Origin of the sequence: Nocardia sp. NBC_01329 (assembly GCF_035956715.1) — a bacterium.
Lineage (GTDB): Bacteria > Actinomycetota > Actinomycetes > Mycobacteriales > Mycobacteriaceae > Nocardia.
This window is the reverse complement of sequence record NZ_CP108381.1, coordinates 1,667,231-1,895,090: the sequence shown is the minus strand read 5'-3', so window position 1 is coordinate 1,895,090 and position 227,860 is coordinate 1,667,231. Positions and strand designations below refer to the sequence as shown.

Annotated in this window: 222 protein-coding genes, 3 pseudogenes and 3 riboswitches (2 of these 228 cut by a window edge); of the genes and pseudogenes, 93 read left to right on the top strand and 132 right to left on the bottom strand. The window is 66.7% G+C overall.

Features of this window, described 5'->3' with window-relative positions; genetic code table 11:
* Positions 1–259, bottom strand: partial view of an HdeD family acid-resistance protein gene (locus tag OG405_RS08855; RefSeq protein WP_327151137.1) — the start only. 329 nt of this gene lie to the left of the window's left edge; 259 of the gene's 588 nt are visible here — the first part of the coding sequence; its start codon is at positions 257–259; its stop codon lies beyond the left edge, outside the window.
* Between the two features lie 373 nt (positions 260–632).
* Here OG405_RS08855 and OG405_RS08850 point away from each other — a divergent pair, with 373 nt between their 5' ends.
* Both OG405_RS08850 and poxB read left to right on the top strand, forming a co-directional pair.
* Positions 633–1,310, top strand: a complete 678-nt coding sequence (locus OG405_RS08850; protein WP_327151136.1) for a class I SAM-dependent methyltransferase — start codon at positions 633–635, stop codon at positions 1,308–1,310.
* Positions 1,311–1,515: 205 nt separating this feature from the next.
* A complete protein-coding gene (gene poxB / locus OG405_RS08845) occupies positions 1,516–3,252 on the top strand; it encodes a ubiquinone-dependent pyruvate dehydrogenase (RefSeq protein ID WP_327151135.1) in 1,737 nt (578 codons plus the stop codon).
* Between the two features lie 25 nt (positions 3,253–3,277).
* Here poxB and OG405_RS08840 read toward each other — a convergent pair whose 3' ends face one another.
* The 4 genes from OG405_RS08840 to OG405_RS08825 all read right to left on the bottom strand — a co-directional run bounded on the left by OG405_RS08840 (position 3,278) and on the right by OG405_RS08825 (position 8,390).
* Positions 3,278–4,951: a bifunctional 3'-5' exonuclease/DNA polymerase gene (locus OG405_RS08840; RefSeq protein ID WP_327151134.1), complete on the bottom strand. Its 1,674-nt coding sequence runs from the start codon at positions 4,949–4,951 to the stop codon at positions 3,278–3,280.
* Positions 4,952–5,125: 174 nt separating this feature from the next.
* The gene (locus tag OG405_RS08835; protein ID WP_327151133.1) at positions 5,126–5,839 is read right to left on the bottom strand and encodes a hypothetical protein; all 714 of its coding nucleotides are present in this window, start codon (positions 5,837–5,839) and stop codon (positions 5,126–5,128) included.
* A 688-nt stretch (positions 5,840–6,527) separates the two neighbouring features.
* Positions 6,528–7,205 carry a response regulator transcription factor gene (locus tag OG405_RS08830; RefSeq protein WP_327151132.1) on the bottom strand — a complete coding sequence of 226 codons (678 nt, stop codon included), beginning with the start codon at positions 7,203–7,205 and terminating at the stop codon, positions 6,528–6,530.
* Complete coding sequence (locus OG405_RS08825) at positions 7,206–8,390, bottom strand: sensor histidine kinase (RefSeq protein ID WP_327151131.1); 1,185 nt, start codon at positions 8,388–8,390, stop codon at positions 7,206–7,208.
* Positions 8,391–8,617: 227 nt separating this feature from the next.
* Here OG405_RS08825 and OG405_RS08820 point away from each other — a divergent pair, with 227 nt between their 5' ends.
* The 3 genes from OG405_RS08820 (at position 8,618) to OG405_RS08810 (ending at position 12,170) form a co-directional block, all read left to right on the top strand.
* A complete protein-coding gene (locus tag OG405_RS08820) occupies positions 8,618–10,123 on the top strand; it encodes an alpha/beta hydrolase (RefSeq protein ID WP_327151130.1) in 1,506 nt (501 codons plus the stop codon).
* Between the two features lie 168 nt (positions 10,124–10,291).
* Entirely contained in the window at positions 10,292–10,480 is a 189-nt protein-coding gene (locus OG405_RS08815) for a hypothetical protein (RefSeq protein WP_327151129.1), read from the top strand.
* 274 nt (positions 10,481–10,754) lie between these two features.
* On the top strand, positions 10,755–12,170 hold the full coding sequence (locus OG405_RS08810; protein ID WP_327151128.1) for a lipase family protein: 1,416 nt from the start codon (positions 10,755–10,757) through the stop codon (positions 12,168–12,170).
* 85 nt (positions 12,171–12,255) lie between these two features.
* Here the strand turns inward: OG405_RS08810 and OG405_RS08805 are convergent, their stop codons facing one another.
* Positions 12,256–13,608: a lipase family protein gene (locus tag OG405_RS08805; protein WP_327151127.1), complete on the bottom strand. Its 1,353-nt coding sequence runs from the start codon at positions 13,606–13,608 to the stop codon at positions 12,256–12,258.
* A gap of 423 nt (positions 13,609–14,031) precedes the next feature.
* On the opposite strand from OG405_RS08805, the gene OG405_RS08800 reads away from it, so the two are divergent.
* Complete coding sequence (locus OG405_RS08800; RefSeq protein ID WP_327151126.1) at positions 14,032–15,414, top strand: lipase family protein; 1,383 nt, start codon at positions 14,032–14,034, stop codon at positions 15,412–15,414.
* 98 nt (positions 15,415–15,512) lie between these two features.
* On the opposite strand, the gene OG405_RS08795 is transcribed toward OG405_RS08800, so the two are convergent.
* From OG405_RS08795 to OG405_RS08740, 12 genes are all read right to left on the bottom strand, one after another.
* Entirely contained in the window at positions 15,513–16,355 is an 843-nt protein-coding gene (locus OG405_RS08795) for a 3-hydroxyacyl-CoA dehydrogenase family protein (protein ID WP_327151125.1), read from the bottom strand.
* Positions 16,352–17,551 carry a thiolase family protein gene (locus OG405_RS08790; protein ID WP_327151124.1) on the bottom strand — a complete coding sequence of 400 codons (1,200 nt, stop codon included), beginning with the start codon at positions 17,549–17,551 and terminating at the stop codon, positions 16,352–16,354. The genes OG405_RS08795 and OG405_RS08790 overlap by 4 nt, the downstream gene beginning before the upstream one ends.
* Positions 17,548–18,738 (bottom strand): CaiB/BaiF CoA transferase family protein, encoded by a 1,191-nt coding sequence (locus OG405_RS08785; protein WP_327151123.1) that lies wholly within the window; start codon positions 18,736–18,738, stop codon positions 17,548–17,550. The genes OG405_RS08790 and OG405_RS08785 overlap by 4 nt, the downstream gene beginning before the upstream one ends.
* A complete protein-coding gene (locus OG405_RS08780) occupies positions 18,735–20,402 on the bottom strand; it encodes an AMP-binding protein (protein WP_327151122.1) in 1,668 nt (555 codons plus the stop codon). The genes OG405_RS08785 and OG405_RS08780 overlap by 4 nt, the downstream gene beginning before the upstream one ends.
* Entirely contained in the window at positions 20,399–21,466 is a 1,068-nt protein-coding gene (locus tag OG405_RS08775) for an acyl-CoA dehydrogenase family protein (protein WP_327151121.1), read from the bottom strand. The genes OG405_RS08780 and OG405_RS08775 overlap by 4 nt, the downstream gene beginning before the upstream one ends.
* A complete protein-coding gene (locus OG405_RS08770) occupies positions 21,463–22,239 on the bottom strand; it encodes an enoyl-CoA hydratase-related protein (RefSeq protein ID WP_327151120.1) in 777 nt (258 codons plus the stop codon). The genes OG405_RS08775 and OG405_RS08770 overlap by 4 nt, the downstream gene beginning before the upstream one ends.
* Before the next feature lies 1 nt (position 22,240).
* The gene (locus tag OG405_RS08765; RefSeq protein ID WP_327151119.1) at positions 22,241–23,128 is read right to left on the bottom strand and encodes a 3-hydroxyacyl-CoA dehydrogenase family protein; all 888 of its coding nucleotides are present in this window, start codon (positions 23,126–23,128) and stop codon (positions 22,241–22,243) included.
* Between the two features lie 9 nt (positions 23,129–23,137).
* Complete coding sequence (locus tag OG405_RS08760) at positions 23,138–24,016, bottom strand: 3-hydroxyacyl-CoA dehydrogenase family protein (protein WP_327151118.1); 879 nt, start codon at positions 24,014–24,016, stop codon at positions 23,138–23,140.
* 15 nt (positions 24,017–24,031) lie between these two features.
* Positions 24,032–24,784, bottom strand: a complete 753-nt coding sequence (locus tag OG405_RS08755; protein ID WP_327151117.1) for an SDR family NAD(P)-dependent oxidoreductase — start codon at positions 24,782–24,784, stop codon at positions 24,032–24,034.
* A 64-nt stretch (positions 24,785–24,848) separates the two neighbouring features.
* Entirely contained in the window at positions 24,849–26,072 is a 1,224-nt protein-coding gene (locus OG405_RS08750; protein WP_327151116.1) for an acyl-CoA dehydrogenase family protein, read from the bottom strand.
* Positions 26,069–26,860 carry an enoyl-CoA hydratase/isomerase family protein gene (locus OG405_RS08745; RefSeq protein WP_327151115.1) on the bottom strand — a complete coding sequence of 264 codons (792 nt, stop codon included), beginning with the start codon at positions 26,858–26,860 and terminating at the stop codon, positions 26,069–26,071. The genes OG405_RS08750 and OG405_RS08745 overlap by 4 nt, the downstream gene beginning before the upstream one ends.
* Positions 26,857–28,077 (bottom strand): CaiB/BaiF CoA transferase family protein, encoded by a 1,221-nt coding sequence (locus OG405_RS08740; RefSeq protein ID WP_327151114.1) that lies wholly within the window; start codon positions 28,075–28,077, stop codon positions 26,857–26,859. Before OG405_RS08740 ends, OG405_RS08745 begins: the two co-directional genes overlap by 4 nt.
* A gap of 427 nt (positions 28,078–28,504) precedes the next feature.
* Here OG405_RS08740 and OG405_RS08735 point away from each other — a divergent pair, with 427 nt between their 5' ends.
* The 4 genes from OG405_RS08735 to OG405_RS08720 all read left to right on the top strand — a co-directional run bounded on the left by OG405_RS08735 (position 28,505) and on the right by OG405_RS08720 (position 33,238).
* Positions 28,505–29,314 carry a FadR/GntR family transcriptional regulator gene (locus tag OG405_RS08735; RefSeq protein ID WP_327151113.1) on the top strand — a complete coding sequence of 270 codons (810 nt, stop codon included), beginning with the start codon at positions 28,505–28,507 and terminating at the stop codon, positions 29,312–29,314.
* A 55-nt stretch (positions 29,315–29,369) separates the two neighbouring features.
* A complete protein-coding gene (locus OG405_RS08730) occupies positions 29,370–30,254 on the top strand; it encodes a FadR/GntR family transcriptional regulator (protein ID WP_327151112.1) in 885 nt (294 codons plus the stop codon).
* Positions 30,255–30,589: 335 nt separating this feature from the next.
* Complete coding sequence (locus OG405_RS08725; protein WP_327151111.1) at positions 30,590–31,006, top strand: MerR family transcriptional regulator; 417 nt, start codon at positions 30,590–30,592, stop codon at positions 31,004–31,006.
* Between the two features lie 891 nt (positions 31,007–31,897).
* Positions 31,898–33,238, top strand: a complete 1,341-nt coding sequence (locus tag OG405_RS08720) for an ice-binding family protein (RefSeq protein WP_327151110.1) — start codon at positions 31,898–31,900, stop codon at positions 33,236–33,238.
* A gap of 361 nt (positions 33,239–33,599) precedes the next feature.
* Here OG405_RS08720 and OG405_RS08715 read toward each other — a convergent pair whose 3' ends face one another.
* Entirely contained in the window at positions 33,600–36,197 is a 2,598-nt protein-coding gene (locus OG405_RS08715; protein ID WP_327151109.1) for an ATP-binding protein, read from the bottom strand.
* Positions 36,198–36,611: 414 nt separating this feature from the next.
* On the opposite strand from OG405_RS08715, the gene OG405_RS08710 reads away from it, so the two are divergent.
* The 3 genes from OG405_RS08710 (at position 36,612) to OG405_RS08700 (ending at position 38,685) form a co-directional block, all read left to right on the top strand.
* Positions 36,612–37,289 (top strand): methyltransferase domain-containing protein, encoded by a 678-nt coding sequence (locus OG405_RS08710; protein ID WP_327151108.1) that lies wholly within the window; start codon positions 36,612–36,614, stop codon positions 37,287–37,289.
* 563 nt (positions 37,290–37,852) lie between these two features.
* Complete coding sequence (locus OG405_RS08705) at positions 37,853–38,143, top strand: hypothetical protein (RefSeq protein ID WP_327151107.1); 291 nt, start codon at positions 37,853–37,855, stop codon at positions 38,141–38,143.
* Positions 38,144–38,205: 62 nt separating this feature from the next.
* Entirely contained in the window at positions 38,206–38,685 is a 480-nt protein-coding gene (locus OG405_RS08700; protein ID WP_327151106.1) for a hypothetical protein, read from the top strand.
* Positions 38,686–38,830: 145 nt separating this feature from the next.
* Here the strand turns inward: OG405_RS08700 and OG405_RS08695 are convergent, their stop codons facing one another.
* Positions 38,831–39,475 carry a response regulator transcription factor gene (locus OG405_RS08695; protein ID WP_327151105.1) on the bottom strand — a complete coding sequence of 215 codons (645 nt, stop codon included), beginning with the start codon at positions 39,473–39,475 and terminating at the stop codon, positions 38,831–38,833.
* A gap of 270 nt (positions 39,476–39,745) precedes the next feature.
* Between OG405_RS08695 and OG405_RS08690 the strand changes: the two genes are divergently transcribed.
* Positions 39,746–39,901, top strand: a complete 156-nt coding sequence (locus OG405_RS08690; RefSeq protein WP_327151104.1) for a DUF6131 family protein — start codon at positions 39,746–39,748, stop codon at positions 39,899–39,901.
* A 32-nt stretch (positions 39,902–39,933) separates the two neighbouring features.
* Complete coding sequence (locus OG405_RS08685; RefSeq protein WP_327151103.1) at positions 39,934–40,134, top strand: CsbD family protein; 201 nt, start codon at positions 39,934–39,936, stop codon at positions 40,132–40,134.
* Positions 40,135–40,398: 264 nt separating this feature from the next.
* On the opposite strand, the gene OG405_RS08680 is transcribed toward OG405_RS08685, so the two are convergent.
* On the bottom strand, positions 40,399–41,751 hold the full coding sequence (locus tag OG405_RS08680; RefSeq protein WP_327151102.1) for a TIGR01777 family oxidoreductase: 1,353 nt from the start codon (positions 41,749–41,751) through the stop codon (positions 40,399–40,401).
* 251 nt (positions 41,752–42,002) lie between these two features.
* Between OG405_RS08680 and OG405_RS08675 the strand changes: the two genes are divergently transcribed.
* From OG405_RS08675 to OG405_RS08665, 3 genes are read left to right on the top strand one after another with little or no spacing between them, the layout of a single operon-like run.
* Complete coding sequence (locus OG405_RS08675; protein WP_327151101.1) at positions 42,003–42,341, top strand: ArsR/SmtB family transcription factor; 339 nt, start codon at positions 42,003–42,005, stop codon at positions 42,339–42,341.
* Position 42,342: 1 nt separating this feature from the next.
* Entirely contained in the window at positions 42,343–42,987 is a 645-nt protein-coding gene (locus OG405_RS08670) for a dihydrofolate reductase family protein (protein ID WP_327151100.1), read from the top strand.
* A 9-nt stretch (positions 42,988–42,996) separates the two neighbouring features.
* Complete coding sequence (locus OG405_RS08665; protein ID WP_327151099.1) at positions 42,997–43,458, top strand: SRPBCC domain-containing protein; 462 nt, start codon at positions 42,997–42,999, stop codon at positions 43,456–43,458.
* A 126-nt stretch (positions 43,459–43,584) separates the two neighbouring features.
* Here the strand turns inward: OG405_RS08665 and OG405_RS08660 are convergent, their stop codons facing one another.
* From OG405_RS08660 to OG405_RS08605, 12 genes are all read right to left on the bottom strand, one after another.
* Positions 43,585–44,544: a hypothetical protein gene (locus OG405_RS08660; protein ID WP_327151098.1), complete on the bottom strand. Its 960-nt coding sequence runs from the start codon at positions 44,542–44,544 to the stop codon at positions 43,585–43,587.
* 258 nt (positions 44,545–44,802) lie between these two features.
* Positions 44,803–45,882, bottom strand: coding sequence for a DUF5914 domain-containing protein (locus OG405_RS08655; RefSeq protein WP_327151097.1), 1,080 nt, complete (start codon positions 45,880–45,882; stop codon positions 44,803–44,805).
* On the bottom strand, positions 45,879–47,456 hold the full coding sequence (locus OG405_RS08650; RefSeq protein ID WP_327151096.1) for an FAD-dependent oxidoreductase: 1,578 nt from the start codon (positions 47,454–47,456) through the stop codon (positions 45,879–45,881). The genes OG405_RS08655 and OG405_RS08650 overlap by 4 nt, the downstream gene beginning before the upstream one ends.
* Entirely contained in the window at positions 47,456–48,214 is a 759-nt protein-coding gene (locus OG405_RS08645; protein WP_327151095.1) for a class I SAM-dependent methyltransferase, read from the bottom strand. The genes OG405_RS08650 and OG405_RS08645 overlap by 1 nt, the downstream gene beginning before the upstream one ends.
* Positions 48,211–48,549: a lycopene cyclase domain-containing protein gene (locus OG405_RS08640; protein WP_327151094.1), complete on the bottom strand. Its 339-nt coding sequence runs from the start codon at positions 48,547–48,549 to the stop codon at positions 48,211–48,213. Before OG405_RS08640 ends, OG405_RS08645 begins: the two co-directional genes overlap by 4 nt.
* Positions 48,549–48,902 carry a lycopene cyclase domain-containing protein gene (locus OG405_RS08635; protein ID WP_327152275.1) on the bottom strand — a complete coding sequence of 118 codons (354 nt, stop codon included), beginning with the start codon at positions 48,900–48,902 and terminating at the stop codon, positions 48,549–48,551. Before OG405_RS08635 ends, OG405_RS08640 begins: the two co-directional genes overlap by 1 nt.
* Before the next feature lie 2 nt (positions 48,903–48,904).
* The gene (locus tag OG405_RS08630) at positions 48,905–49,240 is read right to left on the bottom strand and encodes a hypothetical protein (protein ID WP_327151093.1); all 336 of its coding nucleotides are present in this window, start codon (positions 49,238–49,240) and stop codon (positions 48,905–48,907) included.
* Positions 49,237–50,196: a phytoene/squalene synthase family protein gene (locus tag OG405_RS08625; RefSeq protein ID WP_327151092.1), complete on the bottom strand. Its 960-nt coding sequence runs from the start codon at positions 50,194–50,196 to the stop codon at positions 49,237–49,239. The genes OG405_RS08630 and OG405_RS08625 overlap by 4 nt, the downstream gene beginning before the upstream one ends.
* Positions 50,193–51,722: a phytoene desaturase family protein gene (gene crtI, locus OG405_RS08620; RefSeq protein WP_327151091.1), complete on the bottom strand. Its 1,530-nt coding sequence runs from the start codon at positions 51,720–51,722 to the stop codon at positions 50,193–50,195. Before crtI ends, OG405_RS08625 begins: the two co-directional genes overlap by 4 nt.
* A 53-nt stretch (positions 51,723–51,775) precedes the next feature.
* A complete protein-coding gene (locus OG405_RS08615) occupies positions 51,776–52,903 on the bottom strand; it encodes a polyprenyl synthetase family protein (protein ID WP_442790739.1) in 1,128 nt (375 codons plus the stop codon).
* A gap of 58 nt (positions 52,904–52,961) precedes the next feature.
* The gene (locus OG405_RS08610; RefSeq protein ID WP_327151090.1) at positions 52,962–53,849 is read right to left on the bottom strand and encodes a MerR family transcriptional regulator; all 888 of its coding nucleotides are present in this window, start codon (positions 53,847–53,849) and stop codon (positions 52,962–52,964) included.
* Between the two features lie 128 nt (positions 53,850–53,977).
* Positions 53,978–54,475 carry a DUF6764 family protein gene (locus OG405_RS08605; RefSeq protein WP_442790680.1) on the bottom strand — a complete coding sequence of 166 codons (498 nt, stop codon included), beginning with the start codon at positions 54,473–54,475 and terminating at the stop codon, positions 53,978–53,980.
* A gap of 247 nt (positions 54,476–54,722) precedes the next feature.
* Here OG405_RS08605 and OG405_RS08600 point away from each other — a divergent pair, with 247 nt between their 5' ends.
* Positions 54,723–55,376: a fasciclin domain-containing protein gene (locus tag OG405_RS08600; RefSeq protein WP_327151089.1), complete on the top strand. Its 654-nt coding sequence runs from the start codon at positions 54,723–54,725 to the stop codon at positions 55,374–55,376.
* A 240-nt stretch (positions 55,377–55,616) separates the two neighbouring features.
* Here the strand turns inward: OG405_RS08600 and OG405_RS08595 are convergent, their stop codons facing one another.
* From OG405_RS08595 to OG405_RS08565, 7 genes are all read right to left on the bottom strand, one after another.
* Positions 55,617–57,485, bottom strand: coding sequence for a flavin-containing monooxygenase (locus tag OG405_RS08595; RefSeq protein WP_327151088.1), 1,869 nt, complete (start codon positions 57,483–57,485; stop codon positions 55,617–55,619).
* A complete protein-coding gene (locus tag OG405_RS08590) occupies positions 57,482–58,237 on the bottom strand; it encodes an SDR family NAD(P)-dependent oxidoreductase (protein ID WP_327151087.1) in 756 nt (251 codons plus the stop codon). Before OG405_RS08590 ends, OG405_RS08595 begins: the two co-directional genes overlap by 4 nt.
* The gene (locus tag OG405_RS08585) at positions 58,234–59,082 is read right to left on the bottom strand and encodes an enoyl-CoA hydratase/isomerase family protein (protein WP_327151086.1); all 849 of its coding nucleotides are present in this window, start codon (positions 59,080–59,082) and stop codon (positions 58,234–58,236) included. The genes OG405_RS08590 and OG405_RS08585 overlap by 4 nt, the downstream gene beginning before the upstream one ends.
* Entirely contained in the window at positions 59,075–59,878 is an 804-nt protein-coding gene (locus tag OG405_RS08580) for an ABC transporter ATP-binding protein (RefSeq protein ID WP_327151085.1), read from the bottom strand. The genes OG405_RS08585 and OG405_RS08580 overlap by 8 nt, the downstream gene beginning before the upstream one ends.
* Positions 59,875–60,732 carry an ABC transporter permease gene (locus OG405_RS08575; protein ID WP_327151084.1) on the bottom strand — a complete coding sequence of 286 codons (858 nt, stop codon included), beginning with the start codon at positions 60,730–60,732 and terminating at the stop codon, positions 59,875–59,877. The genes OG405_RS08580 and OG405_RS08575 overlap by 4 nt, the downstream gene beginning before the upstream one ends.
* Positions 60,729–61,763, bottom strand: a complete 1,035-nt coding sequence (locus OG405_RS08570) for an ABC transporter substrate-binding protein (RefSeq protein ID WP_327151083.1) — start codon at positions 61,761–61,763, stop codon at positions 60,729–60,731. The genes OG405_RS08575 and OG405_RS08570 overlap by 4 nt, the downstream gene beginning before the upstream one ends.
* 337 nt (positions 61,764–62,100) lie before the next feature.
* Positions 62,101–62,787: an isochorismatase family protein gene (locus OG405_RS08565; RefSeq protein ID WP_327151082.1), complete on the bottom strand. Its 687-nt coding sequence runs from the start codon at positions 62,785–62,787 to the stop codon at positions 62,101–62,103.
* 362 nt (positions 62,788–63,149) lie between these two features.
* Between OG405_RS08565 and OG405_RS08560 the strand changes: the two genes are divergently transcribed.
* Positions 63,150–63,953: an SDR family NAD(P)-dependent oxidoreductase gene (locus OG405_RS08560; protein ID WP_327152272.1), complete on the top strand. Its 804-nt coding sequence runs from the start codon at positions 63,150–63,152 to the stop codon at positions 63,951–63,953.
* 31 nt (positions 63,954–63,984) lie between these two features.
* Here OG405_RS08560 and OG405_RS08555 read toward each other — a convergent pair whose 3' ends face one another.
* Positions 63,985–65,277, bottom strand: coding sequence for an MmgE/PrpD family protein (locus OG405_RS08555; RefSeq protein ID WP_327151081.1), 1,293 nt, complete (start codon positions 65,275–65,277; stop codon positions 63,985–63,987).
* Complete coding sequence (locus tag OG405_RS08550; protein ID WP_327151080.1) at positions 65,274–66,173, bottom strand: NAD(P)-dependent oxidoreductase; 900 nt, start codon at positions 66,171–66,173, stop codon at positions 65,274–65,276. Before OG405_RS08550 ends, OG405_RS08555 begins: the two co-directional genes overlap by 4 nt.
* Before the next feature lie 578 nt (positions 66,174–66,751).
* Here OG405_RS08550 and OG405_RS08545 point away from each other — a divergent pair.
* The 3 genes from OG405_RS08545 to OG405_RS08535 all read left to right on the top strand — a co-directional run bounded on the left by OG405_RS08545 (position 66,752) and on the right by OG405_RS08535 (position 69,355).
* Entirely contained in the window at positions 66,752–68,098 is a 1,347-nt protein-coding gene (locus tag OG405_RS08545; protein ID WP_327151079.1) for an MFS transporter, read from the top strand.
* A 203-nt stretch (positions 68,099–68,301) separates the two neighbouring features.
* On the top strand, positions 68,302–68,703 hold the full coding sequence (locus OG405_RS08540; RefSeq protein ID WP_327151078.1) for a hypothetical protein: 402 nt from the start codon (positions 68,302–68,304) through the stop codon (positions 68,701–68,703).
* A gap of 199 nt (positions 68,704–68,902) precedes the next feature.
* Positions 68,903–69,355: a hypothetical protein gene (locus OG405_RS08535; RefSeq protein WP_327151077.1), complete on the top strand. Its 453-nt coding sequence runs from the start codon at positions 68,903–68,905 to the stop codon at positions 69,353–69,355.
* A 120-nt stretch (positions 69,356–69,475) separates the two neighbouring features.
* On the opposite strand, the gene OG405_RS08530 is transcribed toward OG405_RS08535, so the two are convergent.
* From OG405_RS08530 to OG405_RS08495, 8 genes are read right to left on the bottom strand one after another with little or no spacing between them, the layout of a single operon-like run.
* Positions 69,476–70,255, bottom strand: a complete 780-nt coding sequence (locus OG405_RS08530; protein WP_327151076.1) for an IclR family transcriptional regulator — start codon at positions 70,253–70,255, stop codon at positions 69,476–69,478.
* A 14-nt stretch (positions 70,256–70,269) separates the two neighbouring features.
* Positions 70,270–71,037 carry an enoyl-CoA hydratase-related protein gene (locus tag OG405_RS08525; protein WP_327151075.1) on the bottom strand — a complete coding sequence of 256 codons (768 nt, stop codon included), beginning with the start codon at positions 71,035–71,037 and terminating at the stop codon, positions 70,270–70,272.
* 32 nt (positions 71,038–71,069) lie between these two features.
* Positions 71,070–71,855, bottom strand: a complete 786-nt coding sequence (locus tag OG405_RS08520; protein WP_327151074.1) for an enoyl-CoA hydratase/isomerase family protein — start codon at positions 71,853–71,855, stop codon at positions 71,070–71,072.
* A complete protein-coding gene (locus OG405_RS08515; RefSeq protein ID WP_327151073.1) occupies positions 71,852–73,942 on the bottom strand; it encodes an acetate--CoA ligase family protein in 2,091 nt (696 codons plus the stop codon). Before OG405_RS08515 ends, OG405_RS08520 begins: the two co-directional genes overlap by 4 nt.
* Positions 73,939–74,832: an ABC transporter permease gene (locus OG405_RS08510; protein ID WP_327151072.1), complete on the bottom strand. Its 894-nt coding sequence runs from the start codon at positions 74,830–74,832 to the stop codon at positions 73,939–73,941. Before OG405_RS08510 ends, OG405_RS08515 begins: the two co-directional genes overlap by 4 nt.
* Positions 74,829–75,611 (bottom strand): ABC transporter ATP-binding protein, encoded by a 783-nt coding sequence (locus tag OG405_RS08505; RefSeq protein ID WP_327151071.1) that lies wholly within the window; start codon positions 75,609–75,611, stop codon positions 74,829–74,831. The genes OG405_RS08510 and OG405_RS08505 overlap by 4 nt, the downstream gene beginning before the upstream one ends.
* The gene (locus OG405_RS08500) at positions 75,611–76,654 is read right to left on the bottom strand and encodes an ABC transporter substrate-binding protein (protein ID WP_327151070.1); all 1,044 of its coding nucleotides are present in this window, start codon (positions 76,652–76,654) and stop codon (positions 75,611–75,613) included. The genes OG405_RS08505 and OG405_RS08500 overlap by 1 nt, the downstream gene beginning before the upstream one ends.
* A 27-nt stretch (positions 76,655–76,681) precedes the next feature.
* Positions 76,682–78,412 carry an acyclic terpene utilization AtuA family protein gene (locus OG405_RS08495; protein ID WP_327151069.1) on the bottom strand — a complete coding sequence of 577 codons (1,731 nt, stop codon included), beginning with the start codon at positions 78,410–78,412 and terminating at the stop codon, positions 76,682–76,684.
* Positions 78,413–78,699: 287 nt separating this feature from the next.
* On the opposite strand from OG405_RS08495, the gene OG405_RS08490 reads away from it, so the two are divergent.
* Positions 78,700–79,023, top strand: a complete 324-nt coding sequence (locus tag OG405_RS08490; RefSeq protein ID WP_327151068.1) for a hypothetical protein — start codon at positions 78,700–78,702, stop codon at positions 79,021–79,023.
* Positions 79,024–79,190: 167 nt separating this feature from the next.
* On the opposite strand, the gene OG405_RS08485 is transcribed toward OG405_RS08490, so the two are convergent.
* From OG405_RS08485 to OG405_RS08450, 8 genes are all read right to left on the bottom strand, one after another.
* Positions 79,191–79,319 carry a hypothetical protein gene (locus OG405_RS08485; RefSeq protein ID WP_327151067.1) on the bottom strand — a complete coding sequence of 43 codons (129 nt, stop codon included), beginning with the start codon at positions 79,317–79,319 and terminating at the stop codon, positions 79,191–79,193.
* Positions 79,320–79,393: 74 nt separating this feature from the next.
* Entirely contained in the window at positions 79,394–81,637 is a 2,244-nt protein-coding gene (locus tag OG405_RS08480; protein WP_327151066.1) for an ABC transporter ATP-binding protein/permease, read from the bottom strand.
* On the bottom strand, positions 81,631–82,605 hold the full coding sequence (locus OG405_RS08475; protein WP_327151065.1) for an ABC transporter permease: 975 nt from the start codon (positions 82,603–82,605) through the stop codon (positions 81,631–81,633). The genes OG405_RS08480 and OG405_RS08475 overlap by 7 nt, the downstream gene beginning before the upstream one ends.
* A gap of 8 nt (positions 82,606–82,613) precedes the next feature.
* On the bottom strand, positions 82,614–84,212 hold the full coding sequence (locus OG405_RS08470; RefSeq protein ID WP_327151064.1) for an ABC transporter substrate-binding protein: 1,599 nt from the start codon (positions 84,210–84,212) through the stop codon (positions 82,614–82,616).
* Positions 84,213–84,226: 14 nt separating this feature from the next.
* Positions 84,227–84,414: riboswitch (cobalamin riboswitch) on the bottom strand.
* A gap of 97 nt (positions 84,415–84,511) precedes the next feature.
* Positions 84,512–85,636, bottom strand: coding sequence for a bifunctional 2-methylcitrate synthase/citrate synthase (locus OG405_RS08465; protein WP_327151063.1), 1,125 nt, complete (start codon positions 85,634–85,636; stop codon positions 84,512–84,514).
* Entirely contained in the window at positions 85,636–86,550 is a 915-nt protein-coding gene (prpB, locus tag OG405_RS08460; protein ID WP_327151062.1) for a methylisocitrate lyase, read from the bottom strand. The genes OG405_RS08465 and prpB overlap by 1 nt, the downstream gene beginning before the upstream one ends.
* Entirely contained in the window at positions 86,550–88,058 is a 1,509-nt protein-coding gene (prpD, locus tag OG405_RS08455; protein WP_327151061.1) for a 2-methylcitrate dehydratase PrpD, read from the bottom strand. Before prpD ends, prpB begins: the two co-directional genes overlap by 1 nt.
* Before the next feature lie 263 nt (positions 88,059–88,321).
* Entirely contained in the window at positions 88,322–89,746 is a 1,425-nt protein-coding gene (locus OG405_RS08450) for a short-chain fatty acyl-CoA regulator family protein (RefSeq protein ID WP_327151060.1), read from the bottom strand.
* 187 nt (positions 89,747–89,933) lie between these two features.
* Positions 89,934–90,169, bottom strand: a riboswitch (cobalamin riboswitch).
* Between the two features lie 269 nt (positions 90,170–90,438).
* Positions 90,439–90,653, top strand: a riboswitch (cobalamin riboswitch).
* Between the two features lie 107 nt (positions 90,654–90,760).
* Here OG405_RS08450 and OG405_RS08445 point away from each other — a divergent pair.
* The 3 genes from OG405_RS08445 to OG405_RS08435 are packed head-to-tail and all read left to right on the top strand — an operon-like array spanning position 90,761 to position 93,594.
* Positions 90,761–91,813, top strand: coding sequence for a FecCD family ABC transporter permease (locus OG405_RS08445; protein WP_327151059.1), 1,053 nt, complete (start codon positions 90,761–90,763; stop codon positions 91,811–91,813).
* Positions 91,813–92,583, top strand: coding sequence for an ABC transporter ATP-binding protein (locus OG405_RS08440; protein ID WP_327151058.1), 771 nt, complete (start codon positions 91,813–91,815; stop codon positions 92,581–92,583). The genes OG405_RS08445 and OG405_RS08440 overlap by 1 nt, the downstream gene beginning before the upstream one ends.
* Entirely contained in the window at positions 92,584–93,594 is a 1,011-nt protein-coding gene (locus OG405_RS08435) for an ABC transporter substrate-binding protein (RefSeq protein WP_327151057.1), read from the top strand.
* A 106-nt stretch (positions 93,595–93,700) separates the two neighbouring features.
* On the opposite strand, the gene OG405_RS08430 is transcribed toward OG405_RS08435, so the two are convergent.
* Positions 93,701–94,576 (bottom strand): IclR family transcriptional regulator, encoded by an 876-nt coding sequence (locus OG405_RS08430; RefSeq protein WP_442790679.1) that lies wholly within the window; start codon positions 94,574–94,576, stop codon positions 93,701–93,703.
* Between the two features lie 160 nt (positions 94,577–94,736).
* On the opposite strand from OG405_RS08430, the gene OG405_RS08425 reads away from it, so the two are divergent.
* From OG405_RS08425 to OG405_RS08405, 5 genes are all read left to right on the top strand, one after another.
* Positions 94,737–95,492 (top strand): CoA transferase subunit A, encoded by a 756-nt coding sequence (locus OG405_RS08425; protein WP_327151056.1) that lies wholly within the window; start codon positions 94,737–94,739, stop codon positions 95,490–95,492.
* Complete coding sequence (locus tag OG405_RS08420) at positions 95,489–96,130, top strand: 3-oxoacid CoA-transferase subunit B (RefSeq protein ID WP_327151055.1); 642 nt, start codon at positions 95,489–95,491, stop codon at positions 96,128–96,130. The genes OG405_RS08425 and OG405_RS08420 overlap by 4 nt, the downstream gene beginning before the upstream one ends.
* 694 nt (positions 96,131–96,824) lie before the next feature.
* Positions 96,825–98,069, top strand: a complete 1,245-nt coding sequence (locus OG405_RS08415) for a cytochrome P450 (protein WP_327151054.1) — start codon at positions 96,825–96,827, stop codon at positions 98,067–98,069.
* A gap of 56 nt (positions 98,070–98,125) precedes the next feature.
* Positions 98,126–98,731, top strand: coding sequence for a TetR/AcrR family transcriptional regulator (locus tag OG405_RS08410; RefSeq protein ID WP_327151053.1), 606 nt, complete (start codon positions 98,126–98,128; stop codon positions 98,729–98,731).
* A gap of 76 nt (positions 98,732–98,807) precedes the next feature.
* Positions 98,808–99,704 carry an alpha/beta hydrolase gene (locus OG405_RS08405; RefSeq protein ID WP_327151052.1) on the top strand — a complete coding sequence of 299 codons (897 nt, stop codon included), beginning with the start codon at positions 98,808–98,810 and terminating at the stop codon, positions 99,702–99,704.
* 79 nt (positions 99,705–99,783) lie between these two features.
* Here OG405_RS08405 and OG405_RS08400 read toward each other — a convergent pair whose 3' ends face one another.
* From OG405_RS08400 to OG405_RS08390, 3 genes are all read right to left on the bottom strand, one after another.
* Positions 99,784–100,236, bottom strand: coding sequence for a DinB family protein (locus OG405_RS08400; RefSeq protein WP_442790738.1), 453 nt, complete (start codon positions 100,234–100,236; stop codon positions 99,784–99,786).
* A gap of 274 nt (positions 100,237–100,510) precedes the next feature.
* Complete coding sequence (locus OG405_RS08395) at positions 100,511–101,452, bottom strand: siderophore-interacting protein (protein ID WP_327151050.1); 942 nt, start codon at positions 101,450–101,452, stop codon at positions 100,511–100,513.
* Between the two features lie 105 nt (positions 101,453–101,557).
* The gene (locus OG405_RS08390) at positions 101,558–102,571 is read right to left on the bottom strand and encodes an ABC transporter substrate-binding protein (protein ID WP_327151049.1); all 1,014 of its coding nucleotides are present in this window, start codon (positions 102,569–102,571) and stop codon (positions 101,558–101,560) included.
* Positions 102,572–102,618: 47 nt separating this feature from the next.
* Between OG405_RS08390 and OG405_RS08385 the strand changes: the two genes are divergently transcribed.
* From OG405_RS08385 to OG405_RS08350, 8 genes are all read left to right on the top strand, one after another.
* Positions 102,619–103,626 (top strand): iron chelate uptake ABC transporter family permease subunit, encoded by a 1,008-nt coding sequence (locus OG405_RS08385; protein WP_327151048.1) that lies wholly within the window; start codon positions 102,619–102,621, stop codon positions 103,624–103,626.
* A 137-nt stretch (positions 103,627–103,763) separates the two neighbouring features.
* Positions 103,764–104,729: a FecCD family ABC transporter permease gene (locus tag OG405_RS08380; protein ID WP_327151047.1), complete on the top strand. Its 966-nt coding sequence runs from the start codon at positions 103,764–103,766 to the stop codon at positions 104,727–104,729.
* Positions 104,726–105,571 carry an ABC transporter ATP-binding protein gene (locus OG405_RS08375; protein WP_327151046.1) on the top strand — a complete coding sequence of 282 codons (846 nt, stop codon included), beginning with the start codon at positions 104,726–104,728 and terminating at the stop codon, positions 105,569–105,571. Before OG405_RS08380 ends, OG405_RS08375 begins: the two co-directional genes overlap by 4 nt.
* A gap of 159 nt (positions 105,572–105,730) precedes the next feature.
* A complete protein-coding gene (locus tag OG405_RS08370) occupies positions 105,731–105,937 on the top strand; it encodes a heavy-metal-associated domain-containing protein (protein ID WP_327151045.1) in 207 nt (68 codons plus the stop codon).
* A 380-nt stretch (positions 105,938–106,317) separates the two neighbouring features.
* Complete coding sequence (locus OG405_RS08365) at positions 106,318–106,734, top strand: hypothetical protein (RefSeq protein WP_327151044.1); 417 nt, start codon at positions 106,318–106,320, stop codon at positions 106,732–106,734.
* 101 nt (positions 106,735–106,835) lie between these two features.
* Positions 106,836–107,960, top strand: a complete 1,125-nt coding sequence (locus OG405_RS08360; protein WP_327151043.1) for a PLP-dependent cysteine synthase family protein — start codon at positions 106,836–106,838, stop codon at positions 107,958–107,960.
* Entirely contained in the window at positions 107,960–109,243 is a 1,284-nt protein-coding gene (locus OG405_RS08355; RefSeq protein WP_327151042.1) for an MFS transporter, read from the top strand. The genes OG405_RS08360 and OG405_RS08355 overlap by 1 nt, the downstream gene beginning before the upstream one ends.
* A 65-nt stretch (positions 109,244–109,308) precedes the next feature.
* Positions 109,309–109,824 (top strand): hypothetical protein, encoded by a 516-nt coding sequence (locus OG405_RS08350; RefSeq protein ID WP_327151041.1) that lies wholly within the window; start codon positions 109,309–109,311, stop codon positions 109,822–109,824.
* A gap of 78 nt (positions 109,825–109,902) precedes the next feature.
* On the opposite strand, the gene OG405_RS08345 is transcribed toward OG405_RS08350, so the two are convergent.
* The 7 genes from OG405_RS08345 to OG405_RS08315 form a co-directional block, all read right to left on the bottom strand.
* A complete protein-coding gene (locus tag OG405_RS08345; RefSeq protein ID WP_327151040.1) occupies positions 109,903–110,403 on the bottom strand; it encodes a hypothetical protein in 501 nt (166 codons plus the stop codon).
* Positions 110,404–110,700: 297 nt separating this feature from the next.
* The gene (locus tag OG405_RS08340; RefSeq protein WP_327151039.1) at positions 110,701–110,928 is read right to left on the bottom strand and encodes a hypothetical protein; all 228 of its coding nucleotides are present in this window, start codon (positions 110,926–110,928) and stop codon (positions 110,701–110,703) included.
* Between the two features lie 279 nt (positions 110,929–111,207).
* Positions 111,208–111,570, bottom strand: coding sequence for a nuclear transport factor 2 family protein (locus tag OG405_RS08335; RefSeq protein ID WP_327151038.1), 363 nt, complete (start codon positions 111,568–111,570; stop codon positions 111,208–111,210).
* A 74-nt stretch (positions 111,571–111,644) separates the two neighbouring features.
* Positions 111,645–112,121, bottom strand: a complete 477-nt coding sequence (locus tag OG405_RS08330; RefSeq protein WP_327151037.1) for a hypothetical protein — start codon at positions 112,119–112,121, stop codon at positions 111,645–111,647.
* A 176-nt stretch (positions 112,122–112,297) separates the two neighbouring features.
* Complete coding sequence (locus OG405_RS08325; protein ID WP_327151036.1) at positions 112,298–113,515, bottom strand: cytochrome P450; 1,218 nt, start codon at positions 113,513–113,515, stop codon at positions 112,298–112,300.
* A 21-nt stretch (positions 113,516–113,536) separates the two neighbouring features.
* Complete coding sequence (locus OG405_RS08320) at positions 113,537–114,664, bottom strand: radical SAM protein (RefSeq protein ID WP_327151035.1); 1,128 nt, start codon at positions 114,662–114,664, stop codon at positions 113,537–113,539.
* 388 nt (positions 114,665–115,052) lie between these two features.
* Positions 115,053–116,342, bottom strand: a complete 1,290-nt coding sequence (locus OG405_RS08315; RefSeq protein ID WP_327151034.1) for a cytochrome P450 — start codon at positions 116,340–116,342, stop codon at positions 115,053–115,055.
* Positions 116,343–117,200: 858 nt separating this feature from the next.
* Between OG405_RS08315 and OG405_RS08310 the strand changes: the two genes are divergently transcribed.
* From OG405_RS08310 to OG405_RS08280, 7 genes are all read left to right on the top strand, one after another.
* Positions 117,201–117,965: a tryptophan 2,3-dioxygenase gene (locus OG405_RS08310; RefSeq protein WP_327151033.1), complete on the top strand. Its 765-nt coding sequence runs from the start codon at positions 117,201–117,203 to the stop codon at positions 117,963–117,965.
* Positions 117,955–119,001 carry an amidohydrolase family protein gene (locus OG405_RS08305; RefSeq protein WP_327151032.1) on the top strand — a complete coding sequence of 349 codons (1,047 nt, stop codon included), beginning with the start codon at positions 117,955–117,957 and terminating at the stop codon, positions 118,999–119,001. The genes OG405_RS08310 and OG405_RS08305 overlap by 11 nt, the downstream gene beginning before the upstream one ends.
* Before the next feature lie 93 nt (positions 119,002–119,094).
* Positions 119,095–120,390 carry a cytochrome P450 gene (locus OG405_RS08300; protein WP_327151031.1) on the top strand — a complete coding sequence of 432 codons (1,296 nt, stop codon included), beginning with the start codon at positions 119,095–119,097 and terminating at the stop codon, positions 120,388–120,390.
* Between the two features lie 49 nt (positions 120,391–120,439).
* Positions 120,440–121,804 carry a GNAT family N-acetyltransferase gene (locus tag OG405_RS08295; RefSeq protein WP_327151030.1) on the top strand — a complete coding sequence of 455 codons (1,365 nt, stop codon included), beginning with the start codon at positions 120,440–120,442 and terminating at the stop codon, positions 121,802–121,804.
* 72 nt (positions 121,805–121,876) lie between these two features.
* Positions 121,877–123,223 (top strand): FAD-binding oxidoreductase, encoded by a 1,347-nt coding sequence (locus tag OG405_RS08290; RefSeq protein ID WP_327151029.1) that lies wholly within the window; start codon positions 121,877–121,879, stop codon positions 123,221–123,223.
* A gap of 122 nt (positions 123,224–123,345) precedes the next feature.
* A complete protein-coding gene (locus tag OG405_RS08285; protein ID WP_327151028.1) occupies positions 123,346–123,822 on the top strand; it encodes an RrF2 family transcriptional regulator in 477 nt (158 codons plus the stop codon).
* A gap of 84 nt (positions 123,823–123,906) precedes the next feature.
* Entirely contained in the window at positions 123,907–124,350 is a 444-nt protein-coding gene (locus OG405_RS08280; protein WP_442790737.1) for a carboxymuconolactone decarboxylase family protein, read from the top strand.
* 184 nt (positions 124,351–124,534) lie between these two features.
* On the opposite strand, the gene OG405_RS08275 is transcribed toward OG405_RS08280, so the two are convergent.
* Together OG405_RS08275 and OG405_RS08270 are read right to left on the bottom strand one after the other, a co-directional pair.
* A complete protein-coding gene (locus OG405_RS08275; RefSeq protein ID WP_327151026.1) occupies positions 124,535–125,644 on the bottom strand; it encodes an MFS transporter in 1,110 nt (369 codons plus the stop codon).
* 89 nt (positions 125,645–125,733) lie between these two features.
* A complete protein-coding gene (locus OG405_RS08270; protein WP_327151025.1) occupies positions 125,734–126,702 on the bottom strand; it encodes an NAD(P)/FAD-dependent oxidoreductase in 969 nt (322 codons plus the stop codon).
* Positions 126,703–126,826: 124 nt separating this feature from the next.
* Here OG405_RS08270 and OG405_RS08265 point away from each other — a divergent pair, with 124 nt between their 5' ends.
* The gene (locus OG405_RS08265) at positions 126,827–127,405 is read left to right on the top strand and encodes a helix-turn-helix domain-containing protein (RefSeq protein WP_327151024.1); all 579 of its coding nucleotides are present in this window, start codon (positions 126,827–126,829) and stop codon (positions 127,403–127,405) included.
* 87 nt (positions 127,406–127,492) lie between these two features.
* Here OG405_RS08265 and OG405_RS08260 read toward each other — a convergent pair whose 3' ends face one another.
* A complete protein-coding gene (locus tag OG405_RS08260; RefSeq protein ID WP_327151023.1) occupies positions 127,493–127,789 on the bottom strand; it encodes a hypothetical protein in 297 nt (98 codons plus the stop codon).
* Positions 127,790–128,270: 481 nt separating this feature from the next.
* Here OG405_RS08260 and OG405_RS08255 point away from each other — a divergent pair, with 481 nt between their 5' ends.
* From OG405_RS08255 to OG405_RS08215, 9 genes are all read left to right on the top strand, one after another.
* Entirely contained in the window at positions 128,271–128,837 is a 567-nt protein-coding gene (locus OG405_RS08255; protein WP_327151022.1) for an RNA polymerase sigma factor, read from the top strand.
* On the top strand, positions 128,828–129,436 hold the full coding sequence (locus OG405_RS08250; protein WP_327151021.1) for an Asp23/Gls24 family envelope stress response protein: 609 nt from the start codon (positions 128,828–128,830) through the stop codon (positions 129,434–129,436). Before OG405_RS08255 ends, OG405_RS08250 begins: the two co-directional genes overlap by 10 nt.
* Positions 129,433–129,804 (top strand): Asp23/Gls24 family envelope stress response protein, encoded by a 372-nt coding sequence (locus OG405_RS08245; protein WP_327151020.1) that lies wholly within the window; start codon positions 129,433–129,435, stop codon positions 129,802–129,804. Before OG405_RS08250 ends, OG405_RS08245 begins: the two co-directional genes overlap by 4 nt.
* A complete protein-coding gene (locus OG405_RS08240; protein WP_327151019.1) occupies positions 129,801–130,244 on the top strand; it encodes a hypothetical protein in 444 nt (147 codons plus the stop codon). The genes OG405_RS08245 and OG405_RS08240 overlap by 4 nt, the downstream gene beginning before the upstream one ends.
* Positions 130,225–130,680: an Asp23/Gls24 family envelope stress response protein gene (locus OG405_RS08235; protein WP_327151018.1), complete on the top strand. Its 456-nt coding sequence runs from the start codon at positions 130,225–130,227 to the stop codon at positions 130,678–130,680. The genes OG405_RS08240 and OG405_RS08235 overlap by 20 nt, the downstream gene beginning before the upstream one ends.
* Before the next feature lie 31 nt (positions 130,681–130,711).
* A complete protein-coding gene (locus tag OG405_RS08230) occupies positions 130,712–130,906 on the top strand; it encodes a hypothetical protein (RefSeq protein WP_327151017.1) in 195 nt (64 codons plus the stop codon).
* Positions 130,903–131,223 (top strand): Asp23/Gls24 family envelope stress response protein, encoded by a 321-nt coding sequence (locus tag OG405_RS08225; protein ID WP_327151016.1) that lies wholly within the window; start codon positions 130,903–130,905, stop codon positions 131,221–131,223. Before OG405_RS08230 ends, OG405_RS08225 begins: the two co-directional genes overlap by 4 nt.
* A 113-nt stretch (positions 131,224–131,336) precedes the next feature.
* Positions 131,337–131,888: a DUF6286 domain-containing protein gene (locus OG405_RS08220; RefSeq protein ID WP_327151015.1), complete on the top strand. Its 552-nt coding sequence runs from the start codon at positions 131,337–131,339 to the stop codon at positions 131,886–131,888.
* A complete protein-coding gene (locus tag OG405_RS08215; protein ID WP_327151014.1) occupies positions 131,888–132,463 on the top strand; it encodes an alkaline shock response membrane anchor protein AmaP in 576 nt (191 codons plus the stop codon). Before OG405_RS08220 ends, OG405_RS08215 begins: the two co-directional genes overlap by 1 nt.
* Before the next feature lie 142 nt (positions 132,464–132,605).
* Here OG405_RS08215 and OG405_RS08210 read toward each other — a convergent pair whose 3' ends face one another.
* Positions 132,606–133,376, bottom strand: a complete 771-nt coding sequence (locus OG405_RS08210; protein ID WP_327151013.1) for an SDR family oxidoreductase — start codon at positions 133,374–133,376, stop codon at positions 132,606–132,608.
* Positions 133,377–133,478: 102 nt separating this feature from the next.
* On the opposite strand from OG405_RS08210, the gene OG405_RS08205 reads away from it, so the two are divergent.
* Both OG405_RS08205 and OG405_RS08200 read left to right on the top strand, forming a co-directional pair.
* Positions 133,479–133,958 (top strand): RrF2 family transcriptional regulator, encoded by a 480-nt coding sequence (locus OG405_RS08205; RefSeq protein WP_327151012.1) that lies wholly within the window; start codon positions 133,479–133,481, stop codon positions 133,956–133,958.
* Positions 133,959–134,040: 82 nt separating this feature from the next.
* Positions 134,041–134,859, top strand: a complete 819-nt coding sequence (locus tag OG405_RS08200) for an APH(3'') family aminoglycoside O-phosphotransferase (protein WP_327151011.1) — start codon at positions 134,041–134,043, stop codon at positions 134,857–134,859.
* Positions 134,860–134,937: 78 nt separating this feature from the next.
* Here the strand turns inward: OG405_RS08200 and OG405_RS08195 are convergent, their stop codons facing one another.
* Complete coding sequence (locus tag OG405_RS08195; protein ID WP_327151010.1) at positions 134,938–135,954, bottom strand: serine hydrolase domain-containing protein; 1,017 nt, start codon at positions 135,952–135,954, stop codon at positions 134,938–134,940.
* Between the two features lie 196 nt (positions 135,955–136,150).
* Here OG405_RS08195 and OG405_RS08190 point away from each other — a divergent pair, with 196 nt between their 5' ends.
* From OG405_RS08190 to OG405_RS08180, 3 genes are all read left to right on the top strand, one after another.
* The gene (locus tag OG405_RS08190) at positions 136,151–136,684 is read left to right on the top strand and encodes a PadR family transcriptional regulator (protein WP_327151009.1); all 534 of its coding nucleotides are present in this window, start codon (positions 136,151–136,153) and stop codon (positions 136,682–136,684) included.
* 153 nt (positions 136,685–136,837) lie between these two features.
* Positions 136,838–137,662, top strand: coding sequence for an alpha/beta fold hydrolase (locus OG405_RS08185; protein WP_327151008.1), 825 nt, complete (start codon positions 136,838–136,840; stop codon positions 137,660–137,662).
* Entirely contained in the window at positions 137,659–138,099 is a 441-nt protein-coding gene (locus tag OG405_RS08180; protein ID WP_327151007.1) for a GbsR/MarR family transcriptional regulator, read from the top strand. Before OG405_RS08185 ends, OG405_RS08180 begins: the two co-directional genes overlap by 4 nt.
* Positions 138,100–138,228: 129 nt before the next feature.
* On the opposite strand, the gene OG405_RS08175 is transcribed toward OG405_RS08180, so the two are convergent.
* On the bottom strand, positions 138,229–139,353 hold the full coding sequence (locus tag OG405_RS08175; protein ID WP_327151006.1) for a DUF4185 domain-containing protein: 1,125 nt from the start codon (positions 139,351–139,353) through the stop codon (positions 138,229–138,231).
* A 392-nt stretch (positions 139,354–139,745) separates the two neighbouring features.
* Between OG405_RS08175 and OG405_RS08170 the strand changes: the two genes are divergently transcribed.
* Complete coding sequence (locus OG405_RS08170; RefSeq protein WP_327151005.1) at positions 139,746–140,681, top strand: aminoglycoside phosphotransferase family protein; 936 nt, start codon at positions 139,746–139,748, stop codon at positions 140,679–140,681.
* On the opposite strand, the gene OG405_RS08165 is transcribed toward OG405_RS08170, so the two are convergent.
* From OG405_RS08165 to OG405_RS08050, 24 genes are all read right to left on the bottom strand, one after another.
* Positions 140,682–141,809 (bottom strand): FAD-dependent monooxygenase, encoded by a 1,128-nt coding sequence (locus OG405_RS08165; RefSeq protein WP_327151004.1) that lies wholly within the window; start codon positions 141,807–141,809, stop codon positions 140,682–140,684.
* Complete coding sequence (locus tag OG405_RS08160) at positions 141,806–142,261, bottom strand: RidA family protein (RefSeq protein WP_327151003.1); 456 nt, start codon at positions 142,259–142,261, stop codon at positions 141,806–141,808. Before OG405_RS08160 ends, OG405_RS08165 begins: the two co-directional genes overlap by 4 nt.
* Positions 142,258–142,599, bottom strand: a complete 342-nt coding sequence (locus tag OG405_RS08155) for a hypothetical protein (RefSeq protein WP_327151002.1) — start codon at positions 142,597–142,599, stop codon at positions 142,258–142,260. Before OG405_RS08155 ends, OG405_RS08160 begins: the two co-directional genes overlap by 4 nt.
* Positions 142,596–143,681 (bottom strand): Rieske 2Fe-2S domain-containing protein, encoded by a 1,086-nt coding sequence (locus tag OG405_RS08150; protein WP_327151001.1) that lies wholly within the window; start codon positions 143,679–143,681, stop codon positions 142,596–142,598. Before OG405_RS08150 ends, OG405_RS08155 begins: the two co-directional genes overlap by 4 nt.
* Position 143,682: 1 nt before the next feature.
* On the bottom strand, positions 143,683–143,910 hold the full coding sequence (locus OG405_RS08145) for a recombinase-like helix-turn-helix domain-containing protein (RefSeq protein ID WP_327151000.1): 228 nt from the start codon (positions 143,908–143,910) through the stop codon (positions 143,683–143,685).
* Complete coding sequence (locus tag OG405_RS08140) at positions 143,903–144,493, bottom strand: alpha/beta fold hydrolase (RefSeq protein WP_327150999.1); 591 nt, start codon at positions 144,491–144,493, stop codon at positions 143,903–143,905. The genes OG405_RS08145 and OG405_RS08140 overlap by 8 nt, the downstream gene beginning before the upstream one ends.
* 4 nt (positions 144,494–144,497) lie before the next feature.
* On the bottom strand, positions 144,498–146,174 hold the full coding sequence (locus OG405_RS08135) for a thiamine pyrophosphate-binding protein (protein ID WP_327150998.1): 1,677 nt from the start codon (positions 146,172–146,174) through the stop codon (positions 144,498–144,500).
* A 50-nt stretch (positions 146,175–146,224) separates the two neighbouring features.
* The gene (locus tag OG405_RS08130) at positions 146,225–147,013 is read right to left on the bottom strand and encodes an SDR family oxidoreductase (protein ID WP_327150997.1); all 789 of its coding nucleotides are present in this window, start codon (positions 147,011–147,013) and stop codon (positions 146,225–146,227) included.
* Between the two features lie 50 nt (positions 147,014–147,063).
* Positions 147,064–147,804 carry an SDR family oxidoreductase gene (locus tag OG405_RS08125; protein ID WP_327150996.1) on the bottom strand — a complete coding sequence of 247 codons (741 nt, stop codon included), beginning with the start codon at positions 147,802–147,804 and terminating at the stop codon, positions 147,064–147,066.
* Positions 147,801–148,631, bottom strand: a complete 831-nt coding sequence (locus OG405_RS08120) for an alpha/beta fold hydrolase (RefSeq protein ID WP_327150995.1) — start codon at positions 148,629–148,631, stop codon at positions 147,801–147,803. The genes OG405_RS08125 and OG405_RS08120 overlap by 4 nt, the downstream gene beginning before the upstream one ends.
* Entirely contained in the window at positions 148,628–149,611 is a 984-nt protein-coding gene (locus OG405_RS08115; RefSeq protein ID WP_327150994.1) for a VOC family protein, read from the bottom strand. Before OG405_RS08115 ends, OG405_RS08120 begins: the two co-directional genes overlap by 4 nt.
* Positions 149,612–149,639: 28 nt before the next feature.
* Entirely contained in the window at positions 149,640–150,593 is a 954-nt protein-coding gene (locus OG405_RS08110) for a PDR/VanB family oxidoreductase (protein WP_327150993.1), read from the bottom strand.
* A 32-nt stretch (positions 150,594–150,625) separates the two neighbouring features.
* A complete protein-coding gene (locus tag OG405_RS08105) occupies positions 150,626–151,144 on the bottom strand; it encodes a cupin domain-containing protein (RefSeq protein WP_327150992.1) in 519 nt (172 codons plus the stop codon).
* Between the two features lie 43 nt (positions 151,145–151,187).
* A complete protein-coding gene (locus OG405_RS08100) occupies positions 151,188–151,529 on the bottom strand; it encodes a RidA family protein (RefSeq protein ID WP_327150991.1) in 342 nt (113 codons plus the stop codon).
* A gap of 12 nt (positions 151,530–151,541) precedes the next feature.
* Positions 151,542–153,017 (bottom strand): aldehyde dehydrogenase, encoded by a 1,476-nt coding sequence (locus OG405_RS08095; RefSeq protein ID WP_327150990.1) that lies wholly within the window; start codon positions 153,015–153,017, stop codon positions 151,542–151,544.
* A gap of 302 nt (positions 153,018–153,319) precedes the next feature.
* On the bottom strand, positions 153,320–154,216 hold the full coding sequence (locus tag OG405_RS08090) for an aspartate dehydrogenase domain-containing protein (RefSeq protein WP_327150989.1): 897 nt from the start codon (positions 154,214–154,216) through the stop codon (positions 153,320–153,322).
* Positions 154,213–156,630, bottom strand: coding sequence for a xanthine dehydrogenase family protein molybdopterin-binding subunit (locus OG405_RS08085; RefSeq protein WP_327150988.1), 2,418 nt, complete (start codon positions 156,628–156,630; stop codon positions 154,213–154,215). The genes OG405_RS08090 and OG405_RS08085 overlap by 4 nt, the downstream gene beginning before the upstream one ends.
* Entirely contained in the window at positions 156,627–157,175 is a 549-nt protein-coding gene (locus tag OG405_RS08080) for a (2Fe-2S)-binding protein (RefSeq protein WP_327150987.1), read from the bottom strand. The genes OG405_RS08085 and OG405_RS08080 overlap by 4 nt, the downstream gene beginning before the upstream one ends.
* Positions 157,168–158,043 carry an FAD binding domain-containing protein gene (locus OG405_RS08075; protein WP_327150986.1) on the bottom strand — a complete coding sequence of 292 codons (876 nt, stop codon included), beginning with the start codon at positions 158,041–158,043 and terminating at the stop codon, positions 157,168–157,170. The genes OG405_RS08080 and OG405_RS08075 overlap by 8 nt, the downstream gene beginning before the upstream one ends.
* On the bottom strand, positions 158,043–158,864 hold the full coding sequence (locus tag OG405_RS08070) for an ABC transporter ATP-binding protein (RefSeq protein WP_327150985.1): 822 nt from the start codon (positions 158,862–158,864) through the stop codon (positions 158,043–158,045). Before OG405_RS08070 ends, OG405_RS08075 begins: the two co-directional genes overlap by 1 nt.
* Positions 158,857–159,780: an ABC transporter permease gene (locus tag OG405_RS08065; protein WP_327150984.1), complete on the bottom strand. Its 924-nt coding sequence runs from the start codon at positions 159,778–159,780 to the stop codon at positions 158,857–158,859. The genes OG405_RS08070 and OG405_RS08065 overlap by 8 nt, the downstream gene beginning before the upstream one ends.
* A complete protein-coding gene (locus OG405_RS08060) occupies positions 159,756–160,547 on the bottom strand; it encodes an ABC transporter permease (RefSeq protein ID WP_327150983.1) in 792 nt (263 codons plus the stop codon). The genes OG405_RS08065 and OG405_RS08060 overlap by 25 nt, the downstream gene beginning before the upstream one ends.
* Before the next feature lies 1 nt (position 160,548).
* Positions 160,549–161,520, bottom strand: a complete 972-nt coding sequence (locus OG405_RS08055) for an ABC transporter substrate-binding protein (RefSeq protein WP_327150982.1) — start codon at positions 161,518–161,520, stop codon at positions 160,549–160,551.
* A 308-nt stretch (positions 161,521–161,828) separates the two neighbouring features.
* Positions 161,829–162,371 carry a MarR family winged helix-turn-helix transcriptional regulator gene (locus OG405_RS08050; RefSeq protein WP_327150981.1) on the bottom strand — a complete coding sequence of 181 codons (543 nt, stop codon included), beginning with the start codon at positions 162,369–162,371 and terminating at the stop codon, positions 161,829–161,831.
* Between the two features lie 228 nt (positions 162,372–162,599).
* Here OG405_RS08050 and OG405_RS08045 point away from each other — a divergent pair, with 228 nt between their 5' ends.
* Entirely contained in the window at positions 162,600–163,766 is a 1,167-nt protein-coding gene (locus OG405_RS08045; protein WP_327150980.1) for an XdhC family protein, read from the top strand.
* Positions 163,767–163,801: 35 nt separating this feature from the next.
* Positions 163,802–165,335: pseudogene (locus tag OG405_RS08040) on the top strand (ATP-dependent DNA ligase).
* A 29-nt stretch (positions 165,336–165,364) separates the two neighbouring features.
* Here OG405_RS08040 and OG405_RS08035 read toward each other — a convergent pair.
* The 4 genes from OG405_RS08035 to OG405_RS08020 are packed head-to-tail and all read right to left on the bottom strand — an operon-like array spanning position 165,365 to position 169,367.
* Positions 165,365–165,844, bottom strand: coding sequence for a DUF6228 family protein (locus tag OG405_RS08035; RefSeq protein ID WP_327150979.1), 480 nt, complete (start codon positions 165,842–165,844; stop codon positions 165,365–165,367).
* A gap of 55 nt (positions 165,845–165,899) precedes the next feature.
* Positions 165,900–167,186 carry a saccharopine dehydrogenase family protein gene (locus OG405_RS08030; RefSeq protein ID WP_327150978.1) on the bottom strand — a complete coding sequence of 429 codons (1,287 nt, stop codon included), beginning with the start codon at positions 167,184–167,186 and terminating at the stop codon, positions 165,900–165,902.
* 49 nt (positions 167,187–167,235) lie between these two features.
* Positions 167,236–168,573: an FtsX-like permease family protein gene (locus tag OG405_RS08025; protein ID WP_327150977.1), complete on the bottom strand. Its 1,338-nt coding sequence runs from the start codon at positions 168,571–168,573 to the stop codon at positions 167,236–167,238.
* On the bottom strand, positions 168,570–169,367 hold the full coding sequence (locus OG405_RS08020; protein WP_327150976.1) for an ABC transporter ATP-binding protein: 798 nt from the start codon (positions 169,365–169,367) through the stop codon (positions 168,570–168,572). Before OG405_RS08020 ends, OG405_RS08025 begins: the two co-directional genes overlap by 4 nt.
* Positions 169,368–169,525: 158 nt before the next feature.
* Here OG405_RS08020 and OG405_RS08015 point away from each other — a divergent pair, with 158 nt between their 5' ends.
* Positions 169,526–170,329: a TetR/AcrR family transcriptional regulator gene (locus tag OG405_RS08015; RefSeq protein WP_327150975.1), complete on the top strand. Its 804-nt coding sequence runs from the start codon at positions 169,526–169,528 to the stop codon at positions 170,327–170,329.
* Between the two features lie 13 nt (positions 170,330–170,342).
* Here OG405_RS08015 and OG405_RS08010 read toward each other — a convergent pair whose 3' ends face one another.
* On the bottom strand, positions 170,343–171,359 hold the full coding sequence (locus OG405_RS08010; protein WP_327152270.1) for an alpha/beta hydrolase: 1,017 nt from the start codon (positions 171,357–171,359) through the stop codon (positions 170,343–170,345).
* Between the two features lie 276 nt (positions 171,360–171,635).
* Here OG405_RS08010 and OG405_RS08005 point away from each other — a divergent pair, with 276 nt between their 5' ends.
* The 7 genes from OG405_RS08005 (at position 171,636) to OG405_RS07975 (ending at position 178,126) form a co-directional block, all read left to right on the top strand.
* Positions 171,636–171,977, top strand: coding sequence for a hypothetical protein (locus OG405_RS08005; RefSeq protein WP_327150974.1), 342 nt, complete (start codon positions 171,636–171,638; stop codon positions 171,975–171,977).
* Positions 171,978–172,086: 109 nt separating this feature from the next.
* The gene (locus OG405_RS08000) at positions 172,087–172,278 is read left to right on the top strand and encodes a hypothetical protein (RefSeq protein ID WP_327150973.1); all 192 of its coding nucleotides are present in this window, start codon (positions 172,087–172,089) and stop codon (positions 172,276–172,278) included.
* A gap of 144 nt (positions 172,279–172,422) precedes the next feature.
* Positions 172,423–174,024 carry an alkaline phosphatase D family protein gene (locus OG405_RS07995; protein ID WP_327150972.1) on the top strand — a complete coding sequence of 534 codons (1,602 nt, stop codon included), beginning with the start codon at positions 172,423–172,425 and terminating at the stop codon, positions 174,022–174,024.
* A 139-nt stretch (positions 174,025–174,163) separates the two neighbouring features.
* Positions 174,164–175,201, top strand: a complete 1,038-nt coding sequence (locus tag OG405_RS07990; RefSeq protein WP_327150971.1) for an ABC transporter substrate-binding protein — start codon at positions 174,164–174,166, stop codon at positions 175,199–175,201.
* Entirely contained in the window at positions 175,201–176,061 is an 861-nt protein-coding gene (locus OG405_RS07985) for an ABC transporter permease (RefSeq protein WP_327150970.1), read from the top strand. The genes OG405_RS07990 and OG405_RS07985 overlap by 1 nt, the downstream gene beginning before the upstream one ends.
* Positions 176,037–176,783: an ABC transporter ATP-binding protein gene (locus tag OG405_RS07980; RefSeq protein ID WP_327150969.1), complete on the top strand. Its 747-nt coding sequence runs from the start codon at positions 176,037–176,039 to the stop codon at positions 176,781–176,783. The genes OG405_RS07985 and OG405_RS07980 overlap by 25 nt, the downstream gene beginning before the upstream one ends.
* The gene (locus tag OG405_RS07975; protein WP_327150968.1) at positions 176,780–178,126 is read left to right on the top strand and encodes an LLM class flavin-dependent oxidoreductase; all 1,347 of its coding nucleotides are present in this window, start codon (positions 176,780–176,782) and stop codon (positions 178,124–178,126) included. The genes OG405_RS07980 and OG405_RS07975 overlap by 4 nt, the downstream gene beginning before the upstream one ends.
* A gap of 6 nt (positions 178,127–178,132) precedes the next feature.
* Here the strand turns inward: OG405_RS07975 and OG405_RS07970 are convergent, their stop codons facing one another.
* The gene (locus OG405_RS07970) at positions 178,133–178,561 is read right to left on the bottom strand and encodes a MarR family winged helix-turn-helix transcriptional regulator (protein WP_327150967.1); all 429 of its coding nucleotides are present in this window, start codon (positions 178,559–178,561) and stop codon (positions 178,133–178,135) included.
* 144 nt (positions 178,562–178,705) lie between these two features.
* Here OG405_RS07970 and OG405_RS07965 point away from each other — a divergent pair, with 144 nt between their 5' ends.
* A complete protein-coding gene (locus tag OG405_RS07965; protein ID WP_327150966.1) occupies positions 178,706–179,200 on the top strand; it encodes a GNAT family N-acetyltransferase in 495 nt (164 codons plus the stop codon).
* A 107-nt stretch (positions 179,201–179,307) separates the two neighbouring features.
* On the opposite strand, the gene OG405_RS07960 is transcribed toward OG405_RS07965, so the two are convergent.
* The 8 genes and pseudogenes from OG405_RS07960 to OG405_RS07925 all read right to left on the bottom strand — a co-directional run bounded on the left by OG405_RS07960 (position 179,308) and on the right by OG405_RS07925 (position 187,309).
* Positions 179,308–180,441 carry an LLM class flavin-dependent oxidoreductase gene (locus OG405_RS07960; protein WP_327150965.1) on the bottom strand — a complete coding sequence of 378 codons (1,134 nt, stop codon included), beginning with the start codon at positions 180,439–180,441 and terminating at the stop codon, positions 179,308–179,310.
* Positions 180,438–180,746 (bottom strand): annotated as a pseudogene (locus OG405_RS07955) (F420-dependent methylene-tetrahydromethanopterin reductase); the annotation flags it as partial. The pseudogene OG405_RS07955 and the gene OG405_RS07960, both read right to left, overlap by 4 nt.
* Positions 180,747–180,907: 161 nt before the next feature.
* The gene (locus OG405_RS07950) at positions 180,908–182,542 is read right to left on the bottom strand and encodes a dipeptide ABC transporter ATP-binding protein (protein WP_442790678.1); all 1,635 of its coding nucleotides are present in this window, start codon (positions 182,540–182,542) and stop codon (positions 180,908–180,910) included.
* Positions 182,539–182,724 (bottom strand): hypothetical protein, encoded by a 186-nt coding sequence (locus OG405_RS07945; RefSeq protein ID WP_327150964.1) that lies wholly within the window; start codon positions 182,722–182,724, stop codon positions 182,539–182,541. The genes OG405_RS07950 and OG405_RS07945 overlap by 4 nt, the downstream gene beginning before the upstream one ends.
* The gene (locus OG405_RS07940) at positions 182,721–183,500 is read right to left on the bottom strand and encodes an ABC transporter permease (protein ID WP_327152268.1); all 780 of its coding nucleotides are present in this window, start codon (positions 183,498–183,500) and stop codon (positions 182,721–182,723) included. Before OG405_RS07940 ends, OG405_RS07945 begins: the two co-directional genes overlap by 4 nt.
* A gap of 70 nt (positions 183,501–183,570) precedes the next feature.
* A complete protein-coding gene (locus OG405_RS07935; RefSeq protein WP_327150963.1) occupies positions 183,571–184,539 on the bottom strand; it encodes an ABC transporter permease in 969 nt (322 codons plus the stop codon).
* Positions 184,536–186,143, bottom strand: a complete 1,608-nt coding sequence (locus tag OG405_RS07930; RefSeq protein WP_327150962.1) for an ABC transporter substrate-binding protein — start codon at positions 186,141–186,143, stop codon at positions 184,536–184,538. Before OG405_RS07930 ends, OG405_RS07935 begins: the two co-directional genes overlap by 4 nt.
* Positions 186,144–186,376: 233 nt before the next feature.
* A complete protein-coding gene (locus tag OG405_RS07925; RefSeq protein ID WP_327150961.1) occupies positions 186,377–187,309 on the bottom strand; it encodes a helix-turn-helix domain-containing protein in 933 nt (310 codons plus the stop codon).
* A gap of 143 nt (positions 187,310–187,452) precedes the next feature.
* Between OG405_RS07925 and OG405_RS07920 the strand changes: the two genes are divergently transcribed.
* Positions 187,453–188,658, top strand: coding sequence for an acyl-CoA dehydrogenase family protein (locus tag OG405_RS07920; protein WP_327150960.1), 1,206 nt, complete (start codon positions 187,453–187,455; stop codon positions 188,656–188,658).
* Between the two features lie 291 nt (positions 188,659–188,949).
* Here OG405_RS07920 and OG405_RS07915 read toward each other — a convergent pair whose 3' ends face one another.
* Positions 188,950–189,486: a hypothetical protein gene (locus OG405_RS07915; RefSeq protein ID WP_327150959.1), complete on the bottom strand. Its 537-nt coding sequence runs from the start codon at positions 189,484–189,486 to the stop codon at positions 188,950–188,952.
* Between the two features lie 213 nt (positions 189,487–189,699).
* Between OG405_RS07915 and OG405_RS07910 the strand changes: the two genes are divergently transcribed.
* Entirely contained in the window at positions 189,700–190,116 is a 417-nt protein-coding gene (locus OG405_RS07910) for a DUF7144 family membrane protein (protein ID WP_327150958.1), read from the top strand.
* Between the two features lie 27 nt (positions 190,117–190,143).
* Here the strand turns inward: OG405_RS07910 and OG405_RS07905 are convergent, their stop codons facing one another.
* From OG405_RS07905 to OG405_RS07895, 3 genes are all read right to left on the bottom strand, one after another.
* Positions 190,144–191,181: a cupin domain-containing protein gene (locus OG405_RS07905; RefSeq protein ID WP_327150957.1), complete on the bottom strand. Its 1,038-nt coding sequence runs from the start codon at positions 191,179–191,181 to the stop codon at positions 190,144–190,146.
* A 192-nt stretch (positions 191,182–191,373) separates the two neighbouring features.
* Positions 191,374–192,108 (bottom strand): MerR family transcriptional regulator, encoded by a 735-nt coding sequence (locus OG405_RS07900; RefSeq protein ID WP_327150956.1) that lies wholly within the window; start codon positions 192,106–192,108, stop codon positions 191,374–191,376.
* 71 nt (positions 192,109–192,179) lie between these two features.
* Positions 192,180–193,082, bottom strand: coding sequence for an alpha/beta fold hydrolase (locus tag OG405_RS07895; protein WP_327150955.1), 903 nt, complete (start codon positions 193,080–193,082; stop codon positions 192,180–192,182).
* A 153-nt stretch (positions 193,083–193,235) separates the two neighbouring features.
* Here OG405_RS07895 and OG405_RS07890 point away from each other — a divergent pair, with 153 nt between their 5' ends.
* Together OG405_RS07890 and OG405_RS07885 are read left to right on the top strand one after the other, a co-directional pair.
* Complete coding sequence (locus tag OG405_RS07890) at positions 193,236–193,988, top strand: HEAT repeat domain-containing protein (protein WP_327150954.1); 753 nt, start codon at positions 193,236–193,238, stop codon at positions 193,986–193,988.
* Positions 193,989–194,152: 164 nt separating this feature from the next.
* Positions 194,153–194,848, top strand: a complete 696-nt coding sequence (locus tag OG405_RS07885) for an Lsr2 family DNA-binding protein (protein ID WP_327150953.1) — start codon at positions 194,153–194,155, stop codon at positions 194,846–194,848.
* A gap of 86 nt (positions 194,849–194,934) precedes the next feature.
* Here OG405_RS07885 and OG405_RS07880 read toward each other — a convergent pair whose 3' ends face one another.
* Complete coding sequence (locus OG405_RS07880) at positions 194,935–196,176, bottom strand: epoxide hydrolase family protein (protein WP_327150952.1); 1,242 nt, start codon at positions 196,174–196,176, stop codon at positions 194,935–194,937.
* A gap of 73 nt (positions 196,177–196,249) precedes the next feature.
* Between OG405_RS07880 and OG405_RS07875 the strand changes: the two genes are divergently transcribed.
* From OG405_RS07875 to OG405_RS07865, 3 genes are all read left to right on the top strand, one after another.
* Positions 196,250–196,687 carry a MarR family winged helix-turn-helix transcriptional regulator gene (locus OG405_RS07875; RefSeq protein ID WP_327150951.1) on the top strand — a complete coding sequence of 146 codons (438 nt, stop codon included), beginning with the start codon at positions 196,250–196,252 and terminating at the stop codon, positions 196,685–196,687.
* 255 nt (positions 196,688–196,942) lie between these two features.
* The gene (gene dinB / locus OG405_RS07870; RefSeq protein ID WP_327150950.1) at positions 196,943–198,223 is read left to right on the top strand and encodes a DNA polymerase IV; all 1,281 of its coding nucleotides are present in this window, start codon (positions 196,943–196,945) and stop codon (positions 198,221–198,223) included.
* Between the two features lie 120 nt (positions 198,224–198,343).
* Complete coding sequence (locus OG405_RS07865) at positions 198,344–200,458, top strand: neutral/alkaline ceramidase (RefSeq protein ID WP_327150949.1); 2,115 nt, start codon at positions 198,344–198,346, stop codon at positions 200,456–200,458.
* 14 nt (positions 200,459–200,472) lie between these two features.
* Here OG405_RS07865 and OG405_RS07860 read toward each other — a convergent pair whose 3' ends face one another.
* Positions 200,473–201,267, bottom strand: coding sequence for an SDR family NAD(P)-dependent oxidoreductase (locus OG405_RS07860; RefSeq protein ID WP_327152267.1), 795 nt, complete (start codon positions 201,265–201,267; stop codon positions 200,473–200,475).
* Between the two features lie 179 nt (positions 201,268–201,446).
* Between OG405_RS07860 and OG405_RS07855 the strand changes: the two genes are divergently transcribed.
* The 6 genes from OG405_RS07855 (at position 201,447) to OG405_RS07830 (ending at position 207,368) form a co-directional block, all read left to right on the top strand.
* On the top strand, positions 201,447–202,430 hold the full coding sequence (locus OG405_RS07855; RefSeq protein WP_327150948.1) for an alpha/beta hydrolase: 984 nt from the start codon (positions 201,447–201,449) through the stop codon (positions 202,428–202,430).
* A gap of 1 nt (position 202,431) precedes the next feature.
* Complete coding sequence (locus OG405_RS07850; protein WP_327150947.1) at positions 202,432–203,325, top strand: SDR family NAD(P)-dependent oxidoreductase; 894 nt, start codon at positions 202,432–202,434, stop codon at positions 203,323–203,325.
* A 1-nt stretch (position 203,326) separates the two neighbouring features.
* Complete coding sequence (locus tag OG405_RS07845; RefSeq protein WP_327150946.1) at positions 203,327–204,250, top strand: ferritin-like domain-containing protein; 924 nt, start codon at positions 203,327–203,329, stop codon at positions 204,248–204,250.
* An 11-nt stretch (positions 204,251–204,261) separates the two neighbouring features.
* Positions 204,262–205,770, top strand: coding sequence for a flavin-containing monooxygenase (locus OG405_RS07840; protein ID WP_327150945.1), 1,509 nt, complete (start codon positions 204,262–204,264; stop codon positions 205,768–205,770).
* A gap of 68 nt (positions 205,771–205,838) precedes the next feature.
* Positions 205,839–206,612 (top strand): MerR family transcriptional regulator, encoded by a 774-nt coding sequence (locus OG405_RS07835; protein WP_327150944.1) that lies wholly within the window; start codon positions 205,839–205,841, stop codon positions 206,610–206,612.
* A gap of 306 nt (positions 206,613–206,918) precedes the next feature.
* Positions 206,919–207,368 carry a hypothetical protein gene (locus OG405_RS07830; RefSeq protein ID WP_327150943.1) on the top strand — a complete coding sequence of 150 codons (450 nt, stop codon included), beginning with the start codon at positions 206,919–206,921 and terminating at the stop codon, positions 207,366–207,368.
* A gap of 69 nt (positions 207,369–207,437) precedes the next feature.
* Here OG405_RS07830 and OG405_RS07825 read toward each other — a convergent pair whose 3' ends face one another.
* The gene (locus tag OG405_RS07825) at positions 207,438–208,484 is read right to left on the bottom strand and encodes a YdcF family protein (RefSeq protein WP_327150942.1); all 1,047 of its coding nucleotides are present in this window, start codon (positions 208,482–208,484) and stop codon (positions 207,438–207,440) included.
* A gap of 276 nt (positions 208,485–208,760) precedes the next feature.
* Here OG405_RS07825 and OG405_RS07820 point away from each other — a divergent pair, with 276 nt between their 5' ends.
* Positions 208,761–210,185 carry a hypothetical protein gene (locus tag OG405_RS07820; protein WP_442790677.1) on the top strand — a complete coding sequence of 475 codons (1,425 nt, stop codon included), beginning with the start codon at positions 208,761–208,763 and terminating at the stop codon, positions 210,183–210,185.
* An 18-nt stretch (positions 210,186–210,203) separates the two neighbouring features.
* On the opposite strand, the pseudogene OG405_RS07815 reads toward OG405_RS07820, so the two are convergent.
* Together OG405_RS07815 and OG405_RS07810 are read right to left on the bottom strand one after the other, a co-directional pair.
* Positions 210,204–210,473 (bottom strand): annotated as a pseudogene (locus OG405_RS07815) (arginine deiminase family protein); the annotation flags it as partial.
* A gap of 36 nt (positions 210,474–210,509) precedes the next feature.
* Entirely contained in the window at positions 210,510–211,718 is a 1,209-nt protein-coding gene (locus OG405_RS07810) for an MFS transporter (RefSeq protein WP_442790676.1), read from the bottom strand.
* Positions 211,719–212,376: 658 nt separating this feature from the next.
* Here OG405_RS07810 and OG405_RS07805 point away from each other — a divergent pair.
* The gene (locus OG405_RS07805; RefSeq protein WP_327150941.1) at positions 212,377–213,207 is read left to right on the top strand and encodes an alpha/beta hydrolase; all 831 of its coding nucleotides are present in this window, start codon (positions 212,377–212,379) and stop codon (positions 213,205–213,207) included.
* A gap of 45 nt (positions 213,208–213,252) precedes the next feature.
* Here the strand turns inward: OG405_RS07805 and OG405_RS07800 are convergent, their stop codons facing one another.
* The gene (locus OG405_RS07800) at positions 213,253–214,305 is read right to left on the bottom strand and encodes a homogentisate 1,2-dioxygenase (protein ID WP_327150940.1); all 1,053 of its coding nucleotides are present in this window, start codon (positions 214,303–214,305) and stop codon (positions 213,253–213,255) included.
* Between the two features lie 126 nt (positions 214,306–214,431).
* Complete coding sequence (locus OG405_RS07795; protein ID WP_327150939.1) at positions 214,432–214,620, bottom strand: hypothetical protein; 189 nt, start codon at positions 214,618–214,620, stop codon at positions 214,432–214,434.
* A gap of 640 nt (positions 214,621–215,260) precedes the next feature.
* On the opposite strand from OG405_RS07795, the gene OG405_RS07790 reads away from it, so the two are divergent.
* The 4 genes from OG405_RS07790 (at position 215,261) to erm (ending at position 221,367) form a co-directional block, all read left to right on the top strand.
* A complete protein-coding gene (locus tag OG405_RS07790) occupies positions 215,261–216,388 on the top strand; it encodes a cytochrome P450 (protein ID WP_327150938.1) in 1,128 nt (375 codons plus the stop codon).
* Between the two features lie 518 nt (positions 216,389–216,906).
* A complete protein-coding gene (locus OG405_RS07785; protein ID WP_327150937.1) occupies positions 216,907–218,571 on the top strand; it encodes a hypothetical protein in 1,665 nt (554 codons plus the stop codon).
* Positions 218,572–218,692: 121 nt separating this feature from the next.
* Positions 218,693–220,198, top strand: coding sequence for an MFS transporter (locus tag OG405_RS07780; RefSeq protein ID WP_327150936.1), 1,506 nt, complete (start codon positions 218,693–218,695; stop codon positions 220,196–220,198).
* Between the two features lie 356 nt (positions 220,199–220,554).
* Entirely contained in the window at positions 220,555–221,367 is an 813-nt protein-coding gene (erm, locus tag OG405_RS07775; protein ID WP_327150935.1) for a 23S ribosomal RNA methyltransferase Erm, read from the top strand.
* 60 nt (positions 221,368–221,427) lie between these two features.
* Here erm and thpD read toward each other — a convergent pair whose 3' ends face one another.
* The 8 genes from thpD to OG405_RS07735 form a co-directional block, all read right to left on the bottom strand.
* Entirely contained in the window at positions 221,428–222,297 is an 870-nt protein-coding gene (gene thpD / locus OG405_RS07770; protein WP_442790675.1) for an ectoine hydroxylase, read from the bottom strand.
* A gap of 18 nt (positions 222,298–222,315) precedes the next feature.
* Positions 222,316–222,711 (bottom strand): ectoine synthase, encoded by a 396-nt coding sequence (locus OG405_RS07765; RefSeq protein ID WP_327150934.1) that lies wholly within the window; start codon positions 222,709–222,711, stop codon positions 222,316–222,318.
* A gap of 14 nt (positions 222,712–222,725) precedes the next feature.
* A complete protein-coding gene (ectB, locus tag OG405_RS07760) occupies positions 222,726–223,985 on the bottom strand; it encodes a diaminobutyrate--2-oxoglutarate transaminase (protein ID WP_327150933.1) in 1,260 nt (419 codons plus the stop codon).
* Positions 223,982–224,593: a diaminobutyrate acetyltransferase gene (gene ectA / locus OG405_RS07755; protein WP_327150932.1), complete on the bottom strand. Its 612-nt coding sequence runs from the start codon at positions 224,591–224,593 to the stop codon at positions 223,982–223,984. Before ectA ends, ectB begins: the two co-directional genes overlap by 4 nt.
* Before the next feature lie 109 nt (positions 224,594–224,702).
* Positions 224,703–225,764 carry a HAMP domain-containing sensor histidine kinase gene (locus OG405_RS07750; RefSeq protein WP_327150931.1) on the bottom strand — a complete coding sequence of 354 codons (1,062 nt, stop codon included), beginning with the start codon at positions 225,762–225,764 and terminating at the stop codon, positions 224,703–224,705.
* 3 nt (positions 225,765–225,767) lie between these two features.
* A complete protein-coding gene (locus OG405_RS07745; RefSeq protein WP_327150930.1) occupies positions 225,768–226,478 on the bottom strand; it encodes a response regulator transcription factor in 711 nt (236 codons plus the stop codon).
* A gap of 159 nt (positions 226,479–226,637) precedes the next feature.
* The gene (locus tag OG405_RS07740) at positions 226,638–226,943 is read right to left on the bottom strand and encodes a hypothetical protein (protein WP_327150929.1); all 306 of its coding nucleotides are present in this window, start codon (positions 226,941–226,943) and stop codon (positions 226,638–226,640) included.
* A 203-nt stretch (positions 226,944–227,146) separates the two neighbouring features.
* Positions 227,147–227,860, bottom strand: the 3' portion of a protein-coding gene (locus OG405_RS07735; RefSeq protein ID WP_327150928.1) for a PP2C family protein-serine/threonine phosphatase. Its footprint extends 396 nt past the window's final position; 714 of the gene's 1,110 nt are visible here — the last part of the coding sequence; its start codon lies beyond the right edge, outside the window — the gene reads right to left on this strand; its stop codon occupies positions 227,147–227,149.

Here is a 227,860-nt window from a genome sequence, read left to right as displayed (position 1 = left end):
ACAGCACCGCGCTGACGATCAGCATGACCCGCCAACCGCTCGACACATGCCCACCGAAAGCAGCGACCAACTGGAAGATTCCCGAAACCAGCAGGTAGATACCGAACAAGATGGCCAGCACCACAATTGTCGGCCCGGGCCAGATCAGCACCAGAACACCGACGACCACCGATACCGAGCCGATGACCAGCATGGCCTGCCACGCGCGGCGGGCCAGTTGATGCAACGGCCCCACGTACTGTGTTTCGCTGGATGTCATGCAAGGATGATATGACGCTACCGCATGATTGCCGACGATTAACCAGTATCGAAACATTGCGATCTCGAAGCCGGGTCGGCCGCGAGCACACCGGTCAGGTTCTCGGTCGGAAGCAACGATTCACGCGCCTTCGGGGCGGGTTCGAAATATCCTTCGATCCCGAGCGATTTCTGCCGATAAGCCGCGTAGTACCGGGTCCTGTGGAACAGCGTCAGGTCGCTGCCCAGAGGCACTGGCACCGGATCCCATTCATCGGCCACATCGGCGTGGTACGGGCCGGGCGATTTCAAGCGGTGATCGCGTGTGCCACCTCGGTGGCCTATCGCCGACCTGGCCGCTGCGGACAGACCTCCGTCGGCGTACGGTCGATTCTGTGAGCAGTGACGCCGTGCCGTCGGCAGCGGTGAAAGACTCGAGCCTGTGGGCGCGGGCCTTCGCGGCGTTGTACGATCCCCTGCTGTGGGTGGGTGAGAGGTCGGGTATGAGCGCCCGACGGCGAGATCTGCTCGGTCGTGCGCGGGGGCGGACTGTCGAACTCGGCAGCGGGACCGGTCTCAACCTGAGGTACTACCCCGACAGCCTCGACGAGCTGACCTTGACCGAACCGGAAGCAGCGATGCGCGCACGGTTGAGCCGGAAGCTGCGGCGCGGCCGTCGGCCGGCGCAGGTCGTCGACGCATCGGCGGAGCGACTACCGTTCGCGGACGAAACGGTGGATACGGTTGTCTCGACGCTGGTGTTGTGCACCGTCGACGACCCCGACGCGGCGCTGCGGGAGATCGAGCGCGTACTGCGCCCACGCGGCAGACTGCTGTTTCTCGAGCACGTACGTGCTCGGTCGCCGCGGCTCGCCTCCTGGCAGGACCGCCTCGCCGGTCCATGGCAGCGGTTCGCGGAGGGCTGCCATTGCAACCGGGCCACCCTCGAGCTGATCCGGGCGCGCGGTCTGGAGCTCGAGGACATACAGGAAACCTCGTGGCGGGGAATGCCCCCGATTGTCCGACCGCTGATCACCGGTGTGGCCACCAAAGCGATATCCGACCATAGCTGAACATCGATCACGAAATACACTGCTACGCTTAGTTTTTGATCGTAATTCTCGATCGGATCCGTACCCGGGCTGCCTATGATTCAGGCAGCCGGAGGCGATCCGGCCCACGTGTTACGCCTCACTTCGGTCCGAGGGCCGGAGAGGCCGATCCGCTGATTCGATCTGCCTCACCGGAGATCGCGCTCGGCGCGCGTAGGGTCGCGCCATGGCGACTGTTGCTCAACACATGATTTCTGCGTTGCAGGTCAGCGGGGTCAGCCGTGTTTACGGGTTGCCCGGTGACAGCCTCAACGGGTTCACCGACGCGATACGGCGATCGGACGGGATCACGTGGGAGCATGTGCGACACGAGGAAGCCGCCGCGTTCGCGGCGACCGCCGACGCAGCGCTGACGGGTCGGCTCGCTGTGTGCGCCGGGAGTTGCGGGCCCGGCAACCTTCATCTCGTCAATGGTCTCTACGACGCGCAGCGGACGAGGGTTCCGGTGCTGGCCGTCGCCGCGCACATCCCGATCGGCGAGATCGGATCCGGATACTTCCAGGAGACCCATCCCGAGGAACTCTTCCGCGAGTGCAGCGTGTACTGCGAGCTCATCAGCAGCCCGCAATCGGCCCCACGCATCGTGGAGATGGCGATGCGGGCGGCGGTCGAAGAAAACGGTGTCGCCGTCGTGGTGATCCCGGGCGAGGTGTTCCAGAGCCGCCTGTCCGACGAGCGGTGGAGCAGCCGGCCGGTGTTGCCGTCCCGTTCGGTGCTGCGGCCGGACGACGCCACGCTGCACCGCGCGGCGGATATCCTGAACGCCGGCTCGCGGGTGACCGTGCTCGGCGGGGCCGGGACCGGCGGCGCCCACGCCGAGGTCATGGCGTTGGCCGCTACTCTGCAATCTCCGATCGTGCACGCGTTTCGCGGTAAGGAATACTTGGAGTACGAAAACCCGTACGACGTGGGGATGACCGGTTTACTCGGATACGCGTCCGGATACAAGGCGATCAAAGAATCCGACGTGCTGCTCATGCTGGGCACGGACTTTCCGTATACGCAGTTCTATCCCGAAGACGCTGCGGTCATTCAGGTCGATATGCGCGGCAGCCACCTCGGCCGGCGCACGCCGATCGACGTCGGCATGGTCGGCAGCGTGAAGGATACGATCGACGCGCTACTTCCGCTGCTGAACCGGAAGGCCGACCGAACGCACCTGGACAGGTCGCTACGGCATTACCGGCGCACCCGGAAATCGCTGGACGCGCTGGCGATCAACGACCGGGATCGCACCCCCATCCGGCCGGAATACGTTGCCGGCGCGGTGAACCGACTGGCCACCGACGACGCGGTATTCACCTTCGACGTCGGGACGCCGACGATCTGGGCGGCGCGCTATCTGACCATGAACGGCCGGCGACGTCTGACCGGCTCGTTCACCCACGGCACAATGGCCTGCGCCCTGCCACATGCCATCGGCGCGCAGACGGCCTACCCGGGACGCCAGGTGATCGCCCTCGCTGGGGACGGCGGATTGACGATGCTGTTCGGCGAGCTGATCACACTGGTGCAGAACGACCTGCCGGTCAAGGTGATCGTGTTCAACAACTCGTCGCTGAACTTCGTGGAGCTGGAAATGAAGGCGGCCGGCGTGGTGAACTTCGGCACCGGCCTGGACAATCCCGACTTCGGTGCCGTCGCCCGAGCGATGGGGATCTGGGGACGCCGCGTAGAGCACCCCGGCGACCTGGAGCAGGCCATCGAGGAAGCGCTGGCGCACGACGGGCCCGCACTCGTCGATATCGTCGTGGCACGGCAGGAGCTGACGATTCCACCGGCCGTCTCGGCGGAGCAGGCCAAAGGCTTCACTCTCTACGCCATCCGCACCATCCTCGCGGGCCGCGCCGATGAACTGCTGGATCTGGTCACCACCAACGTCGCCCGACGCATCCTGGACTAGCCCGGCTCTTCTCGATCCACAGGACTCACCGCGCGTCTCCGTAGCACTCCACCACAGCCGTTGTGAACGGAAACCGCACCGGCGTCGGTCCGAAAGCCAGCCGGCCTGCGGTATCGGCCGCGGAGTCGATCATTTCGGCGACCATCGCCGCTTCCTTCGACGGGCAGTGCACGATCACCTCGTCGTGCTGGAAGAAGACCAGTTCAGCACGGAGCCCGGCATGAGACATCGCATGCCGCAGACCCGCCAGGACCAGCAGAGCCCAGTCGGCGGCACTGCCCTGCACCACGAAGTTCCGAGTGAAACGGCCACGGGCCCGCGCGGCGGAGGTGTTGCCGGACGCACCGAGGCTCTCCCCGGACAGGTCCTCCTGGTCCGGTGCCGCAACCGATACGGGCGGGCACGTCCGACCCAGCCACGTTCGTACCAGACGACCCTCCGCACCGGCTCGCGCCGCGTCGTCGACATAGGCCACCGCAGCCGGGTAGCGCCGGCGGAGACCGGCCAAATGGGTCAGGGCATCGCCGGAAGTCTGTCCGTAGATGGCGCCCAGCAGGGCGAGTTTGGCCTGCGCGCGGTCGCCACCGAAGCCACGGACCGCCAGATCCGCGTACATATCCTCACCCCGCCCGGCCACCTCCATCAACCCCGGATCGCGCGAGACAGCGGCAAGTATCCGCGGCTCCATCTGGTCGGCGTCGGCGACCACCAGGGACCAGCCTCGGTCGGCACGTATCGCCCGGCGGATCACTTTCGGGATCTGTAGGGCACCACCACCATTGGTGGTCCAGCGGCCCGAGACCGTTCCGCCGGGCAGGTATTCGGGACGAAAGCGGCCGCCGTGTACCCACTGCTCGAGCCAGGACCAGCCGTGGGCGGTATACAGGCGGTACAGCGATTTGTAGGCCAGCAGTGGCGCCACCGCGGGGTGATCGATCTGCTGGAGCTCCCATTTTCGCGTGGAGGAAAGAAAAATCCCGGCGCGGGCGAAAGCCTTGATGATGTCGTTGGGCAAGTCCGGCCGGACCCGCACCTCTCCCCCGAAAGCCCGCGACACCTCATCGGCCAGTTCCGCCATCCGGCGTGGCTGCGACCCACCCGGAAAGCGCTCACCCAGCATCGTGTCCAGCAACTCTCGGTGGACGTCCGCGCGCCACGGGATCCCGGCCAGCGACATCTCCGCGGCGACCAGCATGCCCGCCGATTCGGCGGCGAGCAGCAGCCGTATCCGCTCCGGATGCTCGGTGGACGCCGTCCGGGCGATCTGACCCGCGTAGACCTCCAACAGGGCGGTGAATTCGTCCGCACCGGGTGGCAGCGGTACCGGGCCCGACTCGAACAACGACGGCTGGAGCTCGGCGGCCCGCGCGGGGGCGTCCGGCGGCACAGGCAGATTGTGCAGGCGAGCCCAGGCGGCCGCCAGCGAACGAGGCTGACCCGACTGCCCCTCCTCGTGCCCGATCAGCAAAGCTTCCGCCGCCTGCACGTCGTAGCAGCGCTCGACCCGCACCCCTGCCGCCAGCAAGGGTCGGTAGATCTCGGCGGTGGACCGCCACACCCACCGCTCGACCTCGGGGCGAGAGCGTATGGCCTCGACGAGCGAGGGCTCGTGGACGACCACTCCGGCGGGCCGGCCGTCCGGCTCGAGTGGACACAGCCGCGCACCCCCGTCGCCCGATTCCGCCACCGCCCACCTCACATCCCCGAGTCTTTCACCAGTGTCCGACACCGAAGTGAGTGGATGCACTGAGCGTGCAGCGCCGGGCTCCCCCGATCGACAGTGATTCCGCCATCGAAGTCAGTTGAACTCCCCAGCCCGGCGGATACGGCCTTCATACCGAGCTATAGGTCCGGCTCCCCGCCCCACACCCGATCAACTTCCGCCATCCCCCGGCCCACCACCACGCCCACCCGCGGCCGACTGACCGAAGAAGAATCCCAGAATCAACAGGATCAAACTCACCACCAGCTCCGGGACCTCCGTTCCGGTGAACATCGCGACCACCATCACGACACTCAACCCGACCAGCAGGAAAGCGCCGATGAGCACGGCGATCGGCTCACGTTGGAACAGCGACCACCGCGTCTTCGAGCGACGCTCCCTCAAATCCTGCACCACATTCTGCAGCTCCATCCCCAAAGCGGCATCCCGCGCGTCCTCGGCCACCGCTGCCCGCACCACCACCTCCTGCGCTCGCTGGATCTGATCCGCGACCATCTGCCTGGCCACCGGATCGTGTATAGCGGAGTCGGCAACATGCCGGATCTGGGCGAGTTCACCCCGCGCCGTAGCATTCCGCAGTCCGGCCTGCAGCTCCCTGCGAATATCGGCTAGCCGACGCAACGTGTAGACCTCACCCACCACGTCGGTCACCCCATTGCTGTCGGTGATATCGAACGGCCGCCGGTTCTCCCGGGGAACAACCTCCATCATGTTCTCGACCCGGGACAACCACGCCGCGAAATCCTCCGGAGTCGCCTCGCCGAAGGCGCGCGGGATGCCCAGCTCCTTCTCGATACTGTTGCGAATGGTTTCACGGTTCTCCGGCGAGACATCTCGTTCTTCCCGCGGCTCTCTGCGGCCCAACCCATTTCCTCCCACACCGACCCACACTTGCCGTACCAGCGTACGGGCTCCACACCGCTGCGGAATCGGGAACCACCCTCGCACAACAAATCCCGGACAGTGAGGGGCTCGGTTCAGCGTCGGGTCCATACCGGCGGTGGTGACGAACCAGGACGCCCACACGCCCGGCGTCGAACTCCGAGCCGCCGGGGCTGCGAATTCAGCACATCCCGAGCCGGGAAGAGTCAGGGGCAGCAGTTGGGGCCGACGACCGACTCCGCGTGGGGCAACGCGTGATCGCCATGGTGCTGCTCACGGCCCGGCCGAGTCCACTCTCTTGATGAACGCCCGCCCGCCCTGGACGCACTGGCCGTGCCGCGGGGCACCGGTTGAACGCCCTGCGCCGGCGCACCGAAAACGGCACTCCCACCTTGCACGTCGCCGAAGTGCGGCCGGCCCAGATGCGGCCGAGGCCCACCGCCTGCTCGAGCGGGGGCGGCCTTCGTGGCCGGTTGGTTCTGGACTCCTTCTGACTGCAGCGGTTCGACCCGTGGCGCGGGTCGGTGGATGCTCTGACCGCCAGGCGAACCCAGTACGTCGGGCAACCGGCTCCAACCCTGCAACCGGTCGTCGTGGGCGTCAGTGGTGGCGCGCTCGCGGCGACCGCGCCGGCGTTTCACGAAAGATGTCGAGTGCCCGGCTGCTCGGGTCATTGTTCTGCGTCGCGGACCAACAGCGCGATCTGTACCCGATTAGCGACGCCCAGCTTGGTGAACAGATTGCCGGTGTGCGCCTTGACGGTGGCGACGGTGACCTGTAACCGCGCGGCTATCTCCGGGTTGCCCAGCCCGTCCGCGATGGCTCGCGCGGTGTCGAGTTCGCGTTCGGATAGGGCAGCCAGTCGTTTCCGCGCGGCGTCGCGGGAGGCGCTGCGGGCCTCGGTGGAACCCGGCCCGGTGGCCGCGGCGATCACCCGCGCCGTGACCGTGGGGGACAGCACGGGGTCGCCGGCCGCGACGGCGCGCACCGCGTCGGCGATCCGGGCGGGCGGGGTGTCCTTGAGAACGAAGCCGAGTGCACCGGCGCGTAGGGCACCGAGTACCAGCTCGTCGGAGTCGAAGGTGGTCAGCATGAGTACCGCCGGCGCGGACGGTACGGCGCGGAGGTACCGGGTGGTGTCGACGCCGTCGCGGCCGGGCATCCGCACATCCATCAGCACGACGTCCGGTCGCTGTTCGTCCACCACCTCGATCGCGGTGTCCCCGTCGGCGGCCTCCGCGACGACGGTCAGATCCGGCTCGCCGTCGATGACGAGTCGTAACGCCATCCGCACCAGCTGGTCGTCGTCGACGATGACAACGCGCACCGTCTCCTGTTCACTGTGCACTCATGCTCTTTTCTCGTGGTCGTGCTCCGGCCAGGGAAGTTGCGCGGTGAGAACGTAACCGTTGTCGGATGTGCGATGATGGTCGAGTGTTCCGCCGGCGAGGGTGATCCGTTCGGCGAGGCCGAGGAGCCCGAAGCCCGAGGCCGGTGGCCGGGCGACGGTGGTGGCGGCCGCCGAATTGCGGACGCTGACGTGTAGTTCGCCGCCGGGCGTCCCGTCTACGGTGATGTGGACCGCTGCGGCCGGAGCATGTTTCGCGGCGTTGGTCAGCCCTTCCTGAATTATCCGATAGCCGGTCCGTCCTACAGTCTCGGGTGGGGTGGCGGTCACCGTGGTGGCGAGCGTGACGTCCAGGCCCGACGACCGGGCGTCGGCCACCAGCTCCGAGATCCGGTCCAGGTCGGGTTGCGGTGGTTCGGGGCGGTCGGGGTCCGCGCGAAGGACGCCGAGGACGTCGCGGAGTTCTTCCAGCGCTTGGCGGGAACCGTCGGCGATCCCGCGGGTCAGCGTGCGCTTGTCCTCGGCCGAGAGGTCGTCACGGTGATCCAGGACGCCGGCTTGCATGGCGACCAGTGAGATCCGGTGCGCGAGCACATCGTGCATTTCGCGGGCGATCCGGTTGCGTTCCGTGGCCTGTGCCTGCGCCGCCCGGGCGGCCTGTTCGCGTTCCGCGCTGTCGGCGCGGTCCCGCAGCGATCGCACTTCGACGCGACGGGCGTCGATCGCCACACCGGTTGCCACCGCGATCCCCGCGGTCGTTACCGGCAGCGCGAGTTGCAGCCAGATCGGGGCGGGCAGCGTGCCGATCGGGTAGAGGTCTTCGGTGAACTGCGCCGCGGTCACATACGCCACGACGACCACGCCGATCTCGACCGGACGGCGGCGAGTGGACAGCGAACACAGTGCCAGCAGCGCGGCACCGGTGGCGAGCGCCGAGACGGCCGAGGCGATCACGACCGCCAGGGCGACGGTGAACGGGAACCGCCGCCGCCACAGCAGCACCGTCAGGCAGCCGAGTGCGATCAGCGGATCACCGGTGACGAACCAGGAACACGTATCGGCCGCGCAGCCCGCCGGCAGCGCCGTGGCGACGGAGAACCAGAAGGCCATGCCGAGTACCGCGGCCGCCGTCAGCCGCCAGGTCTGCTGCCATGCCCCGAGTCGTGCGGGGCCGTCGGTGTCCACCCGGCCATTATCGCGACACCGACCGGCCGGAAGCAGCAGCCCGGCGGCTGAGGTGTGCTCGACCCGGGGCGAATCGGCGCCTCGACTTTCGTCGAACACGATTGCCGCCGCCAGAGCGATGTGCGGGCGGGGCGGACTCGACAGACTCGTTCATGTACCAGCCGGACACGAGCCCCAGCGGACGGTTTGCTCGTGGTAGGCGCCATTTCGTCGGGGAGTAGCAGCGTATGAATCGACAACGGACCCGGAGCCTGAGCCTGCTGGCCGTGCTCGGTCTCACCGGAGCGCTGGTCGGGGCGCCCATCGTGGCCGCGGAGCCGGCCGAAGGCCCCGCAGCGCAGGTGCAGTGGGGCGCATGTCCGGAGGGGGTCGAAGATCCCGCGGCCGGGCCGGCCCAGTTGCAATGCGCCACCGTGCCGGCGCCCTTGAATTACAGCGAGCCCGAGGGCGCGCAGATCGAGATCATGATCTCCCGGCTGGCGAGTAGGAACCCGGACAAGCGTCGCGGAGTGTTGTTGCTCAACCCCGGTGGTCCGGGTGGTGCGGGGTTGGACCAGCCCAAGTTCCTGGCTGCTCAGGGGCTGCCCGCCGATGTGCTGGACAGCTATGACGTGATCGGTATGGATACGCGCGGGGTAGGGCATTCGGCACCGGTGAGCTGCGGGTTCACCGATGATCAGGCGTACTTCGGCAATATCCCGCCGTATGCGGTGACCGATGCGGCGGTCACCGAGCGGGCCACGGTCGCCCAAGGGGTCGCCGAGCAGTGCGCGGCCAACGACCACGAGGGCCGGTTGCGGTACGTGTCGACGGCGAATATGGCCCGTGACCTCGACCGGATCCGGGCGGCGCTGGGTGAGGACAAGGCCAGCTTCCTCGGTTACTCCTACGGTACCGCGCTCGGCGCCGCCTACGCCTCGATGTTCCCGCAGCAGGCCGACCGCATCGTGCTCGACAGCAATATCGGCGACACCCACCTCGACCATGATGGGATGCGCCGGTACGGCCTCGGAATGGAAGAGACGTTTCCCGACTTCGCTGAATGGGCCGCCGCCCGCCACGACACCTACGGTCTGGGCCGCACACCGGAAGAGGTGCGGCGGACGTACTTCACCCTCGCCGAGCGACTCGACGCGAACCCGGTGGACGGGATGGACGGCAGCCTCTTCCGGTTCGGCACCTTCTTCACGCTCTATCGCCCGGCGTTGTACGCGCCGGCGGCCGAGAGTTGGAAATCGCTGCTCGAAACCGGACGTCCCGGGCCCGCGGGCGGCCGCCCACCGGGTACCGGCGCGCCTTCGCCGAACGATAACGCCTGGTCGGTCTTTCTGGCCGTGACCTGCAACGATGTCGAATGGCCGGAGGACATCCGGACCTACCACCGTGCCGTCGCCGAGGACCGGGAACGGTACCCGCTCTACGGCGCGGCCGCCGCGAACGTCATGCCCTGCGCCTACTGGAAGCTCGGGCCGTCCGAGCCGCCGGCGCGGATCGACAACACCGGCCCGGCCGATGTGCTGATCGTGCAGAACCAGCGCGACCCGGTCACCCCGCTACGCGGCGGCGAGCTGCTCGACGAGAAGTTCGGTCAGCGGTCCCGGTTGGTCACTGTCGACGGAAGTGGGCACGGGGTCTATGTTCTCGGCACCAACCCCTGCGCGTCCGACGTCGTCACCAGCTACCTGGTGGACGGCACTATGCCCGAACACGACATGACCTGTCGGGCGGGCTAGTCCGTTACCTCGCGACCATCCACATCGCAGCGATCAACCAATGGATCCGCCACGGTTGATACAAGCCCTGGACAAGTAAGGCCGAAGGTCGCCGGGCTCATACCGCGTTCGCTCGGTCAGCGGTCGGGCGTGGGATATTTGCGGGCATGCGTCGCGCTGGCGCGGGTGATGAGCCGGCTGGTCTACGAACTCGACTCGCCTGCTGCGGTGCGCTTCATCGTCGGCGCGAACGAAACCAACGCCACGTTCCGGTTTCATCGAATCCGCAGCGGCGAATGCTGGAACCGCCCCAACCTGGACGAATATCGACAAGACAAAATGATCGTCGTCGATGTCGAACCACTCGACGCCGCCTGAAGCGCGCGCAAGCGAACCGAGTCGGTGATCGTAGGCGATCACTGACCGGGTGACCGGTGTGCCGATAGGGCCGAGCCACCCGCCGGCTCGGCCGGCGCTGGTTATCTCGAATCGGCAGGAAGTCGTCTCGATCTTGTGACGTATCACTGAAACCGACTCCCGGTCACGTAACCTGAGCGCCTGGCCCCGGTACGACAAGAGACGATTCGGGGGACGGATCCCTACATCTTCTCGGGTGCCAGATGTATCGACCTCGCACCCAGGGGCGTGTGCCATGAGATGTCCGCGTGCCGTCACTATCGCATTGTTCGTCATCGTGCCGTTGCTCACCGGGCAGGCCGCCGCCCAGCCACCGCCCGCACCACCCGGCCTCCCGTTCGCCGGACTGCCGACACTTCCACCACCCGGGGACGCGAGCGGCGCGATCCTGCCGGGTATTCAGCAGTGGATCGACCAGGTGATTCCGCCACCGCCGATCGCATCGGCGCCCCAGCCGGTGCCGATGGAGGAGACGAACGAGGCCCCGGGGCCGGCGGCGCTGCGGCAGGCGGTTCTGCCCGCGCCGGTCGGCGACCCGATCTTCGATCTGTGGCCGTCGAACCTCGCCGACTTCGCCCCGGGCGCGGTGATCGAGGTCCGCGATATCACCGCCTCGGCCGCGCCGCTTGTCGTTGTGCCGATCCGGCAAGCACTGTTGTTCAAGTACCGGACTACCGACGCGCACGATCGTCCTTCCTACGCCACGGCCACGCTGGTGATTCCAGCGACCGCCTCACCGGTGCCCGGAGCGCGGCCGGTGGTGGTCAACAACCTCCCGATCGACGCACTCGGCCGCCACTGCACACCCAGTTACACGCTGGCGCACGGTCTATCGTCCGACAGCGCGCTCACAGACTTCGTGCCGCCCACCACTCACCTGGCCGCGCTGCGGGGCTACGCCGTGCTCATCCCGGACCATGAGGGCCCGCTGATGGCTTACGCCGAACCTTACGTCGCGGGCCACGCGGTGCTGGATGCGGTGCGTGCGGTACGTGGCTGGCGAGCAGACGAGTTCGGTGAGAGCAGGTTCGCGATCACCGGATACTCCGGCGGCGCGATCGCCACGCACGGTGCGGTGAAACTGATCGAGAGTTACGCGCCCGAGCTCGCGCCGTCACTGGCCGGTGCGGCTCTCGGCGGCGTGCCGGCCGACTACGAGATCCTGGCTCGCAGCATGAACGGCAACCTGGCCTCGGCCGTGTTCATGGCGGCCGTCTTCGGTATCGCGCGCGAGCGGCCGGAGATCCTGGCCCGGATGAACCATCTCGCCCAGTGGGTGGCCACATCGCCGATGAAAGACCAGTGCGTAAGCATTTTCGCGCTGCCCGGCGTACTGCTGCTGCCGATCGATATCGCCGCGAATATCGCCGACCCACTGCGATCGACGCTGGCACACGATATCTACGAGGTGACCCGGATGGCCGGGCTCGCGTCGGCGACGCCGCTCTATATATACAACGGTGAACAGGAGTTCTGGATCCCGGCCGAGGGCGCACGCAACCTTTTCCGGGAGCAGTGCTCCCTCGGCGTCACGGCGGTCTACCGCAGTGTGTTCGGCGAACACGTCATCGCGGCGGGACTCGGCTATCCCGAGGCCATGGTCTGGCTGGACGAGCGCCTGCGCGGCATCCCAGCGGAGAGCGAATGCTGAGTGCCCGTCTCGCAGAAGCGTGCTAATCGACGAGAACTGGACGGCTCCGCATTCGCGGCATCGCCGAGGTGCAACCCTTAGCCGCTCAGCATTCGCTCGGTGCGGGTTCGCCGCGCAAGCGCGCGTCTATCCAGCCGCCGAGTTCGGGATAGCCGCTGACATAGCCGATCAGATGCTCACCACCCACGATGCGGAAAACGGCGGCAACACCGCGGCTGCACTGTTGCCGATACATCTGCTGGGCATCGTCGAGCGGGATCCACGGATCGTGCAGGCCGTGGTAGATGTACAGCGGTACGGCCGAGGTCCGGCCGGTCAGGTCCAACTGCTCGAACATCTTCGCGGCGAACGGACTGTCGAGCGCGTTCGCGGTATTCGCCGCGACATCGATCGGAATACCGACCACGCCGAGAGGCCCGGAGGCATCGCCGCAGATATCACGCAGCGGCGAGGTCGCCACCCATTGGCCGAGATGATTCATGTGCCGCAGGATCTCGGGGTGTTCGCGCGCGACCGCCAGCGCGACCGTCAACAGGATCCCGGAAGAGATGTTGCCGTTGAACTGGTGGGCCACGTTCGAATTGTCGGTGACCAGACCGCCCGCTGCCGCGCCGATCAGAACTCCCGCCAGCTCGGGCGCGTACTCATCGAGCAGCATAGCCGCCGCGTAGGCGGCGATCGCACCACCGGAATAGCCGATGGCCACATATCGGCCGGCACCGAATTCATCCGGCGCGTGGGCGCGGACGGCGCGGATGGCATCGAGCATCACATGTGCGGCGACATTGGGTTCGGCGTACGCCATCAGCGGACCCTCGTGGTCCGGCATGAGGACCGCGTGGCCCTTGCTCAGCGCCCACCAGACCGATGGCAGGAACACCGGCAGATCGGTGTTGGGCCGATCCAAGAGGCCGTGCGACAACTGATATCCGGGGGTGCAGTGCGACCCGAGTGAATTGATCGGCATCGCGTTCACCTCCACCGGCCGGGTACCGGGTCCGGTCCACGCAGTCGCCGGGACGATCAGTGTCGCGGTCCCGAAGGACGGCGAGCCCGAGGCGGAGGTGGACCGGAACTTCAGTAACGTCGCCCGCGAGATGGGCGTCGCCATTCTCGCGGCGGTTGTCGTGGTGACGTCACGCGTTTCGATGATCTGGCCCGGTGCCTGAGTCGCGAGGTCGGCGGGCCAGGCGTCGAAGAAGGGATCGTCGGTCGCCGACGGCAGTACTCCACGCCACAGCGACAGTCCGGCCTCATCACCCGCGAACTGCGGCGGAGCGGGGATCGTGCCGTCGATCCATTGCTGCAGTGGCGAGGGATCGGCGACCGCCGGTGGTACCGAGCCCTCGGGTGGCTCCGCGTGCGCGCGGGGCGGTGGCCCGCCCACCGACACACAACCGACAAGAACAGTCACGACGATTGCCAGAAGCGGCTTCACGAACCTCACCCTCGCTGCAAAAAATTTCTATCAGTATCGACAGTCGCCCACCTCGATCCGCCACGATCGATGATATTGACGGCCGCTCACACAAGATCGTCTTTTCGACTGTGGCCTCCGCCATAGCGAGGGATCGCCGCGACATCGGCCACCCTGACGGTGCCTCTCCCGAAATCCCAAGGGACCGAACGTTTCCTGTGCCTTCGTGGCGTATTCACACGGCATCGCGAGCCCGCGGGGAGAAGTACGATCCCGACTCGACGGGCCGCGAAAAATCTGCCGGAACAATTACTGTTACCTCAACCGACCAGCGTGCATCCCAACGAATTTCGCCGAGACCGACGGCGGACACGCGGCGGCCTTCTGTGTGCCTTCGAAGGCATCGGCCCGAAGGCACATTCACTGATCTCGAGAGGTAGCTCTATGAAGTGGGTCCGTGCGCGAGCAGGTCTCGTGCGGGCGCTGACCGGTGTGATCACGGCATCTTGCCTGATCCTTGTGGGACAGCCCTCGGCAACCGCCGAGGAGGTGCCGCAACCCCCGGCACCCTCCGGCCTACAGCGCGGTATCGACGATGCCCTCCCCTCCCCATCACTCCCTGCCGCACCCGCACCGCCCATCGGCGATCTACCGCCGCACCTGGCCGCACTGTGGCACGCGGTGCAGTCCCCGCCGACGGGTGACCCGATCTTCGACACGTGGCCGGCCGCGATGGACCGGATGACTGCCGGTGAGTTGATCGAACAGCGTGATATCACTGCGATCGCCGCGCCGCGGATCTCCGCGCCGGTCGGCCGTGCCGTGTTGATGAAGTACCGGTCGACGGCCGCGGCGGGGGCGCCCTCCTTCGGCACGGCCACCCTGGTGGTTCCGGCGGCGGCGTGGACAGGTCCCGGCAGCCGGCCGGTCCTGGTGGACAACAAGCCGATCAACTCCCTCGGCCTTCGGTGTACACCCGGCTACGCGATGGCGCACGGGGAGGACGGCACCAGCAGCAGTGCCGTAGACGCGTTGACACCGACGACCGCGTCCGCGGTTAACCGTGGGTACGCGGTGCTGATTCCCGATCACGAAGGCCCGTTCATGGCCTACGCGGAACCGAACGTCGCCGCACACGTCATCCTCGACGGTATTCGTGCCGTGCGCTCGATGCCCGGATCCGAGTTCGGTGCCAGCCGTTTCGCGCTGACCGGATACTCCGGGGGTGCGATCGCCTCCTATGCGGCGGCCATGCTGCTCGGCGAGTACGCGCCGGAACTGACCGATGTGGTGGTGGGCGCATCGATGGGTGGACTCGTCACCGACAACAGAATTGTCGCGAACGGTTTCGACGGCAAGTTCGCCTCCGGAGTGCTGCTGGCGGTCGTGCTCGCCTACGCCCGCGAGCACCCCGAAATCCTCGACAACATGAACCATCTGGCCCAGTGGGTGGCGACGTCGCCGCTCAACAACGTATGCGGCGAGGCACTCGGCCCGCTCGGTGTGGTCGGGATACCGCTCGAGATCGCCGCGAATATTCCGCACCCGCTCGACAGCGCCATAGCCGACGACATCTTCGCGCGCACGGATCTGAGCGACCGGACATCTGCGGTGCCGCTGTACATCTACCACGCCGCCCACGATCTCTGGATTCCGCTCGAGGGGGCACAGCAGCTGTATCGCACCCAGTGCGCTCGCGGCGTCTCCGCGGTCTTCCGCAGCGAGCCGGGTGAACACGTGACCGGTCTGACCACCGGATTCCCCGGCGCCTTCGACTGGCTCGACGCACGGCTACAAGGAGTCTCCGCGCCGAACGAGTGCTCCTAGAGTCTCTCGAACCACAGCGACACTCGCGCCCGCAGGCAGCTGGTCACGGCCACGTCGCGGGCGCGAGGGTCGGGCCCGGCGCCCCTCCTCGTCCGGGTTCACCAGGTGTAGAAGCCTCGACCTGTCTTTCGTCCGAGGTGACCGTCGGCAACTCTTTCCCGCAAGATCGCCGGCGGCTCGAAGCGGGGGCCGAGCTCCCGGGCGAGGTGATCGGCGATGGCGAGTCGGACATCGAGGCCGACGATGTCGGTCGTGCGCAACGGTCCTACCGGGTGCCGGTATCCCAGTGTCATCGCCGCGTCGATGTCCGCGGCGGAGGCGACGCCGTCCTCGAGCATCCGCATCGCTTCGAGAGCGATCGCGACACCGAGCCGCGAGGATGCGAAACCGGGCGAGTCGGCGACGGTGATCGCGGTCTTGCCGAGCGCGTCCACCCACCGATGTGCGTCGGTGACGATTGCGGCGCCGGTTTTGCTGCCGACTACTATCTCGACCAATCCGCTGGCGGGCACCGGATTGAAGAAATGCAATCCGAGGAAAGTGGCCGGGCGCGCCAATCGCGCCGCCAGCCGATCGACCGACAGTGAACTGGTGTTGGTGGCGACAACGGCGTCGGGCGCGGCCTGCTCGATCCGGCCCAGCACGGTCGCCTTCAAATCGGCGATCTCCGGTACCGCCTCCACCACGAGACCACTGGCCCTCAGGGCCGAGACATCGGTGGTGACGGTCAGTCGTGCGGATACCTTCTCGAGCGCCTCGACGAGAGAGCCGCGCGCCGCGGCCCTGCTCAGGCTCGATTCCACCCGGTCGCGAGCGGCAGCTACCGCTTCCGGGCCCGCTTCGATGATGATCACTTCGGCACCGGCGAGCAGGAAGGCGTGCGCGATACCCGCACCCATCCGGCCGCCGCCGTAGACCCCGACAGTGGTTGGCAGTGTCATTGTTTCTCCGATCCGGGCGCGACATTCTCGAGTACGACGGCAAGAGCCTGGCCGACGCCGATACAGATGGCGGCGACTCCCCAACGCTGTCCCGCCGCGGTCATTCGCCTGGCCAGGGTGCCGAGTAATCGAGCACCGGAAGCGCCCAGTGGATGGCCGATCGCGATGGCGCCGCCCCAGGTGTTGACGATGCCGGGGTCGATCTTCCAGGCATCGACACAGGCCAGTGCCTGTACCGCGAACGCTTCGTTGAGTTCCACCGCCGCCACATCCGGCCAGCCGATCCCGGCCCGGGCGAGCGCGGCCTCCGCCGCTGCGACGGGCGCGATCCCGAAATCACGGGGATCGAGAGCACAGGCCCCCCGCCCCGCTATACGCGCGAGCGGTGGTGTCCCGATTCGTCCGGCCACTGCCGCGGAACCGAGCAGCAGCGCCGAAGCTCCGTCGCTCAACGGGCTGGCATTGCCCGCGGTGATCGTCCCGTCCCGCCGGAAGGACGGCCGCAAACCGCCCAAGCGGCCCGTATCGGAGTCCGGCCGGACCCCTTCGTCTCGGTCGAGGTCTGTATCCGGTACCGGAACCACCAGCTCGTCGTACCATCCTGCTTCCCATGCGGCGTGTGCCAGTGTGTGCGAACGCACCGCGAACTCGTCCTGCCTGTCCCGGGAGATGTGGAACCGGTCGGCGAGCTGCTCGTTGCACTCCCCGAGCGATACGGTCCATTCGGTCGGCATCCGAGCATTGACCAGACGCCAGCCGAGCGTCGTCGAAACCGCAGTGATATCTCCTGGGGGATGGGCTCGATCTGGTTTGGGCAGCACCCATGGTGCCCGGGTCATCGACTCGACTCCGCCGGCCAGCACGATGTCCACGTCACCGGTTTCGATGATCCGGGAGGCGATCATCGCCGCGTCCAGGGACGAGCCGCAGAGCCGGTTCACCGTCGTCGCGGGTACCGAGACCGGCAGGCCGGCGAGCAGGACGGCCATCCGGCCGATATTGCGATTGTCCTCCCCCGCACCGTTCGCGTTGCCCCACACGACATCCTCGATCTCGCCGGGGTCGAGGGCCGGAGCCTTTCCCAGCACGCCCGTCACGGCGACGGCCGCGAGGTCATCGGGACGTACGGTGGCCAGCGCGCCGCCGAACCGTCCGAACGGAGTGCGCGCGGCAGCGTACACATAGGCCTCAGTCATTGTTCCTCCGAATCACGGGGTTCCTCCGAATCACGGGCAACGTCTTTCGCGTCGTATCGAGGCCAGGGCGAACTGTCGGGCAGCGATTCCAGCGCTGGGTACGGCAGAGTCCCACCCACCTGCCGCAGGGACGGGTCCACAGGGCTCGCCAGCGTGGCGAAGGACATGTCCGATACGCCGGGCGGGGACACCCGCTCCGGCGCTGCGGTGTCGACGAGCCCGGATCGGACCGCCTCGTCCCAGGTGGCGACCACCACCGTGCAGACGTCCTCGTCGCCGAGCAGTTGCCGCCAGTATCCGACCGGCTGCTGCGCGAAGATTTCGCCCAGCGCGGCGGTGACTTCCTCCTCTCGGCCCGCGTCCTCGTGGAATTTCTCGTCCAGGCCGACGAGTTCGACGAGCCGGTCCCAGAACTTCTGTTCCAGTGCGGCACATGCCACATGGCGCCCGTCGGCGGTGGGATAGATGTGGTATCGCGGGCTGCCGCCGGTCAACTGTTCCGCGCCGGGCCGGGGCCAGGTACCGCCGGCCTGGTGCGTCGCGATATACCCGTAGGCCAGCACCTGCAGGTTGTGCGCCATCGACACCTGGAGGTGGCACCCCGCGCCGGTGCGTTCGGCCTGCCGCAGTGCCAGCAGGATATTCACCACGGCGGGGTAGGTACCGGCCGAGATATCGGCGAGCACGGATACCGGCAGGGCCGGCCGGCCGACGGAGTCGGTGACCACACCCAGCAGCCCGGACTCCGCGAGATAGTTCAGATCGTGACCGGCCCGAGGGGCGAGCGGACCGGTCGCGCCGTAGCCGGTGATCGAGCAGTAGACCACACGCGGGTTGCTCGCCGCGATCGCCTCGTAACCGAGGCCGAGCCGGTCGGCGACGCCCGGGCGGAACTGCTCAACGACCACATCGGCCTCGGCGGCGAGCCCGAGCACCCGATCCCGCTGGACCGGATCCTTGAAGTCCACACCGTAGGCGCGTTTGCCCCGGTTCAGGACGGCGTAGTTGGCACTGGCCGCACCGAACTTCGGTTCGTAGGTCCGCATCTCGTCACCGCTACCGGGCCGCTCGAGTTTGACGACATCGGCACCCGCGTCCGCGAGCATCAGCGTGGCCAGCGGGCCCGGCAACAGCGTCGACAGGTCGAGCACCTTCACGCCCGCGAGCGGAAGTCCGGCGCCGGTCATGCGACCATCTCCCGTAACTTGAACTTCTGGATCTTTCCGCTCGGCGTCATCGGCAATTCGGCGAGGATCACCAGACGCTCCGGCAGGTAGTGCTTGGAAAGTCCCTGTTCCAGAAGATATTTCGCGAGGGTCTCGACGGTGAGCGCGGGTGCGCCCTCCTCGAGGACCACCACTGCGCAGACCCGCTCACCGAGTCGTTCGTCGGGGACACCGATCACAGCGGTGTTGAGGATGTCGGGATGGTCGAAGATCACCGATTCCACATCGGTGACCGGAATGTTCTCGCCGCCGCGGATGATGATGTCCTTGGTACGCCCGTGCAGCGACAGCCAGCCGTGTTCGTCGACGCTCGCCCGGTCTCCCGTCCGGAACCACAGGCCCGGCAGAAAAGCGTCCTGCGTGGCGTCCGGCCGATCGAAGTAGCCGAAGACCACACCGGGGCCACGCATCAGCAGATCGCCGACCGTACCCGCGGGCACCTCGTTGCCGCCGAAGTCGACTACTTTGACCTGCGACCCGGCGAAGATCGAACCATCGGTCCGCTGGATGGCCTCCGACTCCGCGGGCGTGGCGGAACTCATGATGCTGCACTCGGTCAGCCCCCAGGCCGGACAGATGTAGGCACCGAGCGCCGCACCCGCCTGGGCCGGCAGGTTCCTCGGCACCGAAGACCCCGCGATCACCAGACATCTCAGCGGGCAATCCGGGTCCCCGACGAGATCCGTGCGCATCATGTCCTGCAGGAAGGTGGGCGCCCCGAAGAACGAGGTGATCCCCTCATCTCTGATCACCTCGGCTCCCCAGGCCGGATCCCAGCGGTCCACGTGCACCGCGGTCCCGCACAACAGCACCGTCATGACGATGCCCCATTCGAAGCCGGTGTGGTGACCGGCGGGTGAGGCGACGAGCTGGACCATCGGATCGCCCCACAGAGAGGTCCCCACGTGTTCGGCCTGCCGGCGCGCCGCGTAGATCAAGGTGTCGTGGCTGTGCATGGCCCCCTTCGGCTCGCCTGTAGTGCCGGAGGTGAATCCGAGGTAGCAGAGCCTGCCGGGTTCGGGGTCGGGGAATGTCCGGTCCGGCAGTCCGGCGTGAGCGGACCACAGTGATTCTCCGGCCCGCAGGCCGGTGCCGTCCTCGTCGAAAATGAGCACGTGTTCCAGAGTGGGGATCTCGGCACGGAGCTTCCGGGACAGGTCCAGGTGTTCGTTGTTACGCCAGCGCCGCGGGATCACGAGAACCTTGGCCTTGCTGCGTCGCAGGATGGCGGCGGCCTGATTCTCCCCGTAAGCGACAGGGATACCGGCGTAGATCGCGCCGGTCTCGTTTATCCCGAACGCCATTTCGGCGTACTCGACCCAGTTCGGCAGCATGAGCACGACGGCATCACCGACGCCCACACCGAGCGAGGCGAACACTGCGGCGGCACGGTGGGCGTTGCGGTCGAACTCGCGGTAGGTCCGGGTCTCGCGGCGACCGTCGCTGCGACGTCCGACCAGCGCGATCCGATCCGGGTGCCGCTCGGCCGCCTCGGTGAGCAGCGAACGGACGGAACGGTTCTCCCACCAGCCCGCCGTCCGCCATTGCGCGGCCGTGGCGTCGTCGACCGGGGTGTACTGACCGTCGAGAGCCTCACTCAGCGGTTTGAAGGTGGATCCACTCACGACGCGTCCTTCCTGATTGCCGTGGGAGTGGGCGCGAGCCCGGTCATCGCCCGGGCGACCGCGGTGGACGCCCCACCCGGGTCCGTCGCGGCTCGCAGCGACATCGCGTCGCGCAATCGTCGCTCCGCGCCGTATTCGGTCAGGTATCCGTATCCCCCGTGTACCTGCAGGGCGCTCGCCGCGATATCGATCGCGGCCTCGCAGGCTTCGCGCAACGCCCCCAGTACCGCGATCTCGTCCTCGGCGCCGAAGGCGGCCGCGGTGCTCACCGCCGCCCGCGCTGCCTGGCCCAGCAGTGCCTGCCGCACGGTGGGCAGGGCGGTCAGAGCGGCGCCGAATTGCTCGCGGCCTGCGGCGTACTCCGCAGCGGCGTCGGCCGCCGCGCCCGCGATCCCCGCCGCCACGGCGGCCGCACCCAGGCGCAGCCGGCGCCGGGCCGCCGCGATGTCCACACCGTCGAGGTCGTGGTACTGACCGGGACGGGCGTCGACTTCCAGAGAGCGGGTCGTCGCCCCACCGAAACCGGTGCGCCGCAGTGGTTTCGGAGTCAGCGTCGCCGGCGCCAGCAGAACCGCGTGACCCGCGTCGCCGAGCAGCATCAGATGCGGCTGCTCGGCCGCGACATCCACCCGGGCCACGGTTCCGTTCAGAGCGCCGCCTTCCCAGGTGAGCCGTACCTGCGCCGCCGCCGCGTCGACAACCGCGACTGCGGCCGTACCGGCGTGCAGCCCTGTGACCAGTTCGGCGAATCGTTCGTCGGCGCCGAGCACATCGACGGCGGTATGGGCCTGCACAGCGGCCCAGCCCAGCGCCGGCCAGGCGCGGCCGAGTCTTTCGAAAACGAGCGCAGTGGTCACCCGGTCGGCGCCGCCACCACCGGTCTCCTCGGCGGTGCCCAGTGTCCAGACGCCGAGCGCGGCGAGTGCGGTCACCAGTCCGGCGACCTGCTCCGGATCGTCGGTGAGCACCGGGTCGTGCGCGGCAGCGAAAGCGTCGAGCATATCCCGCAGATCACGCTGATCCCGGTCGAGCGCGGGCCCCCGCCAGATGTCCGATGGGGTCACGACCAGAAACTCTCGGTGTCGGGGCTGCGCCGCTCACCGAAGGAGGCGCTCATCTCGTGGGCCTCTTTCGTCTGCATGTACAGCGAGAGCTGCTGGTCGTGCGCCATCCGCGCCTGGCCCGAGACACCGTTGTGGCGGGCCGAGAACGCACCCTTCATACCGGCCAGGGCCAGCGGGCTGCGGGTGGCGATCTCCGCGGCCACCTCGGCGGCGCGCGCCGCCAGCTCGGCGGGCGGAACCACCTCGTTGACCAGTCCCATGTCCAGCGCCTGGCCGGCGGTGTACTTGCGGTTGAGAAACCACATCTCCTTGGCGCGTTTGCGGCCGATGGTGTCCTCCAGGTACCAGCTGCCGTACCCGGCGTCGAAACTGCCGACCATCGGGCCGACCTGTCGGAACACCGCCGTCTCCGCGGCGATGCTCAGATCGCAGACGGTGTGCAGCACATTGCCGCCGCCGACCGCGAAACCGTTGACCGCGGCCACGATCGGCTTCGAGACGGTGTCGATCGCCTGGTACACATCGATGATCGGCAACACCTGGGACTGGTCCAGCGAGGTGACCGGGTCGTGTTCACCGCCGATACAGAAGAACTTGTCCCCGGCGCCGGTCAGTACGGCGGCACGCAGCTGCGGGTCCAACCGGAACTTCTGCAGCGCGTCGAAGAGCTCGAGGCAGGTCTGGTGCCGGAACTTGTTCCCGGCCTCGGGCCGGTCGATGGTGATGGTGAGAACCGGCCCGGCGATGCTGGTGCGGATATCGTCGTAGGTCATCTCAGTTGTCGTCCTCACGGTGCGGGGCGGTACGGAATCCGTGGCCGGCTTTATTACCCAGCCGCCCGGCGGCGACCATCCGACGCAGTAGCGGCGGCGGCGCGTAGCGGGGGTCGCCGGTTGCCGCGTAGGCGGCCTCGGTGGCGTGCAGGTGCACGTCCAGACCGATCGCGTCGAGCATTGTCAGTGGCCCGGTCTTGTAGCCGAGACCCAGTTCCAGTGCGGTATCGATATCCGCGGCGGTGGCCAGGCCCTCGTCGTACTCGGCGACGACATCGTTGAGATAGGGCAGCAGCAGCGCGTTGATCAGAAATCCCGGGCGGTCGTCGACCACCACCGCGACCTTGTCGGCGAGCGTGTCGACGAGTGCCACCAGCCGATCGATCAGATCCTCTTCGCTCTGCAGCGCGCGCACGATCTCCACCGTGCGCACGGTCGGCGCCGGATCGAAGAAGTGCAGCCCTGCCACCCGGCCCGGTTCGGGCAGCCTCGCCGCGAGGTCGGTGACTGACAGCGCGGAGGTATCGGTGAGCAGCGGGATGCGATCCCCCACCACCGCCGCGACCTCGGTGAGCAGTGCGGTCTTCACCTCCGCGTTATCGGTCACGCATTCGAGCACGGCGTCGACGCCGTGCAATTCCGTGACCGAGGTGGTACCGGTGATCCGTTCCAGGACAACGCGTTTGTCCACCTCGGAGACCTCGCCCCGGGCGATCCCTCCGTCGAGGAAGGCGGCGACCCTTGCCAGGCCCGCGTCGACACGGGCCCGATCGGTTTCGACGGCGACGACCTTGCGGCCCGACGCGGCCAGCACCTGGGCGATGCCCGCACCCATAGTGCCGAGACCGAGGAGGCCGATCGTCGCGAAGTCGGTACTGGACTCACTCATGTTCTCTCCTCAGGACCCGAACAACCGGGTGTCGTCGTAGGTGTAGAAACCGCGGCCGGTCTTGCGCCCCAGGTCGCCGGCGGCGACCATGCGCTCGACCATCGGCGGCGGGAAGAACTTCGGATCACGCAGCTGCTCGTAGAGCCGGGTCGCGACCTGCTGATGGATATCCATTCCGACGATGTCGAGCAGCCGGAACGGCCCCATCGGGTGCCCGAGCGAACCGAGCACGGCGGCATCGATCGTCTCCTTCGTGGCGACTCCCGCTTCCAGGGCGCGGATGCACGAGTTCTCCCACGGGATCAGGAAACGATTGACGATGAATCCCGGACGGTCCTTGGTGACCACACTGGTCTTGCCGAGCGAGCCCAGGAATTCGACGGTCGCCTTGTGGGCCCAGTCGGCGGTGTGGCGGCCGTCGGCCACCTCGACGAGTTTCATCAGCGGTGCCGGATTGCAGTAGTGGGTGCCGACCACCCGCTCCGGCCGCCGCGAACCCGAAGCGATCCCGGTGACCGACAGCGTCGAGGTATTGGTATGGAGGAGCGCCGAATCCGAGACGATCTCGTCCAACCGGCCGAAGAGGTCCTTCTTCAACGCCAGGTCCTCGAACACGGCTTCGACCACGACCTCGCAGGGTGCGAGGTCGGCGAGGTCGGTGGTCCCGCGTAGTGCGTCCTTGGCGGACCGGCCGGTCTCCGCGTCCAATTTGCCCAGCTGCACGCTCTTGTCGAAAAATCCGTGCACGGTATCGATCCCACGACGCAGGTTCGCCTCGTCGATATCGAACAGCACCGTCCGGTAGCCCGCGCGCGCCATCACGGTCGCGATTCCCGAACCCATCGTGCCGGCGCCGAGCACGGCGACGGTTTTGCTCTCGTTGCTCACTGGTTCTCCTGAATCTCAGCGGACGCTCTGGCCGCCGTCGATGACGATGACCTCACCGGTCACGAAGTTCGAGTCGTCGCCGGCGAGCAGCAGCAGCCAGGGCCGGATCTCGTCGGGTTCGCCCATCCGGCGCGCCGGGATGGCCCGCACGACCCGGGCCGCGGCTTCGGCGTCGTCGCGCAGTTCGGCGTTCAACGGGGTGGCGAAATAACCGGGCGCGATGGCGTTGACCTGAATACCGTGTCGCGCCCACTCGATCGCCATCGAACGGGTGAAGGCGATGACGCCCGCCTTCGACGCCGAATACGCCGCGTGATTCGCGACGCCCTGCAGCGCGAAGTTCGACGCGATATTGACGACCTTGCCGCCGCCCTGCGCGATGAGGTGCGGTCCGACCGCGCGCGTGGCCAGATAGGTGCCGCGCAGATTCGTCGCGATAACCCGATCCCATTCGTCGGCCGGCTGGTCCACCAGCGGTACGGAGGCGACGATCCCGGAATTGTTCACCAGGATGTCCACCCGGCCGAAGGTGTCGAGGGTGGCCTGCACCATCCGCCGCACCGACTCCTCGTCGGTGATATCGGTCGGGCAGGCCAGCGCCCGGCCCTCGGCCGCGCGGACCTCGGTGACGAAGGTGTCCAGCTCGGCAGCTGTCCGGGAGGCGACCGTGACAGCGGCGCCCGCCTCCGCGAGGGCGTAGGCCATGGACCGGCCGAGGCCGCGGCCGGCGCCGGTAACGATTGCGACCTTTCCGTCCAGCGAACTCATGGAAGCTCCTTCGGAGTGGGTTCATACGGCCCGCGGAGGCCGAAGCGAAGGCGGAGGTATCGCATCATGGAAGCTCCTTCATCGCACGGGTGGTTTCGCGGCCGATGAGCAGCCGCTGGATTTCGTTCGTGCCGTCGTAGATCTGGGTGACCTTCGCGTCGCGCAGGCAGCGCTCGACACCCAGGTCGGCGAGATCGCCGTAGGGGCCGAGGATCCGGGCCGCCTGCACCGAGACCTCGAAGCCGAGGTCGGTGCAGGACTGCTTCATGATCCCGATCTGCCCGGACGTCACCTCGGGGTCCGTATCGACCTGGCGTGCCACGGCGTGCAACAGCAATCGTCCCTGCAGGATCCGGCCGCGCAGTTCGGCGAGCGCGAAGGTGTGCTCGTCGGAGAGGCGGTGACCGTACAGCGCGGTCAAGGCGGCCAGGGTGCGCGCGTACGCGGCTCTGGCCAGGCCCACGCCCTGGGCGGCGGCACTGATCCGGGATTTGACCACCGAGTTCATCACCACCGACCAGCCCCGCCCCTCGTCACCGAGCAGATTCGACCGCGGTACCGCGACCCGGTCGAAGAAGAGTTCGGCGGTGCTCGAACCGTGCATCCCCATCTTGTGGAAGGGCTGCCCGCGCCCCACTCCGTCCCGGTCGCCGTCGAGCACGAAGGCGGTGATCCCGTCTCGGCCGCGAGACCGGTCGATGGTGGCGAAGCAGATGATCACGTCGGCGCGGTCGCCGGTGGTGATGAACGTTTTCTGACCGGTCACCGTCCAGCCGTCGGCCGTCCGGACAGCCGTGGTGGTCAGGCTCGACACATCCGAGCCCGCGCCCGGCTCGGTGATCCCGAGCGAGCCGTACCGCGAACCGTCCAGCAGACCCGGTATATAACGCTGCTGGAGTTCTTCGCTGCCCGCGATCAGGATCGGGTACGCCGCGTGCGTCTGGGTCATGAACACCAGGCTGGTCGCGGCGCAACCGGCTGTGATCTCCTCCATCGCCGCGGCGTAGGCGACATTCGTGTCACCGCTACCGCCGAGACGTTCGGGAAAGACGAGCCCGCACAGCCCGGCCCGGGCCAGCGCCTGCACACTCTCGTGGACGAAGGTGTGGGTCGCGTCCGATTCGGCCGCCCGCGGCGCGACCTCGCGGGCCACCACTTCGCGCGTGGTCGCACGCACCTCGCGTTCCCGCTCGGTCAATGCGGCATCGGCGGCCGGTTCGTCGAGCAGATCGTGTAGTGCCAGGTATGCCTCGGGATCGGTATCCATCGCGAGGAGCCCGGCGCTCATGAGCCGGCCTCCGGGTCGGCGAACCGCGCCGGACGGCGCTCGAGAAACGCGCCTATGCCCTCGGTGGATTCGTCTCCGGCCACGGCCAGCGCCGCCAGCCCCGTTTCGACCGCGAGGCCGGTCTCGAGCGGAGCGTCGCGGCCGACGTCCAGGGCGTGCAGGATCGAGCGCACCGCGTTCGGGCCCTGCGCCGCGATCTTCTCGGCGATTCCCACAGCCGTCGGGAGTAGTTCCTCCGGGGCCACCGGCGGGAAAGGGGTCAGCCCGAGTTCATAGGCGCGGTCGGCGCCGAGCCGGGTACCGGTGAGCATCAGGTGCGCGGCGGCGCGCACGCCGATGGCACGAGGAAGGCGCTGCGTCCCACCGTAGCCGGGGATGAGTCCGAGCCCGGACTCCGGCAGTCCGAGTGATGCCCGGGTGGACAGCACCGGGAACGTCGCGGCGAGTACCAGTTCGAACCCGCCACCCAGTGCCAGACCGTTGACCGCGGCGATCACGGGGACCGGCAGTTGCTCCAGCGTCCGGAACGCCCGCTGCCCGGCGGTCATCATCTCCCTGGCCCGATCGGGTCCCATCCGCGCGAGTTCTTTCAGATCCGCACCGGCGCTGAATGCCTTCTCCCCCGAGCCCGTGAGCACAACGGCGCGCACCCCCGGGTCCTCGGCCGCGTCGGTCACCGCCGTGGTGAGGGCGCCGATCACCGCGGCATCGAGTGCGTTGAAGGCCTCGGGCCGGTTGATGGTCACGGTGGTGACGGCGCCGGTTGTCTCGCGCAGCAGGACGGTCACGACACGGCCTCCGCGCGTTCGGCGGCGACCGCGCCGGTCTCCAGCAACGTCTCCACATCGTCGCGGGTATATCCGAGGTCGAGCAGGATTTCGCGGGTGTGCGCCCCGAGATCCGGGAATCGCTCGTTGCGGGGTTTCAGAGAGGCGAGCCGGAACGGACTGTGCACACTCACCAGTTCGCCGCCCGAACCGGGGACCGGCATCAGCGCACCGCGCGCCCGGACCTGCGGATCCTGCACCACCTCTGACAGCGACTGCACCGCTGCGGCCGGAACATCGATCGCACCGAAGATCTGCAGCCACTCCGCGGCGGAACGGGTGGCGATCCGCTCGGCGACGAGACGGGTGATCCGCGGCCGGTGGGCCCGGCGTCCGGCGTTGTCGGCGAGAGCCGGGTCGGCGGCGAGTTCGGGAAGATCCACCGCTGTGCAGAACCGCTGCCACATCGCGTCGTTGCCGATCGCCACGACCAGGCTCCGGTCGGTTGCCGCGAAGGGCTGATAGACCGCGAGTACCGAATCCGTCCCGCCGCTGGGCGCGGGCTCCGGCTCGCCGGCGTGGTAGGCCGCGATCCGGGGCGCCATGAGCGCTAAGTCGGTGTCCAGCAGCGAGACATCGATGAGTTCGCCTTCGCCCGTGCGAGCTTGCCGCACCAGTGCCGCGTTGATCGCGACAGCGGCGCACATCCCGGTGACCACGTCCGACAGCGCCGTGGAGACGCGCTGCGGGCTGCGCCCGGCTTCGCCGGTGACCGACATCAGTCCCGAACGCGCCTGGGCCACCAGGTCGTAGCCGGGCAGGCTGCTGTCCGGGCCGTCCAATCCGAAGCCCGACATCGCGCAATAGATCAGTCGGGGGTTGCGCGAACGAAGTGCGTCGCCGGCAATTCCCATACCGACCAGTTTGGCAGGATTCATATTCTGCAAGAACACATCGGCGGTATCCAGTAGCCGCAGCAGCACCTCCCGCCCCGTATCGGAGCGTAAGTCCAGGACGATCGACTTCTTGTTCCGGTTCGCCGAGGCAAACCATGCCGATGCTCCGTCGACGAACGGCGGCCCCCAGCTCCGCGCGTCGTCGCCGCGCCCGGGGCGCTCGACCTTGATCACCGTGGCACCGAGGTCGGCGAGGTACATGGCCGCGGTGGGCCCGGCATACGACGTGGTCATATCGACCACCCGCAGGCCCGCCAGCGGTCCGCTGTGCTCGTCGTTCATTCCTGCACATCCTTCGGGTTTCGGGTAGCCGGCGCCGGGATGCAGAAAAGCGTCCCGCTCAGCGGACTGGTACCCGGAAAGAACGGCGGGCCGGAAGCGAGAACAGCAGCCGTCCCGACATCGACGACGCCGAATGGCGCGGTCGACGCTCCGATGAGACTCGTTCCGGCGGGCCGAACCATCGGGACAGTCGACCGCTCTGTCGAAATGTTCATGGGGTTCCTTCCTCGCTGGGCAGACCTGCATGCCCCGGCGAGCCGACGATGCGACATCACGTGTCCGGTGATGCCATCAGACTAAGGGTAACTAGACAGTGTGCGCAAGGTCCAACATTTACGCGCTCGATCGCTACAACTCCGGGGTCGCAGGAACCCGAAGGAGCGCGAGCAGCACATACAGCGGATGCCGTGCCTCTTCGGCGCCACCGGTGGGCCACGATCCACGTGATAGCGTGTATCCGAGGGCAAACATCCAACATTTACATCTGCTAGCGGAGGACAGGTCAATGGCCAGCGGCGTCGAGCAGAAGATGATCGGACAAGCTGTCCTGAAGCCCCGTCAACAGGTCGAGAAGGCCATCAAAGACGCGATCCTGGCCGGTGAACTCGAGAGCGGAGAGATGCTCCCGCCCGAGACGGAACTCGCCCGGCAGTTCAATGTCAGCCGAACGACGCTGCGCGAGGCCCTGCGGACACTCAGCTCCCAGCACCTCATCGCCAAGGTTCCCGGCGCGCGCGGCGGGAATTTCGTTCGATCGGTCGACTATCGCTCGCTCGGTACCGTCATGACCGAAGCGGTCGACAATCTCCTGGCGCTCGGGAGCATCGAGTTCGACGAAGTGGCCGAGGTCCGACAGCATCTGGAAGTGCCGTCCGTCCGCCTCGCTGCCGCCAATCGCAGCGAGAAAGACCTGACCGAGCTGTCGGAAATCGTGCATCGTCAGAAGACCGCCTCCGTCGACGACCCGGAGATCCCCGACCTCGACCGTCAGTTCCACACCTCGATCGCCCGAGCGTCCGGTAACCGGGTGCTCGCATCCTTCGTCTCGAGTCTGCACAACGCCACCGAACCCGTGAATTACCTGGATCTTTCGCCCGAAGTCGGTCGTGAGACGGTGCGCCAACACGTGTCGATCCTGCGTGCGATCAAGACCCGCGACCCCGATGCGGGCGAAGAGGCGATCGTCGAGCACCTGACCTACCTGCGCGAACACATCCGCACGTATCGAAAGCACTGATCGCTACACGCCGAGCCCACCCTCGGCCTCGGCCGAACGGGCGTACCGCACGTTCATGATCGACCACCCTGATCAATGTTCGACAATAACCGGGTATCGTGCAGGTATGGTGCCAAGGAACGGGAGTCGTGTGTCTGATCCGCAGACTTCGCGGACGATGCGGACAATTGGTCAGAAGGTACTCCGCCCCCGCGAGCAGGTCGAGGAGCGTATCCGCCAGATGGTCCTGTCCGGCGAGTTGAACAGTGGTGAGATGCTGCCACCCGAAACCGCGCTCGCCAAGCAGTTCAATGTCAGCAGGACGACCCTGCGAGAAGCCCTGAGATCTCTGACGACGCAGGGGTTGATCCATAAAGTTCCCGGTGCACGCGGTGGCAACTTCGTGAGCTCGGTCGACCACCACTCCCTGGGCACTGTCGTTATCGAGTCGCTGCACAACCTGCTCGAACTGGGCAGCATCGCATTTTCCGAGGTCGCGGAGATCCGACAGTATCTGGAGGTCCCGGCAGCCCGACTGGCGGCCACCAACCGCACGGCGAAAGAACTCGAACAACTGCACGAAGTGGTCGAACAGCAGAAGTCCGCTTCTGTCGAGGATCCCGACATTCCCAAGCTCGACGAGAAGTTCCACTCACTGATCGCGCAGGCTTCACGCAATCGGGTACTCGCCTCGTTCGTCGCCGCTCTCCATCACGAGACCGAACCCGTGCACTATCTGAACCTCTCACCAGAGGTCGGAAGAGCGACGGTTCGGCAGCACAAGGCCATTGTCGACGCCATCGGCGCGAAAGACCCGGATGCCGCCGAAGCGGCCATCGTGGAGCACCTGAGCTACTTACGTGTACATCTCGCCGGCCTCGAAGAGACCAACCGGTCGGCTTCGCTCGATACGGAGCCCGAGCAGCCGGCACCGTCGTCATCCAGCGCCGAAAGCCTATAGACCGGAGTCGCGGCTTCCTACTCACGCTCCTCGTTCGATCTGCCCATGAGGGCAGATCCCGCCGTCCGGGTCGAGAAGTCGGTGACGGTGACCGGCCATCTGCTGGCCGCTGGAATGACCGAACGCACGCGAGAACCGCTCCTGCAGCGTCACGGCAACCTATCGCGCCCGGGCCGATGCCGAACGTGCGGTTCATCGCACCAGAAGATCTACTCGGGAACACCACAACCCCACCGAGCGTCGTTGCCCGAACTCGACTCACGCCGTTGTGCGCCGCAGGGGTCGTGATCATCCTCTCGTGCGGTCCCTCTCGCGGTAGAAGAACTCCTTTCTGAATGGGACCGGTACCTTTGCCTGCCGACACTTCGTATTTTCATCGACTAGGTGTGGGGCTCACATCAGCGAAGACGGGTTTTCTTCCGCGTCATCACCTACCTAGGTCACTCCCATCAGCGAACACTCCGGTAGGCGGGATTCCTTCCTCTGGGGGGATCTGGACCCTGCGCTACTACGAACCCCGCGGCCTGTCGGCCGAACCGGACCGCAGCCTGGGCAGACACCGCCAGTACTCGCGGCAGGCGGTTACAGTGCTGTGGGTGATCGAGGCCGCCCAGCGCCTCGGGTTCGCTCTCGACGAGGTGGCCGATCTGCGCGGCCACTCAACTCGGCCGCCACCGCGCCGATGCCGGGTTGCCGGCCCGCGCCGCCGCCGAGCTCGCCGAGGTCGACGCCGAACTCACCGCGGTGCCTGACACCTTGCGCGCCGCGTGGAACCCGACCGGCCGGGACTCCGCACCAACAAGCGTCCACCGATCGATCAGCTAGTCGTTGTCAAGCCCCTCATCACGCGGCAAACTACACCCGCCACCACCGGCTACCAGGCAGTGTGCGTCACACACCAGGTGACACGGCTCTGACCGGCACCTGGTTCCGATCGCGAATCCGGGCAGCAGTTGGTCGTGAATCTCGACGTCACTTTCGGAATTTTGTGATCGCGAATCTCTACCCCGTTGTGGTGGCGGGCTCTCGCTCAGATTGTGTCAATTTTTCGACCGAGATCGGGAACCACTCAGCCCTCCGGTACCTGTATACGCGATCATCTGATTCCGGAATTCGCGAACAACGACACCGAATTCACGAACAACACCGCCGGAATTCGTGAACACCCGGTACCGGAATCCGCGAACAATGCCCTGGCGGCCGAACTGGGCCGCGGTGTCCATCGAAGCCGAACCACAAGGTCACACCCGGTGTCCAGCTTCCCGATAGCTACCGGACGAGGCCCGAAAATGGAAAAGACCAGACGAAAAAAATCCGCGTACACATTGCCAAGTGCCTCCATTGGAGCATTACTGGATATACATGCGGCGTCACAGAGGCCAGACCTGCGCTGCTGCGGAAAAGCTCTTTCACCGATCCCTGAACAGAAGGCTAAATTAACGGCACCAGGCGTATCTCGGGTGCGGGTACCCGCCGGCCCGCCCACCCTGCGGGGGTTGAGGGATCCCCGTAGAACTCGCCGATTTCGGGCGGATTCGGACGCCGATCGGATTACCGCCTGCCAGCCAGCGGTCTCGGGGCCGGCCGGACAATAGTCAGAACTGCGTGTCAGAGGGCTACTTTGACGCCTAAGGAGGCACCTCATGCCTATCTCTCCCAACCAGGGGTCGACCGGAGGCGGGACCATCGTCACGATCACCGGCACGAACCTCGGCGGCGCCACCACCGTTCGCTTCGGCTCCAAGCCGGCCACCATCACAGCCAACACGCCTACGTCGGTCACGGTCATCTCCCCATCCGGGAAAGGCGTAGTCGGTGTGACTGTGACCACCGCGGGTGGGACCAGCAATCCCCTATCGTTCTTCTACATCGGCTCACCGTTCAAGGCCGGCTTGTCTCCGGCCTCGGGCGCCATCGCCGGCGGCAACACGGTCACCCTCACCGGAAGCGGCCTGTCCACCGCCACCGCAGTGAGGTTCGGCGCCAACTCCGCCATCCCAACTGTGGTCGACGACGGCAGGCTGACCGTCGTCGTCCCGGCGGGCGCAGCGCAGGGACCGGTGAGCGTCAGTGTCACCACCGCAGGCGGTACCGGCAACGGCCTTGTCTACACCTATGTCGCGGCCCCCGCCCTGACCTCGGTCAGCCCGACGTCGGGTCCGGTGGCCGGCGGCAATACGGTCACCCTTACCGGTACGGACTTCACCGGGGCCACCGCGGTTTCCTTCGGCGCCACCGCGACGACGTCGTTCACCGTCGTCTCCGCTACGCAGATCACCGCTGTCGCCCCCACCGGGACCGGCACGGTGCAGGTCACCGTCACTACCGTCGGTGGCACCAGTAACGGGGTTGCCTACACCTACGTTTCAGGTCCGGCTCCGGTTGGTTTAGGGACAGCCGCGTCGTTCGGTGTCTTGGCTGGTGCCACAGTCACCAACACCGGCCCTTCGATCGTATCCGGCGATCTGGGGCTCAGCCCTGGCAGCGCAGTGACCGGGTTTCCGCCGGGAACAGTGATCAATGGAACGCAGCATGTCGCGGATGCAGCTGCGGTCCAAGCCCAAACTGATCTGACGACCGCCTTCGACGATGCTGCGGACCGGACCCCGGCTATCGGGGTTCCGGCGGATATCGGTGGGCTGACCCTGGTTTCGGGGGTGTACAACACGGCGGCCGCTATGGGTCTGACCGGTACCGTCACCCTCGATGGGCAGGGTGATCCCAACGCGGTGTTCATCTTTCAGGCGGGTTCGACACTGACCACCGCGGCGAGCAGCGCCGTCAGCTTCATCAACGGAGCCTCGCCTTCGAACGTCTTCTGGCAGGTGGGTAGCTCAGCGACCTTGGGCACCGACACCACCTTCGTGGGGACCATCTTGGCGTTGACCTCGATCACGGTGCAGACCGGAACCACTGTGTCCGGGCGCGTATTGGCCCGCAACGGTGCAGTCACCCTGGATACCAATACCATCACTGTGCCGTAAGCCTCGATCAACACGATCACCGCCGACACACACCAACAACGCGGTCGAGGCGGCGAGCGCGGCCAGGACCAGCACCGTCCTCACCGGTAGCGGCGCCGCGGCCGTCGGCGCCGCGGCACGCCTGCACCGCCTCCCCGTCGTTGAGCCCGGCGAACTCCGGGTGGTGCCGAAGTGCTCGGTGTCGGCCACAACGGTGTAGGATCTTGCACCGCTCTTTGTTCGGGCCGGTCACCCACATCTTGTCCTGGGTGGCGAAGCAACACATCGTCGCGATCTGCTCCTCAGCGAACAGACTCGCTCCGCAGCCCCGACGACGGCCGCAGCGGTGGTGAACACATCAGGTTGACGACCCGAGTGGTCTCTAGCGAGGTCGGCGCGGCCTCCTCTCGATCTCCCGCCGAACCTGATCGACCTTGTCCGCGGGAACCAGTTCGACGATGTCCTGCCGTGAGGTGATCATCAGCTTTCGAAAGATCGCGGCCATGTGCGCATCGACCGTCCTGGCGGAATTACCACGGCGAGCCGCGATCGCCGCGTTCGTCCACCCCGCCGCCGCAAGGACCGCGACCTGGTCTTCGGACGCAGACAACTCGCCCCAATGGGATGGCGTGTTCTTCCTTGCGGGATGATCCAGCGGCATCCTGTCGATGGAGAGGGTGCCCAGTGCCAGTCGCTGTGCCTCGTGCAGTCCCGGTCGCAACAGACGCCCCTGCCTCTCGGCGACCACAAATGCTTCCCGTCCCAGCACCCGGCGGGCGACGTCGGTCGCTTTCTCGGTTTCGTCGTCGAAGGGGCCGAGGTCGATAGCGATATTCAGCTCGTCCCTCAGCGTGGTGGCGCCACCGGTGAGTTGAGCGATCTCGGTGGCCAGTGCCGTGAGTTCGGCTTTGCCCGAGCTTCCGGCTGCGATCATATCGGCGAGGGTCCGTGCCAGTGACCACTCCACGATATGCACCGACATCGCGGCGCCCCATTGGTCGCGAAGGGGCAGCTGTTGCGCCAGGACTGCACGCGCGACCGCGAGCGCCTCAGCAGGGTCGCCGTGTCTGGTCAACGCGATCGCCCAGGCCATCTCGGCCCATGTTCTCGCCCACCGCGCCCCCGACGCGGTGATGCGATCGAGGTGGCGTCGGGTGATCTCCACGGCAGCCGAAGCGGACCCGAGAAAGCTCGCGGCCATCGCTTCGTCCAGTTCACTCCTCGCCTCACCGGCGCGATCGCCGAGATTACGGTACTTTTCCCGGGCACGCCCCAACACGGTTATGGCTGTCGGGTCGCGGTGACGGGTCATCAACTCCACTCCCCACACAGATTCCAGAGCAGCGGGAAGCCCCGTATCGATTTCCGGAGACGAACGCCAGTTCCGTCGCGTCTCCGGATCCCCCAGGCAGGCCGCAGCGCATTCTTCGAGAAGCTGCTCGGCGTCCTCGTGCATGCCCTGACACAGGGCGACCCAAGCGATCAGGGCCATTGCCTCTATCTGGAGCCCGGTCACTTCCCGAGCCTGTGCGCGCGTTGCCCGCAGGGCGCGTTCACACCATTTCCGCAATTCTCGGAGCGAGCCTTTGAAGATAGGCGCCCGAACGGATATCAAACCTGTACATATTCTCAGACCCACCGCGGGCTCACCCGACACGCGACTTGTCTCTATCGCGACGAGGATGTTGTCCCACGCCGCGTACCCCCAGTCCGGCGGTTCCTGCTCCATCGGGCTGAACCAATTGCGCTGCGCGGCAACAACTTTATCTCGGTAGTATCGGCGGTGCCGACCGGCGAATCGCGCGGGTTCATCGGCTACGTCGGTGGAGCGTCGCGCCAGCTGTTCCTCGGCGAACAGCCGAATACTCTCCAGGAGGGAGTACCGCACTGTCGTGGGCGTGATGTGCAGAGTTACCAGGCACTGATCGACGAGCCGCTCGAGTAGATCTTCGATTTCCTCGGCCGCCAGAGACGGCAACGCATCAGCGCGCAGCGGTTCTTGCTCCGGAGACAAATCATCGGAGCAGACCATCTGAATAGCTTCCAAGTCGGTACCGACGTCACCGGCAGAGCTGGTCTCATCTTCAGGATTGGTGTCGTACCCGGCGGCGAAAACCGACATCCGATCCAGAAGTATCCGTTCCTTTTCCAGGCACAGATCGTATGACCAGGCAATGACATCGCGGACCCCCCGGTGCCGCGGTTCCGCACCCAGTCGCGGCCCATGCGACCAACGCATTCGTTTATCGGCGGCTTCACCGCTCAATTCATGCAGGATCATCGCCAACGGTTGCCGAAGCAGCCGCGCCGCGGCCAAACGTATATACAGAGGATGATTGTGCACATGACGACAGATCAAGCGTGCCGTCGCAAGCTGTTCTCTGTCGCTGATCGAATGGCCGGTGAGCTCGGCGCGCTGACGGAACAGCGCCAGAGCTTGTTGCCGTGTCAGCGGGGGAACCACCACCACATGCTCGTCGACCCACCCGATTGCCTCGCGACTCGTAGCCACGACTGTCAACCCGGCAACCGCCTCCAGCAAGTCCGCGATAAAGCGACCGACCTCTTCGAGCACATGCTCACAGTTGTCCATCACCAGTACCGTCGGCACGGAATTTCCTGCCGGGCCGGGCCCGGTCAATGTATCGACTATCGCGTCCCAGGCCGATCGATCCGAAAAATCGGCGCCGGCGACCGCAGCAGCGACTTCTTCCGCTACAGCGGCCTTGCCACTACCCTTCGACAGACGCGCCAGCCGCACCCAATGCACCGAGATAGGTTTCGCTTTGCGGAATCGACCGACAGCTTCGGTCGCAAGTCGCGTCTTTCCGATCCCACCCGACCCGACCAGGGTGATCAACCGGGCCGAACCCAACAGTAATGTGCTTATCCTGTCCAGCTCCGGACCACGACCAACAAAACCTTCGGTCGCCGACATCGAATTCAGAGCCGCTTTCGGCGCGTCGCCGACATGGCTCATAGTGTAGCCGCCCAGCATACCGAAGGTGATCGAAGACGATTCCGGTCTCCGGGCCTTCCGCCCAGATCCCGCGGCGTGGCAGCGGCGACCTCGATCGCGGATCGTAGCCGAGCGGTACCTGCCACTCCCCCGGCACCGCGGGCGCATATTCGGCCGACGTCGCGATACACCCGATGGCAGGATCGTGACGGCTCGCAGTGACGGTTCCGCGTTACAGTCGGGATTGTGGCCAGCGACCACGCGAGGTTCGACCCGGGCTTCTCATTCCATATGGATGCGAGGCCCGTTCGACCTGCCGGCATCGGGGCGGACAGGGCGGATCCGGACGAACCGAAAACCTCGCTGATCGATATCCTCGACCTTCAAGCAGCGATACCGGGTGTCCAACGATTGCGGCGGTGGGGGCATGAGGTCTTGGCGGTCACTTCCGGCGACCGGGCCCTGGATATAGGCACGGGGACGGGCACCGAAGTGCTGGAACTCGCCGACCGAGTCGGCCCGGACGGCGATGCAGTCGGTATCGATCCCAATCCCGACATGGTGGATGTCGCGAAGTCGCGCGCCGCGGCCGCCGGATCCCGCGCCCGTTTCGTCGCCGGTGACACCTATCATCTGCCGTTTCCCGATGAGTTCTTCGACGCGGTCCGCTGCGAACGCGTCTACCAGCATCTCGACCACCCTGCGGCCGCCACGGCCGAGATCGGGCGAGTTCTGCGGCCGGGCGGTCGCGCGCTGCTCATCGACAGCGACTGGGCCACCGCGATCGTGCACCCCGGCGACCCCGGCACCATCGCTCGCCTGGCGACCGTCCTGCGCACCCTCGGTCCGAACCCTGAGTCGGGCCGATTCCTACGGGGTCTGCTCACCGCAGCGGGGTTCTCTATCGCGAGCATCGGATCAGAGGCGATGATCTGCGATCCGAGAACCGCGCGCATATTGTTCGCGCAGGTGATCGACCGAGCGCTCGCCGATGGAGTGATCACCGAAGAGGAGTGGATGGCTCTACTCGCGGAACTGAAGATCGGTATCACCAAAGGTGACTACCATTTTTCCGTCACCATGTTCGCTGTGCTCGGCCATCGGATGCCGTGAGCGGACCTTCATCCCCGGATTTCTTCCCACCCGGATACAACGGCCATTGCCCACGGCCTCGTCGCCGAGCCGGCACTGCGCGAGTTATCGCGTTCCAGGCGCTCACCGACCGATTTCGACGACCTCCCCACCACCCGCAATGGCCGCGCCACGGTAGTCGATCGCGGTATCCGGCTGCCGACCGCATCGGCTACGGATGCAGGTAGGTCTACCTACCGGTTGATGCTGTTTCCTGTCCGAACCCACGCAGCAGCCCAGAGCGGTCCGTGTCCGGCACCACCCAGGGTGAACACAATCAGCGCCTCGTCATCGCGGACAACAAGTCCGTTTGCAGGCTGAGCCGGTCGATTCGCACCGTAGGTGTGTCACCGAGTCACCGACCGAGAAAGCTCAGCGGTTGCTCGGGCTCGGCGACCAGGTACGGGAACTGATCTCAGGAGGTACCCGATGATCATCGACGCAGACGCCGCCCAGGAATGGGATCCCCGGCGTGCACCGCACGACCGGGCCACTGCTCGGTGCAGATGGCCGGTCGACATATCGCCGAAGAAAGGGAGTGCGCGGTGACCAGAACCCACCGACCGATGACGCGATCACGCAGCGCCGCCACCATCCGCGCGACTACCGCGAATCCGCTCACCCTGCACGACTTGCAGATCGTCAGCGCGGTATTCGGGTTCGGAAGTGTGGCAGCCCTGGTCACCGGTCTCCTCGACGCCCCCAGCGAGCCGCCGAGGCAGGCCGCACGGGAAACGACAATGGAATCGGACCGTGCGACTTTCGAAGATCCGGCGTCAGCTGTCACGGGATTCGCCGAGCAGGACCGGATACCCGAATCGCGGGATCAGCGGTGAACCCGGTGTGTACACATTACGTTCCGATTCATACGAGGGCTTCCAGCAGGCCGGAGGCACCATTGCCATCCGCCGGGCAATTGCTCTGTGCGGTACAGGGCCACCCCGACAACGACTCAGCAATCGCGAGATGGGCCCGTGCGCTCGGAGCCCTGTACCAGGAGTGGATCGCCGACCCCCGTACAGGTCATGCCGTTCACGGGCAGATCAGTGAGGTGGTGGGCGCGATCGATGCGTGGATCAGCGGGCAGCTGCCACGCCCGGTTCCCGGGTCTCCGCGTGGCACGGAATCGGTCGGCGGGGTGATCGCTCGCTTCGCCGAAGCATGGGCATGCGCTTACTGGACGCTCTCCAGCAGCGACGACCCGGTACAGCGCCACCGCGCATGGGATCACCTCGCCGAAATCAGCGAGGGCTACGACGATCTTGTGTGCCAAATCCTGCGTGGCTCCATTATTCTGCCGAAATCGTGGCCCGGCATCGGATGGCCAGGACTGGCGACGGCCACTCAGCAGCCTCCGGACATCCGGGATCACGGATGAACACGGATAGACGCGGTGGTCGCATCCGAACGCCGGCATTGCGGCACGCTACTCACTGAGACGAAGTGGTGGCCGAGTTCGGCTACGAACATCTGCGCGTTGATGCTCGGCGCCGACGTGCCCACCGCCGCCGTCGCGGCCGAGCTCATGAGGGGTCGATGATGCGTCGGCGGTCGGGGCGGAAGCCGTGTTCGACTCCCCAGAGCACGGCCTGTGAACGGCTGGTCACGCCGATGCGGCGGTAGCAGTTGCGGATGTAGGTCTTGACCGAGTTGATGGACAGATGCGCGCGATCGGCGATGTCGGCGTTGCTCAGACCTTGGGTGATCAACGCCAGGACCTCGGCTTCGCGTTGGGTCAGCCCTTCCTCACGGCCGGGCCAATCTCCGCCGATCACCTTGGTCGTGCTCGGTATCCCACCGTGCACAGGTTGCCCACCCCGGTGTATCTCCTCGAGGGCGGCGACCAACTGCCCGGCGGGCAGGCTCTTGCTCACATAGCCATGGGCCCCGTTGGTCAGGGCCGCCGCCACCAGTCGGGCCTCGAGATTCCAGGAGTAGACGACAACTCTGTCCACCAGCGGGTTTTTCGAGAGTTGGCGCACCTGGTCCCGGTCGCCTTGGGGGTTGGCGAACGAGTCGTAGAGTGCGATGTCCACGCGGTCGCCCACGGGTGTATTGGCGTTCAATTCCACGATTTCGACGCGATCGTGGTATGTGCGCAGCATCGTGGCCAGGCCTTGGACCACGACCTCGTAGTCATCGATCAATGCCAACCGGAGAGCTCCCATAGCCTCACTTTACAGCGGGTGAACACACCCCTAAGGGTGAAGACAGACCCCCAGGGGGTGGATAACGTCAGAAGAGTTGTGACATGTCGAGAGTGGCCCCCGCACGGGACGGAGGTGGGGCCACTCCGCCAGCGTGTCCGAGTCCGTGATCGGCTCGGGATAGACGAGGTCGAGCGGTAGCCGCAACAGAGAAAGAATCTCTCGTCGGCGCGCCGGTCGACCCACACCCCGTGGGCTTATCGCCGCGCCATCAGTGGAAAGGAAGTCATCGTGATCACCCTAGGAGTCATCCTGCTGATCCTCGGTCTGCTCATAAAGATCCCGATCCTGTGGAATGTGGGAATCGTACTGTTGGTGGTCGGCGTGATCCTGGCCCTGGTAGGAACTTTCGGGCGCGCCGTGGGCGGCCGCAAACACTGGTACTGACCATCAATACGACACCACGAGGAGAAGCCGAGATGGGTGTGCACGACAAGTTCGAGAACAAGGCCGAAGAACTCAAAGGACGGGCCAAGGAAGCCACCGGTGCAGCGACCGGAGACGACGACCTGAAGACCGAGGGCAAAGCCGATCAGGCTTCCGCCGCGATAAAGCAGGGCGGCGAGAAGATCAAGGACAAGGCCAACGAGATCACCGACAAGATCGTCGGCAACAACTGAACGACTACGCTTCCGTGGCCTCCGCCCATCCGCCCATGCGCGCGGATGGGCGGAGGCCACGGAAGCGTGCCCGACGCCACCGACAGCCCGGTCGCACTGCGGACCCAGCGGTTCCCGCACATAACATGCCACCGGTCGTAACTCCCCGGCGTGACCTTTCAGTGGATGTTCCGGACTACCGAGTCGGACGCCCGAAGGTCGCCTCGCTTCCACAGCCCGGTTGCGGTACCGCTGAATGCATAGATCAGCGCTCGACCGCGATCGTTACGATTCCGCGGTGCGGCCGAGGACATGACGTAGCGCGGATTCCAGGTCGGCATCGCGGAATTCGTGGCCGGCGCTGCCGAGCCGATCCGGCACCACCCGCTGACTTGCGGTGGCGAGTTCACGGGCACCCGAACGACCGAGCAGCACCGCGGGGCCGAACGCCGGCACGGCAATGACCGTGGGCCGACCCAGGACGCGCCCCAACGTATGCGTGTACTCGATGTTGCGCACCGGATGCGGTGCCACAGCGTTGATCGGACCCCGCAACTGAATGTCCCACAACGCCCGATAGTAGATATCGACGAGATCGTCGATCCCTATCCAGGACATCCACTGGTGCCCGGAACCGATGCGGCCACCGAGCCCGGCAGCGAACAGTGGGCGCAATAGCCGCAGTGTCCCGCCTCGCGGCGATTGCACGATCCCGGTGCGGACCGACACCACGCGGGTGGTGCCAGAAGCGGCAGTGGCAGCGTCCTCCCAGTCGGCGACGACATCGGCCAGGAACCCGGTTCCACGTGGTGACTGCTCCGTGAGGGTTTCGTCGTCGCGGTCGTATCCGTAGTAGCCGATGGCCGAGGCACTCACGAATACCCCTACGCCGGCCCGCGCGCAGAGTTCGGCCAGTTTACGGGTCGGCGTGATCCGGCTACCGGCGACCGCCTTCTTGTGCTCATCGGTGAATCGGCCAGCGATCGGCGCCCCGGCCAGATGAACAACCGCGTCCACGCCGTCGAGCAGATCACCGGCGGGGTTGTCGGGATCCCAACGCCGCTCCGCTCGCTCACGTGGCTCGCGGCGCACCAAGCGGATCACGGTATGCCCACCCGAACTGAGAAAGGCGGTCAACGCCGACCCGATCAAGCCGGCGGCACCTGTCACCGCGACTGTAATCGCGCCGAGCCCGTGGTCGGCCGCGCGTGCGTGTGCTGCCAGGTCTGCTTCGATTTGCCGGTACCGATAGGCGAACATCGGACGCAGCATCGCGGCAGGTACCCACGTCTGAACTCGGTCCTTGATCCGAGTGTGAGCGGGATCCACCTCCTCGAATTCATGAATATGCCGCCACGACAGCACCACAGACGCGGGCACCGAAGCCGGACCGCCGGTGGTGATCCGGTCGACGAACCGATGCGGCGGGTCGTATTCACCGGCCTCGTGCCGGGCCACCCAGCGCAAGCCCGCCGGCAAGCCGAGCACCGCACGTCCATCGGCGAGCGAATCGGCTTCGTCGAGCAACGACACCGGCTGCCACGGCGGCGCGAGCCGCGCGAATGCCCCCGGACGCGCGAACCACGCGAACACCTCGGATCGAGGCGCCGCGACAACGGCCGAACAGTCGATGCTCATCCCCCGACACTACGCATGGCCTGCGGCAATCCGGTCGCACCGCATGCCAGGCGCGCCCTGTTGCCGTCCTGCCCCTACAACCTCGATTGCGCCCGCGACACCACCGCCGACTACCAACCGATCGACGCGAGCAACATTCGCGTCGAGAACACCTGCCTCACCTGGAGCGGCGGAGTCAGTCTTCCACGCAGCGCATACAGCTGGCCCGAGCCGACTTGCCGGAATCGGACACCGCAAATATAGTTAGGTATATGCCTAAGTGTATCGGTGAACTCGACGCCGTGCTCCGCGCTCTCGCGGATCCCACGCGCCGGGCTGTCGTGGAGCGGCTGGCGAAGTCCCCTGCGATCGTTTCCGACCTCGCGGCACCGTTCTCGATGGCATTGCCGTCACTAATGCAGCACCTCAGCATCCTCGAGAACGCGGGAGTGGTCACGTCGGAGAAGCACGGGCGCGTCCGCACCGTGAGCCTGCGACCAGGCGCCCTCGACGTTCTGCACCTGTGGCTCGGCGAGCAGCGAACCCCCGCAGAACACCGAGCCGACCGGCTCGGCATCCACCTAGCACTCACGACCCCGAAGGAAATCTGACATGACCCGCGTTCGCATGGACCTGTTCACCTCGCTGGACGGTTACACGCCGTCCGACCCGACACCGGACAACCCGATGGGTGAAGACTGGGGGCGCCTCACAGCTGCCTACGCCGCTACCCGTACGTTCCGGGAGAACGTCTTCGGCGACACCAGCGGCGCAGGCACGACCGGCGTTGACGACCGATACGCCGTCGCGTACTCCGAGGGTGTCGGCGCCGAGATCATGGGCGCGGGGAAGTTCGGGCTCCACGCCTTTCCGGACGATGCGGACTGGAAAGGTTGGTGGGGCGACACACCGCCGTTCGGCACCGCGGTCTATGTGCTCACCCACACCGCACCGCGTCCGTCGCTTCCGATGAAGGGCGGCACCACGTTCCACTTCCGCAACACCGCAATCGAGGACGTGCTCACCGAAGCGACGGAGGCCGCCGGCGACCTGGACGTGCGCGTCGGCGGTGGGTACCGAACGGCGCGTGACTTCCTGCGCGCCGGGCTGGTAGACGACCTGCACCTCTTGGTCGCCCCGATTTTCCTCGGCCGTGGTCATCGACTGTGGGACGACCTGCGCGGCTTCGAACTCACCCACAGAATTACGACGGAAGTAGCGGAGAGCGGAACAATCCACGTCACTCTGACGCGATAGGACGCACTGATGACGATAGAACACCGACTCGCTCGCTCCGGATTCACCCTGACCCGCGACTACCCCGCTCCTCTCGACCGCATCTGGGACGCGTTCGCCGACGAGGATCAGAAACTGGTCTGGTGGGGTGACGGCGACCGCGTGGAGACTCGTGAGTGGGCGTTCGACTTCCGAGTCGGCGGACGCGACGTCGACGAGGGCAAATTCCACAACGGTCCGGTCTCACGATACGAGGCCACGTATACCGATATCGTCGAACACGTCCGCATCGTCACGACGTACGACATGTGGCTCGACGGGGCCCACATGTCGACATCCGTGGCGTCAATGGAATTCGAGCCGACCGATGCGGGTACTCGATTCACGCACGTCGAGCACGGCGTCTTCTTCGACCAGTTCTGGGCTGACGGGCAGGGGCGCGAGGAAGGCACCCGAGGGCTGCTCGACGCACTGGGCAACTACCTCGCGTGACGCCGTCGGCTTCCGCCACGAGGGCACCGGCCGGGATGCGCTCCTGTTCGACGGTTACTGGATCGACGTCCACTACATGGCCGCCCTGGCGACCGACCCAGAGTGGGCAGCCGACAGGTGAGGTATTCAATGCGGGCCGCGTAATGCGCGCCGGCGGTCGTGTAGAACCAGCAACAGCGTCAATCCCATCATCACGCCGAGGACAGCACCGCTTTCTCTGGCGAACGCCCCCGCGATCGGGAGCTCGGGCGATGGCTGCTGCATATCGGTGAGGGTGAGCAGGTTGTAGACGCTGTAGGAGAACAGCATGCCCGATGCCACCCATGCCGCGGCCATGGGCGGGAAGAATCTGCGCGCACTGCGGTGGGCGGTCAGGACCAGAATTGCCCAAGAGCCGATGAAGGCCCAGACAGCGGTACTCGATGACAGCAGCTGCCACCACAGGTCGCGTTGGCCCAACCGGTTCGTATCCAACCCGAAAGTACCCCCCGCGGCCCAGAAAAGCTTGACGCAGCCGAGGAGGGCACAGCCGGCCGCGACCAGCCGGGCCAGCGCCACCTGCAACTGCCGGGTGCTGCCCGGTGGTTCGGGGCACGCGATCGATCCGCTCAGTGCTTCCGGCCATCGCGCTCTGGCGTAGCCGGCGAGGGCGAGCGGCAGACCCACTCCGATTCCTACCAGCGAGATCATTACGAGGATCTGTTCGTAGATCCAGAAGTCTGGAGAGCCGGCTTCCTGGTCGCGGTTCATGGCGGCGGGTCCGAGCACCGGCGCCAGCAGCAACATGGGAACGAGTAGGCCGGTGCCCACCCACACGGGCAGGACCACCACCCAGGCGGGCAGGCTTTCCCCCCACGGCCTGGAGAATGCCAGGGCGAGCGTGATGCCCACTGCGGCGAGGAACGCGGTCGTCGCATTGATAACTCGCCAGTCGGCGCCGCCCATTTCCTCGGTCGGAACGAAGAGCCCGAAGGTCCAGACGATCTTGATCAACAGGTACGGGGTTACCGCCATCGCAGCGCCGATGCCGCCGATCGTGCGCAATTTGGTCAGTCGGTCGGTCGGTGGCTCCGCCAAGGCTGTCATGTACTTCTCCAGTTGGATCGATCGAGCGCAAGCATACTTCCACCCGGTCCATGTGGCCGTGATATCTGGAGCTCCGAGGATCGGGAGAAGCCGGTGCTTTGTTCACGATAACGGGGTCCGGACTGGTGAGGAAGTATTCAGGATCTGGCCGACTGTCCGTCATGAAGGCCGTCATTAATCATGGAAATGATTTCGTCTAACCCGGCTGTAGGGCGGCGCAGACGTGAGGTTTGAATCGGGGAATGTGGTTTCGGAATGCTATTCAGTCGTGTCCGAACGGTTCTTCCTGCGCATTGCGGGCTGCTGCTTTGTGCGGGTGATCGTTTGCGGTTTCTGTGTCCGCTGTTGGTAGCGGCGTTCGGCGTAGGCGAGGTCGTCGCGCCATAGCCTGGCTGCGGCGCGGGTCATTATCGGCCGTAGGAAGCGGGTGGCGTGGTGGGCGCGGGCGAAGCCGGGGCGGGTGGAGTCGGCGATGACGGCTTCGATGACGGCGGTGCGTGGTTGTCCGTCGGTGCCGGTACCGAGTGGTGTGGCGTGGGTTTCGACGACGCTGCCGAATCCTTCGCCGTCGGTGATGCGCATGGTGACGGTCCGGGGTTCCGGGCTGGTGAACTCGGCCTGCACGGGGACGCCGAGCCGTCGGCCGACTCGGAAGGTGACCGCTACGAGGAACCGGTCGTTGATCTCGGTCGAGTCGTGTTGGAGGGGCGGGCATTCGAGTACTTCGAGGTGGGTGAAGGAGTAGGGGTGGAACCAGGCGCCGTGCCAGGGGTCGAGTCGGTTGGCGACGATATCGGCGGGTTCGCACACTCCGGTGACGGTGGCTACTGCGGAGATGGCGCGGTGCGCGGGCGGGCGGGCGCCGATAACGGGTGTTTCGAGCGGGCTGCCGTCGTCGATATGGTCGAGGCGGACCCAGGCCAGGACGCCGTCGTCGTGGCACGGTAGCGGTGTCCAGCCGGGCACCCCGCTGGTGTCCAGTCGCAGTCCGTGCCATCGGCACATGAGGGCGCCGCAGTCGATGTGTGCTTGCGCCAGCGGTCCGCCCAGGTGTGGGCACGCCCCCGGGCCGACGGCGAGTCGCCGCTGTTGGTCGCGCCATGCGACGAGTTCGGTTCCGGCGACGGTGAATCCGAACGGTCGGTCGGTGCGGATGTCTCGGCTGGCGGCGAAGACGTACCAGTTCCCGGACGGGCGTTTTTGTGCACGTTCGAGTGTGGTGGCGATGAGGGCGGGTTTCGCGGCGCGATGGGTGGGTTGCTGGTCTATCCAGTTTCCGGGATAGAGGGGTTGCAGTGGCCATCGATCGGGCCACCGCCGAAACAGGAGGTTGTTCATCGGGAGTCCTCGGTAGGTGCGGTCGCCGTTGCATAGCGCATGGCGAGTCGGCGCAGTAGGGGGTTGCGACCGCTGGTCGGCACGGTGTACAGGTCGTGACCGGGTAAGCCCCATTGGGTGAGCAACGCGTTCGCCGCCGCCCATCCGGTGGTGGCGGCGCGTTCCATCAACGCGACGGGCAGGTCGATGCGGATGCCGTCGCCGGCCAGCATGAGCTGATCGTGTGCCGTGCGGATGGTAGGCCGGTGCGCGTGGTCGCCGACGCCGAACAGTGGACAGTCCTGGTTCCATTGCAGGTGTTCGCCGAGGATCTGGGCGTCGGAGGTTTCCGGGTAGAGGCGGTTCAGGCGGGCGCGCAGCTGAGCGCGTATATCGCGCTCCTGGGCCGGTGTGAGCTGCTGAGGTAGGGCGTAGGCGTGGAGTTCCAGCACTGAGCCGCCGTGGCATTCGGCCCATGTACGGGCTTGCTGCTCGTAGTGGTTCACCACGCTGACGTTGTCGAGGGGGGCGAGGCCTCCGGTAGCCAGGAACGCCGGCCGATGCGGCGCGACCGGCTTGTTCAGCCAGATCCGGTACACCAGAAACGGCGGCGCGCTGCGTAACCGCTCGATCGAAGCGCGCCATGCCCGGTCGCCGAGTTGCGGTGAATGGTCGATGATGCGACGTAGGCCGGTGACGTCTGTGGCGAGTACGACGGCGTCGGCGGCTATATCGCGACCGTTTTGCTCGCGCACTCGGAAGGCTCGGTCACCGTCGGGTTCCACGGCGGTGACTGTGGTATCGGTGCGGATCTGGACGTCGTGTGAGGTGAGGTAGTCGTGTAGCGGCGACCATAAAGCGGTGTCGTAGTTCGAGGTGGGGACATCGAATAGCAGGCCCTCGCTGGAGCCGAGGAAGTAAATGTGGAACATGGTCGCCAGCTCGGCCGCCGACAGCTGGGTGGGTGGCGCGAAGAAGCTGCGGGAGAACACGTCGAACGCAAGGTGGCGAGCGCTCGCGGGGAAGTTGATCTGCTGTAGAAAGGTTTCGGCATCGGTGTGGTCGAGCAGGTCGTAGATCCCGGGCACGGACACCGCCGCCAGCGGTGCCGCGGCGCGCGCATCGATGCGACGCAGGTCCTGTAACGGGAAGGTGTGGCTGCGGGCGGCGAACGCGAGGGCATTCCACGGTGGGGTGCGCGGCAGACGCCGGAAGGTGTCGCGGCGTCCGTGGCCGTCGATGAGGGGGTAGTCGTCGATCGCTACGAGTCGGTGCAGCTGCGGATCGGCGCGGCGGAGTAGTGCGCGCAGGTTGTAGTACTGGCGGAAGAAGGCGTGAAAGCCGCGGTTGACTGCGATCGCAGTGCCGTCCGACAGGCTGTCGGTCCAGCCGCCGACCCGGCCGCCGAGGTAAGGCCGGCGCTCGATGATTTCGACGGCTACATCACGTTCGGCGAGCCCGGTTGCCGCGGCGAGTCCGGCGATACCAGCGCCGATGACCACCACGTGTGGGCGGTGGTCGAGGCGGCTACGTCCCGCGACCTGTGGGGCGCGATGGTGGACGACCAGTCGGTCGCGGCCGAAGTCGGCACGCATTACGGCGTCCCTTCTGATTCGGAGCCGGGCCGCGGAACGGTCGCGGTGAGGGTGTGCACGATGCCGTGCTGCCACCCGGGCACAGTGGCCGTTCGGATCCTGGTGAAGCCGTTGTCACGCAACCGCGCCCGGAGCTGGGATACACCGTCGAACGTGGTTACGCTGCGACGCAGGTGCCGGTACAGGGTGGTGTCGCCGGTGAGTAGCGCACCGAGTGGAATGATCACTGCGCCGCATACCGTGTTCCACACCAAGCGGGCCGGCAGGGATTCGCGCACCGAGTATTCATGCACTGCGAGCGGGGCACCGGGATGTAGCAACGCGGCGAATGCGCGCAGCTGGGCGTCGGGGTCGGCGAGGTTACGCAGCAGGTATGCGGCGAAGATTCCGTCGAAACGGCCACCGCAGCCCGTTGTGTCGAGGTCTTCGATGCGTGTGTGTTGAAACCGCACGGTCGCGGGCCACGGTTTCGCGCGGGCGCGGGCGAGCATCTGTGCCGATGCGTCGACGGCGAGGATCTCGGCGGCCGGTGCGACCGACAGTAGCGCCGCGGTCGAGGCGCCGGTACCGCAGCCTGCGTCGAGCAGCCGGAGTCCGGCGCCGTCGGCGGGTAGCTCCATACGTCGCGCGGACAGGCGTAGATGCTTGTGGTATCCGGGGTTGAATCCGACGAGGCGGTCGTATTCGGCGGCGCCGTGGTCGAATGTGGCCGGTACCTGGTCCCGTGGAAGTCCGGTCGGGCCGAGCCGGGCGCTCACGACGCTGCCGGCCGGCTGGTGCGGTGTTCGTGTCGGCGGCGGTGTTCCCAGCACAGCAGCGCCGCGGTCACCATCGCGAAACCGAACAGGAAGTCTTCGACCGGGATATCCCACGGAAAGCGGATCCCGGTGATGTGCGCGTCGTTGTAGAGCACCAGCGGTGCACTGAGTTCGGTGAGCCAGCCGTCGACCGGGACCTGGAATCCGAGCACGATGGTCAGGGTCAGCCAGTATTCGAGGCGTCGGAACAGACCGGTGTGCAGGACTGCCAGTTCCCACCCGCACACCGCGGCGGCCGCGACGATCGCCGGCACGGTGTAGCCGAGGCCGGTCATCACGTCGGCTCCCGCTGGGGCTTCGGCCGCACCTGGTGGCCGCACACACGGTCCACCACGGCCTCGACCGCGCCGTAGGTGAGCAGTGCGCAGAGCGGGACGACCAGGAAGAACACCAGCTCCTCGATCGGTACCTCCCACGGTAGGGTCCAGCCGGTGAGATAGCGCGGGTTGTAGCTCCACACGTCGGCGGCGATCGCGATCGCGTCCCACACCAGCAGTATGCCCACGACCGGCAGCACGCTGCGGGCAAGACGCGCCGGGCGCCGGTAGACCCCGTGTCCGAGGAATTCCAGTGGGGCGGTCACCGCGAGGCACAGGCCCATCACGATCAAGTACTGCCAGCGGTCCACGCTCACCTCCCATCCGTCCACAAACTGAACCCGGGCGCCGCAGCGAGCTGTGGTACCTGGTCGGCGGCCCACGGACTGACCGGCCAGCGCAGGCCGGCGGCAGCGGCGAAGTCGGGCCACGGGACCCGACGCCAGTCCATCACCTCGGCGACGCCGACATGCACCGGTCCGTCGGCGCGGGCCCAGAACACCGGACAGAGCTCGTTCTCCTGGGTCCCGTCGGGTGCGGTAGCCGAATATCGGAACCGCGGCAATAGGCAAGTGGGTGTGTCGATGCCCAGCCCCAGTTCGCCGCGGTCGCCGAGCAGCACCACATGCTCTTCTGATCGCCCGATCATGACGGCATTCTCGTGCTGAGCGTTTGGGTACGGCCGCCGCGGCGTGCCCATAATGCGCGGGCCAGTGCGGGTCCCGCCACGGCGGCGCGGCGGGCGCGGCCGACGGTCGCTCGCTGGGCGAACACCGCGAAATCTGTTGCCTCGATCCGGTCCAGGATCTCTGCGTAGAGCATTGCCGCGGTGGTGACGCAGGGCCGTGACACCGGGTGCAGTAGGTCGATTCCGGTGCGGGCGGTCAGGTACCAGTCGCGGGTGATCGCATGCTGGGCCGCCAGCGCCGAGCGCACCCGAGTGTCGGTGCGTCGATGGTCACGGCACCACTGAAGCCGGTCGCGGTCCACGCCGAATGCGGCCAATTCGTCGGCCGGAAGGTATACCCGGCCGCGGTCGAGATCTTCGGCGATGTCGCGTAGGAAGTTGGTGAGCTGGAATGCCTTGCCGAGCGCGGCCGCGTAGGGTTCTGCGTTCTCGGTGGGGCCGATGGTGCCGAGCACCGGGAGCACCTGCAAGCCGATCACTTCGGCGGATCCGCGCATGTAGCGATCCAGCGCGGCCCGGTTCGGGTAGTCGGTCACCGTGAGATCCATCCGCATCGACGCCAGGAAATCCTGGAACAACGCGCGGTCGATATCGAAGCGTGCGACGGTGTCACTCACCGCGGCCACGATCGGGTCTGCGTCGGTACTGTTGTCGATACCGTCGAACAGGCGCTGTGCCAGTGCTTCCAAGCGTTCTGCCGGAGTGCGGGGCTGTCCGTCGGGGAGGTCGACGATATCGTCGGCCCAGCGGGCGAATCCGTACAGAGCGTGGATCGGCGGGCGCTGCGCCGGCGCGAGCAGCCGGGTGGCGAGGAAGAACGTGCGCCCATGGGTGGCGTTGAGGTCGCGGCATCGCCGGTAGGCGTCGCGCAGTCGCGGTTCACCGATGCCGGCGGCGTCGAGTTCGGAGCGGATCATGGCCGCACCCCGCTGGTGTTCGCGGTCGGTGCCTGGTTGTTGCGGCCGGCCGCGGCGCCGGTGATGCGGTCCGCAGCAAGCCGGCCCGACAGCAGTGCGGTCGGCACTCCGACGCCGGGTACTGTGCCGCAACCGGCGAGTACCGCGTTGGACACGCCGTGTGGGAGGTTCGCCGGTCGGAACGGTCCGGTCTGGGCGAAGGTGTGCGCCAGCGAGAACGGTGTGCCCGCCAGCATGCCCCGTCGTGCCCAGTCGTCGGGGCTGTCCAGATGCACGATGTCGGCGTGTGCGGCGAATCCCGGCAGCAGTTTCTGTTCGACGATCGCGGCCAGGTCCGTGCCGTATCCAGGGGCGCGGCGTTGCCAATTCAGGTGAGCTCCGCGGTCGAGGTTGGGGGCCGGGGCCAGCACCGAGAACAGGTCGTGACCGGGCGGGGCGAGGGTCGGATCGGTAGCGGTAGGGCGAGTGACCAGCAGCGAGGGATCGCTCATCGGCACGCCCTGGTTGATCAGTTCGTCGAACGTCTGCTCCCAGGCGTCACCGAAAAGCAGTGTGTGATGCGCGGTCGGCGCACCGGCCGGCACACCGATATGCGCAACGACCGCCGACGGCGCGGGCCGCGCCCGCACCGGCCGCCGCGGTGATCGGCGCAGCAGCTGGTAGGCCGTATGCAGTTCGGTGGCCAATACCAGTGCATCGCAGGTGATCCGCTGCTGTCTATCGGTGTGCACAGCGCTGATGCGGGTGCCGCGTCGTTCCAGGCCGGTCACCACTTCGCCGTAGTGGAACCGCACGCCGGCGTCGGTGGCGGCTGCCGCCAGCGCCGAGGGCAGGGCGCGCATCCCACCGCGCGGGAAGTACACACCGCCGACGGTGTCCATATAGGCGATCACCGCATACAAAGCCAACGCTCGTTGCGGTGACACGCCCGCGTACAAGGATTGGAAAGTGAATACCCGGCGCAAGCGCGCATCGGTCAGGAACTCAGCGATGACCCGGTCCAGACGGCGGAAGCCCCCCAACGCGACGAGTCGGGCCAGCGCTGGGGTGACCAGCGACAGTGGTGAGTCGAAGTTGGCGGCGATGAACCGGTCGAACTCGACGCGATACAGCTCGGTCAGCCATTGCCGCAGTCGTCGATAGCCGGCAACCTCACCCGGTCCGGCGAATTCGGCGATCGAGTGTTCCATCGCCTCCCGGTCACTGTGCACATCCAGTGCACTGCCGTCGGCAAAGCATGCCCGGTAGGCCGGGACCACGGGTCGCAGATCGAGCCGGGCTTCGATGCTCTCGCCTACCGCGGCGAGCGTATCGGCGACGATCCCGGGCATAGTGAGCACAGACGGGCCGGTGTCGAGGCGATACCCATCGATATCGAGTCGCCCCGCCCGCCCACCCGGAACGAGCTCGCGTTCCACGACCGTGACAGCGCGGCCTCGTCCGGCCAGATGCAGCGCGGTGGCGAGCCCGGCCAGACCCGCGCCTATCACGACGACATGGTCGGTACTCCCGGTTACGGTCCGCATCAATCCTTCTTTCTTCCTGTTCGGCCGTCTGGTTGTGTGGTGATGTCGCGGGTTCAGTGGCTACGGCGGGTGCACAGCAGCGCCATCTGCTGCAACGCTGCGATCGACGTCGGGTGGAGAATGCTATCCGCGAGAAGCCGGTGCGAGCATTCGACGCGCTCGGCGATCATCTGCTCGGCGAGCTGGGGCGCACCGCTGTCCACGATCAGGGCCCGGGCTGTCTGCACCGCACTGTCATCGAAGGTGTCGCGCCGCCACAGCTCGTGCAGCCGAGCTCGCCCGCGCGGCTCGGCGAGGCGTTCGGCCAGCGCGACGACCGTGGTGGCTTTGCGTTCCCGCAGGTCCGCGTTCGCCGGTTTACCGGTGACCGAGGGCTCACCGAAGATGCCGAGCAGATCATCGCGCAGCTGGAATGCCTCACCGATCAGCACACCGTATTCACCCAGTACGCCCACGACCGGCTCCGAGCAGCCCGCCATCGTGGCGCCCAGTTCCAGCGGTCTGCGCACCGTGTAGTTGCCGGATTTACGCTGCGCGATATCGAGGACCTTTTCGAGGGGCGGTAGCCCGGCGACGTCGTTGACCAGGTCGGCGAGTTGACCGACCGCGAGTTCGGCGCGCATCGCATCGTAGTGCGGCCATACACGGCCGAGCGCCGCTGCCTCGACACCGCTTTCGCGCAGCATGCGTTCAGCCCATACCAGGCACAGATCACCCAGCAGCACCGCCGCGGATTCGCCGAAACGGGTCGGCGATCCGGACAATCCCTGGTCTTCATGCCAGCGTGCCAGCCGCACATGCGCGGTCGGGCGGCCGCGGCGCTCGCCGGATTCGTCCATCACGTCGTCCTGCAGCAACGCGAACCCGTGGAGCAATTCGATACTGGCCGCGGCCCGCAGTGCGGCCTCGGATTCCTCGGCACCGCACAACCAGCCGAGATACAGAAAGGTCGGGCGCACAGACTTACCGCCCGACAGGAAATCCAGCAACACCCGGCTCGCAAATTCGAACCCGTTCGCTTGCAACTCCTCCTGACACCGCGCGCGGACGAAGCTCTCGATGTGCGTGCGCACCGTGTCCCGGACTCGCGCAGTCCACGTCTGGAACCATGCGGAACCGTCACCGTTGGTGTCCGACGCGTGGAGCAGGGGTGCCGCTCGTTGTGCGTTCACCTCACCGATTGTGGCACTTTCCGCCCGAAATTGCATCGTTTACGCATCGTTCATTGTCGATGCTTGCTCAGCAGGTCCGTGCCAGCCGGCTGATCTCGGTGACGGCTTCTTCGAGTGAGCCGAGGCGCTGCGCGCCGGGCAGCGTGGGGCGCGTGGGCCAGCCGGGTCCGGCCAGAAGTAACCGGGCAGGTTCGCGGCTTCCGGCGGGACTCGGTTCCGCTGCCGCTGTCCGGTCCGCTTGGGACCACAGCACCACCACGGGGCTGCGGGTCTGTTTGGCTATCGCGTCGGCGAGTGCGCTGTCGGGTACGGCGGAGCCGAGTAGCAATGCCGGTACGCCGGCCTCGGCCAGCGCCGCGCGCAGCACCTCCAACGGCAGTACGTGGCCTTCGCCGGCGGTGCAGGCCAGTAGCACCGGAGCAAGCCCGGCCACGTTGTGAACCGGCGGTACCGCGCGGTGCAAACCGGTGGTGATCGCCCAGGACAGGACATGCTCCACATCGATCAGGCCGGTTCCTCGATCCTGGCGGCTGACGATGTCGGCGAACGCGGGCCGGCACAACCGCTGCCACGTGGTCACCACACCGAAATGCGTGAGATGGGCGGTGATCTTGGCCAGGAGCTCGGCGGCTCGCAGCTGCTCGGCAGCGGCCAATACCGGAGCTACGTCTCCCAGCGTAGGCACCGGATCCGCGGCGCTGCGGGCGGCTTTCGCCGCTTTGGCCGGGCTCACGCCGATCCGGACCAGATCGGCCATCCGGCTCAGCATCGCCACGTCACTCGCCGAGTAATACCGGTGTCTGCCCGGACGGTGGTGCGCGGGGCCCAGGCCGTACCGCTGGTTCCAGCTACGCAGTGTCGCGATGGGGATATCCAACATCGCAGCTACGGCTCCGACGGTGTAGCCGGATACCGAGTCACTACCTCCCGCGCCAACTTCGACCAAGCTCGGCACACCTTTCAACGAACCAGCGCAAGCCGCGCCAGTGTCGAACCGCTGCAACCCACCGCGCGGCGCCGAAGGCGCACCGCTCGGCATGGCCGAACGCGGCGCGGGGCCGGCTGCATACCTGACGGGGATGCTCAGCGCAGCGACAAGCAGCCCTGCAAAGTCTGGAAGTCTCCGGCGAATGCGGGGCCGCCGGTGCAGGTCGGGGTGGATACCCCGGTGACGGTCACCGCCGCTCCGGGGCCGGCGATACCGATCGACAGCCCCGGACGCACCCCTGTCAGTGTCGCTTGCGCACCGGGTCCCACGGCGATAGCGGCCGGTCCCGACAAGAAGGTCGAGCTCGATGTCGCCGTACCGCCGTTCTGTGCGATAGCCAGCGACAGGCTCGTCGAGGCCGCTTCGGCGGCCGCGGTGCCCTCGACCCCATACGCGGCGGCCGCACCGCCTCCGGTGCTCGTCGCGGAGCAGGACGCGCCACCGATATCGGTCTGCACGGATGTGGCACCGGGCGCTGGGCACGTCGCGGTCGGCGCGGCATTGGCGGTCGGTCCGGCGGCCAGCGCAACCAGCGACGCCGCACCCACGCCGACCATCAACCCCAGTGAGCGCGCAGCAGTGAAATGAAACATGACGATCTCCTCCATTTCCGAGCTTGTCCATGGCCGTGCCCCGGCTTCCGGAGCGTTGTCGGCCGCCTGAAATATCCGCCTGTGAGACTTCACACTACGCGCCAAATGATGCAGAATCGACGCATCAAGAGAATTAGATGCGAGGTCCATGCCGGAAGGCAGTCGTGGGCGCTTACCGCGTTCCTACAGCACCCGTTCATGAGCCAACGGCAAGTACGGCACCCAACCCCTGACAGGAAGGCACGACATGATGATCCGAAGGCACCCCGCGGCACTGATCGCAGTACTGTCGGCGATTGCGATCGCCGGGTCGGCGTGTACCGACGAATCAAGCGACTCCGAGTCCCCCTCCGCCACGATGCCCACATCCTCGACCACGATGCCTGCACCGGCTGACGGTGCCATGGCCGGGCCCGTCGGCGCCGGGTGCGCAGCCTACGCCGAGCAAGTACCGAGCGGGCCCGGCTCGATCGATTCGATGGCACAAGAACCCGTGGCGACAGCCGCTTCGAACAACCCGCTGTTGACCACCCTCACCTCCGCGGTATCCGGTCAGCTCAACCCGCAGGTCGATCTCGTCGACACGCTCAACAACGGCGAATTCACCCTTTTCGCGCCGGTGGACGACGCTTTCGCCGCGCTCGACCCCGCCACGCTCGAAACGCTGAAAACGGACTCGGCAATGCTGACCAGCATTCTCACCTACCACGTCGTACCGGGACGCATGGCACCCGACGCCGTGGCCGGCACACACCAGACGGTCGAGGGATCCGAAGTCACAGTGACAGGAACCGGCGACCGGATCACCGTCAACGAGGCCACAGTGCTCTGCGGCGGTGTCGAAACCGCGAACGCCACCGTCTACCTGATCGACGGCGTCCTGACGCCGCCCACCAGCTAGCGAACCCCGGCGCGTCCACCGTCACATACTCGCGCACTCGATAATCAGTGCCGGGTATGTGGGCGTGGTCGATGATCTCGCGCCACGGCCGGTGCATAGCGATGCCGAGCAGCTCGGCCAGTTCGGCAACGGGAACAACCGCGTCCGCGGTGGCCGCCACATCGCCCGCCCCCGAACTCGGAAACGGTGATGTAGACGAATATCGCCAGGTCTACGACGTCGATTCGGCGGATCGAGGCGTCAATGCCCGCCCAACCGCAGCACACCCGGCGCCGGCGCTCTGGTCATGGTCCAGTAGTCGTGCCAGGTCCATGGATGATTCACGACCACGCGTCCACTGCGGCTGCGAAACCTGCTCTCGACTCCGTCGTGTGACCAAACCATCCTGCGCAGACCTTCGTCGAGCCGCGTGTTGTACTCGTCGAACGCCTCGACGGCGCACTCGACGGTGCGAGCGCCGGCCTCCACCATGGCCAGGAGACAGCGCAGGATGTAGTGGCTCTGGCAGTCGGCGACGAAGGACGCCGATCCCCCGTGTCCGGCACCCGAATTGGGACCGTGGAGACTGAAGAAGTTCGGGAATTCGGGCATGGCGATCCCCAGATAGGCGCGAGCTTCGTCGTCGCGGCCCGCTATCTCCGCCGGCGTACGTCCCGAACGCCCCCGCAGTTCGAGCGGCCACAGGAACTGGGTGCCCCGGAAACCGTTGGCCAGGACCAGCACGTCGAGGTCGTGGTGTCCGCCGTCGAGCGTCATCAGTCCCGTCGCGGTAGCCCGCTGGATCGGCTCGGTCACCAGACGGACTCCCGGGCGGGCCAGGGTGCGGTAGTACGCGTTGTCCATGACCATGCGTTTGACGTACGGCGGATAGTCCGGCACCACCCGGTCGAGCAGATCCGTCCGAGCACCGAGCTCCGATCGGATGTACTCGACCAGCTCGCACCGCAGTCGCTCGTTCGACTCGTTGATACCGTGCGGGCCGCGCCAGGACTGATCGACGACAAGGCGGCCGTAGTTCTTGTCCCCGAGCTCCCACGACAGCGTCACCCGCAGCCATTCCTCGTAGTGCGGCACATTGCGGCACAGCCATCGGCCCATCTCGTCGATCTCGCCGTTCGCCCGGCCGGTACTTCGCGGAGCAATCCAGGCGGCCGATCGCTGGAACACGGTCAGGTGCCCGAGGTCGGCGAGATGACGGGCCACCTGGATCCCGCTCGAGCCGTTACCGATCAGTCCGATGCGGCGTCCCGCCAACGGGACGTCATGCTCCCAGGCGGATGTGTGGAACACTGCTCCCTCGAACTGGTCGAGCTCCGCGATCCCGGCCGGTTTGGGCTGGTTCAGACTGCCGACCGCGCTGATCAACACGTCGGTCCGGATCTGCCGTCGTCCGCCGTCGAGAGCTGCGATCTCGAGCACCCACTGCGCTGCGCCGGCGTCCCATTCCGCGCCGGTGACCCGCGTGTTGAGGTGGACGAGATCGCGCAGACCTTCCTGGTCCGCGATCGACTCGACGTACCGCAAGATCTCGTCACGGCTCGGAAAGGCATTACTCCACTGCCCGGCGCGGTGCGCAGCCAACTCGTACTCGAACGGATGCGTGTCGACTCCACAGCCGGGATAGCTGTTGTCGAACCAGACACCGCCCAGGCCCCCGCTGCGCTCGAGCACCGCGACGTCGAATCCAGCGCGGGTCAGCTTCGATGCCATGCACAGCCCGGACAGACCCGCACCGATCACTGTCACCGTCGGCCGACGGCGATGTCCTGGGCCGAGCACCGGATCCGGTGCCCGATCGATGCCCAGATCGCTGCGCAGCCTGGCCAACTGTCCACCGTCGGCGTCCTGGCCGGCCACCGCCGCATACAGCTCGCGGAGAAGCGAGTCCGACGGCTGACATGGCTCCGCCAGCGCGTTCCGGCGGACTTTTTCCAGGACTCGAACGGCTCGGGCGAGGAGGTCCGGGCCCACGTCGCGAGTGTCTCGTCCGTAAGCCAACCAACTCGGATCGTTCGTGGTGTGCGCGAGAGCAACTGACAAGATCACCGGATCCGCCGACAGCAGCGCCTGCTCCTCGGTTCGGCTCAGGCCGGGTGCCGGGCCGCTCATATGGCCGACAGCCCACCGTCGACCGTGATCACCGATCCCGACATGTAGCTCGCCTCGTCGCTGACCAGAAACGACACCGCGGCAGCGATTTCCGCCGGGCGCCCCATCCGGCCGACCGGCTGCCGGCTCGACCAGATGGCACGCGTCGCCTCTGGATCCGCTGATCCCGCGATCACGGCGGCCACCATGGCTGTCTCGGTCGTGCCCGGGTTGACTGCGTTGATCCTGACTCCGGCAGCCGCGTGGTCGGCCGCCATGGCACGGGTCAGGCCGAGCACTCCGGCCTTCGCGGCGCAGTACGCCACGCGGTTCTTCAGTCCGACGACGGCGGCGACGCTGCCGATGTTGACGATCGCACCGGCACCTTGCGCCAGCAGGCACGGCAGCACTGCCCTACTCATCTGGAACGTGCCGGTCAGGCTCCCGTGCATGACGTAGGCCCAGTCCGAGTCGGAGGTGGCCAGCGCGTCGCCCGAGCGGAGTACTCCGGCGTTGTTGACCAACGCGTGCACCGAGCCCAGCTCTGCGACGATGTCTTCCACTCCGCGCGTGGCGTCCCCGGCCGTGTCGAACACGAACGTACGCAGAGCGGTCGACGCGATCCGCTCGACGAGCGCGGCGAGACCGGCGGCATCGATGTCCACGGCCGCGACCCGGTACCCCTCACCGATCAGCCTCGCCACAATCGCTGATCCGATACCGCCGGCGGCTCCCGTCACGATGGCGACCCGCCCGCCGCCCGGTGTTGTCATCGGTGGATCTCCGCTCGTCGCTGATAGATGTTCAACATCTCGTAGGCGATACCGGCCTCGTAGCCCTCGGTGAAACGTTGTCTGAACGGCTGATTGAGCACCCGTTTGGTCCATGCCAGCGCGTACCGTGGCCGACGCAGCAGTCCCGTGATCAGGCTCTCCACGGTCTCGTCCAGGCGGTCTTGCGGAACCGCGTAATTGATGACCCCCGCGGCCGCGAGTTCGGTCGTCGACCAGGACCGCGCGAGCATCAGGTACTCACGGGCCATCGCGGGAGGCATGTGCAGCGGCACGAAGACACTGCCGCCGTCGCCCGGAACGAATCCGAAGTCGGCTCGGCCGTACGGCAGGTCGCCCATCCCCAAATGATGGTCTGCGATCAGGGCATCCTCGGCCGCGACCACGAAGTCGCATGCGTAGACCAAGCTCGAGCCGTAGCCGATCGCATCGCCGTTGACCCGCGCGATCACCGGCGTGTCGGCGTCGAGGATGGCGGTCAGGGTCTGGCGAAGCCCCTGCATTAGCGCCCAGTCCTCGCTCGGGGCCAAGTCTTTCAGTGTCCATGACCTCGTCGCGGACGGGACGACGAAGGCGTCGTCGGCGCCGGTGAGAACGATGACCCTCGTCGACTCGTCGCGGGCCAGCCATTCGACCGCGATACCCAACTCCTTGTGCTGCGCGAACATCGTCACCGGGCGATCGATGTTCTCCGGCGCGAGCGCACCGTCTTCGGGAAGCAGACGGATCGTGGCGACGGTCCCGGCACGGGACACTCGGATCGACTGGAAGCCGGTCGGCTGGATGGTGCTGTCCAGTGAGCGTTCGGGCAGGTCCGGTTCAGGCATGTTCATCTCCTCGATCGCCAAGGGATCTCTCGGCGGAAAGAGACTCCAGCGCGGTGAAAGCTCGTGCCTTGTGTCGCCGGAAGTCCTCCGTCAGCAGGTAGTCAGGTGTCCGGGGCCGCGGCGCCTCCACTACGATCTCGTCCACGACATGTGCCGGACGACGACTCAGAACGAGCACCCGGTCACTCATCAGCAACGCCTCGTCGATGTCGTGGGTGATGAACACGATGGTGCAGCCGAACTCGTCTTGCACCTCGGTGAGGAAGCGCTGCATGCGGAGGCGGGTCTGCGCGTCGAGAGCTCCGAACGGCTCGTCCATCAGGAGGACATCGGGCTCGTTCACGAGCACCCGGGCGATCGCTGCCCGTTGCTGCATTCCACCGGACAGCTGAGCTGGGCGGTGGCGGAGGAACTCGCCGAGACCAAATTCCTGGAGCATCCTGACCGCCCGGGCTCGTCGCTGTGGATCCAGCTCGTGGCGGGCCCGCGGACCGAAGGTCACGTTGTCGACGACCGACAGCCAGGGGAACAGTGCTGCCTGCTGGAAGCACACTCCCCGGTCGGGGCCGGGGTGTGTGACCGGACGGCCGCCCGCTCGGACCGTGCCGCGGGTCGGATGGGCGAAACCGGCGATGAGGTTCAGGATCGTGGACTTCCCGCACCCGCTCGGTCCGACGAGGGAAACGAACTCACCTCTGTTCACCGTCAGACTGAAGTCCTCCAGGACGGCCATCTCGTCGAACGACTGGGACACTGCGCTCATCTCGACGGCGGGCTCGCTCAGTGCGGCGTTCATCGGCCCACCACCGATCTCCCGATCGCGCCGACCACTCGGTCCGACACGACCCCGAGCACGCCGAGCGTGAACATCGCCGCGATCATTATGTCCATCCGGCCGAACTGGTACGCCTGGTAGAGGCTGTACCCGAGTCCGCTCTTGACACCGATCAACTCGCTGACGACCACGGCGATCCAGGCCATGCCGACGCCGAGACGCAGGCCGACGAAGACGAACGGCAGGGCCGCCGGGAACAGCACTCGCGTCCAGATCACGAAGGTCGAAGCACCGAGCATGCGCCCCGCGTCACGATAAATGGCCGGTACCTGCTGTACCCCGATCACCGTGTTGACCACGATGGGGAAGAACGCCACGAGCGCGATCAACCACACAGCCGACAGCGGGCTGAGCCCGAACACCACGAGCGAGAACGGGACCCACGATGGCGCGGGAATCGTACGCAGGGCATGAATCATCGGGTCCAGCGCGAGAAACGCGACCCGATTCCCGCCGAGCAGAACGCCCAGTGGGACAGCGGCGACGGTCGCCACCAGGTAGCCCAGCAAGACTCGCCGGCCGCTCCCCCACACCTGATCCCACCAAGTGCCGGCGTACAGGTCGACGGATGACTTGGGAGTTCCCGCGACCCAGTGCCACAGCGACTCGGCGACCACACTGGGCGGTGGAATAGTGCCCGGCAGGAGGCCCCGGCCGGCCAGGACCTGCAATATCAGGGCGAGAGCAGCCGGAACGACGAGTCCGAACACCAGTCGGCCGGCGCGACGATCCGTCCAACCCACCCGGGCCTCCGACGCACTCACCGCCCGACCGCCCCGGCCGTCCACACGTCTGCGGTGCACAACGATCGTCATTCGGACCTGCCGAGCTCTTCGGGTGACTTCCCGGTCACGTCCGCGAGGGGGCCGAAGTCGTACTGATCGCCGACTGTCGCGGCGAGCTGCGCGTTCTGTGCAATGCCCTTCCGAGCCAGGAAGTCCGCGAAGGCCACCAGCTCCTGCTGGGAGAAATGAAGATCGAGACGAATGCGCTTCAGCGACTCCTGCGCCACGGGAAGCTCGATTCCCGAGTAGCGCTGGTAGACAGACGCCCAGAGACCCGGCTCCGTGTTCAGACGCTCGATCTGCGCCACGTAGTTCTTCAGGACGCGGCTGATGACATCAGGCTTGTCGAGGAGCTCGCGGTTGGCAACGAAGAGCGAGTTCTGAGCCCCGAGCGGCGACGAGTTGATGTCCAGCTCGTCGGCATACTCCGCGTAGCCGTCCTCGACACCTTGCGCTATCGCCGGATCGACGTTCATCACGACGTCCGTACCGCCGGACTTCAGTGTCTGTATCACGTCCTGGATCGTCCCGGCGATCTTGATCTCGTTCACCTCACCGATGTCGTAGCCGTGCTGGTCCAGCGTCGCCAGCGTCTTGACCCAGGCGATGCCGGCCCCGAAGCTGCCGAAGCGGACGCTGCCCGATGCCAGGTCCTTCCAGCTGAGAGGTCCTGATCCCGCGCGTTTGGCCAAGAGATCGGCTCCGGTCGCCTGACCGGCGAGGGCGACCAGTTGCGACTTCCTGGAGTCGGCGGACAACGCGACATCCCCGGGGCCGACGGTCCCGAAGTCGATCGAGCCGTTCTCCAGCGCGACCCGCATGTCGGAGTAGCGGTTGAACTCGACCAGTTCGATGTCCAGACCGTACTTCTCACCTTCCTCGACCATCAGGTAGTTCGGTGCGACCGTCGGGATCTTCTGCCACCCGAGCTTGATCGAGATCAGCCCATCCTTCGTGGTCGATCCTCCGCCCTGTCCGGATGAGCTGCAGGCGGACAGACAAGCCGCCGCCAGCAAGCCGGCGACGACCAACAGCAGACGGACGGATTTGACGGATTTCATGTATTGCTCCGGTTCGGCTTGCGAGGGACACCGGGCCACGACGGACTCGGGCCGGGTGGGTATTGATCAGCCGCAATGGATGGTCGGGTGACTCGAATCCGTGGCGCCGAAAAGACGGAACACCAGCCGACGAGGACATACACCGGGATCGCCCGAACTCTCGCACCCCCAGCGACTTTCAGGGCACGGCGGCGCTCATCCGAAGGCGTCGCTCAGTGACAGCGGCAGCTTGCTATGAGTGCGTAGTCCACCCATCGGCGGCGGGTCAGATGTAGAGCGGCGAACACAGGTAGCAGATGCGTCCGGAGGGACCCAACTCCCTCCGAGACATCAATTCTCACAGACCCTGTATGTACTCGATCGTGTCGTCGACTCCCACCACATCGGCGTACTTCATATGCATATCGAAGAGGTTCACCTGATGAGATATCTGGCTCCGATCGGCAGCGCACTCATGGGGAACGATCACGTGGAAGTTGTATTGGAATGCGTCGAGTACCGTCGCGCGAACACATCCGCTGGTCGTCATCCCGGTAACGATGGTGGTATCGCAACCCGCGTGCACGAGCTGCGATGCGAGCGGCGTTCCGAAGAACCCACTCGGCTTGCCGCCCTTGTTGATGACGATCTCACCCGGCTGCGGTGCGATCTCGTCGACGATGACGTCGCCCGGCGGCGTTCCCGCGGCCAGGGGCTCGGGAGCTGCGTTCAATTTCCACCGCCCACGTTCCGCGGGAAGTGGGCGGTGGTCCGGATCGGCATACGCCTTGGTGTAGAAAATCGGCAGCCCTGCTCGACGGGCCACAGCGAGCAGCCTTGCATTGGCATGGACCGCGGGAACTCCGGTGGGGCTCCAGCCGGTCGAGTAGGTCGAATCGACGAATGCCCTCGTCATGTCGATGACGAGGATCGCCGGGCGTGTTCCCGCCCGGAGCGGGCGGTCCTCCTCGGCGAACTCCCGACCGAAACTGGCCAGATCCGCCTCGGGAACAACGCCGGTCCAAGGTTTGGTCGCCGAGTTCATCTGTACTCCTCATGCTCGAGATTCGAACTGTCGGTAATCGGGAGAGAAGGCGGAACGCGGTGGCCGGGATCGGGCGCATCCGATACCGTTCCCATCCCATTCCACTCTCTGATATGTCGAACATTATCCCGCCCGCTGTATTTTGGTCAATAGATGACCGGAATCGGCTCACTCCCCCTGGATCTATCTGCAAAGAAGAGCCACTGAGCACCCACTGGACCCTGCACTGGATCTCGGCTTCGATTCCGGATTCGGCTGGTGGCAAGCATACACTGGTCACGTGTGCTAATGTCCAACTTATCCATTGACAGATCCGGTCGTGGATATTCGGTTATCTGTAGTGACGGCAGGAGTGTGGAGTGATGGATCTCGGGTTGCGCGGCAAGGTCTTCTTGGTTACCGGAGGTACTCGCGGCATAGGTTTGGCGACCACGCGCGCACTCCTGGAAGAAGGCGCCGATGTCCTCGTCGCGGCGCGGACCGCGGCTTCGATAGATCGGGCACGGGCCGAACTCGCCGAACATCCTCGAGCCGACTTCGTACAGGTCGATCTGAGGGACCCAGAAGGTGGCCGACGCGCGGTCACGGCCGCGGTCGAGCGATTCGGCCCGTTGGACGGTGTGGTGAACAATGCGTCCGGCTTCTCGATAGACCATGGGCACCCGGACCGGGCCGCGTGGCTGGAACTGTTCGAATTGAAGGTGCTCGGCTATGAAGCCGTGATCCAGGCGGCTCTGGAGCACCTCCGCGACGGCGGCAGCATCGTCAGCATTTCCGGAATTGCCTCCATGCGGTACTGGCCGCTGTCGCCGCATGTCAGCGCTGTCAACTCGGCGGTGGAGGCGTTGACACGTCACTATGCGGCCGCGCTGGTCGGCCGCCGGATCCGGGTCAACACGGTCGTTCCGGGCACGACTGCCACCGACCGCTACGAGGGACGGGTCGAGCGGGCCCGCGCGCAGGCCGGGGTGGATGCCGAGACAGCCAGAAAACAGATAGACAGTACGGTCCCGCTGGGGCGCCCGGTCGATCCGACCGAGATCGCGGCCACGATCGTCTATCTCTCCTCACGACTGTCGGCGAGCACGACCGGCGCGACTGTCGTCGTCGACGGGGGCGCTGTCGTCGTTCCCGATTCGGCGCTGCCGTCCGCTGGTTCTCGATGAGGGGATGCCGCCGCGGCGTATCGCCCGGGATTCACCGGGTAGCTCGCCACAGCTCGAGCAACCGGTCGATCCCGGTTGGCTCGAGGAGCGCCGCGGCGGCATCGCACAAGAGCGTTCCTTCCGCACCGAGCAGATCGCGGCAGTGATCGGCGAAATCGCCGATCCGCCAGCCGCTGGTATCGCCGTCGCCGGTCACCGAGAACCGCTGCCCGTCGATCAGGGTGAGTTCTATGCGGGCGGCCAGATCCGGCAATACCGAATCCCCTGATACTCGAACGGGAACTCGGCGGGTTCCGGATCCGATATCCAGGTCGGGAAGAAACCGCTGTAGGGCCGCGAGAGTGATGCCCTCGACACTGGCTATCGATGTCGTCGAACCGCCGCGCTGGTTGCCGTATTGCGCGGCGAACGGCGCCACCTCGACATCGATCCGGTCGGCGATGCCGGCGATCGGGGGCAAGGTCCGAATAGCGGCGAAGATCGATTGGCCGAACATCGCGACCGGGTACCGCTTGAATGTCACCCGGTGAATCGCGGGCGGTTGAACCGGATTGCGATCCTCGGCTCCGCGTACGCCACCGAACAATGCGTAGAAGCTGTGTTCGGCAGTCAAGGCGTCGGCAGCTGAGCGCAGACCCGCGGCCGCGGCCAGCGCGGCGGACACGCCGGCCTGGACGGCCAATGCGGGTTGCAATCGCCAGCCGTCACCCTCGGTCGACACCACGCCGAGTGGACCGCCGGTACCGGCCGAGGCCAACCCCAGGGCCGAGCACGCGACCTCGTCGGACGATCGCAGGACCAGCGCCGCCGTGGCTGCGGCAGCCAGCGGCGCGATCACCGCGGTCACCCGCCAGCCCCGGCGGGATACCTCCGGCAACAGCCGTTCGGCGAGCACGCAGGCGCATTCATAGCCGCCGATGACCGCTCGGAGCAGATGCTCACCGTCCACTCTTCCCGATCCGATGCGCAATGCGTGTTCGGCGGCGGCCAGTGCTACCGGAATCACGGTCAGTCCGGGGTGCGCGGCCACCATGAAAGAGTCGTCGGTGAGCCGGGCGTGCATCAGATAGGCGTTGGCGGTGGCAGCGCCCGTGAGATGTGCGCCTTCGTCCGCGCCGCTGACGGTGCACGCGCCGGGGGCCGCGGCGAGCACTCGCGCGGCCCCATCATGTATCGAGTCCCGGGCGGACGCGACCATATCGGCGAGCCCGACCGCCAGACATCCCGCCGCACGCTGCAGCGTCACCTGATCGGCCGATTCCGCGGTGTCGCGGATCGCGTGCCACAGTTGTTCGCCGGCACCTGCGCGCATCGCTCGTGTCATTGCTCGTCCTCATCGGCCAACCCGGCCATACGCTCGTACATTGTGACAATACGAGTGCAGTCCTGCGCACCGTATCCGGACTCGACGGCAAGGCGCCAGCAGTCGACCACCGCCTGCGCCAGCGGGGTCTCGACACCCAGTTCCGCGGCGAGCGCGGTGAAAAGGGATACATCTTTGAGCGCCCCTTCGGCGGGAAACCCGAAATCGAAATTCCCGCTCAGAACGTGGCGTGGGAACTTCACCGAGGTGGCGGAATTGCGGCCGGAGCCGGCGTCGAGCGCACTGATCGCGATATCCATCGGAATCCCGGCCCGGCGGGCCAGCGCGGTGGCTTCCGCGGTAGCCGCGAGCGCGCCGAGCGACAGTACGTTGTTGGCCACTTTCATCACCTGTGCCTGACCTGCCTCGGAACCGATCCGGAGGATCTGCCTGCCGATGACCTCGAAGACGGGTTCGCAGGCGCGCACCGGTTCGTCGGCTCCGGATACCAAGACAGTGAGTGAGCCTTCGCGCGCGCCCACCACTCCGCCGCTGACGGGTGCGTCGACAAAGGCCGATCCGGCCGCGGCCAGGCGGTCCGCGGCCTCGCGCGTTGCGGCCGCTCCAGTGGTGGAGGTGTTTATCACGATCGCCGGAGACCGGGTGCGCACCGAGGCGAGACGTGCGCTGACCTCCGACAGCGCGCGAGGGGTCGGCAAGCTGAGCAGAGTGTAGGTCGTCGTCGATGCCAGCGCTGCGACGTCCTCTTGGATCACGACCTGGCAATGGTCGCGGAACTCTGCGGTTCGCGCCGGGACAGGATCGACCAGATGAACTTTCCATCCACGTTCGATGAATCGCCACACCATCGGCGTCGCCATGGCGCCCACTCCGATGAATCCGAGGTCTCGTGTCATCGGCCCACACCCCGATTCGAGGTATCCGGAAGTTCGCAGAGGTCGTCGGCATGCATCATTTTTCGACTCCATCGGAGGTGGTTCTGCTCATAATGCTCGGTGCTCCTCGGTCGCGGCCGGCGGACTTTTCGGCGCCCACGGCACTGTCACCGGTGAAACCCGCCGATACGCGACTCACCCACCATCCCTCGATGGCAGTTAATAGACTGTAGGTCATTTGTCGGACTTTTGCCAGGGTGCGGGATGGTCGATCGCGGACCAGCGCAGCGCCGAGCACCCGGCGATTCTCCGAACAGCCGCCTCACGGACTCCTACCATCTCGAACAGAGCAGCTCACCCCGTCGACCCCCCGACAGGACCGCCAGCCGGATAGGTTCGGAACAATCCGCCGGACGCCCCGGCGCTCGACGTCAAACCCGCAGAACCGCAATCACTCTCGCAGATCCACGCGTCGGCTCGTGGCGCACGCATGCGAAGTATCGCTAAAAGTTGGACCTTGTACATGTGTGTCTAATAACCTACTGTTGCCCTACGCCACATCGCTGTGGTGATAGTGACAGGGCAAGGAGAGCGCCGATATGGCCACTCAGGATTCACTTCAGAACGTGTCGGTTCCGAAGGTCGCCTTCGCGAGTTTCATCGGGACACTGATCGAATTCTTCGACATGTTCATCTTCGGGACAGCCTCCGCGCTGGTCTTCAACAAACTGTTCTTTCCGGATCTGGACCCACTCACGGGCACACTCGCCTCGTTCGCGGCTTTCGGCGTCGCATTCGTGGTGCGACCGCTGGGCGGCGCGGTATTCGGGCATTTCGGTGACCGAATAGGCCGTAAATCCATGCTGGTGATCAGCCTGGTGCTGATGGGTGGTGGAACAGCAGCAGTAGGGCTGCTACCGACCTACGCACAGATCGGGATCTGGGCACCGATCCTGCTGGTCGTCACCCGCATGTTCCAAGGTCTGGCGATCGGCGGTGAATGGAGCGGTGCGGTCCTGATGGCCGTGGAACATTCCCCGCCGGGCAAACGAGCCTTCTACGGTAGCTGGCCACTGTGCGGAGTTCCCGCGGGCCTCGTTTTGGCCACCACCGCCTTCTACTTCGTTCAGCTGCTTCCCGAGGACGAAATGCTGAGCTGGGGATGGCGCATCCCGTTCCTCTCCAGCGCATTTCTACTGCTCGTGGGGCTGTACATCAGGCTGCGGGTCACGGAGTCCCCCGCGTTCCGGGCGGTGCGCGACAAGCGGCAGGAGTCGAGGTTCCCGGCGGTCGAGTTGCTGCGTACCGCGAAGGTTTCGACCTTGACCGCGATCATGGCCATGGCGGTCAACAGCGTGGTTTTCTACATGGCGACGGTTTTCGCATTGAGCTACGGCGCCGATCAAGACGGGCTGACGAGGGGCTCGATGCTGGTCTCGATCATGATCGCGGCGCTGCTGCAGATCGTGGCATTGCCGACGGCGGCAATCCTCGCCGACCGCCACGGACGGCGCCCGGTGCTACTCGCCGGATGTGTGATGGCGGCGGCGGCCGCTTTCCCGATCTTCTGGTTGATCGATACCGGGAATACCGTTGCGGCGACCATTTCGATGATCATCGCGGTATCGATCGTTCACTCGACCGCATACGCACCGATGGCGAGTTTCATCTCCGAGCTTTTCGAAACTCGACTCCGATTCAGTGGTTCCGCGATCGGCTATCAGGTCGGCTCGATGATCTGGAGCGGACCGGTGCCGTTCGTGGCGGCAGCGCTCTTCGCGTGGTCCGGATCCAGCTGGCCGCTTTCGGTCTACATAGTGATCGTCAGTCTGATCTCCTTTACCGCCATCTACCTCAGTCGCGAGTCGTATCGGGATGACATCACGCAATCGGATCACGCTTCGGAAATCGCTGTCCCGGAAACTGTCGCTGTGAGACAGCAGTAGAGGTTACCGATGGCTTTCAGGGTTCCCGGTCGACGAATGAGCCGGAGACACGTGGTATCGACACAGTGGGATGCCGCGCGGTCGGCGATCACCGACCATGGTTGCTGCGCGGGCCCCGACACCGAGCGGAGGGAACAGTAATGTTCGAGAGCTGCCACAGCCCTCTTGAAGTCGCCCAGGTGTATCGCAGGATGGGGTACCAGGTGTCGAGCTCTTTCCAACGGGTGGCGTTGATCGCTTCCAGGTCACTCGGGGCGGTGGCAATGCCCGCCGGCATGGGCGTCCAGGTGCGGCAGCTCGTCGAGCAAGACGATCCGACCACAGCGCTGCCGATCATCAGTTATCAACGGGCCCGGCGGGAATGGGTCTTCCTGGTAGGCCCGCCGAGGGGCAACAAGACGCGCGGGTCCGCCCTCGCCGAACTCGGGGACGCCGGCATTCGGATTCTGGAGTCCGGGCAGCGAGTGTGGTTGCCCATGACCGATCGACCGATGGGGTGGTACTGGGTCTCACCCCCGGTCAGCGCGAGGGCACTTCCCTCGCGGACCACAGTGATCGCGGCCGCCAAGCGGCTCACAGCGGCACGTCGGTCGGCAACCCGGTGACCGACGACGAACCTTCGCTCTCGGAACAGTATCTCCCCGTCCGGGTTTGGGCGTTCGTCGACTCGGCACACCGACCTCCGCGACTGCGGCCCTTCGAGGTGTCGACGGCCCCCGGATAGCGTATACAAGGTAGGACGAATTCGTTCGTCGGTGACCTGATACACCCGAAATCGAAAGGTATTACATGCTCATCGGTTCGATGTCACGTGTTCTGTCCTGTGTACTCGCCACTGCGGCGCCGCTACTGTCGATGGCACCGCAGGCCGTCGCCGCCCCGGACAACCCCTACAGCTGCATGGGTCCCTACCTGTCGAACGACGGCTCCGCGGAGGTCGAGTCGTGTATCTATGTCGAGGATGGCGTACCCCGGGCATTCGGCGGCCTCACGATCAAGAACGACACCCTCACGCGGGAGAACTGCACCATGGTTGTGACCGTGGTGGACAAAGATGCCTATGCCGGCGGGGCGAGCGATGAGGTGGTCGCCACCAGCGGCGCATTCCCCTGCCTGAACGGGAGGTACCCCTCCCCGCCGTTGACAGTGGACGCGGCACTGGCGAAGCCCGGCCACCGCTACGTCAGTTTCACCGAAGTCACCAAAGATGGCCAGGGGATAGCTCGTATCTACAGCCCGGAACTTGTTCTGCCGTAGCCGCGGGACCGAGGCGGCGGAACAGCTCGCACGCCGCCTCGGTCGAACAACCCACCGGCATCCGGACATCCCCGGTCCACACGCACATTCGTCGCGACGAGCAAACTGCTGCTGGATCGACTACCAGGGCGTAGAACCGATCTCGGGCTGGTGCAGCGTACTCGCGAATCGTTCGGCTCCGCCGCCGCCACCATGTTCACGAATGCGGTCGAGAAGAGCTGCCCCCACATCTTCGATCCGACCGGCCATCGCCGCCGGCGACCCGACCGCGATCAGCGCCGCGGCCAATTTGCCGCGCCGGCCCGGCACCCCGGCGGCGACTGCGAGGATATCCTCGAGTGCGCGCCCGTACGCCAACCCGGTTTTCCGAATCCCGGGGAGCTCTGCCAAGAACTGGTCGACCTCACCGGCAGGATGCCGCTCGCTCAAGCCGCGCAGCCGATGCTGCAGTTCGAAATCCGGCAGGCCCGCCAGCAGTCTTTTACCACCGGCACTGACCAGGATCGGGCGGCGCCTGCGGGTCGTGGCGTAGTACTCGATCGCCGGATCGGTGCCCGCCTCATCGAAATACATGAGGTTGTCGCCGACGAGCAGCCCCAACACGATCGTGCACCCGAGGTCGGCGGAAAGGTCCTCCACCAGTTCGTGTGAGATCGGTGCGATCGATCGCCAGTCCGTTCGCATGGTCAACGCGAATGCGCCGGGGCCGAGGGTGAACCGCCGGTCGTCCTCGTCGAGGAAGCCCACCGCGACAAGACCGTAGACGAGCTGCTGTACCGAACTGACCGGAGCATCGAGCCCCCGCGCCAGTTCCGTGAGCGTGAGTCCGGTGGGGGCACGGGCGACGGACTCCAGGATCGCGACGGTCCGGTCGACGCCCCGATGATGCTTTCCCTTCACGATCTCATCCTTTGTCAGTCGAACTGGGCCCATTCGGGTTTCCGCTTCGCAACGAACGCGGCCATACCTTCCTGGCCCTCGTTGCTCGCGAACAGTCTGGCCGATTCCTTTTCCATTGTCGCGAGGGCATCGCCGAGTTCCAGATTCCGCGCGACCGGGATCAACTCCTTGGCGGCCCGGAGCGCGTTCGGACCGGCGCCGCGCAGCGCACCGACGATCCCGGCACATGCCGAATCCACGTCGTCGGTGACGATACTGACGAGACCCACCTGCTCGGCGGTGGCGGCATCGAAGCTCTCTCCGGTGAGGAAATATCGAGAGATGCTTCGTGGAGTCATTCGCCGAGTGCACGGTACGGCGATCATCGCGGGCGCCACCCCGATTTTCACCTCGCTGAACGCGAATGTCGCCGTGGCCGGGGCTATCGCGATATCGCCGGCGGCGACGATCCCGAGTCCGCCCGCCCGCGCCGGCCCATTCATTTTGACCACCACCGGGATCGGGCATTCCATGATCAGCCCGAGTACGTCCGCGAACGACGGCAGTCCCGGCTGGTCGAGGGCGACGGTCCGGCTCATCTCTTTCAGGTCCCCGCCCGCGCAGAAGACCGGTCCGGTCCCGGTGATGACCACCGCACGCACCTGCGCGGCGTTCACCGCGGTACTCAGATGGGCGTGCAGTTCCGCCACCAGCCGGCGTGAGAGCGCATTGCGATTGGACGGCGAGTCGAGGGTGACGGTGGCGATCGAAGTATCGACGTCCAGATGCACTAACTCGGTCACAATTGTTCCTTTGTCTATGGGATGCCGGACGGTCAACGAGCCGCCCACTCCGGGCTGCGCTTCTCCAGGAAGGCGGCGATACCTTCTCTTCGGTCTTCACTCAGATAGGGGTTCGGGGGTGCGTCCAGGCGCAGCGCCGCAGCCAGCGGTAGCCCCTGGGCCCTGGTCCCCATGGCCTTGTATCGGCGAATCGTCAACGGCGCGTTCGAGCGTAAGGTCTCGGCGTAGTCACGTGCCGCGCGGTCCAGGGCGGCCGGCGGAACGACCCGGTTGACGAGGTGGACAGCCGATGCCTCCGACGCTCCGATCCTGCGGCCGGTGAACAGCAGATCGTTTGCTACACCCAGCGGCACGATTCGTGGCAGCACGACCGACGCGAAGTTGGCACCGAATCCCCTTGTCACCTCGGGGAACCCGATCGACAGATTATCGGCGGCGATCCGGATATCGGCGGCCAGCGCCAGCTCCGCGCCGCCGCCCAGCGTATGCCCGAAGATCGCCGCGATCACCGGTTTGGCGCATTCGACGATCACCTCGAAAAGGTTGCGTTCCAGCCCGTGCATCGGCAGTGAATCCGCTGTCCCCGGATGCGACAGATCGTTCGCCCGCACCTCGCGCAGGTCACGTCCGACGCAGAACCCCCGGTCACCCTCGGCTCGCAATACCACGACCCAGATATCGTTATCGTGGTGTGCGGCTTCGAAAGCCGAGATGAGCTCACTGATGGTCGCCGAGGTCAGTGCGTTCATCCGGTCCACGTCGGTGAGGGAGATGGTCGCGATCTTGTCCTCGACTGTCACGGTGACGTTGGGACTCATGATTGTTGCCCCGAATTCTCGATACGGGCGTCGAGTGCGACGATTCCCGTCGGGGTGACAACCACGGGATTGAGGTCCACGGAGATCATCTGCCCGTCGACTGCCCGGCCGAGAGCGATGAGAAGTTCGGCCACCTGGGTGAATCGCTCCGGTTCACGATCTTCGAGGAATCTTCCCATCGCGCACCTGCGCAGCGTGTCCCGCGCGGCCGATGCGGTCAGCAACCGGGTGGGACATACCGCCGTATCCCGCAGTTGCTCCGCGGCGCCGCCGCCACTGCCCACCATCACCACCGACCCCACGTGCGGATCGAACACCGTGCCCACAATGAGCGAGGAGGTCGAGAGCACCGCCTTCTCCACCACGACCCCGTTCCCGGCGTCACACAGCTCGGTGAAATGCCGCGCCACGGAATCCTCATCGGTGACCCCGAGACGGACCAGCCCCGCCGCTGCCTTGTGCACGGTGCTCTCGACGTTCGCCTTCAGCACCACCGGATACCCGATCGTCCGGGCTGCCCTCATCGCGGCCTGTCCGTCGTGTACCAGCGCCGCGTCGGCGAACGGCACTCCTATCTCGCTCAGCGCCGATCTCGCGGTCCAGTAATCCACCGCATGATCGGCCACCAGCGCCGCGGCCGGCCGCTCGGGTTCCCGGCCCGGTGCGACGGCTCGGCCTCTCGACCAGGCGCCGATCGCGTCGATCATCCGCGCCGAGCTGGGTAGAACCGGTCCGGCGAATGTCGTCAACCGATCGGCCAGGCCATCGGAGTATCCGGGAATATCCCAGTACGAGATGCCGATCCGGCTCCCGGTCGCGGACAGTCCGTCCAACAGCTGATCGAGCAGCCCCCCTTCGGCGGGGACCGCCTGCGCGTTCAATGCCAGCAGGTATACGTCGTAGTCGTTGAGGGTGATGAAGCCTGTCATGGCGTCCAGGGCATTCTGTTGCCGACCGATCGCCTCCCCGGTCGGATCGAACGGGTTGCCCGCGCCCGCCAGCGTCAGTTTCTCGCCGACCAGTTCGGTGAAGGCCACGGATACCTCGGGCATCGCGATCCCGGCTTCGTCGGCGTGGTCGGCGATCACGGCGCCTTCCCCGCCCGACATACCGATCACGCCGAGAGCGACCCGACTGCAGGGAGGGGCCCCCCAGTGCGTCGCGATCGCGGCGATCTCCCACAGCTGGTCGAGGTCGGCGGCCAGGATGACGCCCAGCGCCTCCATCATCTCCCGCTCGACGGCCCAATTGCCCGCCAGCGACCCGGTGTGGGTGGCGATCGCGGACCTTCCCACCGCACTGCGGCCGGTCCGCAGCAGCACCACCGGCTTGCCCACCCGTGCCGCGGACCGCAGCACACTCTCGTAATCCGCGGGCGCGCCCAGATCCTCGACCAGCATGGCCAGCACGGTGATACGCGGATCGTCGACCGCCACCCGTGCGATATCCCAGACCCCGATATCGGCCTGAACACCGGTGGCGACAGCGAGCCCGACACCGACACCGTGCGATTGCGCCCGGTTGAACACCGCATTGTTCGCGGCGCCCGACTGCGAGATCAGCGCCACCGGTCCGGTACGGAGCCGCGCCGGTTCGAGATGGTTGGTGACCGCGCGCGGCACGAAGTTGTCATTGAGGTTCACCAGCCCGGTCGTCGACGGACCCAGGAGCGGAATCGGATGCTGCGAAAGGAAATCCCGCAACTGCGCGGCCCGTCGCCGGCCCTCCGCGCCGGCCGCGCCCTCGCCGAAGCCCGAGGAGATGACGATCGCCGCGCGGGCTCCCGCGGCCACCGCCTCATCCAGCATCGGCACCACCGAATCGGCCTTCACGACGATCACCGCCTGGTCGATCGGTCCCGGCAGCGAACCGAGGTCCGGGTAGGCCCGGTAGCCGCCGACGACATCCCGCCGCGGGTTGATCGGATACACCTCGCCGGTGTACCCGTGCCGGCGGAGGTTGACGACGGTGCCACCGGTGAAGGCCTCACTGCGATCGTTGGCGCCCACTACCGCGATGCGTCGCGGATTCAGCAACGCACCCATGTCGTACTGCGTAGGTGCGGAATCGGTCTCGACAACGGTCATCGTCCCGCTGGTCCTTCCTGTTTCCAGATCAGCGCTCGCCGGGTGGCGACGGCCAGCAGCCGGTCGATGACGATGCCGACGAGCAATAGCGTGGCGACGGCCGCGAACGTGCCGGCGGAGTTGAACTGGCCGGAGTTGAGCGCGACCAGATGACCCAGGCCCCGGTTCGAGGCCAGGATCTCGGCGACCACCACAGCCACGAGCGCTTGCGGGACAGACAGTTTCAGCCCCGCGGTCACCCACACCAGGGCCGAGGGCAGCCGGACGCGGGTCGCGATGTCCCACTTGCTGCCACCCATCACCCGCATCGCGTCGATCAGGCCGCGATCGACATCCCGGATCCCGTAGTAGGTGTTGTAGAACATGAGGAAGAAGACGACCAATCCGCAGATCGCGAGCTGAAGTGGTCTCCCGATCCCGAACCACATCACGAACAACGGCACCAACGCGAGTTTGGGCAGGCTGTAGATCGAGGTGATGAACGGCTCGAAGATCTCGGCCAGTCGCGGTGAACCGCCGAGGACGTAGCCGACGACGATGGCCGCCGTCCCGCCGAGGGCGAAACCGATAGCTGCCGACAGGAATGTGCTGGACGCGTTGTACCACAGGGTTCCATCGCCCACCCAGCGCAGCCAGACCTGCGCGATCTCGCTGGGCCGGCTGATGAAGAACTCGTCGATGACGCGTCCCGAGGCGAGCTCCCACAGCGCCAGCACTCCGATGACGAGGGCGAGCCGGATCGTCGGCACAGTCCATCGTGATCGTTTCTTCGGCGTGGCTGCGGATTCGACCGGCACTCGGCCGACTCCGTCCCCGGCCGGGGCAGCAGCGCCCTGGAGGTCGGCGCCCGCCACCCCGATTCCTCGTGTCCTTTTCTCCAGCAAGCTCATGACGCTGCCCTCGACATCGTTCGAGCCGCACCCAGCGCGTCGTGCACCACTTTTTCCAGCCGCACGAACTCGGGGTCGAAGCGCAGGGCCTCCACATCCCGGTCGGGGCCGAACGGCACGAGGTGCTCGGAAATCGGCGCCGCGGGCCTGCCGCCCAATACGACGACGCGATCGGACAGCAATACGGCCTCATAGATGTCATGGGTGATGAACAGCACCGCTTGCCCGGTCTCGGCCACCGTCCGCCGCAGTTCCCGGTGCATCTGTGTCCGCAACTGCGCATCGAGCGCGGCGAACGGCTCGTCCATCAGCAGGAGCGCGGGCTCGTAGATCATGCTGCGCGCCAACAGCGCCCGCCTCTTCATTCCGCCCGAGAGCTGAGCCGGGAACTTGTCCGCCGCGTCCACCAGGTCCAGCAACTTCACCAGCGCGCCGACCTTCTCGCGAATCGAGGCCTTGGCGACTCCGCGTAGTCTGAGCGGCATCGCGATGTTGTCCTGCACAGTCCGCCACGGCAACAGCGTGTCGCCCTGCGTCATATAGCCGACATCGGTATTCACTGTGCGAATCGCTCTGCCCCGATAGACAACTCGCCCGCCGCGCACCGGCATGAGACCGGCGACCGCGTTCAGGATCGTGGACTTCCCGCATCCGGACGGGCCGATCACGCTGACGAACTCGTTCGCGGCCATGTCCATACTGGTCTCGGCGATCACGTCGGGACCGTCGCCGAAACCCATCCGGATGCCGGACAGTTCCAGCAGAGTTTCGCTGCCCACTACCGCGCTCCCTGGTAGACGGAGTCGGCATAGTCCAGCGTGTATTTCTTGTCGCCGGTCGTCATGAAGTCCAGAATGGCGCCGAACTGCGCTTCGGTGACCAGCCCGTCGACGGGGTAGGCGTGCTGAGCCTGTTCCCACGCCAGGTCGAAAACCTTGCCGTCGAGGTCGGGGAACCAGTTCTGCCGCAGCAATGTCCCCGCGGCCCCGGGGTCGTTCGCAATGGACTTCTCGACGTCGACAACGGTGTCGAACATGGCGCGGACCAGGTCCGGCTTGTTCGCGAGGGTCTTCTTGGAGGTGACCATCACCATGCCGATCTGGTGTCCGAGCAGCTCGTCCACATCGCCCCGAGCCGTCGACAGCCACATCTGGGCCTCGCCGGAGGCGATATTGGCCTCGATGACTCCGGCGCCGTAGAAGCCGCCGTCGAAACGGCCCTGCTTCACCCCGCCGACGATCGCGGACGGATCCTGGACGCCGATGATCTCCACGTCCTTGTCCGGATCCAGACCACCATCGGCGACGATCTTCCGGAGCATCGTATTGTTCCCCGACCCCTCCGGCGAGGTCGCGATCTTCAAACCCTCGAGTGCCTTGATGCGCTCGAGCACCGGCGACTCCGCGGAGACGCCAGTACGCTCCGACACATCGTTTCGCAGGCCCAGGATCGACGCGTACCGGAGCGCACTCGCAACGATGACCAGGTCGCCGCCCTCCTGGATCGAGTCGATCGCGGTGGTCGCCGCGGGGAATGCGAAATCGGCATCGCCCGAGAGCACCGCGGCCACCATATTGCTACTGGAGGTGCCCGTACCCTGATAGGTCACGTCGAGGCCGTGCGCCTTGCCGGCATCCATCGAGTCGATGAGTTGGGGGACGGTGTAGCTCATCGATGCGCCGCCGCCGACGGCCGTCGCCGAGAGCAGTCCGCCCGCCGCGCCCTCACCCGAAGATTTCTCGGGGGATACGCATCCCGCGATAACGGTGGTCGTGAGCACGGCCGCACAGAGCATCGTGAGGAGTTTGCTGGATCTGTTCATGAGTTGGACCTTCTCGAGAAGTGCTGTCTAGCGGTGGAGCTCGGAGACGAGGGTTTTCGGTGCCTCGACGCGGCAGGCTCGGAGGTATTCGCCGAGGCCCTTGGCCTGGCTGTCCAGCCGCAGTGAGGAGATCGCACCGCCGCCGAGAAGCCCGCGGATGACGAAGTTGACCGCCATCAGGTTCGGCAACTCGACGCGGTCGATGGACAGGTCGTCGGCCTCGGGCAGGAGCCGGCGCAGATGCGGGACGGTCAGCCGGTCCCGTAACCACGGCCATACCTGACTGTCGCGTGCCCACACCCCGATATTCGCGTCACCGCCCTTGTCCCCGGACCGAGCGTGGGCGAGCGCGCCCAGACGAACCTCCACGAGGTTGTCGTCACCGTCGGCGGCCGGCTCGGTCGGCGCGTCGAACTCTTCCGCGTAAGCGCGCGTCACCGCCGGTGGCTCGATCGCCACGACGCTGCCGTCATCGGCGATGACCTGATGGTCCGGGATCCCCTGGTCGATATAGATGGCTCGGTAGGCGCCGCGCCGGATCGCCTTACCGGGCGGCGCGGTGAGGTAGATCCCGGGAAAGCTGGCCAGGGCCATTTCGACGATCGCGCTGGAAAACGATCGGCCGACAGCGGCCTCGTCGGTCCCCTGCACCACCACGCGGAGGAATCCGGTGGCCTCGTTCTGGCTCGTGGGCGCTTGCGCCTCACAGCCGATCAGCTCGACACGTACCGCCGAGATCCCGGCGACACCGGTGAGAGCCGCACGCACACCCTGTTCCAGAACCTGACGTTTGGCCGCGAAGTCCATGCCGGTGACGCCGATGAGCATGGAGTTCTCCCAGTCCCCCTCGCCGGTCATCGCGACCTTGGTGGTCGGCGGCGGCGGCGCTCCCACGGTGCCGGACACCGTCACAGCATCGATTCCGGTCTGCTCCAGCGCGATCGTGCTCAGATCCGCCACGACATCGGGATTGGCATACCACCGCCCCTGCACCTCGTAAACCAGCTGCGCTGTCACGGTATCGACCGAGACACGGCCGCCCGATGGTTCCGGTTTCGAGACGACCACCGTGCCGTCGCCGGCGATGTCGGCGACGGGAAACGCGAGGTCCGACAGCGCTGCGCTGTCGAATCCGGAGAAGTTACCGCCGGTGACCTGCGTCCCGCACTCGATGAGATGGCCCGCGATCAGCGCACCGGCCAGCGGATCCCACGCGTCCCGGCTCCACCCGTGCCACCAGGCGGCGGCGCCGACCACCAGCGACGCATCCGCCACGCGGCCGCAGACAACTATTCGCGCCCCGTCCGCCAGCGCCCGGGTGATACCCCAGCCGCCGAGGTAGGCGTTGGCGGTCACCGGGCGGAAGTCATCGAAGCGCGTCACCGCGTCAGACCCGGCAACCCGATCCAGCACATCGTCGCCGGCGACCGTGGCGACCGGAATCGGGTGTCCCCCGGCCTGCGCCATCTCACGAACCGCCGCGGCCAGAGCCTGGGGGTGGAGGCCCCCGGCATTGACCACGATCCGCGCATCGCCGCCGGCGAACTCGGCGAGTACCGGCCGCAACTGGGCGAGGAAGCCGGCGGCGTATCCGGCACCGGGATTCCGGTCGCGCTGCTTCGCCAGCACGCTCATGGTGACCTCCGCGAGGTAGTCACCGGTGAGGACATCCGCCTCCGCGGTCCTGATCATCTGGGCCAAGGCGCTGGCACGGTCACCGAAGAAGCCGGAGAAGTTGGCGATTCGGATGGGTCTCATCGACGATTCCTTACGTATATACGTAGTGGAACTTGTATATATCGAACAGTAAGTGACGTAGACCACGCCGTCAATACCGATTCCCGGGCACGAACCGAACCGCAGCGGGTGACGAACCGGCCGACGACAGACGGCTCGCGAGATTCAGCGGTGACGAGAGCCGGGCAGGGCTCGCACGAGATCGCCGGACGAACTACAGGCCGGGCAAGGCAGAACACCTGCGCAGCACAAGGTATGAGCCGGGGCCGACCATGCCGAAGCCCGGTCGCTGCCTTAGCATCGACTAAATGAAACTCGAAAAAATCGCCATCACGGGCGCACTCGCACTTGCCATTGCCTCCGCCGTCGCGCCTACCGCGTCATCGTTTCCGACCGGATCGGCGGGAACAGGTGACGGTCGCGAAATCGTGATCATCGACAACAACCTGGAGATCAGCGACCTGAACAACTGCTGGGCCAGCGGATTTCCGCGCGATATTCGTTTCGATAACCGCAGTTCGCGGGACTTCCTGGTGTACCCGTCGGCGGACTGCTCCGGTGCGCCCAGCGCGGTGGTCGCGCCGCATACAATCGCGACTTTCCACGGCTGGTCGGCCAGGGCTGCCGCATAACCCCGAACCGGAATCCCGAATTCCGGTTCCGACGCGGATACAGCCCTGGAGAGGGCCCTCGGAGCCACAGCGATAATCGGTCGAACATCGTCTCCACCGATCGCTGGGCATGAGGCTGCCGCCGCGCGTGCCAACGGCGCCGGAACCATGTGGTTCCGGCGCCGTTATCAGTCGAGCACAACCGATGCGCGGTATTCGAGTTTGCCGACAGATTCTTCGGAGTAGTAGACGGTGATCGACGGCCATGGGCCGTCGACGGTGATCTCGTTGTGCAAGAACAGGTCCTGCACTGCCACGTCGCCGAGGCTTTCGATCGAGGCGGCCACTCCACCACACCGAATGCGGAGTGCAGCAACCGTTGCCCTACCGCCTACGATTCCGACGCCCGGCCGATCGCGTCCACTGTTCCGCGCAGCTGAGAGCGGTCCGGGTCGTCGAGGTCCACGACCGTATCCGCGAGGCGCTCGATCACCGCGCTCTGGTGGCTGATCACCACCAGGGCCAACCCGGTTCGGCGTAGTCGATCGAGCAGGTCGAGGACGATCCGCTGGGACTCTGCGTCGAGAGAGGCGGTGATCTCGTCGCAGACCAGCAGCCTGGGGCCCGCCGCCAGGGCACGTGCGATGGCGGCCCGCTGTTGCTGCCCGCCGGAGAGCTCGCCCGGCCGGCGCCCGGCAAGCGCGGGATCCAGGCCGACCTCTGTCAGCAGCCGGGCTGTCTCCCGGTCCGCCGGCGCGGAATCCATCCCGCGCAGCAGTCGCAGCGGACGACTCACCTGGCTCCCGATGCGGTGGGCCGGGTTGAGGGCGGTGGCCGGATTCTGCGGGATCAACTGCACCGCACGACAGTGACCGGCCGAACGCTCGTCGATCCGCGACGGCAGCACACTGCCGTCCAGCCGGATCGTTCCGCTCGCCGGGGAATGCAGCCCGATCAGGGCCCGGGCGACGGTGGTCTTGCCCGCGCCCGAGCGGCCGGTGAGCGCGAGACATGAACCGGGTGCCACGGTGAAGGAAATAGCGTCGATGACCGATCGCGACCGGTATGCGACCGACAGGGCTTCCACCCGCAGGATCGGTTCTGTCTCGGGCCGCGAGGGTTTCGTGAGCCGCGGCGCGGCCGGATCCGGCTCCGTGCTCTCCCACGAGGCGTAGGAGAGGACCCGGCCCTCGTCGAGTTCGAGTACATCGTCGATCAGTGGTGCGACACCGGCCAGGTCGTGGGTGATGATCAGGAACGCGGTGGCCGATTCCCGGCGCACCCGGGCGAGCATTTCGACGAGATCGGTGCGAGCCCGAACGTCGAGCCCGGTCGTCGGCTCGTCGAACACGACCAGCGCCGGGTCGTCGACCAGCGCCATGGCGAGCAGGACCCGCTGTTGTTGCCCGCCGGACAGTTCGTGCGGGAACCGGCGGCGGAACTCGCGGCCGGTGGGCAGACCGACTCGGCGCAGTGCTGCCGCCACCCCGTTCCCGCCGCGCGCGGACCGGCGCAACCGGATGATCTCATCGATCGAGGTGCCGATCCGTAGGGCGGGGTTGAGTCCGGTAGCGGGGTCCTGCGGCACGAATCCGACCGCCCGGCGGTTGCTGTCGGTGTGGCCGATACCGACAGTGCCCGCCGCCGACAGGCCGGGCGGCAATGCACCCAGCACGGCCGAAGCGAAGGTCGTTTTCCCGGCGCCGGACGGCCCGATGACCGCCAAGCCCCGCCCAGGCACCAACCGCACCGAAACGTCATGGAGCAGCGTACGACCCGCACGGGTTCGCACCGTGAGATGCTCGACCCGCAGACCTTCCTCGGCGCCGGATTCCGGCGCAGCGGTGGCGGCACGGGGGCGCCGGCAGCCGATCGCTGTGTCGCTGAACATATTCACCGACACCACGAACACCATGATCAACAGCGCCGGCGCGAGCACCGCCCAGGGTTGCATGCCGAATCCGGAACGATTTTCGGTGATCATCAACGCCCAGTCCGGTGACGGCGGCCGCATACCCAGTCCGAGGAAGCCACCGACCGCCACAATGGAGATCACCCCGGACAGCCGCACTCCGGCATCGGCCAGCACCACCGACCGCAGGTTGGGCAGTATCTCGACCACCGCGACCCACCACAGCGGTTCACCCCGGGCCCGCGCCGACTCCACATAGCCCGCACCGGCCATATCGTGCACCGCGGTGCGCACTATTCGGACGATCCAGGGCACCGAGGCCAGGGACGCCGTCAGCAGTACCGCGGCCGGCCCGGCGCCGAGGGCGGTGGCGATCACGGCGAGAAGCAGAAACCACGGTACGACCACGACCGCGTCCACCGGCCGCGTGATCCACGAGTCCATCCGCGGTCGCAGTCCGGCGATCAAGCCCAGGCTCAGACCCAGCGAGTAGGCGATCACGAGCGCTATCGCCGAGATCGCCAGTAGTGACCAGCCCCCGTGCAATACGCGCGACAGCACATCACGACCGACCAGATCGGTGCCCAGCGGATACGCCGGGCTCGGCGGCCGGAACGGCGGGCCGACCGGTGCGGTCGGCGAATACGGCGCGAACAGTGGACCGAAAACGACCACACCCAGCACTCCCGCCAGGACCAGCGACCACCACGCTTTCCTCACCACCGGCCCTCCCCCACCACGGCCCGGGCCCGCGGGCTGACCATCAGGGCGAACATATCCGCGAGCACGTGGATGCCGATCCCGAATGCGGCCAGCAGGACGGCGGCGGACTGGACGAACGGATAGTCCCGCGCCGAGATCGCGATCAGCAACTCCTTCGACACTCCTGGATAGGAGAACAGCGTTTCCACGACGGCGATGCCGCCGACCAAGCCCACTACCGAGCCCGCGAGTGGGTGGACGGAGGCGGAGACGGCGTTGGGGGCGGCGTGCCGCAGGATCAACCGGATCCCGCCGACACCGTTCAGCCGGGCGGTCCGGATGTACTCGGAGGCCATGACTCCAGCGGTTTGCGCCCGAACCATCCGCGCCGGGTGCGGCGACAAACCCAGGAGCAGACAGGCCACCGGCAGGACCAGAACCTGCGGCCGGTCCCAGACACTGGTACCTGCGGGAATCAGCGAAACCGCGGGCAGCAGCCGCAGGGACAATGCGATCACGGCGACCAGCAGTACGCCGAGGACGAACGAAGGTACCGCTTCGAGGGCCAGTGCCGCGACGCTGATCACCCGATCGGTCCGGGAGCCCGCCCGCGACCCGGCCAGTAGCCCCAGGCCGAGCGCCAGCGGGATCAGCAGCACGATGGTGAGCACCGCCAGCGCGGCACTGTTCGCGAGACGGTCGAACAGTACGTCGTCCACCGGACGACCCGAGATCAGCGATTTTCCGAGATCGCCGCGCAGGAATCCGGACACCCATTCGGCGAACCGGATCGGCGCGGGCCTGTCCAGTCCCAGCTCCGCCCGCAGGGCCGCCAATTGCTCCGGCGACGGATCACCTGCTCCTTGCCGGGTCAGGATCACCACCGCCGCATCCGAATCCAGCAGTTCGAAGAGCCCGAAAACGAGTACGGTGACGATGATCAGCACACCCGCCCCGGCAGCTGCTCGCCGTAGGAAATAGCGCAGCACGCCGGCCCTCAGCCGCGCGCCGCTAGCCAGGTGGTGGCGTAGTTCGCCCAATCGTCGGTACCCGGGACCCCGGCCCGCATTCCTCCGACATTGTTGCGTGCGGCGTCGGGCCGCTTGGCGAAGCTGTGCAGGATGTAGCCGCCCTCCTGCCACAGTTCTTCCTGCAGTTCGAAATACAACCCGCGGCGGCGGTCGGGGTCCATCGCGGCCCGTGCCGCCGCGAATTTCGCGTCCCAGGCCGGTCGCCGCCATCCGGTGCCGTTGCTCGGTGACGAACCGGTGCCGGTCTGGCCGTAGAAATAGTCGAGACTGTAGTTCCACCAGCCGATATGGGTCAGCGGGCGTTTGCCGGTGACCTGCGAGAAGTAGGTGTCGGCCGGGGTGGATTCGAGCCGGATGGTGATCCCGGCGGCCTTGGCCTGCTCGGCGAACAAGGTCGCCGACTCGACCATCCCCGGCATACCGTCGGCGGTCGGCAGGGTGACCTCGAGGTTCGCTTTCCCGGCGGCGCGCAGGAGTTCGCGGGCCCGCTGTGGATCGTAGGGGCGCTGCGGGAGGGTGTCGTTGTAGAAAGGCGCGCCTTTGCCGTAGATGTCGTTGCCTACCTCCCCGTAGCCGTAGTAGACGGAATCGACCATCGCCTGCCGGTCCACGGCCAGCCGCATCGCCTGCCGGACGCGCACATCGTCGAACGGCGGCAGGTCCACGCGCATCTGGAAAGCGCCCATCAACCCTTCCGGCGGCACGATCACCATCGCGGTGGGATCGCTCTCCAAGTTCCGGGCCTGCAGATAGCTCAACTCGTGCACCACATCCGCCTCACCGGACAGGAAGGCGTTCATTCGTGCCTCGGTCTCGGCGATCTGGATGATCTCGACCTCGTCCAGGTGGGTCCGCCCATCCCAGTAGCGGTCGTTGCGGCGCAGCACGGTGCGGTCCCCAGGAGACCAGGAGGCCAACGCGAACGGACCGGTCCCCACCGACAGCGTGCGCTCGTCGATGGTGGCGGTGCCGTTTTTGACGATGTAGCAGTACCATCCCGCGAGCACCGAACCGAAATCCGCGATCGGTGTCTGCATCGCCACCACAACCGTCAGATCACCGTCGGCTTTCGTTCGCGCCATATCGACCATGGCGAGATCACCGGAGGACGACCTGGCGGGATCGAGCATCCGCTCGAAACTCCACAGCACATCACGGGAGGTCAGCGGCGAACCGTCGCTGAAGACCACTCCGGGCCGCAGCTGGATCCGCCAGACGCTGCCGTCGGCATTCGGTTCCAGCGAACGTGCGAGCCGGTATCGCAGGGTGAGATCGTTGTTGTACGCGACCAATCTGTCCCAGACATTCTTCGACACCGCGCCACCGGCCGAACTTCCGGCCTCATGCGGATCGAGCACATCGGCGATCGCCGAACGGCCCGCGATCACCGACCGCAGCCGGCCACCCGGTTGCGGCGGGCCGGTCGGCGGACCGGAAGGCGCACCGGTGCCACAGGCTGTCAGTATCGGAACGCCGCCCAGAGCCGTGAGCCCGAGCAGCCCTGCCGTCCCGGTCAGCATTCGCCGACGGCCGATACCGGATCGGCCCGTTGTCAAGTTGTCCATAGCCATCCTCGTGGGTGTATCCCGAAACCGCGGCGCAGGTGTCCTGGCTCCCGGATCGACGCATCTCCACCGGCCTTCCGACCCGGGTAGGTCGTGGCCACGCATGGCGGATCGCTCCTCGGTGACAGTTGCGGGACAGCCCCGGATTCACACCGGTGTTCCCTGCACCGCGAATGACGTTACCGGGATCTCATCCCCCCGTCGTGACCCACTCGCGCAGAGGGGAATCGAGGGATCCCGCTCGTCAGCCCCTCATCGACGCGTTACCGCAGCTCGCGACAAGGGCTGGAGTCGAGGTATCAGGCCACGACCGGGCGCTGGGAGACGCCAACGTATTCGCTCAGCGGCCGGATCAGTGCGTTGGATTCGCCCTGTTCGATGATGTGAGCGGTCCAGCCGGTGATACGGCTCATCACGAAAACAGGAGTGAACACCTCGATATCGAACCCCAGCAGGTGGTAGGCGGGCCCGGTGGGGAAATCGAGATTGGGCGCGATCCCGGTGGCCTCGTCCATGGTTCGCTCGAGTGCCTCGTACATCTGCACCCACTTCTGCCCGTCGGTGACCGCGGCGATGTCCAGGAACGCTTTCTTCATGGTGGGCACCCGGGAGTCACCGTTCTTGTAGACCCGGTGGCCGAAACCCATCACCTTTTCCTTCTTCGCCAGCTTCTCGCGCAGCCACGCCTCGGCCAGGCCGGGGTCGCCGATCTCGAGCATATGGTGCATGACGGCCTCGTTGGCTCCGCCGTGCAGCGACCCCTTGAGCGCACCGATGGCGGCGGTGACCGCGCTGTAGATATCCGACAGGGTCGAGGTGACCACCCGGGCAGCGAACGTGGAGGCGTTGAAACTGTGCTCGGCGTACAGGATCAACGACACCTCGAACGCCTTCACCAGTTCCGGTGCCGGCACCGTACCGAAGCACATATCGAGGAAGTTCTCGGCGTAACCCATATGAGAGTGGGGCGCGATCGGATCGAGGCCACGGCGGCGGCGGTGATCGGCCGCGACGATGGTCGGCAGGACCGCGAACATCCGCAACGACTTGGCACGGTTGGCCTCGGCCGAATTATCGTCCTCGGCGGGATCTTCGGCGCCGAGATAGCTGATCGCCGTCCGGACCACATCCATCGGATGACAGGTGTCGGGCATTTTCGCCACCAGTGAGAGCAGCGACCGGTCGGCGCGGCGCGAGGCCCGTTCTTGCTGCTGGAACCGCTCGAGTTCGGTGTCGGTCGGCAGCTCGCCGTACCAGAGCAGGTAGGCCACCTGCTCGAAACTGCAATGGGCCGCCAGATCCTGCACCGCATAGCCGCGATAGGTCAGCGAGTTCGTTTCCGGCACCACCTTCGAGATCGCGGTGGTGTCGACGACGACGCCTGCCAGACCCTTGTAGATGGTCGGTATCGCGATGTCCGTCATCACTGGTTCCTTCCCAACGTGAAATCGAATACATCGGAATCGAATTCGTTGTAGCGCTCGTACCGCAACAGCTCGTAGAGGCGACTGCGCGGCTGCATTCGATCCAGCAGGCCGGATTGCGTTCCCTCCGCGTAGATCTCACGCAACCCCGCCTCGGCGGCGTACATCGCCAGCCGGAGGGTGGAGACCGGATAGATGACCGCGTTGTAGCCGATCGATTCCAGCGTGGCGGCCGGGACGAGTTCGGACTTACCGAACTCGGTCATATTGGCCAGCAGCGGAGTCGAGACAGCGGCGCGGAACTTCTCGAACTCCGCTGGTGTGTACAACGCTTCGGTGAAGATCAGATCAGCGCCCGCGTCGGCATAGGCTTTCGCCCGCTCGATCGCGGCCTCGATTCCTTCGATCCCGGCGGCGTCGGTACGCGCGCAGATCACGAAGTTCGGGTCACGACGGGCCGATACCGCCGCACGCAGCCGACGGAGCATCTCCTCGGTGGGCACCACGGCCTTGCCGTCCAGATGACCGCACCGCTTCGGATTCACCTGATCCTCGAGGTGGCAGCCGGCGATCCCGGCGTCTTCGAGGACGGTGACCGTGCGGGCCGCGCTCATCGGTTCACCGAATCCGGTGTCGGCGTCGATGAGTACCGGCAGGTCGGTGACGCGCGCGATCTGGTGACCGCGCCCCGACACCTCGGTGAGCGTGGTCAACCCGATATCCGGTAATCCCAGATCGGCGGCGAGCACCGCACCGGAGACGTAGACGCCCTCGAACCCGATCTCCTGGATCAGCTCGGCCACCAGCGGGTTGAACGCGCCGGGGAACCGCTGGATCTTTCCGGATCCCAGTCCGGTACGGAAGGCCGACCGCTTGTCGGCAGCGGAGGTCGAGGCTGCGAGCAGGCCGGTCATCAGAACAGTCCCTTCGGGGAACGGGGCGCGCGAGCGAGCACATCCGCCGAGACGGTGAAAGTGAGTTCCGGCAACTGACCGGCCGACAGCTCGCTCGCGCGCTGGACCACCTCGAGGAAGCGGTCCTGCTCGGCCTGATCGACAACCCCCTCGGCGAGAGTGCGGAATTTGGCGATGTACTGGTCGCGGGCGAATGGGCGTGCGCCCAGCGGGTGCGCATCCGCGATCGCGAGTTCATCGACGATCATCTCACCGCTCTTCAGCGTGACCTCAGCACGCGCGCCGAATGCCTTCTCGCCCGGATCGGTCGAGTGATACCGGCGGGTCCACTCCGGGTCCTCGGCGGTGGAGATCTTGCGCCACAACTCGACGGTGTCCGGTCGCTGCGCGCGCTCGGGCGCATAGGAGCGCTCGTGGTGCCAGGTGCCGTCCTGTAGGGCGACCGCGAAGATATAGGGCACCGAGTGGTCGAGGGTTTCTCGCGACGCCGTCGGATCGAACTTCTGCGGATCGTTCGAACCGGTACCGATCACCACATGGGTGTGGTGGCTGGTGTACAGCACGATGGAGGCGATCTGATCCTGATCCAGGTCGCCGATCCGATCACGCAGGCGACGGGCCAGGTCGATCGGGGCCTGACTTTGATACTCCGCCGAATGCTCCTTGGTGTAGGAATCCAGAATCGCGCGCTTGGCCTCGCCGGGGCCCGGCAGCGGCACCGAGTACTCGGCCTTCGGGCCCCCCAACAACCAGGCGATCACACCGTCCTCGCCCTCCCAGATCGGCGACGGCGCACCTTCGCCGCGCAGCGCCCGGTCCACTGCCTCGACCGCCATCTTTCCGGCGAACGCCGGGGCGTATGCCTTCCAGCTCGAGATCTCACCCTTGCGGGACTGACGGGTCGCGGTGGTGGTGTGCAGGGCCTGCCCGATCGCCTGATAGATGGTCTCGGTATCGAGCCCGAGCAGGGTTCCGATGCCGGCGGCGGCGGACGGGCCGAGGTGGGCGACATGATCGATCTTGTGCTCGTGCAGGCAGATCGCGCGCACCAGGTCGATGTGGATCTCGTAGCCGGTCGCCAGCCCACGGATCAGATCCCGGCCACTACGGCCGGTGTGCTGCGCTACCGCCAGGATCGGGGGGATGTTGTCGCCCGGATGTGAATACTCAGCAGCCAGGAAGGTGTCGTGGAAATCGAGTTCACGCACCGCGACACCGTTGGCCCACGCCGCCCATTCCGGGGAGAACCGGCCGTCGACACCGAAAACGGTCGCGCCCGGCTGATAGGGGTGCGCCAGCGCCTGGGCGCGAGCATTGGCGACCGGGCGCCGGGTCAGCGAGGCCGCGGCGACAGCCGCGTTGTCGATGATCCGGTTGACGATCATCTCCTCGGTTTCCGCGGCGACAGCCACCGGGTCGGTCGCCACCTCCGCGATCCGCCACGCCAGATGCTGCTCACGGGGAAAATGTTCCGCCGAGCGGTGGGTACGGACGAGATGATTCTTCACAGTCCTTGGCCTCCAGGGGATCGATGCATTGCGCTCGGTTCGGACGCTACCTACGCGGCAGAGCTGTGGAAATCCGTCGCAAAGAGCGAATTTTGTGGAGACTGACCTGCAAAGTTGCGGAATCTGTGGAGGCAGTGCCGGGACAGTATCGGAATCGGCGCGCGAGCGGACGCGCGTTCTCGATGTCACCCCGGATTCCTTCTCCGACGGAGGCGATCGCACGGGGACGACAGACACTGACTCGCTCGCCCGGTATCCGCCGGTCAGTCGGTCGATGCGGGTGCGTACGGGGTATTCGCCGGGCGGTTCTCATCGGCGGCAAGCGGACGTCCGATCTGGGGGAAGGCGCGCTGCGCGCACGCGGTGCGTTCGCAGACCCGGCACCCTGCGCCGATAGGAACAGCCGCGGCCGCATCGTGGATCGGAAGGCCGTGAGAATAGACAAGTTTATCGGCGAAGGCGAGGTCACATCCGAGACCGACAGCGAAATCCCGCGAAGGAGACAGATATCCGGGATTGCTCTCTCCGGTGGTGCGCGCCGACCACAGATAAGTACGTCCGTCGGGCATCTCCGCGATCTGCGTGCGAATCCGGCCCGGAGTGGCGAAAGCATCGTGCACCACCCACAGCGGACAACTGCCACCCGTACGGGAGAAATGGAAAGCAGTGGCGGACTGCCGTTTCGAGATATTGCCCGCACGATCTGTACGGACGAAGAAGAACGGCACACCGCGCTGCCCGCGCCGCTGCAGCGTCGACAGACGATGACACACTGTTTCGAAACCTACCTCGAATTGCGCGGCGAGCAAGTCGATGTCGTAACGCAACGCCTCCGCCGCGCCGAGAAACAGCCCGTACGGCAGAACGAGCGCGCCCGCGAAGTAATTGGCCAGCCCGATACGCAGCAGCCGCCGCGACTCCGCCGGCAGCGCCTCGGTCTCGGCGAGCAGAGCCTCGATCACCTCGGCCTGACTGAGGAACGCCAACTGAGTCGCCAACTGAAACGCGCGCTGCCCGGCGGTGAGGCGCCGCGCGAGCGTGAGCCTGCGCGCTCCCGGATCGTAGATCCTCTTGGGCCCGGGCCGCACCGGATCCTCCGACCGGATTCGCACCCCCACCCCGTGCTCGTCGCGCAGTAGTCGCGCCAGCTGCAGATCCAGACCGCCGATACTCAACCCGCTCGCGGCGAAGAGATCCTCGGCGGCGGCGTCGAGTGCGGGGATATGGTTGCGCCGGTCGTAGAAATAGTCGCGGACATCTTCATACGGCATCGCGGTGCGCAGATCCGGCATCGGACCGTCGAGCCCAGCAGTGAACTGCTCGAGCTGCCCGTTGGCCGCGCGCAGACGCCGGTGCTGCCTGATCAGCAACCGCGCCGCCGACGGCACTCGCGAAAGCAAATCATCCAGCTCGCTGCCGCTCACCGAAGCAGATTCGGGGTCCTCGGTGAACACCTCATGCAGATCTGCCAGCAACCGAGCATCGGTCTCCGGCGCGAAGAACCCCACCTCCAAGTCGAATGTCGATGTCAGACGCATCAGCACCGGCACCGTTAGCGGGCGCTGATCGTTCTCCAGCTGATTGACATAGCTCAGCGACAACCCGAGCGCCTTGGCCAGACCGGATTGCGACAGGCTCCGCTGCTCACGCAAGGCACGAAGTCGGCCACCGGCATACATCTTCTCCACAGCCAGGTTCCTTTCCGAGATCGGCACTCGCTCGCCCACGCGAAACCGCAACCGTCCTGTCCGCACCGGCCGTGCGGAGGCCGGCGATGGCCGGTGACCTCGAAGCATCAGCACGGACCTGAGCCGCAACCCGCATGCGGGAAATCGGCGTACCGCCCGATCCACGAGGCGACGACCGCCGGACACGTCGTGTCCGGCACAACCGGCAGGTCTTCGGACTCATGGGCACCGACCTCGATCGGTCGACTCGGGATCGGAAACACTCCCCGAGCTGGTACTACCACGCCATCGCTTCCCAGGACACAACCCAGTGCATGTGACGGCGGTCGCTCCCACTCACCGCTGCGGGACAGTTCCGGATTCCCACCGGATTCCCTCTCACCATCCGCTCGAAATCACCCGACCTCGAGTGGAAGGCTTCGACATCTCGCGCCATCACTGAAGCGCAAGACGAACCAGCTGCGCTCGCCAGAATATCCCTGCTGCGAAACACCGACCCAACAGGGCCGCAGCGCCACAACGCGCCAGGACCGGGTCGGCGCCCGGAAGCTACCGGAGCTCACCGGCATCCGGTGCCGCCGCAGAGTCCGACACCGCTTACCCGGCCCTGCCTCGAAGCAGCGAGGTGTTCTCGATGAGTCGCACGACCGAGGCCGGTGATCGAGAACACCGGCCTCCCTCGTGGGCTCGAATGCTAGTGTGACCAGGCGCTGGTTGCCGCTCGTCCCCGGACGGGCGGCTCGCAAGAGGGAATCCGGTGAGAATCCGGAGCTGCCCCGCAGCGGTATGTGGAAACGACCGCGGTCATCAGCACTGGGCGCCCGGCCCGGGAAGCGACCGCCAGTAGGCGACGCCTTCCAGCGTCATGTCCACGAGTCCGAAGACCTGCCCGCGTGGTCGCGCCGACGGCGCGGTCTTCGGTCGACTCCGAGGGAGCGGTTGACGAGATATGGGTCGTAAGGCGCTCTCCTCTGCGCACATCTGTTTCGAGACAGTGCGGGTAGAGCTGGATCGATGAGAACTGTCGAGAGGCGCCGACCGGCGGTCGCCGTGCTCGCCGCCGGTTTGATCGCGGCGCTCGCGTTGGTCTCCGTGCTGGCATTGGCGCTGGGTGCGGCGCACATTCCCTGGCGTGACACGGTCTGGTTCCTATGGGCCGAACTCACCGGCGCGACGGTGGTCGCCGGCGATATCGCCGACTATCGGATCGTCGTCGATTCGCGTCTGCCTCGCGTGTTGCTGGCGGCTCTGGTCGGGGGCGGTCTCGGCGGAGTCGGGTTGCTGGTGCAGGCGATGGTTCGTAACGCTCTCGCCGACCCTTATGTCCTCGGTATCTCCTCCGGTGCGTCGGTGGGCGCCACCGCAGTCGTACTCTTCGGGGCCTTCGGCGCGTTGGGGATCTACGCATTGTCGACGGCGGCCTTCGCCGGGGCGCTGGGCGCGACTGTGCTGGTCTATCTGATGGCGCGCTCGGCCGCCGGGCTGGTACCGCTGCGACTGGTGCTCACCGGTACCGCCATCGGCTACGGGTTCTCCGCCGCGACGACGGTGCTGGTGTTCATGGCCCCGCACGGCGATGCCGCCCGTTCAGTGATGTTCTGGCTGCTCGGAAGCCTGGCGGGGGCCACCTGGCAGATGGTGCCCCTCGTCGCCGCGGTCACCGTGATCGGACTGGTGGTGATCGCCGTGTACGCGCGACACCTCAACGCGCTGTCGATGGGAGACGAGGTCGGCGCCGCACTGGGGATGAACGCTGCCAGGTTCCGGCTGTCCCTGTTCGTGGTCTCCGCCGCGATGACAGGCTGTTTCGTCGCGGTATGCGGGGCGATCGGCTTCGTCGGACTGGTGGTTCCCCATATCGCCAGACTGCTGGTGGGCGCCGACCACCGGCGCCTCACCATCGTGACACCGCTGCTGGGCGCGGTGTTCCTGGTGACCGCGGACCTGTTGGCGCGCACGCTCATCCCACCGCAGGAATTACCGCTGGGCGCGATCACCGCAGCGGTGGGCGTTCCCGTATTCGTGCTGTTGATGCGCCGTCGCGGCGCACTGGTGGAGCACGGCTGATGCGGGTCGACTACGAGGATGTCACCGTCGAGTTCGACGGCACGACGGTTGTCGAGGCGGTGACCCTGGCCGCCGCGCCGGGGCAGTTCATCGGCATTGTGGGCCCGAACGGCAGCGGTAAGTCCACCCTGCTGCGCTGCCTCTACCGGGCACTGTCACCGACAGCGGGACGAATCCTGGTCGACGATAGGGATGTCTCGACGATCAGTATGCGGGAGAACGCCCGTCAGGTAGCGGCGCTGACCCAGGATACGAACACCCCGTTCGACTTCACCGCCGCCGAGGTCGTCGCCACCGGGCGTCTGCCGCATACCGCGCTGCTGCGCGGGACGCAGCGACACGATCGGGAGATCTGCTCCGCGGCGATGGCCACGGCCGATATCGGTCATCTCGCGGCGCGCGGATTCCTGACTCTGTCCGGCGGTGAGCGCCAACGGGTTCTGATCGCGCGGGCGCTCGCCCAGCAGCCGCGAGTTCTGGTCCTGGACGAGCCGACCAATCACCTCGACGTCCATCACCAGTACAGCGTGCTGTCCGCGGCGCGAGGTCTGGGCATCACTGTGGTCGCGGCGCTGCACGACCTCAACCTGGCCGCCCAGCATTGCGACCGGATCTTCGTCCTGTACAGGGGCCGGCTCGTTTGTTCGGGCCCCCCGGATGAGGTGATCACCGCAGAGGTGATCACCCGTTGGTTCTCGATCGGCGGCCATATCGTCAGCCATCCCCGGCTGGGCGTCCCGCAGATCATCTTCGATCAGAAGGAACGATAGATGAGACCATCCCGGCTGATCACGGCCGTCGCTGTCGGGTGCGCGATTGTCACGACAGCGTGCGGCGCCGACGTGCAGGAGGCGCCGAAGGGCGCGGTCGGCGCGTCGGTGACGGTGACCAACTGTGACGCTCCGCTCACCATCGACGGTATTCCCGAGCGGGTTGTCACCAACGACACCGGGATCACCGAGATGATGCTGGCCCTCGGCCTGGCCGACCGGCTGGTGGGCTACGCCAGCCACCCCGGTAAAGAACGCGATATCGCCACTTCTCCGTGGAAGGGCGACTTCGAACGCGTACCGACACTCGGTGACGCCTTCACCCGCGAAGTCGTCCAGGCCGCGGCCCCCGATTTCGTCTTCGCCGGCTGGAACTACGGGTTCAAGGAGTCCACGGGTCTCACCCCGGACTGGGTGCGCTCGATCGGCGCGGTGCCCTATCAGTTGACCGAGGCCTGCCGGCAACCCGGAACGAAGCGCCGCGGGGTGATGGAACCGCTCGACGCCCTGTATACGGACCTGACCAACCTCGGCGAGATATTCGACGTGCGCGACGAGGCGGACGAACTTATCTCCCGATACCGTGACCAGGTCGCCGCAGCCGCGGACGGCGCACCTGCCGGACAGGAACCGGCCCGCGTTTTTCTGTTCGACAGCGCGACACCGGAACCGTTCACCTCGGGCCGTACCGCCGCGCCGTCACAAATCATCCGTGAGGCCGGTGGCACCAATATCTTCGACGATCTCAACGACTCGTGGACCACGACCTCATGGGAAGCCGCGGCACAGCGGGATCCACAGGCGATCGTGATCGTCGACTACGGCGCCGGCCCGGAGAACTCGGTGCAGGCGAAGATCGACCATTTGCGCGCACAACCACTGATGGCCGGTACGACCGCTGTCCGCGAGAACAACATCATCGCGTTGCCCTACGCCGCACTGGTCGAAAGCCCACGCAACCCACAGGCTGTCGTCACAGTCGCCGATTTCCTCCGCTCCAGCGGCTACTGACCACGACGAACGCCGCTGCCGTGAGGCCGGCCCCTGCCGCGAGTCTTCCGGCCCTCGATGCAGCATCCGACCACGACGACACCCGTAGTGACTTCACAGGTGCCGATCAATTGTCCGATGGCGCCGTCGAGGAGCTCGGCTTGCCGGACGAAGGTGTTCTCTTCCTCGTCGAATGGGTCGCTGTCGCCGTATCCGGGGCGGTCGAGGGCGATCCCGCTTTCCCTTCGAGTCGTTTCGAGAGCTGATACGCGGACTCGACCAGGCGGGTCCCCAATTCCGGCAAGCGAGTGCCGTCGAAGCGTGATTCGACGCCGGTGAGGCTCAAGGCCCACGCAGGCTGACCGGCCCGGTCGAATACCGCGGCGCCGACACCCCAGCTGCCCTCGACGATCAGGCCCGGATTCAGCGCGTACCCGTTCTGCCGAGTTACCGCGATCCGCTCACGGATCGCGTCTGCTCGATGCCCGGGACCCCAGGGCCCGAGTTCTGTTCGGCAAAAGAACGCGTCGACCTCCGCGGGAGTGAGATGGCTGAGTATCGCCAGCCCGGCCGAGGCGACCCCCAGCGGAAACCGGCGCCCTTCCCGTAGCACATGCGAACGCAGCGGGAAGCTGCCCTCGCGCTCGAGCAGGCAGACGGTTTCATCGCCGCGGCGAGCCGACAAGAACGCGCTCTCACCCGTGGATCGCGCCAACTCGTCCAGTACGTCCTGGGCATAGCCGGTGATGTCGTATCTGCTCGCCGCCACCGATCCGAGCAGGTACAGCTCCGGGCCGAGGAACCAGCGCCCGCTGCGCGGATCACGGTCGACGAGGCCTTCCTCCGCAAGGGATCCGAGCAGACGGTGCGCGGTCGGCCGGGGTATACCGGCGGCTCGCGCGAGATCGCTGGTCGCGCCGCCCGAGGGTCCCATCCCTCCGACTTCCCGGAGCAAGGCGGCGACCTTGGCCACCAAACCGGTCGACTCCACCACCGCTCTCATCGGCCACTGTCGGCGACAGCGTCCATTGAGTGGACACCACTCGTCTGCTTGTTCATCGTCCGAGCAACTCCATCCGCACTATTGCGTCTCTGACATCGACATTATTTCATCATCATCAGAATACGAATCGTCCATCCAGCAAACGGACAGGGGTCATACTGTGACGGTATACGAATCCGCCGCCTCGGCTGTCGCCGATATCTCGTCTGGTGCGACGCTCGCGGTCGGCGGTTTCGGGTTGTGCGGCATCCCCGATGCCCTGATCGCGGCGATCGCCGAAGGTGAGGCGTCGGGGCTCGAGGTGTTCTCGAACAATTGCGGTGTCGACGACTACGGACTGGGAATCTTGTTGTCGGCCGGCCGGATCACTCGGGTGACGGCGTCCTACGTCGGGGAGAACAAGGAGTTCGCGCGCCAGTATCTCGCCGGTGAGCTCGAGGTCGAGCTGACGCCGCAGGGCACGCTCGCCGAGCGCCTGCGGGCCGGCGGAGCGGGTATCCCCGCGTTCTACACCCCGGCGGGCGTCGGGACGCCGATCAGCGACGGTGGGCTGCCCTGGCGTTATGCGCCGGACGGATCGGTCGTGGCGGCGTCACCGCCGAAGGAGGTCCGCGAGTTCGGCGGCCGTCGCTATGTGCTCGAAACCGGGATCGTCGCCGATTTCGCCCTCGTCCACGCCGTCACCGGCGACACCGAAGGCAATCTGGTGTTCGAGAAATCCGCGCTGAACTTCAACCCGCTCGCGGCAATGGCCGGTCGAGTGACGATCGCGCAAGTCGAGAATCTGGTCGAACCGGGCGAGCTCGACCCGGCGCACGTACAACTGCCGGGCGTGTTCGTACAGCGGGTGGTGCACACAGGGGCGCAGGACAAGCGGATCGAGAAGCGCACAGTGCGCCAGGAGGCGGCGGCATGAGCTGGTCACGCAACGATATGGCGGCACGCGCGGCTCGGGAACTGTCGCCGGGCGAATACGTCAATCTGGGAATCGGTTTGCCGACATTGATCCCGAACCATCTACCCGACGGTGTGCGCGTGGTGTTGCACAGCGAGAACGGCATCCTCGGTACGGGCCCGTACCCGGCCGACGACGCAGTCGATCCGGATCTGATCAATGCCGGCAAGGAAACCGTCACGGTCGATCCAGGTGCGGCCTACTTCGATTCGGCGTTGTCGTTCGCGATGATTCGCGGCGGCCACATCGGCACCGCAGTGCTGGGCGGTATGCAGGTCTCGCGGCTAGGGGATCTCGCGAACTGGATGGTGCCCGGCAAAATGGTCAAGGGTATGGGCGGAGCGATGGACCTCGTGCACGGCGCCCGCCGGGTGATCGTGCTGATGGAACACACCGCCCGGGACGGCTCCCCCAAGATCGTCGACTCCTGCACGCTGCCCCTCACCGGTCGAGGTGTAGTCCAGCGCGTGATCACCGATATCGCGGTCCTCGACATCGAAGGCGGCCTGGTGATATTGCGCGAAACCGCACCCGAAGTCAGCGTCGATCGGGTCCTCGCGGCGACCGGCACCGAGGTCGAGGTAGCCCTCGCGACCTAGACACCGCGTAGGGGCAGCCTTTACCGGCTCTGTCCGCACAGTGGTCGAGGGTCGCTGTCGCCGAGCTCTTCACCGAACGAGTGACAGAAATCGGGACCGGCCCTCGACCGGGCAGGATGTCGATCGACAACGCGAGATCGGCACGACCTCGGCCGGTCGCTGCCTGCCCCCCGACGAGATCGAGGTGCTGCTGAGCAAACCCCGGAACCTGTTGGGTGTCGACGATACCGGCAGTACGCGACCGTTGCGATGAACGGGGCGGGGTCGGCCGAGGAACTGCGGTCTTCACACCGCGCATCCTGCAGCTGTGCCATACCGGTGAAATGGACCGGCCCGATATCGAGATCGTGTACGACCATCTGCGGTGCGCGGGGTGGAAGTCATGGCCGGAGGCGGGTGCTATCGCCGAGCTGATGGACGCGCTGTGGGCCGGGTTCTCACCCGGTATCCGAAATCGAGCGATCCAGATGAACTGTTGTGCGCGTTCGGGAGAGCCGCGGGCAGCGGCGCTCCGAATTTGGTGAATTGGTCTTGTCTGCGGACGTCGGCAGCCGTACACAGTCTCCGTGGACGGCCGTCGAAGGTTGCTGCATTGCAGCGCTATCCAGCGCGCTACTCGCTGGATTCCGGATAGTGTGACATCGGCCCCGGGTGGCAAATGGTCCGCGCGTGACACTACAGGATCGGGTATGCGATGAATATCGAAAGCAATCCACGATCGGCCGCGATGCCGCCGGATCTCGGCGGACCCCGCATTTCCCTGTACACCGAGGAATACGCGGCGGATCCGTATCGGACGCATCGCGAGATGCTCCGCCGGTTCGGTTCGCTGGCCCCGGTGGAGCTGGCGCCCGGAGTTCCCGCGACCTTGGTCATCGGCTACCACACCGCATTGCGGATCCTCAACGACCCGGACCGCTTCTCCTCCGATCCGCGGGTCTGGGAGCAGACTGTGCCCGCCGACTGCCCGATCCGCCCGATGATGGAGTGGTACCCCAATCCCCTGCACAGCGGCGGCAGTGACCACACGCGGTATCGGTCCGCCACCGCAGAAGCACTCGGCCGTGTCGATCTGCATCGCCTGCACGATACGGTCGAGCAGCTCGCGACACCGCTGATCAACTCGTTCTGCGCGGACGGCCATTGCGATGTGGTCGGTCAGTACGCGCTGCCCCTCGTTTTCGCCACCCTGAATGCGATCCTCGGCTGCACCGCCGATATCGGCCGTCGCGCGGCGACGGGTATGGCGGCCGTGTTCGATACCGTCGAAGCGGCGGACGGCAACCGGATGATCCTCGGCGCTCTGGACGAACTCACCCGGATGAAGCGCGCCGAACCGACCGAGGATGTCACCAGCCGGTTGGTGGCGCATCCGGCGGGTCTGGATGACGAGGAGATGGTGTGTCATCTGGCATTGCTGTACGCGGCCGGCATCGAGCCGCCACAGAATCTGATCGTCAATACCTTGCTGCTCATGCTGACCGATGAGCGATTCGCGGGAAATGTGCTCGGCGGTAGCCTGTCGACCCGCGATGCTCTCGACGAAGTGCTGTTCACCAACCCTCCGTTGGCGAACTATTGCATCAGGTATCCGCGTCGGCCGATTCTGGTCGACGATGTGTGGCTACCCGCTCATCAGCCGGTACTGATCAGCATGGCCGCCTGTAACAACGATCCGGCCGTCCGATCCGGAAATATCACCGACAATCGGTCGCATCTGGCATTCGGGGTGGGCCCGCACGCCTGCCCGGCGCGACCGATGGCGATGCTGATCGTTCAGGATGCCATCGATCAGTTGCTCGACGCGCTTCCAGAAATCGAATTGGCGGTACCGCGAGAAGAATTGCGGTGGCGGCCGGGCCCGTTTCATCGGTCGCTGGTCGCCCTACCGGTCATCTTCCCCAGTAGTCCGCCGATCCAGGGCATCGCCATCCGGTAGCTTCTCTTCGCGCTTCGATACCGGGCGCTGGAGGTCGGCCTGGGTACGGTGAACACATGTCGGATATCTCCGCAGTTCCTCGCACCGGCCGTCCGCGCGACGGCCGAGTAGATGCCGCGTTGCTGGAGGCCGCCGCGAATCTGCTCACCGAGCGGGGCTACGGCGCGCTCTCCCTGCAGGCTGTCGCAGACGCGGCGGGCACGAGCAGGCCCGCCCTGTATCGCCGGTACACCGACCGCGCCGATCTCGTCGTCTCGGTACTGATCGACAGATACGGGCTGCAACCCGGCGCCGAGGATCTAGGCGGGATCGAGGCGGAACTGCTGGCGATCCAGCGGCATCAGCGTGAACTCTTCAACGACCCGGTGCTGCGCCGGGCGCTGCCCGGTTTACTGGAGGAGCTCGGTCGCGCACCGGAGGTCGCGCGCCGGTTCAACGAGCAGTTCCTGCGACCTCGCCGGGTGTCCACGGCGGCCATCTTCGAACGCGCGGTCGCCCGGGGCGAGATCGCTCCCGGAGTCGATCCCGAGTGGCTGTGCGACCTCATCACCGGGCCGATGCTGATGCGGGCCCTGGTACCCACGCTCGGACCCATCGACGAAGAATTCGTACAGTGCACAGTGCGATCCGCACTCGATGCCGTGGGCCTGACCGAGCACTGATGAGCCTGTGGTTGACGTCACAAGATCTGCCCGCTACCTTTCATTACAGGACGCAACGTAATGAAAGGTGTGGTCCATGCGGGAAGATGTGGAATTCCTCAGCGACGGAGTCACCCTACGTGGGTGGCTGTACCGGCCGGAAGGTAGCGCAGACCCCGTACCGCTGGTGGTGATGACGCACGGATTCGCCGGCGTCAAGGAATGGGTCGCACCCTTCGCCGAAGTCTTCAGCGCTGCCGGACTCGCCTGCCTGGTCTACGACCATCCCAAATTCGGCACTTCCGACGGCGAACCACGCTTCGAGGTCGACCCGGCCGCGCAGATCGAGGGTTACCGCGATGCGGTGACCTACGCACAGACGCTCGACGGGATCGACAGCGACCGGATCGGCATCTGGGGAACCAGTTACGCGGGAGCTCATGTCCTGGTCGTCGCGGCCACCGACCGTCGCGTCCGGGCCGTCGTCTCCCAGGTCCCGCTGACCAGCGGTTGGGCGACCTTCGGCCGCCTCGTGCCCTCGATCATGCTGCCGACCGTGCACCAGGCGATCGCCGCGGATCGGCTGGCCCGCGCCGCGGGCGAACCGCATCAGACGATCAGAGCCGCCTCCGACGACCCCACCGAACTGGTCGCGATGCCGGGCCCCGAAGTCTACGAATGGCTGATGGCCAACGGCCCGCAGGTGCCCACCTGGCGAAACGAGGTCACGATCTCCAGCGTGGACAAACTCCAAGGCTATGCACCGGAAGCGTTCTTACGCCGCGTTTCCCCGACTCCCCTGTTGATGGTGATCGCCGAAGGCGACACCCTCACACCCAGTGATATCGCGCTACAGAGCTACGCCGAGGCGCTGGAGCCCAAACAGCTCACGCTGGTCCCGGGTGGCCACTTCTCGGTGTACGGCGACCGATTCGACCAGGCATCGTCGGCCGGCCGTGACTTCTTACTGGCGAAACTGGCCGACCGGCGATAACCACCACGCATCGGGTGGTCGGCGGCGAACAACAGCGTCGCGGTGTGCCCTGACCGCCCGTTGCGGTGATCTCGATGGTTCACGGGTTCGGTAGCCGGTGTATCGGCTGATCGATCTGTTCGCGCAGGATATCGCCGTGACCTGCGTGCCGGGCGAATTCTTCGATCATGGCGAGCAGAGTCCATCGCATACTCACTGTTCCTTCGCGCGGGTCGTCTCTGGTGTCGTCGAGATCGAAGCGGGAAGCGATCGTGCGTGAGTGTCGACCGGCCTGCTCGAACTCGGCGATCACGTCGGCCAACGACTCGTTGTCGCCCACAGCGAACGTGCCCTCATCTCGGCGGGAGTAGCCGTCACACGCGGACTCGTCGAGTCCCGCCCAGAACCGTTGGAACCAGATCCGTTCCGCAGCGGCGGCGTGCTTGATCAACGAGATCGGTGTCGTCAGCGACGCGACCAGTCGCCGGCGGGCATCGACCTCGGATAGGCCGCGTACGCTCGCGACGAGCGCTTCGCGGTTGCGGTCCAGCATGTTCTCGATGATGGCTCGCTCGGTGCCATCGGTTATTCGTTCGATAGTCAAGGGCTTTCACTCCAGTTGTTGCCAGGCCCGAAGGCCGGAACCGACGTCACCGGCCGGGATGAATGACACAGGTGGCGATACAGCGATCGAAATCGGGGAGACGGACGACATGTCCAGAGACCGGCAGTCTGCCACAGATTTTCGATCTCCACGACCGCCGGCCGGACTCCGGCGGAGTTCGCCTCACTCGGCGATGCCATCCGTCGGCCGGTGGCTCGACAGATCAGCCGAGATCGATCGCCTCGGCGAGTTCCGGGTCGTAGAGATCGGCGCCGCGCGCGACGGCCTTCTTGTATTCGGTCAGGCTCGTCGAATCGCTGTCGGTACCGGTTGTTCCGAGTCTCCAATATGCTCGGGCAAGCAGATCCGCACCTTTCGTGCCCCAGTTGCCGGTGATGTGGGTCCGGGCCAGACGCACGTGCCCGGCTTCCGCCGCGACCCACACCTGCGCCCGCCGACCCGCCGTCACCGGCTCCGGGGTGTGGGCGACGATATCGTCGATCCCCTCGAGCCGATGGAGGGCCAGGTTCGGATGTGGCGGGATCAGTTCGAGATCACCCGGAGTGGATACAGCTACATACGCCGACACCGAATCCTCCGGTCCCAGACTCTCGATGATCGCCGCGATCGCCGGTACGGCGGTGTGATCGCCGATCAGCACATGGTCACGCACTCCGTCGGTGACCGCCCACTCCGGCCGCATCCCCGACAACGACACCGTATCGCCGGGCCGCGCGGCCGCGAGCCATTCCATACCCGCGCCCTCGTCGTGGCGGGCCATATCCATGACCAATCGGTGGGTCGCGGAATCGAATCGGCGCACCGTGAACGCGCGGCGGATCGGTTGCCCACCGCCGCCGGACCGTTCCGGAATGCCTGATCCGGCGCGGACCGGAGCATCCACCGACGCACCCGTTTCCGGCGGCAGCACGAGTTTGAACGCGTCGGCCGGCCAGGGGTCGACGTACTCGGCGAGAGCGGTACCTGTCAACACCACGCGGACGAACCCGGGGGACAGCTCGCCTACCTCGGCGATCGTCAACCGCATCGACAGGAGCCGATTATCGCGCGACCGCTGCCTGATCCCGGCCTTGATCGATTCCCACACCGCTACCTCGCAGGGGCGTTCGGCATGCGTCGGCCGTGGTCGCGAGAGCCGGCTCATGGCAGGTGCTTCCCCGCCGGCACCTCGACTCCGCGAGACTCGCCTACGGGTCCGCGACAGCGGGGTGCGGCCGGCAGCTCGGCCCGGAATCGACGCATCGGCGGATTATCCGGCGAGATGCTTTTCGAGGTCATCGACGATCAGTGCGGCACCCGTGGGGCCGAGGCCGAGAAACCAGATGTCGTCGTTGACGCGGAACGCCTTACCGTCCTCGACCGCGGACAGCGCCTTCCAACCCGCGCCGTGCACAACGGCGTTCTCCCCGGTGGTATCCGGTGCGCCGTAGGAGCTGTAGAAGACAACGGACCCGTCGGCATCCGATATGTTCTCGGGAGAGATCTCGACGGCCAGATCGTCGATGTTCTGCTTCTCGGGACGGGCGAGGCCCGCATCCTGGAGAATCACACCGAGCAGTGATTTGTTCGCGTACAGGCGCAGCCGGTCGGGCATGAAACGCACTACCGAGATGGTCGGGTCGCCCTGGACCGAGGACTTCAGCCGATCGATCGCGTCGGCGTAGGAATTGAGGGCAGCGGATGTCTCGTTCTCCATCCCGAGCGCCTCACCCACCAGCAGGAAGTTCTCCTTCCACGGGTAACCCGGGCGGATGGACAGTACCGTCGGGGCGATTTCGGCGAGCTGGGGGTACAACTTCTCGACCCTGTTCCGGCTGCCGAGGATCAGATCGGGCCGCAGCTCGGCGATGGCCTCGAGATTGACCTCTTGGATCGTGCCGACGGTCTCGATTCCCTCGACCCGGTCGGCCAGGTATGTCGGGACAGGTGCCGCGCCCAGGGTGGTGACCATACCGACAGGCGTGATGCCGAGAGAGAGCACAGCGTCCAGCTCACCGGTGTCCAGCACGACCACCCTTTGCGGTTCGACCGGGATCTCCGTGGTGCCCATGGCATGGGTGACATTGCGCGGGAACTCGCCGGGCGCGGCGTCCGAACCGAGTTTCGCTGTCGCCTCGTCGGCGGTGCCGAAACGCCAGTTGTCGTCGGCGACCTGTGCGGTATCGGTGGCCGCGTCGCCGGGGAACGAGCAGCTGGTCAGCAAGGCTGCGGCAGCGGCGACGGCGAGGCAGAACGCCCGGGTGGAGCGGCGGAATGGAACCATACTGCTGAGATTAGCCTACGCTAACTCGCCCGGGTTAACGTAACCACATGCGCCTACGAACAGACAGCACTCGACAGCGCACGGCCTGGCTGGTGGTGCTCGTCGCGCTCCTGGCGTTCGTCGCGGTGCTGTCCTTGATGACCGGGGCGCGTCCGGTCGCGCCCGACGTCGTCCTGCACGCGTTACTCACCCCGGATCCGGCCGATCCCGACCACAGCGTGGTGTGGGACGGCCGCATCCCACGCACCGCACTCGGTCTGGTCGCGGGTGTCGCCATGGGTGTGGCGGGCGCGCTGGTCCAGGGGCTGACCCGCAACCCACTGGCCGACCCGGGACTACTCGGCATCAATGCCGGAGCCGCTTTCAGCGTGGTCCTCGCGGTCGGTGTTTTCCGGATCGAGACGGTCATGGGCTACATCTGGTTCGCCTTCGCCGGAGCCGTGGTCGCCGCGGTCGCGGTACTCCTGATCGGCCGCGGCAGAAACTTCGACCCGGTCCGGCTGATCCTGGCCGGTGTCGCGCTCTCCGCCGTCCTGGAAGGTATCGGGCAGGGACTGGCTCTGGTGAACCCGCAGGCATTCGACCGATTGCGCACCTGGAACGTCGGTTCGATCGCTGTCGGGTCTCTCCAGCCCGTCACCGCGATCAGCGTTTTCGTTCTCGCCGGCGTCGTGCTCGGATTGTTCACCGGCCGGCGGCTCAACGCCCTCGCGATGGGCGACGAGGTCGCCGCATCCCTGGGCACGCGGGCACGAACTACGCGGATCATGGCGGTCCTCGCCACGACACTGCTGGCCGGGTCGGTTGCCGCGACCGCGGGCGTCATCGTTTTCCTGGGCCTGATGGTTCCGCATCTGGCCCGCCGGATGTGCGGTCCGGACTATCGCTGGATAGTGGTGTATTCCGCTGTGCTCGGCGCCGTGATACTACTCATGGCCGATATCCTCGGCCGGGTCATCGTCCCCGGGGAACTGGCCGCGGGAATCGTCGTCGCATTCGTCGGTGCACCGTTCCTCATCGCGCTGGCCCGGCGACGGAAGGTGATCGAGCTGTGAGCGCACGACGACACCCAGCCGACCGCACAGCACCGCGCACACCCGCACCCGAGTCGATGACGCGGCCGCGAGGCCACCGCCCGGCCTATACGGTCCTGCGACCGGGGCGCTCGAGCCTGCGTATCCATAACCGAACTGTGCTGGTCACCGCGATTCTCGTAGTAGCGATACTGATCGTCGCCGTGACCTCACTGGTGGTGCGTGGCGCCGGAGTGGCGCCGTCCGAGGCCTTCGGCGTGTTCACCGGAAACCAAGACGGTTTCCCCGCGACCGTGGTGCTGCAATGGCGGCTACCCCGCGTGCTCGCGGCAATCGTCATCGGGGCAGCGCTCGGTGTGGCGGGCGCGATCTTCCAGTCGCTGACCCGAAACCCGCTCGGCTCGCCCGATGTGATCGGGTTCAACACCGGGGCCTATACCGGTGTTCTCGTCGTCATATTCGCCGGAGCAGGCAGTTTCGCTGCGACCGCGGCCGGTGCGATAGCAGGCGGGACAGTCGCGGCGGCGGCCGTCTATCTGCTCTGCCTCCGATCCGGATCGACTGGATTACGCATGGTGGTCGTCGGTCTCGGAATCAGCGCCGCGCTGACGGCAGCGAACCGCTGGCTGATCCGCAGCGCCGAACTCGAAACTTCGATGGCGGCCGCGACCTGGGGCGCCGGAACTCTGAACGGGCTGCGGTGGCCGCAGGTCGTGCCGGGCGTTCTCGCGCTGCTGGTGCTCATCGCCGCCGCTGGACTCTCGGCCAGACGACTGGATCTGTTCGATATGGGCGACGAAGCCGCCCAGGGTCTCGGGCTTCCGCTCCGGGCAACACAGTTGTGGCTGATGATGGCCGGTGTCGGCCTGACCGCGTGTTCGACGGCGCTGGCCGGCCCGATTTCCTTTGTCGCGTTGGCCGCACCCCATATCGCCCGTGCACTGACCCGCGGTTCGCGGATGTCGTTGGCGCCCATAGCCGCCACCGGCGCGTTGATCCTGGTAGTCGCCGATCTGGCCGCCCAACGCCTTTTCGCACCGACCCAATTGCCCGTCGGCGTCGTCACCGTCACGATCGGCGGCATCTACCTCGTCACATTACTGGCCCAGGAGGCTCGCCGATGACCATGGAACTCCCCCGCCTCGTCGCCACCGGTTTGCGGGTGGAGTTGGAGAAGAAGGCGATCATCCCGGGTCTGGACTTCGCGGTACGGCGGGGTCTGTTCACTGCGATCGTGGGCCCGAACGGTTGCGGTAAGTCGACGCTGCTCCGCACACTGATCAAACTGCTGATCCCTGCCGAAGGACAGGTCGAACTGGACGGCCGCGATATACGCCGTCGATCGGCGAGGGATATCGCCACGCAGGTGGCATTGCTGCCGCAGAGCGCCATCGCGCCGAACGGTATCTCGGTACGCGATCTCGTGGCCCGCGGACGCTACCCGCACCAGGGTTTGCTCCGGCAATGGAGCCGCGCCGACGAAAACGCGGTCAACGGCGCGCTGGCCGCCACCGGGATGGACGAGTTCGCCGACCGGCTCGTCGAGGAGCTCTCCGGCGGACAACGTCAGCGTGTCTGGGTGGCGATGGTGCTCGCCCAGCAGACCGATATCGCGCTACTCGACGAGCCGACGACTTTTCTCGACATCTCCCACCAGTACTCGCTGCTGCAACTCGTACGCGAGTTGGTGTCGACACAGGGCCGCACCGTCGTGGCGGTGCTGCACGATCTGCAACAGGCCGCCCGCTACGCCGACCATCTGGTCGTCATGAAGGACGGGAGCATCGTCGCCGAGGGCGCACCTCGAACGGTCCTGACTCCGGAGCTGGTGACGGAGGTCTTCGGGATAGCGTGCCGTTTGATCAACGATGAGGTCACCGGCGCAGTCATCGTGGTCCCGGACGCGTTACCCCGGCCCGATGTGTCGATGATCTCCTCGCTGAGTCGTGCGGCCGAGGCCGGATAGCGTCCGGGTTCCATGCTCGTGAGGCGGGATCCGCGGAGAACAGCCGCCTCCTTGCATACCCAACGGGGGTAATGTATTGATTGAGATGCCGGACCCCGCGGCCGGCGATCACCGTTCCGGATGAACCCGCGGGCCTCACTCGATCGACAGGAAAAGAATATGAGCACCTCGATCATCACCGTCGCCGGAATGACTTGCGGCGGTTGCGCTTCCAAGGTCCGGACGCAAATCGGCGCCGTCGAGGGTGTCACCGGGGTCGACGCCGACCCGGCTACCGGCCGCGTCACCGTCGAAGCCGATGAAACGGTCGACCTCGAAGCCGTCGAGAACGCCGTCGAAGCCGCCGGCTACCGAGTAGTCGCCTGAGCATCGGGCCCCTACCGGGCCGCGGGCCTCGGTCATCGGTGCGCCGGCCGGTTGGGCCCGGCGCACCGATGAGGCGCCGAATATCCGTTGAATCCTTCCCATGGTTGGCGCCATCGATGAGCCTCTGCACAGGATGGCGGAGGATGGGGCGAGTAGGTTGTTTCGCGACCGGTGCGGTGTCGGTTCACCGAGAGGGCCTCAGCGCGAGAACAATTGGATGAGTAGAAGGAGGTGGCGCAGGTGACCGGACTGTTCGACGGTACCGATGTCCAGTGCGAACGCGCAGACAATGTTCGACGTCTCGACGCCGGCGCACCCTCTCCGACAATCGCCGTGTCACCACACGACCCCCACCGTTACTCGGATCCGAGTGGTCCGCTGTGAACGTTTCCGCTCGTCTGCGGCGCACATCGGCGATACTGCTGATGGCGGTACTTCTCATTGCTCCGATCCTCGACTGCGCCCTGCACCGAGCAGACCAGCACACCCACCCTGCCCGCGCGGTCGCCGAACTGGCCTTCGGTAGCTCGCACACCCCGCACCTGCACGGAATGAGCGGTCATCCCGACGGGCACTGTGATCAGCACATGATCCACTGCCTCGAGAAGTCGGTACTGCCCTCCGGTGTCGCTACCTTTTTGTCGTTGCTGTGGACGGCATTCCTCGGAACAGCCACCGTGGGCGCAATCGCTCTGGTACTCGCCGGCGCCCTCAGAAGCCGCGGCCCCCCGGTCGCGGACCTACCCGTATCGAGCGGGCGAGCCATACTCACGAATTTCTGTATCTCCCGACGCTGACAGGTCAGCGCCAGGCCGAGGCATGCGCTTCGGCCGGTGTTCGCTGCCTGCTCACCGCTTCACCGCCCGCTGTGGCGGTTCGGATACAGAAAGCGACAATCATGAACAACGTCGTGTCCGGCACTCCCGCCGAGACCTCTGCGGCTGTGCTCGCCCCGCCCGCCCCGGTGCGGGAATCGAGTTCGCTGGTCGGCAATACCCCCGTGCTGTGGATCGGTGCGCCGCTGGCGCCCCCCGGCCGCGGATTCTGGGCGAAACTGGAGGGCTTCAACCCCGGCGGGATGAAGGACCGCCCCGCACTGCACATGGTCCGGTGCGCAATACAGCGCGGCGACCTGATGCCGGGGGCTCGCATCATCGAATCCACCAGCGGCACTCTCGGACTGGGATTGGCGCTGGCGGGCGCCGTGCACCACCATCCGGTCACCGTGGTGACCGATCCGGGACTCGAACCGATCGTGGAACGCATGCTCACCTCGTACGGCGCCCGCGTCGAACCGGTCGGCGAGCCCCACCCCACCGGCGGCTGGCAACAGGCCCGCCGCGACCGTGTCATCGAACTCTCGGCGGCCGAGCCCGGGGCATGGTGCCCCGACCAGTACAGCAACCCCGACAATATCGACGGATACGAGTCCCTCGGACTGGAGCTCATGCAACAGCTGGGCGGGGTAGATGTGCTGGTGTGCGCAGTCGGCACCGGCGGGCACTCCGCCGGTGTGGCACGCGTCCTGCGCCGGTTCAACCCCGACTTGTTGCTGATCGGCGTGGACACGGTCGCCTCCACGATCTTCGGCCAACCCGCCGGCCCCCGGGTGATGCGCGGGCTCGGCTCCAGCATTTTCCCCCGTAACGTCGACTACCCGGCCTTCCACGAAGTGCATTGGGTGGCACCGGCCGAAGCGGTCTGGGCGTGTCGCGCGCTGGCCGGCACCCATTACGCGACCGGCGGATGGAGCGTAGGAGCCGTGGCGCTGGTCGCCGGGTGGGCCGCGCGCACTCTCCCGGCCGACACCCGGATCGCGGCGGTGTTCCCCGACGGGCCACAACGCTATTTCGACACCGTCTACAACGACGAGTACTGCCGCACGCACGGCCTGCTCGACTCCGGCCCACCGATCGAACCGGACACCATCGCGCATCCGGCACAACGAGTGGTGCACTCATGGACCCGCTGCACCACCATCATCGACCCGCGCGACACCGACCGGGCAGGAGAAGGAGCGTGATGACCGCACTGAGGAGCTTCCGCAGCTTCGATCTCGCCGCCCGGCTGCTGATGATCAACCAGTTCGGCATCAACCTCGGGTTCTACATGCTGATGCCGTATCTGGCCGGCTACCTCGCGGGCCCGCTCGGACTGGCGGCCTGGGCAGTCGGATTGGTGCTCGGCGTCCGAAACTTCTCCCAGCAGGGCATGTTCCTGATCGGCGGCACACTCGCCGACCGGCTCGGCTACAAACCGCTCATCGTCGCCGGCTGCCTGCTGCGCACCGGCGGCTTCGCCCTCTTGATATTCGCCACCTCACTCCCGGGGCTACTGATCGCCTCCGCCGCGACAGGATTCGCCGGCGCACTGTTCAACCCGGCCGTACGCGCCTACCTCGCCGCCGACACCGGCGAACGCCGCATCGAAGCGTTCGCTGTGTTCAACATCTTCTACCAAGCCGGAATCCTCGCCGGGCCGCTGGTCGGCCTGGCGTTGATGTTTCTCGACTTCCGTGTGACCGCCGCGGCCGCGGCCGTCGTTTTCGCGGCCTTGACCGTCGCACAGCTGCTGGCGCTCCCGGCCCACCGCGAACAGCAGGCCGCCGAACACACCTCGGTGCTGCAGGACTGGCGCGCCGTGGCGGCCAACCGCCGGTTCCTCTGGTTCTCACTGACGATGATCGGCTCGTATGTGCTCTCGTTCCAGGTGTATCTGGCCCTGCCCCTGCACGCCGAGTACCTCGCAGGTGCACACGCACAGGTGCTGGTCTCGGCGCTGTTCGTGGTCTCCGGTGTCGTCGCCGTAGCCGGACAACTACGAATCACCGGATGGTTCAGGGCCCGCTGGGGAACCGGACGCAGCCTCGCGGTGGGAATGGCGATCCTCGCCACGGCATTCCTGCCACTTCTGGCCGTACCCGGCCCCGGCCGATTCGGCGTCGCCGCCGCGGTCGTCGCGCTGCTGGCCGCCACGGCGCTACTCGCGATCGGCACCGCCGCGGTGTTTCCCTTCGAGATGGACACCGTCGTCTCACTCGCGGACGGAAAGCTGGTGGCCACCCACTACGGCTTCTACAACACGATCGTCGGCATCGGCATCCTGGCCGGAAATCTCGCTACCGGCGCCGTCGTCGGTGCCGCCCGGTCGGCCGGCGCGGATCAGGTGGTATGGGCCGGGCTCGGCCTCATCGGAGCATTGTCGGCGTTCGCACTGCACCGGCTCGACCGATCGCAACCTGAGCAACAGAGCGCTCGCGGCGAACAGGTGACAGGAACGCCGCCGCGCGATCGGTCCAGGTCTTGATGTCGGCGACTTTCGGGCGGAATCGGCCATGAAATAGGCTTGCACCAAAAGGAAATGGAGAGCCGATGCCCTCGACAGGTGAACCCGAAGCGGTTCGGGACACGCTGGAATACCAGCAAATTCAAAACGACGAACACTTCCGGGCGTGGGTGGACATGCACCAGCACGCCATCGAGACCGAGTTCGTCGAAATCGATGTCCCCGGACTCGACGGCCACCTCTGGACCCGCGAAGGGCTCGTCATAGCAGAGCACGAAATGCTCAGCCGGTACCCGAACTTCGACGATATGGTCTCCGAGGAGAACCTCGAAGTCGGTGCGCGATTCGTCTACTTCGTCGGCGAGACTTTTCGTCGGGCGTTGGAGGGAATCTGGGCGCTCCTGCCGCCGAGCCCACCCGAGCGGCCGGACCCCCTGTGTGTCATCGACTCCCCGATGTGGACGGCTTTCCACGACCCCACACATATGAGCGAACTCGCGCTCTCCCGGCGTACCGGAAAAGAGATCTCCTGGATCTTCGACCGCACAGTGAAACGACACCGCAAGTGGGTAGAGGCCGGACGGCCCACCCGCGATAGCTAGTCGCAGACCCGCCGGCCGAGGCCGCTAGCCCGGCGGACCTGCGGAAATCCTGCTCGAACAGATCGGGCCCGACCATGGTCACCCAGTACCGTCGTCGGTCCTCGCCCTCCGGTGCCTGCCCGGCACCGATGGAGTCGCGGTGTCGGGGCGCCCGCCACGAAAGGCCACGGTTTGCCCGGCCCGGTAGTGCGGGCGTCCGTTCGGTAGGGTCCTCGGCCCGTCGGGGGCGATCTGTGGTGTCCGGTCGGCACGGCGGCGCCCGGTGGCCGATGTCGCCCGACGGTTCAGCTGGATAGCCGTCATTGCGCTGACCACGGTCGAACGCACTTGCAGCTGCGCGGTACGCGGATCGCGGGCGGCGAGGTGACCGATTCGCAGGTCCGAGGTGACCAGGCACACCTCGAGGCCATCGCGTCGGTAATGGTGCGCGTCGTCGGCCAAGGCCGCCAATGTACGAAGCGACAGGAAATCCAACCGGGTCGCGTCGATGATCAAGCCTGCGCCCGCGGTCGCCTCGGCGGCGTGCCGTACCTGTTGCCGCCACAGCTGAAGGGTGAACGCGTCGGCCTGTCCACGCACGGAGAGAACTACAACCTCCCCGCGACATCGGGTCCGGAATATCAGCTGGTCACCGGGTGACCTCGACAGCAACGCGGGAGAAGCAGAGGACAACGAGGAGGAGGCGGCAGTTGGTTTCATAGGGCACTCACATCGGGTAGATATGCGCTACGGCATCGCGGACTGGCCTGCCCTGGCGGTTTCAAGGCGACTCAGCGTTTCCCATTCGGGAGGTTAGACGGTCACGGATCCACCGCCAATGGGCCTCCGGAAATGTTCGCTATGCGAGACTCGACCGTTGCTTGCGCCCCATTTCGATCACGCGGCGATATCGGACAGCGGGCCGAACTCAGCGATACCGCAGGAGTCCGCGTCGACATCTCGGCAGCCCCGCCCGCCGCATTGGCGGGCGTCCACCGCTACCGCCATCCGGGCCCGATCGGCACCGGTCCCGGGCCAGGGTGGCCACGAGTGCGGTGCTGGGCGGCACGCAGGATCGAGATCGATACCGGCCCCGGTACCGAAGCCCCCCGGCTTGTCCGTCATCACCCGTGCCGCATCGACCGAGCGGGTAGGAAGCAACCCCGGCGGCCCCACACTCAGGACAGAGGCTGCGGAACCGAACACCGAGATCCGGTTACCGGGCGCCTGACACAAGACCCCGGCCGCAGCTGCCCGTTTGCCGAGGTGCCCCTTGCCGAACGCAGCACTGTCAGGTGGTTCCCTCGGCGAGACCGAGGAGATTCCCGGCCAGCAGATAGGTTCGGGCGACGACTTCCCGGCGCGGTTCGGACGACCCCGGTCAACGTGGGCGAACTCTTCGAACTACTCGACCGCCGAGGCATGAGCGGCAACGACCCGCCAGCCACGCGAATCGTCGTGCGCCCAGGCACGGGTATAGCGCATCCTGGCTGCGAATGGTGACCCATGAACGCTGCCCTCGACGACGCCGAGGAACCAAGTGACCCCGGTCGTCCCTTCCACCAGTACCTTCAGCTGTTCTTCCTCGAGCCTGCTCATGATCTGAGCCCCAGTGCGGTGCAGCTCGAGATCATCCGCCTTGGTGAACGTGTCCGAGCCGAGGGTGAAGATCAGCCGGTCGTCGAGCAACTCATCCAGCGCCTGGACGTCCCCGGCCAGCTGCGCAGCCTGGAGTCGCCGCTCAGCCTCCCGCAAGTCATTCTCCATGGCACTCAGCATGCCAGATGCCAGCTGAGTGCCGGTCCGGCCCTCGCGTTTCGCTGATCAGCCTCATACCGAGGCTAGGTGACGACCTCCACGGAAGTGGGCCGGGGGAACGGCATCATTGCCCATCCCATCGGCCAGTCCGGATCTCGTTGCTCTGAGGCCTCGATCTCAATGCGTCGGGGAACACGCCATTGCCACCATTGAGCCCCGTCCTCGGGGCGGCCGGGCCAAGGGACCGTCGCGCGTCGATAGCGCTCGTCGATGCGATCGAGGTCCGGTTGCACAATCCGGCGGGCACGTGGAGGCAACAGCGGCCAGACTTCCCCGAGCATGTCCCGGCAATAGAGATCGTTGCTGAACTCCGACGCGCACCACGGATATGCCTCCTCCGCTTCATTCACCAGCCCCCTCCACCTTGCGAGAAGATAGTTGAGGGAGGGGGCTTGTTCTCCGTCTCCGGGCCGGGTTACCTCGGTGAGGGCTGCCCGGACGGCGTCGCACTCTTCGATGCTCAGAACGAGTTCGGTGGTGTGGCCGTCTGATGGGTCCATGCGGCAATTATCCACTGGCTTCCTCGACGGATCGTGCTGGTAAATCGTTGAGTACACCGAGAACGGGCTCCCACAACGTCGGATCCTCGACCAGGTTCGTCACAGTGCGGGGCGCTCATCCAAATACTTGCCGCGGCAGCCACAGTGCGGACCGGGCCTCTTCCCACCCCCTCGACTCAGGTCCCGAGGACGACAGGCAGTCGGCGCAAACCGTGAAGCGCGCGGGAATGCAGGAGATCGGGCTTTCCCGCGATGTGGGCGTCCGGATACCTTTCGAAGAAGCGTTGGACGGCGATGGCCGCCTCCGCGCGGGCCAGCGCGGCGCCGATACAGAAGTGGATCCCGGCACCGAAGGTGAGGTGGCGATGAGGTTCCCGGCGTCGGGGGTCGAATAGATGTGGTTCGGTGAAAATCTCCGGATCACGATTCGCGGCGGCAAGCAGAAGCACTATCGGCGTACCCGCGGTGATGGCCCGACCGGCGAGCCGAGTATCGGTCTTGGCGACCCGGACGACGTACTGGACGGGGGTGTCGTAGCGCAGGGATTCTTCGATCACCGCCGTGTAATCGCCGTCGGCCGGCCGGAGGTGGGGTCGCCGCAGCAGTGTGTGCAGGGTGTTCCCGAGGAGGTGGGTGGTGGTGCCGAAACCGCCGACCAGCAGCATGCCGCAGGTGGCGATTGCCTCGCGCGGGGTCGACCGTGCCGGGCATTGCCGCGCCAAACCGGCGATGAGCCCGGTTTTCTCCTGGTCGACGTGGTTCAGGCGATCCCTGAAATACGCCGTCATCTCCGTGACGAGAGCACGGGAACGCTGCCGTTCCTGCGCTGTTCTGGCGCCGTCCAGCAGCGAGGCGAGCACATTTCCCCAGGCAGCGAAACGCGGCGCCTCCGTATCCGGTAGGCCGAGAATATGAGAGATCATCGCCATGGGCACGGCTTCGGCATAGTTGGTGATCAAATCGGTGACCTGACCGCGTGGAAGCTCGTTCAGGCGGTGTTCGACGATCTTCTCGATCCGGGGCCCGAGATCGGCGAGTTCGCGCCGGTGGAATGTGGGAGCGACGAGAGAGCGTAGCTCCGTATGCCGGGGTGGTTCCAGCTTCAGAAAGGAGTCGTCGACCGGATGTACGAGAGTGGTGTCGCCGGTCGCGTTACGCCGGCGGGCCGACGCACCGATGGGCGCCGGGCCGAAGTCGCTGCTGGTGAGCACCTGGTGGCTGAGGGCATGGGAGGCGGTGAACAGCAGGCCGCGGCGGCTGGTGGCCAGGGCCCCGCGAGCGCGGACCTTCTCGTATTGCCGATGCCGGTCGGCCCCCGGCCGCGCCCAGAGGATCCGGGCGCCCGGGTCACCACGAAGGACATCCGAGAAGAGCCGCGCCTTCTCCAGAGACATTGTTGTCATGGTCGGTTGTCGCTAGGCGCCGACAGCCGATTCGGCGGGGGCCTGTCGAGCGGGATGGTAGCTGGACCAGTAGTACTGGCGGTAGAAGTTCTCGGCCAACGTCACCCAGGTGTCCAGCTGGTCGCGATCGCCCAGGAAACGATGCATATTGACCAGCAACCAGCTCCACACAGCTTGACTGTCCCGGCAGTTGTCGCAGTCTCCGGTGGTGGCGCAGTACTGGACACTGTGATCGGTCCGGTACGCGTTGAAGCGGCCGACGATCGGATGCCCCTCGGTCAGGCGCTGGGCGTGCGCCGGGTGATCGTTGCTGATGCTGGGGCATGTCTCCGCGCCGAAGGTGCCCCAATGCGTGCGGCCGGTGACCAGTGTGCGGAAGTAATAGGGATGCCCGAGAACGGTATCGGGATAGGTTTCGCGCATTCGGATCATTTCCTGGAGCACCTGCTCTTCATTGCGTAGCCGCGCGGTGGGATCGGTGCCGTTGTCGCTGTAGTAGCCGAAGTTGATCTGGTTGCCGTTGTCGGCGATGGCCTCGACGGTCCGTTCGAGGTACGGCATCCCGGCCTCGCTGAGGGTGTAGACCCAGGTGGCCCGCGGGTCGCCCGCATAGGTGCGTAGCGCTCTGCCGAACAACCCGCTGATCCGCCGGCCGTTGGGCCCGTGACCACGCAACTCGTCGTCGACCGGGCCGCCGCCCCACAGGGACACCGCGATGGCGAGATCTTCCAGACCGTCGTACGGAATCGGCCGGGTCCCGTTCGTCACCACCGTGACATTGCGAATCGTCTCCGCGAACACACGGACTCGATCCAGGACCAACGCAGGCTCACCGCCGATCAGCAGCGTGCTGGTGATCTTCTTGGAATCGCGCAGGTCTTCGGCGAACGCACGGATCGTGCCCAGATCACGAATCTCGATGCTCTGCTTGTCCATATCGTGTTCGAAGAACCAGCACCCCTTGCACCGCAGATTACACGCGTCGGTAACCCAGACCTCCACCGTTCGAATACCTCGGGCGACGTCGTTCACGCGCATCAACCGTTCGGCCAACGCCGGATCCTCTTGCGCGAGTTCGACTGCTCGGGTTAAAATGCGTTCCTTACTTGGCCTGACGTCCAGGAAAACAGGCTGAGCCACGACATCCTCCTCGGTGCGATACGGCAAGGTTGCGCGTTGCTAGATGTCACCGGCGAGTGGAGCATGCCAGAAACTGACGTGCTCGCCGATGCCCTGCCGAATCATCGGATCGGCAGATGATGGGTGAGAATGCGGATACGGAGCGGTCGTATGGTATTGGCCTCGTTAGCGCTACAAACAATTCTAGAATAGACCTGGCTACAGCGCGATCCTCTCGCCTCATCCCTGACGTTTTTTACGATCCATCCGGTGTTCGCAGGACTTGTTCCGGCGCAACGTTATTCGATTCGAATAATGTACACAACCATGCCGTGCGGCCGCAGCGCAGCGTGCTCGCGAAATCTGAAACATCCATGCTGCAGCCGCATGTGGCCACATCACAGCGACATCAAAAGCCGAGGGGTGGAGACGGCGGGAACATCACCGGCATCGCCGCCAGCGCACGATGGAAAGGGCCGGGCCGCCAACGCAGTTGGTCGACCGGACAGGCAAGCCGCATTTCGGGGAGCGCGTCGAGCAACTGATCGATCGCGTTGTGGGCAATCATGTAGGCGATCGACCTGGCCGGGCAGGCATGCGGACCGGAACCCCATGCCAGATGCGCGTTGTTGTCGGTGTACTGACCCGAGTGGATCGCCGGATCATTGTTGCAGGCCGACATGCCGATGACTACCGGCTGATCGGCGGGCAACCAGACTCCGTCGAGCATGATCGGCTGCCTCGGGTAGCTGAGACAGTAGTTCGCCATCGGGGGGTCGGTGTACAGCAATTCGTTGAGTGCGTCCTGCGTCGTCGGGGCCGCACCGGGCGCGGATGTGCCGGTGAACCGGGGGTCGGTGATCATGAGCAGCAGGGTGTTGACCGTCAGGTTTGTCAGTGGCTCGATCCCCGCCCCGTAGAGCACAGCCAACTGGTGCACCATCTCCGAATCCTGGAGCCGCGCCGGGTGGGCCAGCAGCCGAGAGGTGATGTCGCGGCCGGGTTCGGCGCGCTTGAGCGCGACCAGCTCCAAGAGCGCTTCGTTGATCCTGGCGTCCGCGTCGGTGGCGGCGGCGCCGCCTTCGAACATGGCAGCCATACCGGCGGCAATGTCCTGCCCGAGACCCGGTGGGCAACCCAGCATGGCGTTGAGCACCTGGAAGGTCAGCGGGAAAGCGTACTGGCCGATGATCTCGGCTTCGCCGTTCATGCAGAAGTCGTTGATCAGCGGAGCGGCAACCGCTTCGATATTCTGGTGCATGGAGAACAGATCGACCCCATCGAGGGCAGATGTGATCGCCTGCCGGTAGCGGGCATGTTCCGTTCCGGTGCTGCGCATCACGTTGGGACGCCAGGCCATCATGGGCATGAGTGGATGGTCGGCAGGAACGGTCTTCTCCCACGAACGCGCGTCGGCCGGAAAGTGCTCGGGGTCATTGAAGATCCGAATCGCGGTATTATACCCGATCACCAAAGTAGCCGGAATGCCAGGGGCCAGCTCCACCGGCGCCAGCGTCTGGTGCCGACTACGCATCCAGGCGAAGACACGATGCGGATCGGCTGCATACTCCTCGGTGTACAGAGCATCCCGAGACGGGACATCGGTCCGGCCGGGCGCGGAGTACGGGCATTCGGCGGTGCCGGTTCGGGGCGACGGTAGGGACTTGGTCAATGCCTGGAACTCCAATGAAAGCAACAACAACAGATCCGAGAAGTTGTCCGATATGGGACATCTCCTGTGTCGGAACAGTATTGGTGTGACGGATCGGCCGCAAGCGTGAGAGTAGTGCGATCGACCACCGCGCGGCGCACCGACACCTGCGGGCCGGCCGGCGAGCGGGGCAGGATACCCAGAAGCGCAGGCCAGGCTGTTGCGCGGCAACGGCTTCCCAATTCCGCATTTCTGCAACGGATTCCGCTCGCCGAGGATCCGCGCCGACCCGGAGCCCGCGCCATCCGGCCGCCCGTGCGAGCGATCTCGCCTCGATACGGGAACCCGTACGCCCTCGAGAATGTTTTTGTATGTCACATTTCCGCCAAATTAGCGATAGGGCGGTTTTCGGACCGGCGACTCCGTCGCCCCTTGGATGACCGGATTCCGGAGAACCGAGTACCCGGCACCCGGCACCCGACACCCGACCGGCACGGTGGCTGCACCGGCCTCGCGCAAAAAAGGCCCATCAGGTATCGGCGGCGGAGTCGCGCGGGCGATCATGGACCCCGCGTATCGGTTGCATCTCCGTCGCAGACCAGGTCGGGGACCGGTTCGGGTAGCCTCGGCAGCCGTATCCGACTGGCTCACATCCGGGTTCGAGCTCTCGATCGATTCCGGCCTCGATACGGACGCATCAATGCCCAACCATGGGAAGTTTTGCATCCGTTCCGTCCGAGTTTCGCACGCTAAATTCACGACTGTGTCAAATACCGAGCAGTGCGCGCCGACGATCTCGTCCGGTAGGCGACGGCACAACCTCGGACTGTGTTCGGCTCGCCTCGACGGCGAAGCTCGTCATGCCTGGGCGCGAGGCGGCACCCGACCAGATGAGCGGAGCAATTCATGAGCAGAGACCAGGGCAGGTCAGCCTATCTGGAGTACCTGAACCTGGATCGGATACTCGATGCGCAGCGGGTGCGCACCGAGCCCGAAGAGCACGACGAAATGCTGTTCATCATCTTCCATCAGGCCACCGAACTGTGGTTCAAGCTCCTGTTACACGAACTGACCGCGGCGCGGGAGGCGTTCAGCAAGGACGAGCCGGTGGTGCCCAAGCTGGCGCGAACACAGCAGATACTGCTACTGCTGAACAACCAATGGCTGATTCTGGACACCTTGACACCCGCCGCGTTCCATCGGATCCGGCCGCTTCTCGGTCCTGCGTCCGGCATGTATTCCGAACAGTATCGGGCGTTGGAGTTCCTGCTCGGGAGACGGCATCCCGCCTGGCGGGATCTCGCGCCGGAGTACGCCACCGGCCCGAGCCTGTTCGATGAGCTGATCGGTTACCTGCACCGGCGGGGTCATCCGGTGCCGAAGCGGTTCCTCGAAGGGGATCGGTGCCGAAGCCGCGACACCACGCCGGAATTGGTCGGTATCTTCCAGGGCATCTATGCCGCCGGACATCACGGCGTCGAATACGAGATCTGCGAACAGCTCGCGGGCATCGACGCATATCTGCGGGAATGGCGGCTGCGGCATCTCGAGATCGTGCGAAAACACCTCGCCGACCAGCCGGGCACCGGCGGAACCTCAGGTGCCGGATATCTCAGCGGGACCATCGACGCGCTGTACTTTCCCGAATTGGTGAAGCCGCATGATATTTGACTGCCTCCTCACCGCCGACGCGGCGTGGCTGGGCGGGCGAGAACTCGCCGGTCCCACGGCCATCGGCGTGCGCGAAGGCGAGATCGGCTGGATCGGGCCGCTCCCGGCTGCCCCGGACGCCACGCACCGCGAGCACATCGAGGGGGTGCTGCTGCCCGGGCTCATCGACTATCACGTGCACGCCGCACTGATCCAGCCGGAAAAACTGCTGGCGGCGGGCGTGACGACTGTCATGGATCTGGGCTGGGCCCCCGCCGAGATCTGGCCGCTGGTCGAGCGCGCCCGGCATGATCCCGGCCTCCCCCGTATTCATGCCGCTGGACCGTTCCTCACCGCCCCCGGCGGTTATCCTTCCCGGCAGCCGTGGGCACCACCGCTGGTCGCCATCGAAGTCGACGATCCGGCGGCCGCCCGACGGGCGGTCGAAGCGCTGGTCGCTCATCGCCCGGCCACCATCAAGATCACACTCAATTCCCAGGCCGGTCCGGTTGTCGACGACGCCACCCTGCACGCAATCGTCCGCGCGGCGGACGCCCACGGTATTCCGGTCACCGCGCATACACAGGGCTCCGGCCAGACGCGGCGAGCCCAGCTGGCGGGGGTGCGAGTACTCGCCCACACGCCGTGGACCGAAATCCTCGACGACCGGCTCATCGCAGACCTGGCCCGCGACACAACGATCATCTCTACGATCGACATCCACGGCTGGGGCGAACCCTCCCCGGACCGTGAGATCGCCCTACAGAACCTGCGCCGTTTCCACAGTGCCGGAGGTGTGGTGCGGTACGGGACAGATCTCGGCAACGGCCCGCTGCCGCTCGGCGTGAACACCCGCGAGATCGCCGCGCTCACCGAAGCCGGGCTGAGCCCGACCGAGGTGCTGGACGCGATCACCGGAGCGCCGTTGCGGCCCGGTGCACCCGCGGACGTGAGCGTCGTGCCCGGTGATCCGATCGCGAACCCCGCCGTCCTCGGGCAGGCGGGCGCCGTCTTGAAGGGTGGGCAGAACGTCACCGACTCGGACGGAGGGGGCTGACGTCTACCTCATCTGTGGCGGGCCGGTCGACCCCTTCGGCTCATACCCTTCGCAGTTCGTGTTACCTATCTGCTCAGATGTTGAGAGGTTCTGATGTCCGACCTGGATAAGGCGGCCGCAGCGGTCCGCACGCTCGCCGGCGCGCCCGCAGACCCGTTCCCGGCCTACGCCCAACTCCGCGACGCCGCGCCGGTGTTCTTCGACGATTCCATGGACATGTACCTGATCAGCCGCTATGAGGACTGCCACCGGGCGCTGAGCAGTCCGGATGTGCGCGTGCCCGATCACGCATGGCACGACCGCATCATGCCCGGGTGGCAGGAGCATCCGGCGGCCGTCTGGTGTTTCACCAGCCTGCCGTTCGAGGGGCATTCGAGTCATGCCCGGATCCGGCGACTGGTGAACAGGGCATTCACCCGGCGCCGGGTGGAATCTCTGGTGCCGGCGATACAGCAGGTGGTCGCCGGGCTGCTCGACACACTCGAAGAGCACGGCGCGGACAACGCCGTGGTGGATCTCCAGGATGTAGTCGGGTTCCGGCTGCCGGTTGCGGTCATCGCGTCTCTGGTCGGCGTACCGGATACCGATCTGCCCAGGTTCCGGTGGGTTTTCGGGGACATTCTGCGGGTGATGGATCTGGTGGTCGACGATTCCACCCTGGCACGTGCGAATGCCGCGATGGTGGAGGTGCGCGACTATTTCACCGAACTGCTCCGGTATCGCCGTGATCACCCGGCCGACGACCTGGCCTCCGGCCTGCTCGCCGCCTGCGACGAGGAGGGGGACCGGCTCACCGAAGAGGAACTGCTCAGCCTTGTCATCCTCCTGTTCACGGCCGGTTTCGAAACCACCACCCTGACCATCGGCACCGGCACCTCCGCGCTGTTGGCCGACCGCGACCAGTACGACCTGCTCCGCAATGATCCATCGCTGGTGGCAGGCGCGGTCAGCGAGGCGCTGCGGTGGGATTGTGCGCTCCACCGAGTGATACGCGTGACCGACCAGCCGGTACAGATCGGTGACGTCGCTGTTCCCGGCGGCTCGGTGATCGCGCCGTTGCTCGGCGCCGCCAACCGGGATCCGCAAGTGTTCGAGGATCCGGACCGATTCGATATCCGGCGGTCCGGGCCGCGGCCGTTGACCTTCGGCGGCGGCGCGTATGTCTGTCTGGGCAACGCTCTGGCTCAGACCGAGCTGGAGGTGTACTTCGCCGAATTGAGCCGGCGGTTCCCTCATATGGAGCTCGCCGATGAACCCGAACGCCGATGCGGCTATGTCCGTGGCCTCGACACCTTGCCGGTCACACTGGGACGACCCGCTGTAAACCCGGCGGCTCGTGCGGGTTCGGATCTGTCGTGCCCGCACCTCACCGCCCAGCACATCGGCTGATCAGCGGATCGGAAAGGGCCACCAACTGCCCGAGCTCACTGGAGGAACCATGTCCGCAAAGCGACCACCCGCCCCGGCGCAACTACCCCGGATGCTCTCGGACGGTCTGCTGTTGCGTCACGCCGTCCCGGAAGATCGGGACGCGCTCGGTGATCTGCTGGCCTCGGTGCACGCCGCCCCGGACGGCACACCGAACGCCACCGTCGGACAGTGGCAGCGCGATCTGTTCGACAAGGGCCATCCCACGATCGGTACCGACGATATGCTCGTGGTGCAGGACAGACACGGCGAGCTGGTATCCAGCTTCCTGATGGTCCCGCAAACCTGGTCGTATGCGGGAGTACCGCTAGGTGTCAGCCTCATGGAGCTGGCGGCCACCCGGCCGGACTATCGAGGCCACGGACTGTCGAAGGAACAGCTGAACGCCCTACTCGAGACGAGCACGCTGCGCGGGGACCTGATCCAGGGCATCACCGATATCTTGTCTTTTCGGAGCGATACGGGTCTGCTGCCCGCGATCACCCAACGGGCCGGTCGCGGTGGACACATCCGGGACCTTCCCGCGATTCGAGAAGGCGACGAAGCGGTCACGACGCGGCCCGCGACAGTCGAGGACATCGCATTCCTCATCGATACCGAAGCCCGAGCAATGAACAGGGGGCTACTGGCGTGTGTCCGCGACGAGACCCAGTGGCGCCATGAGCTGTTCGGTCGCGACGTCGGCAGCATGGTCCACAGCGAGATACTGATCATCGAAAGGGCGGCAAGGCCGGTCGGGTATCTGGTGCTCGGCTACGGCGGCACCCCCAGTTTCCCCATTCCCAGCTGGTTACCCGGCCTGCCGTGCCCGGAACCGACGGTGTCGATCGCTCGCTTCGAGCTGGCGCCGGAGGTTTCCTGGTTCGAGGTCGTGGCCGGCGTGCTCCGGCAGCTCACCCTGCCCGACCGAGGAACCCCGGAGAGCTACATGCTGTGGTTGGGCCGAGAGCACCCCGCCTACGATGTACTCGGCGACCTGCTGGTCCGGCGCCCGCCCGAGATCGGCTGGTTCCTCCGGGTACCCGACGTGGCCGCACTACTCCGCGAGATCGCCCCGGTATTGGAGCAGCGTCTGATCGGTACCGCGGCCGAAGCCCTCAGCGGCGACGTTCACCTCGACCTCTACCGCCACGGTATCCGCCTCTCCTTCGACAGCGGCAAGCTGAGCGCGGTCGAGGCGTGGGCGGGACACAGCCGGCGAGCATCGGACGCCTCGCTGCCCGAGCAGATGTTCCACCAGCTGATCTTCGGCCACGCCACCTGGGCCGAGCTGGCCCGGGCCTTCCCCGACTGCCGCCTGCAAACCACTCGCGGCAGTGTGCTGCTCCCCCTGTTGTTCCCCGAGCAGCAGTCGGATGTCTGGCCGCTCATCTGACACCCACCATTATCGGGTCGGCCGACCCGAGCCATCAGCGCCTCGACCCGCTACCGCAACAGGAGAATGTGCATGTCCGCCAACTTGGAAAAAGTGCTGGCCGAGTTCCACGGCCAGGTCCTGAGACCCGGTAACGAGGACTATGACGCCGCCCGAGTCATCTGGAAGGGCATCGACCGGCAGCCGGCGCTGATCTTCCGGTGTGCGGATGTGCCCGACGTCCAGCGGGTGCTCGAATACGCCCACGAGGCGGACTTGCCCTTCGCGGTCGCGGGGGCCGGACACGATGTCGCGGGCAGATCTGTCCCCGACGGCGGCATCGTGTTGTCCACCGCTCGAATGCGCGAGGTCACGATCGACCCTGTCGGGAAGATCGCCCGGGTCGGGGCCGGCGTCCAGTGGGGTGAGCTGGCGGCCGCGGCTCATCCGTACGGGCTGGCCACCACCGGCGCCGCATCCGCCTCCGTCGGGGTAGCCGGTTTTTCGCTGCACGGCGGATACGGGTTGTTGATGCGCAGTTGCGGGACCGGATGCGACAACATCATCGAGGTCGACATGGTGACCCCGGACGGGACACATCGCACCGTCAACCAACACACCGATCCGGATCTGTTGTGGGCCGTGCGCGGCGCCGGCGCCAACTTCGGCGTGGTCACCTCCCTCACTCTCCGCATGCACACCGTCCCGCGAGTCACCGTCGGGGTTGTTGCCTACCCGGTAACGCAGGCGCGGGAGGTCCTGCGCACCTATCGGCAGATCACCGCGACCGCACCGAGCGAACTCGTCACGGACTTCTACTACAAGGTCAATCCCGACGGGACCCGCACCGCCAGCATCGGTGTCTGCTTCAACGGTGCCCGCGCCGACGCCGAACGCGCACTCGAGCCGCTCACCGGACTCGGCCTGCCGTGGCGCGATGCTTTCCACGAAGCCAGTGCCATCGAGTTGCACGCCCTGCACAACACCAGCACGCCGTACGGCCCCCGTTACCACCTCCGCAGCCACTACCTGGACGAGCTGACTGATGAGGTCATCGAATTGATCCTCGACCAGGGCGAACGGATCACCGCGCCCCTCACCGGAATCTTCCTCGAACATCTCGGCGGCGCCATCGCCACGGTGAGCCCGGACGCCACCTCCTTCCACGGCCGCGATGCCCGGTATTCCTTCCTGGCCATCGCCGGATGGACCGAGCCCGAACACGATGACACCCACAAGGTCTGGACCAGAGAGCTCAGCAAGCACCTGGGACCACTGGCGATGGAGGCCTGCTACGCCAACTACCTCGACGACGACGAGGACCACCGCACAGCCAGTGCCTACGGCCCCGGATACGAACGCCTGACAGCGCTCAAACAGATCTACGACCCCACCAACCTCCTGCGCGGAAACCGCAATATCCCACCCGCGATCAGGTGAACAGACCTCGGATTCCGTTCATCGCCACCGATACCGAGCATTGAGCCGATCCGGCTGGTCAGTGCTGATGCCACTTGGTCGTGACCCGCATATCCTGGATGTGTAACATCCAGGATATGCAGATGAGCGAAGGTGTCGAGTGGGCGATCCACAGTTGCCTCAACCTCGCTTGGGTCGAGCCGGCGGAGGCGGTTTCAGCGGCTCAGCTCGCCGCCTTCTTCGCCCTGCCTGCGGCATACCTGAACAAACAGTTGCAGGCGCTGGTTCGCGCGGGGATTCTCACCTCGACCTCGGGGCCGCGCGGCGGATTCCGGTTGGCGCGCGACCCTGACACGATCTCACTGCTCGATGTCGTGACCGCGATCGAAGGCGCGCAGGAGGCGTTCCGATGCCAGCAGTTGATGAAGAGCAGGCCAGGTGCCCGTAAGGATATCGACTACCGCAAGGAATGCCTTGTCTCACAGGCGATGCGGCAAGCGGATCTGGCGTGGCGCCGGACGCTGGCCGACCGGACCATCGGTGACATCAAGACCGATGTCGAAAAGCTCGATCCCGATACACCCGAACTGACCCGAAGCCGACTCGCAGAGCTGAGGTAGAACTTCCCGCCCCACGGCGGGGATCGTTCAGAGTAAATTCTGGATATTCGATATCAAGGAAGGTTTCAAATCATGGAAGCACGGATGCCCGACGTGTACAAGCTCGCCAGGGGTGGCTACCTCGGGTTGACGGCTGTCGAGGACTCCCTCGCCGAGGGTCGGCTGCCCCGAAATCTGTTGGAATTGATTCGCATTCGGGCCAGCCAGATCAACGGATGCTCGGTGTGTACCGACATGCACTCGCATCGGGCACGCAAGGAAGGAGAGAGTGACCAGCGGCTGTGGTCTGTGGCGACTTGGCGCGATGCGCCGTTCTTCTCCGACACCGAACGCGCGGCTCTGGCTTTGACCGAGGCGATCACCCGGGTAGCTGACAATCCCGGCGGTGTCCCCGACGAAGTGTGGAGGCAAGCCTCCGACCACTTCGGCGACGAGGATCTGGCCGCGCTCGTTATGGCTATCGCCTCGGTCAATGCCTGGAACCGGATCAACATCGCAGCACGCTTGGTCGCCGGTTCCTTCCGCTGACGCGCACCAGCGGGCACAACGCGCCCAATTCTGACCGAGCACGCCGTCGGCGAACGAACCCGTTACCGACCACGATCAGCGGCGGATGCCTGTGGATTTCTCTCAGGTTCGATCGGGGCCGTGGCGGCCCGCCGTGCGCCGAACACACGGCGGCTGAGGTTGTTTCAGCCGCCATGTGTTTCGTTCAGCGGACCTGCCGTGCCCGGTCGAGGAGAATGAGGGGGATAGCGGTCGCGGCGAGGGCGGCTCCGATCAAGCACACCGATGTGAGAGCGGCCCCTTGTGTGAGTGAACCGGCTGCTAGAACGGGGGTGATGCTGATGCCCAGCTGGAATGCTGACACAGTGGTGGCGCCGGCGAGGGTCGGGGCATCGGCTGCGATCGCGAAGACGCGGCCGTAGACGGCGGGGTTCAGCACGAACGCGGCGATGCCGATCAGGAATACCGTAGGTACCACCGCCCAGACCTGCCCGATCGCGACAACCATGACGACCGACAGGACCACGATGGCCGCGGCGCCGGTGAGCAGTGCGAGGTGGGGGCGCTGATCGGAGACGCGGCCGCCGATGGACAGACCGACGAAGGCGCCGACTCCGAAGAGCGCGAGGATCGCCGGGATCCACACCTCGGGGACGGTGGTGATGTCGGCGAGCATGGCTGCCAGGTAGTTGAACGTGATCATGTATGCCGCCGTGGTCAGGATCGTGATCGCGTAGATGCCCCAGAGCATCGGGTTCCGCATCGTGGCGAGCTCCCGCGACACGCTCGGCCCGGTAGTCGGGTTGGTGTCCGAATCGGATGTGGGGAGTCCGAGGCGACAGCCGATGATCCCGGCAACCGTGAGGACCACCACGGCCCAGAAGCCGCCGCGCCAGTCGGTGAAGTGGCTGAGCAATGTGCCTGCGGGACCGCCGGCGACCATTGCCAAGCTGAGGCCGCTGACCACGACTCCGGCGGCGCGGGCGTTGCGGTCCGGCGTCACCAGGCTGATCGCGGTCACCGACGCGACAGCGAAGAAGCCCGCGTAGGCGATACCTGCGACCACCCTGGTGAGCAGCAAGACCTGGTAGTTGCCGAACAGTCCGACGACAATGCTGGCTGCGAAGACACCCTGGGTTATCAACAGCGCGGTCCGGCGCGGCCAGCGCAGACCGAGAACAGCCAACGGCGGCCCGCCGAGCACGACACCCAGCGCGAACGCGGTGATCAGAAGCCCAGCTGAGGAGAGCGTGGTGTCCAGATCGGCGGCAACCGCGGGCAGTACGCCAGCCAGTAGGAACTCTGCACTTCCCATCGCGAACAGGCTGAAACCCAGCAGGTACACACCGGTAGGCAGCCGTTCGGAGCGACTGGCTCGAGACCTCTCTGTGTCGGTGCTGACCATCAGCTCGCACTCCTGACGTCGAGCAGGTCAGCCGAGACGGCAGCAGAAAGCTCCCGGTCGAGCAGCCAGCCGGTCATGCTGATGGCGGCAGTCGAGCCCGCGCTCGCGGCGGCGATGACTTGAGCCCGGGGGTTGACCACGTTCCCGGCCGCCCAGACCCCGGGGCAACTCGTGGCGCCTTGGGAGTCGACGGCAACGAATCCGCTCACCGGGTCCTCGGCCGCGCCCAGCATGGTCAGGATCGTGTCGTGGGGCACTGGGCGAGGTGCCACGAAGATGGCCGCACACCTGACTGTCTCACCGTTGTCGAGCTCGATCGCGACCAGGTTCCCGGCCGCGGTATCGGCGCTCGTCACCACCTGCGTGACACCCGCGTCGATCAGGCGTACGCCGTACGCCGTGAGGCGCTGCCGCTCGACGGCGCTGACCTCGATGCCGTCGACACAGAACGCTACCGACGAGCTGTAGCGGCGCATCAGCGCGGCAAGATGTTTCGATGCTGCTTCCATCGCGCTACCGATCACGGTGACGGTCCGCCCCCGCACTTCATAGCCATGGCAGTGGGGGCAGTGATGTACCTCCGACGCCCACCGCTCGGACAGGCCCGCGATGTCCGGTAGCTCGTCGGTCAGCCCGGTTGCGACCAGCACCGACCGAGCGCGCAGGGCTCGGTCGTCATCGAGTTGCAGCTCGAACGTGCCGTCCGATGCGTGCCGCGCGTCGGTCACCGACGCCCGCATGAGCCTCCCACCGTAACGGGTCAGCTCGGCTTGCCCGGTCGCGACGAACTCTCTCGGCGCCATCCCGTCCCGGGTCAGATACCCGTGCATGTGGTCGGCGGGCCCGTTTCGGGGTGCACCACCATCAACGACCAACGTCGCGAACCGCGACCTCGCGAGCACGACCCCGGCCGACAATCCGGCGGCCCCACCACCGACGACGATCGCGTCCCAAAGCACATCTGTCACCGATCCATCGGTTGGATCTGTTGTTGCGTCCATGCGGATCACCTCCACCGACAGAATCGGGGAGTTCAATCGATATCGACAAGCATCGTTGCCGATTCCGGGACATATTCGGTTGACTGACACCATGGACGAGCAACCAACCCTCGGTGCCGTGATCGAGCAGATCGCTCCTCGCCTGCGACACGCCCGCGAGAAGAAGGGCGTCAGTCTGGCCGACCTCGCGCGAGCTACCGGCATCTCGACCAGCACGCTGTCGCGTCTGGAATCAGCTCAACGCAAGCCGAGCCTGGAACTTCTCCTGCCGATCACCGCTGCACTCGGCATCCCCCTCGACGAGATCGTCTCCGCACCCCGGATACTCGATCCGCGCGTGCCGCAGCAGCCCACCAGGACAGGCGGCCGAGTCCTGATTCCGTTGTCGCGACATCAGGGAGAACCACGCGCCTACAAGATGACCATCCCCGCGCACGACGAACAGCCCCACCTGCGGACCCACACAGGTTACGAATGGCTCTACGTGCTCCGCGGACAACTCCGCGTGAAACTGGGCGATCACGACTTCACCATGGGAACCGGTGAAGCAGCCGAATTCGACTGTCAGATTCCGCACTGGTTCGGCGCCGCCGGACGCGGCAGCGTCGAACTACTCAGCCTCTTCGGAAAACAGGGCGAACGCATCCACCTCCGCACCCCACGACGCTGACGCAGGATCACGTGTGAGGGATGAGCCACCACCTCGCCATCTCCTCGGGTTCTGGCTATCGGTGCCGTACTGCGGGACGGGCGCGGATCAACAGGACGGCCGCAAAATGACCAGAGTGAGCACAAGCCCGGCGGTGATGCCCAGCGCCGCGGTGACTGCCAGCACCAGAGAGTGCGAGATGGCGGTGACGCCGACGACGAGCAGCAGGCAGGTGATCACGGCCAGCACCGCGGTGCCCACATCCAGCCCGGCGACGCGGCGCCGGATCACGGTGCGCCGGTACTCGATGGGTTTTCGGGTTGCCGGGCCGTTATCGGCCTGAGTTCGTGCCACACCCGAGTTGGCCTGCGGATTCGTCGCCGGGTTCGCAATATATCGAGCCATAGTCGACCCTTCCGTGTCGTTTCGCGCCCTTGGAGCGCTTGCTCATAACGACTCGGTGAAGCGCGAATCGGCACGCAGCAAATGGTGAGACAACGGTCACATACCCTGGATCGTAAATCATGTCCGGTCGACGCGGTGAGCTTTTTCGTGACCTCGAATCCTTCCTCGCGCATCCCGCGCACGCGGTAGCCTGAACAAGGCCGGAGAAATACCGAATCGAGTATCTACCTGCGCCGATATGCCGTTTCGTCGATATCCGGCGCGTATCCACGCTGGGACCGGTTACGGTTGCGAGTTCTCATTCCCTTGTCGGCCGGTCGACGAGGGAATGTGATGCGCCGGCTCTTCACCACGTAGTCCAACACGCACAACCACGGTGCTATATCGGATTCAGCAACCACTCGGAAGAACTTCGTTCGATAATGGCGTGACGATTTCCCTGCTGCGGTGTCCTAGAAGGTGAGCGGTAGAGGAGGCGAGCGTGACCGCGATCGAATCGATGCCGACACGGGCCCTGGATATCGATACTCTGGTCGCCCGTGCACGTGATGGCGACATCCGGGCCTATGAACAGCTGGTGCTGCACTGCCAGATGCAGATGTTCGGTCTGGCCACGAAAATGCTCGCCGACCGCGGGGAGGCCGAGGACGTTGTACAAGAAGTCTTCCTGACCGCGTGGCGCCGTCTGGGGCAACTCGACGACGACGCGGCGTTCGTCGGCTGGTTGTATCGGATGACGATCAACCGCTGCCTGAACGTGCTGCGGGCCCGGCGGCCGCGGGTGGATGTGGACTTCGATACGGCCGAATCGGCCCGTACCGATATCCGGCCGGAGGTCGCGGTGCAGGTTCACTCGCAACTCGAAGCACTGAACACGGCGCTGCTGGGGCTGACCCCGGAACAGCGCGCGTGCTGGCTGCTGCGTGAGCTGCACGGCCTGACCTACGAGGAGATCGCTGCAATCGTCGGGGTCGGCGGCACTGCAGTGCGTGGCCGTATCGCGCGGGCGCGCGCCCAATTGGCGGAGGTGATGAAGCCATGGCGGTGAACGAGACCACCGATCAGGGCTACACGCTGCCGTGTGGCCGCGAACTGGAACAGGTGTGGGAACGTCTCGACGAGGTCGAGGCAGGGCACGCCGACCCTCACGAAGCCGACTGTCCGCATTGCCGGGCAGCCCGGGAAAGCTTGCTGGCTCTGCGTGCCGCCACCAGGCAGATGATCGACGAACCCGAACCGCCACCGCCGGACCTGGTGGGACGCATCATGTCCGCAGTGCGCGCGGAAACCCGGCGCGGCCGCACCCTGGACCTGGCGACGCCGCACCCGGGTGCGGTGGAGGTCAGCGAGCAGGCGGTGGCCGCGATCCTGCGGTATGCGGCCGACTCGGTGCCCGGCGTGCGGGCGCGCCGCTGCCGGGTGCGCGCAACCGACCCCGGCATGGCCGGTGAGCGGGGCGTCGACGTAGAGATGACAGTGGTGATCGGCCGCAGTGCCGGCTCGATCGGCGAATTACTACAGCAAGTGCGGGCCCGGCTGACCGTAGCGCTGCCCGAACGGATCGGAGTGAGCCTGCATCGCCTGGATGTGCACGTGGGCGATCTGTACCAGGACCGACCCGATACCGAGCCGGGAGCACCGAGATGACCACCGACCGGGTATCGCTGGTCGTGGCGGCCCCGGTGATCGCCGCGGTCTGCGCGCACACCGCGGCCGCCACACCCGGCGTGGTGCGGCTGGAACCGGGCCTGCGCGGCCTCGCGAGCGCGGCGTGGCGGGCGGGCCGGCAACGCTGGAGCGACACCGACCCGGCGCCGGGACACGGGGTGCGGGTACGGCGCAGCGATACACGGCTGCGGGTATGGGTCGATATCACGATCTCGGCGACAGCGCGGGCCACCGACGTCGGTTGCGCTGTGCAGCGTGCGATCGTGCGTTCGGTTCTCGAGAACACCGGCGACCATGTCGACGAAGTCAGCGTCTGTGTCCTCGACATCGCACCGGAGCCGCCGTGAGCGACCGCGACGAACTCATCGACGCGATCGTTTCGGCGATCGACGCCGACCCCGGCGCGCGGCCCGCCGCCCCGCTGATCGGTGCGCTTACACCGTGGCGGCCCCGCAACATCCACAGCTACGCGGTCGACCTGGGGCCGGTCATCGAAGTTCGGGTGGTGGCGACACTGTTACCACTACCTCCGATGTACACCCGCCTCACCAGCGCGGTGCGGGCACTGCTGACCGGCACGCCGTGGGAGCACACCGAACTCCGGCTGGTCGTCACCGAACTCGACGCCGCCGCGTTCACGGCATCCCCCACCGGCCGGGCGGAGTCGAGTCCCGCCGACCCGAGCGTGTCCACGCCCGAGGGCGAGGACACGGAACCGAAATATTCCAACGGAACACCGAAATATTCCAACGGAACAAGGAGGAGCCATGACCTCAGCGACCAATGACAAACCGGCTACCGGCAACAAAACCGAAACGCGCAACGCCCTGGTCACCGACCAGGGGACCACCACCATCGCCGATATCGTGGTCCAGAAGGTCGCCGGGCTCGCCGCCCGTGAGATCCAAGGCGTCCACGACCTCGGCGGCGGCACCGCCCGCGCGCTCGGCGCACTGCGCGAACGCATCCCCGGCGCCTCGGCCAGCACCGGACAAGGGGTGGCCGTCGAGGTCGGCGAAACCCAGGCCGCAGTAGATCTGCAGATCGTCGTCGACTACGGGGTCGCGATCGCCGATGTGGCGCGCGCGGTCCGGCGCAATGTGACCACGGCGATCGAACAGATGACCGCACTGGAAGTGGTCGAGGTCAATATTCATGTCAACGATGTCTTCATCCCCGGCGACGACGACGCCGAGGAGACCCCCAACACCCGGGTGCAGTGACCGTGCCCCGCCCGGCCCTGGAGAGGAGCCGATGATGAACGCCACGCCGATATGCCTGGCGATCGGTCTCGCACTCGGATTCGCCGCCGCGTTCGGCGGATTCGGCGCGTTCGCGATCGTGTTGATCTTCAGCGCCATCGGGCTGCTCGTCGGCCGATGGCTCGACGGAGAACTGGATCTCACCAGCCTGCCCCGCTCGGCGCAAGCGCGCAGGAACCGCCGATGACCGCCGCGGCCGCCGACCTGCCCGGAACCACCACCATCAGCGAACGGACGGTATGGCGCACCGCCGCGCACGCCGCCCGAGAGGTTCCCGGTGTCGGCGACCACGTCCAGGTCGATGCCGATATATCCGGGGACCGCACCACTCTCGAGGTCCGGATACCGGTGCACTATCCGCAACCGGTGCGGCAGGTCACCGACGCCTGTCGCGAACACCTGGTCCGCCGGACCGAAGAACTCACCGGTCTCGGGGTCTCGGCCGTGGACATCACCGTCACCGAGTTCCTGCGCGAACACTCGCCGACCGGGCGGGTCCGGTGATCCGCCGATCACGCCGGACATTGCCGGCCACGCTCCTCGCACTAACCGTGCTGGCGGCGTGTGCCGCGGTGACTGTTTCACTGATCCAACGGGTTACCGGTACTCATGAGTACGTGTCGTACGACAGCGTGGCCCAGCGGCTCCACGACACGGCATGGGACGACCCGGTGGTTCTGGTCGTCGGAATCGTCGCCTCGGTAACCGGCATCCTGCTGCTGCTCGCGGCGGCACTCCCCGGCCGCGCCCGTGTGCTGCCGCTGTCCGGTGGCGACGGAATAGATGCCGGAATCCGGCGTCGCGACCTGCACGCCGTGCTGGCAACAGCGGCCACCGACGTGGACGGCGTCACCCGGGCGCGCACCGGCACCGGCCGCGACACGGTCAAGATCACCGCACGCACCGACCGCTACGACCACGACGGCATGGCCGATGCGATCTGCACGACAGTGAGCAGCCGGGCAGCGGCACTCGGCTATCCGGTGCGGCGCGTGAAAACCGACCTGCACACCCCGAAATCGACGCCCCGCGAACACGCACGCTCCGATCGCCGGAGCCGGACATCACGCCGACCGAAAACCCTGGGCTCCGACGACACCACAGTCGGCCACGACACCACGCCGGTCACCGGCACGGCAGTGAACCTTCCGCAGTCAGGACGACGCTGATGACGCGAGCGAATCGACCCGCGACGCTGAACCGCAGTGTCCTCGCCTCGACAGGAGCTCTGCTCACCGCAGGCGGCGGGCTGGTGGTCGCCGTGCACAGCGGGTGGCTCGACCATCCCGGCACCGGCCCGGGTCTTGTCCCCGGCACAGCGGCTCCCCCGGCCTGGGTGGTCTGGACGGTGATCGTCGGTGCTGTCGTGCTCGGACTGCTGTGCCTGCGCTGGCTGATCGCCCAGTTCTCCCGGATGCCGAAACCGGTGTCATGGCATCTGGATCCCGAGCCGAGCACCGGCGACACCGTACTGTCGTCGAAGACGGTGGCAGCGGCGGTCGCCGCCGACATCCAGAGCTACACCGACGTCGAACATGCCGGTGCATGGCTCACCGGTCCGCATACCGCACCGCGATTGCATCTATCGGTCACCGCCGCCCCCGACGCCGACATCACCGACCTGCGCCGCCGCATCCGCGATGACGCCGTCGCCCAGTTGGGTCGGGCCCTGCAGACCGACCAGATCACCGTCGGTCTGGAACTTCGCGTGGCCACCGCCGATCGCCGCGCCCGGTTGCACTGAAACCCATTGACAGGTCACTTCGCATCGACGCGGCCCGAGCACCGCGATACACGTCGGCCGGGGTGGCCTGCCGGCCTGCCGGCCTGCCCGTCCGGTGACCGCGCGCCGACACATCGGGTGCGTTCGCGTTGCCATTCGACGATCAGTCGATGTCCTGCTGCTCGATACGCGTCGCCTCGCCGTCGAGCCAGTCGTCGAAGGACGTGGGCGCGATCTCCGGGGCCGCGGGAAGAAGGATGTTCCCCGCCATCGACACATCGAAAATCCCGTTCTCCCACGACGGCCGCAGCGCAATGTTCTGTCCGCGCGCGAGATGAGTGCGGCGCGCCATATCGACCAGATCCTGGGGATCGGGGCCGGCGATATCAGCGTGCCGCCCCTGCGCGGGACCGACCGCGACTCGGGCCAGCACGGCTGCGACATCACTCGGCGCGATAGGTTGAATCAAAAGCGGGGCGATGGGTGAGACGCCGTCCTTCTCGGTCCACGACGCGACCATCGCGGCAAAGTCGTGGAACTGGGTCGCTGGGACGATTGTGTAAGGAACCGCCCCCGCTTCGACTTCCGCTTCCTGCGCGCGCTTCCCCACATAGTGGGCGTTTCCCTTGACCTTGCCGAGGCCCGCGATCGTCAGCACGATGTGATGGCCGACGCCGGCGGTGCGCTCCGCTGCCAGCAGATTCCGTGTCGCGGTGGTGAAGAACCGCACCGTCTCCTCCTCCTCGACCGCGGTGCTGTTCGTGACGTCGACGACCGCTTCGACGCCGGTGAAGGCGTCGGCCAGCCCCTCACCGGACAGAACGTCGATGCCGTAACTGCGGCCGATAGGCACCACGTCATGGCCGGCTCGCTCCAGAGCGACACGAGTCAGGGTTCCGGTCCGGCCGTTGGCCCCGACGACAGCAATACGCATGTGATTCCTTTTCGCTAATTATGGACAATATGAATCCACAATAGCGGTATACATGACGGAAGGTCAACGATTGCCGATGACGTGGGTCGATATAGTCGGCATATGAAGCTGCCGGAGAGCACGGAGTGGGTGTTGCACTGCACAACGCTGCTTGCCCAACTGCCCGGCGAGGCTGTGAGTACCGCTCAGCTCGCTGAGCACTTCGCACTTCCACCCGCCTATCTCGCAAAGCAGCTGGCACGACTTGTCAGGGCGGGGGTCCTGGCGGGTGCGCCGGGAGCACGCGGCGGCTTTCGTCTCGGGCGGCCGGCCTCGAAGATCACCGTCCTCGATATCGTCGAAGCCATCGACGGCGGAGGCGACCCATACCAGTGCCGAGAGATCCGTCAGCAGGGGCGCGGCGCGAGCCCGCCGGAGGAGTGCCGTGAGCGATGCACACTGGCCTCGGTAATGGACTCGGCACGTGATGCCTGGCGGGACAGCCTGCGTTCCGTGACGGTCGAGCGACTCGTAGAGTCTCTGCCTCCAGAAATACCCGAACGCAACAGAGCTCTCCTCTGCGCCGACGAGAGCTCCCGGTGAAGCCGCGAGGTTCGCCCGGCCACGTGCCGTTCATGGAAGACGAGGCGTCGGTTCAGGATACGGGCTGACTAAAGTGGCCGAAATGAGTGATGGCCGCGACCTGCGAAATGTATTGACGAGTGCGGGATACAGCATCGAAGATTGGGCACCTGTCACCACAGGCGAGTCGGGCGCCGCAGTCTTTCGCAGCGAGGACGCCTCCCGGTACGCCAAATGCGTTCCGGCCGTGGACGCCGCCGTACTGAAGGCTGAGCACGATCGTGTCGAGTGGCTGGCCGGCCAGGGTGTGCCGGGCCCGCATATGCTCGATTGGTATTCCGCCGAGGCGGGGGCACTGCTGGTGACCAGTACCGTCCCCGGTGTACCGGCCGATCAGATATCGGTCGCGGATCTCCGCGCGGCCTGGGAACACATCGCGGACGCGGTGCGTGAGCTGCACGAGTTACCCGCGGAACGCTGCCCTTTCGACCGAAGCCTGAACGCGATGGTCACCATGGCGCGTGATGTCGTCGGTCGCGGCGCGGTGAATCCGGAGTTCCTTCCCGTCGAGCAGCAGCACACGCCACCCGCAGAAATACTGGCCGGCCTCGAACCCGGGATTGCGGAGATGATCGCCCACGAGTCTGTGGACACGGTCGTCTGCCACGGAGATCTGTGCCTGCCCAATATCGTCGTGGATCCGGAAACACTGAAGGTGTCCGGGTTCATCGACCTGGGCCGCCTCGGGTTGGCCGACCGCTACGCCGATCTGGCTCTGCTGCTCGCCAATGCGCGCGAAACCTGGGAGAACGAGGAGCAGGCGCTGATTGCCGACACAGCACTCGCGGAGAGGTACGGCCTCGTCCTGGACCGTGACCGACTGCGCTTTTACCTGCACCTCGACCCCCTCACCTGGGGATGAGGAGAGTCGGACCGGACTGCGAGAGTGTCGACTGCACCGGTCTCGACTCGGAGCCGCCGAGCCTGTTCGAGTATCAGGTCATCGGTCCCAGATCTGCAGGCATCGGGTCATGATCCGAAAGGGCAGGACCCGAGCCTGGGTCTGGTCGACCGTACCTGCCAGATGCAGGCCGAGTTCGGGGCAGGTGAAGAGCCACGTGCCGGTCGATCCCGAGTGGCCTACGAGCGACACCGGCCCGCGCCGCGGCAGGTTGAGCCTGCCGACGCCGAAGATCATGGTGCCCAGCCCGTAACGAAGGCCCGGGGCGTTGCGGAGTCGGTTGCGCCGAGCGGTCAACAGGTGCCGCGTATTCGCATCGCCGAAGAGGTCGCCGTTGACCAGTGCCCGCTCGAAGGCGAGGAGATCCCTCGTCGTGCTGAAGAGATCGTTGCTCGCCGCGATGACACCGTCGACCACCACGCGGCGCCGCCTTCGGTGCAGTGGCAGCGGCGCGGGCGGGCTCGGCTCGGCAGGCACGGCGGAGGGATGCCACGTGCGGGAGAGTCCGAGCGGCAGGATGATGCGCTCCGCGAGCAGATCAGAGAATCTGCGCGAGGTGACGGTCTCGAGTATGCGGATCAGCAGGAGGAAGCCCGTGTCGGAATAGCGCGCGCGTTGCGTCCCGGCGGTGAGGTTCTGCGGCTCGAAATGAGGGCGCTGGAGCTCGCGGGTGATGGCGATTGCGTCCTCGAAGGTCCAGGACATGTCGTGCCCGGCACGCAACTGCCGGTACAGGCTCGGACCGCCCCGGCGCTTCTCGAAGTAGTCGGGCAATCCAGAAGTGTGACCGGCCAAGTGCCGCACCGTGATGGCCGGTGTGCGGTCCACCCCATCACGGACGTGCAGTCCGGCGGTCACCGAGGTGGGCAGGTAGGTGGTGATCGGCGCGTCCAAGTCGACCTCGTTGCGCTCGTGCGCCTGCAGGATGAGGGTGACGATGAAGCGCTTGGTGATCGAGGCGATAAAGAAGGGCGTGTCCGGGCGAATCTCTGTCTCGCCGGCTCCGTCCGGCCCGGCGCTGCCCGCCCAGCGAGACAGCCCGCCGGTATCGGTCATGGCGAGGCTGACGTGATGTAGACCCGGCGCGGAGCTCAGCCTTCGCACGAAACGGGTCAGGCCGGCATCGACCTCGTCGGTGACGTGATTGGTGGTAGCCGTGAAAATCCGTGGCACTGAACGCATCTACCTTCCTCTCTATTAGACATGTCTAATAGAGATGTCTAATAGAGTCAACCGGGTACGATCGACATTCGTGGCACACGTAATCCTGGGCATGCTGCTCATCGCCCCGCAAAGCCTCTACGACCTCATCAAGAACTTCGAGGCCGGCGTGTCCCTCGTCTACAGCGCCAGCTCGGGCAGCATCAAGCGCGCCCTCGACGCCCTGCTCGACAAGGGGCTGATCGAGGTCGAGAGTATCGAGCCCGGCGGCCGAGGCAGAAAGGTCTATCGCGCCACCGAGGCCGGACGGCTGGCGTTCCACGAGTGGATGACGGCCGAACTCAGCGGGCCGAACCTGGAGACGACAGCGCTGCCTCGACTGTTCTTCCTGGGGCTGCTCGATCCGGACGATCGCGCACCTGTACTGCGACGTATCCAGGACCGGGCCGTGGCCGATCTCGCCGAGGTCACAACGCTGGAGAAACATCTCGACACGATGGACGTACCCCCGGAGTCTCGTGAGGTAGTTGCCTACCAGCGTGCGACATTGGACTATGGCATCGCTTCGGGACGGCATGCGCTCAGTTGGTTCGCCGCCCTCGCCGACCGCGACCCTCTTCGATAGCGCAACGTTCCCGGTTTCAGGGGGTGACGTACGGCGCGGACATCGCCAGCGAATGAATTCCGATCGACGTGGAACCGGCGTCCCACACCGTAGCCGACCGGTCCCGGAGACGCTCCGCCGACATACGGTCAATAAATTTGCTATTTTCAGAATATGGAGAATTTGAATCAGACTTTGGAGCGCGACGGCGGTGTTGTGCGCTTTCGCGATCTCGCGGGCGAGCGCCGGGCGGTGGTATTCACTCACGGCGCCGGCATGGACCACACCGTGTTCGAGACGCAAGCGAAGGCCCTGCACGAGTCCGGCCATCGGGTCGTCGTCTGGGACCAGCGCGGCCACGGTGAGTCGGCTCTCGCACCGGGGCACCGGTTCACCGCGGCGGGCTCCCTGGGCGACCTCGTCGCATTGATCGAGCAGCTCGACCTCGAACGTCCGATCCTCATCGGACATTCCCTCGGCGGGAACCTCTCGCAGGAGCTGGTCCGCACCGCCCCCGAGCGCGTGCATGCCCTGATCGTCATCGGCTCCACCTGGAACGCGGGCCCGCTCACCAGCTCGGAGCGGATATTGTTGAAACTCGCCGCTCCGTCGTTGGCACTCGTTCCCGCCGCCCGACTGCCGCGACTGATGGCCCGCGCTTCCGCCGTGACGCCCGAGGCGATCGCCGCGTGCGAAACGGTGTTCACCCGGATGCCGAAACGTACCTTCCTCGATGTCTGGCGCGCCACCGTATCGCTGGTCGATCCGACCCCGGATTACCGCACGCCCGTACCGCTCGGTTTGATCCGCGGTGATCGCGACCGCACGGGTAACATCGCCACCGCCATGGCACGATGGGCGCAGGCCGAAGGAGTGGCCGAGCATATCGTTGCCGAGGCCGGCCACGTCGTCACTCTCGACGCACCGGAGGCGGCGACCAGCGAAATCCGAGCCATGATCAATGCCTGGGAGAGCGCCGCGGAGGAACAACGCGGATGACCGACGAGAACGAACAAGCCGCATTCGTCACCGCGATGGGCGACATCCTGTCCACCTGGAATCTGCCCCGCGTAACAGGCCGCGTATACGGCCGGCTGCTGATCAGCGCCGATCCGGTATCGCTGGACGACCTCGGTGCCGCATTGAACTCGAGCAAGGGCGCGGTGAGTACGGCCGTACGCGAACTGGTCTCCTGGGGTCTCGCGCGCACCATTCCACAACCGGGCAGCCGCCGGCTGCTCGTCGAGGCGACCGGCGGGTTCGAGCAGCTGCTCGCGGCCAGTCACGAACGGACCCGCTCGTTCATCAGCGTCCTGCGGACGGGAATGAACAGCGCGCACGACGCCTCCACACAAGACCGGATCGGGGAGATCGCCGAGTTCTTCGAGGCATACGTGGATGCCGGCGACAAGATGCTCCGTGGCCGACGGGCGTAGGTGATCCGCCGCTCGATCCGCCCGTATCGGCTCTGCCCACCGTTCCCACCGCGATCACGGCGGTGCTGGGACTCGGCCGAGAGTGTCGGTGGGGAGTCGGTCCCGCGGGGTTCTCCGCGCGAGTATCGACTATGCCGTCGAGATTGCGCGGTGGAGCCTTTTCGATACCTTCGGGCCGTCCGAGGAAGAGGGCGGCATCGCCTCGGTGGCGACGCCCGCCCTGTCGGCAACCGGGCCGATCGCCGCCGGAGTGGGGATGCGGTATTGCATCGCACGATACGGGTTGCCCGAGACAGCCCACGTCGAGACGATCATCGAGAACGCACCCGGCGTACCGTCGGGATTCTCGAACCGCGAGGACGGGTGGACATAACATCCGTACAGTCGGTCGACCACATCGTAGGTACCGGGCTCCTGCGAGGACCCCCGCACCGGGTACGACGTCGGCGCGGTATGCCAATTGATGTTCTCGATCGGGCCATAGCCCACCTTGACGAATGCGCTGTAGGCACCGGCATCGAAACCTGAGAACACCCAATAATTTTGGATCCGACGCAGCGAGATCTCACCGAGGCGGGTGCCCGGCGGCAAGATATCGTCGGCGCGTCCTGTACCCCATCCCCATGAGCCGTTCCACTGCCAGCCGTGCCACGAGAACGGATCGGTGAGGGCGTTCTCGGGGGCACGCCACAGCACCGCGTTCTTGTTACGGTCGAGGCCGCCGGTAGAGATGATGTAAACCCACCCGTCATCGCCCCGAGCCCACGTGACCATCGTGCGCTTGCCGCCGTTGAAATCGGTCTTCCACTTCGGGCTACCGTCGGATAGGTAGTGGCCACCGGGCTGAGCGAACCACGATTCGCCCATATCATCGGAACACGCTATTTCACAACGAATCTCGTTGCCGAGACCGCGGGTGACCATTACCCACAGGTAGATACGGCCACCGATGAACAGTGCGTCGCAGGGCAGGACAGTCGAGAACTGCGGGTTGTTGTGCTGGTACGGCCACAGCTGGGCACCGCCCCGAGCCGCATGGGTGAAGTTGATCGGCCGGCCGACCGGAGTGTCATCGGCCCACGTGATGACAGGTGACCGCCAGTCGGGGCCGCTGTTGACGGCGGGTACGTTGCCGTCGAACGTGTCACCCCACACATAGCCGATCTTGCCGTCGGGCCGCTTGAAGGGGATCGCGAGATCTGCACCACCGATGCGGCCGATGGCCGACGGGTTGAGGTCTTTGATCTTCGGCATCGGTTACGCCTTCTTCCGTCGAGTTCGAGCGTGATCGCTGTTCACATCGCCGATGCGCCCGCGCCGAAAAAGCGCGTCGAGGTTGCCCTGCTGATAGTTGCAGGACCTCCCTCATCTCGATCGACCGTCCGCCTATATGTGGTTCCCGAGCGCCGATTCGTCACAGGTTTGTGTCGCGTCACACATTCTGCGCCCCAACCGATTCCGGCCGCCGTGCCCTGGTCGCCTCCGCCGTGGGTCTGTACGCCGGCCGTCGGCGGCTCTCTGCGCGAGTGTCCGCATGGCTGGGTATCGTCGGCGTATCGAGCGGATGATTTCGAGTACCATCACCGGAACTGCCTGAGGCGTCACGGGACATCCGAAACTCGAGAGAAGTGGAGAGTGAACTGTCGATGACGGACCGAGATCTACAGTTCGTCATTCCGACCGGGGTCCTCAGCACTTTCGAGACCGGCGATGAAGCGACTCGCGAATGGCTGAGTATGTTGCCGACGGTCGCTCGCGATCTCCTTCGAAGGTGGGAGCTCCAACCCGAAGGTGCGATCCGGTCGGGGGATGCGGGGGTTGTCGTGCCGGTGCGCCGCGCCGATGGGACGCGTGCAGCGCTGAAGTTGCAGTTGCCGCGCGCCGAGACCACGGCCGCGATCCTCGGTCTCGTCCAATGGAACGGCCGTGGGACGGTTCGGCTCCTGGACAGCGACCCCGACCGGGGTGGAATGCTGCTCGAACGTCTCAACGGCGATCGCACCCTCGAAGCCGTCGAGGATGACGATGACGCGATCCGTGTGGTCGGCGGGCTCCTGACGCGCTTGCACAGCGTGCCCGCTCCCGGCGGGCTTCCCCATCTCTCGAAGGCCCTCTCTGCGATGGTCGACGACATCCCCGCGGCTATGCGGGTCCTCGAGAGTGACGACCGGGCTCGACTCGATCGATGGGCGCATATAGTCGCCGAGCTCGGAGCCGATCCCGGAAATAGCCTGCTGCACTGGGATCTGCACTATGGCAATGTCCTCGCCGCCGACCGTGAACCGTGGCTGGCGATCGACCCGGAGCCACTCGTCGGCGATCCCGGGTTCGACCTCTGGCCCGCTCTGGACAGCGGGTGGAGCACCGACGAGACCGTCACCGACGCGCCACGCATCGTGCGACGACGCTTCGACATCCTCACCGAGATGCTCGGCCTCGACCGTGGCCGAGCGGCCGGATGGACGCTCGCTCGACTGCTACAGAACGTGCTGTGGGATATCGAGGACGGGCATCCCGCCATCAGCACACCCGCGAAGACGGTGGACAATGCCCTCGCGATCCGTTCGAACCTCAGCTCGTGATCAGGTACCGGCCAGCGGTGTGTTCCATGCGTCGTACTCGTACACCCAGTCACCATTGCCCACCGTTTTCAACCATTCGTTGGACCGAGAGCCGCGCTGGATACGTGCGGTCCGGTCCATTCGGGTGTTCGCGTACCCGACCAGGGCATCGGCGGCGCCGGTGTACTGGTCCGACCCCAGGCAGCGCGCCAGCACCACCGCGTCTTCGATCGCCTGGCCCGCCCCCTGCGCCATGAACGGCATCATCGGATGACACGCGTCACCGAGCAGCGCGACCGTACCCTCGGTCCACGCGGGCAGCGGATCACGTACGTACAGAGCGGATTTCAGTACCTCGTCGCAGGCGTCGAGCAGGGCGCGGGCCTCCGGGTGGAAGTCCCGGTACAGTTCGCGCAGTTCGTCTGCGCTACCCGGGGTCGTCCACGACTCCTCGGTCCACTCGTCCTGAGCGCAGGTGGCGAAGATGAAGATGTCCTTGCCCTGACTCAGCGGGAACGTCACGATCTGCGTCGCGGCGTCCGGCCCCCACCATTTGGTGAAGCAGTCCAGATTCGGGACCGAGGCGACCGCTGCCGCAGGAACCACCGCACGGAACGCCACGACACCGGTGAACGTGGGGTGCTCCCGGCCGAACAACGCGGTGCGGACGGCCGAATGTATGCCGTCCGCACCGATGGTCACATCGGCCCGATGCACACTGCCGTCGGCGAAATGGATCGTCCCGTCGCGGACATCGAGGACCTGTCGGCCCAGCGATACGTTTTCCCGCGGCAGCGCTGCCTCGAGGGCGGACATGAGATCTCCGCGATGCAGGGTGAGCTGCGGTGATCCGTAGCGCGCCGCCGCCGACGAGCCCATCTCCAGCCGCGAGGTCTCCGCGCCCGTATCCCAGGTCCGGCTGATCCTGAACTGCGGCCGAGCAGCCGAATCCCGCAGTGCCGCGCCCAGACCGAGTCCGTCGAGTGCCCGGACGGCGTTCGGGGTGAGGTTGATATCGGCGCCCACCCGGGCGAATCGACCGGTCCGCTCGAAGACGTGCGCCTCGATGCCGATCTTCCGAAGCGCGAGGGCCGCGGTGAGCCCACCGATACCCGCTCCACAGACCGCCACACTCGGTGCCTTGCTCATGATCTCTTCCTCAATCTTTCGAGAGTGTGAATCCGATCCGCGACAGCGGTGGGTCGGATGCTCCTATGTGATCCGATGACCCCGTGGGCCTCGATCTCCACCTTCAGGCCGGGCTCGACGAGCGCCGACACCTCGACGAGCGTCGAGCACGGGAAGTCGCCGGAGAACACCTCGGAGCGCGCCCTGCCGACCAGCGCCCGGTCGGCGATATCGGTCAGATAGACGCGCAATACGAGGATGTCGTCCAGTACGGCCCCGCAGGCCTCGGTGAGCGCCCGAACCCGCCGGAACGCCTCCCGGGCCTGGAGGTAGGTGTCGGCGCCGCCCACTGTCCCGCCCGGCGCGCCGGCATGCATACCGGACAGGAAGAACTGGTCGCCGTGCACTCTGGCGTTGCTGAACATGCCCGGCCGGGGCGCTTCCGGAACCGTCTCCGCCGCAACCCGGGTCATTCGCTGCGCCGCTCGTCGGAATCGCGGGTCAGCCGCTCGCGTACCGGCACGAAGTCATAGGTCGGGTAGAAGTCGGTGTGGAACACACCCCACGCCCGCCGTTCCAGTTCCACATTGACGGTGGCGAGCGACGCTGCCGGTAGCCGCAGCGTCACGATCTGTCCCACCCCCATCGCGACGACCCAGGAGACCACCTCGCAGCCCGCCGGGGGAAAGTGCTGCCACCAGCCGGCATCGTCGAGCTTGCCCTGAATCTGTTCCAGGTTCTGCGACTGGTCGTGTCGCAGGAACACGGTCAGCATCATGACATCGGTGGGATCCGCCCGGGCCGGGCTCATACCGGTGCGCCCGCCAGAATCGCCGCCTGCTTCTTCGCGTCCGCCCGGTAGATGCGGCGGATACGCGAGACACCGAGGTCGTGCTGATACAGGTGCTCCTCGTGATCGGCGTCGGCGGCCAGCGCCTCGAGCACCTCGCGGTCCTGTTCGAGCACCTCCCAGTGCCGGGCCTCGAGCCGGGTGCGGTACAGGAAGCGCCACACTTCACGCTCCCAGCCGGCTACCCGGCGGGTGCGCCAGTGGAAGATCGCGGAGTTGTCGGCGTCGATCGGCGTGGCCATGCCAACGATGCCGAATACGCCGCCGGGGCCGGCGTTCGGGGCGTAGGGGATCTCCAGGTCGACGTAGTCCATGGATCCGCGCACGTACTCGACCCAGTCGAAATTCACGCCGACCTGATCGGTCTTCTCGAAGAAGAAGCCGCGGTCGGTCTCCCGGATCCGGAAGCGAGCCGAGGTGTCACCGCCGAACATCGAATGCGAATCGCGGTGCAGGAACGCACCGTGCATCGGATCGAGGACATTGTCCATATAGAAGCGCCAGGGTCCGGCCCACTCGGCGAAGTTCGGGAACCAGGAGACTGCCTCGTCGGTGAGCCGGTCCGGCAGGACGAACGGGGTCGGCTCGGAATCCCGGGTCAGCGGGACGAACGCGAAGATGGTGTCGGCGGCCTCGACAACCTGCAAGGACACTGTCGCCTGTTTACCCTCGAGGGCGCAGCCGGGCATACCGGGCACGGATACGACGGTGCCGGAGCCGTCCACCTGGACGCCGTGGTACTTGCAGGCGAGCCGGTCGCCGAGGTGCTGGCCGACCGACAATGGAGCGCTGCGATGCGGGCAGCGGTCCTCGAGCATATGAACGGTCCCCCGCGGGTCCCGGAAGAGCACCCAGTCGACGGACAGCCGGGTGACCTTCTTGGACTCGCCCGGGCGCACCATGCGCGACGGCAGGATCGGATACCACCGGTCGCGCAGCCCGGTGGCGGCTATATCGGCGGCGGTCATATCCTTGCGGACGCCGACCGCGCGTTTCTTCGGACCGCCGGTCGCGGTCGGGGCGGATGTGGTGGCGGTGGTCATCTCAGTCTCCCAGTCGTCGCATCTCGGCGCGGAAATTGTGCTCGTTCCAGGCCTGCCCGTCGGGAGCGTGCAGCCCCAGTTCGTTCAGTCCCGCGATCAGTCCGGGCAGGTCGTGGGTGCCCCGGCCGAAAACCTCCATGATCGAACCGGACAGCTTGGTCTCGTAGGGGCTGATCGGTTCGGGGTGTGTCTGATCGGGCGCGAGGTAGTGCGCGGCTTTTTCAGGCATTGGTTTTCTCCTGTCGCTGCGATGCCATGGCATCGAGACCTTCGGCGATGATGGTGAACGCGGTGACCCATTCGTTGAACGAGGCGGCGCGTTCGCGGTGGGCCGGGACCGTGCCGCCGTCGATGACGACGAACACACCGTTATCGATTCCACCGGCGATGCTCTGCGCTTGCGCGATATCCACCCGCTCGTCGGGGACCGAGGCGATGACCAGGCTCGGGGCGGCCACCTGCGCCAGGAGTTCGTCGTACCCGGGAGCGGCCGGGTCGACCCGCGGGTCACCGAGCACGAGGCCGGTGACCAGCGCCGGACGCCGGGCGGCGAGGGCGAGGGCACCGAATGCCGTGGTGCCCGTGGCCAGGAGGTGCACGCGGCCGTGACCCAGGGCGGTCACGGCGGACGCGACCTCGTTCACCCAGGCGTCGACGCACTCCGGGTCGGCCGGATCCAGCGGGCGGCACCGGTGGGCGATCGCGCCGAGCGCCGCGACCTGATCGGCGAACCAGCGCGCCGGATCCGGTCCGGCGTGCAGGCACACCAGCGCGTGCGCCGGAGTGTCATCGTCCCATTCGTCGCCGGTCATCGGATCAGCCCTGCCGAACCGGGATGTGCACAGGTGGGGTGAACGGGCCGGGCGGCGGTTCGACCGCCGCGACATCGACCTCGACGATCGCCGGACCGCGCGTCGCCACCGCGTCCGCGAACGCCCGCTCGAAACGTCCGGAGCCCTGGACCAGGGTGTAGGGAATATCGAGCGCGGCCGCGAGCAGATCGAACCGAGGCGTGAACAGGTCGACTCCCGATCGGTCGAAACCGTTGGCCTCCTGCATATTCCGCAGTACGCCGTAGCCGCCGTCGTTGAAGATCACCACGACACACCACGCACCGCTGCCGGCGAGCGAGGCGAGTTCGCCGAGGTGCACGGCGAGGCCGCCGTCCCCGGCGACAACGGCGGTCGGCACCTCGGGCCGACCGAGCGCGGCACCGATCCCCATGGCCAGTCCCTGCCCGATACCACCGCCGAGGGGGAAGATATTGGTCTCGCGTTCGTAGAACGGGAGCAATCGATTGCCCCACTGGCTGGAGGGGATGGTCACATCGCGCGCCACCACGGATTCGCGTGGCAGTACCGACCGCATCCCTTCGCAGATCTCGGCGTAGCCGCCGATATAGGCCGCGAGCGCCGCGCGAACCGCCACCCTGGTGTCGGTGACCCGTGCTGACCACCCCGGATCCACCGACGTGCTCGTCAGGCCGTCGTTGATCGCGGCCAGGGTTGTCGCGGCATCCCCGACGATGCCGACCTTCGCCGGATAGATCCGGCCGATGGACGCCGGATCCACATCTATCTGGATCTGAGTGACAGGTAACCGGAGGTGGTAGCTCTTGGTCTCGTTGGAGCGGAAGTGGGTACCGATCGACAGCAGCAGATCGGCCTCCGCGAGCAGCGGCGCGACCTCCGGCGCGGACGCGAAATTCCCGATCACCAGCGCGTCGTCCTCGGGCACGATCGCCCGCCCCGAATTGCTGGTCAGCAAGCCTGCCCCGAGAGTGTGCAGCAGGACGGCCAGCTCGGTCTTCGCGCCGGCCGCTCCCCCACCTACCCAGAGCAGGGGACGCTCGGCCGCCGAGAGCAACGCGACGGCCTCGGCGATCGCGGCGCTGTCGGGTACCGGCGTATCGAAAGCCGGCGGCTCGTACCCGCGCTGATCGGCCGGATGCGCCAGATATTGCAGATCCGAGGGCCATTCGACGCTGGCCGGGCCCTGCGGAGCGGCGAGGATATGGGCGATAGCGGTTTCCAGATCCGCTTCGACATCTTCTGCCCGTTCTATGGTCGCCGCATAGCGGGAGACGGCGTCGAGCATCTGCAGTTGTTTGGGCACCTCGTGGATAACGCCCCGCGTCGACCCGCCGGAGCCCAGGTACTCGCTCTCGATCTGGCCGGTCACGTGCAGCACCCGGCTACCGGCGGTCAGTGCTTCGAGCATGGAGCCCGCGGCGTTACCGGCGCCGGTACCCGTGCTGGTGATCGCGATACCGATCTTTCCGGTCGCGCGCGCGTACCCGTCGGCGGCGTTGACCACCGCCGCCTCGTGGCGCATCTCCACGAACTTCAGCTCCCGCGCCACCGCTTCGACGAGGGGCAGATTGTGGATGCTGATCACGCCGAACGCGGTGTCGATGCCGTGCCTGCGCATGACAGCGACGAGCACATCGCCGCCGGTGGGCTCCTTCGCGCCGGGCCTGTCGGTGGTCGTCATGGTGTGTCCTCCGGAGAGATCTGGGAACGGCGGATCCGCCGGGCTGATGGTCAGATGTATCGGCCGACGCCACCGCCGACGTCGATGCTGGTGCCGGTGGTGTATCCGCTCAGTGGTGAGAGCAGGGTGACGATGTGGAACGCGACCTCGTCGGCCGTGCCGAATCGGCCCAGCGCGATACCGCGGTCGGCGGCGATCTCCGCGCTCCACGCGGTGTAGTCGAGCGCGGTCCCCGAGGTCTCGAAACGGCGGCGCCACTGGCCGGTGTCGACGAGCCCGAGCAGCACCGAGTTCACTCGGGTCCCGTCCGCGGCAAGCTCCTCGGCCATGGAATGGGTGAGGTTGAGCAGCGCGGCCCGCGCGGCCGACGTGACGGCCAGGCGAGGTTCCGGCTGGCGGGAGAGGATCGCGTTGACGTTGACGACGGCGCCGCGGTCCGCGGCAGCGAGCAGTGGGCGGGCCGCGCGCACCGGATTCCACGAGCCGAAGATCTTCAGGTCGAATTCCGCGCGGATCTGCTCGTCGGTGGTCTGCGAGAGCGGCGCCATGAGGGAGCGTCCGGCATTGCACACCAGCCCTTCGATACCGCCGAAATGCTCGGCGGCGGAACCGATGAAGGATTCGACCTCGCCGCGGTCGGTGACATCGCAGGAGGCCAGGTGGATCCTGTCGGGATCGACATTGTCGATCGAGTCGATCGCGGCCCGTAACCGGTCCAGATCGCGGGCGCAGGCGGCGATCCGGGCGCCCTCGGCGATCAGCATCCGTGTGGTCGCCAATCCGACACCGGAGCTCGCGCCGGTGACCACCACGGTACGGTCGGTCAGTTGCAGATCCATCGAGGGTCGGTCTCCTTGTGCGGGGATGGTTTCGGAAATTCCGGAAACGGTCAGTTCATGACGAACCCGCCGTCGACCACCAGAGTCTGGCCGGTCAGGTAACTCGCCGCGTCCGACAGCAGGAACTGCACCGTGCCCGCGACATCGTCCGGGGTCTGTTCGCGGGACAGGACCTGGTTGTCGGCATAGAGCCGATAACGTGACGCCGGCACCGTGGCCGTCGCCTCGACCCGGGTCAAACCGGGTGCGACGGCGTTGACCCGCAGCCCGTGCGGGCCCCCGTCGCGGGCCATCGTGCGGGTCATCGCCATGACCGCGCCCTTGGAGCCGACATAGTGCACCAGGCGCGGCGAGCCGTACAGGGCGGCGTCGGAGGCGATGTTCACGATGGCGCCGCCGCCGCCGCGCACCAGCTGGGCGAAGAGATGCTTGCTGACCAGCCAGGTCCCGAACGTATTGACGGTCATCACCTTCTGGAAGAACCCCTCATCGAGTTCCCAGAACGCGTCACCCCCGACACCGTCGGCGAGCGCCGCATTGTTGACCAGCGCGTCCGCGCCGCCCAGGGCCTGCGCCTTGTCCGCGAGGGCCACCACCGAATCACGGTCGGCGATATCGGTGACCACCGAGGTGACGTCGTACCCCTTGTCCCGCAGCGAATTCTGCGCACTTTCGGCCAGCTCGGCGCGCATCTCCGCGATGACGACCCGGTCGCCCGCGGCGGCCAGCCGCTCGGCGATCGCGAAACCCAGCCCACGGCCCGCTCCGGTGACCACGATCAGTCTGCTCATTCGCCCAGTTCCTTCCAGAACCGCAGGATGTGCGCGGCCGTCTCGACCGGCTTCTCCTGCACTGCCGCATGACCGGCGTCCAGGATCAGCCCGAAGCGCGCTCCTGGAATCGCGTCGGCGAGCAACCGGGATTCGTCGACGCCGGTGACGATGTCGTCCGCCCCGACCAGCACCAGCGTGGGTGCCGCCACTGCGGCCAGGCTCGGCCCGGTATCGGTGCGGGCCATGAATTCGGCGGCGGCGGCGTAGCCCGGCAGGCGGACTCGCGCCATATCGGACTCCACCGCGCGCGCGATCCCGGCGTCGCAGGCGGTCGAGACCAGCCGTCCTGCCCGGGCCGCGGCGAACGCCGGTCCGCCGAGTTCACGCAGTTCACCGATCCGTGCCCGCATCCCCTGCGCCCGCTGCTGGTTCACCCCCGAGCCGCGGGTGCTGTCGGCCAGTACGAGCGAACGGACCGCCGCCGGATTCGCGGCGGCGACCGCGGTCGCGATCACCCCACCCCACGACGTGCCGAGCAGATGTATCGGCTCGGCACCGAGCTCGGCGATCAGGTCCGCGACCACCACGCCGTGGTCACAGCGCTCGGTGGATCCGTCCGAGCTCGGTGCCGGATCGGCGGACCGCCCGTATCCCGGCGCGTCCCAGCAATACGTGCGGTAGCCATGCGAGCTCAGCACCTCGGCCAGCGCCCCGCAGGCCGCGGCGCTGCCGCCGATGCCGTGCAGGAGCAGCACCGGATCACCCGCACCGCGGACCTCGAGCGAGATCCCCTGTGCCGAAACCCATCGGTCCACCTGGGCAGCCGGCTCGGCCGTGACGGTCACGGCCGCACCCTCCACATATCACTGCCCCCGTAGAAATAGTCGTCGATGCCGGGAGTGACGCGGGCGCGGTGCCCGAGGTCGGGTACTCCGGCCATCGCCGCGCGGACCGTGGTCGTCGGCGGACCCGCGGTACCCCACTGGTCGGAGAGTTCGGGCGTACGCTTCCAGGTCCGGCACAGCCAACGGTCTTCGTCGATCTGGGCCACTTCGGAGGTGTACTCACAGACCAGCCCGGCCGGATCGGTGAAGTACGAGAAGGTGTTGTCGCCCGGTCCGTGTCGGCCGGGACCCCACTGCGGGACGATGCCGCTGCGCTGGAGGCTGCCGAGACCACGCATGAAGTGGTCGAGACTCTCCATCTCGTAGGCCACGTGGTTGATCGAGGGGAATTCGGCCTGGTTCAGCGCGATGACGTGATGGTCGGAATTACAACGCAGAAAGGTCATCTGGTGTTCGGACCAGTCCGAGATCCGCATGCCGAGCACCTGGGTGTAGAAGTCCGCAGTGCGATCGATATCGCTGGTGTTGAGCACGATATGGGCGAGCTTGCGGGGAATCGCCCGGCGACCTGCCGGTTCCCGCGCGGACACGGCGAACGTATCGGCGGACAGTTCGAGGCAGCGGCCCTCCGGATCGATGAGTTGCAGACCGTAGCCACCGCCTGCGTCATCGAGCCTGCCGGGCTCGCGCAGGAGGGGGATGCCGAGCTTCTGCAGGGCGCGGGCCGCGTCGTCGACCTCGCGCGGCGTCCCGAGCGCGAACGATATCCGGTCCAGTGCGTTGCCGGTGCCGGCGCGCAGTTGCAGCACGTGGTGCTCGCTGCCCGTGGCACGCAGCCAGAAGGTGTCACCGTCTTCGTCGACGGTGCTCAGACCCCAGGCTTCATGGTAGAAGTCGCGCGAACGGGCCGGGTCGGGCACCGTGACCGATACCGACCGCAACGCCCGGAGAGCGCAGACCGGTGTTCCGGAGAAACGCATGATCGACCTTTCTTTCGAGGGTGGCCGGTTACAGGTCGAGGACGAGTTCGGCGGAGCGGCAGCGGGAGACGCAGACGAACATGGTGGCACCCGTCTGCTGTTCCTCGGGTGAGAGCAGGAAGTCCCGGTGTTCGATGTCGCCCTTGACGACGCCGACCTCACAGGTCCCGCAGATACCTTCGGTACACGAGCTCTCGACCGGTACACCGGCGTTGTGCAGCGCACTCAGGACCGAGACATCCGGGCCGACCGGGATCCGCCGACCGCTGCCGGCCAGGACCACGTCGAAGGCGGTGTCGGCGCCGGTCGTGATCGGTTCGGGTGCTTTGAACCGCTCGATACGCAACTGTCCGGGGTCGGCCAGCGCGCCGGAGCAGGCGGTCATCAACGACTCGGGGCCGCAGCAGTAGGCCACGACATCGTCGTCGATATCCCCGAGCAGCCCGTCCAGGTCGGGGTATCGACCCGCTGCCGCGTCGTCCGCGTGGATCGTCACGCGGTCGGCGGGCAGGGAGTCGATCTCGTCGAGAAACGCCATCGTCGACCGGGATCGTCCGGTGTAGAGCAGCGTCCAGTTCGCGCCGTCGCGATGCAGGTTGCGCACCATCGAGAGGATCGGAGTGATTCCGATCCCGCCCGCGACCAGGATGTGCCGGGCCGCGACGCCGAGCGCGAAGTTCTGGCGGGGCCCCTCGACCTCGAGGAGCCCGCCGACCGGCAGGAGGTCGTGGATATAGGTGCTGCCGCCCCGAGAATCCGGCTTACGCAGCACTGCCACGGTCCACCGCGACCGGTCCGCCGGATCCGAGCAGAGCGAATATTCCCGGACGAGCCCGTTCGGCAGGTGCAATGCGAGGTGCGCACCTGGTTCCCAGCTGGGCAACTCGGCACCGGCCGGGTCGGCCAGCGTGACGCTGATGACGCCATCGGCTTCCCAGGTCTTCTGCTGGACGCGCAGCGTCCGCCTCATCAGCTCGTCCATCGGGCTCTCCTCGTACTTCTTCGCGTGCGCTATCAGCGAGTGACGCCGAACATCTCGGAGCTGGGCGGGTAGGTGGGCAGTTGTGGCTTGGGGGTGCCGATGATGACGCAGAACAGCGCGTCGGAGTCGGAGACGTTCGCGAGGCTGCGCGGCACCCCGGCGGGTACGCGGATCAGGTCGCGGTAGCCGAGCGTGCGCACCGCCTTCTTCGTCCCGTCCTCGACATCGTGGACGGCGACCTCGATTTCGCCTTCGAGAACGTAGAAGACCTCTTCGACGTCGTGGTGGGTGTGCTCGGGGCCGACCGCGCCCGCGGGCAGGCGCATATTGGAGAAGGTGAAGTGGTCGGCTGTGATGATGTTGTTGTCGGTGTCGTGGTTGCCGGTGGCACCGGAACCGATGTAGCGGATCTGCGCCCGCTTGAAACGGTCACCGCCCTTGGCTGCCTGGAACCCGAGCGTGTCCCAGTCCTCGTGGCGGGTGCCGGCGGCGGCGATGCAGGAGTCGATCAGGGCGTCGAGGTCGACGCCGGTCTTTTCGGTGCTGGACATGATGTGTGCCTTCCTCTGTAAGTGATCGGGGTGTGCGGGTGCGTTACCCGCGGTGGGCGATAGCTTCGATCTCGACCGTCGCGCCGTAGGGCAGCGCGGCGACCTCGACGAACGACCGTGCCGGACGCGGTTCGGCGAACACCGCCTCGTAGTGCCGGTTCGCCTCGTCCCGCAAGGCGACGTCGGTGACGAAATAGGTGGTCTTCACGACGTTCTCCAACGTCATATCGATGGTCGAGAGTCGCTCGCTCAGCCGGGCCATCGCGGCTTCGAGGGCCGCCCGGCGGCCGGGGACCGCGATACCGTCCGCGTCGACCGACAGCGCGCCGGAGACGAAACCGAAGCCCGCGATACCGAAGGCCGGGCTGTAGGGATGAGCGCTCATGGTGCTCCCTTCTCACAGACCTGCCCAAGGCAGCGGCTGCCCGGACACGTCGAGGTAGATGCTCTTCTGGTTCATATAGGACCGGATTCCGTCGCGGCCCTTCTCGGTGCCGATACCGCTGTCCTTCAGCCCGCTGAACGGAGTCGAGATACTGAACTGCTTATAGGTGTTGATCCACACTGTTCCGGCCTGCACGGCGCGGGCCGTCCGCCAGGCGCGCCGGTAGTCCGCGGTCCAGATCCCACAGGCCAGACCGAACACCGTGTCGTCGGCCTGTTCGACGACGTCGGTCTCGTCCTCGAACGGCAGCACGACGGCGACGGGTCCGAAGATCTCCTCCTGGCAGACCGGTGCACTGTTCGGGACGCCGGTGAGCACCGTGGGCAGGTAGTACGCACCCGCCGCGAGCGCGGGATCCGCGGGGACGGCGCCGCCGCACAGCACCGTCGCGCCCGCGCGCACCGCGTCGTCGACCATCACCGCGACCCCGTCCCGGTGCTCGCGCGTGACCATGGGCGCCACCTGGGTTCGTGGATCGGTACCCGGGCCCACCCGCAGTGTCGTGGTCGCCGCGACCAGGCGGTCGACGAAGTCGTCGTACACCGCGCGCTGCACGAACACCCGGGACCCCGCGATACAACTCTGGCCCGACGAGGAGAAGATGCCGTACAGGACCCCGGCGAGCGCCTGATCGAGGTCGGCGTCGGCGAATACGATGGTGGGCGATTTGCCGCCTAGCTCGAGGGTGATCGGCATCAACTTCTCCGCGGCGATATGTGCCAGCGCGCGACCGGTCCCGGTACCACCGGTGAACGAGATCTTGCCGATTCCCGGGTGCCGGGCGAGTGCGTCGCCGACTGTCCGCCCAGGGCCGGGTAGAACCGACAACAAGCCGGGCGGTAGGCCCGCCTCCTCCGCCAGCCGAGCCAGCAGCAGGGTCACCCACGGCGCCCACACCGGTGGTTTGGCGACGACCGCGTTGCCCGCGGCGAGGGCCGGGGCGATCTTCTGCGCGTCCGAGGCGATCGGCGAGTTCCACGGCGTGATGGCCCCGACGACGCCCATCGGCTCGTGTGTCGCGAAGGTGAGGAACGGTCCCCGTCGGGGTGTGACCGCTTCCTCCATCGTCTCGAGGGCCGACGCCATGAACCGGAAGGTGGCGGCGGCGCTGCGCGCGAGTGCGCCGGTCTCGGCGAGAGTCTTTCCGGTGTCGGTGGTTTGCAGTGCGGCGATGCGGTCGGTGTTGGCCTCGATCGCGGTACCGATCCGGTACAGGACAGCTGCGCGCTCGTGCGGTAGCAGTTCGGCCCAACCAGAACTCGCGACGGCCCGGCGGCCGCCGTCGACGGCCAGGTCGACGTCGCTCTCGACTGCGCCGTGCAGGTGGGCGAAGGCGCGGCCCGTCGCCGGATCGACCGACTCGATGAGCGTGCCCGAGCCGCGGACCCACCGGCCGGCCACGAAGATCTCGTCGGTCGTATCCGGCACCGATGCCGCCGTCCGCGACCGATCCGGCTCCGCGGCGTCGGCGGTCCGAACTTCCGTTCCGAACGTGGAGTTACCGCTCGCCGACTGCGGCGAACGAGTGCTCGTGCTGCTCTGTAAGTCCATCGGAGTCTTCATCCGTTCCCTCTGTCGCAGCGCTTGTCCGGGGCGGCCTGGGCTCCGAATCTCTCCAGTAAAAGAGTCTGAGCTAAAAGATACTTACCGTCAAGATGTCTGCGTGAACTTGTCGTAACGGGCCCGGCCCGGGCCCTTCCGGGTACTCGACCCAGCGTCGGGCGGACCGGTCAGCCAATGAGATTCGGACAGCCGGTCAGGTGGGCCAGGGTCCGCAGGATCGAGTACGGCACCACCGCGCTGGTACGCGGATTGTCCGCACTCGGCAGATTCTCGATCTTGATCGAGTACCTGCCGATCGGGCCCGACGCCTCTATCTCGTGACAGGTCAGGTCCGCGTCCGGATCGGCGTACAACTCGACCGCCACCGTCTCCCAATCGCTCACCGCGAAACTCACCGCGGCGGCGACATTGAGCGATTTCGGAAACAGCCGCGCCGCTTCGGCCGGACTGCCCGCGAAGACGCGCAGCCGCGTCGCCGTGGTGCTGATCCGGTGCCGCTGCGCCGCGTCCATCCACGGCTGCACCAGCGAACCCGGCGATTTCGTCGACCGAACGAGTACTCGTTCGAAAGGCGCCGCGTCGCGGGCGGCGGCGAGCAGATCGAGGCCGCCGACCGCGCCGTGCGTGCACACGACCCGCCCCGGACCGCATCCCGCGATCCGCTGCGCGAACGCAGGATCCGACAGCGCCCCGACCGACGACACCAGCAGGTCACATCCCGCGTCGACCACTTGCTGAGCGACCTCCCATACCGCCTCTTGCGAAGCACATTCGACCACCACGTCCGCGACCGCGAGCGCCTCCCCGAGGACGAGCGCAGGCGCCGGGAGATCCTCGACCGGTGACCGATTGACGATCCCGATCAGTTCGGCACCGGGTACATCCCCCCGGATGAGCCGGTCCACCACGACCGCACCGATACTCCCGTAACCGAGCACGCACACCCGCACCGGATCCCGGCCACCGATCACCGCGGCGGCGGGCGGCGTACCGTTCATCGCGCGTGGCGGATCGGTGACCTGCGGTCGGCGGACACCGCGGCGCGGGCGGAGGTATCGCATCATCGCGACACCCCGGCTTCACGCGCCGCGATCGCCTCGTAGACCCGTTGCGGTGAGAGCGGAAGTTCGGTGATCTGCGCACCCACCGCATCAGCGACAGCCTGAGCGATCGCACTGGCGACGGGTAGCATCCCACCCTCCCCCATGCCCTTGCTGCCGAACGGGCCCGCACCGTGACCCTGCTCCTGGGTGATCGAGACGAACCGTTCGGGGACATCCTCGGCGAGCGGCACCCGGTACAGCAGCGCCTCGGCGTTGAGCAGTTCGCCGTCCGGACCGTATCGGAGTTCCTCGAACAATGCCTGCCCCAGACCGAACACCGCGGCCCCTTCGTCCTGGCCGCGACACGCGATCTTGTTGATCACCTTGCCGGCATCACCGCTGACTGCCAGCTGCAGCACGGTGATCCGGCCGGTTTCGGGGTCGACCTCGACTTCCGCGGCCGCCCAGCCGATCTCCCAGAACACGCACGGCGCCTCGAGTGGAGCACGGCGATCGTTACGCGCCTTGTAGAAACCGTCGGCGGAGAATTCGAATCCGGTGTTCCCGAAGACTTCCATGATCATCGGGAAAAGGTCGTGTACCGCCCCGTCGGGTGTGTGCACATGCCAGTCCACGAGTGCGAGCCCGGCGGGTTCGACGGCGAGTTGCGCACCGGCCCAGTCGAGTACCTGATCCCGGAGATTCTCGGCCGCCGTCCGCACCGCCTGCCCCATCACCGCCACTCCAGAGGACGCGTTGGTGCCCTGGTCGAACGGCGTGTTGTCGGTGTCGATACGCGCGTAGGCCACCCGGGCGGGATCGCAGCGCAGCACCTCGGCGACCAGTTGCGCCATCGCCGAGTGCCCGCCCTGCCCCATCTCGGTGAGCGCGCAGTTGAGCAGAACGTCACCCCGGGTGGTGACCTTGACCCGTGCCATCGCCGGCTTGTTGATTCCGCCGCCGTCCTTGACACCGACCGAAACGCCCATCCCCCGGTTCCCGGTCCTGGCGCGCTGGTGGTAGCCGATCGCGTCGGCCACCACTCGCATCCCCGCCACCAGATCGGAGTCGATGCCGGATTCGCCCGGAACGAATTCCTCGCCGAGCGCCTTGAGGTTGCGTACCCGCAGTTCGTACGGATCGAGTCCGAGGCGATCCGCGATCAAGTCGACCTGCCGCTCACTGGCCCACGTCGCCTGAGTGCCGCCGAATCCGCGGAAGGCTCCGGCCGGGACGGTGTTGGTGGTGACGACCTTGCACACCGAATCGATATGCTGCCAACGATATGCGCCGGGCATCCGGTAGCCGGCCTTCTCCGCGACGGCCGGACTGTGCTCGGCGTAGGCACCGCCGTTGAGCAGCACCGTCGATCGCCGCGCGATGAACGTTCCGTCCGCCCGCACACCCGATTTCACGATAAGTGTCGCCGCATGTTGGGACACCGTGAGGAACACCTCCTCGGTGGTCATACAGAATCTGACCGCCCGCCCGCCGCTGAGCTGCGAGAGCCGGATCGCGACCGGATCGGCCTTGGGCCCGTTCTTCGCGCCGAAACCGCCACCGATCAACGGCACATGGACGCGGATCCGGTTCTCCGGCAGCCCGAAAACGCGGGAGAGCTCCTTGCGGAGGTTGAACGGCGCCTGCGTCGAGGTCCACACCTCGATCTCGTCGGCGCTCGCCTCGGCGACGGTCACGAACGGTTCGAGATGCATATGGTTCATCCGCGAGAAGTGGAAGGCGTCCTCGAAGACGTGGTCGCAGGTGTCCCAGACGTCGGACGAGCCGGTGCTGTACCGGAACTCGTAGCTCACGTTCGGTTCACTGCGCAGCGACGCCGACGCACCCTGCCCGTACTTCGGGATCACACCGAACGGCTCGTCCGGATGGATGACCGGCGCGGAATCCGCGAGCGCCTCGTCGACGGTGAACACCGCCGGCAGTACCTCGTACTCGACCCTGATCAGGTCCAGTGCCGCGAGCGCGGTGCGCTCGTCGACGGCGGCGACCCCGGCCACCACGTCACCGACATATCTGACGACGCCGGTCGCGACCACCGGCTGATCCTTGACCATCGTCCCGTAGCACTGCAGCCCGGCGATCTCGTCCTGAGTGACGATCGCGGTGACACCCGTGAGCGCCCGCGCGGCCGAGATGTCGATGGAGACGATGCGGGCGTGCGCGTGCGGGCTGCGTAGTACTTTCGCGTGCAGCATGCCCGGCCGCACGATATCGGCACCGTACACAGCTTTTCCGGTGACCTTGGCTGTCGCGTCCGCACGCGGTCCGTCCCGTCCGACCAGCCGGTGTTGCGGAGGAGCCGTCGGCAGCTCCTGGATCCGGTATCCGCCGTTCGCTACCCGGTCGTCGACAACGTCGTTGCGGGCCTCGGTCCGCGGACTTCGGGTGATCGACCGATCCGATACGGTCGTCATACCCGATCCCCGTCCTGCGCGGCGGTGAGTTCCGCTGCGCGTTCGACGGATTCCATGATCATCTCGTACCCGGTGCAGCGGCAGGTGTTCGAACTGATCCAGTCGCGGATCGTGCCGCGGTCGGGCCGGGGTTCGCGGCGCAACAGACCGGTGGTCAGCATCAGCATGCCGGAAGTGCAGAAACCGCACTGGTAGCCACCACATTCCGCGAAAGCCCGCTGCTGCGGCGAGAGAGTTCCGTCCGCGGCCGCCAGCCCCTCCACGGTCTCCACCGACGCGCCGTCGACCGCGAACGCGAATGTCGAACAGGACGCGACCGGAACATCGTCGACGAGTACCGTGCAGGCACCGCATACGCCGCGCTCACACGAACCCCGCACGCCCCGGCAGCCGAGATTCTCGCGGAGGACATCGAGCAGGACCGCATTGGAATCGATTCTGCAGTTCTGCTTTTCGCCGTTCAGACTGAACTCTATCGATATGTCGAGCGCACCCCGAGGCGCTGGTGCGCCGGCCACGCTCGTCTCGGTATCAGGATCACTCATGCGGTTCGTCCTCACGATGGTGGGTGGCAACGGCCGCCGCGCAGAGCAGCCTGCGGGCGAGCACCCCGACCAGGTGTCTGCGGTACTCGGCGGACCCGGTGTAGTCGGCGATATCGGCCGGGAGTTGCGCGGCGAGCACCGACGCGGTCCGGGCCGGGTCGATATCGGCTGCCGTTCCCACCTGCGTATCGGCGCGCATCGAGATGCCCCGGCGGTATTCCGACCCCGCGGTGGCATGGACGGACAGGGTGGCGTCTTCACCCCGGCGGATCGCGACGGCGACCGTCGTGGTCGGGCGCATCGAACGCTCGTACCCGAACCACACCAGATCCGCGGTGGACACGGCGATATCGGTGAGCAGCGCGGTGGTGTCGTCGGTCCACAGTTCGCCGGTGCCCAGAGTGCGGCCGTCCGAGATCGACAACCGGGCATCGAGGGCACCCAGTAGCAACGGCATCTCGTAGCGATAGCGTCGTGCCATCAGATTCCCGCCGACTGTGCCGGTGTACCGGATCCGGACAGTGGCGATCCGCGACCACGCCGCCGCCAGCCCGGGGATCGCCGCGGCGACGATCGGACTGGTCGCGCCCTCGTGATGGGTGACCATCGAACCCAGGCGCAGTACACCGGCATCGTGTGTGATCGCCGCCAGGCCCGCCACTGTCCGCAGCGACACCAGCGCCCGAGGCGCGCAGCCCTCACGGATCCTGGCCACGAGATCGCTGCACCCGGCACCGATCACCGCCTCCGGGTCCGCTGCGAGCACGGCCTTCACCTCGGCGACCGACTCGGGGCGGTACAACCGGAACGGCGCGAGAGCCGATTGGCTCTGTGCGACGATTCCGGATCCGTCGACCGTGGCCCGCATCAGTGCGCCTTGCTCGCCACCGAGTCGCCCGGGTCGTCGGCTGCCGCGCCCTCACCACGCAGCAGCCTCGTCACCTGCGATCGGATCTCGACGAATCTCGGATCGGTTTTGGTGGTGATGTGATCGCGGGGCCGCGGCAGGTCGACCTCGATCGTCTCGGCCACGATGCTCGGCGGCTTCGACAACACGATGATGTGATCGGCGAGATAGACGCTCTCGTCGATATCGTGGGTGACGACCAGGACGGTGATCCCGAGTCTCGCCTGGATCGTCAAGAGCAGATCCTCGAGTTCGGCGCGGGTCTGGGCATCGACCGACGCGTACGGCTCGTCCATGAGCAGCAGCTTCGGATGGCTGGCCAGCGCTCGGGCAATGGCGACGCGCTGCTGCATACCGCCCGACATCTGCCAGGGGTAGAGCGTCTCCTTGCCCGACAGACCGACCGCGTCGATGGCCTCCTGTACCCGGGCGGCGCGCTCCGGCCGCGGCAGATGCCCGAGCGGGAAGGCGATGTTCTTGTCCACCCGCATCCAGGGGAACAGCGAGCGCGCGTAGTCCTGGAACACCATGGCCAACCCGGCGGGTACGCCGGACACCTGCCGCCCGTCGAAGGTGACCGCACCGGTCGTCGGCACGTCGAGTCCGCTGATGATCCGCAGGAGGGTCGACTTGCCGCATCCGGAGGGCCCGACGATAACGCTGACCTTTCCGGTACGGGCGACGGCGCTGATATCACGGACCGCGAGAGTGGTTCCGTAGGACTTCGAGATGCCGGTGAGGACGAGCTCCGCGGACGTGGTCGTCACATCTGTACTAGTCATTTTGCTGAGTCACTCCTCGGTGCCAGGCCAACGCCCGCCGTTCGACGAACACGAAGATGAAGTTGAGTGCGACGCCGAGTGCGGCCAGCACGATCAGGACGGACCAGAATCCGGTGTAGTCGAAGTCGCGCTGGGTCCGGATCAGGAGATACCCGAGACCGTTCTCGGCCTTCTGCAGTTCGGAGATGATCATGATGATGAGCGACAGCGACATCGCGGTCCGCACGCCGGCGAATATCTTCGGTCCGGCTCCGGGAAGGATGATGTGGGTCAGCACGTTCCAGCGCGAGATCTTGAACACCGCGGCCGCCTGCATCCGGCCGATCCCCACGCTCTGGACACCGTCGATCGTGTTGAACAGAATCGGCCAGACCACAGAGAACGCGATGAGGAAGATCTTCGGGCTGTCCCCCGTTCCGAACAGGAAGAAGAACACCCCCAGCAGAGCCGGGCTGGGCAGCGACCGGCCGAGGTGGATGAGCGGCTGGAACAGCGCCGTGAGCACGGGAACGACGCCCAGCGCGACACCCAGCGCGACACCGATGACAACGGCCAGCAGCAGTCCCGCCATCGCACGATAGACGCTGGGGAGGAAGTGGTCGAAGGTCGCGTCGCCGAGGAACAGACGGCCGGGGTCGGTGCTGAGGAAGTCGGTGAAGACCCGCTCGAAAGCCTCGAACGGCGGAGCGACGATCAGCGAACCGACCTCCGACTGCGACAGCCCCCACCACGCGGCGAGGATCAGCATCGGAACCAGCAGCCGGATGCCGGCGTTGCCCAGCAACGGCGGCAGGGATGCGCGTTTGCGCGCGGCCGAGGTGGCGGCGGGAGTCGTCGCCCCCGGCCGAACCGTCGACGCGGCGAGCCCGGTCTCGTCGGTCGATGCGACCATCACTGGGCCAGCCCCTTCTTCCATGCGAACACCTTGTTGTCGAGGGCGGTGAAGGCAGTGCTCACCGCCAGGCCGAGAACCCCGGCTACCAGCGTCGCGGCGTACACGGTGTCGAGATTGGTCGCGTTCGCGCTGTTGAGCAGGATGTAACCACCGATTCCCTGACCGTTGCCGATCAGCAGTTCCGCGCTGACGGCGACGATGAGTCCGATCGACGCGGCGATCCGGATCCCGGTGAACGCGAACGGAAGTGCGCTGGGAATCTTGATCCGACGCAGGATCGCGATCCCCGAGAGACCGAAGGTCCGGGCCGTCTGCACAGCAGTGGCGTCGGTGGCACGGACGCCGTACAGAGTGTTCAGCAGGATCGGCCACATACACGCGAGAGCCACCGTGATCGAGAGCGGCAGCATCCCCGACCCCAGCAGCAACACCAGGACCGGACCCAGTGCGACCGACGGCAGCACCCGGAAGATCTCGACCGGGAGTTCGAAGGCGAGGAACACCTTCGCGAAGGCGCCCATCAGGCCACCGAGCACCATCCCGGCGACGGTCGCGATCAGCAGGCCGAGCATCCATTCGCGGAGAGTGAACCCGACCTCCTGCCAGAAGGCCTGATCGCCGAACAGTGCACCGGTCTCCGCCAGAACCCGGCTCGGAACGGGCAGACCGGGCGTGGAGATCAATCCGGTTCGGATGACCAGTTCGGTCAGCGCAGCCGTCCCGAGCACGCCCACGATTCCGTAGGCGATCCGCTGATTCCGGCCGAGCGGCTCACTGAGGAGAGTCATATCAGTCCTCGAGCGTGATGACATGCGAGGTGACGTCGAAGCCCTCGGGGACCCGCCCCTGCGCGCTGAGCATATCGGCGACGGACTGCATCTTCGCCGGATCCATACTCGACACGAAGATCGGCAGCGACATCGACTTGGCCACCTCCGCGGGAACCTTCGCGACACCGGGCAGCCAGTTGCGGAAGTCGGCTTCATGGGCGGAGATATCGGCTCCCGCGGCGTAGATCGCGCGGGCGAACGCCGCGGTGGTGTCCGGGTTCGCGTCCACGAAATCGTCACCCGCGACGAAGATCGACGCCGGCAGTGCGTTGTTGGGTCCCGTCGTGAGATCCGCGATCTCCCGCATACCGGCGCCGCGCGCGGCCGAGGAGAACGGCTCTGGGGCGTACCCGACGTCGATCGATCCGGCCTGCACCCCGGGCAGCATCTCGGGGAACGGCACCTCCACGTACCGCGGCTCGATATCGGCGCCCTGGTCGGCCGCGAGGTTGGCGATGGTGACATCGCCGATGTTGTTGGTGGTGTTCACACCGACGGTCTTGCCGTCGATATCGGCGAGGGTTTTGATCGGCGAATCCGGTTCGACATAGAGAATTCCGCTGCCGTCACCGAGCGACGCCGTATGCGCGACGGTCGTGATCGGTGTCTTGCGGGACTGCGCGATCGCCGCGGATATCGAGTTGGCGATGCTGAAGTCGAGTTCACCCGAGGCGACCTTCTGGATACCGATGGGCCCACCCTGGATCGGCTCGAGCGTCACGGTCAGCCCCTCCTTCTCGAAGAAGCCTTTCTCGTCCGCCCAGTACACCGCCGCGTAGTCGGCCAGCGGAAGAACGCCCACCGAGACCTCGGTCTGCTCGAGTGTGCCGTCGGTCGCCGCGGCGGTGCGCTCGCCCGAACTGCTACACGAGCTCAGAACCAATGCGGAACCGGCCAGCAGAGCTGCTGCCGCGAGGCGGATTGTCGTCATGAACGTCTCCTGTCGGGACGATGGTGGCGACCGGGCTGGGGTTCACCGCGGTTGCCGAACATCTTGGCTGCAAGAGATTTCTACTTCCTTACCGCTAAGAGGTCAACGGTCGATGCGCGCGAATTCGATGATTAACAGCCGGTTAACCCCACCGGAATCTGCGGCCCCGAATGGAGAGATGCAGGTCACACCCAAGATTGCGCCTGTGGCCTCCCTCACGGAATGCACTGAAGACGTTTCGCGAAGCCACCCCGAAAACGACGAACGCTCCCAGATCGTGAGATCCGGGAGCGTATCGGAACCGGCAGTCAGGCGGTGCGATCGACCGCGACCCCCTCCTCCGCCGGGAGCGCGGCCATCCGCAGCGACCCCTCGAGCACCGTGAGCAATCCCGCCAGTCGAGCCTTCTGCTCGGGGTCCAGCCCCACCAGCATCCGCGCGAGTTCGGCGAAGTGCGCGTCGGCGACACGGTCCACGAGGTCGCGCCCCGCATCGGACAGCGTCACATAGACCACCCGGGCGTCCTCCTCGTCGCGTTCCCGCAGGACCAGCCCGGCCTCCTCCAGCCGGTTGACCCGCAAGGTCAGGCCGCCCGTCGTGACGAGCGTCTGCTTCGCCAGCTCACCCGCCGTGCGCCGGAACTCCGGTTCCGCGCGACGCAGGCACGCGAGCACATCGAATCCCGCCTCATTGGTGCCGAACTGCTCGAACACACCATTGATCCGGGAGCGATAGAGCAGGAAGCTGCGGTGCATCCGTCCGAAGATCTCCAACGCGGAGACATCCAGCTCGGGCCGCGACTGGGCCCATTGCCGGATGATCTCGCCGACACCGTCCGAGTTTTCCGTCACTGCCTCTGCCACAACCCATCTCTCGTCGCCGACCTTGCTTACCTTTGCGCAAAGGTACTGTACGATCTTTTCTATCATCCCACCAGCGCGGGACTCCGGTGATCGTCTCGCCGGAGCGGCAAGGTCGCGGAGTCGACCCGAACAACGGCCAACGGCCACGAACCACGTACCGTTCGCGGCAGTGCGGCCGGGACCCGGACCGGCAAGACTAGGCAGAGGGTAGTCCGGATGCACGAGGTGCTGAAAACAGTGGCCCGATGGCAGGCAGCCGGAATCGACTGTGCCCTGGTCACGATCATCCGATCGACGGGCTCGATTCCCCGGCCAGTCGGCACTCTCATGGCCATCGCGCGGGGCGGGACCGTCGTCGGCAGTATCTCGGGAGGCTGTATCGAGAGCGATGTCTTCCATATCGCCACCGAGGTGATGGACACCGGAAACGCGACCGTCCGCCGGTACTCGGCAGACGACGCCGGCGCCGGATCCGTCGCACTGATGTGTGGTGGCTCGATGGAAGTCCTCGTCCAGCGCGCGAGCACCGAGGATCTCCCCGGCCTCGAGCTGATTGCCGACAGCGTCGCGGCGGGCCGGCCGGTCGGCACGGCAACGGTCGTCTCCGAAGGCGCCCACCTGGGCAGGTCGATTGTCGTGACGGGCGCCTCGTGGGCGGGCACCTGCGGCGACCCTCTCCTGGATGCGGCTGTCTCCGCCCGAGTCACCCGGCACCTCGAAACCGGGACAGTGACGACCGTGCAGCTGGGCGGGACCGGGGACTGCGCCGGAGACACGCTGTCGGTGCTGATCTCGTCGATCGCTCGGCCGCCGAGCATGTTGGTGTTCGGTGCGGTCGATTTCGCCCACGCGCTCGTCCGAACAGCGAAGCTCCTGGGATACTCGGTGACACTCTGCGACGCCCGGCCGGTCTTCGCGACACCCGAACGCTTCCCGGAAGCCGACGATGTGGTCGTCATGTGGCCCCAGGACTACTTGAAGAACGCGGCGATCACTCCGTCCACCGCCATCTGCGTTCTTACTCACGATCCGCGCTTCGATGTTCCGGCACTCGAGATCGCCCTCCGGTCCGACGCGGGTTACGTCGGCGCCATGGGTAGCCGACGGACACACACCGACCGAATCGAACGCCTCCGCGACGCCGGGGTGACCGAATCCGAGCTGAGTCGCCTGTCTTCCCCGATCGGTCTCGATCTGGGCGCCGCGACACCGGAGGAGACCGCCATCTCCATCCTCGCGGAAGTCATCGCGCTGCGCCGCGTCGGCAGCGGAATGCGGCTCGGACAGATCTCCGGTCCGATCCACCCCTCAGAACCCGACCGCACGGACAGCCGAGACTTGCCGGGAACGGCGACCGGAAACCGACAGGTGAGCGGTACCTGATTGCCCGAAGCCGGAGGGCATGCCAGGCTGTTGACGTGCTGTTCGCCGAGGTCGCCGCCGCATCCGCCGATATCGCATCGGCGTCGGCACGGCTGGCCAAGACCCATCGCCTCGCCGAGCTGCTGAGCCGCATCGCAGCACACGGCGACGCCCGACTGGTCGCGGTGACAACGTCCTGGCTTTCCGGTGAACTGCCGCAACGCCAGATCGGCGTGGGCTGGGCGGCGCTGCGGTCGCTGCCGCGGCCTGCTGCGACGCCGACGCTCACGGTCGCCGATGTCGACGCGCGGTTCACTCGAATCGGGGCGGTCGCCGGGAAAGGGGCCCGATCCGCGCGCCGAACTGGTGCGCGATCTGTTCGCGACAGCGGCCGATATCGAGCAGATATTTCTGCGCCGCCTGCTCAGCGGTGAGTTGCGTCAGGGCGCGCTGGCGGGAGTGATGTCCGACGCGGTCGCCGAAGCCGGCGGTATACCCGCCGCCGAGGTGCGGCGGGCGGCGATGCTGGCCGGCGCCCTGCCCACCGTCGCGGCCGTCGCTCTCACCGAAGGCCGACCGGCACTGGCGGAATTCCGGCTGCGCCCGGGGCAGCCGGTCGGGCCGATGCTCGCGCAGACCGCACCCGGGATTGCCGAGGCGCTCCAACGACTCGGCGGCGCGGCCGTGCTCGAAGCCAAACTGGACGGCGCGCGGGTGCAGATCCACCGCGCGGGGCCGGCGGTATCGGTCTATACCCGCAGTCTCGACGATGTCACCGGCCGACTCCCCGAGGTCGTCGCGGCCACCCTCGCCCTACCCGCTACCGATCTGATCGCAGACGCCGAGGCCATCGCGCTGCGACCCGACGGACGCCCGCACCGTTTCCAAGTCACCGCCGCCCGGTTCGGCCGCAAACATCCCGGCGATCTCGAACCGCTGTCGGTGTTCTTCTTCGACCTGCTTCATCTGGACGGCAGAGACCTCCTGGACCTGCCCACCCGGGACCGGCTCGCCGCACTCGACGGGCTCGTCCCCGGCGCCCAGCGGGTCGACCGACTGGTGACCGCCGACACCACTGCGGCACAACAGTTCCTGGACCGCACACTGGCCGCCGGACACGAAGGTGTGATGGCGAAATCGCCCTCGGCACCGTACGACGCCGGTCGCCGCGGCGCCGGCTGGCTCAAGGTCAAACCCGTACACACCTTGGACCTGGTCGTTCTCGCCGTCGAATGGGGTTCCGGCCGGCGCACCGGGACCCTGTCCAACATCCACCTGGGCGCTCGCGATCCGGCCGCCGGCGGATTCGTCATGCTGGGCAAGACGTTCAAAGGGATGACCGACGCCATGCTGGACTGGCAGACCGGACGCTTCACCGAACTCGCCGATGGCTCGACCGAGGGGCATGTCGTACGACTGCGGCCGGAACAGGTCGTCGAGATCGCCTTCGACGGGGTGCAGGGTTCGACCCGCTACCCGGGCGGCCTGGCGCTCCGGTTCGCCCGCGTCGTCCGCTACCGCGACGACAAATCCCCCGCCGAGGCCGATACGATCGACACCGTTCGCGCACTCTACGAGCGGGGCGATTGAGAGCCTTGCCCCGCACGCGGCGTCAGGGCTTACCGTCGGGCCGGTTGCGGCGGAGTCAGAAAGACCCGGGCGTCAGTGGCCAGAGCCGACATCTGTTCGCCTGCTTCGATCCACGTAGTCACCGTGACCCGCCACGACGGGGAGAGCAGCTCGGGAAGGAGGGTCCAGTCCAGCTGGATATGTCCGCCGGAGCTGAACCCGGCCTCGAGGGTCAGGTTATTGGTTTTCCAGGTTCGTCGACCGGTCCAGCCGCGAAAGTCGGCGACGAGTTCGTCGAGGAAGTCGACCAGGTCGTCACGCTCCCAGGGCGAGAACAGGACGCCGTCGAACCGTGCCCGCAAGCCGTCGGCGACCAGCTCCACTGCCACATATATCTCGTAGTAACCGGCATAGATCTCGCCGACGCCGGCGAAACGTCGATCGCTGAATCGAGCCCGCACGCAGGGATCCTCCGAGCATCGGACCACAAGTTCGGACTGATCCGCACCGTCGGGACGCGCGAAGGTCACCGTCGGAGGATATCTGTTGTGAGCCGATCTGTTCCGGCATGGCCGGCCGGGTAGATCATCGTCGCACCCTCGTCCGCACCGCCTCAGGTGCGGAGTGTCCGGCGACCTCAATGGTCATGCCCGCACCGCGCAGCCGTGCGGTGAGGGCGTCGCCCATGGCTGTCGCGGGGGTGACTATCCCGACTGTGCCGGGCAGGTGGGCGCGGTCGAACGCCAGGCACAGTCCGCTCTCGGCAAGCATCACCGCGGTCGCCTGATAACCGGGGTCGCCCTGCCCGGCGAAAGTCGCCACGTATCGCGCGCCCGAGGAGGTGTGGGCGTGCGTGGTCATGCGGAACCATCCTGCGGCGCGTGCCTTTTCATCCGGTCCGGTGCCCGGTTCGGGCAGAACTCGATCGAGCAGTTCGCGCCCCGGCGAGGATTTGGACAACACCGCGACCGCGCGCATCCCGGCGATCACACCGCCCGCCGCCGCGGCGGCGATCAGCGGCGCCGCGGCGGAGGTTCCCGCGTCCATGACCTCCCGGTAGCGGAAGTTCTTGCCGTAGACCCAACCGAGCAGACCGTTGCTGCGGCGGACGATCTTCGTATTGTGCGGCGCCATGACGAAAGTGCCGACCCAGCCTTTCAGGCCGGGGGCGATACCGGCCGCACGCTGAAGCGCGTGATCGGACTGGCGACCGACACGCGGATCCCGCGCTGTGTCCGGGCTCAGCGAATACGGATCCGATATCACCGCCTTTTTCGACGGGTCCGCGGCGATGGCCTCCCACATGGCCCGGGCCGAATCGATGGTGCCGCCGCTGACACCGCCGTGGACGGTTGCGACGAGGGTCGTATCCGCGAGTTCGCCGGCGTGATCCGCGGCAACCGCCCGATAGAGCTGGTGGACGCTCAGGTCCGAGGGAATCGAGTCGAAACCACAGGAATTCACGATCTTCGCGCCCGTGGCGACTGCCCGATCATGGTAGCGGTCGATCGCCTCTCTGGTGAAGATCGATTCTCCGGTGAGGTCGGCGTAATGAGTCCCGCTCTGCGCGCAGGCCGCCACCAGCGGTAGGCCGTAGCGCTGATAGGGCCCGACGGTGGTGATCACGACAGCAGTACGGGCGGCGAGGGCCTCCAGTGCACTCCGATCTGCGGCGTCGGCCACTACCAATTGCCAGTTCGCGGCGGCGGGGCCCAGGCCGGTGCGAAGTGCGCGTAGTTTCTCCGCTGAACGTCCGGCCAGTGCGATACGTGCGGTAACAGGCGCGGCGTCCACCAAGTACTGCGCGGTGATCGTGCCGACGAAACCTGTTGCGCCGAAGAGGACGAGGTCGAATTCCCAATTCTCGGTCATGGCTACCTGCTTTCGATATCGTGCGGTGTCCCGGTCTTCCCGTGTGGGCTCACGGTGTTGTCAGGGCGAGGACCGGTCGCATGCGGGTGGCACGGACACCGGTCACCGAGGTGGCGGTAAGCGCGACCGCGAAACCGGCCGCGACGATCGCGGGGTACATCCACCACGGGCCGCCCGGTATCGGCGATCCGGTCTTGACGATGCTGTAGGGGACGATGGTGGCCGCCGCCGCGATCGTGCCGAGCACCATCGCGATGGCCGCCGCGACTGCGTTTTCGATCGCCACCATGCCCAGCACCTGAGGCCGCGACGCCGAAGTCGACTGGAGCAGGCCGAACTCCCGGCGGCGCTGCCAGGTGGCGGCGATCAACGAATTGCTGACGGCGATCGAGCTGAACGCGATGATCATCGCTACGACCAGATAGTTCGCGGCCGCGAACTGCGGTCCGATGGCGTCCGGCACCCGACCTGCGATGCTGTCCTCGGTGCTCTGCATGTACAGGGTGCCGGTGGCGACGCCCACGAGCAGGGTCAGCGCACCGACGACCGTAGTCGCGTCCGAGGCACGAGCACACAGATTACGCACGGCAAGGCGGCCGACGCTGCTCGGCACAAGATTCGCGATTCGACCGAGCGACCCGACGATCAGTGGACTCAACAGCGCCGCGCCGATCGCGACAGCGATACACGCGGGGCCGGCTACCGCGGCGAGTAGCGGTCCGTCGGACGCGAACAGCGTGCCTGCCCCGGAGCCGATGCCGATCAACAGAAACGCCACGCCGGCGAATGATTTCGCCCGAGAGACACCGCCGGTCGCCGCACCCGACGCGTCGGCCAGCGCGAGTACCGGCGCCACCATACCCGCGCGCCGGCCCGCGAACACCGCCGCCACCATCGCCGACAGTAAGGAGATGAGCGCACCCGCAGCCACGGTCGCCGCGCTCACGGCAAGCCGGACCGGCTCGTCGACCACGCCGACCGCGACCATCCGATCGAGCAGGAAGGCACCGAGCCCGATACCCGGGACGAGGCCGAGTACCACCGCGGGCAACGCGACCGCGCTCGTCTCCACCAGCACCATCGTGCGCACCTGCTCCGGCACCGCGCCGATCAATCGGATCAGTGCCAGTTCCCGATTGCGCTGCTGGACAACGAGAGTGATCGTGGAGGCAATTCCGAACACCACGACGACGACGGTCCAGCCACCCATGATCGCCGCCAGAATGCCGAGTGAATCTCCGCCGCCGTCCGGCACGGCGATACCGGTCTCGACCAGCGCGGCGAACGCGGTCAGCAATGCCGTTCCAGCACTGATCACACACGCGGAGGCGATATACGCAGCGGCGCGGGCCCGTACCGTACTCAGGGCGAAACGCCACATCGTCATCGGACCCCGGCCCGCTGGGAGAAGCCGCCGGCCAGCCGCGCCATCCGGGCCGCCACCGCGTCCGCGGTGGGCTGCGGCAGCACCTCCACGACCCGCCCGTCCGCGAAGAACACCACAGCATCGGCCACCGCCGCGGCGACCGGGTCGTGGGTGACCATCACGATCGTGCGTCCCGCACGGTCGACCGCGTCCCGTAACAGGCCGAGCACGTCCGCGGCGGCGCGGCTGTCCAGGGCGCCGGTCGGCTCGTCGGCGAAGATCACGGCGGGTGTACCGAGCAGCGCGCGGGCGATCGCCACCCGCTGCTGCTGACCACCCGACAGCGCCGCGGGCCGCGCCTGCGCATACTGCTCGAGACCGAGCCGGGCCAGCATGTCGCGCACGGCATCGGCGGGGATCGGCCGGGAGGCGAATTCCATGGGAAGCGTGACGTTTTGCGCCACGGTCAAGGTCGAAACCAGATTGTAGGACTGGAAGATGAAACCGAGCCGGTCGCGACGCAGGCGTGTCAATGCGGCCTCGTCCAGCGCCGTCAGCTCGACTCCCTCGATCGAGACCGATCCCGAGCTCGGCCGGTCCAGCCCCGCCGCGCATTGCAGCAAGGTGCTCTTTCCCGAGCCGGACGGCCCCATGACGGCCGTGAAGGTCCGGCGTGGGAAACCGAAGCTCACACCGTCGAGGACCCTGGCCGCGGTAGGCCCCTCCCCGTACACCTTCACCACTTGACGCAACTCCACGCTGTAGCGCGCGGGCATCGCCTCCGAAACGTCTCCTGAGTACACCGTACGAGTCATAAATACATCGTACGGTGCATTGGGAATCTTCGCGAGATCGCCTGATTATATCGTCTTGATCTGCACATATACAGGCAGAGTGACTATTTTCGACACAACTACGCCCACGAGGTAGACTTTCGTCACCGCCCGGATATTCGTGACGAAAAGAGGACCGGATGCAGACTTGCCAGATCTGCGGCCGCGAACTACCGCCCGCGGGGCGCGGCAGACCCGCCCGATACTGTTCCCGCGCCTGCCGCGCCCGGGCGTACCGGGAACGTGTCGCGGCGAAACAACAAGGAGCCGCCACGACTCAGAGCACCGCGCTCTCGATCGATCGCGTGGTCCGGGCCGCGATCGGATTGGTCGACCGGGAAGGTGGTGCTGGGCCGTCCATGCGCCGCACGGCCGCCGAACTCGACGTCGGCGTGATGTCGCTCTACCGCTACGTTTCCGGCAAGGAAGAACTCGGGCGGCTCATGATCGACACGATCTTCGGCGATCACCCGCTACCGGAGCCCGGCCCGCCGGGCTGGCGGGCGAGACTGGAACTCTCCGCCCGGCAAGAGTGGGAGATATACCGCGAACATCCGTGGATACCAAAACTTTTCGCGCTGACCACCCGACCCCCCGCCTCACCGCGGCTGATGGCGTATACCGACTGGCGAATTCGCGCGGTCGACGATCTGGGCCTCGATTTCCCGACCATGGTGCGGATCGCGATCATGATCTCCACCCACACACAGAGCGCGGCGTACCCACTCGCCCACGAACAGTTCGCGAACAACACCCGGGAGGAATGGCTCGGCGCCCGCAGCGGCGAGGTCCGGGAAACGCTCGCCTCAGGCGCGCTCCCGATGGTCGCACGCTTCGGGGCCGACGCCTTCGAAGCTTCTCAGCCCCACAGCATCTTCGAATTCGGATTGCACTGCCTGCTCGACGGCGTCGCCGATACGATCTCCGCCCGGAACCACCGATGACTGCTCACCGGGACTATTCGGGTATCCCGAGCCCCTCGGCGAGGATCGGCCAAGACTTGTAGAACGCATCGCGCCAGTAGCCCCAGGAGTGCGTGCCCGACGGCGCGTAATCGAAGGTGGCCGGAATGCGAAGTCGAGCAAGCCGGTCCTGGAGGTTGCGGGTGCACCAACCGGTGGCGGCCTCGATGACACCGCCGACCACGAGCTGATTGGCCAGACCGTAGGGGCCGGGCAGGGCATAGTCGCCGTCGACGGTGTCCCACCGCCCCGGCAGGCCGTTGCCGGACGAAACGAACAATTTCGTGCCGCGCAGAGCCTCGGCGTTCACGACCGGATCATTGGCAACCCATTCCGGATCGTCGTCTTCGCCGTACATATTCCGGACATCACCGCCACCGTAGAGCTCGACCACCAATTTTGTGAATTGCTTCCCTATCGGGTCCGCAATCTGGGCACACCCGCTGTAGCCGGCGACGCTGCGGTAGAAACCGGGTGCGGCTTCGGCCATCTGCAGGACCGCGGTCGCGGTCATCGAGTTCGCGGCGATGGCATTGATCCCGTTGGTGCCCAGAGCTGCATCGACCAGCGGAGGCAGCTCGTCGAGGAAGAAGGTGCGCCATTTGTTGCGACCGAGGACGGGATCATCGTGCTTCCAGTCGGTGTAATAGGCGAACGCGCCACCGACCGGCATCACGACATTGACGTCCTTGGTGGCCAGGAAATCGCCGACATCGGTATTTGCCCACCACGTCGCCGCGTCGGTGCCCCCGCCTGCCCCGTTGACGAGGTAGAGCACCGGCCGGGGTTGTGCGGCATTGTTGGGACGCTGCACCCTGACCGTGATGTTCTCATCCATCGCCGCGGAGTGGACCAGGATCGTCAGACTGCGGCCGTCGACTCTACTGCCGACAATTCTCGAGCCGTTCGGGGCGACCGGATCGGCAAGTAACTGCTTCGACGCGATGATCGGATCGCTGGTATCGGCTGAACCGTTCCCGGCTCCGAACACCGTGACAGATGCGGCGAACATCGCAGCGGCAACGGCGACTCGCACTGCGCGCCTCAATGGTTGGCATCTCACGTCGAACCCCAGGTCTCGATCAACGACAGACATTGCGCCGGTCGGAATGGCAATCTACCGGAAGTCGGCCTTGTGGCCGGAGGTCGCGTCCAGATGCCGTCCGTCGGGGAGACGGCGAGGGAACCGGCGCCGGCTGGGTTCGGCTCATCCGGCCCGATTTTCCGTTCGGCTCGATATCCTCGGTGCCGCAACATATTCGAAGCCGGATCTGCATCAGGGAACTTCATGGGGGAGATCTCGGCCGAGGCGGTTGCCGCTTTCGTGGCCGCGCTCGCGCTGGTGGCGACCACCGCATCGGTTTTCTACTTGGCCAGGCAGACGAAGGCGGGTGAACGGAATTCGGTTGCGCGGCGCACTGACGACTTGGATGGTTGCCTGATGCGACCACGAACTCGGGACCGGACGATGCCGGACCCCCTGCACCCGGACGAACGCCCGGACCTCGCGGGCTGGCGACGGCGGCACGCGCAACGCTCGTCGAATGCCGCCCGGCCGATCCCGTCGGGCAAACAGTACCGGCGGAAACAGAAACATCCCCTGCGACAGGATCCGGGCGCTCAGCGCTGACGCGGCGGTGTGTGCCGAAACGCCGATCGGCCGATCCGCGAAACACCCGCCGCCGCGATCGCGATAACCGACCGACGCGAATTTCTCATATCTCAGTCCCGGAGCAGCCATGAGCGACACAGACCAGCGTGACGCAGACGTCATGTGGATGCGCGATGACCTGCGCCACGCCTGCCACCTGCTCGGCCTGGACGATCGGCACGGCGCCTGGATCGCCTGCGAGTTCGCACCGTGGGCGGTCGGCTACCTGGCCCGGCGCGTGAACTTCGAACTCCGGCTCCTGGAGACCGAGGCGGCATGAGGCGCTTGGTCCGGTGAGTTCCGCGGCGCAGGTCGATATGCGGGGACCGACACGCCCCCGACTTGCCGATTCGGGCCGCATCGGGTGTGATCGGCGAACGTGAGCGGAAACGGCTTCGTTTCGAAAATCGGAGTCCCGGGCGCAGTGAACCGCCGGACGGTACTGCGCGCCGGGGTGGTGACCGCCGCGGCAACGGCCCTACCGCCGACCACCGCGACAGCGGCGAACCCGGTGTTCGCGCACGGCGTCGCCTCCGGCGACCCGCTACCCGACGGTGTGATCCTCTGGACCCGAGTCACCGTGGCGCCGGACGCCGCCCCGGGTTCGGGCGCAGGCGCCCCGGCCGCCGTGCAATGGGAGATCGCCGAGGACTCCGGATTCACCGGTGTGATCGCCGCCGGGGCCCTCACAGCGGACGTGGGATCGGACCACACGGTGAAGGTGGACGTGCGCGGCCTGAACTCGGCGCACGACTACTACTACCGGTTCCGGGCGCTCGGTGAGATCTCCCCCATCGGACGAACGCGCACCGCCCCCGCGGATTCGGCCACCCCGGCCCGGCTGCGTTTCGGCGTGGTCTCCTGCTCGAACTGGGAAGCGGGCTATTTCGCTGCCTACCGCCACCTCGCTACCCGCGACGACCTCGACGCCGTCATCCATCTGGGCGACTATCTCTACGAATACGCGGCCGCATCGATCGGCGTCCGCGCCGGGACAGCCCGGGGGCATGAACCGACGCACGAGATCGTCTCGCTCGCCGATTACCGGGTCCGGCACGGACAGTACAAAACCGATCCCGACCTCATGGCCCTGCACGCGCGACTGCCTTTCATCTGCACCTGGGACGATCACGAATCCGCGAACAACGCCTGGTCCGGTGGGGCGGAGAACCACGACCCGGCCACCGAGGGCAGCTGGCCGGACCGGCGGGCCGCCTCGATGCGCGCGTATTCGGAATGGATGCCGGTCCGGATGCGGTCCGGCGCAGGTGAGACGCAGATCTACCGGCGCCTGCGATTCGGCACCCTCGCCGAACTGTCCATGCTGGACCTGCGCAGTTATCGGGACAGACAATCCGCACTCGGCATCGGGGAAGGAGACGACCCGGCGCGCACGATCACAGGAGCGCGCCAGATGGAATGGCTCACCGCGGGCTTGGTGTCCGGTTCCGCACGCTGGCAGGTGGTCGGGAATTCGGTGATGATCGCGCCCCTGGCCTTCCCGCCGCTGGATCCCGACACCACCGCGGCGGTCACGGAGGTCTTCGGTATTCCTCGCGAGGGCCTCGCACTCAACACCGACCAGTGGGACGGATATCCCGCCGACCGGGGGCGGCTGCTCCGGGCACTGACCGACCGCGGTGTCGGCGATATCGTCTTCCTGACCGGCGATATCCACAGTTCCTGGGCTGCTGACGTCCCCCTGAAGGCAGCCGATTACCCGGCCGGGCCCACCGTGGGAGCCGAATTCGTGGTCCCGTCGGTGACCTCGGCCGGGATCGGGGACCTTATGCCGACACCACCGCGCACGAGCTCGATCGCATTGGAGGATTCGGTGCGAGCGCTCAACCCGCACATTCGCTACGCGGAATTGGATTCGCACGGTTACGGCGTGATCGAGATCGGGCGCGACTCGGTGCGCATGGACTGGTACTACGTCGGCGATATCACCGACCCGGGCACCGGGGTCCGGCTCGCCGCCGCCTGGGAGCTACCGCACGGAGGCCGGATCCGTCCCGCTGGGTGACGCGATCGCCGGGTGCGTAGGTAACACAGTTCGGATCACGGTCGAATTAATCATTCCAACCCGGTCGCGGGGTTGCTTCAATGCCGTTATGCACCAGTCTCTTTCTCTTGCCGCGCGTTTCCGTCTCAGGCCGGTCGCGATGCTGCTCGCTGTCGCCGCTGCCGGAATGGCGCTGACCGGGTGCACCAGCAGCGACGAACCCGGTGGCGCGGCACTGGATACGCCGCTGCCCACCGCTGTTCCGCCCGGCACCACCTTGGTGATCGCCGATCAGCAGGAGCGTTTCCAGACGGCGCTGCGCGCTTCCGGTGAACTGGAGAAACTGCCGTTCAAGGTGGAGTTCGCGAACTTCATCGGCGGTCCGGAGATTCTGGAGGCCTTCCGGGCGGGGGCGGCCGACGTGGCTCCCGTAGGTGATGTGCCGCCGATCCATGCGCTGGCCGCCGGTCAGGATGTGCCCATCATCGCCGCGTACCAGACCGATCCGGCGGGGATCAAGCTCGCGGTCGCGCCCGGTGTGACGGCGACCCGGTTGACGGATCTGAAGGGAAAGAAGATCGCCTACGCCGAGGGCACCGCCCAGCAGGCCGCGGTCTTGCGCGCATTGGACAAGGCCGGTCTGAGCCCGTCCGATGTCGAACTCGTGAACCTGAAGCTGGCCGATTTCAACGATGCGGTCCGGACAGGTCAAGTCGATATCGCGCCGTTGAACGAGCCGCGACTGACCCGGTTCCTGCGTACTCCGGGAGCTACCGCGATCGCCGATTCGGAGACCGAGGGCATCTATTTCGGCCTGGGCTACCTGTACGCCCGTCGGGAGGCGACCCAGGATCCGGCGAAATCCGCCGCACTGCGCGCGCTGGTGGGGGCATTCATCCGGTCGTTCCACTGGAGCAACACTCATCGTGACGAGTGGGCCCGGATCTACTACATCGAGAATCAGAAACTCAGTGCCGAGGACGCCGGCCGGATCGTCGATTCGCTCGGGGAGTTCACCTTCCCGCATCTGGATCAGAAGTTGATCGACGCACAGCAGGCGACCATCGATGTCATCGACGCGGCAGGTCACTTGCCGCGCAAGGTCGAGGCCGCGGATGGTTTCGATACACGCTTCGACCAGGTGGTCACCGAGACCGTCCCGGCGGCGGGCGCACGATTCGAACGGGAGACACAGTAGTGGCGACCATAGAGATCTCCGCGGGCGCACGGACCGGTTCCGCCCCGCTCACGGCACCGGCCCGGGCCGCCCGGGCCGGTCGCCGGGTCCGGCTCGGACCCGGTCGGCCGATTCCGTTCGGTTTCGCGCTGGGGCCGGTATTGCTGCTGGTCGCCTGGGTGATCGGTTCGCTGTCGGGCGTACTCGACGCCGAAACGCTGCCGGCGCCGTGGGATGTGGCCCGGACCGCGGGCGACCTGATCGCCGAGGGCACCCTGCAGTCCAATCTGCTGACCTCACTGCAACGGGCCGCGATCGGTCTCGTGCTCGGTGTTTCGCTCGGCGTGGTCCTCGCCCTCGTTTCCGGTCTGAGCCGGGTCGGTGAGGCGCTCGTCGACGGCCCGGTACAGATCAAACGTTCCATTCCGACCCTCGCGTTGATCCCGCTGTTCATCGTCTGGTTCGGGATCGGCGAGGAGATGAAGCTGATCGTCATCACCGCCAGTGTGCTGGTTCCGGTGTACATCAACACACATGCCTCGCTGCGCGGGGTCGATGCCCGCTATGTGGAGCTGGCGCGGACGGTCGGGTTGTCGCGGTGGGGTTTCATCCGCCGGGTGGCACTGCCAGGTTCGCTGCCGGGTTTCTTCACCGGTCTGCGGCTGGCCGTCACCATCTCCTGGCTGGCGCTGGTGGTGGTGGAACAGGTCAACGCCACCAGCGGTATCGGCTACCTGATGACCCAGGCCCGAACCTACGGCCAGATCGACGTCATCGTGGTCGGCCTGGTGATCTACGGCCTGCTCGGTCTCTTCGGCGATCTGGCCGTCCGCGCGCTGGAGAGGAGGTCGCTGGCATGGCGACAGACACTGTCGGACTGACCGTGAAGGTCCGCGACCTGCGCCGCGGGTTCGGTGACCGGATCGTGTTGCGTGGCGTGGATCTCGATATCGCGCGGGGCGAGTTCGTGGCGCTGCTGGGCCGCAGCGGATCGGGGAAGAGCACCCTGTTGCGTGCGCTCGGCGAACTGGATCACGATGTCGCCGGCGACGGTGAGCTGACGGTCCCGCAGGAGCGATCGGTGGTGTTCCAGGATTCCCGGCTGCTGCCGTGGATCAAGGTGCTCGACAATGTCACACTCGGGCTGACCGGTCCGGAGGCCGCGCAGCGTGGCCGCGACGCCCTCGCCGAGGTCGGTCTGGCGGGCCGGGAGAAAGCTTGGCCCCGGGAGCTGTCGGGCGGCGAACAGCAGCGGGTGGCGCTGGCCCGGTCGCTGGTGCGGGAACCCGCGCTGCTCCTCGCCGACGAACCGTTCGGGGCGTTGGACGCGCTGACCCGGATCCGGATGCACGGATTGCTACAGGATCTGTGCGCGCGGCACCGGCCGGCGGTACTGCTGGTCACCCACGATGTCGACGAGGCGGTACTGCTCGCCGATCGGGTGCTGGTGCTGGACCAGGGCCGTATCGCGGTCGATCTGTCCATCGAACATGCCCGGCCGCGTCGGCACGGCGATCCCGTCGCGGCCCACTACCGCGAACAACTCCTGACCGCGCTCGGTGTCTCCACCGACCCCACTCAGTACGAGGACGATTCACGATGACCGAACCACGCCAGTTGAGTCTCAACGCCTTCATCTATCCGGCCGGGCACCACGAGGCGGCGTGGCGGCATCCGGCCAGCCGCCCGGACCGGATCTACGATGTCGGCTACTACCAGGAGATCGCCCGAACCGCCGAGGCCGCGACCTTCGACGCGGTGTTCTTCGCCGACGGACCGGCGCTGCGGACCAACATCGCCTACAACGCGGCCCCCGGCCTCGAACCGATCACGCTGCTCACCGCCATCGCGGCGGCGACTACACATCTGGGTCTGATCGCCACCGCGTCGACGACCTATTACGAGCCCTACAATCTGGCCCGGTTGTTCTCCTCGCTGGACCATATCTCCGGCGGCCGGGCCGGCTGGAACATCGTCACCACCGGTACCGATCTCGCCGCCGCCAATTTCGGGCTCGACCGGCATCCCGACCACACCGAGCGCTACGCCCGGGCACGCGAATTCGTCGACGCGGTCACGCAACTGTGGGACAGCTGGGAGGACGACGCCATCCTGCTGGATCGCGCCGGTGGCCGGTACGCGGATCCGGACAAGATCCATCCCATCGACTTCGCGGGCGAGTACCTGCGGGTGCGCGGACCTTTCAACTCGGCGCGCACCCCCCAGGGCTATCCGGTGCTGGTACAGGCCGGGGCCTCCAACGACGGCCGTGCCTTCGCCGGTAAGTACGCCGAGGCGATCTTCACCGCGCACCAGCGACTCGGCGATGCCCAGGCGTTCTACAGCGATATCAAGCGACGGGCGGCGGAGTTCGGCCGCGAGCCGGAGCAGGTGAAGATCCTGCCCGGGATCAGTCCGTTCATCGCCGGTACCGAGACCGAGGCCAGGCAGTTGGAACGGGAGTTCAACGAACTCACGGTACCCGAGTACGGCATCCAGCAGCTGGAATCCCTTGCGCACGAATCGCTGCGGCATCTGGAACTCGACGAACCGGTCCCGGTCGAGTTGTTCGCCGACGCCGGTGATGTCACCGACAACTCGGCCAGTCGCCGACAGGTGGTCGCCGGAATCGTCGCGCGGGAGCGGCCGACCCTGCGCGGCCTGCTGCACCGCTTGGCCGGTGCGCGCGGGCACCGGGTGTTCGCGGGCACACCCGAGCAGGTGGCCGACACCATCGAGGAATGGTTCCGGACCGGCGCCGCCGACGGTTTCAATGTGATGCCGCCCTACTATCCCGGTGGGTTGGAGATCTTCACCGAGACCGTGGTGCCCATCCTGCGGCAGCGTGGCCTGTTCCGGACCGAGTACTCCGGCACCACGCTGCGCGACCATTTCGGGTTGCCCAAACCGGCGAGCCGATTCGCGCCGCAACCGGTGGCCGGGTAGCGACCGCTATCGCGATCCGCCACGGTCGGACAGCGCGGAGACCAGATCGGCTGCGGCTGCGGCGAGTTCGATCCGGGCGACATGCGGCAGGGTCGCGGCGAGTTTCCCGGCGATGGCCGCGCGGATATCCTCGCCGATCGCCAGCCCTTCGGCGGTCGGCGCCACCCGGCTGATCCGGCGATCGGCCGGATCCGGTTGCCGCGCCACATAACCGCGACGCTCCAGCCGGTCCACCATGCCGGTGATATTGGTTTTGTCGCAGCCGAGCGCGGCGGCGATTTCGCCGAAGTTCGGGTGCTGGTCCTGGACCAGGCAGAGCAGGGCGATCTGCTGGGCAGTGAGCCCGAATTCTCGTGCTATCGCACCGTAGAACGCGTTCACCTCACGGTAGAGCCCACCGAGGGCGGCAACCAGGTCGTGATCGTTCACTGCCACGAAAATCAGTTTAGATGATCGACAGTTGATGAGTTACGGTCATCAGTCGATGACATCCACTATTCGTACACTCGAACACCGGTCCTGCCGTCTCGACCCTCGATCGGCCGTCTCGTCGCGCCGCACCGGTGAGGTTCGGACGCCGTGAAGGAACCGCAATGGTCTGTTTCGCTCGAAGAGCTCAACGAGGACAACCTGTATCTCCTGCTGGAGGCGGCGGTCGCGGACGCCGATCCGCTGGAGGTGATGACCCCTGTCGACGGACCACCCGGGTGGACACCGCTGCGTAGGCGGTCGTTCATCGAATTCCATCGTGGTCGCGCATTGCATCCGACCCGGCCCACGGAACGAACCTTCACCATCACGCTCGACGGGAAGGTCATCGGAGCTACTCGGCTCGAACCTCATGGCGACGATGTCGAGGCAGGGATCTGGATCGGCCGGTCGTACCGCAATCACGGAATCGGCCGCATTGTCATCACACAACTGCGCATACTTGCCGTCGAGAGCGGCGCCCACCACATCACCGCGTCCACGACGCTCGGCAATACTGCGGCTCGCCGACTCATCGACACGGCCCTGCGTGCCCGAGCGCACATCGACAACGACAAGGTCCTCGGGATATCAGACCTCGAATGAGGCCCGCACCGCCGTCTCGTTGTCCACCGTGCGCCCTGCAGCACTCCGGAGAGGTACGGCACACCCGGCAGCGCCGCCGCCCTGCCCCGCCCAGCGCCGGATTCCGGTCATCGGGCCCTCGAACCCCGGGTCCCCCATTCCTCGGCGAGGAGTCGATGCGAAGTCAGGCGATCCTCGTGCCGATAGGTGACGCTGGTGACAACCAATTCGTCGGCGCCGGTGAGATCGCGGAGCGCGGACAGACGCGCCGCGACAGATGCGGGAGTTCCGACGAACTGGGTGTTCACCCGGTCGTCGACCAACTGTCGCTCATGGTCGGCCAGCGGCGGCGCGGTATCCGGGTCGAGGTATTCCGCCGCCCCCGCGCCGCTACGGATGCTGGAAACCCAATGCCCATAGGTGGAGGCCAGATGCCGCGCCCGCGACTCCTCCACGGCAACTACGACATCCGCAGAGACCACCAGATACGGTTCCGGGTACCGCGCGGAGGGCCGGAATGCCTCGCGGTATGCCTCGACGGTTTCCAGGATGGTTCCCGGTGACACGTGGTAGTTGGCCACGAAGGGTAGTCCGAGCGAACCGGCGAGCTGGGCACTCTCCCCACCGCTGCTGCCGAACAACCACAGTTCGACCCCGGCGTCCTCCCCGGGAACCGCGTGCAGAGCGATACCGTCGGCGGTCGTGAATGTTCCGGCGAGCAGCGCACGGATCTCGGCGACCTGCCGGGCGTAGTCGAGCGGTTCGGCGCCCGGTAGTCGCAACGCCTCCAGCGATGCCGCCAACCGGGTCGTGTCGCGGATCTGCGTCGGAGCGAAGGGCGGCGGAACGACCACCCCGTCGCGTACCACGGTGGGACGGGGCGGTGCCGGTGCCGGCGGTGCGCCCGGCGACCGGAGCTGCCCGATCCGGTGCGCCGAACGGCCGAGCCCCAGATCGAGGCGACCGGGGTGGAGGGCATCGATGGTGCCGAACGATTCGACAACCGAAGCCGAGGTCCGGTAGCCGGCCTGCACCGCGGCCGTACCGACCCGGATGGTCTCGGTGGCGCCGGCGATGAGAGCGATCAGTTCGGTCGGTGCCGAGGAGGCGACCGCGACGAAATGGTGTTCGGCCACCCAGAACCGCCGATACCCCCATGCCTCGGCGTTCCGGGCCAGGTCGACGGTGTTACGGATCGCCTGCCGGGCAGTCGATCCGGTACTGATCGGCGAGAGATCCAGCACTGACAGGGGGACCGTCATGACGCACGCACTTTCTCGTCGGCTCGATGAGGATGGCGCAGACCCAGATGTTCGCGCAGGGTCGTGCCGGTGTATTCGGTGCGGAAATTGCCGCGGTCCTGCAGCTCCGGCACCACCTTGTCGACGAATTCGTCGAGCCCGGCCGGGGTGAGGTGGGGCATCAGGATGAACCCGTCGGCGGCATCCTCTTGTACGTACCGGTCGATCTCGGCGGCGACCTGCGCCGGCGAGTCGACGAACTGCTGGCGCGCGGTGACCTCGATGATCAGTTCGCGGATCGACAGGTTCTCCGCCTCGGCTCGGGCCTCGATATCCAGTCCGGCGCAGTCCGCGGCGCTGGCCGCGTCCACCCAGTAGCCGGGGGTGAACAGATCCTCGGCACGTGAGTCGGCGCGCCGCCAGGACGCGGGACGCACTCCCGCACCGGACAATTCGACGGCGAGCAACAGTGGCGGCACCGGCGTCATCACGCGGTCCTCTCTCTCGGCCGGTGGTGGCGCGCGGCACCCGGTACGGCCAGTAGCAGTTCCCGCGTGAACTCGTGCCGGGGCGCTTCGAAGATCTCCGCGGTCGGACCGGTTTCCACGATGCGACCCTCGCGCATGACCGCGACCCGGTCGCTCATCCCGCGGACCACAGCCAGATCATGGGAGACGAACAGATAACTCAGCGACAGCTCCGATTGCAGATCGTCGAGAAGGCTCAGGATCTGCGCCTGCACCGAGACATCCAACGCGGACACCGGTTCATCGAGAATCACCAGATCCGGGCGCAGGGCCAGGGCACGGGCGATGGCCACGCGCTGGCGTTGACCGCCGGAGAGTTCGGCGGGCCGCCGTCCCGCGGCGGAGACAGGTAGCGCGACCTGGTCGAGTAGTTCGGCGACCCGGTCGCCTCGGGTCGAGCGATCTCCGATACCGAAGGCCCGCAACGGCTCGGCCACGATGTCGCCGATAGTCAGTTTCGGGTTGAGCGAGCTGTACGGGTTCTGGTAAACGATCTGGACCCGTCGCCGCCACTCCCGCAAACGGGCGCCGCGCAGCGAGCCGATATCGGTGCCGTCGAATTCGACCGTGCCGCGATCGGGGTTCTCCAGCCGGGCGACGATCCGGGCAGTAGTGGATTTGCCGGAGCCGGACTCGCCCACGACAGCCAGGGTTTCGCCCCGGTCGATCGTCAGCGAGACATCGGTGACAGCCGCCAGGGTTGTGCCCCGCGCCACCCGGAAGGTTTTGTGCAGCCCGTGGGCCGTCAGCAGCGGTGTCGTGGCGCGCGGACGTTCGGGGCGCCGCGTCCGACTCGTTCCCGAGGCGGCGGCCAGCAGGCGGCGGGTGTACTCGTGTCGCGGCTCGGTGAAAACCTCGTCGGCGGGACCCGATTCAACGATCCGGCCGTGCCGCATCACCACGATCCGATCGGCGCGATCGGCGGCGACCCCGAGGTCGTGGGTGATCAGCAGGACCGCCGTTCCCGATTCGGCGGTGCGACCGGCCAGATGGTCGAGGATCCGCCGCTGCACGGTGACATCGAGGGCACTGGTCGGCTCGTCGGCGATCACCAGGCGCGGCCCGCACGCGAGTGCGATGCCGATGAGTACCCGCTGGCGCTGGCCGCCCGACAGGTCCTGCGGGAACTGACGGGCTCGCAGAGCAGGACGATCGATACCGGCCTCGGTGAGTATCCGGACGGCTTCGGCGCGCGCGGTCCGCCGATCCCCGCGACCGTGGATCCGCAGCGTCTCGGCGACCTGGTCGCCGATGCGCAGCACCGGGTTCAGCGAGACCGCGGGATCCTGTGGAACCAAACCGATCTGGGTGCCGCGGATCCGCCGCCAGGCCCGCTCCGGTAGCCGCTCGAGATGTTCGCCGGCGAAGGTCACCGTGCCGGCGGTGACTTCTCCCCCGCCGCTCAACAGGCCGATCACCGCGTGGGCCAGACTGGATTTACCCGATCCGGATTCCCCGACCACAGCGACCGTCTCACCGGCGTGGATCGTGAGCGATATCGCGTCGACAGCCGTGGTCGTCGTGGTACCGGTCCGGTATTCGACAGTCAACCCCTCGACCTGTAGCAGCGGTTCCCCGGTGCCGGGCCCGCTCACAGCGAACCTCCGGCCAGGAACAGTTGCGGCATCCGTCCGGCCAGCCCGGCCTGGAACCGCCAGCCCGCACGGAGGAAACCGTGGAACCGGCGTACTGTCACCACCAGCGGGTCGGCTTCGAGGTCTGCTCCGGACACCGGAGGCCGGTCGGCCCGCACACGGGCGGTCTCGTGATGTGTCACCGCGATCCTTCCTGGGCGAAAGCCCGGCCGACGCGCTGGGCGGCGAGCACCACCGCGACGATGACCAGACCGGGCAAAGTGGTCAGCCACCAGGCGGTGGCGAGATAGTTACGTCCCTCCGAGATCAGCGATCCCCATTCCGGTGTCGGCGGGGCCGCACCGTAACCGAGGAAGCTGAGCGAGGACACGGCGAGGACCGCGAGACCGAACTCGACGGCGGCCAGCGCGGCGACCGGTGCGTAGGCGTTGCGCAGCACATGCCGGAACAACACCCCGTGCCAGCGCACTCCGCAGGCGCGGGCGGCCTCCACATAGGGCGCCTGCCGAACCCGTAGCACTTCCGCGCGCATCAACCGGGCGAACCGCGCGATGAGCGCGACTCCGACCGCGAGCGCTACATTGCCCGTACCGAATCCGAGCACTGTCACCAGGGCGAGCGAGACCAGCAGTTCCGGAATCGACAGCAGTACGTCCACGCAGCGCATGACCACGCTGTCCACGGTGCCGCCCACTACGCCCGACACCACCCCGAGCAGCGAACCGGCCACCAGTCCGATCGCCACGGCGAGTACGGTCGCGGTCAACGACAGCGCGGCCGCGTGCACGACCCGGGTGTAGAGGTCGCGACCGAGGTTGTCGGTGCCGAACCAGTGGTGTGGCCCCGGTCCCTGGAACTTCTCGCCGGGCACGCCCGTCAACGGGTCACCGCTGGAGAACAACGCCGGCACCACCGCCCAACCGAGGACGAGAACCAATACGGCGCCGGAGATCACCACACCCGCACCTGGACGGCCCGGGCGGGGTGACCGTGCCTTCTCCCACTGGGGTGTGACGAGTTCGCGAACCTCAGGCAAGGGCCCTCTCCTTCCCACGGAACCCGTCCACCACCCGCGCGTCGAGCAACGGATATGCCAGATCCACCAGCAGATTCACCAGCACGTACACCGCCGCACTGAAAACGACGATGCCCTGTACCACCGGAATGTCCTGATTCAGCACCGCCGTCTGAGTGAGGCGGCCGACCCCGGCGCGCGCGAAAACCGTTTCCACGATCACCGATCCGGCGAGCACCGTGCCGACCCAGACCCCGGCGATGGTGAGCGCCGGCCCGACCGCCGCGCGCAGCACATGCCGCCACTGCACCCAGGCGCGGGACGCGCCCTTCGCGAACGCGACCGCGACGAACGGCTGCTGCCACGTGGTGATCAGATTGCTGTAGAGCACCTGCGCGATCACCGCCCCCACCGGGACGGACAGGGTGACCGCGGGCAGAATCGTCCCGCTGAAACCGGTACCGCCGAACGCGGGGACCAGCCGCAACTGGAACGAGAACAGGTGCAGCAGGATCAACCCGACCCAGAATGTGGGCATGGACGCCCCGACCGGCGGCAGCGCGGTCAGCAGACCGCGCAGCCGTTCGCTCTGGGTATAGGAGGCGGCCAGCGCCAGGGCCGATCCGAACACCACGGCCAGCAGCAGCGTCGTACCGGCCAGCGCGAGTGTGGAGGGCAATGCCTCCCCGATGGCCTCGACGACGGTCTGACCGGTGCTCAGCGAATGCCCCAGATCACCGCGCACAGCGTGGATCACGGCCGTCCCGTACTGCTCCCACAGGGGTTTGTCCAGGCCGTACCTGGCCTGTAGTTCGGCCACCGCGGCGGCGTCGACCGGTGTGCCCGGGCTGGCGTCCACAGCGAGCTGCACCGGATCGGCGGGCAGCAGGTACAGCACCGCGAACGAGATCGTGAACGCCGCCCACAGCACGCCGACGGCCTGGAGCACCCGCAGCAGCACATATCGGGCCGGTACGGTCATCGGCCGCTCAGCCAGGTGTCGAAGAACTGCAGACGTGCCGACGCCTCGAAGGTCAGGCCTTGAACCGTGTTCGCGACACCGATGGCCTGGGAGAGCTCGATGGTCGGGATCCACAATCCCTCGGCGAGCAACAGCCGCTGCGCCTCCCCGATCTGCCGGCCTCGCTTCGGGGCGTCGACCGTCGCCAACTGACCGGACAACACCTCGTCGAGTGCCGGGATCGCGCCGCGGTCGTTGAGGTTGCGGGCGTCGAGCCCGAAGTTGGTGCGCAGGATATCGCCGTCGGCGCGGGTGACGTTGTAGTAGATGGTGTCGAAATCCTTGGTGTTCTGCCGCAGCGTGTAGTCGGCGCTGGCGGCCGGCTCCAGCCGCAACTCCACACCCGCGGCCCGCAGCTGCTGCTGCAGGAGCTCGAGGATGGCCTGATTCCCGGCGAAGGCCGCACTGAACAGCACCCCGAACGACAGTCGTTCCCCGTTCTTCGCGCGAACACCGTCGCCACCCAGCACCCAGCCCGCCGCGTCGAGGGCCCGCTTCGCCGCGTCGATATCGAATCCGAGGTCACCGCTGAGATCGATGTAGCCGGGTGTCGTATGGGCGAGCGGGCTGGTCGCGGCCCGGAACTGCGTACCCAGCACCGTATCGACGAGTTCTTGCCGGTTGACCGCGGGCAGCAGTGCCGTACGTACCGCACGATCTCGCAGCGGGCCCCGTGTGACGTTCGGTTGCAGACCGAAGGTGATACCCGGATTGGAAGCGGTGGCCACCCGGCCACCCGCGGCTTCGATCTGGGGCGCGTCCTGCGGCAGGGCATCGCTGGTCGCGTCCAGCTGGCCGGACACCAGACTGCCCGTGCGTACCCCGGACTCCGGGACGACCGTGAATTCGATACGGTCGAGGTACGCCTCACCCTGGTGCGCGAATACCGCCGAGCCCCAGTTGTATCCGGCGCGCTTGGCCAGGGTGACCGAATCACCCTGGCGGTACTCGGTATAGGTGAACGGGCCGCTGCCGATCGTATCGCCGAGGCAGCGCTGTTCGGCATCTTTCGCGGTGGTGACCGCGGCGAGGATTCCCAGCTGCGGTGTCGACGTCGCCTGCAGGAATTGCACATTGGGTGCACTGAATCGCACCCGCGCGGTCTGCGGATCCAGCACATCGGTGCCGGTGTAGCCGGCGAGATAGGTCGCGGCCAGCGGCGCCTTCGCGCCACCCAGCACGTGCACTACCGAATCCAGGGTCCCGCGTACCGATTCCGCGGTCAGTGGGGTGCCGTCGCTGAAGGTCACTCCGTCGCGCAGATGGAAGGTGAAGGTCCGCGCGTCCGGACTCACCTCCCAGCGTTCGGCCAGCCACGGCCGGATCTCACCGCTCGCCGGATCCTGATCGGTCAGCGAATCGGCGACCTGCCGGGTGACATAGATCGTCTGGTTGGTACCGCCCTGCGCCGGATCGGAGCAGGTCGGTGCCTGAGAGAGTCCGTACCGCAGAGTTCCACCGGGCTGCGGTGGACCGCTGATACCGGCCGGGTTCACCCCGCCTCCACACGCCGCGACGGCGTACAGAGCGGCGACTACCCCGAAAAGGGTTACGGGTCGTTTCATCGAGTTCTCCGGATCGCACCGCGTCGGCGACCGGCCGCGGCATCGTCGAGCGGGGCCGCCGACTCGGCGGTCTCCCGGATACTGGAAAAAACGTTAGACAGCGGCCGGTGCGGCGTCGCCGGTCTCGATCACTCTGAATCCAAACCTTGGGCGCGGACGACGGCCGACGCCCGGCTGGGACCCCGCGATATCCGCGGAGGCCGCGTCCGGGCCACCCGGCACACGAAGAAGCCTCACGAAAACGCTTCGACTCCGGACTGTCGCAGGGCGGGTACGGCCACGTCGAGCATATCGAGAGCGAATTCCCCGTACTGGGCCGCGATCTCCTCCGCGCTCACTCCCCCGTTCTCGCGGTACCACTGCGAGATCCCGGTACACATGGTGGTGATCGCTCGGCCCACCATCCGGGGGTGCGGGGTGGTGAGCTCACCCGCGGCGGCGGCCGCGGCGATCTCGTCGTCGACTATCTGCTGGAGTTCGCTGCGTGAGCGGGCGATCCGGGTGCGGTCGACGGGCAGCAGGCTGCGCATCTCGCTGGCTCCGATGAAGCCCAGTTCCCGGCGGTGGGTATGGAACAGCGCCAGTGCCTCCACGATCAACCGCACCCGCTCGACCCCGTCGCGGCCCTCGGCACGGGCCGCGCGGATCCGCCAGTGCAGATCTTCCATGGTGAGGTCGAGGATCCGCACCAGCACTTCCTGTTTGTCGCGGTAGTGGTGGTAGAGGCCGGGCACACTGGTGCCCGCGCGTTGTGCCAGCGCGCGCACTGTGGTGCCGTGGTAGCCGATCTCCACGAACAAGGCGATGGCGGCCGTGAGCACCGGGTCGAATCCGGGCGGACCGAACTCACGCCAGCGTCCGGGTCCGGGCGTTTCGCGCATGCCCGGCCGGGGCGCCGGGGCGGCGGGGCGGAGGAGAGCCGGGGCGGCGGCTGACCCGCCCAGCAGATCGTGCGCGGGTACGCCGAGGGCCGAGGCCAGGTCGGTGAGGCGGCCCACCGAGATACCGGTGCGCCCGTTCTCCAGCGCGCTCAGCGTCGCCGGGCTCACCCCGATCCGTCGCGCGACCTCGCGCAGCGACAGCCCGCCGGCACGGCGCGCGGCCCGGATCGCTTCGTGCGGCGGCAGTGGCCCGTGGGCGATCGGATCCAGCATGCTGTTCAGCATATCCGAACATCCTACGATCACCCAGTATCGATATCACGCAGTTCAGAAGCTAGTTTTGACATCTCGACACCCTGATGAGAGTGTTCATTCGGAGCGATCGCTCGGTTGGCTCAGCGATCCGCCGGAACGCCAGGAGGACTGCGATGCCGATCGATCTGACCTATTCCGCCGATGTCGAGGCACTGGTTGAGCGCACGCGCGTATTCGTGCGCGAGTCGGTCCTGCCGGTCGAGGACGACAATCGCGGCGATATCGCCGCGGCCGGCGGCGACGCTATCCGGGTCGCATTGCAGGAGCAGGCACGGGAGGCCGGGGTGTTCGCCCCGCACGCGCCGATCGAGTACGGCGGGCACGGACTGTCGATGTCGGACCGCGCGCCGGTGTTCGAGGAAGCCGGCTATTCGCTGTTCGGTCCGACCGCGCTCAATATCGCCGCCCCCGACGAGGGCAACGTGCATATGCTCGCCCATATCGCCGACCCGGAACAGAAGGCGCGCTACCTGGAACCACTGGCCCGCGGTGTCCTGCGGTCCGCCTTCGCCATGACCGAACCCGCGCCCGGCGCCGGTTCCGATCCCTCCGCGCTCGCCACCCGGGCGGCGAAGGTGGACGGCGGTTGGCGGATCAACGGCCACAAACACTTCATCACCGGGGCCGACGGCGCCGGATTCTTCATCATCATGGCCCGCACTTCCGGTGAGCCGGGTCAGCGCGGCGGCGCCACCATGTTCCTCGCACCCGCCGACACCCCTGGTCTCCGCGTAGGCCGCCATATCGAGACCCTGGACCGCGCCATGATCGGCGGCCACTGCGAGGTCTTCTTCGAGGATCTGTTCGTGCCCGACGAGGCGGTGCTCGGTGCCGTCGACCGCGGTTTCGAATACGCACAGGTCCGGCTCGGTCCGGCAAGGATGACCCATGTGATGCGCTGGCTCGGTGCCTGCCGCCGAGCCCATGATGTCGCCGTCACCTACGTCGCGGAGCGCGAAGGTTTCGGGTCGGCCATCGGCAGCCTCGGCCTCGCCCAGAAGATGGTGGCGGACAACGAGATCGATATCGCCGCGAGTCGCGCGCTGCTGGTGCGCGCCTGCTGGGAGCTCGACAACGGCCGACAGGCCGGTGACGCTACATCCATAGCCAAGACCTTCGCGGCCGAGGCCATCTTCCGCGTCGTCGACCGCAGCATCCAGCTCTGCGGTGGGCTCGGTGTCTCCGAGGATCTGCCCCTGGCTCGGCTCTCCCGCGAGGTCCGGCCGTTCCGGATCTACGACGGCCCTTCCGAAGTGCACCGCTGGGCCATCGCCAAACGCGCCGTGGGCGCTGCCCGCCGCGCGGCCGCCGCCCGCTGATCCGCCGGCACCGACGCCGAAGATGAAAACGCCGCCAGGTGAAGCACCTGGCGGCGTCGAGCCGCCCGGCGCCGACAGGCGCCACGACTCCGAGGCCGACGTCCCACAAGCGCCTCTCGGCGAGTGGTCGCTCGTAGCGACTGAAGGGGTGAGGCCCGGGGCTGTCCGGACGCCGACAGCCAGTTCAACCGGCACACCGCGCGGACTATTCCGACCGGCCGATGTGACCCGGCGAACGGCCGCACCGCGCGGGCCGAGGACACAGAAGCCGGTCGACAGTACCTGCCGCGCTCAGTGCGAGAGGGCGATCTTCACCACGACCACCGTGGTCGCGACCAGGGTCAGCAAGGTCGCGGCGACGACCGAGGCCCGACCGGGATGTTCGCCACGCAACCGGCCGATCACGAAAACGATCCCACCGATCCGGATCAGCACGACCACCTCGGCGAGGATCTGCGCGGCCCGCGGCTCGATCCACCCCAGCCAACCGGCGGCCAGGATCGCACAGGGCAGAACCGCCGAGCTCAAGATCGGCACGGAGTTCCGCAGTTCACGGACCCGGTCGCTCATCGTCGCGGTGCGGCGCTGCCGCACACTGTCACCGACGGTTTCGGCGAAACTGTGCGCGATGAAAGTGGAGGCGGCGGTACCGAGCACCACCAGGATCCCGACGTGTTTGTACGAGGTCACCACCGGGACCAAAGCGGTCAGGACCAGAATGTTGCCGTAGATGTAGGCACTGACACGGCTGGCCGCGTTACCCGGGTCCAGCGGCATACGGCGCGAGAAAAGCGGACCGTGGATAAGCGTGTGCTGGTCGGTATCCATCGGCATCCTCCACACGATCGCTGTCGGCCGCTCCACGCCGTGCACGCACCGTAGACGCAGCCGCACACCCCGGCCTCCGACCTCCGGATGCTGCGGCGTTTCGCCTGCCGCGGACCTCGACTTCCGGACCTCTCGTTTCACCCACAGCGGGTGAGGTGGCGGCACCGGGCCTGCGCGAGTCTGGTGAGTCGACAACTCGCGGAAAGGCGGGATATGGCGACCTATAGGACCGAGCCGGAGCGCTCCCCGGTGAAACGCGGCGTCGCCGCGGTGACCTCGATCGCCGCCGCGGTGTTGCTGCTCGCGGTCGGCGTGCTGTCGATCTTGGCGGGTATCTCCGCCGTGGCGACCGATGAGTTGTTCGTGACGGGCCCCGATTACATTCTCCAGTTCTCGACCACCACCTGGGGCTGGATCCATATCGTGCTCGGCGCGCTGCTGGCGATCACGGCGATCGCGTTGATGACCGGCGCACTGTGGGCACGGATCGCCGCGGTGTTCCTGGCGGGTCTGTCGATCATCGCGAACTTCCTGTGGATCCCCTACTACCCGTGGTGGTCGATCGTGGTCATCGCCCTGGACCTCGTCGTCATCTGGGCGGTCTCGACCTGGCGACCCGACCGAATGTGATCGAAGTGTTCGCAGGCTGACAGTCGGCTAGTGTCGCAGTGGATTGTTCCGCGTCACGATGAGCGGGTCCGCGGGCGTGAACGGCAACTCGGGCAGCTCGTCGAGGGCGACACCGAACGTGGCCGCGAGGACCTTGCGCGAATAGGCGCTCATCGACGCGCGGTAACCGATATCGGCCGGCGTCGGCTGGTCGAAGAAGATCAGCAGATGAACCCGGGGTGCGTCGAGCACTTCGATGTGATGCGGATAGGCGCGCGGGACGAAGTACACTTCGCCCTCGTTCACCGTGTAGGTGTCCACGGTCCCGTCGGGATCCATGACGGCCATCCGCGCCGAACCCTCGTGCACGTAGCCCATCTCCGCGGTCACCGGATGCCAATGCGGTTCACGCATACCGTCCTCACGTACCCGCAGCGAATACATCGATATGTCGTGCAGAGCGGGCCAGAACTGCTGACGGGCAGTACGCGCCGAACCGACCGGTGAGTCCACCGGGGCGGGCATGGCTTCGACGGCGAAATGGTGCGGGTCGCCGAAATGAGCACCGGCGGGGATATCGGGGGCACCGTCGCGCCGCGCGACCAGGCATGCGGTGGTGCCGCGGCGGATATCGGCGAAAGCGGCCGCGGGCAGGTCGTAGGTATTGCCGAGAACGGAGTCTGTCATCGCGCCGACGGCAGCGCTGAGACCGAAATCCTCGGGTCGTTCGTGGCGGAAGGCCAGGATGAATTCGGCGTCCGTCTCGCCGATGTTCTCGACGTGATGCAGGGCACCGGAGTCGATATGGAACATCTCTCCCGCTGTAACGAGAAAAGAGGAGAACCGGCTGCCGTCGTCCAGCACCGATACCAGCGCCTGCCCGGCGGTGCAGTAGGTGAGCTCGGTGGTATTGGCATGCCAATGAGGTTCACGGAAGGCACCGGGTGCCAGGGTGAGGCGTTTGATCGACAGGCCGGAAAGGATCGGAAAGCTGTCCGCGGTGAGTCTGGTCAGCGAGCCGAGTTCGCTGCGGTAGACCTTCTCGCCCTGCCACAACGATGCGACGTGGACCGACGGGTTGCGCATAGATCCTCCTTCATCGCAGGTGAGGTCCTATCGATCATGCGCTCGCGCGGACGCGACGGCCATCGTCGGGCAACGCGGCGAGCAGCGGACACGGCGTACGCGGCCGGTGCCGGAGGCCGGTGGTCACCGGCGAATAGCCGGGTGATGCCGATATCGCCCGCGTCGGCTACCGGAACCGACGTCGGAGCGGGCTCAACCGTGCCCAGCGGTTGCGCGCCGCTGGGCACGGTGCGCGAGTGCGTCGAGGATACGACGCCATGCCGGTGACGCCTCGGCGATCCGGGAAGAGATCAGTCGCAGACTCTCCGGTCGGCCGCTGGCCCGCTCGTGTGCGATCTCCCATGCGTCCAGATCGTCGATGAGCCGGTCCAGGCGCGGATCGTGCGGGTCCCAGTCGACCGATCGATCGCAGGCGAGATACAGGCGCAGCGTCTCGGGATCGTCGAGGCCCGCGGTCTTGTCCTGGATCCGCTGCGGCAGGGCGAGCGGGTCCAGGGCCTGCAACAGGATCCACGAGTCCCGTTCGGCTCGCACTCTGTGTTCGCTGACGCCGAGATCGCGCATCCGGTTCAAGATGGCGACCACCTCGGCGGGCAGGACCAGGTTCTCGCCGCTCGCCAGATCGGCGATGCGGCGGCGGGATTCGAGGAGCCGGTCGATCCTGCGCTGCAATCCGGCGTCGATATCGGTGATGGCCGCCTCGAATTCATCCGGCCGGGCATGGAGCAGCACGCCGATACGGGCCAGCGGAACACCGGCGTCGGCGAGGGTCCTTATCCGGATCAGATCCACGGCCGCCTGCGCACTGTAGCGGCGATAACCGGAGGCGTCACGCTCGGGCTCGGGTAGCAGGCCGACATGATGGTAGTGCCGAACGGTACGCACGGTCACTCCCGCGGTCGCCGCGAGCCGGCCGATCGTGAGCACCGTCCTCCTCGAGTCTTCGAAGAACACGATAGTGCCGTGACCGGGGGACGGCACGCCGGCGGTCCGTGAATTCAGCGGTCCGCCGCCCGGTCCACCACATCGCGGATCGCCCGGACCACGGCACCGGGGCGGTCGAAGCAGAGCCGGTGGTGGAAGGTGCCGGTGAGGACACGCTGTTCGCCGTACGAGACTGCCCGCACCAGGGCCGCGTCCATCCTCGTCTTCGCGTCGGTCAACTCCCGCGCGGCGGACCCTTGCCGGGACGGGTCGTCGCCCACTACGGTGAGCGCGATCACCGGGACGTCGGGGATGCCCGGCCCCGCCCGCAGTTCGGCGGCGAGGCCGGCTGCGGCGGCCCGCTCGGCGATACCGACCCGCATCCATTCATCGGTCACCTTGGCATCCATCAGTGAGTGCCAGATCCGCTCCGGGTAGCCCGCGGGCAACTCGGTGCGCATCGCGCGCAGGGTCGACCGCATATGGTCGAGCTGCTCCGGATCGGCTGCCATCCGCTCGACCTCGGCCAGGCTGCCCGCGGGCGGCACGAACTCGTCCCAGTCGCGGTGCAGGCCGTCCAACCACACCAGTCCCGCCACGTCCCCTGGGTACAGCTGCGCGAACCGGTGCGCGTAGAAGGCGCCGAGCGAATGGGCCGCGAGCACATAGGGCGCGGTGATGTTCGCTGCGCGCAGCAGATCGCGCAATTCCGTGGCGACCGCGGCAGCGGATCGCGGCAGGGGCAGCGGATCGCTGTAACCGGTACCGCCGCGGTCGTAGACCACACCGGTCGTGAATTGCGAAACCTGCTGCTGGACAGCGAAATAGTCGAGCCCGATCGCGCCCGCGCCGGGCAGGAAAACTACGGCCGGCCCGCCGCGCCCCGACCGGTGCGCAAAAATGCGGCGGCCCTCGATTCCCTGGAACTCTCCGATCGGTGGTGCGAGCCGAGCCGAGGAGATGATGTCGTTCGTCATGTGCCGAGCTTGCAACCCCGACGCAGGGTCAGGGTCAATCCCGTCCGCCGCAGTATCCGAAGTGCGCGCGACCCCGGGCCCCGGAAAGGCCCGGTATGCGCGCACACGACATCGTCGGAATTCCACCGGCACGGGATCGCTATGGTTTGTCGTGTGGCCCTGCTGATGCACCTGACGCCGGCGAAGAACGCTCGGCGAATCCACCGTGCGGGCATCACCGCGGGTGGTCTCGGCCGCGGAGTGTTCTGTATGCCGGTGATGCCGTCTTATGTGCTGTCACACCAATGGTTGCGCGAACTGCGCCGCGGCGGGCAGCGGCAGATCATCGCTGTGCATTTCCGGATACCCGACAACGAACCTGTCCTTGTCGGGCACTACTCGGCCACCGGCACGGAGATGACCGCCGCCGAGGCTGTCTCGGTGATACTCCACGCCTCCGACTCGCGCGGATACCAGATCGTCGTACCTCGTCCTGTCGCGCCCGCCGAATTGCATCGGATTCGGCAAGTACGACAGGTGACGGGATGGCGGTATCACCCGGACGCGCACGGTCGGCGGCCGTGCGCGTGTCCGGCCTGCCTGGGGCGTGGCGAATACAAGGCCGCCGACCTGCGCCGCCGGTTCCCGCTCGAGCCACCGGATCTCACGAAACCGCAACTGCTGGAACAGTTACGCAACGCCGGCAATGACGACGAGCTGATCGACGCCCTCTACGGCCTGGGCCGGCGTAGTCGTGGCGATGTCGCCGATATCGCGCGCCTGCTCGACCATGTCAACCCTGAGGTCCGTTACGCTCTCGCGTCGGCATTACAGAGCTACCGTGGCAGCGAGGCCCGCCGACTGCTGGCCCGTTTGGCTGCCGATCCCGATCCCGAAGTCCGTGACGCCGCGGCGACACGACCGTAGTGCAGCCCTATTCGGGTGCCCGGAAGCCCGGCACCACCGCGCCCGCAGCCTCGAGTCGTGACACCTCTACCGCGTCCTCGGCCCGGGATGGGCTTGGTCGGCACGATGCGCGGCGGCCCGTGCACGGTCGGCGCGTCGGCATCCTGCCGTAATGTCGCACAGTTATGGCTGCGATTACGGACCTCGTGCAGATCTGTCCACCGCCGCCGGGGCCGGTCTCAGTGGACTGGGGCGCCGTCGAAAGCGCCGTCGGTGCCGAGTTGCCCGCCGACTACAAGCAGCTCGCCACGGTGTACGGCCCCGGCAAATTCTGCGAGTACCTGTGGGTCCATCACCCGCACGGCCCGACCGAGTGGGTCGATCTACGCGGCCCGCTGCCGGCCACTCTGCGCCGGCGCCTGCGGCAGGATCGCGCCACCGGCGCTTTTCCGGTACCGCACGACCCGGACAACCTGTTCGTTTGCGGGGTGACCGACAACGGTGAGTACCTCTTCTGGGTCACCGACCCCGCGGACGATCCCGACGCCTGGCGCATAGCCGTCAACCAAGCCCGCGGGCCGGGCTGGTACACCTTCGATGGCGGGTTGGTCGCGTTCCTCGCTGCGGCCTTCAGCGGCCGGATCGAGGTGCCGTTGTTCCCCGACGGGCTTCTCGATGCCGGTGTCGGCTTCACCGCTGGCTCCCCCCAGCAGCAGACGGGCTCGAGCCGCACCGATCTCGAGTCGGAGGCGGCGGGGTCTGTCGATTCCCACGTCATTCGCGCGTGGGCCCGCACCAACGGATACGAACTACCCGGCAGAGGCCGGATTCCCGCCGCGATTACCGAAGCGTGGGAGCGGGCGACCATCGGGCTCGATTGAACCGAATCATGGGGTGACCAGGTGAGGCCACACCGATTTCGGCAGCGCCTGGCATTCGGTGGCGGTGCTGCCGGATATCTCGAGTGTCAGCGCCGTCCTCGGAAGGTACGGCGTAGGTCGTCTACCCATCGGTCCGGGATTTCCCAAGGAATGAAGTGGCCGCCGCGCTCGTGGACGGTGAGGTTGACGTGGTTGTACCACAGGGCGCGGTCGCCGCCGCGGAAGTGTTCGACGCGTTGGGCGGTGCTGATGCCCGGTGGGTTCTCGTAGCCGACGAAGGTGATGCCGGTGGGGGCCTGTACGACCGGGAGACGGTCATGGGAAGGCGTCCAGGGGTAGCGGTTGTGGTTGGCGTAGAGACGTATCGAGGTGCCGATCGTGTTGGTGGCCCAATAGATCGTGGCGTGCGTGAGGAGATCATCTCTGCTGAACACGGATTCGATATCTCCGCCGTTGTCACTCCATTTGAACCAACGTTCCAGGATCCATGCGAGCATGCCCGCGGGGGAATCGGACAGGGCGTGGGCGAGGGTGCTGGGGGCGAGGAGGTGTGCGGCCAGGTGAACGGCGAAACGTCTGTCCAGCTCTACGATCCGTGCGCGTATCTCCGCGGACACGCCGTCGGGGATCGGCAGTCCGCCGCTGAAGTCCCAGGCACGATCGCCGTTGAACAGGGTGAGTTTCAGTCCGGATCCGATGTGGATGGCATACAACTCGTCGGCGTACTTGTGGCCGAGCTGCGCGGTGACGAGCGCGCCCACGTCGCAGCCGGCAGCACCATATTTCTCGTAACCCAGAACATCGGTCATGAGCGTGTGCCAGATGTCGGCGACCTTCCAGAAATTGATATCCGGGCGGTTCTCCAGCGGGCTGGAGAACCCGAATCCGGGAAACGAGGGCACGATCACGTCGAACGCCTCGGCCGGATCACCGCCGTGCGCCCCCGGATCCGCCAGCAGGTCGGCGACCTTGGACCAGTGCCAGAACGTCCAGGGCCACCCATGTGTCAGAATCAGCGGAGTCGGGTTCGGTCCGACACCGGGCCTGCGCATGAAATGCACTGGTACACGGTCTATTTCGATTTCGAAATGCTGATAGGTGTTCATCTCGGCTTCGGCTGCGCGCCAGTCGTATCCGCTGCGCCAGTAGTCCACCAGCTCTTGGAGGTAGCTGCGAGGCACCCCGTAATACCAGTCTTCGTTGCCGGCATCGTCGGGCAGGCGGGTCAGATCCAGCCGCTGTCGCAGATCGGTGAGGACGCTGCCGGGAACGTTGATCTTTTTCGGCGCCAAGGGAAACGGCCGGCCATCGTGGGTTCTGTCACTCATCCGGCCTCCTGAGCCGCTCGGAATAATCAACTTACATAAGTGTCTTATATAAGTTGAGTATACAATTGTCCGGGTGGACGATATCGACGATTTCGACGTGGATGCCTTCGCCGCGGCAATAGAGGACTTCAACCGCGTCTACATCCGCATCCCGGTTCAGGAGAAGCTGCCGTTCACCACACTGTCGGTGCTCGACACCCTGGCCCATCGGGGCCCCGCGCGACTGACCGATCTCACCGAGACCGAACAGCTGACCCAGCCGGGTATCACTCAACTCATCGCACGCCTGGAGCGCGACGGGCTGGTGCGGCGCCGCCGTGACCCCGGCGACGGGCGGGCCGTGCTCGTTCACCTCACCGAGGCAGGCAGGCAGGTGCGGCAAGCCCGCCACGACGACCGCGTCCGGCACCTGATTCCGATGGTCTCCGAGTTGAGCCCCGCACACCGCCGGGCACTCGCCGCCGCGCTGCCCGCCTTCACCCGGCTCGCCCGGCTGGAGCGAAAGCGCTGACACGAAGGATCCACCCGGCGAACCACCGCGCTCGCTCGGGCCCAGAGGGTTCACCGGTAGCTCCTCGGCCAGGGAGACGTCCACCGTGATGGTGCGCAACGGGGGTGGCTCGGCGGCGTCAGGGGGCCGAGGATCTCGCGGCTGCTCGCCGCAGACCGGCCCCTCCCTGGCTCGATGCGCTCGGAGCATGCGGGCAACACCTGCCAGAAGTTCGACGGGCCAGAGCTGCCGCAAACCCCCTGCTAATGTGAACATATGTTCGAATCTAGCCAGAAATCCCTTGGTCAAGGCAGGACTGGCAACCGGCTGCGGAACGCCGCAGGCGACCGGCCCCCGCGGATCACCGCCCGCGCCCAGGCTTCGATCCTGCACGCGGATCTGGATTCGTTCTACGCCTCGGTCGAACAGCGGGACCAACTGCGGCTTCGCGGCAAACCGGTACTCGTGGGCGGGGGTGTGGTGCTGGCCGCCAGCTACGAGGCCAAGGGGCGCGGTGTCCGCACGCCGATGAACATCGGACAGGCCTTGCGCCTGTGCCCGGATGCGATCGTCGTCCCACCGCGGATGGCGGCCTACGCCGAGGCGAGCCGGGGGGTGTTCGAGATCTTCGTCGATACCACCCCGGTGGTGGAGGGGATCTCGATCGACGAGGCGTTCCTCGACGTCGCGGGACTGCGCCGGATCTCCGGCGAACCGCACGCCATCGCGACCGAGCTGCGGGCCCGGGTGCGCAACGAGGTCGGGCTACCCATCTCGGTCGGCATCGCGGCCACGAAGTTCCTCGCCAAGGTCGCCAGCGCCGTAGCCAAACCGGACGGGTTGCTGCTGGTGGATCCCGAACACGAACTGGAATTCCTGCATCCGCTACCCGTGCATCGACTGTGGGGCGTGGGCCCGGTGACCGCGAACGCGCTGCACGAGCACGGTATCGAACGAATCGGCCAGCTCGCCGCGTACCACGAGTCCGGGCTGCGCTCGATCGTCGGGCCGGCCGCCGCCCGGCACCTGCACGCGCTGGCGTGGGCGCGAGATCCGCGCCGGGTCGAGACGGGGCGGCGACGCCGGTCGATCGGGGCACAACGCGCGCTCGGGCGGCGTCGGCATCCGCCGGCGGAGATCGAAGCCTACCTACACGGCCTGGTCGATCGCCTGACCCGGCGGTTGCGCGCCGCGGAGCGGGTCTGCCGCACGGTGGTGCTGCGGATGCGGTTCGACGATTTCGTCCGGGCCACCCGATCCCGCACATTGCCCGAGGCCACCGATCACACCGCGACGATCCTGCGCGCGGCCCGTGGTCTGCTCGCCGAGGCGTTGCCGCTGATCGACGAACGGGGGCTGACGCTGATCGGTTTATCGCTCACCAACCTCGACAACACCGGAACCCAGCAGCTCACACTGCCTTTCGAACACGAGCCTCCGCCCGCTCTGGACGCTGCGCTCGACGATCTGCGCAGCCGATTCGGTTCGGCCGCGGTGACCCGTGCCGCACTTCTCGGCCGGGGTGAGGGGTTGTCGGTGCCGCTGCTGCCCGACTGAGCGCCGTACGCAGGGTCCGCCGATCGAGGCGACGCCCGGCGAACCGGACACGACCGCAGGAAATCTGGACGTGTGTTCAACTCTATGGTTCGCTGCGAGTCGAACAGGAAGGAACCCCCGATGGCAGCAACCCCTGATCCCCGGATATCCGCGACCGGCCGGAACACCGTCACACGGGCGGCGCTGCCACGCCGAACGGTGCTGGCAGGTGCGGCAGCAGGGACAGTGGTCCTCGGGGCCGCGGCCGCGACGGTGCCCGGACTCGGCGAGCCGCTCGGCGCCCGGGCGCAGGCGGCACCGGATTCCGGCGAATACCGGATCGGCCTGGGCATCTCCGATATCACCGGCCCCGCAGCCGAATGCGGAATGATGGGCTACTCCCAGCAGGACCAGACCACCGCCGGGATCCATCTCCGGCCCCGGGCGCGAGCCTTCGTATTCGCCACCGGCGAGAGCCGGATCGTCTTCGCCGTCGCGGAGAACGCCATGATCTTCCAATCGGTGCACCACGGGGTGCTCACCGAACTGGCCCGCCGCTTCGGTGACCTCTACACCGAGCACAATGTGCTGCTCACCTCCACCCATTCGCACGCGGTATGCGGCGGCGCCGCCCACGATTACGCCTACAACCTGTCGATCCTGGGTTTTCAGCAGCAGGTCTACGACGCCGAGGTGAACGGTCTGGTCGAGGCCATCAGTACCGCGCACGCCGATCTCGGACCCGGCACGCTCACGCTCGGTCGCTCCGAACTGCACGACGCCAGCGTCAATCGGTCCCGGGTCGCCTTCGATCGCAACCCCGCCGAGGACCGGGCCCATTTCCCCGAAGCCGTCGATCCGGCGGTCACCGCGCTGGGGATCAGTAAGGGCGGCAGGCAGGTCGGCGCGATCACCTGGTTCGCCACCCACAACACCTCGATGACGAACAAGAACAGGTTGATCAGCGCGGACAACAAGGGATACGCCTCGTTCACCCACGAGCACACCGACCACGGCGTCCGCTACCTGGACGGCGCACCCGAATTCGTCGCGGCGTTCGCCCAGACCAACGCCGGTGACATGTCACCGAACCTGAATCTCGCGCCGGGGTCGGGACCCACCGACAACGAGTTCGACAACACCCGCATCATCGGCGAACGGCAATACGAGGCCTCCCGCACAGCCCTCGAGAACGCCCGGCCGTCGAGCGGTCCCGTCGGCTCGGTGTTCTGCTATATCGACCTCTCCGATATCACCGTGGACGCGCGTTTCGCACCGGGTGGCGTACCGCGCCACACAGCACCACCCGCCGCGGGAGTGTCGTTGTTCGCCGGGAGTGTCGAGGACGGGCCGGGGTTACCGGGCGGGCCGATCCAGGAGGGGGTACGCCACCCGTTCCTGGAATCTCTCGGCGATCCGCACCCGGCGGTGCCCGCCTGGCTCGCCGACGCGCAGGCCCCCAAAGCCGTCGCGGTGCCGTTCACGCTACTGCCGCCGGCGCCCTGGGTGCCCAGTGTCGTACCGGTCCAGATCATGCGGATCGGCGCACTGTATCTGGCCGCCGCCGGCGCCGAATTCACCATCGTGGCCGGTCTGCGGATCCGCCGGGCGGTGGCCGACGCGCTGGGTGTGGGTCTCGACCAGGTATTGACGCAGGGCTACGCCAACGCCTATCACGAATACGTCACCACCCCGGAGGAATACGACGCGCAGCAGTACGAGGGCGCGTCGACTCTGTTCGGCCGCAACACCCTGCCCGCGTATCAGCAGGAGTTCACCCGACTGGCCACCGCTCTCGCCGCCGGCACCACCGTCGACCGTGGCCCGGCACCGCGCGACCTGTCGCACCTACAGCCGAATTTCGTCCTTCCCCCAGGCCCCGATACCGCACCGCCCGGTCAGGATTTCGGCGCGGCACTCATCCAGCCCGCCGCCTCGTACAGCCGGGGCGCCCGGGCGACGGTCGAATTCGTATCGGCCCACCCCAAACACAACCCACGCCGCAACGGCACCTTCCTGGAGGTCCAGCGACTCGTCGACGCCCGCTGGGTCCGGGTCGCCAACGAAGGCGAATGGAATATCCGGTTCCACTGGAGCAAACGCCCGCCGGCGACCTCGGTGGCGGGCTTCACCTGGGATATCCCCGGTGACGCGCCTACCGGACGGCACCGGTTCGTCCACTACGCCGACCGGATGGCTCCGGACGCGACACTGCATCCGGTCATCGGCATCAGCAACGAATTCGATATCACCTGAGCCCGGGGCACGGTTCAGGGGAGGATCGAGTCGATGTACCCGCCGTCGACGCGGACGGCGCCGCCGGTGGTCGCCGAGGCGTGCTCCGAGCTCAGGTAGGCGACCATATTCCCGATCTCGGCGGGTTCGATCAGGCGCTGTAACAACGAATGCGGCCGATGCTCCAGCATGAACCGGTGCTGGGCCTCGTCCCACGGCAACTCCGCGCCGACGAGATCCCCGACGAACTCCTCGACACCGGGTGTACGAGTCGGTCCGGCCATCACGGAATTCACGGTGACCCCGGTCCCGGCAGCGGCTTTCGCATATCCCCGGGTCACGGCGAGCAGCGCGGTTTTCGACATACCGTAGTGCACCATCTCGAGCGGGGTGACCACTGCCGAATCGCTGGCGATGTTCATGACCCGCCCGAATCCGCGTTCCATCATTCCCGGGAGATACATCCGGATGAGCCGTACCGCGGACAGGACGTTCACCTCGAAGTAGCGGCGCCATTCGTCGTCGTCGATCTCGAAGACCGGTTTCGCTTCGAAGATGCCCAGGTTGTTGACCAGGATATCCAGTTCGGGGACTTTCTCCCCCAGCAGCGCCGCCCCGGGTGCCGAAGCCAGATCGGCGGCGACCGCCCGCACCGACGCTCCCGGCACCTCGGCGATGATCGATGCACGTGCCTGCTCGGTACGTTCGGCGCCCCGGCCGTTCACCACCACGATGGCGCCCGCTCGGGCCAGTGCGGCGGCGATGGCCAGCCCGATGCCCTGACTCGAACCCGATACCAGCGCGGTCCTTCCGGACAGATCGATGTGCATGAGCCCATCGTGCCGCACCGACGGCCAGGGTTCGGCGATGCCACGCGGATCCCGGACTGCCGCGGACAGCGCCCGCGGCCAGCGCGCAAGCAACCCGTTCCCGCCCCTGACCTCGTCCGATTCCATCCGGAATTAATCTGCCATTGACAAATGGCACATTGTTGGATGATTCTGAGCGCATGACTGGGTCGACGAGGACCTCGCCGCCCGGCGTGCCGGGCGCGCCCTCATTCCGTGCACGCTTGACGGCCACCGCTGCCGAATACGGCCTGCGTCCCCTCAACTGCGCCATTCCGTTGAACCCGCCGGGAATCCTGTTCGCCCGCACCCTGATCGCCACGATCATGGCCGCAGCCGGACCGCCGATCGCGGGCACCGAGATCGAACAGGTCCGCGCCGCCGGTGTCCGCGGGGAGTGGGTCCGGGCTCCCGGGGTGCGGTTCGGCGAACAGGCGATCTACTACGTCCACGGCAGCGGGTATGTGCTGTGTTCCGCGCGCACCCACCGCGGACTGGCCTCACGATTGTCTCGGCGGACCGGACTCCCGGTCTTCGTGGTGGACTACCGGCTCGCGCCCGAACACCGCTTCCCGGCCGCCGCCGACGATATCGCCGCCGGCTACCACTGGCTGCGCGACCAGGGTTTCGCCGCACACAACACGGTGATCGCGGCGGATTCGGCGGGCGGGCACCTGACACTGGACCTGCTGCTGGAGAACGCGCGGAGCGGAGCGGCGCAACCCGCCGCGGTGGCCCTGTTCTCCCCACTGATCGATCTCACCTTCGCCCTCGCCGCGGAACAGGAACGCCTTCGACGCGATCCGGTGATCTCCGCGCGCGCCGCCCGCCGGCTCCCGCGCGCCTACACCCACGGCCAACCCGAGGACACACCCCGGCTGCGGCTCGGTATCACCACCGGCACCGCGTTGCCGCCGATGCTCGTACAGGCCGGCGGCGCGGAAATGCTCAGCGCCGATGCCCGCCACCTGCACGGCATGGTCCGCGCCGCCGGTGGAGACTGCACGCTCGAGATATGGCCGGGTCAGGTACACGTCTTCCAGGCACTCCCGCGGCTGACCCCTGAAGCCGATATCGCACTGGACCGGAGCGCGCAGTTCATGCGTACGGCCCTGCACGCGTGCGCCGCACGGAAAGTGAGCTGACATGTTCGGACTCGACTCGTTGCTGCGCTTCGGCGCGACCTCGCGCAGCCGCGGTGCGCGGGCGGTGGTCACCGGCGCGGGTAGCGGTATCGGCCGCGCCTTCGCCCAGGAGATCGCGGCCCGCGGCGGTCGGGTGGTCTGCGCCGATATCGACGAAGCCCGGGCGACGGAGACAGTGGCATCGATCGAACGCGACCACCCCGGCGTCGCGCACGCGTTCCGCTGCGATGTGGCGCGCCGCGAGGATGTGGAGATCCTCGCGCGTTTCGCCGATGCGGTCCTCGACGGCCCGGTGAGTCTGGTGATCAACAACGCCGGTGTCGGGATCGGCGGAAAGCCGGTGGGCGATATCGGATTCGCCGACTGGGAGTGGGCGCTCGGTATCAACCTATGGGGTGTGGTGCACGGATGCGAGATCTTCGCGCCTCGACTGCGGGCCACCGGCCGCGGTGGAATCATCAATGTGGCCTCGGCCGCCGGTTTCGCGGCCGCGCCCTCGATGGCGGTCTACAACACCTCCAAGGCCGGGGTACTCGCACTGTCGGAGACGATGGCCGCGGAGTTCAGCGGCACCGATATCGCCGTCACCGTGCTCTGCCCGACCTTCGTCCGGACGAATGTGGCCCGGGACGGTCGGATCACCACGGGTTCACGTGATCTCGCCGCCACCCTCATGCGCTGGACCGGGTTCTCCCCCGAGCGCGTCGCCCGACTCACCCTCGACGCGCACGACCGCGGCCGGCTGCATGTCCTGCCGCAGCCCGATGCCCACCTGATCTGGCTGCTCAAACGTGCCTTCCCCGGGCCGTACACCACCGTGGCCGGGCTGCTCGAACGGCTACTGCCGCAGGACGAATCCCCCACATCGACCACCGCACAGAGAACAGGAGTCTGATATGGCGACCATGGACTTCGAGGATATGCTCGACAAGATCAAGGACCGCCAGTGGGCACTGGCGGATATCGACTGGGACGCGCCGGGCGCGGAAACCCTCACCCCCGCACAGCTCGCGCGCCTCAAGCCGTTCATGTCGGATCTGATGTGGATCGAGAACGTGGGCGCGCGTGGTTTCGCCGCAATGGCGAAGAAGGCCCCCGACGAGACATTGCGCGAGATCTATCGCTATTTCCACGCCGAGGAGCAGAAGCACGCCAATGCCGAACTCGCGCTGATGCGGCGCTGGGGCATGCTCGACGGTGACGAGATCCCGCAGCCGAATATCAACGTCAAACTGGTGATCGACTTCCTGGACAAATACGCCGACGAGATGTCGCTGTCGTTCCTCGGAACTGTGATCCCGATGCTGGAGGTCGCGCTCGACGGCGCACTGGTCAAATTCATCATGGACGAGATCGAGGATCCGGTGTGCCAGGAGGCGTTCCGGCGTATCAATGCCGACGAATCCCGCCATCTCGCGGTGGATTTCGCGGTGATGGATGTCCTCGGCCACGCGGAGATGCGCAAACTGCTCATCGAATTGGTCGGCGGCTGGATGAAACCGACATTCCTCATCGGGGTCCTCAGCTATATGCCGCTGCTGAACAAGATGCGCGACAATATCGTCGCGATGGGCGTGGACGAGAAGAAGCTGTACTCAGCGCTCGAGCGGTATCGCAAGGTCGGCGAGCGCAGCGAATTCGCCCGGCGGCTGCCGATGTACCAGATCGTCAAGCTGCACGGTACCTGGGTCGTCGATCGGGGCCACCCCTACCATCTGCTCGCGGATACGCTCGTGAAGGTCACCGGGCGGATACCGCGGCGGCTGCTGCGCAAGGACCCGTCGTGGTCGAAGGAAATCACCTACACCCCCGCCGCGTGACTAGGAAACCCATGACCACGACCAGCACAGCCCCGCTCGACGTCGCCGTGATCGGTGCGGGATTCGCCGGAATCGGCGCGGCCATCCGGCTGCGGGACCGGGGTGTCACGAATTTCGCGGTGTTCGAACGCGGCGACGCGGTCGGCGGAACCTGGCGCGACAACACGTATCCAGGCGCCGCTTGCGATATCCCCTCACGGCTGTACTCCTACAGTTTCGCGCCGAACCCCGATTGGTCACATACCTATTCCGGCAGCGGCGAGATCCTCGGGTACATGGAATCGATGGTCGCGAGATCCGGTATCGGCCCGCATATCCGGTTCCGGCACAACATCACCGGTATGGAATTCGACGAGGGCACCGGAACCTGGGAGATCTCGGTCGCGGGCGCGGAGCCGGTCCGCGCCCGGGCGGTGGTGCTGGCTTCCGGACCACTCACCGAACCCGGTTACCCGGATATTCCGGGGATCGACACCTTCACCGGTCACAAGATCCACAGTTCCCGCTGGGACCACGACTACGATTTCGCCGATAAACGGGTCGCGGTGATCGGCACCGGCGCCAGTGCGGTCCAGATCATCCCCGAACTGGTGAAGCGAGCCGGTTCGGTCAAGGTTTTCCAGCGCACCCCCGGCTGGGTGCTGCCCCGGGTGAACCGGCGGACCGGTGCGCTGGCCAAGGAGCTGTACCGGCACGTACCCGGCGCGGAAACACTGGCCAGGCAGGCCTGGTTCTACGGGCACGAATCGGTGGCGCTCGGCGTCGTCTGGAACACACCGCTCACCCGGGTGGTCGAACTGGTCGGCCGGGCACAGTTGCGCCGCCAGGTCGCCGACCCGTGGCTGCGCCGCCAGCTCACCCCCGATTTCCGCGCGGGCTGCAAACGACTGCTGATGACCGACGACTATTACCCGGCGTTGCAGCGCGACAACTGCAAGCTGATCACCTGGCCGATCGCCCGGATCGCCCCCGACGGGATCCGCACCGCCGAGGGTATCGAGCACCGAGCGGACTGCATCGTATTCGCCACCGGGTTCGACGTGTCCAAGACCGGGACGCCGATCCCGATCACCGGGCGCGGCGGGCGGGTACTCGCCGACGAATGGCGGCGCGGTGCGTTCGCCTACCGCAGTGTCACGGTCTCGGGTTATCCGAATCTGTTCCTCACCTTCGGCCCCAATTCCGGCCCCGGGCACAACTCGGCCCTGGTGTACATGGAATCGCAGATCGACTATCTGGTCCGGGCGATCGGCATCATCCTGGATCGCGACCTGCGTATGCTCGATGTGCGCCGCGAACGTCAGGACCGCTACAACGAAGCCGTGCAGCGCAGGCTCGGGGCGACCACCTGGAACTCCGGTTGTCGCAGCTGGTATCTCACCGAGGACGGGTTCAACGCCACCATGTATCCGGGGTTCGCCACCCAGTACCGCAACCAGTTACGCGAGGTTGATCTCGACGACTACACGGTGGTGGCGGCCGAGCCGCGGATCGCGCGGAGGGTCGCGTCGGTCTCCTAGTCGGCGGCTAGACTCGAATTCTCCAGCCGGGGACAATCGGCGCAGGCGGGCGAGGGAGGTGCGGATTCATGGCGCGATACCGGATCGATGATCTCGCCCGCGCCGCGGGCACCACTTCCCGCAATGTCCGCGCCTACCAGGAACGCGGCCTGCTCCCGCCACCGGCCGATCGGGACGGCCGGGCCAGTATCTACGACGATTCCCACCTGGAGCGGCTCCGGCTGATCGACGCCCTGTTGCAGCGCGGTTTCACCACCGCGCATATCGCCGATTTCATCACCAGCTGGGAAACCGGTAAAGACCTCACCGAGGTGCTCGGGTTGCAGCACGCCGTCACCGCGAACTGGTCGGAGGAGGAGACCTTCGAGGTCCCGCGGGAACTGCTCGCCACCATCCTCGGCGATCAGACCGAGGAACTGGTGGAGCAGCTGAGCCGAATGGGCCTGGTCCGGGTGGACGGTGAAACCGTGGTGATCACCGATACCCAACTGCTCACCTCGTTCACCGAATTGCACGAGTACGGGGTGGAGCTGGGGACACTGATCTCGGTGTATGCCGAGGTGGCGACGCGAATCGACGCTATCAGCGGACTGCTCATCAACGCGGCGAAGAAACATATCGTCGACGAGCACGGACCGGGCTGGCTACCCGGTTCCAACGACGAGATCGCTGCGACTACCCGCATGCTGAACACGATGCGCGAACTCGGCGTCGCCGCGGTGCACACCAGTCTCGCCCGTTCACTGGACACGACCCTGCGCCGCGAACTCGGCGACTACCTCGCCACCGCCGCCGAGCGGGAGCGCGAGCAACGGATGGGTGGCGTCCAGCGCGACCGCTGACCGGTTTCGGCCCGGTGACCACTGTCCGTCCTCGTCTTCTGCTCGACCGCCGCCGAGCGGCCGGGCATCCTCCGCGGAGCTTCCGTGTGTGCCGCCGACCCGCCTCACCATCGGTTCCAGTGCAGTACCTGTGCGCGGTCGAGACAGTCCCGAGGCAGCACACCGGCGTGATCGGTGCCTCGGCCGAGCGCTGGTGCTCTTCGAGCAGCACCGAACACGACGGTTTCGCGCACCGCCCGGCCCGTCCCCGATGAGGCCGGGCGCGGGTACCGGTCGAGACTCCTGCCGACCGGTACTGTGCGGAGAATGATCGACTCGAGTGGGCTACCCGGCGACGACGAACCGCTCGATGCGCTGCCGGAAGTCGAACGGGTCCACTCGCTGCTCGCCGCCTGGCTCGGCACCCCCGCATCCCCCCAGGTACTGGACGCGTTCGCTGCCGCGCAGCACGCCGACTTCTCGATGGTGACGACCGCGGGCGCGGTACTGCGGAAAACCGAACTACTCGCGGGTCTGCATCGGGCCCGCAACAGCCGCCCCGGTCTGGCCATCGAGATTTCGGATGTCGAAATACTCTGCACCACCGCGGATACCACCGTGGTGCGGTTCGTGGAACAGCACCACGCTGGCCAGGGCACCGACTACCGGCGCACGACCGCGGTGCTGCGCACCGACCCGGAGCAGAACCGGTACCGCTGGCTGACCGTGCACGAAACCACGGTCACACCGGCCGAGGTCGAACGTTCCCTCGGCTGACCGCGGTTTTCGCGTGGCTCGACTGCCTGCCCGCCGACAGTGGGCGACGGATAGCGAACGAGCCCCGGCTCAGGTGGACAGATACGCGTCGACGCCGGCGGCCGTGAGCGCGACGACCGTCGCGGTGGCGACCGCCAGGTGGGTGCGGCGGTAATGGGTGGTGAGGACAGCCGCGAATTCGCGCAGGAAGGCGGCGGGGATGAAGTAGCGAGCGGTGCGGGCGCCGACGACGTGGGCTTCGATGCCGAGGCGGCGGGTCAGTGCCGCGGCGCGCAGCACATGGAAATTGCTGGTGACGACAGTGATTCGGGATTCTGCCGGGTCCAGGCCGCGACTGCCGAGCAGATCGAGGGTGTTGCGCAGGTTCTCCTCGGTGTTGCGTGAGCACCGTTCGCGCACGATCGCGGTATCGGCGACACCGGCCGCGACGAGGTATGTCGCCATCGCGTCGGCCTCGCTGACCGTCTCATCGCCGCCCTTCCCGCCCGATGTGATCAGAATCGGGGCCCGGCCGCCCGCGGTCTCGGCCCGATGGACCCGCAGCGCCCGATCCAGCCGGGCCGCGAGCAACGGGGTGACCCGGTTACGGTTCAGGCCGCAGCCGAGGACCACGATGGCGTCCGCGCCCGGCTCGTCCGCGAGCCTGCCGTAGACGAAGGCGTGTACCGCGAAGGCGAGCAGATGCGCCAGCAGGTACACGCCGACCAGGGTTGCCGTCGCGGCGACCAGCATCAGCCAGTGCGGTACCGCGGGACCGCGTCGCAGCGCGAGCACCGCCGCGACGGGCAGCACCAGCAGGCCGAGACCCAGCAGCACCGGAGTCATGGTGGTAGGCCGCACCCCTTCGCGCCGGGTGACGGTGATCCCGTTGGTGAGCAAAGCGAGGCCGGCGAGGATCACTCCCGGCAGGAAAAGCGCCCCGAGCAGTACCGAAGCCGAGTCCGAGGCGGACAGGGCGGCCAACCGTGCGGCCGCCGTCCCCGCGCCGGCGACGACCAGTGTGACAGCCGCCAGCAAAAAGAATCCGGTGGACAATCGGCGCGGTTCCCTGCTCATCCGCGTAACTCCGAACACCGCCACCGCACAACCTGCCGCGAGCAGTACCGCAGGATCCACCGTTGTCCTCCTCTGTCCAGTGCGGATGAATACGCCGCTACCCCAGCCGGATACCCGGAAAGTTGCCCACCGGTCGCCCGAACGAGAAAGAGTTCGATCCCGACCGTTCCGGCCCGTTGTCCCGCTCGCCGGAACAGCCGGGCTCCGCGAGTGGCTCGACAGTCCACCCTCCCCCGTATGCTGCCCGAGACGGGGGCTGAGCCGCGCACACCTCCGGACGTCCGGATCCGCACCGCGCCGAGCCCGGGCAGCCCGGATGATCGAAGGAAGTGGTCGATGCGGTCTTCGTACAGCGCAATCCTGCGCCGGGTGTTCCCGGCGGCGGCGTCCGTGCTGATGGTGCTGGGCGCCTGCGGAGCTGCGTCCGCAGACCCGGCGGTACCCGATCTCGGGCCCGCCGGCACCGCACTGATCCACGGTGACCTCGCCTCCACCGACAGCACCGGTCTCCCCGGCCCCGGCCCGGACGGCCGGCTCGTCGCGTCCTCGGTTCCGGAGGGTGCGTGCAGTGCCACGTTCGTCGCCTCCGACGGGATGCCACTCGCCCTGTGCACCGGGTTCGTCGGCCTCGCTCCACCCGGGGTCGCCGTGCCGACCGTGAAACTCTTCGACCCGGTATCGGCTGCGCCTATCGCATCGTTGCAGCTGCCGAAGGGTGGCCTGCTGGGTGGTGTGTACGGATACCTCGACGGTAGCGACCGGGTGGTCGTCGCCGACGGCACGGGCGCGATCGACAAGGTCGCGCACCGCCGGGATGCGAACGGCCGGTGGAAGTTGTCGGTCGACGAGCGGGTAGATGTTTCCGCCGGCATCCCGGCCGGTGATGCGATCACCGGGGTGGCACCGGATTTTCGGGGCCGTATCTGGTTCGCTACGACCGGGGGCGTAATCGGCACCGTCGACGCCACCGGCCGCGTCGCCGCGACCCGGTTGCCCGATGGCGAGAAACTCACCAACGGGCTGAGCGTGCACCGCGACGGCACCTCGGTCTTGACCACCCGCGCTCTCTACGAGATGCGCGCCACGAATTCCGATGCGCCGGAAGTGATCTGGCGGCAGCCCTACGAAGCCGGGGCCATCCGCAAACCCGGTCAGCTCGGGCCCGGATCCGGCACCACGCCAACCTATTTCGGGCCCGGCGGTGACGGCTGGGTGGCGATCGTGGACGATGCGCCGCGGCCGCAGCTGATCGTCTATCGCGTCGGCGACGGATCCCAGGTGTGCCGGATACCGGCCTTCGAAACCTCCGGTCAGGGCACCGAGAACTCACCGATGGCCTGGGGGAATTCGCTGGTGATTCCCAGCACCTACGGGTTCGGTTATCCCCCGCAGGCGACATCGGGGCCCAGCGCCCCACCGACCGCGCCGTTCACCGGCGGAATGACCCGCATCGATGTCTCGGAGTCCGGTTGCCATCGTGTCTGGGAGAGCGGTGACCGGATGGCCTCGCTCCCCCGTCTCTCGCGGGCCGACGGGCTGATCTACGGGCTCTCCTACGGACCGCTACCGCCCGGCGGCGGAATCCAGCAGGTGGGGCCCGTCTACTACACGGCAGTGGATTTCGGCACCGGCGATCTGCGGGCTCATCGGGAGGTGGGTGTAGCTCCGCTGGACGAACCCCTGCAACTCACCGGGACCATCGGCCCCGATCGTTCGTACTGGCAGGCCACCGTCGGCCGGATGCTACGGATCGCGCCGTAGGTGTCGAAGCCGTCCGGTTCAGTCGATCGGATCGCGGATGATGGGGCAGGTCATACAGTGACCGCCACCCCGTCCGCGTCCGAGTTCGGCACCGACGATGGTGATGACCTCCACTCCGGCTCGGCGCAGCGCAGCGTTGGTCTGGGTGTTGCGGTCGTAGGTGAACACCACGCCCGGTTCCAGGGCGACGGCGTTGTTCCCGGAGTCCCACTGCTGCCGTTCGGAGGCATAGAAGTCGCCGGCGGTCTCGACCACTCGGAGTGCCCGGAAACCTAGTGCGCGCCCGACGGACCCGGTACGGGTCCGCGGGCTCGGCGACAGTCGTCAGGAGCGGCGGGCGGTCCAGACGGTGACGGTGAACAGCAGGACGCCGGCGGCCGCCAGCCCGGCGCCGACCAGCGCCGGGGCCGTATAGCCGTAACCGGCCGCGATCACCAGGCCGCCGAGCCAGGCACCCGCGGCATTGGCGATGTTCAGCGCGGCATGGTTGAGCGCGGCCGCCAAGGTCTGGGCGTCAGCCGCCACATCCATCAGCCGGGTCTGCAGGCCGGGGGCCAGCGCGGCACCTGTGGCACCGACCAGCAGCGCGCCGATACCCGCGGTGATCGGATTGTGAGCCGCGGCCACGAAGCCGAACAGCACGATCGTCATCGCGCCCATCGCCACGAAGATCGACCGGTCGACGCCGCGATCGGCGAGTATCCCGCCGCCGATATTGCCGAGCACCATGCCGACACCGAAGAGCATGAGCACCACCGGCACCAGACCCGCGCGCATACCCGCGACATCGGTGAGTGTGGTGCTCACATAGGTGTAGACGGCGAACATGCCGCCGAAGCCGATGGCGCCCACCGCCAGGGTGAGCAGCACCTGGGGGCGGCGCAGCGCACCTAGTTCGGTGAGCGGGTCGGTGGTCACGATCGCGGTCAACGGCGGTACGAACCGCGACAGTGCCAGCACCGTGGCCGCGCCGATGACGGCGACCACCACGAAGGCGCTGCGCCAGCCGAGATATTGCCCGAGCCAGGTCGCGGCCGGTACCCCGATGACATTGGCGGTGCTCAACCCGAGCATCACCGCGGCCACCGCTTTGGCGCGTTGCCCGGCCGGCGCCAGCGATGCGGCCGCCAGTGATGCGACACCGAAATACGCGCCGTGCGGAAGCCCGGAGAGGAAACGCGCGGCGATCATGGTGGCGAAGTTCGGGGCGAACGCCGAGGCGAGGTTGCCGATCGCGAACGCGGCCATCAGCGCGACCAGCAGCCGTTTCCTGGCCACCGACGCGCAGGCCGCGGCGATCACCGGCGCACCGACCACCACCCCGAGCGCATAGGCGGACACCGCGTGCCCGGCGGTCGGCTCGGATACCGAGAACGCGCCCGCGATGTCGGGCAGCAGCCCCATCGTGACGAATTCGGTGGTGCCGATACCGAAACCGCCGAGCGCGAGGGCCAGCATCGCCGGTATGTGCCAGCTGGTACGGGCGGGTGCGATGGGAGACGCGCTCGCGGTGGTGGTCGCGGTGGAAGTCACGCTCTGGTGTAACAGGCGGCCGCCGGGGAGGTTTCCCGCGCACAGCTGTGAGTTGGGGCACCTGCGGGTCCGCCACGGTGACGTATTCATCCAGCTGGGAGGGCTTATTCCGAGGTGAGGCGTTCGGTGGCCTATAGTCCGGCGGTACCGGTCCGGCGCAGAAAATCGGTGATCACTTCGAGTTCGGCATCGGTGTTCCTCGAGCTCCACCCGGGTACCCACCCGGTGGTTCAGCAAGGCCAGGCTTCCTGGTCGGCGTGCTGGTGCTGGAGTCCTCGCTGCGATCGGCCGACGCCGCTACCTACGCGCAGTTCAGGTCGGTGCTCCTCCCCCAGCACCCGGGCACCCGCGCCCGCTGACCGCCCGGTCGACAGCAGCCGGATAGTACACATCGCCGCCGCCGGTGGTGAGCCGATCGCGTGTCGCCGGGAAGTCGCCTGGTCGGTGGGTGAAGGCGACGATATCGTGCGGAGGCATTCGGGAAGAGCTGACCGTCTCGGCGCAGAGGCCGGTACCGGGCGCCTCCTGGGCGGCGGATCCCCAGCGATACCATCGCCGGGACCGTCCGCCGCACACGGCGACCCCGACGGCGAACGCAGCACCCAGCCCCGGCGCGGACCCGTCCGAAAGGGGCACGAGCTCGGATCGAGGACGTTGGATGGGCGACCCGCAAATCCGTGACAGGTACCTGCCCGGCGTCCGGGGCCGGGTGCCGATCCGCGAATACCTGCCCGCCACACCGGATCCGGCTGCCCCACCGCTGCTGTGGCTACACGGCGGCGCGTTCGTATCGGGTGGGCTCGATCAACTCGAATCACATGCGGTGGCCCTGCGGGTCGCCGCGACCGGGCGCCGGGTGCACACCGTCGACTACGCGCTGATCCCCCGTTTCCGGGCATGGGGCCCGCCGAAGTTCCGGCCGTCGGACAATCGCTATCCGGCGCCGCTGGACGATGTGCTCGTCGCTGTCGCCGATCTACTGACCACCGAACCCCGCGTCGTGCTCGGGGGCGCCAGCGCGGGCGCCTGCCTGGCCGCATCGGCTGCCCTGCGGTTGCGCGATTCGAGCGGCACAGGGCCGGCCGGGCTGATACTGGCCTATGCCACCCTGCACGCCGAACTCCCGCGGCTACCGCGACCGGTGCGCGACCGGCTCCGGGGCCGACGCCGACTCGGCACTTTCACTCCGCAGGTCATCCGCCGGATGAACCTCAACTATGTGGGTTCGGAGGAACGGCTGCGCGATCCGGATGTGTTCCCCGGCGGAAGCAAACTGACCGGGCTGCCTCCGGTCCTACTGCTCGACGCCGCGTACGACTCGCTCAGCGCCTCGAGCACGGAATTCGCCGGAGAACTCACCGAGGCCGGCATCGAGACCGAACATGTGATCGTCCCGGGCACACGCCACGGCTTCCTCAACCGGCCCCGGTCGGCCGGATTCCGCGACGGGACCACGACCCTGGTGCGCTGGCTCGATCGACTGGTCTAGTGTTCCGGCCGGTCCCTTCATCGGACCGGCCGGACCACTGTGCAATCAGCGGGCGGCAGCGGCCGTCTGTCCCTCCGCCGGATGAACACCGTACTTATCGGTTTCCATCAGATGCGCGATATCGCGACCGGCCGGGGTCATCGTCAGAGTCGACCGCGTCTCCACCAGGAATGCCCGATATCCGGGCTGCACATCCTCTTCCGGCCCCTGATGCAGGAGACCCTTGGGTGTCCAGGTGACGGTGCCGGGCGTATCGACCGAACCCCACGGCGAGGGACCCATGGCGTAGCAGATCACCTCGTCGAAATCCGCGTTGTGATGCACCGGCGGGCGGGTACTGCGCCGGCTGCCGGTACCGAAGACGAAATCGTGGCCCGAGGTGCTGCTCATGAGCCGGGCCGGAGCGAGCCCACCCTCGGCGACGGCGAGGCCCTGTACATGCTCGAGATTGAACCGGAGTACGAGCGGGGCGCCGAGTACATCGAGGCAAGGGATCGGATCGACATCGTAGAAATACGAGGTGAAGGTATCGCCGGTGCGGACGACCACCTCGTATTCGTCGTCCACCGGCAGGCCGGGGCGGCCGTGCGGAACGGGCCGGTCCAGGTGCAGATCGGGGTTGAAGGTTCCGGGCGCGCCCTCGGGATCGAGACGCAATTCGCCGGCGGTGACCACGATGAACTCGTTGATCTCCTCGGTGATCTCGCCCCAGCGGTAGGTCACCGCGCGCGGGATCAGGATGATATCCCCGGCCCGCACCTGCAAGGTACCCACCTCGGTATCGAGTTCACCGCTCCCGGAGATGATGTAGTGCAGTTCGTCGGCCCAGACGTTCACGTAGCCGAAGGACATCGCGGCCGAGCGCCGACTCAACTCGAAACCGGTGCCCGGACCCTCGAGGATCGGGACCGGTAGCGCTTTCGGCTCGGCGAACACACCGGCCGGTAGGTCCCAGGTATGGAAGCGGCGCGGTACGTATTCGCCACGAGCGTGCAGGAAATGGGGCCGGTACTGGGCACGCACGATCGTCGTATTGGGGCCGGCGAAACCGTTACGGGAGAAAAGCTCGATATTGGGCGCCAGGACTTCGTCTGGCATGCAGCACCTCCGAAACTTGTTGTGCCACAGATCCTAGACCCGGAACATACCCGCCGCGCACTCTTGCGAACTCATCTTTGCCAAGGTATCTGTCACCGAAAGTACACTCCCAGCAGGGATTACGGGTCAAGGCCGCAACGGGGGCACCGGCAGATCCGCACCGAAGATCTCCGGGATATCGCGGGCCACGCTGTCCGGGTAGCGAGCGGGCCGCTTCTCCAGAAACGACGACACACCTTCCAGGGCGGTGAATCCGACATCGTCGAGGGCAGTGATACCGCCGAATCGGGCGGTCAGGCCGGATATGTCGAGCACGGCGCCTCCGGAGGGGTTGATCGTGGGCGAATTCCTCTGGGGCAGAGCACAGTCCGCCGGACCGGCAATGGATCAGTCCAGCATAAGAGCGTCTCGAATGAAACACATCAGCCTATGCGTCCCAATTATCGGGAGCGGACTTGTCCGCCGAGGACAAGTGGCCTGCGGATATTTTGATACAAATAGCCGCTTGTGTTGACCTTCGTGGCACCGCCGTGGACCGCGCCATCGAACTCCGGGCTATCCCCCAGCTGACTACCCGCCGTCGGCAACGCCCGCGCCGCCAGTTCCCGCGATGTCGCCGACGCGGACCCGCGAACGCTGAGTCAGTCGGCAACCCGGTACCGAAACGCCCGGCGGTTCGCACGCACCGCGCACCGCGACCTGGGTATCATCTCTCGCCAGATACGAAAGACGTGCTGGCCGAGCACTTTCGAGCAGGGATATTCTCCACGGCCCGTGCGCAGTCGCGCCCGATGGAGCAGGCACACAACCTCAGGGGGTACTTCGAGTGACAGGGCTGTCCCGGCTGCAGCAGGCAGACAGACATGGTCGGCACGCCGCCGCCGAGTCAAGTGGCTCCCGGATACCGATCTACACATCGGAATTCGCCGCCGATCCCCACGGTTGCTATCAACGGATGCGCGCCCGTTTCGGCGCTTTGGCGCCAGTGGATCTCGCCCCCGGCGTACCCGCCACCCTGGTCCTCGGCTACCGCACCGCCGTACGCATTCTCGCGGACCCTACGCATTTCCCGGCCGATCCTCGTACCTGGCAGCAGAAGGCGCCCGCCGGCCTCCCCATCGTCGCGATGATGAGCTATCGACCGAATGCGTTGCGTACCGGCGACTCCGACCACGAACGCTATCGATCCGTGACGGTCGCGGCCCTGGCCGGTGCCGACCCGAACTCATTACGTACGGTGATCTCGCGGGCCGCCGTCTCCTTGATCAACGAGTTCTGCGCCGAAGGCGGCGCCGACCTCATCGACCGGTATGTCACACCGCTGGTGTTCCGGGTGCTCGGTGAGCTGACCGGGTGCCCGCTCGATCTCGCGGACCGGCTGAATCCAGCGCTCACCTCCGTACTCGATCTGTGCAACGACGAGGACGCCGTCACCTCCACCGAGACCACGCTCGCGGAACTCGTCGCGGCCAAACGCGCCGAACCCGGCGAAGACCTCACCTCCCGGCTCATCGGTCATCCGGCGCAACTGTCCGATGACGAGGTCGTCGATCAATTGCTCGCCATCTACCGGGTGGGGCTCGAGCCGGCCCGCGATCTCATCGCCAACACTCTGCTGCTGATACTCACCGATCCGCGGTTCACGACCAATCAGGTCGGGTTCGCACCGCCGACCAGGGAGGCGCTGGAGGAAGTGCTGGCGGCCGATCCGCCCCTGGCACACCACAGCATCGTCTATCCGCCGCTTCCGGTGCTGATCGAGGATGTGTGGCTGCCCGCCGACCAACCGGTACTCGTCAGCCCCGCGGCCTGTCACGACGACCCCGAGCGAACCGCCGGACGGCATCCGCATCACGGAACGAACCTGGCCTGGGGTGCGGGACAGCATGCCTGCCCGGCACAGGCCCGGTCGATCACCTATCTGCTCGCCGAAGAGGCCGTCGACCAGTTGCTGGACGCTCTACCGGATATGCGCCCGGAATTCGGCCCCGACGAACCGGCCTGGCGACCGAGTCCCTTCCAGCGTGCACTCACCGCACTCCGGGTCACCTTCCCGCCGACCGCCGGGATGGCCGTCCTCTGAGCATGGATCCCGCGCCTGGCCGGCCACCCCCATAGCCTCTCGATGACGCCCCGTTGACCATCGGACGAGCGTTGCAGAGCCCGGTCGCTCGAGGCACGACCTCTGGGCTCGAGTGGGAGCCCGTGGTGTAAGGTGACTGTATTCGCCGGGCTCTCGGCACTCTCTCACACCACTCGGATAGTTCCCGATTTATGTGTAACCGTCGGTTACACATAAATCATTGGCGTCGCCGCCTTCCCGCCCGCCGGCGTTCGCGGACATTCCGGTCCCCATCCACGCACCGTCACTCGGCAGCGCACCGGCTTTCACCGGATGTAGCAGCACGTCCGGACATCGGAACACGAGATCGCCACACTCGAAAATGTTGGCACACACGGAATCGGCACGCGCGACGGATCCGACTAGTACGGTATAGCCACCGCATTGCTGCGGTTTCAACGGGAGCGGTGCGAAAGGCGGGGCAGGATATGTTCGATCCGGTATCTTCGTCGACCGGAGTTGTTCCGTCGCAGGCTGATATGCCCGCTTCGGCACCGCGTGCCGGGCAACTACCGAGGTACCTTCGTCGGCTGCGCCTCGATGCCACGCCGTTGCTGACGGGCGATCTACTCGGCGTGTCGGCCGGGGCTGCGGTGAATCCGTTTGAGGACGAGCCGACTCTCGCGGATCGCTATCGCAGTGCCGAACCGATCGACTGGGAGGGCACCGCGGTCCACCCGCTCTACAGCGAGCAGTTGCCCACCGCCGCGACGGCTCTCACCGTCACCCTGCTGTCGGCCACACCTCCGGCCGGGTTGGCCGGAGTCGGTATCGGCCTGTCCATGGTCGACGGGTACATCGGTATCGACCGGCGGCGGTTGACCGGCGTCGATATCTGGCGCGACGCCCTCGAACGCGGGATCACCTTCGACCTGTCCGCGACCGCCCCGGGCGCACTCTTCGCGCTGACCCCGGTCTGGGCGAACGCGGCCGGTGAACCGCGATCCTGGTCGGGAAACTACGGGATCGTGGTCGAACACACCGATAGCGGGCGCACCGTTCTGTGGTGCAGCATGGGCGAGGGGCCACCGCATTTCGCCGATCTGGTGGTGGAGGTGCGCAGCACCTCGCTGGATCCACATCCACAACTGTTCGCTCCGGGCACCGGCGTCGTGCCGTCGGTATCGGTTCCCACCATCCGGCCGGATCCGGTACGCGCGGCGATCACCCCCGTACCCCTGGATCCGTTCGCGGCCGGGGTAGGGGTCCCGGATCGGTACGGAGCACAGACCCTCGAGTTCGGCGGAGACCCGGCGGTGGACAGCGCCGAGCCGGAGGGCTATCCGTGCAGTCTCGCGGACCTGGTTCTGCGCTCGCGGCACGCCGAAGGCTCCGATCTCCTCGCCGGGCCCCTGGACGCCGTCGACGACGTACTCGACTACTCGTCCCTCTTCGACGAGCCGATGCCCGATCATCCGGGGGACCTCGAATACTCCGGTCCGGCGACCCTGCTCACCGGGCCCGACCAGTGGTATACCCGCACCCTCGAGGAGGTCGCGGACCGGGATCCGGCCGGGCCACACGGCTGGGCCTTCTCCCCGGATCAGACCGGCCTCGTCCCGGTGATCAGTGGCGAAGATCTGCCGGATTACGGCCCGGAACCGTACCGGGCGCCACTGACCGACGGTGGCCCGTCGGTTTTCCCGTTGCCCGCGGTCTGTTTCGCCGCGTCACAGACCGCGCGATCCGAGCCGGAGAGCGAATTCATCCGCACCGGCGAACTTTCGACGGCAGACACCGTCGCCGATGGTTCACTGAGCCCGCTACCGGCCGCCGACAGCGGAGCCGCCGCCGAAACCCCGGATCGGCTGTACGGTCTCGGCGCAGCCTGGCATGCGAGCGGAGACGATGAGCAGGCCGCCCGATTGTGGGCCGAAGCCGCCCACGCCGGTCATCTCGGCGCCACCTACGACCTCGGCGAGCTCTACTATCGGCACGACGAACTCGACGCCGCCGAACGGTGGTGGCGGGTCGCGGCCGGACGCCGGCAGATCCGGGCCATGGCGAGCCTCGCCGATCTGCTGGAGCAGCGCGGGGCGGTCCCCGAAGCCCGGATGTGGCGCACCCAGGCAATCGCCGAAGAGGTCATCGCCAACGCCGCGCAGACCACGGACTCCTACCCGGTGCCGACCGCGGAGCTGTGAGCGGCGGCGATCCGGCGATTTCGCCGTGGGCGATCATTTCCGGCGACCTCGGCGGTCGAAGGTGGTGAATCTTCCGACAGGTCACCCCTTGACCTGAACTAATGTCGAGGTTGTTGAGTTCATGACTATGGAAACCACACGGCGAACCGGTACCGAAGTCGCGAATCGTCTGGACTTCGGCGACCACACGGTCCGGACCTTCGCGCAGCTGCTGGTGAACGTTCTGCTGGTGTCGTTCATCAACTACACCGTCTGGTTCGGCATAACGTTCTTCGTATACCTGCAGACACGTTCGGTATTCGCCACCGGGATGATCGCCGGGATCTTCCTGATCGCCATGGCCGGTACCGGAGTGTGGTTCGGCAGTATCGTCGACCACCATCGCAAGAAGAGTGTGATGCAGGTGTCCGCACTCGTCTCGCTGGGCATCTACGCGGTCGCGCTGGTCTACTACGTGATCACACCTGCCGAGGTGTGGCGTGATCCGGCGAACGTAGGGCTGTGGTTGTTCGTCGTCCTCGCGATGACCGGGGTGATCGCCGGGAGTCTGCGCACGATCGCGCTGCCCACCGTAGTGACCGCCATGTTCGACGAACGGGTCCGGGATCGCGCCAACGGGCTGGTCGGAACGACGACCGGCGTCTCCCATCTGATCACCTCGGTGGCCAGCGCGCTGCTGGTGGGATGGAACGGCATGCTGGGCATACTGATCCTGGCCGTCGCCGTGCTCACAGTCGCACTGACACATCTGCGTGGGCTGACCCTGCCGGATTCGCTGGCCCGGGCGGCCGCGGCGGACGAACCCCGGCGCGTCGACCTGCGCGGCACCGTCCGCGTCATCCGCGCGATTCCCGGAATGATCCCGCTCATCGTCTTCTCCGCGCTCAACAATCTGCTGTTCGGCGGGCTGATGGCACTGATGGACCCGTACGCGTTGTCGATGATGTCGGTACAGGCCTGGGGTGTCGTCTGGGGCGCGCTCAGTGGCGTGATGATCCTCGGCGGTCTCCTGGTGGCGCGCACCGGCACCTCGTCGAACCCGGTGCGGTTGATCCTGCTGATCAATCTCGCGCTGTGGGCGGTGATGCTGATATTCCCGATCCAGGATTCCGTGCTTCTGCTGATCGGCGGGATGGCCGTCTTCATGGCGCTCATGCCGTTCGCGGAAGCAGCCGAGCAGACGGTGCTGCAGAAGGTGGTGCCCTATCAGCGGCAGGGTCGCGTCTTCGGATTCGCCCAGAGCGTCGAACAGGCCGCGTCACCGCTGACCGCGTTCCTGCTCAGTCCGCTGACCCAGTTCTTCTTCATTCCGTTCATGAGCGACGGCGCGGGTGCGCGCTGGATCGGCGGCTGGTTCGGCACCGGCGAAGCCCGAGGTATGGCATTGGTTTTCGTACTGCTCGGCATCCTGGGTCTCGTGTTCACCGGCTTCGCGCTGGGAAGCAGCTACTACCGCCGCTTGAGCCGGAGTTACCGCGACGGGGGCGCGGTGGCCGATCCGGTGCCCGATATCGCTCATATCTCCGAAACCGTTGCTCTCGAACCGGATTCATATCTCGCGGAGCCGCTCGCCGCGACCGGTCAGCCGCGTGTGGTGCGATGCCCGCAGGCAGCGGGATCGGCCTGAGCCGGCGCCGGCAGCGTTTCGGCCGCCCGAAGACGAACCGAAAAAATAAGTGGACCGGCCGTAGCACCCGTCCTACAGTGGGCCGCTATGGGAACTTTGTGCAACGGGGTGTGCGCGATCGGCGCGTACTACATCCGGCCGCGCACGGCAGCTCGGACTCTGCCGGCGCACCCCGCACTCCACTGATCCGGCCGCGCCGTCCCCGCAGCGGGACCGTTCGGCTCTGAATCGATGCCGGTTCGATGGAACCGGCATCGACGCGATCACTCGGCGCCTCATATGCGCCGCCTCCTGCCCCGGCATGGGTCCGGGCGAATCAGCGTCTTTCGATTCGGCCCACTCCTCGGAGGATCCCCATGTCCCGCACTGCCCCGGGTCCGCGGACCCGCGTATCCGCGACCCGCAAGCGGTTGTCCCAGAACTTCCTCACCGATCCCCGGATCGCCCACCGGATCGTGCGCGCAGCCGGTATCGGCCCCGACGACCTCGTGCTCGAGGTCGGTCCCGGCGACGGTATGCTCACTCGCCACCTGCTGCCCATCGCCGCTCGGGTCGTCGCCTACGAGAAAGATCCGTACTATGCCCGAAGGCTCGCCGTCCGATACTCCGGCGACCATCGGATCCAGGTACGCAACCGGGATTTCCGCACCGTCGCCGCTCCGCACGAACCGTTCGCCGTCGTCGCCAATATCCCGTTCGCGGTCAGTACCGATATCCTGCGCTGGTGCTTGGCCGCACCGCGGCTGACCTCGGCTACCCTGCTCACCCAGTACGAATTCGCGCGCAAACACAGCGGCGACTACACGCGGTGGACCAAACTGACGGTCACCCACTGGCCGGAATCGGTACTCACACTGGGTGCGCGGATCGACCGGCGGGAGTTCTTTCCGGTGCCGCGAGTGGACGGCGCGGTGCTGCATATCGCGCGTCGCCCCACTCCCCTGGTCCCCGTCGCCGCCCGCGCCCGGTACCGGCGAATGGTCGAACTGGGGTTCTCCGGAGTCGGCGGATCTCTCGCCGCCTCGCTGCGCCGTGTTCACTCCGCCCGCGATGTGGACTCGGCCTGCGCCACCGCTGGGATAGCGAAGGATGTTCCCGTGGGGCTGGTCCCGCCCGACGCGTGGTTGGCGCTCTATCGGCGACTGCACGAGGCGCAACCGGCGGAGTAGGTGGTTGCGGGGACGAACCCGTACGGGATTCGTCCCCGTCGCCCTCGGTGGTTGTCCCGCCTACACCGGCCTGAATTCGCGATCGGCGATATAGGCCGGCCGCCGGGCCGGCGCGGCGAAAGGCTCCTCCAAGGCGTTCTCCACACTGTTGAACACCAGGAAGATATTCGACCGTGGGAACGGCGTGATGTTGTTGCCCGACGCGTGCATGATGTTCGAGTCGAACAGCAGCGCCGAACCGGCCGCACCGGTGAACTGGGTTATCCCGTACTTATGGGCCAGGTCGGTGATATCGGCCTGGCTCGGCACTCCGGTCTCCTGCTCACGCAGCGACTCCCGGTAGTTCTCCGCCGGCGTCGCGCCCTGGCAGGGCACGTATGTCCAGTGCGACCCCGGCATCACCATGAGACTGCCGTTGTACGGGTAGTTGTCGGTCAATGCGATGGACAGGCTCACCGCCCGAGGCGATGGCATACCGTCTTCGGCGTGCCAGGTCTCGAAATCGGAATGCCAGTAGAAACCGGTGCCGAATCCGGGCAGATAGTTGACCCGGCTCTGATGGATGTACACATCCGAACCCAATACCTGCCGGGCCAGGTCCACCACCCGGGATTCCCGCACCAGCTCCGCCACCGCCGGACTCAGTTTGTGCACCTCGAAAACCGAGCGCACCTGCTGCGACGATTTCTCCACGATGAGCCGGTCGTCACCACGCAAATCCGGATCGCTTGCCAGCCGGTCGATCTCGGTGACGTACTCGGCCACTTCCTCCGACGCCAGCAAGCGATCCATTATTGCGAAACCGTCGGTATCGAACGCAGCCAGCTCCGCGTTGCCGATCCGGCCCCACACCGTCGCGTCGTGCCGTTCCTGCAGCGGCAGACGCACGGCGGTTCTGGTCGGATAGCGATCGATCCGATTGTCTACCAACGTCGTTCGTCCTTCCTCTCAGTCGGCCGGAACGGCGATCAACGGATAAACGCCGTTCTCGTCGTGCACCTCCTGCCCGGTGACAGGAGGATTGAACACGCACAGCATCCGCATCCGTGTCCGCGTCCGCACCTCGTGCTTCTCGTGCCCGTTCAGCAAATACATGGTGCCCGGGGCGAGCTCGTAGGTGCGGTTGTTGGTCAGGTCGGTGAGAGTGCCTTCGCCCTCGACCAGCCAGACCGCTTCCACATGGTTCTGATAGTGGAAGACGTGGGTGGTATCGGGCTGGATGGTGGTCTCGTGGAACGAGAACCCGACCCCGTCGCCGCCCAGCACGATCCTCTTGCTGCGCCAGCTCTCGGCACCCACATCGCGGTCGGTGCCGGTGATTTCTTCGGTGGTGCGCACGATCATCTGGATAATCCCTTTCAGCTGCTGACGGTTTCGACGGCGTCGCTCAGAATGAGCAGACCCTGATCGAGTTCGTCATCGGCGATGGTCAGCGGCGGCAGCAGTTTGACGACTTCGTCGGACGCGCCCGAGGTCTCGGTCAACAGTCCGCGGTCGAACGCGACCTGGCACACCTTCCCGGCCTGCGAGGCGTCCTCGAAGACCAGCCCGTGCACGAGGCCGCGGCCCCGAGTGGACACCCCCGGCACGGCCGCGGCGATCTCCTCGAGCGCCGCGGCCACCCGCTTGCCCTTGGCGAGGGTGGACTTCTCCAATACATCATCGGACCAATAGTGCTCGAGCGCCACCTGCGCGGTCACAAAAGACGGATTGTTACCGCGGAAGGTTCCGTTGTGCTCACCGGGTGACCACACGTCGTGCTCGGGCTTGAGCAGCACCAGCGCCATCGGCAGGCCGTAGCCCCCGATCGACTTGGACAGAGTCACGATATCGGGCGTGATACCGGCCGATTCGAAGGAGAAGAACGGGCCGGTCCGGCCGCAGCCCATCTGGACATCGTCGACGATGAGCAGAATGCCGCGGGCCGAGCACAGCGAGGCCAGATGCCGCAGCCACTCGTCGCGGGCCAGGTTCACCCCGCCCTCACCCTGCACGGTTTCCACGATGACGGCGGCCGGACGGTCCAGGCCGGATGACGAATCGTCGAGCACCCGCTCCATCCACAGGAAGTCGGTGGTGGTGCCGTCGAAGTACCCGTCGTAGGGCATCGGGGTGGCGTGGTTGAGCGGTACACCGGCGCCCGCGCGCTTCATGGCGTTACCGGTGACCGATAGCGCGCCCAGGGTCATCCCGTGGAATGCATTGGTGAAGCTCAGGATGGTCTGGCGACCGGTCACCTTGCGAGCCAGTTTGAGAGCCGCCTCGACTGCGTTCGCGCCGGTCGGGCCGGGGAACTGGACCTTGTAGTTCAAGCCGCGCGGAGCCAGCAGGGTGTCGCGGACGGTTTCCAGTAATTTGCGCTTGGCGACCGTGGACATATCCAGGCCGTGCGTGATGCCGTCGCCCGCGATGTAGTCGATCAGCGCGGATTTCAGGATCGGGTTGTTGTGGCCGTAGTTCAGCGCACCCGCCCCGGCGAAGAAATCGAGAAAATCCTTACCGGCCTCGTCGCGTAACCAGGCGCCCTGCGCGGTGGTGAAGATTGTCGGCCAGGAACGGCAGTAGCCGCGGACATTCGATTCGATTTCGTCGAAGATCGTAGTTTCAGCGGCAATCATGAGTGATCCCTTTCGGATTTACGGGCGATCGGGGAAATGTGGTATAGATCCTCGGCTGCGTGACTGTCCGGGAAAACATCCGGTTCGAACAGTTCGCTGCGCACCATCTCGGCACCGCGGCGGCGAGCCAGCGAGGCGAACATGGCGATCGAGGCAGGATTATCGGGGGAAACGGTGGTCTCCAGCGCCTCGACGGCGCCGCCGGTCGGATGACCGGGCGCGGTGACGGTGGAAACCAGCCAGTCCAGCATGGCGACCCCCAGGCCGCGACCACGCTGGTCGGCGTCCACGGCAACCTGCCAGACGAACAGGGTGTCGGGTGCTTCGGGTCTCGAATAGCCGGTCACGAAGCCGACGACTCGGCCTTCGCTCTCGACGACCACCGACGTGGCGGCGAAATCGCGACACCACAGCAGGTAGGCATAGCTCGAATTGACGTCCAGAACCTGCGACTCGTCGGCGATCTGCCACAGTCGCGAGGCATCGGTGATCCGCGGTGCGCGCAGGACCACGCTGGTACTGGCGGGCTCCGCATCGGTCGCGGCAGAAGCGGTCGAGCCGGTGCCGGCGGCGCCGGCGGTCTGCGTGGACTCAGTTTGTAAAGACATACAACTCCGATGTCTGCGTGCAGTACTTTTCCAGGCTTACGAATTGACGTTGAGGTGACCTGGTCGAGTTCTTTACGATCGTGTTACAGGCTTGTTAAGTGACACCCTCCTATTGAATAACCGGAAGTCGGATGATGAAACGTGCTCCCCCACCGGGACGCTCGTCACATTCCACCCGGCCGTGGTGGATGGCTACGGTCTCGGCGACCAATGCCAGGCCGATACCCGTTCCACCGGTAGCGGAACGGCGGCCGGTACGCGAGGTCGCGAAACGCTCGAAAATGCGCTCGCGGTCCACCGGCGCGACTCCGGGCCCCGCATCGTCCACCTCCACGACGGCGTCACCGCCGTCGCGGCGCACTGTGACCGCGACCGCGCCCCCGCCGTGGCGGTCGGCATTCTTCAGCAGGTTCACCACCGCACGCTCGAGTTCGAGCTTACGACCGCGGACGGTGACATCGTCCCGGACGTCGAGTAATCGCGCCGGACGGTGGCTGTCGTGCAGCGTGTGCGCGACCAGTTCGCCCACCGACACCGGGTCCGCGGGCCCGTGGTGCATCCCGGCTTCGACCCGGGCCAGCGCCAGCAGATCGTCGAGCAGCCGACGGAGGTGGTCGACCTCGGCGCTCACCAACTCCAGCGCCCGCCGCGAACGTGGCGGCATTTCCTCGCGGTACCGGTTCAGTACATCCACCGCGGTGGTCAGCGTCGTCAGCGGGGTACGCAGTTCGTGACTGACATCACCGAAGAGCCGGTGCTCCCGGTCGATCCGCCGCTGCAACGATTCGACCATCCGGTTGAACGAATCGACCGTGCTCGCGAGATCCTGGTCGTTGCTGTGCGGCAAGCGGGTGTCCAGCTCACCGGAGGCGATCAGCGCAGCAGCAGCGGCGACGTCGTGCAGCGGTTTGAGCATCCGACGGCTCACCCAGACGCCGACTGCGGCACCGACCAGCGCGGCGACCATGGCGCATCCCAGCAGCAGTACAGGGCGGTGCTGGATCCGATCGCTGAAGGTCCGGCTCTCGTCACTGATGACGGCGAACACCCCCAGGACCAGAGCCAGCGCCATCAGACCGGAGGACGCCGCGAATGCGGTCGTCACCCGGCTGCGCAGGCCCCAGCCACCCGCATCGAGGCCGATACGAGTCGCGCTCGTCGCGCTGCCCATGACTTAGCGCTGCACGTCCAGCCGGTAACCGAGGCCACGAACGGTGACCACGATCTGCGGGTCGGACGGATCCCGCTCGATTTTGGTGCGCAACCGGCGCATATGGACGTCGACGATTCGCTCGTCGCCGAAGAATCCACGATCCCAGACGCGCTCGAGCAGGGCATCACGGCTCAGGACGCGGCCCGGCGCCTCGGCGAGTTCGCACAGCAACCGGAACTCGGTGATGGTCAGGTTGATCGCCTCGCCGCCGCGGCGCACCGAGCCCCCGTCCGGGGACAGGATCAACGGAAGGACGGGGTCGGCGTCGAGGACCACTTCGATCGGCATATCCCGCTCTACCGACAGCCGCGCTCGTCGGCGCAGCGCCCGCATCCGAGCAGTGATCTCCTTGATCTCGAAGGGCTTGGTGACGAAATCGTCCGCGCCGGCCTCCAGGGCGGCCACCACATCGTGGGTGTCGTCGCGGGCGCTCACCACGATGATCGGGACGTCGTGGTCACGGCGGATCTCGCGAATGCAGGTGAACCCGTCCATCCCGCCGAGCATCAGATCGACGATCATCACATCGGGCACACCGAAAGTGCGCAGGTGAATGAGCGCGGCCTCGGCTTCCTCAGCCTCCGCGACGTCGTAGCCCTCGTCCTCCATGGCCAGACGCAGGGCGCCTCTGACCCGGTCGTCGTCTTCCACGATCATCAGGTTCGCGCTCAATATTCATCCCTTGCAGACGCACGTGGCGTGCCGCGGCGCGGGTTTCGCATCCCCGTACCGACGCGACAGCCCGCTACTCAGCTTACTCGAGCAACCTTTCGGTTATACGAATAGCCAGAAGGCCTGCCGGATAAACCCCCGGAGTGAAATGCCTCACGTTCAGATGTCACCCGCGCGTTCCAGGCGGAAGAAATTGCTGGGTGTCCCATCGGCACGTAATTCCTGGTATCGGAAGGTCAGTTTCCGCGCGTCGAACGTGGCGAACCAGTCGGCCCAGCCGACCGGCTGCAGGACGGCACCACCGTAGTGCGGGAAGTCCAGACGCAGAACCCCCACCTCGCCGTCGTACTGACTGCCGGGCGTAGTCGCCGGATTCGCACCGCGCCGCTGAGCCCACTGGCGGATGACCTCATGATTCGTGGTGACCATGGTTGTTCCGGGAGCCGCGGACAGGCCACCCTTCATGACGAACCTCCTTGCGGTAGGTGCGTACGTGCTCTCTCCGGTGCGACCTTCGGTATTCGCACCGGCTTTCCCGTGTTGTACCCGACTTCGCACTCTTGCAAACACAGCGGACACCGAGATGTCCGCTGGAGACGCCGCACCGGCCGACGGCGGAATGTCCGATCCCGCACATTGCCCAGAGTTTGCCCAGGCCGGTTACCGGATCACCCGGCGAAGGGGATCGGCATCAGCGCGACCGTGATGTTATCGCTACCACCACAGACGACGGCGTAGTCGACGAGTACCCGCGCGCCCTCCGCGATCGACACACCGAGCGCACGCTCGGCCAGCTCGGCCGGGCCGGGGAGATAGTTCCACAGCCCGTCGGTGCACAGCAGCAGCACACCGGAACCATCCGCGAAATAGGTGCGGATACTGTCCGCGGACCAGGGCTGCTGACCGGCATCGGCCCCCAGCCAGCGCATCAACGTATGTGCCCGAGGATCGGCCATGGCGGCCCGCTCGTCCATGGCGCCGGCCTCGACCAGCGTCTGCGCCCAGGAGTCGTCGACGGTGAGTTTCTGCGAACCCACGAGCGGCGCCGGATGGCCGGGCCGGGCCGGTTGCTCGGCGGCCGGCTCACCGGCCGCCAGCCAGTAGGCGCGACTGTCGCCGATGTTCGACACAGTCACCGAGATCCGGCCTCCGGGTTCGGTGCGCACGATCGCCGAGACATAGGTGCACGACGGCGCGTCCCCGTCCGGGCCGACGAGATTACGGACCGCCTCCGACGCCGCCGCCATCCCCGCGGCACTGGCCTCCTCGGCGGTCCGATCGCCCGCGAGCGCCGCCAGACAGGCATCCGCCCCGGTCCGCGCGGCGGTGCCCGAGGCGGCCTGCGGATCCGGCGACGACGAGACTCCGTCGCAGACCACCAG

Excerpts from the sequence above, each read along its gene's own strand:
- poxB (WP_327151135.1), top strand. The coding sequence starts at position 1,516 with ATGGCGACTGTTGCTCAACACATGATTTCTGCGTTGCAGGTCAGCGGG.
- OG405_RS08820 (WP_327151130.1), top strand. The coding sequence starts at position 8,618 with ATGAATCGACAACGGACCCGGAGCCTGAGCCTGCTGGCCGTGCTCGGT.
- OG405_RS08815 (WP_327151129.1), top strand. The coding sequence starts at position 10,292 with ATGAGCCGGCTGGTCTACGAACTCGACTCGCCTGCTGCGGTGCGCTTC.
- OG405_RS08810 (WP_327151128.1), top strand. The coding sequence starts at position 10,755 with ATGAGATGTCCGCGTGCCGTCACTATCGCATTGTTCGTCATCGTGCCG.
- OG405_RS08800 (WP_327151126.1), top strand. The coding sequence starts at position 14,032 with ATGAAGTGGGTCCGTGCGCGAGCAGGTCTCGTGCGGGCGCTGACCGGT.
- OG405_RS08795 (WP_327151125.1), bottom strand. The coding sequence starts at position 16,355 with ATGACACTGCCAACCACTGTCGGGGTCTACGGCGGCGGCCGGATGGGT.
- OG405_RS08790 (WP_327151124.1), bottom strand. The coding sequence starts at position 17,551 with ATGACTGAGGCCTATGTGTACGCTGCCGCGCGCACTCCGTTCGGACGG.
- OG405_RS08785 (WP_327151123.1), bottom strand. The coding sequence starts at position 18,738 with ATGACCGGCGCCGGACTTCCGCTCGCGGGCGTGAAGGTGCTCGACCTG.
- OG405_RS08770 (WP_327151120.1), bottom strand. The coding sequence starts at position 22,239 with ATGACCTACGACGATATCCGCACCAGCATCGCCGGGCCGGTTCTCACC.
- OG405_RS08765 (WP_327151119.1), bottom strand. The coding sequence starts at position 23,128 with ATGAGTGAGTCCAGTACCGACTTCGCGACGATCGGCCTCCTCGGTCTC.
- OG405_RS08755 (WP_327151117.1), bottom strand. The coding sequence starts at position 24,784 with ATGAGTTCGCTGGACGGAAAGGTCGCAATCGTTACCGGCGCCGGCCGC.
- OG405_RS08750 (WP_327151116.1), bottom strand. The coding sequence starts at position 26,072 with ATGAGCGCCGGGCTCCTCGCGATGGATACCGATCCCGAGGCATACCTG.
- OG405_RS08740 (WP_327151114.1), bottom strand. The coding sequence starts at position 28,077 with ATGAACGACGAGCACAGCGGACCGCTGGCGGGCCTGCGGGTGGTCGAT.
- OG405_RS08730 (WP_327151112.1), top strand. The coding sequence starts at position 29,370 with ATGATCGACCACCCTGATCAATGTTCGACAATAACCGGGTATCGTGCA.
- OG405_RS08725 (WP_327151111.1), top strand. The coding sequence starts at position 30,590 with ATGGGACCGGTACCTTTGCCTGCCGACACTTCGTATTTTCATCGACTA.
- OG405_RS08720 (WP_327151110.1), top strand. The coding sequence starts at position 31,898 with ATGCCTATCTCTCCCAACCAGGGGTCGACCGGAGGCGGGACCATCGTC.
- OG405_RS08715 (WP_327151109.1), bottom strand. The coding sequence starts at position 36,197 with ATGAGCCATGTCGGCGACGCGCCGAAAGCGGCTCTGAATTCGATGTCG.
- OG405_RS08695 (WP_327151105.1), bottom strand. The coding sequence starts at position 39,475 with ATGGGAGCTCTCCGGTTGGCATTGATCGATGACTACGAGGTCGTGGTC.
- OG405_RS08685 (WP_327151103.1), top strand. The coding sequence starts at position 39,934 with ATGGGTGTGCACGACAAGTTCGAGAACAAGGCCGAAGAACTCAAAGGA.
- OG405_RS08680 (WP_327151102.1), bottom strand. The coding sequence starts at position 41,751 with ATGAGCATCGACTGTTCGGCCGTTGTCGCGGCGCCTCGATCCGAGGTG.
- OG405_RS08675 (WP_327151101.1), top strand. The coding sequence starts at position 42,003 with ATGCCTAAGTGTATCGGTGAACTCGACGCCGTGCTCCGCGCTCTCGCG.
- OG405_RS08670 (WP_327151100.1), top strand. The coding sequence starts at position 42,343 with ATGACCCGCGTTCGCATGGACCTGTTCACCTCGCTGGACGGTTACACG.
- OG405_RS08665 (WP_327151099.1), top strand. The coding sequence starts at position 42,997 with ATGACGATAGAACACCGACTCGCTCGCTCCGGATTCACCCTGACCCGC.
- OG405_RS08660 (WP_327151098.1), bottom strand. The coding sequence starts at position 44,544 with ATGACAGCCTTGGCGGAGCCACCGACCGACCGACTGACCAAATTGCGC.
- OG405_RS08655 (WP_327151097.1), bottom strand. The coding sequence starts at position 45,882 with ATGAACAACCTCCTGTTTCGGCGGTGGCCCGATCGATGGCCACTGCAA.
- OG405_RS08650 (WP_327151096.1), bottom strand. The coding sequence starts at position 47,456 with ATGCGTGCCGACTTCGGCCGCGACCGACTGGTCGTCCACCATCGCGCC.
- OG405_RS08640 (WP_327151094.1), bottom strand. The coding sequence starts at position 48,549 with ATGACCGGCCTCGGCTACACCGTGCCGGCGATCGTCGCGGCCGCCGCG.
- OG405_RS08630 (WP_327151093.1), bottom strand. The coding sequence starts at position 49,240 with ATGATCGGGCGATCAGAAGAGCATGTGGTGCTGCTCGGCGACCGCGGC.
- OG405_RS08625 (WP_327151092.1), bottom strand. The coding sequence starts at position 50,196 with ATGATCCGCTCCGAACTCGACGCCGCCGGCATCGGTGAACCGCGACTG.
- crtI (WP_327151091.1), bottom strand. The coding sequence starts at position 51,722 with ATGCGGACCGTAACCGGGAGTACCGACCATGTCGTCGTGATAGGCGCG.
- OG405_RS08605 (WP_442790680.1), bottom strand. The coding sequence starts at position 54,475 with ATGTTTCATTTCACTGCTGCGCGCTCACTGGGGTTGATGGTCGGCGTG.
- OG405_RS08600 (WP_327151089.1), top strand. The coding sequence starts at position 54,723 with ATGATGATCCGAAGGCACCCCGCGGCACTGATCGCAGTACTGTCGGCG.
- OG405_RS08595 (WP_327151088.1), bottom strand. The coding sequence starts at position 57,485 with ATGAGCGGCCCGGCACCCGGCCTGAGCCGAACCGAGGAGCAGGCGCTG.
- OG405_RS08590 (WP_327151087.1), bottom strand. The coding sequence starts at position 58,237 with ATGACAACACCGGGCGGCGGGCGGGTCGCCATCGTGACGGGAGCCGCC.
- OG405_RS08585 (WP_327151086.1), bottom strand. The coding sequence starts at position 59,082 with ATGCCTGAACCGGACCTGCCCGAACGCTCACTGGACAGCACCATCCAG.
- OG405_RS08580 (WP_327151085.1), bottom strand. The coding sequence starts at position 59,878 with ATGAACGCCGCACTGAGCGAGCCCGCCGTCGAGATGAGCGCAGTGTCC.
- OG405_RS08575 (WP_327151084.1), bottom strand. The coding sequence starts at position 60,732 with ATGACGATCGTTGTGCACCGCAGACGTGTGGACGGCCGGGGCGGTCGG.
- OG405_RS08570 (WP_327151083.1), bottom strand. The coding sequence starts at position 61,763 with ATGAAATCCGTCAAATCCGTCCGTCTGCTGTTGGTCGTCGCCGGCTTG.
- OG405_RS08565 (WP_327151082.1), bottom strand. The coding sequence starts at position 62,787 with ATGAACTCGGCGACCAAACCTTGGACCGGCGTTGTTCCCGAGGCGGAT.
- OG405_RS08560 (WP_327152272.1), top strand. The coding sequence starts at position 63,150 with ATGGATCTCGGGTTGCGCGGCAAGGTCTTCTTGGTTACCGGAGGTACT.
- OG405_RS08555 (WP_327151081.1), bottom strand. The coding sequence starts at position 65,277 with ATGACACGAGCGATGCGCGCAGGTGCCGGCGAACAACTGTGGCACGCG.
- OG405_RS08550 (WP_327151080.1), bottom strand. The coding sequence starts at position 66,173 with ATGACACGAGACCTCGGATTCATCGGAGTGGGCGCCATGGCGACGCCG.
- OG405_RS08545 (WP_327151079.1), top strand. The coding sequence starts at position 66,752 with ATGGCCACTCAGGATTCACTTCAGAACGTGTCGGTTCCGAAGGTCGCC.
- OG405_RS08535 (WP_327151077.1), top strand. The coding sequence starts at position 68,903 with ATGTCACGTGTTCTGTCCTGTGTACTCGCCACTGCGGCGCCGCTACTG.
- OG405_RS08520 (WP_327151074.1), bottom strand. The coding sequence starts at position 71,855 with ATGAGTCCCAACGTCACCGTGACAGTCGAGGACAAGATCGCGACCATC.
- OG405_RS08515 (WP_327151073.1), bottom strand. The coding sequence starts at position 73,942 with ATGACCGTTGTCGAGACCGATTCCGCACCTACGCAGTACGACATGGGT.
- OG405_RS08510 (WP_327151072.1), bottom strand. The coding sequence starts at position 74,832 with ATGAGCTTGCTGGAGAAAAGGACACGAGGAATCGGGGTGGCGGGCGCC.
- OG405_RS08500 (WP_327151070.1), bottom strand. The coding sequence starts at position 76,654 with ATGAACAGATCCAGCAAACTCCTCACGATGCTCTGTGCGGCCGTGCTC.
- OG405_RS08495 (WP_327151069.1), bottom strand. The coding sequence starts at position 78,412 with ATGAGACCCATCCGAATCGCCAACTTCTCCGGCTTCTTCGGTGACCGT.
- OG405_RS08490 (WP_327151068.1), top strand. The coding sequence starts at position 78,700 with ATGAAACTCGAAAAAATCGCCATCACGGGCGCACTCGCACTTGCCATT.
- OG405_RS08470 (WP_327151064.1), bottom strand. The coding sequence starts at position 84,212 with ATGGACAACTTGACAACGGGCCGATCCGGTATCGGCCGTCGGCGAATG.
- OG405_RS08465 (WP_327151063.1), bottom strand. The coding sequence starts at position 85,636 with ATGACGGACATCGCGATACCGACCATCTACAAGGGTCTGGCAGGCGTC.
- prpB (WP_327151062.1), bottom strand. The coding sequence starts at position 86,550 with ATGACCGGCCTGCTCGCAGCCTCGACCTCCGCTGCCGACAAGCGGTCG.
- OG405_RS08445 (WP_327151059.1), top strand. The coding sequence starts at position 90,761 with ATGAGAACTGTCGAGAGGCGCCGACCGGCGGTCGCCGTGCTCGCCGCC.
- OG405_RS08440 (WP_327151058.1), top strand. The coding sequence starts at position 91,813 with ATGCGGGTCGACTACGAGGATGTCACCGTCGAGTTCGACGGCACGACG.
- OG405_RS08435 (WP_327151057.1), top strand. The coding sequence starts at position 92,584 with ATGAGACCATCCCGGCTGATCACGGCCGTCGCTGTCGGGTGCGCGATT.
- OG405_RS08430 (WP_442790679.1), bottom strand. The coding sequence starts at position 94,576 with ATGAGAGCGGTGGTGGAGTCGACCGGTTTGGTGGCCAAGGTCGCCGCC.
- OG405_RS08420 (WP_327151055.1), top strand. The coding sequence starts at position 95,489 with ATGAGCTGGTCACGCAACGATATGGCGGCACGCGCGGCTCGGGAACTG.
- OG405_RS08415 (WP_327151054.1), top strand. The coding sequence starts at position 96,825 with ATGAATATCGAAAGCAATCCACGATCGGCCGCGATGCCGCCGGATCTC.
- OG405_RS08410 (WP_327151053.1), top strand. The coding sequence starts at position 98,126 with ATGTCGGATATCTCCGCAGTTCCTCGCACCGGCCGTCCGCGCGACGGC.
- OG405_RS08405 (WP_327151052.1), top strand. The coding sequence starts at position 98,808 with ATGCGGGAAGATGTGGAATTCCTCAGCGACGGAGTCACCCTACGTGGG.
- OG405_RS08400 (WP_442790738.1), bottom strand. The coding sequence starts at position 100,236 with ATGCTGGACCGCAACCGCGAAGCGCTCGTCGCGAGCGTACGCGGCCTA.
- OG405_RS08395 (WP_327151050.1), bottom strand. The coding sequence starts at position 101,452 with ATGAGCCGGCTCTCGCGACCACGGCCGACGCATGCCGAACGCCCCTGC.
- OG405_RS08390 (WP_327151049.1), bottom strand. The coding sequence starts at position 102,571 with ATGGTTCCATTCCGCCGCTCCACCCGGGCGTTCTGCCTCGCCGTCGCC.
- OG405_RS08385 (WP_327151048.1), top strand. The coding sequence starts at position 102,619 with ATGCGCCTACGAACAGACAGCACTCGACAGCGCACGGCCTGGCTGGTG.
- OG405_RS08375 (WP_327151046.1), top strand. The coding sequence starts at position 104,726 with ATGACCATGGAACTCCCCCGCCTCGTCGCCACCGGTTTGCGGGTGGAG.
- OG405_RS08370 (WP_327151045.1), top strand. The coding sequence starts at position 105,731 with ATGAGCACCTCGATCATCACCGTCGCCGGAATGACTTGCGGCGGTTGC.
- OG405_RS08360 (WP_327151043.1), top strand. The coding sequence starts at position 106,836 with ATGAACAACGTCGTGTCCGGCACTCCCGCCGAGACCTCTGCGGCTGTG.
- OG405_RS08355 (WP_327151042.1), top strand. The coding sequence starts at position 107,960 with ATGACCGCACTGAGGAGCTTCCGCAGCTTCGATCTCGCCGCCCGGCTG.
- OG405_RS08350 (WP_327151041.1), top strand. The coding sequence starts at position 109,309 with ATGCCCTCGACAGGTGAACCCGAAGCGGTTCGGGACACGCTGGAATAC.
- OG405_RS08340 (WP_327151039.1), bottom strand. The coding sequence starts at position 110,928 with ATGACGGACAAGCCGGGGGGCTTCGGTACCGGGGCCGGTATCGATCTC.
- OG405_RS08335 (WP_327151038.1), bottom strand. The coding sequence starts at position 111,570 with ATGGAGAATGACTTGCGGGAGGCTGAGCGGCGACTCCAGGCTGCGCAG.
- OG405_RS08330 (WP_327151037.1), bottom strand. The coding sequence starts at position 112,121 with ATGGACCCATCAGACGGCCACACCACCGAACTCGTTCTGAGCATCGAA.
- OG405_RS08325 (WP_327151036.1), bottom strand. The coding sequence starts at position 113,515 with ATGTCTCTGGAGAAGGCGCGGCTCTTCTCGGATGTCCTTCGTGGTGAC.
- OG405_RS08310 (WP_327151033.1), top strand. The coding sequence starts at position 117,201 with ATGAGCAGAGACCAGGGCAGGTCAGCCTATCTGGAGTACCTGAACCTG.
- OG405_RS08305 (WP_327151032.1), top strand. The coding sequence starts at position 117,955 with ATGATATTTGACTGCCTCCTCACCGCCGACGCGGCGTGGCTGGGCGGG.
- OG405_RS08300 (WP_327151031.1), top strand. The coding sequence starts at position 119,095 with ATGTCCGACCTGGATAAGGCGGCCGCAGCGGTCCGCACGCTCGCCGGC.
- OG405_RS08295 (WP_327151030.1), top strand. The coding sequence starts at position 120,440 with ATGTCCGCAAAGCGACCACCCGCCCCGGCGCAACTACCCCGGATGCTC.
- OG405_RS08290 (WP_327151029.1), top strand. The coding sequence starts at position 121,877 with ATGTCCGCCAACTTGGAAAAAGTGCTGGCCGAGTTCCACGGCCAGGTC.
- OG405_RS08285 (WP_327151028.1), top strand. The coding sequence starts at position 123,346 with ATGAGCGAAGGTGTCGAGTGGGCGATCCACAGTTGCCTCAACCTCGCT.
- OG405_RS08280 (WP_442790737.1), top strand. The coding sequence starts at position 123,907 with ATGCCCGACGTGTACAAGCTCGCCAGGGGTGGCTACCTCGGGTTGACG.
- OG405_RS08275 (WP_327151026.1), bottom strand. The coding sequence starts at position 125,644 with ATGGGAAGTGCAGAGTTCCTACTGGCTGGCGTACTGCCCGCGGTTGCC.
- OG405_RS08265 (WP_327151024.1), top strand. The coding sequence starts at position 126,827 with ATGGACGAGCAACCAACCCTCGGTGCCGTGATCGAGCAGATCGCTCCT.
- OG405_RS08260 (WP_327151023.1), bottom strand. The coding sequence starts at position 127,789 with ATGGCTCGATATATTGCGAACCCGGCGACGAATCCGCAGGCCAACTCG.
- OG405_RS08250 (WP_327151021.1), top strand. The coding sequence starts at position 128,828 with ATGGCGGTGAACGAGACCACCGATCAGGGCTACACGCTGCCGTGTGGC.
- OG405_RS08245 (WP_327151020.1), top strand. The coding sequence starts at position 129,433 with ATGACCACCGACCGGGTATCGCTGGTCGTGGCGGCCCCGGTGATCGCC.
- OG405_RS08235 (WP_327151018.1), top strand. The coding sequence starts at position 130,225 with ATGACCTCAGCGACCAATGACAAACCGGCTACCGGCAACAAAACCGAA.
- OG405_RS08230 (WP_327151017.1), top strand. The coding sequence starts at position 130,712 with ATGATGAACGCCACGCCGATATGCCTGGCGATCGGTCTCGCACTCGGA.
- OG405_RS08225 (WP_327151016.1), top strand. The coding sequence starts at position 130,903 with ATGACCGCCGCGGCCGCCGACCTGCCCGGAACCACCACCATCAGCGAA.
- OG405_RS08215 (WP_327151014.1), top strand. The coding sequence starts at position 131,888 with ATGACGCGAGCGAATCGACCCGCGACGCTGAACCGCAGTGTCCTCGCC.
- OG405_RS08210 (WP_327151013.1), bottom strand. The coding sequence starts at position 133,376 with ATGCGTATTGCTGTCGTCGGGGCCAACGGCCGGACCGGAACCCTGACT.
- OG405_RS08205 (WP_327151012.1), top strand. The coding sequence starts at position 133,479 with ATGAAGCTGCCGGAGAGCACGGAGTGGGTGTTGCACTGCACAACGCTG.
- OG405_RS08200 (WP_327151011.1), top strand. The coding sequence starts at position 134,041 with ATGAGTGATGGCCGCGACCTGCGAAATGTATTGACGAGTGCGGGATAC.
- OG405_RS08195 (WP_327151010.1), bottom strand. The coding sequence starts at position 135,954 with ATGACCGATACCGGCGGGCTGTCTCGCTGGGCGGGCAGCGCCGGGCCG.
- OG405_RS08185 (WP_327151008.1), top strand. The coding sequence starts at position 136,838 with ATGGAGAATTTGAATCAGACTTTGGAGCGCGACGGCGGTGTTGTGCGC.
- OG405_RS08180 (WP_327151007.1), top strand. The coding sequence starts at position 137,659 with ATGACCGACGAGAACGAACAAGCCGCATTCGTCACCGCGATGGGCGAC.
- OG405_RS08175 (WP_327151006.1), bottom strand. The coding sequence starts at position 139,353 with ATGCCGAAGATCAAAGACCTCAACCCGTCGGCCATCGGCCGCATCGGT.
- OG405_RS08170 (WP_327151005.1), top strand. The coding sequence starts at position 139,746 with ATGACGGACCGAGATCTACAGTTCGTCATTCCGACCGGGGTCCTCAGC.
- OG405_RS08165 (WP_327151004.1), bottom strand. The coding sequence starts at position 141,809 with ATGAGCAAGGCACCGAGTGTGGCGGTCTGTGGAGCGGGTATCGGTGGG.
- OG405_RS08160 (WP_327151003.1), bottom strand. The coding sequence starts at position 142,261 with ATGACCCGGGTTGCGGCGGAGACGGTTCCGGAAGCGCCCCGGCCGGGC.
- OG405_RS08155 (WP_327151002.1), bottom strand. The coding sequence starts at position 142,599 with ATGAGCCCGGCCCGGGCGGATCCCACCGATGTCATGATGCTGACCGTG.
- OG405_RS08150 (WP_327151001.1), bottom strand. The coding sequence starts at position 143,681 with ATGACCACCGCCACCACATCCGCCCCGACCGCGACCGGCGGTCCGAAG.
- OG405_RS08145 (WP_327151000.1), bottom strand. The coding sequence starts at position 143,910 with ATGCCTGAAAAAGCCGCGCACTACCTCGCGCCCGATCAGACACACCCC.
- OG405_RS08140 (WP_327150999.1), bottom strand. The coding sequence starts at position 144,493 with ATGACCGGCGACGAATGGGACGATGACACTCCGGCGCACGCGCTGGTG.
- OG405_RS08135 (WP_327150998.1), bottom strand. The coding sequence starts at position 146,174 with ATGACGACCACCGACAGGCCCGGCGCGAAGGAGCCCACCGGCGGCGAT.
- OG405_RS08130 (WP_327150997.1), bottom strand. The coding sequence starts at position 147,013 with ATGGATCTGCAACTGACCGACCGTACCGTGGTGGTCACCGGCGCGAGC.
- OG405_RS08125 (WP_327150996.1), bottom strand. The coding sequence starts at position 147,804 with ATGAGCAGACTGATCGTGGTCACCGGAGCGGGCCGTGGGCTGGGTTTC.
- OG405_RS08115 (WP_327150994.1), bottom strand. The coding sequence starts at position 149,611 with ATGCGTTTCTCCGGAACACCGGTCTGCGCTCTCCGGGCGTTGCGGTCG.
- OG405_RS08110 (WP_327150993.1), bottom strand. The coding sequence starts at position 150,593 with ATGGACGAGCTGATGAGGCGGACGCTGCGCGTCCAGCAGAAGACCTGG.
- OG405_RS08105 (WP_327150992.1), bottom strand. The coding sequence starts at position 151,144 with ATGTCCAGCACCGAAAAGACCGGCGTCGACCTCGACGCCCTGATCGAC.
- OG405_RS08100 (WP_327150991.1), bottom strand. The coding sequence starts at position 151,529 with ATGAGCGCTCATCCCTACAGCCCGGCCTTCGGTATCGCGGGCTTCGGT.
- OG405_RS08090 (WP_327150989.1), bottom strand. The coding sequence starts at position 154,216 with ATGATGCGATACCTCCGCCCGCGCCGCGGTGTCCGCCGACCGCAGGTC.
- OG405_RS08085 (WP_327150988.1), bottom strand. The coding sequence starts at position 156,630 with ATGACGACCGTATCGGATCGGTCGATCACCCGAAGTCCGCGGACCGAG.
- OG405_RS08080 (WP_327150987.1), bottom strand. The coding sequence starts at position 157,175 with ATGAGTGATCCTGATACCGAGACGAGCGTGGCCGGCGCACCAGCGCCT.
- OG405_RS08075 (WP_327150986.1), bottom strand. The coding sequence starts at position 158,043 with ATGCGGGCCACGGTCGACGGATCCGGAATCGTCGCACAGAGCCAATCG.
- OG405_RS08070 (WP_327150985.1), bottom strand. The coding sequence starts at position 158,864 with ATGACTAGTACAGATGTGACGACCACGTCCGCGGAGCTCGTCCTCACC.
- OG405_RS08065 (WP_327150984.1), bottom strand. The coding sequence starts at position 159,780 with ATGGAAGAAGGGGCTGGCCCAGTGATGGTCGCATCGACCGACGAGACC.
- OG405_RS08060 (WP_327150983.1), bottom strand. The coding sequence starts at position 160,547 with ATGACTCTCCTCAGTGAGCCGCTCGGCCGGAATCAGCGGATCGCCTAC.
- OG405_RS08055 (WP_327150982.1), bottom strand. The coding sequence starts at position 161,520 with ATGACGACAATCCGCCTCGCGGCAGCAGCTCTGCTGGCCGGTTCCGCA.
- OG405_RS08045 (WP_327150980.1), top strand. The coding sequence starts at position 162,600 with ATGCACGAGGTGCTGAAAACAGTGGCCCGATGGCAGGCAGCCGGAATC.
- OG405_RS08030 (WP_327150978.1), bottom strand. The coding sequence starts at position 167,186 with ATGACCGAGAATTGGGAATTCGACCTCGTCCTCTTCGGCGCAACAGGT.
- OG405_RS08025 (WP_327150977.1), bottom strand. The coding sequence starts at position 168,573 with ATGACGATGTGGCGTTTCGCCCTGAGTACGGTACGGGCCCGCGCCGCT.
- OG405_RS08020 (WP_327150976.1), bottom strand. The coding sequence starts at position 169,367 with ATGACTCGTACGGTGTACTCAGGAGACGTTTCGGAGGCGATGCCCGCG.
- OG405_RS08015 (WP_327150975.1), top strand. The coding sequence starts at position 169,526 with ATGCAGACTTGCCAGATCTGCGGCCGCGAACTACCGCCCGCGGGGCGC.
- OG405_RS08010 (WP_327152270.1), bottom strand. The coding sequence starts at position 171,359 with ATGTTCGCCGCATCTGTCACGGTGTTCGGAGCCGGGAACGGTTCAGCC.
- OG405_RS08005 (WP_327150974.1), top strand. The coding sequence starts at position 171,636 with ATGGGGGAGATCTCGGCCGAGGCGGTTGCCGCTTTCGTGGCCGCGCTC.
- OG405_RS08000 (WP_327150973.1), top strand. The coding sequence starts at position 172,087 with ATGAGCGACACAGACCAGCGTGACGCAGACGTCATGTGGATGCGCGAT.
- OG405_RS07990 (WP_327150971.1), top strand. The coding sequence starts at position 174,164 with ATGCTGCTCGCTGTCGCCGCTGCCGGAATGGCGCTGACCGGGTGCACC.
- OG405_RS07980 (WP_327150969.1), top strand. The coding sequence starts at position 176,037 with ATGGCGACAGACACTGTCGGACTGACCGTGAAGGTCCGCGACCTGCGC.
- OG405_RS07975 (WP_327150968.1), top strand. The coding sequence starts at position 176,780 with ATGACCGAACCACGCCAGTTGAGTCTCAACGCCTTCATCTATCCGGCC.
- OG405_RS07960 (WP_327150965.1), bottom strand. The coding sequence starts at position 180,441 with ATGACGGTCCCCCTGTCAGTGCTGGATCTCTCGCCGATCAGTACCGGA.
- OG405_RS07935 (WP_327150963.1), bottom strand. The coding sequence starts at position 184,539 with ATGACCGTACCGGCCCGATATGTGCTGCTGCGGGTGCTCCAGGCCGTC.
- OG405_RS07930 (WP_327150962.1), bottom strand. The coding sequence starts at position 186,143 with ATGAAACGACCCGTAACCCTTTTCGGGGTAGTCGCCGCTCTGTACGCC.
- OG405_RS07925 (WP_327150961.1), bottom strand. The coding sequence starts at position 187,309 with ATGCTGAACAGCATGCTGGATCCGATCGCCCACGGGCCACTGCCGCCG.
- OG405_RS07920 (WP_327150960.1), top strand. The coding sequence starts at position 187,453 with ATGCCGATCGATCTGACCTATTCCGCCGATGTCGAGGCACTGGTTGAG.
- OG405_RS07915 (WP_327150959.1), bottom strand. The coding sequence starts at position 189,486 with ATGGATACCGACCAGCACACGCTTATCCACGGTCCGCTTTTCTCGCGC.
- OG405_RS07910 (WP_327150958.1), top strand. The coding sequence starts at position 189,700 with ATGGCGACCTATAGGACCGAGCCGGAGCGCTCCCCGGTGAAACGCGGC.
- OG405_RS07905 (WP_327150957.1), bottom strand. The coding sequence starts at position 191,181 with ATGCGCAACCCGTCGGTCCACGTCGCATCGTTGTGGCAGGGCGAGAAG.
- OG405_RS07895 (WP_327150955.1), bottom strand. The coding sequence starts at position 193,082 with ATGACGAACGACATCATCTCCTCGGCTCGGCTCGCACCACCGATCGGA.
- OG405_RS07885 (WP_327150953.1), top strand. The coding sequence starts at position 194,153 with ATGGCTGCGATTACGGACCTCGTGCAGATCTGTCCACCGCCGCCGGGG.
- OG405_RS07880 (WP_327150952.1), bottom strand. The coding sequence starts at position 196,176 with ATGAGTGACAGAACCCACGATGGCCGGCCGTTTCCCTTGGCGCCGAAA.
- dinB (WP_327150950.1), top strand. The coding sequence starts at position 196,943 with ATGTTCGAATCTAGCCAGAAATCCCTTGGTCAAGGCAGGACTGGCAAC.
- OG405_RS07865 (WP_327150949.1), top strand. The coding sequence starts at position 198,344 with ATGGCAGCAACCCCTGATCCCCGGATATCCGCGACCGGCCGGAACACC.
- OG405_RS07860 (WP_327152267.1), bottom strand. The coding sequence starts at position 201,267 with ATGCACATCGATCTGTCCGGAAGGACCGCGCTGGTATCGGGTTCGAGT.
- OG405_RS07855 (WP_327150948.1), top strand. The coding sequence starts at position 201,447 with ATGACTGGGTCGACGAGGACCTCGCCGCCCGGCGTGCCGGGCGCGCCC.
- OG405_RS07850 (WP_327150947.1), top strand. The coding sequence starts at position 202,432 with ATGTTCGGACTCGACTCGTTGCTGCGCTTCGGCGCGACCTCGCGCAGC.
- OG405_RS07845 (WP_327150946.1), top strand. The coding sequence starts at position 203,327 with ATGGCGACCATGGACTTCGAGGATATGCTCGACAAGATCAAGGACCGC.
- OG405_RS07840 (WP_327150945.1), top strand. The coding sequence starts at position 204,262 with ATGACCACGACCAGCACAGCCCCGCTCGACGTCGCCGTGATCGGTGCG.
- OG405_RS07835 (WP_327150944.1), top strand. The coding sequence starts at position 205,839 with ATGGCGCGATACCGGATCGATGATCTCGCCCGCGCCGCGGGCACCACT.
- OG405_RS07830 (WP_327150943.1), top strand. The coding sequence starts at position 206,919 with ATGATCGACTCGAGTGGGCTACCCGGCGACGACGAACCGCTCGATGCG.
- OG405_RS07820 (WP_442790677.1), top strand. The coding sequence starts at position 208,761 with ATGCGGTCTTCGTACAGCGCAATCCTGCGCCGGGTGTTCCCGGCGGCG.
- OG405_RS07805 (WP_327150941.1), top strand. The coding sequence starts at position 212,377 with ATGGGCGACCCGCAAATCCGTGACAGGTACCTGCCCGGCGTCCGGGGC.
- OG405_RS07800 (WP_327150940.1), bottom strand. The coding sequence starts at position 214,305 with ATGCCAGACGAAGTCCTGGCGCCCAATATCGAGCTTTTCTCCCGTAAC.
- OG405_RS07790 (WP_327150938.1), top strand. The coding sequence starts at position 215,261 with ATGCGCGCCCGTTTCGGCGCTTTGGCGCCAGTGGATCTCGCCCCCGGC.
- OG405_RS07785 (WP_327150937.1), top strand. The coding sequence starts at position 216,907 with ATGCCCGCTTCGGCACCGCGTGCCGGGCAACTACCGAGGTACCTTCGT.
- OG405_RS07780 (WP_327150936.1), top strand. The coding sequence starts at position 218,693 with ATGACTATGGAAACCACACGGCGAACCGGTACCGAAGTCGCGAATCGT.
- erm (WP_327150935.1), top strand. The coding sequence starts at position 220,555 with ATGTCCCGCACTGCCCCGGGTCCGCGGACCCGCGTATCCGCGACCCGC.
- OG405_RS07765 (WP_327150934.1), bottom strand. The coding sequence starts at position 222,711 with ATGATCGTGCGCACCACCGAAGAAATCACCGGCACCGACCGCGATGTG.
- ectB (WP_327150933.1), bottom strand. The coding sequence starts at position 223,985 with ATGATTGCCGCTGAAACTACGATCTTCGACGAAATCGAATCGAATGTC.
- ectA (WP_327150932.1), bottom strand. The coding sequence starts at position 224,593 with ATGTCTTTACAAACTGAGTCCACGCAGACCGCCGGCGCCGCCGGCACC.
- OG405_RS07750 (WP_327150931.1), bottom strand. The coding sequence starts at position 225,764 with ATGGGCAGCGCGACGAGCGCGACTCGTATCGGCCTCGATGCGGGTGGC.
- OG405_RS07740 (WP_327150929.1), bottom strand. The coding sequence starts at position 226,943 with ATGAAGGGTGGCCTGTCCGCGGCTCCCGGAACAACCATGGTCACCACG.